Source organism: Aeromonas encheleia (genome assembly GCF_900637545.1).
Lineage (GTDB): Bacteria > Pseudomonadota > Gammaproteobacteria > Enterobacterales > Aeromonadaceae > Aeromonas > Aeromonas encheleia.
In genome coordinates, this window is record NZ_LR134376.1 from 1,861,101 (window position 1) to 2,091,786 (window position 230,686).

188 protein-coding genes, 1 other RNA gene and 3 pseudogenes (2 of these 192 only partly in view) are annotated in these 230,686 nt (G+C 61.6%); 102 read left to right on the plus strand and 90 right to left on the minus strand.

The window, feature by feature from the left end:
• The 7 genes from EL255_RS08735 to EL255_RS08765 all read left to right on the plus strand — a co-directional run.
• Window positions 1-145 carry the 3' portion of an isochorismate synthase gene (locus EL255_RS08735; protein WP_269471673.1) on the plus strand. 1,004 nt of this gene lie to the left of the window's left edge, so only the last 145 of its 1,149 coding nucleotides appear in the window; its start codon lies beyond the left edge, outside the window; it ends in the stop codon at window positions 143-145.
• A 76-nt stretch (window positions 146-221) separates the two neighbouring features.
• On the plus strand, window positions 222-1,880 hold the full coding sequence (locus tag EL255_RS08740) for a (2,3-dihydroxybenzoyl)adenylate synthase (protein ID WP_042653545.1): 1,659 nt from the start codon (window positions 222-224) through the stop codon (window positions 1,878-1,880).
• Window positions 1,881-1,926: 46 nt separating this feature from the next.
• On the plus strand, window positions 1,927-2,835 hold the full coding sequence (locus EL255_RS08745) for an isochorismatase family protein (RefSeq protein WP_042653546.1): 909 nt from the start codon (window positions 1,927-1,929) through the stop codon (window positions 2,833-2,835).
• The gene (amoF, locus tag EL255_RS08750) at window positions 2,832-5,945 is read left to right on the plus strand and encodes an amonabactin biosynthesis non-ribosomal peptide synthetase AmoF (protein ID WP_042653547.1); all 3,114 of its coding nucleotides are present in this window, start codon (window positions 2,832-2,834) and stop codon (window positions 5,943-5,945) included. Before EL255_RS08745 ends, amoF begins: the two co-directional genes overlap by 4 nt.
• Window positions 5,946-5,977: 32 nt before the next feature.
• Entirely contained in the window at window positions 5,978-6,727 is a 750-nt protein-coding gene (gene dhbA / locus EL255_RS08755) for a 2,3-dihydro-2,3-dihydroxybenzoate dehydrogenase (RefSeq protein ID WP_042653753.1), read from the plus strand.
• A gap of 33 nt (window positions 6,728-6,760) precedes the next feature.
• On the plus strand, window positions 6,761-13,054 hold the full coding sequence (locus EL255_RS08760; protein WP_042653548.1) for a non-ribosomal peptide synthetase: 6,294 nt from the start codon (window positions 6,761-6,763) through the stop codon (window positions 13,052-13,054).
• Complete coding sequence (locus tag EL255_RS08765; protein ID WP_042653549.1) at window positions 13,051-14,586, plus strand: amino acid adenylation domain-containing protein; 1,536 nt, start codon at window positions 13,051-13,053, stop codon at window positions 14,584-14,586. The genes EL255_RS08760 and EL255_RS08765 overlap by 4 nt, the downstream gene beginning before the upstream one ends.
• A gap of 85 nt (window positions 14,587-14,671) precedes the next feature.
• On the opposite strand, the gene EL255_RS08770 is transcribed toward EL255_RS08765, so the two are convergent.
• The gene (locus EL255_RS08770; RefSeq protein ID WP_042653550.1) at window positions 14,672-15,610 is read right to left on the minus strand and encodes an ABC transporter substrate-binding protein; all 939 of its coding nucleotides are present in this window, start codon (window positions 15,608-15,610) and stop codon (window positions 14,672-14,674) included.
• 278 nt (window positions 15,611-15,888) lie between these two features.
• Between EL255_RS08770 and EL255_RS08775 the strand changes: the two genes are divergently transcribed.
• Window positions 15,889-16,632, plus strand: coding sequence for a 4'-phosphopantetheinyl transferase family protein (locus EL255_RS08775; RefSeq protein ID WP_042653551.1), 744 nt, complete (start codon window positions 15,889-15,891; stop codon window positions 16,630-16,632).
• 51 nt (window positions 16,633-16,683) lie between these two features.
• Here EL255_RS08775 and EL255_RS08780 read toward each other — a convergent pair whose 3' ends face one another.
• The 5 genes from EL255_RS08780 to EL255_RS08800 all read right to left on the minus strand — a co-directional run bounded on the left by EL255_RS08780 (window position 16,684) and on the right by EL255_RS08800 (window position 22,984).
• Window positions 16,684-17,484, minus strand: coding sequence for an amonabactin ABC transporter ATP-binding protein (locus tag EL255_RS08780; RefSeq protein ID WP_042653552.1), 801 nt, complete (start codon window positions 17,482-17,484; stop codon window positions 16,684-16,686).
• A 57-nt stretch (window positions 17,485-17,541) separates the two neighbouring features.
• A complete protein-coding gene (locus tag EL255_RS08785) occupies window positions 17,542-18,612 on the minus strand; it encodes an amonabactin ABC transporter permease subunit 1 (protein WP_042653553.1) in 1,071 nt (356 codons plus the stop codon).
• Window positions 18,613-18,623: 11 nt separating this feature from the next.
• A complete protein-coding gene (locus tag EL255_RS08790; RefSeq protein ID WP_042653554.1) occupies window positions 18,624-19,640 on the minus strand; it encodes an amonabactin ABC transporter permease subunit 2 in 1,017 nt (338 codons plus the stop codon).
• Between the two features lie 72 nt (window positions 19,641-19,712).
• Window positions 19,713-21,686 (minus strand): siderophore amonabactin TonB-dependent receptor, encoded by a 1,974-nt coding sequence (locus EL255_RS08795; protein ID WP_042653555.1) that lies wholly within the window; start codon window positions 21,684-21,686, stop codon window positions 19,713-19,715.
• A 59-nt stretch (window positions 21,687-21,745) separates the two neighbouring features.
• On the minus strand, window positions 21,746-22,984 hold the full coding sequence (locus EL255_RS08800; RefSeq protein WP_042653556.1) for an MFS transporter: 1,239 nt from the start codon (window positions 22,982-22,984) through the stop codon (window positions 21,746-21,748).
• Window positions 22,985-23,249: 265 nt separating this feature from the next.
• On the opposite strand from EL255_RS08800, the gene EL255_RS08805 reads away from it, so the two are divergent.
• Window positions 23,250-24,002, plus strand: a complete 753-nt coding sequence (locus EL255_RS08805) for a hypothetical protein (RefSeq protein WP_042653754.1) — start codon at window positions 23,250-23,252, stop codon at window positions 24,000-24,002.
• A 41-nt stretch (window positions 24,003-24,043) separates the two neighbouring features.
• On the opposite strand, the gene EL255_RS08810 is transcribed toward EL255_RS08805, so the two are convergent.
• The 3 genes from EL255_RS08810 to EL255_RS08820 all read right to left on the minus strand — a co-directional run bounded on the left by EL255_RS08810 (window position 24,044) and on the right by EL255_RS08820 (window position 27,664).
• On the minus strand, window positions 24,044-24,514 hold the full coding sequence (locus tag EL255_RS08810) for a DUF2919 domain-containing protein (RefSeq protein ID WP_042653557.1): 471 nt from the start codon (window positions 24,512-24,514) through the stop codon (window positions 24,044-24,046).
• Between the two features lie 149 nt (window positions 24,515-24,663).
• Window positions 24,664-25,611 carry a magnesium/cobalt transporter CorA gene (corA, locus tag EL255_RS08815; RefSeq protein ID WP_042653558.1) on the minus strand — a complete coding sequence of 316 codons (948 nt, stop codon included), beginning with the start codon at window positions 25,609-25,611 and terminating at the stop codon, window positions 24,664-24,666.
• Window positions 25,612-25,999: 388 nt separating this feature from the next.
• Complete coding sequence (locus EL255_RS08820; RefSeq protein ID WP_042653559.1) at window positions 26,000-27,664, minus strand: electron transfer flavoprotein-ubiquinone oxidoreductase; 1,665 nt, start codon at window positions 27,662-27,664, stop codon at window positions 26,000-26,002.
• A gap of 270 nt (window positions 27,665-27,934) precedes the next feature.
• Here EL255_RS08820 and EL255_RS08825 point away from each other — a divergent pair, with 270 nt between their 5' ends.
• The 5 genes from EL255_RS08825 to aroG all read left to right on the plus strand — a co-directional run bounded on the left by EL255_RS08825 (window position 27,935) and on the right by aroG (window position 33,724).
• Window positions 27,935-28,702: an electron transfer flavoprotein subunit beta/FixA family protein gene (locus tag EL255_RS08825; RefSeq protein ID WP_042653755.1), complete on the plus strand. Its 768-nt coding sequence runs from the start codon at window positions 27,935-27,937 to the stop codon at window positions 28,700-28,702.
• A gap of 94 nt (window positions 28,703-28,796) precedes the next feature.
• Window positions 28,797-29,726 (plus strand): electron transfer flavoprotein subunit alpha/FixB family protein, encoded by a 930-nt coding sequence (locus EL255_RS08830; RefSeq protein WP_042653560.1) that lies wholly within the window; start codon window positions 28,797-28,799, stop codon window positions 29,724-29,726.
• A 214-nt stretch (window positions 29,727-29,940) separates the two neighbouring features.
• Window positions 29,941-31,029 (plus strand): 3-phosphoserine/phosphohydroxythreonine transaminase, encoded by a 1,089-nt coding sequence (gene serC / locus EL255_RS08835; RefSeq protein WP_042653561.1) that lies wholly within the window; start codon window positions 29,941-29,943, stop codon window positions 31,027-31,029.
• Window positions 31,030-31,202: 173 nt separating this feature from the next.
• Window positions 31,203-32,486, plus strand: coding sequence for a 3-phosphoshikimate 1-carboxyvinyltransferase (gene aroA / locus EL255_RS08840; protein ID WP_042653562.1), 1,284 nt, complete (start codon window positions 31,203-31,205; stop codon window positions 32,484-32,486).
• A 182-nt stretch (window positions 32,487-32,668) separates the two neighbouring features.
• The gene (gene aroG / locus EL255_RS08845; protein ID WP_042653563.1) at window positions 32,669-33,724 is read left to right on the plus strand and encodes a 3-deoxy-7-phosphoheptulonate synthase AroG; all 1,056 of its coding nucleotides are present in this window, start codon (window positions 32,669-32,671) and stop codon (window positions 33,722-33,724) included.
• A 99-nt stretch (window positions 33,725-33,823) separates the two neighbouring features.
• On the opposite strand, the gene EL255_RS08850 is transcribed toward aroG, so the two are convergent.
• Entirely contained in the window at window positions 33,824-34,546 is a 723-nt protein-coding gene (locus EL255_RS08850; RefSeq protein ID WP_042653564.1) for a TerC family protein, read from the minus strand.
• 106 nt (window positions 34,547-34,652) lie between these two features.
• On the opposite strand from EL255_RS08850, the gene EL255_RS08855 reads away from it, so the two are divergent.
• The 3 genes from EL255_RS08855 (at window position 34,653) to EL255_RS08865 (ending at window position 37,933) form a co-directional block, all read left to right on the plus strand.
• A complete protein-coding gene (locus tag EL255_RS08855; RefSeq protein ID WP_042653565.1) occupies window positions 34,653-35,768 on the plus strand; it encodes an ATP-NAD kinase family protein in 1,116 nt (371 codons plus the stop codon).
• 122 nt (window positions 35,769-35,890) lie between these two features.
• Window positions 35,891-36,169 (plus strand): YfcL family protein, encoded by a 279-nt coding sequence (locus EL255_RS08860; RefSeq protein ID WP_042653566.1) that lies wholly within the window; start codon window positions 35,891-35,893, stop codon window positions 36,167-36,169.
• A gap of 99 nt (window positions 36,170-36,268) precedes the next feature.
• Window positions 36,269-37,933 (plus strand): AMP-binding protein, encoded by a 1,665-nt coding sequence (locus tag EL255_RS08865; RefSeq protein WP_042653567.1) that lies wholly within the window; start codon window positions 36,269-36,271, stop codon window positions 37,931-37,933.
• Between the two features lie 80 nt (window positions 37,934-38,013).
• Here the strand turns inward: EL255_RS08865 and cdd are convergent, their stop codons facing one another.
• The 3 genes from cdd to EL255_RS08880 all read right to left on the minus strand — a co-directional run bounded on the left by cdd (window position 38,014) and on the right by EL255_RS08880 (window position 40,245).
• Window positions 38,014-38,895, minus strand: a complete 882-nt coding sequence (gene cdd / locus EL255_RS08870; protein WP_042653568.1) for a cytidine deaminase — start codon at window positions 38,893-38,895, stop codon at window positions 38,014-38,016.
• A 245-nt stretch (window positions 38,896-39,140) separates the two neighbouring features.
• Entirely contained in the window at window positions 39,141-39,827 is a 687-nt protein-coding gene (locus EL255_RS08875) for an LrgB family protein (protein WP_042653569.1), read from the minus strand.
• 58 nt (window positions 39,828-39,885) lie between these two features.
• A complete protein-coding gene (locus EL255_RS08880; RefSeq protein WP_042653570.1) occupies window positions 39,886-40,245 on the minus strand; it encodes a CidA/LrgA family protein in 360 nt (119 codons plus the stop codon).
• 141 nt (window positions 40,246-40,386) lie between these two features.
• On the opposite strand from EL255_RS08880, the gene EL255_RS08885 reads away from it, so the two are divergent.
• Complete coding sequence (locus tag EL255_RS08885) at window positions 40,387-42,102, plus strand: glycoside hydrolase family 36 protein (RefSeq protein ID WP_042653571.1); 1,716 nt, start codon at window positions 40,387-40,389, stop codon at window positions 42,100-42,102.
• A 67-nt stretch (window positions 42,103-42,169) separates the two neighbouring features.
• Here the strand turns inward: EL255_RS08885 and EL255_RS08890 are convergent, their stop codons facing one another.
• The 4 genes from EL255_RS08890 to EL255_RS08905 all read right to left on the minus strand — a co-directional run bounded on the left by EL255_RS08890 (window position 42,170) and on the right by EL255_RS08905 (window position 46,192).
• Window positions 42,170-42,676, minus strand: a complete 507-nt coding sequence (locus EL255_RS08890; RefSeq protein WP_042653572.1) for a hypothetical protein — start codon at window positions 42,674-42,676, stop codon at window positions 42,170-42,172.
• A 143-nt stretch (window positions 42,677-42,819) separates the two neighbouring features.
• Window positions 42,820-44,247 (minus strand): exodeoxyribonuclease I, encoded by a 1,428-nt coding sequence (sbcB, locus tag EL255_RS08895; protein WP_042653573.1) that lies wholly within the window; start codon window positions 44,245-44,247, stop codon window positions 42,820-42,822.
• Between the two features lie 140 nt (window positions 44,248-44,387).
• Complete coding sequence (locus EL255_RS08900; RefSeq protein ID WP_042653574.1) at window positions 44,388-45,290, minus strand: nuclease-related domain-containing protein; 903 nt, start codon at window positions 45,288-45,290, stop codon at window positions 44,388-44,390.
• A gap of 182 nt (window positions 45,291-45,472) precedes the next feature.
• Window positions 45,473-46,192: a metallophosphoesterase gene (locus EL255_RS08905; protein ID WP_042653575.1), complete on the minus strand. Its 720-nt coding sequence runs from the start codon at window positions 46,190-46,192 to the stop codon at window positions 45,473-45,475.
• Between the two features lie 259 nt (window positions 46,193-46,451).
• Between EL255_RS08905 and EL255_RS08910 the strand changes: the two genes are divergently transcribed.
• The 3 genes from EL255_RS08910 (at window position 46,452) to EL255_RS08920 (ending at window position 50,865) form a co-directional block, all read left to right on the plus strand.
• On the plus strand, window positions 46,452-47,177 hold the full coding sequence (locus EL255_RS08910) for a ferredoxin--NADP reductase (RefSeq protein WP_042653576.1): 726 nt from the start codon (window positions 46,452-46,454) through the stop codon (window positions 47,175-47,177).
• 323 nt (window positions 47,178-47,500) lie between these two features.
• Entirely contained in the window at window positions 47,501-50,050 is a 2,550-nt protein-coding gene (mprF, locus tag EL255_RS08915) for a bifunctional lysylphosphatidylglycerol flippase/synthetase MprF (RefSeq protein ID WP_042653577.1), read from the plus strand.
• Window positions 50,051-50,160: 110 nt separating this feature from the next.
• Window positions 50,161-50,865, plus strand: coding sequence for an AcvB/VirJ family lysyl-phosphatidylglycerol hydrolase (locus EL255_RS08920; protein ID WP_042653578.1), 705 nt, complete (start codon window positions 50,161-50,163; stop codon window positions 50,863-50,865).
• Window positions 50,866-51,002: 137 nt separating this feature from the next.
• On the opposite strand, the gene EL255_RS08925 is transcribed toward EL255_RS08920, so the two are convergent.
• Window positions 51,003-51,623, minus strand: a complete 621-nt coding sequence (locus tag EL255_RS08925; RefSeq protein WP_042653579.1) for a bifunctional 4-hydroxy-2-oxoglutarate aldolase/2-dehydro-3-deoxy-phosphogluconate aldolase — start codon at window positions 51,621-51,623, stop codon at window positions 51,003-51,005.
• The gene (kdgK, locus tag EL255_RS08930) at window positions 51,607-52,569 is read right to left on the minus strand and encodes a 2-dehydro-3-deoxygluconokinase (RefSeq protein WP_042653580.1); all 963 of its coding nucleotides are present in this window, start codon (window positions 52,567-52,569) and stop codon (window positions 51,607-51,609) included. The genes EL255_RS08925 and kdgK overlap by 17 nt, the downstream gene beginning before the upstream one ends.
• Before the next feature lie 295 nt (window positions 52,570-52,864).
• Between kdgK and kdgR the strand changes: the two genes are divergently transcribed.
• Entirely contained in the window at window positions 52,865-53,659 is a 795-nt protein-coding gene (kdgR, locus tag EL255_RS08935; protein ID WP_126623301.1) for a DNA-binding transcriptional regulator KdgR, read from the plus strand.
• A 131-nt stretch (window positions 53,660-53,790) separates the two neighbouring features.
• Here the strand turns inward: kdgR and kduD are convergent, their stop codons facing one another.
• Complete coding sequence (gene kduD, locus EL255_RS08940) at window positions 53,791-54,552, minus strand: 2-dehydro-3-deoxy-D-gluconate 5-dehydrogenase KduD (protein ID WP_042653582.1); 762 nt, start codon at window positions 54,550-54,552, stop codon at window positions 53,791-53,793.
• Window positions 54,553-54,636: 84 nt separating this feature from the next.
• The gene (gene kduI, locus EL255_RS08945; protein ID WP_042653583.1) at window positions 54,637-55,473 is read right to left on the minus strand and encodes a 5-dehydro-4-deoxy-D-glucuronate isomerase; all 837 of its coding nucleotides are present in this window, start codon (window positions 55,471-55,473) and stop codon (window positions 54,637-54,639) included.
• Window positions 55,474-55,792: 319 nt separating this feature from the next.
• Here kduI and EL255_RS08950 point away from each other — a divergent pair, with 319 nt between their 5' ends.
• Complete coding sequence (locus EL255_RS08950; RefSeq protein WP_197720919.1) at window positions 55,793-56,092, plus strand: SemiSWEET family sugar transporter; 300 nt, start codon at window positions 55,793-55,795, stop codon at window positions 56,090-56,092.
• 154 nt (window positions 56,093-56,246) lie between these two features.
• On the opposite strand, the gene EL255_RS08955 is transcribed toward EL255_RS08950, so the two are convergent.
• The 7 genes from EL255_RS08955 to EL255_RS08985 all read right to left on the minus strand — a co-directional run bounded on the left by EL255_RS08955 (window position 56,247) and on the right by EL255_RS08985 (window position 64,596).
• Window positions 56,247-57,080: a sugar phosphate isomerase/epimerase family protein gene (locus tag EL255_RS08955; protein ID WP_042653584.1), complete on the minus strand. Its 834-nt coding sequence runs from the start codon at window positions 57,078-57,080 to the stop codon at window positions 56,247-56,249.
• Between the two features lie 196 nt (window positions 57,081-57,276).
• Window positions 57,277-58,920, minus strand: coding sequence for an alpha-glucoside-specific PTS transporter subunit IIBC (locus tag EL255_RS08960; protein ID WP_042653585.1), 1,644 nt, complete (start codon window positions 58,918-58,920; stop codon window positions 57,277-57,279).
• Between the two features lie 35 nt (window positions 58,921-58,955).
• Window positions 58,956-60,029 carry a beta-galactosidase BglB gene (gene bglB, locus EL255_RS08965; protein WP_042653586.1) on the minus strand — a complete coding sequence of 358 codons (1,074 nt, stop codon included), beginning with the start codon at window positions 60,027-60,029 and terminating at the stop codon, window positions 58,956-58,958.
• Window positions 60,026-62,488 carry a hypothetical protein gene (locus EL255_RS08970; RefSeq protein WP_042653587.1) on the minus strand — a complete coding sequence of 821 codons (2,463 nt, stop codon included), beginning with the start codon at window positions 62,486-62,488 and terminating at the stop codon, window positions 60,026-60,028. Before EL255_RS08970 ends, bglB begins: the two co-directional genes overlap by 4 nt.
• 549 nt (window positions 62,489-63,037) lie before the next feature.
• On the minus strand, window positions 63,038-63,745 hold the full coding sequence (locus tag EL255_RS08975; RefSeq protein WP_042653588.1) for an oligogalacturonate-specific porin KdgM family protein: 708 nt from the start codon (window positions 63,743-63,745) through the stop codon (window positions 63,038-63,040).
• Window positions 63,746-64,204: 459 nt separating this feature from the next.
• A complete protein-coding gene (ykgO, locus tag EL255_RS08980) occupies window positions 64,205-64,330 on the minus strand; it encodes a type B 50S ribosomal protein L36 (RefSeq protein WP_042653589.1) in 126 nt (41 codons plus the stop codon).
• Window positions 64,327-64,596 (minus strand): type B 50S ribosomal protein L31, encoded by a 270-nt coding sequence (locus EL255_RS08985; protein ID WP_042653590.1) that lies wholly within the window; start codon window positions 64,594-64,596, stop codon window positions 64,327-64,329. The genes ykgO and EL255_RS08985 overlap by 4 nt, the downstream gene beginning before the upstream one ends.
• A 255-nt stretch (window positions 64,597-64,851) precedes the next feature.
• On the opposite strand from EL255_RS08985, the gene EL255_RS08990 reads away from it, so the two are divergent.
• Window positions 64,852-65,106, plus strand: a complete 255-nt coding sequence (locus tag EL255_RS08990; RefSeq protein ID WP_042653591.1) for a DinI family protein — start codon at window positions 64,852-64,854, stop codon at window positions 65,104-65,106.
• Between the two features lie 209 nt (window positions 65,107-65,315).
• Here the strand turns inward: EL255_RS08990 and EL255_RS08995 are convergent, their stop codons facing one another.
• The 5 genes from EL255_RS08995 to dcuC all read right to left on the minus strand — a co-directional run bounded on the left by EL255_RS08995 (window position 65,316) and on the right by dcuC (window position 71,729).
• Window positions 65,316-66,080, minus strand: coding sequence for a DUF2927 domain-containing protein (locus EL255_RS08995; RefSeq protein WP_170176029.1), 765 nt, complete (start codon window positions 66,078-66,080; stop codon window positions 65,316-65,318).
• Window positions 66,081-66,162: 82 nt separating this feature from the next.
• A complete protein-coding gene (locus tag EL255_RS09000; RefSeq protein ID WP_042653593.1) occupies window positions 66,163-66,666 on the minus strand; it encodes a M48 family metallopeptidase in 504 nt (167 codons plus the stop codon).
• 155 nt (window positions 66,667-66,821) lie between these two features.
• Entirely contained in the window at window positions 66,822-68,465 is a 1,644-nt protein-coding gene (locus EL255_RS09005; protein ID WP_042653594.1) for a hypothetical protein, read from the minus strand.
• Between the two features lie 162 nt (window positions 68,466-68,627).
• The gene (locus tag EL255_RS09010; protein WP_042653595.1) at window positions 68,628-70,289 is read right to left on the minus strand and encodes a bifunctional metallophosphatase/5'-nucleotidase; all 1,662 of its coding nucleotides are present in this window, start codon (window positions 70,287-70,289) and stop codon (window positions 68,628-68,630) included.
• Between the two features lie 87 nt (window positions 70,290-70,376).
• Complete coding sequence (gene dcuC, locus EL255_RS09015; protein ID WP_042653596.1) at window positions 70,377-71,729, minus strand: anaerobic C4-dicarboxylate transporter DcuC; 1,353 nt, start codon at window positions 71,727-71,729, stop codon at window positions 70,377-70,379.
• Window positions 71,730-72,056: 327 nt separating this feature from the next.
• On the opposite strand from dcuC, the gene EL255_RS09020 reads away from it, so the two are divergent.
• Window positions 72,057-72,662 carry a DUF922 domain-containing protein gene (locus EL255_RS09020; protein ID WP_042653597.1) on the plus strand — a complete coding sequence of 202 codons (606 nt, stop codon included), beginning with the start codon at window positions 72,057-72,059 and terminating at the stop codon, window positions 72,660-72,662.
• Between the two features lie 106 nt (window positions 72,663-72,768).
• Here EL255_RS09020 and mnmC read toward each other — a convergent pair whose 3' ends face one another.
• Window positions 72,769-74,787, minus strand: coding sequence for a bifunctional tRNA (5-methylaminomethyl-2-thiouridine)(34)-methyltransferase MnmC2/FAD-dependent 5-carboxymethylaminomethyl-2-thiouridine(34) oxidoreductase MnmC1 (mnmC, locus tag EL255_RS09025; protein WP_197720920.1), 2,019 nt, complete (start codon window positions 74,785-74,787; stop codon window positions 72,769-72,771).
• Window positions 74,788-74,877: 90 nt separating this feature from the next.
• Here mnmC and fabB point away from each other — a divergent pair, with 90 nt between their 5' ends.
• Window positions 74,878-76,089, plus strand: coding sequence for a beta-ketoacyl-ACP synthase I (fabB, locus tag EL255_RS09030; protein WP_042653599.1), 1,212 nt, complete (start codon window positions 74,878-74,880; stop codon window positions 76,087-76,089).
• Window positions 76,090-76,155: 66 nt separating this feature from the next.
• Here the strand turns inward: fabB and EL255_RS09035 are convergent, their stop codons facing one another.
• The 3 genes from EL255_RS09035 to EL255_RS09045 form a co-directional block, all read right to left on the minus strand.
• Window positions 76,156-76,650: a GNAT family N-acetyltransferase gene (locus EL255_RS09035; protein ID WP_042653600.1), complete on the minus strand. Its 495-nt coding sequence runs from the start codon at window positions 76,648-76,650 to the stop codon at window positions 76,156-76,158.
• Window positions 76,651-76,769: 119 nt separating this feature from the next.
• Window positions 76,770-77,084 (minus strand): DUF4377 domain-containing protein, encoded by a 315-nt coding sequence (locus EL255_RS09040; RefSeq protein WP_042653601.1) that lies wholly within the window; start codon window positions 77,082-77,084, stop codon window positions 76,770-76,772.
• A 96-nt stretch (window positions 77,085-77,180) separates the two neighbouring features.
• Complete coding sequence (locus tag EL255_RS09045) at window positions 77,181-78,467, minus strand: citrate synthase (protein WP_042653602.1); 1,287 nt, start codon at window positions 78,465-78,467, stop codon at window positions 77,181-77,183.
• Window positions 78,468-78,891: 424 nt separating this feature from the next.
• On the opposite strand from EL255_RS09045, the gene sdhC reads away from it, so the two are divergent.
• The 9 genes from sdhC (at window position 78,892) to EL255_RS09090 (ending at window position 89,375) form a co-directional block, all read left to right on the plus strand.
• Window positions 78,892-79,281, plus strand: a complete 390-nt coding sequence (sdhC, locus tag EL255_RS09050) for a succinate dehydrogenase cytochrome b556 subunit (protein ID WP_042653603.1) — start codon at window positions 78,892-78,894, stop codon at window positions 79,279-79,281.
• Window positions 79,275-79,619, plus strand: coding sequence for a succinate dehydrogenase, hydrophobic membrane anchor protein (gene sdhD / locus EL255_RS09055; RefSeq protein ID WP_042653604.1), 345 nt, complete (start codon window positions 79,275-79,277; stop codon window positions 79,617-79,619). Before sdhC ends, sdhD begins: the two co-directional genes overlap by 7 nt.
• Window position 79,620: 1 nt before the next feature.
• Window positions 79,621-81,387, plus strand: coding sequence for a succinate dehydrogenase flavoprotein subunit (sdhA, locus tag EL255_RS09060; protein WP_042653605.1), 1,767 nt, complete (start codon window positions 79,621-79,623; stop codon window positions 81,385-81,387).
• 130 nt (window positions 81,388-81,517) lie between these two features.
• The gene (locus tag EL255_RS09065) at window positions 81,518-82,234 is read left to right on the plus strand and encodes a succinate dehydrogenase iron-sulfur subunit (RefSeq protein WP_042653606.1); all 717 of its coding nucleotides are present in this window, start codon (window positions 81,518-81,520) and stop codon (window positions 82,232-82,234) included.
• Window positions 82,235-82,356: 122 nt separating this feature from the next.
• Window positions 82,357-85,164, plus strand: coding sequence for a 2-oxoglutarate dehydrogenase E1 component (sucA, locus tag EL255_RS09070; RefSeq protein ID WP_042653607.1), 2,808 nt, complete (start codon window positions 82,357-82,359; stop codon window positions 85,162-85,164).
• 38 nt (window positions 85,165-85,202) lie between these two features.
• Window positions 85,203-86,393 carry a 2-oxoglutarate dehydrogenase complex dihydrolipoyllysine-residue succinyltransferase gene (gene odhB, locus EL255_RS09075; RefSeq protein WP_042653608.1) on the plus strand — a complete coding sequence of 397 codons (1,191 nt, stop codon included), beginning with the start codon at window positions 85,203-85,205 and terminating at the stop codon, window positions 86,391-86,393.
• Between the two features lie 296 nt (window positions 86,394-86,689).
• On the plus strand, window positions 86,690-87,856 hold the full coding sequence (sucC, locus tag EL255_RS09080) for an ADP-forming succinate--CoA ligase subunit beta (protein WP_042653609.1): 1,167 nt from the start codon (window positions 86,690-86,692) through the stop codon (window positions 87,854-87,856).
• On the plus strand, window positions 87,856-88,728 hold the full coding sequence (gene sucD, locus EL255_RS09085; protein ID WP_042653610.1) for a succinate--CoA ligase subunit alpha: 873 nt from the start codon (window positions 87,856-87,858) through the stop codon (window positions 88,726-88,728). The genes sucC and sucD overlap by 1 nt, the downstream gene beginning before the upstream one ends.
• Window positions 88,729-88,937: 209 nt before the next feature.
• The gene (locus EL255_RS09090; RefSeq protein ID WP_042653757.1) at window positions 88,938-89,375 is read left to right on the plus strand and encodes a YcgN family cysteine cluster protein; all 438 of its coding nucleotides are present in this window, start codon (window positions 88,938-88,940) and stop codon (window positions 89,373-89,375) included.
• A gap of 507 nt (window positions 89,376-89,882) precedes the next feature.
• On the opposite strand, the gene pflB is transcribed toward EL255_RS09090, so the two are convergent.
• The 3 genes from pflB to ycaO form a co-directional block, all read right to left on the minus strand.
• A complete protein-coding gene (gene pflB / locus EL255_RS09095) occupies window positions 89,883-92,165 on the minus strand; it encodes a formate C-acetyltransferase (protein WP_042653758.1) in 2,283 nt (760 codons plus the stop codon).
• Window positions 92,166-92,206: 41 nt separating this feature from the next.
• Entirely contained in the window at window positions 92,207-93,055 is an 849-nt protein-coding gene (gene focA / locus EL255_RS09100) for a formate transporter FocA (protein ID WP_042653611.1), read from the minus strand.
• A gap of 382 nt (window positions 93,056-93,437) precedes the next feature.
• Window positions 93,438-95,198 (minus strand): 30S ribosomal protein S12 methylthiotransferase accessory factor YcaO, encoded by a 1,761-nt coding sequence (gene ycaO / locus EL255_RS09105; protein WP_042653613.1) that lies wholly within the window; start codon window positions 95,196-95,198, stop codon window positions 93,438-93,440.
• 345 nt (window positions 95,199-95,543) lie between these two features.
• Between ycaO and EL255_RS09110 the strand changes: the two genes are divergently transcribed.
• Entirely contained in the window at window positions 95,544-96,242 is a 699-nt protein-coding gene (locus EL255_RS09110) for a B3/B4 domain-containing protein (RefSeq protein ID WP_042653614.1), read from the plus strand.
• A gap of 246 nt (window positions 96,243-96,488) precedes the next feature.
• Here EL255_RS09110 and sugE read toward each other — a convergent pair whose 3' ends face one another.
• Window positions 96,489-96,803 (minus strand): quaternary ammonium compound efflux SMR transporter SugE, encoded by a 315-nt coding sequence (gene sugE, locus EL255_RS09115; protein WP_025326753.1) that lies wholly within the window; start codon window positions 96,801-96,803, stop codon window positions 96,489-96,491.
• A gap of 328 nt (window positions 96,804-97,131) precedes the next feature.
• Here sugE and asd point away from each other — a divergent pair, with 328 nt between their 5' ends.
• Window positions 97,132-98,244: an aspartate-semialdehyde dehydrogenase gene (asd, locus tag EL255_RS09120; protein WP_042653615.1), complete on the plus strand. Its 1,113-nt coding sequence runs from the start codon at window positions 97,132-97,134 to the stop codon at window positions 98,242-98,244.
• 117 nt (window positions 98,245-98,361) lie between these two features.
• On the opposite strand, the gene cspD is transcribed toward asd, so the two are convergent.
• Window positions 98,362-98,580: a cold shock-like protein CspD gene (gene cspD, locus EL255_RS09125; RefSeq protein WP_042653616.1), complete on the minus strand. Its 219-nt coding sequence runs from the start codon at window positions 98,578-98,580 to the stop codon at window positions 98,362-98,364.
• A 229-nt stretch (window positions 98,581-98,809) separates the two neighbouring features.
• On the opposite strand from cspD, the gene clpS reads away from it, so the two are divergent.
• Together clpS and clpA are read left to right on the plus strand one after the other, a co-directional pair.
• Window positions 98,810-99,127 carry an ATP-dependent Clp protease adapter ClpS gene (gene clpS / locus EL255_RS09130; protein WP_005310725.1) on the plus strand — a complete coding sequence of 106 codons (318 nt, stop codon included), beginning with the start codon at window positions 98,810-98,812 and terminating at the stop codon, window positions 99,125-99,127.
• 60 nt (window positions 99,128-99,187) lie between these two features.
• On the plus strand, window positions 99,188-101,440 hold the full coding sequence (clpA, locus tag EL255_RS09135; protein ID WP_042653617.1) for an ATP-dependent Clp protease ATP-binding subunit ClpA: 2,253 nt from the start codon (window positions 99,188-99,190) through the stop codon (window positions 101,438-101,440).
• A 69-nt stretch (window positions 101,441-101,509) separates the two neighbouring features.
• Here clpA and infA read toward each other — a convergent pair whose 3' ends face one another.
• The 3 genes from infA to aat form a co-directional block, all read right to left on the minus strand.
• Window positions 101,510-101,728: a translation initiation factor IF-1 gene (gene infA, locus EL255_RS09140; protein WP_005300033.1), complete on the minus strand. Its 219-nt coding sequence runs from the start codon at window positions 101,726-101,728 to the stop codon at window positions 101,510-101,512.
• Between the two features lie 68 nt (window positions 101,729-101,796).
• The gene (locus tag EL255_RS09145) at window positions 101,797-102,513 is read right to left on the minus strand and encodes an arginyltransferase (protein WP_042653618.1); all 717 of its coding nucleotides are present in this window, start codon (window positions 102,511-102,513) and stop codon (window positions 101,797-101,799) included.
• Complete coding sequence (aat, locus tag EL255_RS09150; protein WP_042653619.1) at window positions 102,510-103,217, minus strand: leucyl/phenylalanyl-tRNA--protein transferase; 708 nt, start codon at window positions 103,215-103,217, stop codon at window positions 102,510-102,512. Before aat ends, EL255_RS09145 begins: the two co-directional genes overlap by 4 nt.
• Before the next feature lie 17 nt (window positions 103,218-103,234).
• Between aat and EL255_RS09155 the strand changes: the two genes are divergently transcribed.
• The gene (locus EL255_RS09155; protein WP_042653620.1) at window positions 103,235-103,705 is read left to right on the plus strand and encodes a glycine zipper 2TM domain-containing protein; all 471 of its coding nucleotides are present in this window, start codon (window positions 103,235-103,237) and stop codon (window positions 103,703-103,705) included.
• Window positions 103,706-103,804: 99 nt separating this feature from the next.
• On the opposite strand, the gene EL255_RS09160 is transcribed toward EL255_RS09155, so the two are convergent.
• The 3 genes from EL255_RS09160 to ald all read right to left on the minus strand — a co-directional run bounded on the left by EL255_RS09160 (window position 103,805) and on the right by ald (window position 107,353).
• Complete coding sequence (locus tag EL255_RS09160) at window positions 103,805-105,046, minus strand: diguanylate cyclase (protein WP_042653621.1); 1,242 nt, start codon at window positions 105,044-105,046, stop codon at window positions 103,805-103,807.
• Between the two features lie 56 nt (window positions 105,047-105,102).
• Window positions 105,103-106,053: a thioredoxin-disulfide reductase gene (trxB, locus tag EL255_RS09165; protein WP_042653622.1), complete on the minus strand. Its 951-nt coding sequence runs from the start codon at window positions 106,051-106,053 to the stop codon at window positions 105,103-105,105.
• 184 nt (window positions 106,054-106,237) lie between these two features.
• Window positions 106,238-107,353: an alanine dehydrogenase gene (gene ald / locus EL255_RS09170; RefSeq protein ID WP_042653623.1), complete on the minus strand. Its 1,116-nt coding sequence runs from the start codon at window positions 107,351-107,353 to the stop codon at window positions 106,238-106,240.
• Between the two features lie 150 nt (window positions 107,354-107,503).
• Here ald and lrp point away from each other — a divergent pair, with 150 nt between their 5' ends.
• The 8 genes from lrp to miaE all read left to right on the plus strand — a co-directional run bounded on the left by lrp (window position 107,504) and on the right by miaE (window position 117,632).
• Complete coding sequence (gene lrp, locus EL255_RS09175) at window positions 107,504-107,995, plus strand: leucine-responsive transcriptional regulator Lrp (protein WP_005300047.1); 492 nt, start codon at window positions 107,504-107,506, stop codon at window positions 107,993-107,995.
• A gap of 198 nt (window positions 107,996-108,193) precedes the next feature.
• The gene (locus EL255_RS09180; RefSeq protein WP_042653624.1) at window positions 108,194-110,695 is read left to right on the plus strand and encodes a DNA translocase FtsK; all 2,502 of its coding nucleotides are present in this window, start codon (window positions 108,194-108,196) and stop codon (window positions 110,693-110,695) included.
• 72 nt (window positions 110,696-110,767) lie between these two features.
• A complete protein-coding gene (gene lolA, locus EL255_RS09185) occupies window positions 110,768-111,376 on the plus strand; it encodes an outer membrane lipoprotein periplasmic chaperone LolA (protein WP_042653625.1) in 609 nt (202 codons plus the stop codon).
• Window positions 111,377-111,529: 153 nt separating this feature from the next.
• The gene (locus tag EL255_RS09190; RefSeq protein ID WP_042653626.1) at window positions 111,530-112,867 is read left to right on the plus strand and encodes a replication-associated recombination protein A; all 1,338 of its coding nucleotides are present in this window, start codon (window positions 111,530-111,532) and stop codon (window positions 112,865-112,867) included.
• Window positions 112,868-113,157: 290 nt separating this feature from the next.
• Window positions 113,158-114,453 (plus strand): serine--tRNA ligase, encoded by a 1,296-nt coding sequence (gene serS, locus EL255_RS09195; protein WP_042653627.1) that lies wholly within the window; start codon window positions 113,158-113,160, stop codon window positions 114,451-114,453.
• A 188-nt stretch (window positions 114,454-114,641) separates the two neighbouring features.
• Window positions 114,642-115,133: a CvpA family protein gene (locus EL255_RS09200; RefSeq protein ID WP_042653628.1), complete on the plus strand. Its 492-nt coding sequence runs from the start codon at window positions 114,642-114,644 to the stop codon at window positions 115,131-115,133.
• 18 nt (window positions 115,134-115,151) lie between these two features.
• On the plus strand, window positions 115,152-116,672 hold the full coding sequence (purF, locus tag EL255_RS09205) for an amidophosphoribosyltransferase (RefSeq protein WP_042653629.1): 1,521 nt from the start codon (window positions 115,152-115,154) through the stop codon (window positions 116,670-116,672).
• Between the two features lie 201 nt (window positions 116,673-116,873).
• A complete protein-coding gene (gene miaE / locus EL255_RS09210; RefSeq protein ID WP_042653630.1) occupies window positions 116,874-117,632 on the plus strand; it encodes a tRNA isopentenyl-2-thiomethyl-A-37 hydroxylase MiaE in 759 nt (252 codons plus the stop codon).
• Window positions 117,633-117,774: 142 nt separating this feature from the next.
• On the opposite strand, the gene EL255_RS09215 is transcribed toward miaE, so the two are convergent.
• The 6 genes from EL255_RS09215 to pspF all read right to left on the minus strand — a co-directional run bounded on the left by EL255_RS09215 (window position 117,775) and on the right by pspF (window position 124,741).
• A complete protein-coding gene (locus EL255_RS09215; protein WP_042653631.1) occupies window positions 117,775-118,560 on the minus strand; it encodes a peptide ABC transporter ATP-binding protein in 786 nt (261 codons plus the stop codon).
• A 214-nt stretch (window positions 118,561-118,774) separates the two neighbouring features.
• Window positions 118,775-119,773, minus strand: a complete 999-nt coding sequence (locus EL255_RS09220; protein ID WP_042653632.1) for a peptide ABC transporter ATP-binding protein — start codon at window positions 119,771-119,773, stop codon at window positions 118,775-118,777.
• Window positions 119,774-119,855: 82 nt separating this feature from the next.
• Window positions 119,856-120,749: an ABC transporter permease subunit gene (locus tag EL255_RS09225; protein WP_042653633.1), complete on the minus strand. Its 894-nt coding sequence runs from the start codon at window positions 120,747-120,749 to the stop codon at window positions 119,856-119,858.
• A 149-nt stretch (window positions 120,750-120,898) separates the two neighbouring features.
• A complete protein-coding gene (locus EL255_RS09230) occupies window positions 120,899-121,858 on the minus strand; it encodes an ABC transporter permease (protein ID WP_042653634.1) in 960 nt (319 codons plus the stop codon).
• A 79-nt stretch (window positions 121,859-121,937) separates the two neighbouring features.
• Complete coding sequence (gene sapA / locus EL255_RS09235) at window positions 121,938-123,533, minus strand: ABC transporter substrate-binding protein SapA (protein ID WP_042653635.1); 1,596 nt, start codon at window positions 123,531-123,533, stop codon at window positions 121,938-121,940.
• Window positions 123,534-123,700: 167 nt separating this feature from the next.
• A complete protein-coding gene (gene pspF / locus EL255_RS09240; protein WP_042653636.1) occupies window positions 123,701-124,741 on the minus strand; it encodes a phage shock protein operon transcriptional activator in 1,041 nt (346 codons plus the stop codon).
• Between the two features lie 195 nt (window positions 124,742-124,936).
• Here pspF and pspA point away from each other — a divergent pair, with 195 nt between their 5' ends.
• The 12 genes from pspA to hutW all read left to right on the plus strand — a co-directional run bounded on the left by pspA (window position 124,937) and on the right by hutW (window position 136,283).
• Window positions 124,937-125,617 carry a phage shock protein PspA gene (pspA, locus tag EL255_RS09245; RefSeq protein WP_042653637.1) on the plus strand — a complete coding sequence of 227 codons (681 nt, stop codon included), beginning with the start codon at window positions 124,937-124,939 and terminating at the stop codon, window positions 125,615-125,617.
• Between the two features lie 3 nt (window positions 125,618-125,620).
• The gene (pspB, locus tag EL255_RS09250; protein WP_042653638.1) at window positions 125,621-125,857 is read left to right on the plus strand and encodes an envelope stress response membrane protein PspB; all 237 of its coding nucleotides are present in this window, start codon (window positions 125,621-125,623) and stop codon (window positions 125,855-125,857) included.
• A 94-nt stretch (window positions 125,858-125,951) separates the two neighbouring features.
• Window positions 125,952-126,353 carry an envelope stress response membrane protein PspC gene (gene pspC, locus EL255_RS09255; protein ID WP_042653639.1) on the plus strand — a complete coding sequence of 134 codons (402 nt, stop codon included), beginning with the start codon at window positions 125,952-125,954 and terminating at the stop codon, window positions 126,351-126,353.
• A 67-nt stretch (window positions 126,354-126,420) separates the two neighbouring features.
• Window positions 126,421-127,827, plus strand: coding sequence for a YcjX family GTP-binding protein (locus EL255_RS09260; RefSeq protein WP_042653640.1), 1,407 nt, complete (start codon window positions 126,421-126,423; stop codon window positions 127,825-127,827).
• Between the two features lie 60 nt (window positions 127,828-127,887).
• Complete coding sequence (locus EL255_RS09265; RefSeq protein WP_042653641.1) at window positions 127,888-128,928, plus strand: YcjF family protein; 1,041 nt, start codon at window positions 127,888-127,890, stop codon at window positions 128,926-128,928.
• Between the two features lie 155 nt (window positions 128,929-129,083).
• The gene (phhA, locus tag EL255_RS09270) at window positions 129,084-129,878 is read left to right on the plus strand and encodes a phenylalanine 4-monooxygenase (RefSeq protein WP_042653642.1); all 795 of its coding nucleotides are present in this window, start codon (window positions 129,084-129,086) and stop codon (window positions 129,876-129,878) included.
• A gap of 49 nt (window positions 129,879-129,927) precedes the next feature.
• A complete protein-coding gene (locus tag EL255_RS09275; protein ID WP_042653643.1) occupies window positions 129,928-130,266 on the plus strand; it encodes a 4a-hydroxytetrahydrobiopterin dehydratase in 339 nt (112 codons plus the stop codon).
• A 304-nt stretch (window positions 130,267-130,570) separates the two neighbouring features.
• Window positions 130,571-132,118 carry a transcriptional regulator TyrR gene (gene tyrR / locus EL255_RS09280; RefSeq protein ID WP_042653644.1) on the plus strand — a complete coding sequence of 516 codons (1,548 nt, stop codon included), beginning with the start codon at window positions 130,571-130,573 and terminating at the stop codon, window positions 132,116-132,118.
• Between the two features lie 183 nt (window positions 132,119-132,301).
• Window positions 132,302-132,844 carry a regulatory sequestration protein YfiR gene (locus EL255_RS09285; RefSeq protein WP_170176002.1) on the plus strand — a complete coding sequence of 181 codons (543 nt, stop codon included), beginning with the start codon at window positions 132,302-132,304 and terminating at the stop codon, window positions 132,842-132,844.
• Window positions 132,841-134,085 (plus strand): diguanylate cyclase DgcN/YfiN, encoded by a 1,245-nt coding sequence (locus EL255_RS09290; RefSeq protein ID WP_042653645.1) that lies wholly within the window; start codon window positions 132,841-132,843, stop codon window positions 134,083-134,085. Before EL255_RS09285 ends, EL255_RS09290 begins: the two co-directional genes overlap by 4 nt.
• A 37-nt stretch (window positions 134,086-134,122) precedes the next feature.
• Window positions 134,123-134,611, plus strand: coding sequence for an outer membrane lipoprotein YfiB (locus tag EL255_RS09295; RefSeq protein WP_042653646.1), 489 nt, complete (start codon window positions 134,123-134,125; stop codon window positions 134,609-134,611).
• Between the two features lie 325 nt (window positions 134,612-134,936).
• Window positions 134,937-136,283 (plus strand): heme anaerobic degradation radical SAM methyltransferase ChuW/HutW, encoded by a 1,347-nt coding sequence (hutW, locus tag EL255_RS09300; protein WP_042653647.1) that lies wholly within the window; start codon window positions 134,937-134,939, stop codon window positions 136,281-136,283.
• Window positions 136,284-136,345: 62 nt separating this feature from the next.
• On the opposite strand, the gene xseA is transcribed toward hutW, so the two are convergent.
• From xseA to EL255_RS09325, 5 genes are all read right to left on the minus strand, one after another.
• Window positions 136,346-137,632: an exodeoxyribonuclease VII large subunit gene (xseA, locus tag EL255_RS09305; protein WP_408608805.1), complete on the minus strand. Its 1,287-nt coding sequence runs from the start codon at window positions 137,630-137,632 to the stop codon at window positions 136,346-136,348.
• 202 nt (window positions 137,633-137,834) lie between these two features.
• Entirely contained in the window at window positions 137,835-138,749 is a 915-nt protein-coding gene (locus EL255_RS09310; protein ID WP_042653649.1) for a DMT family transporter, read from the minus strand.
• 172 nt (window positions 138,750-138,921) lie between these two features.
• On the minus strand, window positions 138,922-139,344 hold the full coding sequence (locus EL255_RS09315) for an ExbD/TolR family protein (protein WP_042653650.1): 423 nt from the start codon (window positions 139,342-139,344) through the stop codon (window positions 138,922-138,924).
• On the minus strand, window positions 139,344-140,096 hold the full coding sequence (locus EL255_RS09320; RefSeq protein ID WP_042653651.1) for a MotA/TolQ/ExbB proton channel family protein: 753 nt from the start codon (window positions 140,094-140,096) through the stop codon (window positions 139,344-139,346). Before EL255_RS09320 ends, EL255_RS09315 begins: the two co-directional genes overlap by 1 nt.
• A gap of 2 nt (window positions 140,097-140,098) precedes the next feature.
• Complete coding sequence (locus EL255_RS09325; protein ID WP_042653652.1) at window positions 140,099-140,869, minus strand: energy transducer TonB; 771 nt, start codon at window positions 140,867-140,869, stop codon at window positions 140,099-140,101.
• 395 nt (window positions 140,870-141,264) lie between these two features.
• Here EL255_RS09325 and EL255_RS09330 point away from each other — a divergent pair, with 395 nt between their 5' ends.
• From EL255_RS09330 to EL255_RS09350, 5 genes and pseudogenes are all read left to right on the plus strand, one after another.
• Window positions 141,265-144,474, plus strand: coding sequence for an alpha-amylase family glycosyl hydrolase (locus EL255_RS09330; protein ID WP_232018933.1), 3,210 nt, complete (start codon window positions 141,265-141,267; stop codon window positions 144,472-144,474).
• A 570-nt stretch (window positions 144,475-145,044) separates the two neighbouring features.
• On the plus strand, window positions 145,045-145,683 hold the full coding sequence (locus EL255_RS09335; protein ID WP_042653653.1) for a YitT family protein: 639 nt from the start codon (window positions 145,045-145,047) through the stop codon (window positions 145,681-145,683).
• Between the two features lie 275 nt (window positions 145,684-145,958).
• Window positions 145,959-147,422: an IMP dehydrogenase gene (guaB, locus tag EL255_RS09340; protein WP_042653654.1), complete on the plus strand. Its 1,464-nt coding sequence runs from the start codon at window positions 145,959-145,961 to the stop codon at window positions 147,420-147,422.
• Between the two features lie 81 nt (window positions 147,423-147,503).
• Window positions 147,504-149,093 carry a glutamine-hydrolyzing GMP synthase gene (guaA, locus tag EL255_RS09345; RefSeq protein WP_042653655.1) on the plus strand — a complete coding sequence of 530 codons (1,590 nt, stop codon included), beginning with the start codon at window positions 147,504-147,506 and terminating at the stop codon, window positions 149,091-149,093.
• Between the two features lie 558 nt (window positions 149,094-149,651).
• Window positions 149,652-153,097: pseudogene (locus EL255_RS09350) on the plus strand (YobI family P-loop NTPase).
• Window positions 153,098-153,129: 32 nt separating this feature from the next.
• On the opposite strand, the pseudogene EL255_RS09355 reads toward EL255_RS09350, so the two are convergent.
• Window positions 153,130-153,271, minus strand: a pseudogene (locus EL255_RS09355) (methylated-DNA--[protein]-cysteine S-methyltransferase); the annotation flags it as partial.
• 134 nt (window positions 153,272-153,405) lie between these two features.
• On the opposite strand from EL255_RS09355, the gene EL255_RS09360 reads away from it, so the two are divergent.
• Both EL255_RS09360 and EL255_RS09365 read left to right on the plus strand, forming a co-directional pair.
• Entirely contained in the window at window positions 153,406-154,794 is a 1,389-nt protein-coding gene (locus EL255_RS09360) for a leucine-rich repeat-containing protein kinase family protein (RefSeq protein ID WP_084228343.1), read from the plus strand.
• Between the two features lie 149 nt (window positions 154,795-154,943).
• Window positions 154,944-155,591 (plus strand): thiopurine S-methyltransferase, encoded by a 648-nt coding sequence (locus tag EL255_RS09365; RefSeq protein WP_042653762.1) that lies wholly within the window; start codon window positions 154,944-154,946, stop codon window positions 155,589-155,591.
• Window positions 155,592-155,882: 291 nt separating this feature from the next.
• Here EL255_RS09365 and EL255_RS09370 read toward each other — a convergent pair whose 3' ends face one another.
• On the minus strand, window positions 155,883-158,657 hold the full coding sequence (locus EL255_RS09370) for an insulinase family protein (RefSeq protein WP_042653656.1): 2,775 nt from the start codon (window positions 158,655-158,657) through the stop codon (window positions 155,883-155,885).
• A gap of 161 nt (window positions 158,658-158,818) precedes the next feature.
• On the opposite strand from EL255_RS09370, the gene sixA reads away from it, so the two are divergent.
• From sixA to EL255_RS09385, 3 genes are all read left to right on the plus strand, one after another.
• Entirely contained in the window at window positions 158,819-159,286 is a 468-nt protein-coding gene (gene sixA / locus EL255_RS09375; RefSeq protein ID WP_042653657.1) for a phosphohistidine phosphatase SixA, read from the plus strand.
• Between the two features lie 132 nt (window positions 159,287-159,418).
• Window positions 159,419-159,625: a DUF1107 domain-containing protein gene (locus tag EL255_RS09380; protein ID WP_042653763.1), complete on the plus strand. Its 207-nt coding sequence runs from the start codon at window positions 159,419-159,421 to the stop codon at window positions 159,623-159,625.
• Window positions 159,626-159,826: 201 nt separating this feature from the next.
• A complete protein-coding gene (locus EL255_RS09385) occupies window positions 159,827-160,747 on the plus strand; it encodes a DMT family transporter (RefSeq protein WP_042653658.1) in 921 nt (306 codons plus the stop codon).
• Window positions 160,748-160,797: 50 nt separating this feature from the next.
• Here EL255_RS09385 and EL255_RS09390 read toward each other — a convergent pair whose 3' ends face one another.
• Window positions 160,798-162,414 carry a peptide ABC transporter substrate-binding protein gene (locus EL255_RS09390; protein ID WP_042653659.1) on the minus strand — a complete coding sequence of 539 codons (1,617 nt, stop codon included), beginning with the start codon at window positions 162,412-162,414 and terminating at the stop codon, window positions 160,798-160,800.
• A 370-nt stretch (window positions 162,415-162,784) separates the two neighbouring features.
• Here EL255_RS09390 and fbp point away from each other — a divergent pair, with 370 nt between their 5' ends.
• The gene (gene fbp, locus EL255_RS09395) at window positions 162,785-163,819 is read left to right on the plus strand and encodes a class 1 fructose-bisphosphatase (RefSeq protein WP_042653660.1); all 1,035 of its coding nucleotides are present in this window, start codon (window positions 162,785-162,787) and stop codon (window positions 163,817-163,819) included.
• A 67-nt stretch (window positions 163,820-163,886) separates the two neighbouring features.
• Here fbp and mfd read toward each other — a convergent pair whose 3' ends face one another.
• Together mfd and EL255_RS09405 are read right to left on the minus strand one after the other, a co-directional pair.
• Window positions 163,887-167,330, minus strand: coding sequence for a transcription-repair coupling factor (gene mfd, locus EL255_RS09400; protein WP_042653661.1), 3,444 nt, complete (start codon window positions 167,328-167,330; stop codon window positions 163,887-163,889).
• Between the two features lie 40 nt (window positions 167,331-167,370).
• Window positions 167,371-167,946: a PilZ domain-containing protein gene (locus tag EL255_RS09405; protein ID WP_042653662.1), complete on the minus strand. Its 576-nt coding sequence runs from the start codon at window positions 167,944-167,946 to the stop codon at window positions 167,371-167,373.
• A 76-nt stretch (window positions 167,947-168,022) separates the two neighbouring features.
• On the opposite strand from EL255_RS09405, the gene EL255_RS09410 reads away from it, so the two are divergent.
• Genes EL255_RS09410 through lolE form a run of 3 tightly spaced genes read left to right on the plus strand, consistent with a single transcriptional unit; the run spans window position 168,023 to window position 171,253 of the window.
• On the plus strand, window positions 168,023-169,258 hold the full coding sequence (locus EL255_RS09410; protein ID WP_042653663.1) for a lipoprotein-releasing ABC transporter permease subunit: 1,236 nt from the start codon (window positions 168,023-168,025) through the stop codon (window positions 169,256-169,258).
• Window positions 169,259-169,298: 40 nt separating this feature from the next.
• Complete coding sequence (gene lolD, locus EL255_RS09415) at window positions 169,299-170,012, plus strand: lipoprotein-releasing ABC transporter ATP-binding protein LolD (protein WP_042653664.1); 714 nt, start codon at window positions 169,299-169,301, stop codon at window positions 170,010-170,012.
• Window positions 170,012-171,253: a lipoprotein-releasing ABC transporter permease subunit LolE gene (gene lolE, locus EL255_RS09420; RefSeq protein ID WP_042653665.1), complete on the plus strand. Its 1,242-nt coding sequence runs from the start codon at window positions 170,012-170,014 to the stop codon at window positions 171,251-171,253. Before lolD ends, lolE begins: the two co-directional genes overlap by 1 nt.
• Window positions 171,254-171,330: 77 nt before the next feature.
• Here the strand turns inward: lolE and yfbR are convergent, their stop codons facing one another.
• Window positions 171,331-171,921: a 5'-deoxynucleotidase gene (gene yfbR / locus EL255_RS09425; RefSeq protein ID WP_042653666.1), complete on the minus strand. Its 591-nt coding sequence runs from the start codon at window positions 171,919-171,921 to the stop codon at window positions 171,331-171,333.
• Between the two features lie 90 nt (window positions 171,922-172,011).
• Window positions 172,012-172,446, minus strand: coding sequence for a YccF domain-containing protein (locus EL255_RS09430; protein WP_042653667.1), 435 nt, complete (start codon window positions 172,444-172,446; stop codon window positions 172,012-172,014).
• Between the two features lie 429 nt (window positions 172,447-172,875).
• Here EL255_RS09430 and tig point away from each other — a divergent pair, with 429 nt between their 5' ends.
• The 6 genes from tig (at window position 172,876) to ppiD (ending at window position 181,312) form a co-directional block, all read left to right on the plus strand.
• A complete protein-coding gene (gene tig, locus EL255_RS09440) occupies window positions 172,876-174,186 on the plus strand; it encodes a trigger factor (RefSeq protein ID WP_042653668.1) in 1,311 nt (436 codons plus the stop codon).
• Between the two features lie 86 nt (window positions 174,187-174,272).
• Complete coding sequence (clpP, locus tag EL255_RS09445; RefSeq protein ID WP_033129953.1) at window positions 174,273-174,896, plus strand: ATP-dependent Clp endopeptidase proteolytic subunit ClpP; 624 nt, start codon at window positions 174,273-174,275, stop codon at window positions 174,894-174,896.
• Between the two features lie 70 nt (window positions 174,897-174,966).
• Window positions 174,967-176,241, plus strand: a complete 1,275-nt coding sequence (gene clpX / locus EL255_RS09450; protein ID WP_042653669.1) for an ATP-dependent protease ATP-binding subunit ClpX — start codon at window positions 174,967-174,969, stop codon at window positions 176,239-176,241.
• A 140-nt stretch (window positions 176,242-176,381) separates the two neighbouring features.
• Complete coding sequence (gene lon, locus EL255_RS09455; protein ID WP_042653670.1) at window positions 176,382-178,736, plus strand: endopeptidase La; 2,355 nt, start codon at window positions 176,382-176,384, stop codon at window positions 178,734-178,736.
• A gap of 240 nt (window positions 178,737-178,976) precedes the next feature.
• Window positions 178,977-179,249, plus strand: coding sequence for a nucleoid-associated protein HU-beta (gene hupB / locus EL255_RS09460; RefSeq protein WP_042020877.1), 273 nt, complete (start codon window positions 178,977-178,979; stop codon window positions 179,247-179,249).
• 149 nt (window positions 179,250-179,398) lie between these two features.
• Window positions 179,399-181,312 (plus strand): peptidylprolyl isomerase, encoded by a 1,914-nt coding sequence (gene ppiD / locus EL255_RS09465; RefSeq protein WP_042653671.1) that lies wholly within the window; start codon window positions 179,399-179,401, stop codon window positions 181,310-181,312.
• A 9-nt stretch (window positions 181,313-181,321) separates the two neighbouring features.
• Here ppiD and EL255_RS21335 read toward each other — a convergent pair whose 3' ends face one another.
• The 6 genes from EL255_RS21335 to EL255_RS09495 form a co-directional block, all read right to left on the minus strand.
• Complete coding sequence (locus EL255_RS21335; protein ID WP_170176003.1) at window positions 181,322-181,522, minus strand: hypothetical protein; 201 nt, start codon at window positions 181,520-181,522, stop codon at window positions 181,322-181,324.
• A 57-nt stretch (window positions 181,523-181,579) separates the two neighbouring features.
• Window positions 181,580-183,172: an ABC-F family ATPase gene (locus tag EL255_RS09475; protein ID WP_042653672.1), complete on the minus strand. Its 1,593-nt coding sequence runs from the start codon at window positions 183,170-183,172 to the stop codon at window positions 181,580-181,582.
• A gap of 153 nt (window positions 183,173-183,325) precedes the next feature.
• On the minus strand, window positions 183,326-184,981 hold the full coding sequence (locus EL255_RS09480) for a cation acetate symporter (protein WP_042653673.1): 1,656 nt from the start codon (window positions 184,979-184,981) through the stop codon (window positions 183,326-183,328).
• Window positions 184,978-185,289 (minus strand): DUF485 domain-containing protein, encoded by a 312-nt coding sequence (locus EL255_RS09485; protein WP_042653674.1) that lies wholly within the window; start codon window positions 185,287-185,289, stop codon window positions 184,978-184,980. The genes EL255_RS09480 and EL255_RS09485 overlap by 4 nt, the downstream gene beginning before the upstream one ends.
• Before the next feature lie 107 nt (window positions 185,290-185,396).
• Window positions 185,397-186,023 carry a 3'-5' exonuclease gene (locus tag EL255_RS09490; RefSeq protein ID WP_042653675.1) on the minus strand — a complete coding sequence of 209 codons (627 nt, stop codon included), beginning with the start codon at window positions 186,021-186,023 and terminating at the stop codon, window positions 185,397-185,399.
• A gap of 1 nt (window position 186,024) precedes the next feature.
• Complete coding sequence (locus EL255_RS09495; protein WP_042653676.1) at window positions 186,025-187,812, minus strand: putative nucleotidyltransferase substrate binding domain-containing protein; 1,788 nt, start codon at window positions 187,810-187,812, stop codon at window positions 186,025-186,027.
• 159 nt (window positions 187,813-187,971) lie between these two features.
• On the opposite strand from EL255_RS09495, the gene EL255_RS09500 reads away from it, so the two are divergent.
• Complete coding sequence (locus tag EL255_RS09500; protein WP_042653677.1) at window positions 187,972-188,778, plus strand: crotonase/enoyl-CoA hydratase family protein; 807 nt, start codon at window positions 187,972-187,974, stop codon at window positions 188,776-188,778.
• Window positions 188,779-188,859: 81 nt separating this feature from the next.
• Here the strand turns inward: EL255_RS09500 and EL255_RS09505 are convergent, their stop codons facing one another.
• The gene (locus EL255_RS09505; protein WP_042653678.1) at window positions 188,860-190,353 is read right to left on the minus strand and encodes an alanine/glycine:cation symporter family protein; all 1,494 of its coding nucleotides are present in this window, start codon (window positions 190,351-190,353) and stop codon (window positions 188,860-188,862) included.
• A gap of 310 nt (window positions 190,354-190,663) precedes the next feature.
• On the opposite strand from EL255_RS09505, the gene EL255_RS09510 reads away from it, so the two are divergent.
• Complete coding sequence (locus tag EL255_RS09510; RefSeq protein WP_042653679.1) at window positions 190,664-191,095, plus strand: GNAT family N-acetyltransferase; 432 nt, start codon at window positions 190,664-190,666, stop codon at window positions 191,093-191,095.
• Between the two features lie 19 nt (window positions 191,096-191,114).
• A complete protein-coding gene (locus tag EL255_RS09515) occupies window positions 191,115-191,909 on the plus strand; it encodes a M90 family metallopeptidase (RefSeq protein WP_042653680.1) in 795 nt (264 codons plus the stop codon).
• A gap of 90 nt (window positions 191,910-191,999) precedes the next feature.
• Here the strand turns inward: EL255_RS09515 and EL255_RS09520 are convergent, their stop codons facing one another.
• From EL255_RS09520 to EL255_RS09555, 9 genes are all read right to left on the minus strand, one after another.
• A complete protein-coding gene (locus EL255_RS09520) occupies window positions 192,000-192,596 on the minus strand; it encodes an acetate uptake transporter (protein WP_042653681.1) in 597 nt (198 codons plus the stop codon).
• Window positions 192,597-193,159: 563 nt separating this feature from the next.
• Complete coding sequence (locus tag EL255_RS09525) at window positions 193,160-196,057, minus strand: DUF748 domain-containing protein (protein ID WP_042653682.1); 2,898 nt, start codon at window positions 196,055-196,057, stop codon at window positions 193,160-193,162.
• Window positions 196,058-196,402: 345 nt separating this feature from the next.
• Window positions 196,403-196,816 (minus strand): MerR family transcriptional regulator, encoded by a 414-nt coding sequence (locus tag EL255_RS09530; RefSeq protein ID WP_042653683.1) that lies wholly within the window; start codon window positions 196,814-196,816, stop codon window positions 196,403-196,405.
• On the minus strand, window positions 196,813-196,989 hold the full coding sequence (locus EL255_RS21340) for a hypothetical protein (RefSeq protein ID WP_157013110.1): 177 nt from the start codon (window positions 196,987-196,989) through the stop codon (window positions 196,813-196,815). Before EL255_RS21340 ends, EL255_RS09530 begins: the two co-directional genes overlap by 4 nt.
• The gene (locus tag EL255_RS09535; protein ID WP_042653684.1) at window positions 196,979-197,947 is read right to left on the minus strand and encodes a hydroxymethylglutaryl-CoA lyase; all 969 of its coding nucleotides are present in this window, start codon (window positions 197,945-197,947) and stop codon (window positions 196,979-196,981) included. The genes EL255_RS21340 and EL255_RS09535 overlap by 11 nt, the downstream gene beginning before the upstream one ends.
• Window positions 197,944-199,929, minus strand: coding sequence for an acetyl/propionyl/methylcrotonyl-CoA carboxylase subunit alpha (locus tag EL255_RS09540; RefSeq protein WP_042653685.1), 1,986 nt, complete (start codon window positions 199,927-199,929; stop codon window positions 197,944-197,946). The genes EL255_RS09535 and EL255_RS09540 overlap by 4 nt, the downstream gene beginning before the upstream one ends.
• The gene (locus EL255_RS09545; RefSeq protein ID WP_042653686.1) at window positions 199,926-200,768 is read right to left on the minus strand and encodes an enoyl-CoA hydratase-related protein; all 843 of its coding nucleotides are present in this window, start codon (window positions 200,766-200,768) and stop codon (window positions 199,926-199,928) included. Before EL255_RS09545 ends, EL255_RS09540 begins: the two co-directional genes overlap by 4 nt.
• Window positions 200,769-200,778: 10 nt before the next feature.
• Window positions 200,779-202,395: a carboxyl transferase domain-containing protein gene (locus tag EL255_RS09550; protein ID WP_042653687.1), complete on the minus strand. Its 1,617-nt coding sequence runs from the start codon at window positions 202,393-202,395 to the stop codon at window positions 200,779-200,781.
• A complete protein-coding gene (locus EL255_RS09555) occupies window positions 202,392-203,540 on the minus strand; it encodes an isovaleryl-CoA dehydrogenase (RefSeq protein WP_042653688.1) in 1,149 nt (382 codons plus the stop codon). The genes EL255_RS09550 and EL255_RS09555 overlap by 4 nt, the downstream gene beginning before the upstream one ends.
• A 242-nt stretch (window positions 203,541-203,782) precedes the next feature.
• On the opposite strand from EL255_RS09555, the gene EL255_RS09560 reads away from it, so the two are divergent.
• From EL255_RS09560 to EL255_RS09605, 10 genes are all read left to right on the plus strand, one after another.
• Window positions 203,783-205,294 carry a CoA-acylating methylmalonate-semialdehyde dehydrogenase gene (locus EL255_RS09560; RefSeq protein WP_042653689.1) on the plus strand — a complete coding sequence of 504 codons (1,512 nt, stop codon included), beginning with the start codon at window positions 203,783-203,785 and terminating at the stop codon, window positions 205,292-205,294.
• Window positions 205,295-205,426: 132 nt separating this feature from the next.
• Window positions 205,427-206,584 carry an acyl-CoA dehydrogenase family protein gene (locus EL255_RS09565; protein WP_042653690.1) on the plus strand — a complete coding sequence of 386 codons (1,158 nt, stop codon included), beginning with the start codon at window positions 205,427-205,429 and terminating at the stop codon, window positions 206,582-206,584.
• A gap of 160 nt (window positions 206,585-206,744) precedes the next feature.
• Window positions 206,745-207,563, plus strand: a complete 819-nt coding sequence (locus tag EL255_RS09570; RefSeq protein WP_042653691.1) for an enoyl-CoA hydratase — start codon at window positions 206,745-206,747, stop codon at window positions 207,561-207,563.
• A 63-nt stretch (window positions 207,564-207,626) separates the two neighbouring features.
• On the plus strand, window positions 207,627-208,724 hold the full coding sequence (locus tag EL255_RS09575; RefSeq protein ID WP_042653692.1) for an enoyl-CoA hydratase/isomerase family protein: 1,098 nt from the start codon (window positions 207,627-207,629) through the stop codon (window positions 208,722-208,724).
• Between the two features lie 68 nt (window positions 208,725-208,792).
• Window positions 208,793-209,704: a 3-hydroxyisobutyrate dehydrogenase gene (mmsB, locus tag EL255_RS09580; RefSeq protein WP_042653693.1), complete on the plus strand. Its 912-nt coding sequence runs from the start codon at window positions 208,793-208,795 to the stop codon at window positions 209,702-209,704.
• Window positions 209,705-209,849: 145 nt separating this feature from the next.
• The gene (locus tag EL255_RS09585) at window positions 209,850-210,611 is read left to right on the plus strand and encodes an SDR family oxidoreductase (protein WP_042653694.1); all 762 of its coding nucleotides are present in this window, start codon (window positions 209,850-209,852) and stop codon (window positions 210,609-210,611) included.
• Window positions 210,612-211,001: 390 nt separating this feature from the next.
• Window positions 211,002-212,438: an arginine-ornithine antiporter gene (gene arcD, locus EL255_RS09590; RefSeq protein WP_042653695.1), complete on the plus strand. Its 1,437-nt coding sequence runs from the start codon at window positions 211,002-211,004 to the stop codon at window positions 212,436-212,438.
• 93 nt (window positions 212,439-212,531) lie between these two features.
• Window positions 212,532-213,320 carry a sulfite exporter TauE/SafE family protein gene (locus EL255_RS09595; RefSeq protein WP_042653696.1) on the plus strand — a complete coding sequence of 263 codons (789 nt, stop codon included), beginning with the start codon at window positions 212,532-212,534 and terminating at the stop codon, window positions 213,318-213,320.
• Window positions 213,321-213,420: 100 nt separating this feature from the next.
• An RNA gene (gene ffs, locus EL255_RS09600) (signal recognition particle sRNA small type) lies at window positions 213,421-213,517 on the plus strand.
• An 86-nt stretch (window positions 213,518-213,603) separates the two neighbouring features.
• Entirely contained in the window at window positions 213,604-214,707 is a 1,104-nt protein-coding gene (locus EL255_RS09605) for a site-specific integrase (RefSeq protein ID WP_042653697.1), read from the plus strand.
• Window positions 214,708-214,718: 11 nt separating this feature from the next.
• On the opposite strand, the gene EL255_RS09610 is transcribed toward EL255_RS09605, so the two are convergent.
• The 4 genes from EL255_RS09610 to EL255_RS09625 form a co-directional block, all read right to left on the minus strand.
• Entirely contained in the window at window positions 214,719-215,177 is a 459-nt protein-coding gene (locus tag EL255_RS09610) for a DUF8453 domain-containing protein (protein WP_126623307.1), read from the minus strand.
• Window positions 215,177-215,410, minus strand: coding sequence for an ECs_2282 family putative zinc-binding protein (locus EL255_RS09615; protein WP_126623308.1), 234 nt, complete (start codon window positions 215,408-215,410; stop codon window positions 215,177-215,179). The genes EL255_RS09610 and EL255_RS09615 overlap by 1 nt, the downstream gene beginning before the upstream one ends.
• Before the next feature lie 67 nt (window positions 215,411-215,477).
• Entirely contained in the window at window positions 215,478-216,539 is a 1,062-nt protein-coding gene (locus EL255_RS09620; protein ID WP_084228345.1) for a hypothetical protein, read from the minus strand.
• Between the two features lie 57 nt (window positions 216,540-216,596).
• Window positions 216,597-216,842 (minus strand): hypothetical protein, encoded by a 246-nt coding sequence (locus EL255_RS09625; RefSeq protein WP_084228346.1) that lies wholly within the window; start codon window positions 216,840-216,842, stop codon window positions 216,597-216,599.
• Between the two features lie 262 nt (window positions 216,843-217,104).
• Between EL255_RS09625 and EL255_RS21730 the strand changes: the two are divergent.
• The 3 genes and pseudogenes from EL255_RS21730 to EL255_RS09640 all read left to right on the plus strand — a co-directional run.
• Window positions 217,105-217,377, plus strand: a pseudogene (locus EL255_RS21730) (type VI secretion system PAAR protein); the annotation flags it as partial.
• Window positions 217,378-217,640: 263 nt separating this feature from the next.
• Entirely contained in the window at window positions 217,641-218,267 is a 627-nt protein-coding gene (locus EL255_RS21345; RefSeq protein ID WP_197720924.1) for a hypothetical protein, read from the plus strand.
• Entirely contained in the window at window positions 218,264-218,632 is a 369-nt protein-coding gene (locus tag EL255_RS09640; RefSeq protein ID WP_126623309.1) for a hypothetical protein, read from the plus strand. Before EL255_RS21345 ends, EL255_RS09640 begins: the two co-directional genes overlap by 4 nt.
• Before the next feature lie 92 nt (window positions 218,633-218,724).
• Here the strand turns inward: EL255_RS09640 and EL255_RS09645 are convergent, their stop codons facing one another.
• Entirely contained in the window at window positions 218,725-219,354 is a 630-nt protein-coding gene (locus tag EL255_RS09645) for an XRE family transcriptional regulator (RefSeq protein ID WP_126623310.1), read from the minus strand.
• Between the two features lie 107 nt (window positions 219,355-219,461).
• Here EL255_RS09645 and EL255_RS09650 point away from each other — a divergent pair, with 107 nt between their 5' ends.
• The gene (locus tag EL255_RS09650) at window positions 219,462-219,713 is read left to right on the plus strand and encodes a helix-turn-helix domain-containing protein (RefSeq protein WP_084228349.1); all 252 of its coding nucleotides are present in this window, start codon (window positions 219,462-219,464) and stop codon (window positions 219,711-219,713) included.
• Window positions 219,714-220,690: 977 nt separating this feature from the next.
• On the opposite strand, the gene EL255_RS09660 is transcribed toward EL255_RS09650, so the two are convergent.
• Window positions 220,691-221,257, minus strand: a complete 567-nt coding sequence (locus EL255_RS09660; protein ID WP_042653701.1) for a recombinase family protein — start codon at window positions 221,255-221,257, stop codon at window positions 220,691-220,693.
• 422 nt (window positions 221,258-221,679) lie between these two features.
• Here EL255_RS09660 and EL255_RS09665 point away from each other — a divergent pair, with 422 nt between their 5' ends.
• Window positions 221,680-222,336, plus strand: coding sequence for a DUF6988 family protein (locus tag EL255_RS09665; protein WP_048823129.1), 657 nt, complete (start codon window positions 221,680-221,682; stop codon window positions 222,334-222,336).
• Window positions 222,337-222,994: 658 nt separating this feature from the next.
• Window positions 222,995-224,362, plus strand: coding sequence for a hypothetical protein (locus tag EL255_RS09670; RefSeq protein WP_042653702.1), 1,368 nt, complete (start codon window positions 222,995-222,997; stop codon window positions 224,360-224,362).
• Between the two features lie 1,462 nt (window positions 224,363-225,824).
• On the opposite strand, the gene EL255_RS09680 is transcribed toward EL255_RS09670, so the two are convergent.
• Window positions 225,825-226,721: a LysR family transcriptional regulator gene (locus tag EL255_RS09680; RefSeq protein WP_033131994.1), complete on the minus strand. Its 897-nt coding sequence runs from the start codon at window positions 226,719-226,721 to the stop codon at window positions 225,825-225,827.
• Window positions 226,722-226,816: 95 nt separating this feature from the next.
• On the opposite strand from EL255_RS09680, the gene EL255_RS09685 reads away from it, so the two are divergent.
• Complete coding sequence (locus EL255_RS09685) at window positions 226,817-227,608, plus strand: NAD(P)H-dependent oxidoreductase (RefSeq protein WP_197720925.1); 792 nt, start codon at window positions 226,817-226,819, stop codon at window positions 227,606-227,608.
• Window positions 227,609-227,941: 333 nt separating this feature from the next.
• Here EL255_RS09685 and EL255_RS09690 read toward each other — a convergent pair whose 3' ends face one another.
• Window positions 227,942-228,973, minus strand: coding sequence for a LysR family transcriptional regulator (locus EL255_RS09690; RefSeq protein ID WP_048823131.1), 1,032 nt, complete (start codon window positions 228,971-228,973; stop codon window positions 227,942-227,944).
• Between the two features lie 137 nt (window positions 228,974-229,110).
• On the opposite strand from EL255_RS09690, the gene EL255_RS09695 reads away from it, so the two are divergent.
• Entirely contained in the window at window positions 229,111-230,259 is a 1,149-nt protein-coding gene (locus EL255_RS09695) for an iron-containing alcohol dehydrogenase (RefSeq protein WP_042653703.1), read from the plus strand.
• A 104-nt stretch (window positions 230,260-230,363) separates the two neighbouring features.
• On the plus strand, window positions 230,364-230,686 hold the beginning of the coding sequence (locus EL255_RS09700; RefSeq protein ID WP_042653767.1) for an aldo/keto reductase. It continues 661 nt past the right edge of the window; only the first 323 of its 984 coding nucleotides appear in the window; its start codon is at window positions 230,364-230,366; the stop codon falls past the right edge of the window.

Below are 230,686 nucleotides of genomic sequence, written 5' to 3' on the forward strand. Positions count from 1 at the left end.
CGTGCTCGATGGCCACCATGTGGAGCTGTTCGCCGGCGCCGGTATAGTCGCGGGCTCGGATCCCGCCATGGAGTGGGCCGAGACCGGCACCAAGCTGGGCACCATGCTCAAGGCGCTCGGTTTAGAGCCGGAGGTGGCGCTATGAAACAGCACTACCGCCTAGGCTTGCCGAGCTGGCAGCCCAATCCCAAGGCGCTCGGCCTAGGAACTGAGGTGGCGCTATGACCCAGCCCACTACCTTCCTGCCTTACAGCCGCTGGCCCCAGGATCTGGCCCAGCAGTATCGCGCCAAGGGTTACTGGCGCGGCGAGCCCCTGACCGCCATGCTGGCCCGCCAGTGCGGGTCGGCGCCGGATGCCCCGGCCATTCTCTGCGGCGAGCGCCGCCTCAGCTACCGCGAGCTCGATGCGGGCTCGACCCGGCTGGCCGCCAGACTCGCCCATCATGGCTTCAGGGTCGGCGACACCGCCCTGGTGCAGCTGCCCAACGTGGCCGAGTTCTATCTGGTGTTCTTCGCCCTGCTCAAGGTCGGGATAGCGCCGGTCAATGCGCTGTTCAGCCACAACCGGCTGGAGCTGGCCTCCTATGCCGAACAGATCAGCCCCAGGCTCTTTATCGGTTCAGTCACCCATCCGCTGTTTGCAAGCGGGGATCGCAGCGGTGAACTGCTGCAAACCATGGGTGCCGAGCTGGTGCTGCTCGATGGCGACGCCGGGACACGGGGGCTGGCCCACTGGCTAGGCCCACAAGAGCTGGGCCCCGCAGAGGCTCCCGACTCGGCCTATGGCCCCAGCCCGGCGGACGAGGTGGCCTTCTTCCAGCTCTCCGGCGGCAGCACCGGTACCCCCAAGCTCATTCCCCGCACCCATGACGACTACTACTACAGCGTGCGCCGCAGCAACGAGATCTGCGGGCTGGGGCCTCACACCCGTTACCTCTGCGCCCTGCCGGCCCCCCACAACTTCCCCCTGAGCTCCCCCGGCGCCCTCGGCGTGTTCGACGCCGGCGGCGCCGTGGTGCTGGCGCCGGATCCCGGCCCCATGAGCTGCTTCCCGCTGATAGCACGCCACGGGGTCAACCTCTGCTCGCTGGTGCCGCCGGCGGTCTCCCTCTGGTTGCAGGCGGCGGAGGCCGATGCCTCGGTGCGCGCCCAGCTGGGCAGCCTGGCGCTGCTGCAGGTGGGCGGCGCCAAGCTGGCCGAGGCGGTGGCGAGCCGGATCACCCCGCTGCTCGGTTGCCAGCTGCAACAGGTGTTTGGCATGGCGGAGGGGCTGGTCAACTACACCCGGCTGGATGACCCGGACGACAAGATCATCCACAGCCAGGGCAGGCCCATGTGCCCGGATGACGAGGTGCGCATCCTGGACGAGGAGGGCAACCCGGTCGCCCCGGGGCAGCCCGGCGCCCTGCACACCCGCGGCCCTTACACCTTCCGTGGCTACTACCAAAGCCCGGCCCACAACGCCAGGGTGTTCGATGCCGAGGGCTTCTACTGCTCCGGCGATCTGGTGGTGCAAGACCAGGATGGCTACCTCACCGTGGTGGGGCGGCAGAAGGATCAGATCAACAGAGGCGGCGAGAAGATAGCGGCGGAAGAGGTGGAAAACCAGCTGCTGCACCACCCGGCCATCACCCAGGCCGCCCTGGTCTCCATGCCGGACAGCGCCATGGGGGAGAAGAGCTGTGCCTTCATCGTCACCACAGAGCCCGGCCTCAAGGCGCTGGCCCTGCGCAAGTTCCTGCGCGGGCGCGGCGTCGCCGAATTCAAGTTGCCGGACAGGTTCGAAATCCTCACTGCGCTGCCCATGACGGCGGTGGGCAAGATTGACAAGCAGGGACTGCGGGCGCGGATCGCCCGGTCGCTCGCGACAACAGACTGACAGCTCAGGCTATTACCGCTTAAAACTAAAAAGGAATCATACCGTTATGGCTATCCCAACCCTCAGCGCCTACGCCATGCCCAGCCAATGGAAGGCCAACAAGGTCAGCTGGACCCTGGAGCCGCGGCGCGCCGCCCTGTTGATCCACGACATGCAGGAGTACTTCACCGCCTTCTATGGCGAGCACAGCCCTCTCATCCGTGATCTCACTGCCCGGCTCGCCGCGGTGCGCCGACACTGCAAGGCCCTCGGCATCCCGGTTTACTACACGGCCCAGCCCAAGGATCAGGCGCCGGAAGATCGCGCCCTGCTCAACGACATGTGGGGACCGGGGCTGAACAAGAGCCCGGAGCTGCAGCAGGTGGTGGCACCGCTGCGCCCCGAGCGGGACGATGTGGTGCTGGTCAAGTGGCGTTACAGCGCCTTCCAGCGCTCCGAGCTCGAGCAGATGCTCAAAGCCCAGGGCCGGGATCAGCTCATCATCGGCGGCATCTACGGTCACATCGGCTGCATGATGACTGCCTGCGACGCCTTCATGCGCGACATCCAGCCCTTCTTCCTGGCGGACGGGGTGGCGGACTTTTCCCTGGCCGATCACCAGATGGCGCTGGACTACGTGGCGACTCGCTGCGGCAAGGTGATCCTCTGCGCCGAGGTGCTGGCCATCGCGGCAGCGCCCAAGTCTGAACAGCAGAACCCGCTGCTGACCTACGACGGGCTCAAGGCCCGGCTGCTGAGCCATATCGACGAGGACGAGGCCGAGTTCGACCCGGACGAGAACCTCATCGACTATGGCCTCGACTCGGTGCGCATCATGTCCCTGCTCACCGAATGGCGCGCCGCCGGGGTGGAGCTCGGCTTCGTGGACCTGGCCAAGCTGCCGAGCCTCAACGGCTGGTGGCGACTGATCGAAGCCAAGCTGGCCGAGCAGAAGACCCGGGAGGTGACCCCATGAGTCGCTTCCCCCTCACCATCCCCCAGCAGGGGCTCTGGTCTGGCCATCTGCTCAACGATGACAAGGCGATGTTCAACACCGCCGAGTGCATCGCCTTCGATGGCAAGGTCGACGGCGCCGTGCTGGTGGCCGCGCTCACTCAGGCGGTGAGCGAGTGCGAGGCGCTGCAGGGTCACTTCGACGCTGCCAGCGAGCCGGTCTGTTTCGTCTCCCAGCCGGCGTCCCTTGCCTATCGCGAGCTGACGTTGGCCGAGGGCGACGAGGCCGCCGCCCGCGCCTGGGCCTGGGCCGATCTGCGCCGCCCGTTCGAGCTGACCGCAGAGTCCCCCTGCCGCTTCGCCCTGCTGCGCGGCCCCGGCCGGGATTACCTCTACAGCTGCGTGCACCACATCGCCCTAGACGGCTTTGGCACCACCCTGCTGTTCCAGCGTATAGCCGAACTCTATGGCGAAGGGCTGGCCGGGGTGGTGCATTCACCGTCCCCGTTCGGCCTGCTCGATGAGGTGCTGGCCGAGGAGCTGACCCGGGATTCGAGCGGCAAGAACGCCGCCGCCCGCGCCTTCTGGCAGGAGCAGTTGCAGGACTGGCCCGAGGTGCGCTCCTTCAGCGAGTCCCGTGCCCCCATCGCCGCCGAGTTTATCCGCGAGAGCCGCCCCCTGCCGGCGGCGTTGTGGCAGACCCTGGTGCGCTTCGCCGATGACAACAAGCTGGGCTGGCCCGATCTGCTGCTGGCCGGGCTCTCGGCCCAGTTGTCGCTTGCGAGTGGTCAGAGCCAGACACTGCTGGGCCTGATGATGATGAACCGCATCGGCTCGGCGTCCCTCACCGTGCCCTGCATGCAGATGAACATCACCCCGCTGGCGCTGGCACTCGATGAGGAGCTGGATCTGGCGGGGGCCGCCGGCGCCGTGGCCAAGGCCAAGCGCGGGGTGCGCAAGCATCAGCACTATCGCTACGAGCTGCTGCGCCGCGACCTTGGCCTGGTGGGCGGTGACAAGCGGCTGTTCGGCCCCCTGGTCAACATCATGCCGTTCGACCACGCCCGCCGCTTCGGGCCGCTCAGTGCCCACATCCTCAACATCAGCGCCGGGCCGGTGGAGGATCTCACCATCGAGATCCAGGTCGGGGCCGACGGTCAGCCCAGGCTGGATCTCGATGCCAACCCCGGCTGCTACCGGCAGGCCGAGCTGGCGCAGATCGCCGATACCCTGTTCACCCTGCTGGGCCGCTGGCTGGCCGAGCCTTCCCTGACCCTGGGGACCCTCAAGGCCGACTGGCTGGCGGAGCAGCGGCTGGATGCGCTGATCACGGGCCCGGCCCATGAGGTGATCAATGTGCGCCCGGTGCTGGACGCGCTCTGCCACTTCGCCGCCCAGACCCCCCACAAGATCGCCCTGGAGCAAGGGGAAGCCAGCTTCAGCTACGAGGCGCTGCTGGCACGCAGCGAGCAGATGGCCTCGGCCCTGCAGGCCGCAGGCGTGCAGCCAGGGGAGCGGGTCGGCGTCATGCTGGCGCGCAGCCCCCAGGCCATCTTCGCCCAGCTGGCGGTGCTGCTGGCCGGCGCCGTCTATGTGCCGCTCGACCCCGAGCAGCCCCTGGAGCGTCAGGGCCACATATTGCGGCTGGGGGAGGTGAAGAGCCTGATCACCCAGGCGGAGTATCGCCACAAGCTGGCCAGCCTGTTCGAGGGGCGCACCCTGCTGGTGGGGGATCTGGTGAGCGAAAACCGCCTCTGCCAGCCGGCCGCCGGCGGCGCCGTCGCCTACCTGATGTTCACCTCGGGCAGCACCGGTCTGCCCAAGGGGGTGGCGGTCAGTCACGGCGCCCTGGATCACTTCGCCGCCGCCGCCCGCTGCCGTTACCACCTGGATGCGGGGGCGCGGATGCTGCAATTCGCCCCCTTCAACTTCGACGCCAGCATCGAGGAGGTGTTCGCCACCCTGAGCGCCGGCGCGACCCTGGTGCTGCGCACCGACGCCCTGCTCGAATCCATCCCCGCCTTCGTGGCCGGGGTGGAGGAGCTGGGGATCACCCACCTCGACCTGCCTACCGCCTTCTGGAACGAGTGGGTGGTGTCGCTGGGATCGGACCAGGCCCAGATCCCGGCCCGGCTCGCCACCGTCATCATCGGCGGTGAGGCGGTTTATCCGGAGCAGCTCGCCCAGTGGCAGCGGCAGGGCCGCACTGATGTGCGTCTGTTCAACACCTATGGCCCCACCGAGACCACGGTCGTGGTCACTACTCATGAGCTGCAGGGGGAAGACCCGAGCCAGGCCCAGCTGCCCATAGGCCTGCCGCTGCCCGGCATGCAGGCGCTGATCCTGGGGGCGGGGGAGCAACCCGCCGAGGAAGGGGAGCTGGTGCTGCTCGGCCCCCAGCTCGCCAACGGCTATGTCGGCAGCGCGCAGAGCGCGAATGTGGGGAGTGCGCAGAGCAGTTTCGGCACCCTGCGGGTCGGCGCGCAGGAGAGGCCCGTCTATCGCACCGGCGACAGGGTGCGCTGGGTGGCCGGCCGTCTGGTCTACCTGGGTCGCCGTGACAACGAGTTCAAGATCAGCGGCTATCGTATCCAGCCCGGTGAGGTGGAGGCCCAGTTGCTGGCCCTGCCCGGGGTGGATGAGGCCTGCGTGCAGGGGGTGAGCATCGGCAGCGTGCGCCGGCTGGTGGCCTTCGTGGCCGGGGCCGAGCGCGACAGCAGGGTCATCAAGGGGCTGCTCGCCAAAGTGCTGCCCGCCGCCATGATCCCCACCGACTATCGCCACTACGATCAGTTGCCCCGCACCGGCTCCAACAAGCTGGATCGCAAGGCACTGCTGGCCCAGTACCAGGCCACCGACGAGGCCCTGGTGCTTGGCAGCGAGACCGAGAACAGGGTCGGTGCCATCTGGCAGCAGATCCTGGGGCTGGCCACCATGGCGCCAGGGGACAACTTCTTCGAGCTGGGGGGCCAGTCGCTGCAGACCATCCAGATAGTGAACCGGCTCGGCGCCGAGTTCGGGGTGCAGGTCAAGGTCTCCGATGTGTTCGATCACCCGCGCCTCGACGACTTCTGCCGCTTCCTCGACGGCAAGCTGACCGAAGACGAAGAGAGCGTGGAGATGGTGTGGTGATGGGGACAAAGATGAAACAGGAGCAGTCCAAAGTGGCCTTTGATTTCAGTGGCAAGCGGGTCTGGGTGACCGGCGCCGGCCGTGGCATAGGGCGCGAGGTGGCGGAGCAGTTCGTCGCCGCCGGCGCCTCTGTGGTGGGGCTGGATCGCGACTTTCCTCATGGGACTTACCCCTATGCCATCCGCACGCTCGACATCCGCGACCCGCAGGTGGTCAACGCCTGCTGCGAGCGGCTGCTGGCAGATGGCGGCCTGGATGTGCTGGTCAACGGGGCAGGGGTGTTGCGCCTCGGCCCCACCGAAACCCTGAGCGACGCGGACTGGGATGACTGCATGGCGGTCAACGCCAGCGGCGTCTTCTATCTGCTGCGGGCCCTGGTGCCCCACTTCAAGGCCCAGCGGCGTGGCGCCATCGTCACCATAGGCTCCAATGCGGCCCATGTGCCACGGATGCAGATGGCGGCCTACTGCGCCTCCAAGGCGGCGGTGACCAGCCTGACCCAGACGGTGGGGCTGGAGCTGGCGCCCTTCGGCGTGCGGGCCAACCTGGTGTCGCCGGGCTCGACCGATACCGAAATGCTGCGCGGTATGCTGCCGGATGAGGCCGCGCTGGCCCGCACCATTGCCGGACTGCCGGCCCAGTTCAAGCTCGGCATTCCGCTGCGCAAAATCGCTACCCCGAGCGAGATAGCCCACACAGTCCTCTTCCTGGCCTCGGATCTGGCCAGTCACATCACGCTGCAGGATCTGGTCGTCGACGGCGGCGCCACACTAAGTGCCTGATTGCACACCGCCTAGAAGAGCCAGAGGTAATTTATGAACAATATGATTGCGCTGCTTCGGCAGCTGGAGCACCAGGGGGTGAAGCTCGCCCTGAACGACAAGGGCCAGCTCATCTCCCAGTCGAGCAAGGAGGCACTGACCCCCGCCATCGGCGCCCTCATCAAGCAGCACAAAGAGGCGCTGGTGCGCTGCCTGGCCGCCCGCGCCGCCTTCGAGGTGCCGATAGAGGGGCAGGGCGCCCTGCGGGGGCCGCTCTCCTCCTCCCAGAGCGGGCTCTGGTTTATCGAGCAGTATGAGGAGGCCTCCCACCTCTACAACATGCCGGTCTACTTTCGTGTCAGCGGCGAGCTGGACACGGCCGCGCTGGAGTTTGCCTTCGATCGGCTGTTCGCCCGCCACCCCAGCATGCGTACCCGCTTCGTCAAGGACGAGGCGGGCCGGGGGGCCCAGGAGATACTACCCCACCAGCCCTTCAAGCTGCGGATTGAAGATGTGAGCCAGCAGCCGCAAGCCGAGCGCGAGGCTTATGTGGCCGAGCGAGTGCGCGAGGAGATAGGGCGCCCCTTCTCCCTGGTGCAGGGGGATCTCAGCCGGGTGCACCTCATCCGGTTGGGGGCACGGGAGCATGTGCTGCTGATCACCCAGCACCACATCATCTCCGACGGCTGGTCGGTCAAGAACATGTTCGCCGATCTGAAACGCGCCTTCCTCGCCCATCAGAACCGCGAGCCGCTGGATCTGGCCGAGCTGCCGCTCACCTATCTCGACTATGCCCGCTGGTTCAACTCCCCGCGTTTTCTGGATTACCACGCCGAATTCAAGCCGTTCTGGGTGGACCGCCTCGGCGGCAGCCCCGAGGTGCACAGCCTGCCGCTGGACAAGCCGCGCCCTGCCCATCAGGCCAGCGGCGGCGAGCTGGTGTTCTCCACCATAGACAACGCGCTGTGGGACAGCTTCAAGCGGCTGTGCCAGCGTCACAACACCTCCAACTTCATCGGTCTGCACGCCCTGTTTGCCCTGCTGATGGTGCGCCAGAGCGGGGAGAAGGAGGTGGTCATCGGCACGCCGCTCGCCTACCGCGAGCGCCACGAGATTGAGTCCCTGGTGGGCTTCTTCGTCAACACCCTGGTGCTGCGCACCAGGCTCGAGGGCAACCCCAGCTTCGTCGACTATTTGCAGCAGTGCCGGGAGGAGGATCTGGCGGCCTTCGATCACCAGCTCTACCGCTTCGAGGCGCTGGCCGAGGCCATAGGGGCGGATCGCACCACCGCCATCAACCCCATCTTCCAGATCATGCTGGTCTATCAGGCCAAGGTGGACTTCAACGATCTCATCCCCGGCTGCCAGCTGGTGGAGGAGACCTCCCCCATGCTGCCCGCCAAGACCGATATCTCGGTCAAGGTGACAGAACTGATGGACTCGGTGCGGGTGGACTGGCTGTTCGCCACCGCCCTGTTCGAGCGTGCCACCATCGAAGGCTATGCAGACAGGCTGCTGCACCTGATGCGCGCCGTGGTGGCGGCCCCCGACACCGACATCTGGCAACTGCCGCTGGAGGCGGGGATGGACAGGGCCGCACTGGCCGCCGAGCTCGCCAGCCTGCCGGTGGATTACCAAAGCCGCGACACCCTGCTCTGCCAGTTCGAGCGCCAGGCGGCGGCTAACCCCGCGGCCCCGGCGGTGAGCGACGGCGAGGGCGCCCTGAGTTATGGCGAGCTGGAGGCCAGGGCCAACCGCCTGGCCCACTGGCTGCTGGCACAAGGGGTGACCCCGGGCGCCGCCATCGGCATTCAGGCCAAGCGGGATCTCGCCTTCGTCATCGCGCTGCTCGCCAGCTGGAAGGCGGGGGCGGCCTATGTGCCGCTCGATCCTGCCTATCCCGCCGAGCGACTGGCCCATATCCTGGGTGACGCCAGCATCAAGCTGGTGCTGGGGGGGGAGCAGGATGCCAGGCTCGCCGAGGCGCTGACCGGCGCCGATGCCGGCTACCACAATCTGCATCGGCTGGTGCTGGAGTCGCTGCCATGCAGCGTCCCCGCCGTCTCGCGGGATGCGGCCATGCTGGCCCAGATCATCTACACCTCCGGCAGTACCGGCCTGCCCAAGGGGGTCATGGTGGAGCAGGGCAGCCTGGTCAACCTGATGGCGGATCATGCGGAGCGTATCGAGCTCGATCGGAGTGGGGCCATGTTCAACTGCATGTCCCTGTCGTTCGATGCAGGCAACATGACCACCCTGCTGCCGCTCTCTTGCGGCGCGGCCCTGCACTTCGGTGAACCGGGGGAGGGGGTGATCGCCGCCGCCATGGCGTGCGGCGCCAGCCACATGATCCTGCCCACCGCCTTGCTCGCGAACCTGCTGCCGCCGGCGGATCTCGGTTCCCTCAAGGCCATCAGCTTTGGCGGCGAAGCCTGCCCGAGCAGCCTGGTGGAGCGCTGGGGGGAGCGGGTTGCGCTTTACAACATGTACGGCCCGACCGAGTGCACCGTCACCGCGCTCTGCGCGCGGCTCGTGCCGGGTCAGCCCATCACCATAGGCCAGCCCATCAACAATTTAAAAGCGCTGATCCTGGACGAAGGGGGCAACCTCTGCCCCGTGGGGGTGCCGGGCGAGCTCAGCCTGAGTGGTCTGGGTCTTGCTCGTGGCTACCTCAATCTGCCGGAACGCACCGCCGAGGCTTTCGTCGAGCTGACTCACGACGGTCGTACCCATCGCCTCTACCGCACCGGCGATCGGGCCCTGCTGCGCCGCGACGGCAAGGTTCAATATCTGGGCCGGCTTGACGAGCAGATCAAGCTGCGGGGCTATCGCATCGAGCCCGGCGAGATAGAGACGCAAGTCGCCGCGCTCTGCCCGGCCATCCGCCAGATCAAGGTAGTGGTGCAGGAGGGCCGCCTGCTGGCGTACGCCTGCCTGCATGAGGGGGCGAGCGAGCCGGATGGCGAGGCCCTGCTGCAACGGGCCGGCGAGTGCCTGCCCGAATACATGGTACCGGCGCGGCTCTGCTGGCTTTCCGAGATGCCGCTCACCCCCAACGGCAAGCTGGACCTGCGCCGCCTGCCCGCCCTCCAATGGCAGGAGAGCCAGGGCGAGCCACAGGGCGAGCTGGAGCAAACGGTGCTCGCCATCTGGCAGGGGGTGCTCAAGCAGCCGCTCGGGGTGGAGGATGACTTCTTCCGCTTAGGAGGGGATTCCATCCTCAGCATCCAGCTCTGCACCCGGCTGCGGGATGCGGGGCTGCACTGCAGCGTCAAGGACGTGTTCGAGGCCAAGACGGTGCGCCGCCTCTGCCGCCAGCTTGGCCAGCAACAGGCCACAAGCCACCAGACTGAGCAGGGGATCCTGGAAGGGGAATTCCCGCTGCACCCCATCCAGCACTGGTTCTTCGAGCAGGGCTTCGCCAAGCCGGGTCACTGGAATCAGGGGGTGATACTGCGCCTGCCCGAGGGGCTGCCGGATCGGCGTCTCGGTGACTGGTTGCAGACATTGCTGCTGCACCACGACGCCCTGCGTCTGGCCGTGACACCGGCGGGCCAGCGTTATCTCGGCGAGCCTGTGTTGCCGGCGCTGACCCGGCTGGATGCCTGGGCGCTCGGCGAGGCCGAGCTGCAGGCGCAGCTGACCCTCTTGCAGGGATCGCTGGATCCCGCCAGCGGCCAGACCCTGGCCTGGGCCCGGCTGCACAACCTGCCCGTCGAGGGGGAGGCGGAGCCCGTGGAGGGGCTCTTCCTGGCGTTCCATCATCTGGTCATCGATGCCGTCTCCTGGCGCATCCTGGCCGAGGATCTCGCTCGGCTGGCGCGAGGTGAATCCTTGCCCGCCAAGGGCAGCAGCTACCGCCAGTGGGGGGAAGGGCTGGCCGCCTATGCCAAACGGGAAGAGGATCAGCTTGGCTTCTGGCTGGCCCAGGGGGAGGGCAGCCAGCAAGGCTTGCTGGAGGCGCAGCGCGCCCCGGATGGCCGCGCCGCCGCCAGCCTGCTGCGGCTGGATGCCGACACCACGGCTCGCCTCATCAATGAGGCGAACCAGGCCCATTTCACCCGGGTGCCGGATCTGCTGCTGGCGGCCCTGACCCGCACCCTGAGCGATCTCGGTTACGGGGAAAACCACTGCCTGATGCTGGAAGGGCACGGCCGCGAGGTCATTGACGCTGAGGCCATTGACTCTGAAGCCAGAGCCCCCAAGCTCGATGTGAGCCGCACCCTGGGCTGGTTCACCAGCACCTATCCCCTGGCCCTGGCCAACAGGAGCGACTGGGGGGATCTGGTGTGCGACACCAAGGAGCGGCTGCGGGCCGTGCCGGACAAGGGGGTCGGCTTCAACGCCCTGCGCCTGTACCATCCCCGCGGGCGTGCGTTGCCACAGTCGGCCATCGTCTTCAACTACCTGGGGGTCTCCCACAGGGGAACGGCCGCCGCGCCCTGGCAGCCGCTGCCGGTGGCACCGGGCCAGCCCTCGGCACCGGACAACCTGCCGCGCGAACTCATCAGCCTGCATGGCGGCGTGTTTGATGGTTGCCTCACCCTGCGCCAGATCGGCGCCCTGAACCAGCAGGCCAGCGATGCCCTGATGGCGGCCCTGGGGGCCAATATCGAGGCGCTGGTCAAGGCCTGTTGCGCAGTCGAGCGACCGCGCCATACCCCGAGCGACTTCCCGGGCCTGCCGCTCTCCCAGCAAGCGCTGGACAGGGTGCTGGATCCGGCGGAGGGCGAGGTGGAGACACTGCTGCCCATGAGCTCCCTGCAGCAGAGCATGCTCTACCACAGGGCGCTGGCGCCTCGTGACACGGCTTACCACCTGCAGACCGAGATCGACTACCGCCAGGGGCTGGATGTGGCTGTCTACCAGGCCGCCTGGCAGGGGCAGCTCGCCCGCTGGCCCGTGCTGCGCGCCGCCTTGCTGGTGGAGGAGGGGGTCGCCCTGCAGCGCATACTGCGCCACGCCGAGCTGCCGTTCCACCACGAGGACCTGTCCGGCATGGCGGGGGCCGAGGCGGACATCGCGGCCTATCGCCAGCGGGATCTGGCCCATCCCATCCCGCTGGATGCGGCCCCGCTGCTGCGCATCGCCTGCTTCACATTGGCACCCGATCACCACAGGGTGATCCTGAGCGCCCACCACGCCGTGCTGGACGGCTGGAGCGGTCCTGTGCTGCTGGGCAGCCTGCATCGCCACTATCAGCAGTTGATGAACGGCCTGTCGCCGCAGCCAAGTCCGGATCAGGCCTGGCTCGAATTTGGCCGCCATAGCGCGAGTCAAACCGCCGCCAACCAGGCTTACTGGCAGGGGCGCAGCGACTTGCTGGCTCGGCCCAACGATCTGGCCGCCCTGTTCGGGGTGGCGCTGGAGCCGCACCTCACCCAGCGCTTTACGCAACATAAGCCGGCGGTCTGCGGCCAGACCCTGGCGCCGGAGATCTCGGCCCGACTGGAGGCCCGTGCCCGCGAGCTCGGTGTGACCACGGGCCTGCTGGCGCAATACGCCTGGCATCGGCTGCTCGCCCGCCGTTGCGGTGACGCCGTAACCCTGGTGGGCAACGTGACCCCGGGCCGGGACTTCCCCATCGAGGGGATCACCCAGAGCGTAGGGCTCTATATCAACAGCCTGCCGCTGGCCCTGGACTGGCGCACCGAGGGGACGCTCGAGCAGCACATAGCGCAGCTGCAGTCGGACTCCCTGACCCTGAACCAATATGGCACCCAGTCCCTCGCCGCCCTGACCAAGGGCCGGGGCCGGCTGTTCCAGAGCCTGTTCGTGTTCGAGAACTACCCCATGCCGGCGCGGTCCCAGACGCCTGAGCCCCATCAGCTGGTGCCGCACTTTGGTCGCGTCGTGGAGAAGGTGGAGCTGCCGCTCTCGCTGGTGGTGAATGCCCGCGGCGGTCTGCTCAACCTGCGCCTCGAATACGATGGCGAGTTGATCGCACCCGCCAGCGCCGAGGCGGTGCTGGCCCAGTGGCTCGCCGAGCTTGGCTGGCTGGCGCAGGCTGATCTGGCCCAACCCGCCCGCTTGACTGCTGGCTGCGTCCCTCGCCAGAGCGAACCGTTGCCCCTGGCAAAGGAAGATGAACCAGCGCAGGCGATGAGCCCTCAGGCGAACCAGTTGCTGGCCCTGTGGCGGCAGCACTGCGGCGAGGCGGCGTCCTGGCAGCAGAGTCTGCCTGAGCTCGGGGTGGACTCGGTGCAGCAGCTCGCCCTGCTGGCGGCCCTGAATCAGGCGTTCGCCGGGGCGCATGTTCCGCTGACGCTGCGGGAGCTCAAGGCGCAGGGGGCGCCTTGCACCCTGTTCAACCACTGGCTGGCGCGCCTGCCCGAGGAGGTGTTATGACGGTTTCAACCCCTGTCGCTACACAGGTCGCATTAAAGGCGGCGGGGGTCACCCCGCCCAATGCCGGGGAGTCTAGGGGGCTAGGCGCCCGCCTGGCGGACCTGCTGGGCGCCACGCCGCTGGCGCCCGCCATCGGCATGGACGGCCACTGGCTGACCTATGCCGGGCTGAACCTGAGGGTCGATCAGATAGCCGCCAGCCTGCAGGGACTGGCGGTGGGGGAGCGGGTTGGCCTCTACCTGACGCGCAGCCCGGATCTGGTGGCCAGCCTGCTCGCCTGTCTGCGGCTCGGCCTCTGCTTCGTGCCCCTGGAGCCGGACTTCCCGGTGGAGCGGCTGCAGGGCATCGCCCGTCAGGCCCGGCTCTCGGCGGTGATCTGCGACGTCGTGCTGGGGATGCCCGCGTTTGGCTGTCCGCTGCGAACCCTGCCTGCCCCGGGGCAGGGCGAGCGTCGCCCGCGGCCCACCTACCCCCAGGTGGACGATGCCCTGGCGGCCTACATGATGTTCACCTCGGGCTCCACCGGTGAGCCCAAGGGGGTGGTCATCAGCCGGCGGGCCCTGCTCTGCTTCCTCGACGGGATCCGCGAGCGGCTCGGGCTGACGCCCAGCTGCCACTGGCTCTTCATCACTACCCCGGCCTTCGACATCTCCCTGCTGGAGATGCTGGGGCCGCTCTGGAGCGGGGGTCGGCTGACGGTGGCGAGCAACCAGCACAACAAGGATCCGCTGGGGATGCTGGCGCTGCTGGCGGCGGACGCCTCCATCGACTGGATGCAGGCGACCCCGGCCTGCTGGCGCATGCTGCTCAAGGCGGGCTGGCAGGGCCATGACGGCCTCACCGCCCTGTGCGGCGGCGAGGCGCTGGATCCTGGCCTGGCCGAGCAGCTCTGTGCGCGCACCCGGCGGCTGTGGAACTGTTACGGCCCGACTGAGGCCACCGTCTGGTCCCTGGTGAGCGAGGTGCGCTGGCCCCCGGCGGAGGGGCAGATCACCATAGGCCACAGCCTGCCGGGCTACCGGCACTGGGTGCTGGACGAGACGGGGCGGCCGGTGGCCGACGGGGAAGCCGGGGAGCTCTGCATCGAGAGTCCGGCCCTGTGCGAGGGCTACTGGCGCAAGCCCGCCCTCACCGCGGCGGCCTTCCTGCGGCTGGATAACCACCGCCTCTACCGCAGCGGGGATCGAGTGCGCCGACTGGGGGTGGACCGTTTCCTCTATCTCGGGCGGCGTGACGATCAAGTCAAGCTGCGCGGGTTTCGCATCGAGCTGGGGGAGGTCGAGACGGCGCTGCGGCGCCAGCCCGGGGTGCAGGAGGCGGCGGTGCGGCTTATCGGGGAGGGGGACGAGGCCATGCTGGTGGGCTATGTGGAGGCCAGGGTCGGGGTGACGCTCAATCGACTGGCGCTGCGCAAGGGGTTGCAGGCCAGCCTGCCCCACTACATGGTGCCGGCGCGGATCCTGCTGCTGGATGCTCTGCCCAAGACCGGCAGCGGCAAGCTGGACCGAAAGGCGCTGCCCTTGCCGGAGTGAGGCGACGGGGAAAACTCAAGAAGCCGATAAACAAGAAGCCCGCAACGATGCGAGCTTCTCTTTTTGACGGGGGGGACGGGCAGGATCAGCGGGTAACAGGGGCCGCGTCCGGCTTGCTCATCAACTGCTCGACGTCCTCGATCACCCGCAAGGCCGCCTGGGGGCCGCCGGTGGAGGTCCAGAGCGACCCGTCCACGGCGCCGAAGCGCTTGGCCTTGATGGCACCGAGTTGCTGGAAGGCCGGGGTCTGCTCGGCCTGCTGCATGGCATCCACCGCATCGCCGCTGGCGCTCAGGGTGCCTATCACCAGCCAGTCCGCGTCCAGCAGGTTGAGGGATTCCAGGCTCAGGGCCGGGGAGTGGGGGCTCTTGTCACCGAGCTGGTGGGGCGGTCGGGCCAGGCCCATCTCCATCACCACGCTGCTGGCGAAGGTGCCGCCGTGCATGTAGCTCGGTCCCTTCGGGTTCCAGCGCACTATGCTGAGCCGCTCGCCCTGATGGGCGGCCAGCTGGGTGCGGGCCTGCTGCAGGCGGGCATCGTACTGGGCGAGGAAGGCCTTGCCCTCGGCTTCCTTGTTCATCACCTGGGCGCTGCGGCTGAACACCTCTTTCCAGGGCTGACCCCAGTTGCCGGTGACCACGGTGGGGGCTATCTCCTGCAGCAGGCTCAGCAGCTCGGGCTTGGTCTGGTTGGTCAGGATGAGATCCGGCTCGAGGTCTATCAGCCGCTCCAGGTTGGGGTTGTCCAGATCGCCGACCACGGCGATATCCGGGCCCGCCTTGTTCAGCAAGTAGCGCGGCAGGGTGGCCTGGCCGCGGCCGTTGACGGTGCCGACCGGTTGCACGCCCAGGGTCAGGGCCGTGTCCAGATCGAGCTCGCTCAGCACCACTATGCGCTTGGGCTGGGCGGGCACTGTCTGGGTCTTGCCGTTGGCATCGATCACCTGACGGCTGTCGGCCTGGGCCTGAACGCCGACCAGGCTGGCCAGCATCAGCACGGCTGCCAGGGGGGAGAAGATCTTCATGGTTACATCCTTATGGGTGAAATCGGCGGCACTCTTTGTTCGTATGACCTGTTCGTATGACCTGTTCGTATGACCTGTTCGTATGACCTGCTCGTATGGCCTGCTCGTATGGCCTGCCCCTATGCACTGCCCTGTTGCCTGCCGCCGGCAGGCAGAACCTGGGCCCCAAATGGGCGGGAACATGCTATCACAAGATCAATTGAGAAAGGTTGTCATTTGTATTTGTGTATCGGTCGGGGCGGCTTTGGTACCATGGGAGCCCATTGTGAGGATCCCCGATGCTCCCTTCATCTACAGTCACCCCTTCATCCACGGTCGCACCCTTCCTCCGGCAGACCGATGCCCTGTCACTGCCGGGGCTGGAGCCACTGCCCATCCACCGGATCCGCTTCGATGCCGCCGCCTTCAGCCCGGCCTGCTTCGCGGCGCACGGCATCCTGCTGCCCGCGACCCTGCAGGGGGCGGTGAGCAAGCGTCAGGGGGAGTTTCTGGCGGGTCGTCTGGCGGCCCGTCAGGCCCTGCGCCCCTATGGCCTGGGCGGCGAGACGGTGGCCATAGGGGCGGCCCGCGAGCCGCGCTGGCCTGCGGGGATGGAGGGCAGCATCAGCCACAGCCGGCTGTTGGGGGAGGGGGTGGCGCTGTGCGCGGCGCGCCCCGGCCGAGCCGGGCTCGGGCTGGATCTGGAGGCCTGGCTGGACGGCGGGCAGGCGGACCCGCTCTGGCCCAGCATCGTCGATGAGCAGGAGTGGGGGCGGTTGGAGTCGGGGGCCCGCGCCGCCGGGCTGGACAGGGCGCAGGGGCTGACCCTGGTGTTCTCGGCCAAGGAGAGCCTGTTCAAGGCGCTCCATCCCCGGGTGGGACGCTACTTCGACTTTCTGGATGCCCGCTGGCTGGGGATGACGGAGCAGAGCATCAGCCTGTGCCTCAAGACGGCACTTGCGCCAGACCTGCCCGCCGGCTGGCACTGCACCCTGCGCTGGCAGCGGCTGCCGGGGGGGCTGCTTACCCTGCTGGCGCTTTGAATCAGCCAGGACATCAGCCAATAAAAAACCGCCGGATGGGCGGTTTTTTATTCAGGCCTGTTGCTTGGTCACGGCATCGCCGCGCCGGCGCGGCACTATGACGGGGGCACCGTCGCCGGGGGCGTGCAGTATGTCGACGTCGGTCTGGTAGAGGCGGTCGATCAGGGACTTGGTCACCACCTCCCGGGCCGGCCCCATGGCCTGAACGCCGCCGTCCCCCAAGGCGATCAGCTCGTCGCAGTAACGGGCGGCGGTGGCGAGATCGTGGATGACGATGAGCACCGTCTTGCCCTCGGCGGTGATCTGGTGGATGGCCTCCATCACCTCGGTCTGGTGGCCTATGTCCAGCGCGCTGGTGGGTTCGTCCAGCAGTATGATGTCCGCATCCTGGGCCAGCACCATGGCGAGCCAGACCCGCTGCGCCTGACCGCCGGACAGCGAATTGGCGCTCTGCTGCCAGATGGCATCGAGCTGCATCCGCTCCCGGGCCCAGCGCACCATGCGCGCATCCTCCTCGCTCCACTGATTGAACCAGCCCTGATGGGGATGGCGGCCGTATTGCACCAGCTGCTCGACCCGGATGCCCGCCGGCACCAGCGGCCGCTGGGGCAGGTAGGCCAGCTCCCGGGCCAGCGCCTTCATGCCATAGCCCGTCAACGGCTTGCCCTTGAGCAGTATCTCCCCGGACTGGGGCTGCTCCTGGCCCGCCAGCAGCTTGAGCAGGGTGGACTTGCCGCCGCCGTTGGGGCCGACGATGCCCACCAGCTTGCCGCTGGGAATGCTGAAGGAGATGTCGTCGAACACGCGCTTCTGTTGATAGCCGAAATGGAGGCGGTTAACGCTGAGGGTCATGGTTCGGCTCCTGGTCTGATGAAGATGGTCTGGTTGAGAAGAGGGTGGAATTCATCGTCAGTCGGCCTTCTGTCGGTCTTTGATCAGGATGAACAGCAGCAGCAGGCCGCCGAGGATACGGGTCATGATGCCGGTGGCGACCTCGTGGGGGCTGGCCAGCACCCGCACCAGGGTGTCGCTCGCCAGCAGCAGCAGGGCGCCGCCCTGGGCCGCTATCCAGAGTGGCACTATGCGATCCCGACTCAGCCAGGAGGCGAGGATGGGGGCCGCCATGGCGATGAACACCACCGGGCCGCCGATGGCGGTGCCGAGCGCCGCCACCATGATGGCCTGGGCCAGCACCCCGAGCTGCACCCGGTTGACGTTTACCCCCAGCGTCTGGGCGGTGATGGGGCCGAGGCGCAGCACGCCGAGGGCGCGGGATAGATAAATGATCCAGGGGCAGATGAGCAGGATCAGTATCCCCACCGGCGCCACAGTGCCATAGCCCTGGCCGACGAAGTTGCCCATGTTCCACAGGTAGAGGCTGCTGAGGTGTACCAGGGACTGGGTGGACATGGCGAACTGGCCGATGGCGTTCATCAGCTCGGAGACGCCGATGCCGATCACCACGAACAGGTAGCCCTGCTCCCCCGGCTTGTTGCACAGGGCATAGAGCACGGCGGCGGCGAACAGGGCGCCGAGCGGCGCGGCCCACCAGGGCCAGCTGCCGAGGGTGAGGTAGAGGGAGAAGATGATGATGGCCAAGGAGGCCCCCTCGTTGACCCCTATCATGTCCGGGGTGGCGAGGCGGTTGCGGATCAGGGTCTGCACCAGGCAGCCGGAGAGGCCCATGGCGGCGCCCGCCACCAGCACGGCGACGATGCGCGGCAGCCGGATCTTGAACACCGTCACCTCGCTGAGTCGGCTCCCTTCGCCCAGCAGTGTCTGGATGACCCCCATCATGCTGATCTTGCCGGAGCCCAGGGTCAGTGCCAGCAGGGACAACAAGATCAGGGCCAAGATGAGCCCCATGGTGATCAGCCAGGCGCGGCGCTCCAGCAGCAGGGTACGGCTGCCGAGGCGCAGGCAGAGGGTGCCGGTGGGGAGGGGGGACTTGGGCACGGCGCCCGTAATGGCGTTATTCATGGGAGGTCACCTTATTTGACGGCCAGCAGGGAGCGGAAGCCGCCGCTGCGCACCACCAGGATGAGCACGGGGGCGCCGATCAGCGCCAGAATGACGCCGTTGGGCAGCTCGAATGGCTGCAGCAGCCAGCGCGCCAGTATGTCGGCACCGAGCAGGAACAGCACCCCGAACAGGGCGGAGAAGCGCACCTGGATGGCGAGGCGCACCGGTTCCACCAGGCGGGCGCAGTAGGCGGCCAGGAAGCCGACGAAGCCGATGGGGCCGGCGATGGCGATGGCGCAGGCGGTGAACAGGGTGGCGGCCAGGAGCACGCCGATGCGCACCCGGGTCGGCCGGATGCCGAGCGCCTGGGCCTGGTTGTCCCCCATCTGCATCAGGGTGAGCTGGCGGCACAGCGCCAGGGTCAGCAGCAGGCCCGCCAGGGCGAAGGGCAGCACCGTCAGCACGGCGTCCAGGCTGGAGGCGGCCAGCGACCCCAGGTTCCAGAAGCGGAACTGCTCCAGCACCACCTTGTTGGAGAGCAGCAGGAAGTTGGAGAGGCCGCCGAAGGTGGCGGAGAGAGCGACCCCCACCAGGATGAGCTTGAGCGGGTTGGAGCGACCCACCATCAGGCCGAGGCCGAGCACGACGAGGTTGCCAAGCAGGGCCCCCATGCCGGACCAGAGCAGGTAACCGTAGGAAGATTCGACGCCGAAATAGGTGAGGCCTATCACCAGGGCGAAGACGGCGCCGGCGTTGACGCCGAGCAGGCCGGGTTCGGCCAGGGGATTGCGGGTGGCGCTCTGCAGCATGGAGGCGGCGAGTGCGAGACAGACCCCCACCACCAGGGCCGCCAGGGTGCGGGGCAATCGCAGGGTATTGACTATCATGGCGAGTTTTTCATCGGCCACGAGGGCGGGATCGCCCAGCAGGAAACCGGCGACCTCGCGGCCACCATAGACACCGGCACCCGTGGCCAGTGACAGTGAAATCAGCAGGAACAGGAGAACCAATCCGAGCCAGAGCAGCTGTGTTTGGTGTCTTGACACCGGAGAACTCCTTATACCAGGGGACAGAAACGCAAAAAGGGAGCCCGCTTGGGCTCCCGCATCAGGGGGTCATTACAGCTTGTAGTCAACCCCGGCGTAGACGGTGCGACCTTCCAGGATGAAGTCGGCGTCGGTGGCCACCTGATCACGCTTGGTGTTGGTGAGGTTGGTGATGCCGAGCTTGAAGTCCAGGGCCGGTGTGACGGTCCAGTTGGTGTTGACGTCCAGGGTCTGGTAGCTGTCGGACTTGAACGCCTGGGCGTTGCGGGCCGGGACCTTGATGATCTGGCTGCCGACATACTGCCAGGCCAGGTTGGCGCTGACCACGTCGCTCGCCTGCCAGTCCAGGCCGAGGTTGCCGGTGTGATCCGGGGTCTTGGCCAGATCCTCGCCGGTGCTCTTGTCCTCGGAGTCCAGCAGGGTCCAGTTACCGGTCAGCTGCACGTTGTCCAGCACGTCGACCCAGCCGGTCAACTCGAGACCCTTGATCCTGGCCTTCTTGACGTTGAGGTAGGTCATCACGGTCGGACGGTAGCCCGGGCCCCACTGATCGCTCTGGATCAGATCCTCGATGTCGTTGTGGAAGCCGGTCACCCCGGCGCCGAAGTGAGCGGCCTCGTAGGCGGTGCCCAGCTCATAGCTGACCGCGGTCTCCGGCTTCAGATCCGGGTTGCCGACCACCTGGCAGGCGCCGCGGCAGGCGGTGGTGGAGAAGCCTTCGCTGGACTGGGCCAGGGTCGGTGCCTTGAACGCCTTGCCTGCGCCGCCCTTGATCACCCACTCGTCGGTCAGGGTGTAGAGCGCGTAGGCGCGGGGGCTGAATTCGGTACCATAGGTCTCGTGGTGATCGAGGCGGCCGCTCAGGGTCAGCGCCAGATCGCCGAAGCCGAACTCGTCCTGCAGGTAGACCGCGCTCTGGGTCGCATCCACGCTGCCGTTGGCGATGTTGCGGCTGTGCTCCAGCTCGGTCTTGCGCAGCTCGGCGCCCGAGGTGAGCAGGTGCTCGCCGAGGTAGCCACTGACCTGACCATCGACGGTGTTGTTGGTCTGGGTGACATCGGCGGCGCCGCCATTGAGCTGGGAGTCATCCATCAGATCGATCTGCTCGAAGTAGTAGCGGACCCGGCTGTCGAAGTGCTCCCAGCGGCCGTTGTGGGTCAGCCCCAGGCTCAGGCGATCGAGGTTCTGCACGTTGTGGGGGGTGGCCGGCGCCGTCGGGGCGCGGGGCACGTTGTTGAAGTAGCTGTCCATGTCGTTCTGGTTGTAGCCCAGATCGAAATCGATGTCCTGATTGTCGGCGACCAGCCACTTCAGGCTGGAGAGCACGTTGACCACTTCCCGTTTCTCCAGGGCGTCGGCGTCCGGGTTGTTGCTCTGATCGCTCTTCCAGCGATCCCGCTGATAGCCCTCGACCACTATGCTGCCGAGCAGCTTGTTGTCGATGAGGGCGCCGGAGACAAAGGCGCTGCCCTGGTTGGCATCGCCGCCATCCCCCTCGGTCGGCATGCTGTGGGTGTAACCCACGGCGGCCTCGGTCTTCTCCGTGGCCTGGCGCAGGATCACGTTGACCACACCGCCCAAGGCATCGGCACCGTACAGGGAGGAGACGGGGCCACGGATCACCTCGATGCGCTCGATGGCCGCCATGGGGATGGAGCTCAGGTCGAAGTCGTTGCCATAGGCGCTGCCCAGGGTCTCGCGGGCGTTGACGCGCTTGCCGTTGATCAGCAGCAGGGTGTAGTCGCCTCCCATGCCACGGATCTTGATCTCGTTACGGCCGGTGGGGTTGGTGGCAATGATGTTGACACCGGGCACGTGCTTGAGCGCATCGCCGATGTTGTTGACGTTCATCTTGTCCAGATCGGCGCGGCTCACTACGGAGACGCTGGCCGGGGCCGTGAACTCGGTGTGCTTGGTCTGGGTCGCGGTGACGACTATGGTCTCGTTGGCCTTGACCGATTCGGCCTGGGCCAGGCCCGGCAGGGCCAGCAGACCGAGGGAGAGCAAAATAGGGTTCAAGCGAAATACGCCAGGCTGCAACTGCATTGTCAAAACTCCATGAATAAACAGAGGTTATGGGTTCCGGGCTCTTCTGGCCCGGATGCTCACTGACTTCCTTGTCTGGCAGTACCAGAGGCAGGATTATTGTTATTTTTTATCCGCGCCAGCCCTCGGATGAGGAACCAGACGCCCCCGCAGGCCAGCAGGCCGCAGGCGATGTTGAGCCAGGCCAGCGCGGCGAATCCCTGCAGGGCGCCGCCGTCGTCGGAGACCAGGTATTTGGCCGAGAGCAGGCTGCCGAGCCCGGCCGCCACATTGGTGACCGTGCCCTGGAATGACATGAAGGCGGCGCGCTGATGGGGCGCCGGAATGGCGGCCGTGATGGCGAGCGTGGTGCTGGCGCGGGCCGAGCTCAGCGCCATGAACAGGGTAAACAGCAGGTAGACGGGCAGGCCGACCGGCAGCGCGAAACCGAGCAGGGTGACCAGTGCCAGCAGCAGGCTGGTGAGCAGGATGGCGCCCTGGGCCTTGCCTCTATCGATCCAGCCGCCGCACAGGCGCATGGTGGCCATGCTGGCGAGCCCGCCGCACAGATAGAGGGCGGCGATCTGCTCGCGCGGGAAGCCGAGGTTGAACTGGAAATAGTTGGCAAAGTGCGGGATCACCAGGAAGTGGCCGAACATCTGCAGACAGAGGATGCACAGGGCCCCCTGGCACAGGGGCGAGGCGAGCAACTGGCGCAGACCGCTGCCCTGGGGGGAGCGGGTCACCGGCAGGGACGGCAGCAGGCGGGCGCAGATCAGGGCCAGCAGCAGGCCACTCGTGCCAAACAGCAGGAAGGGGCTCTGCCAGCCGAGCCACTGGGCCAGGATCAGGGCGACGGGCACGATCAGGATGGCGGCCAGGGAAAACGCCATGCCGACGTAGGCGAGGCGGCGCCCCCGCTCGGCGGTTGGCACCAGATCCAGCACCGCGGCCATCAGGATGGCGGAGAGCGGACCGGCCACGCAGCCCGACAGAATGAACAGCAACAGCAGTTGCTGGCTGTCTTGCACCAGGGCGCAGGCCATCAGCAGCAGGAAGCGCAGGCTCAGCAGCAGCAGCAGGGCGGGTTTGCGATCGAAGCGGTCGAGCCAGGGAGCGGCGATAATACCCATGAGGGCGGCCCCCAGGGTGGCCCCGCCGCTGAAGTAGCCGGTCTGCTCCGGCGCCATGCCGAGGCTGATGACTAGATCGGGCCCGAGCGGCATGACCATCATCATGCTTCCCATGGAGAGCATGTTGATCAGCATCGCCAGATGAATGGCAGCGGGGGTGCTGGAAACGGCAATAACTGGCTTCATCAGAGGCTGGCTCGAAAAAATGAGTCCGAATTGTATCCGAGCGATCTTGTTGTGACAACAAATGATAACCATTTCTATTCAGGTTTTTTAAATCTCCTTGTGAGTCTTGTTTTCAGGGCCGAAATGGCCTCGCCGGGCGTTTCAAGGGGGGCGAAACTGAACAAGAGAGAGACTGTCCCGCGCGCTGCCGTCATGGCAGTAACGCGTCAGCGATGGATGATGGCAAACTGTCATGAGGCAGGGGTTGCGGCGAAGAGAGGCGATGATGAAACAGTGGCGTTGGATCTGGGTACTGTGGTGCTGCGGGCTCTGGGTGTTGCCCGTACGGGCCGAGGTGAAGGTGATCCCGGTGTTTGAGGCAGAGGGGATGGTGCGGACCCTGAAGGAGATCTACCCCGAGCTTGGGGTGAGTGCCATGGGCAACCAGCTGGTGCTGAGCGGCAGTGCGGCGCAGCTGCAGGAGGCCGAGACGACCCTGAACCAGCTCAATCAGCCGCCCCAGAGTCTGCTCATCGAGTGGCGGGTGGAGGGGGCCTCAAGCGGTCAGCAGCTGGGGGTTGGCATCAGCAATGATAACGCCAGGCGACAGTGGCTGGCGGAGGGCAAGGGGCAAAGCTACCAGCGCAGCCAGAATGCCAGCTGGCAGGTGCGCGGTCTGTCGGGTCGGCCTGTGCTGTTGCAGATGGGATCCTATCAGCCGGTGACCTTCTATCGCTGGCAGGGAGGCCGGGTGGTGGGCATGGTGCCGCTGATCAACGGCCTCTACGCCACCGCCACCCTGATAGGGGACAGGGTACAGATAGCGCTCAGCAGCGAGCAGGCCAGGCTGGAGCAAGGCACCATTCGCGGCGGTCAGAGTGCCACCGAGGTGAGCGGTGCCCCCGGTCAGTGGCTGACGGTGGGGGAGCTGTCCACCAGCCAGGAGGGCAGTGGGGCCGAACTCTCGAACCAGTCACGAGTTGGCATGGCCAGCGGCAGCGAGCGCCAGACTCTGCAAATCCGGGTCACTCGCCAATAACGGCGCCGTGCGTCTGATCGGTTTGCCAGCTGCCGCCCTGATCAGCCCTGCCCGTGGGGCTGATCGACGGCGTATTCCCGGATCTGGCGGCTGCGTAGCAGATACCAGAGCGCCCAGAGGCTGCCGATCAGCACCAGGGCGGTGGGCCAGCTGAACGACCACTTCTGCAGATTCAGGCTGTGCAACTGCATCACCAGGCCGCTCAAAGTGGAGCTAAGCAGCAGGCCGCGGCTGTGGCGTCTGAGCCAGGCGCGAACGCTGTGGGTCTGCTGATGGGTGCCGCCGCAGGCGAGCAGCGCCAGCATGGCGGGCACGTCGGTCAGCAGGCTGATGTAGAGGCTCATCCTGTCCGGGTAGAAGAGGCTCAGGATGGCGCTGCCGCTCTCGCGGGTCACCCCCGCCATCAGAAACAACCAGACCGAACGGGTCAGCAGCAGGGCGATGGGCCAGAACCAGATCGGCGGCCGCAACTGGCCATGATCGTCGTAGCGGTGTTCGGGATAGAGGGTCATAAGGGCCCTTGAGTTGCCGGATGATGCTGGTGATAGGGGGGATATGGGGCGACAGCGCGCCCTTTACAAGCGAGGCGCGGGGCAGAAATTAATCGGGGAGCCACGGCTCCCTGATTTGCATTCGCGGGCCTGGCATGTCGATGTGCGCGTTACAGCCAGCCCTTGCGCTTGAAGAACAGGCCGGTGCCGAGCGACGACATCACCATCAGCACCAGCGACATCTGATAGCCATACTCCCAGGCGAGCTCCGGCATGCGGCCGAAGTTCATGCCGTAGATGCTGGCGATCAGGGTCGGTGGCAGGAAGATCACCGCGGCCACCGAGAAGATCTTGATCACCTTGTTCTGCTCCAGATTGGTCACCCCCATGGAGGCCTCCAGCTGGAAGTTGATCTTGTCGAACAGGAACTGGGTGTGGGGCAGCAGGGATTCCACGTCGTGCAGCATCTCGTCGATCCACTTGTTCTGCTCGCCAGTCATGCGCTGGCGCAGGCTGCGCTTGAGGAAGCGCAGGGCGCGCCGGGTATCGTGCAGGGAGAGACGGATCTGGCCGTTGGCCTCTTCCTGGGCCATCAGCTCCTTGAGCATGGCATTGATCTGATCCGGCTCGAAGATCTGATCGGCGGTGTTCTCCAGGGTCTTGTAGCCGTCCTCGATGAGATCGGAGAGGTATTCCACCTTGAGGTTCTGCACCTCCAGCAGGATGTCGAGGGCATTCTCCACCTCCAGCCTGTCTTGGCGCATGTAGTGACGCAGCAGGCGCACCAGGCCGATGTCATCCTCGCGGATGCTGATCAGCAGGTTGTTGCGCAGGGTGAAGGAGACGTGGACACCCTTGGTGTCACGGCCGATCCGCTGGGGGAACAGGGAGTGAATGTGCAGACCATCGGTATCCCAGTAGAAACGGGCGGACGCCTCTATGTCGTCCAGCTCCTCCTTGTCGGGAACCTCCTCCAGGAACAGGCCCGTCAACCATTCTCGCTCCGCCGTGTCCGGCTTGTAGGCATCCAGCCAGACGGTGTTGTCAGGCACTATGTCGTCAGGCCCGAGCGTGACTATGTCCAGCACCTTGTTATTGAGAATGTAGGCGGTGATCATCTGTTCCCCCTTAGTAAGTCATGGGTAATCAGGGATGGTTGCACAGGTTCATGGGCCTTAGAGCGCATAGAAAGCGATCCCATGGAAAGCATAACGAGGCCGATGGACAACCTGAATGCGGCGAACTATACAGGGGCTCGCCGCGCTTGTCAGGGCCTATTCATCTGGCTTGCAGCCTGTTTGCACAAAAAAACGGCGAGGTCGGATCAGCTGCCGTGGCCGGCATAACCGGGCCCGGACGGGGGGAAGTCGGGGGATTAATTGACCAGGATCCCTGCTGTTGCAGGGATCACATATTGGGGTAGTTGGGCCCCGAGCCCCCTGGGACGGCGTCCAGAGGATATGCTGGGTCCGAGCATCCTCGATGTCAGGGCCCAGGCCACAGCTGTTACATATTGGGGTAGTTCGGGCCAGAGCCCCCCTGGGGGGGCGTCCAGAGGATGTTCTGGCTCGGATCCTTGATGTCGCAGGTCTTGCAGTGGATGCAGTTGGCCGCGTTGATCTGCAGCCGTGGCTGGCCCTGTGTCTCCAGGATCTCGAAGACGCCGGCCGGGCAGTAGCGCTGGGCCGGCTCCGCCCAGGTCGGCAGGTTCACCTCCACCGGGATGCGCGCATCCTGCAACCGCAGGTGACAGGGTTGATCCTCGTCGTGGCTGGTGTTGGCCAGATACACCGAGGAGAGCTTGTCGAAGCTGAGCCGCCCGTCCGGCTTGGGATAGTTGATGGGCCGGCAACGGCTGGCCAGGCGCAGCTGGCGGTAGTCCGGCTCCCGATCCAGCAGGCTGAAGGGAGAGCCCTTGCCCGATCTGGCAAACAGCCGCTGCTCCAGCCAGTTGAAGGCGCCACCGAGCCAGGGGCCCCAGCGGTGCAGCGCCGCGCCGAAGTTGCGGGCGGTTTTCAGCTCCTGCGCCAGCCAGCTCAGCTGCAGTTCATCCCCATACTGGGCCAGATCCCGGCCCCCCTCATCCCCCCCGCGCAGGCTCATGGCCACCGTCTTCGCCGCCAGCATGGCTGACTTCATGGCGGTGTGAATGCCCTTGATGCGGGAAAAATCCAGGGTGCCCGCGTCGCAGCCGATGAGCAGCCCGCCGGGGAAGTGCATGCGCGGCAGCGAGTGCCAGCCCCCCTTGGCGATGGCCCGGGCGCCGTAGCTGATGCGCTCGCCCCCGCTCAGGGTCTGGGCAATGAGCGGGTGGTGCTTGAGGCGCTGGAACTCGTCGAACGGGCTGAGCCAGGGATTCTGGTAGTTGAGATCGACGATGAGGCCGACCGCCACCTGATTATCCGCCAGATGATAGAGGTAGAAGCCGCCCTGGCTCTTGTTGCCTCCGTCCTCGCCGAGCGGCCAGCCGCTGCCGTGCAGCACGCGGCCGGGCTGGGACTGGCCGGCAGGCACCTGCCACAGCTCCTTGAAACCGATGGCATAGTGCTGCGGTTGGTGCTGCGGCTGGGCGCCGTTTTCCAGCTGGAAATCGTTGATCAGCTGCTTGCCGAGGTGGCCGCGGGCCCCCTCGGCGAACAGGGTGTAGCGGCCATAGAGCGCCATGCCGGGCACGTGATCCGCCTTGGGCACGCCGTCCCGATCCAGCCCGAGATCGCCGGTGATCACCCCCCTTATCCTGTTCTCTTCCACGATGAGCTCGCTGGCCACGAAGCCGGGGTAGATCTCGACCCCGAGCGACTCGGCCTCCCGGCCGAGCCAGCGGCAGAGGTTGCCGAGGCTGACGATGTGGCAGCCGTCGTTGTGCATACGGGGCGGCACCGCCCAGTGGGGCAGCTGCAGGGCGCGGCTCTCGCTTCGCAGCAGATGTACCTGGTCATCTGTGACCGGCACGCCGAGGGGGGCCTGCTGCCAGCGGTCCGGCAGCAGCTCCTTGAGGGCGACGGGATCGAGCAGGGCGCCGGAGAGCAGATGGGCGCCGATTTCCGCCCCTTTCTCCAGCAGGCAGACCGCGAGATCCGGGCTGTGCTGCTTCAGTGCGATGGCGGCACTGAGGCCAGCCGGGCCGCCACCGACGATGACGACATCAAATTCCATTGCTTCGCGTTCCATCTTGCCTCTGCGCTCGACTTGGCCTAGGGTAGTGCTGGTAGTTTACGTAAACGTAAAGCATTTTGTAAGCACAAAAGTGTGAGGACCTGTTCACGACCTGTGACAAGAAGTCGTCAGCAAGGTAAAGAGCAGCGCAGGAACCGGAGCGTATAGACATACGTGAGGATGCCGAGCAGCACATGAGCCTTGATCACGGCCTCGCAGTAAGATCGTGGACAGGTTCTGAGAGTGCAAAATGGATTCACTCAACCGATACGAGGTATGACCGCCATGAAGCTGCTGGTCGCTGTCAAACGGGTCGTTGATTACAACGTCAAGATCCGGGTCAAGGGCGATGGCTCCGATGTGGAGCTCGCCAACGTGAAGATGGGCATCAACCCGTTCTGTGAAATCGCGGTGGAGGAGGGGGTGCGGCTGCGCGAAGCCGGGGTCGCGAGCGAGCTGGTGGTGGTCAGCTTCGGGCCGCAAGCGGCAGCCGAGCAACTGCGCCATGCCCTGGCGCTGGGGGCGGACAGGGCGCTGCACTATCTCACGGACGAGGGCGGCACCGCCGAGGCACTGACCCCGCTGACGGTGGCGCGCGCCCTGCAACGGGTCTGTGAGCAGGAGCAGCCGGACCTGGTGCTGCTCGGCAAGCAGTCCATCGATTCCGACAACAATCAGGTCGGCCAGATGCTCGCGGCCCTCCAGGACTGGCCGCTCGCCACCTTCGCCTCCGTCGTCAGGCTGGTCGAGGGGGAGCTGCAGGTGACCCGCGAGATCGATGGTGGCCTGGAGACTCTCGGCATGCCGCTGCCCGCCGTGGTCACCGTGGATCTGCGGCTGAACGAGCCCCGCTTCGCGTCGCTCCCCAACATCATGAAGGCCAAGCGCAAGCCGCTGGAGAGCCAGCCGTTTGCGGCGCTCGGTGTCGAGCCCGCCGCCCAAACCCGGCTGCTCGGGGTGATGGCACCCGCGGTGCGCAGCGCCGGCGTGCGGGTCGGCTCCGTGGATGAGCTGGTGGACAAACTCAGAAACGAAGCCAAGGTGCTGCCATGAGCGCCCTGGTGATGGTGGAACCCATCGGGTGCCAGCCTGTTGCCGGAATAGCTGGTGTGGCGGGCAAACTCAACAACGAAGCTAAGGTGCTGCCATGAGCGTACTGGTCATAGTCGAACATCATCAGGGCCGGCTCGCCGACAACGCGGCCCAGCTGGTCACGGCGGCGACGCAGCTCGGCGGTGAGCTGCACCTGTTGCTGCTGGGGCAGGGGCTGACCGAGGCGGCCGAGCAGGCGGCGGCGCTGCGAGGGGTGAGCCGGGTCTTGCTGGCGGAGCACCCCATGCTGGCAGAGGGGCTCAACGACGGCGTCGATGCCTGGCTGGTCGGGCTGGCGCGGGACTATCAACACTGCCTGATGGCGGCGAGCTGTCATGGCAAGGATCTGCTGCCGCGGTTGGCGGCCCGGCTCGGGGTGGAGATGATCTCCGAGGTGACTGGCATTGAAGGGCCCGATACCTTCCTGCGCCCCATCTACGCGGGCAATGCCATCGCCAGGGTAGCAAGCTCGGCGCCCGTCAAGGTGCTCACCATCAGACCGACGGCCTTTGCCAAGGCGGGCAGCGGTACTGAGCTGGCCCCCAGCTCGCGGGTGCCGGTGCCCGAGCTGGGCTGCCGCACCCGCCTCATCGAGCGGCGCGCCGTGCGATCCGCCCGGCCCGAACTCGGCGCGGCGCGGGTGGTGGTCTCGGGGGGGCGGGCACTGGGCTCGAAGGAGCAGTTCGCCCTGATCGAGGCCCTGGCCGACAAGCTGGGGGCCGCGGTCGGTGCCTCCCGGGCGGCGGTGGATGCCGGCTTCGTGGCCAACGATCTGCAGGTGGGTCAGACCGGCAAGGTGGTGGCGCCCGAGCTCTATATCGCGGTCGGCATCTCGGGGGCCATCCAGCATCTGGCGGGGATGAAGGAGTCGAAGGTGATAGTCGCCATCAACAAGGATCCCGAGGCTCCCATCTTCCAGGTGGCGGACTATGGCCTGGTGGGGGACCTGTTCAGCCTGCTGCCTGAGCTCACCGCCAAGCTGTAGCCTGGTCGCGGTGAGCGGCCCCTAGGCATCCTCGCCATGTCGGCATTGATGTCGCACAAGCCCTGACCCGTTCAGGGCTTTTTCTATGGCGCCCGGGCCAGCCCCGCGGGACAAAAGCTTGCGCCAGATCCCAAAAAGCCTTTGATCCGGTGGGGGCCTCTCGTGTAAAAACGTTCAAGTCATCGATTACTCTCATCCACTCACGGAAAGCGTCATGAGCAAACAGATTTACAACTTCTGCGCCGGCCCCGCCATGTTGCCGGTTGAAGTCATGGAGCGCGCCCAGCGCGAATTTTGTAATTTCCAGGGGCTGGGAGCCTCGGTCATGGAGCTGTCCCATCGCGGCAAGCCCTACATGGCGGTCGCCGAGAAGGCCGAGGCTGACCTGCGCGAGTTGCTGGCGGTGCCGGCCAACTACAAGGTGCTGTTCATGCATGGCGGTGGTCGTGGCCAGTTCTCCGCGGTGCCCATGAACCTGCTCGGCGGCGCCAACAAGAAGGCGGATTACCTGCTGACCGGCGTCTGGGCCCAGAGCGCCGTGGATGAAGCCCACAAGTATGGCGATATCCAGACCTTCCAGGGGGTGGCCAAGAATGCGCAGGGGATAAGCCACCTGCTGCCGACCCCGGCGTTTCGCGCCGACGCGGCCTATGTGCACTACTGCCCGAACGAAACCATTGATGGCATAGAGATGTTCGACATCCCGGCCACCGGCGACGTGCCCCTGGTGGCGGACTTCTCCTCCACCATCCTCTCCCGTCCCATCGACGTGAGCCGCTTCGGCATCATCTACGCTGGCGCCCAGAAGAACATCGGCCCCTCCGGCCTCGCCATCGCCATAGTGCGCGACGACTTGCTGAGCCAGGCGAGAGCCGACGTGCCCTCGATCTTTGACTACCAGCTCACCGCCAAGAACGACTCCATGTTCAACACCCCGCCCACCTACGCCTGGTATCTGGCCGGGCTGGTGTTCGAGTGGCTGAAAGAACAGGGCGGGCTCGAGGCGATGGCAGCGCGCAACAAGGAGAAGGCCGATTTCCTCTACGGCTATCTCGATCAGTCCAGCTTCTATGGCAACCAGGTGGATACGGCCTGTCGCTCGCGCATGAACATCCCGTTCCAGCTCAAGAACGCCGAGTTGGACAAGCTGTTCCTGGCCGAGTCGGAGGCGTCCGGTCTACTGGCGCTGAAGGGGCACCGCATCGTCGGCGGCATGCGTGCCAGCCTCTACAACGCCATGCCGCTGGAGGGGGTCAAGGCCCTGGTCAGCTTTATGGATGGCTTTGCCAAGCGCCACGGCTGAGGCGTGTTCCCCTAATTGCAAGGCGCCGGGGACTCCCCGGCGTCTGTTTTTCCGGTGGATCCTGACCGCCCGCATCAGCGGCCCGGTTTTTGTGCCAAGAGTAGTCTTGCCGCGCAGAACGCAGGCTGTTAACGTCCGGTCAGGTGATTTAATTGAGATAGTACAGGAAGTCTATGAATTCGTTGCGTTTGGAACCCATTTCTCGTGTGGCTGGCGTGGTCAATCTGCCTGGCTCCAAAAGTGTCTCTAACCGTGCCCTGCTGCTGGCAGCCCTGGCGCGGGGCACCACCCGGCTGACCAACCTGCTCGACAGCGATGACATCCGTCATATGCTGGCGGCGCTGACCCAGCTCGGCGTCAAGTACAAGCTCTCCGCCGACAAGACAGAGTGTACGGTGCACGGCCTGGGTCGCAGCTTCGCGGTGAAGGAGCCGGTCAACCTCTTCCTCGGCAACGCCGGCACCGCCATGCGCCCGCTCTGCGCGGCGCTGTGTCTGGGATCCGGTGAATACATGCTGGGCGGTGAGCCGCGCATGGAAGAGCGCCCCATCGGTCATCTGGTGGATGCCCTGCGTGAAGCCGGCGCTCACATCCAGTACCTGAAGAAAGATGGCTACCCGCCGCTGGTGGTAGATGCCAAGGGACTCTGGGGCGGCGATGTGCACGTCGACGGCTCCGTCTCCAGCCAGTTCCTGACCGCCTTCCTGATGGCGGCCCCCATGGCGGCCGGCGATACCCGCATCCACATCAAGGGGGAGCTGGTCTCCAAGCCCTACATCGACATCACCCTGCACATCATGAAGCAGTTCGGGGTGGTCATCGAACACGACGACTACAAGCTGTTCTACATCAAGGGTAACCAGACCTATGTCAGCCCCGGTGACTTCCTGGTGGAAGGGGATGCCTCCAGCGCCTCCTACTTCCTCGCGGCGGGCGCCATCAAGGGCAAGGTGCGGGTGACCGGCATCGGCAAGCACAGCATCCAGGGCGACATTCACTTCGCCGACGTGCTGGAGAAGATGGGGGCAAAGATCACCTGGGGTGACGACTTCATCGAGGCACAGCAGGCTCCGCTGCACGGCATCGACATGGACATGAACCAGATCCCGGACGCGGCCATGACCATCGCCACCACGGCGCTGTTTGCCGAGGGGCCGACCTCCATTCGCAACATCTACAACTGGCGGGTGAAGGAGACCGATCGCTTGCACGCCATGGCGACCGAGCTGCGCAAGCTGGGTGTGGAGGTGGAGGAGGGGCATGACTTCATCACCGTCACCCCGCCAACGCAGCTGCAACACGCGGCGATCGACACCTACAACGATCACCGCATCGCCATGTGCTTCTCGCTGGTGGCGCTGTCGGATACGGCGGTGACCATCAACGATCCGGGTTGTACCTCCAAGACCTTCCCGGACTATTTCGACAAGTTGGCCGGCATCAGCCAGGCCGTCTAACCCCGTCGGGCCCGCCTCAGTGCGGGCCTTTTCACTTCCTGCCTCCCTAGCATCATTTCTGTAACTTGCAAGATCACCTCTAAAAATTCTTCCATTGGCAATGTAATTTTCTATTTACACCGTCCCGCCGTAGGGCTAGATTGAGATCTCTCTATCGCAGTCATCTAGCAGGAAATCTTGTCATGCAGCATCAAACCGACGACGTTCGAATCAGTGAAATCAAAGAGTTATTGCCCCCGGTTGCGGTGCTCGAGAAGTTTCCGGCGACCGAGACCGCCTCATCGACCGTCTTTGAATCCCGTCAGGCCATTCATCAGATCCTGGCCGGCGAAGATCAGCGCCTGCTGGTGGTGATCGGCCCCTGCTCCATCCACGATCCCCTGGCCGCGCTGGAATATGGCAAGCGCCTCAAGGCCTTGCGTGATGAGCTCAAGGGGTCGCTCGAGATAGTGATGCGGGTCTACTTCGAGAAGCCGCGCACCACCGTGGGCTGGAAGGGGCTGATCAACGACCCTTACCTCGACAACAGCTGCCAGATCAACGACGGCCTGCGCATCGGTCGCAAGCTGCTGCTGGATCTCAACGACATGGGGCTGCCGACCGCCTCCGAATTCCTCGACATGATCACGCCGCAATACATGGCGGATCTGATGAGCTGGGGCGCCATCGGTGCCCGCACCACCGAATCCCAGGTGCACCGCGAGCTGGCCTCCGGTCTCTCCTGCCCGGTCGGATTCAAGAACGGCACCGACGGCACCATCAAGGTCGCCATCGACGCCATCGGCGCGGCCAGTGCGCCGCACCACTTCCTGTCGGTGACCAAGTACGGCCACTCCGCCATCGTCTCCACCCGGGGCAACCCGGATTGCCACATCATACTGCGCGGTGGCCGCGAGCCGAACTACAGCGCCGCCCACGTGGATGAGGTGGTGAAGGGGCTGGACAAGGCCGGTCTGCCGCAGAAGGTGATGATCGACTTCAGCCACGCCAACAGCAGCAAGCAGTTCAAGAATCAGATGATAGTGGCCGAGGACGTGGCCGATCAGCTGCGCGCCGGCAGCAAGGCGGTGTTCGGCGTCATGGTGGAGAGCCACCTGGTGGAAGGGCGCCAGGATCTGGTGGAAGGCTGCGAACTCACCTTCGGTCAGAGCATCACGGACGCGTGCATCAACTGGGCCGATACCGAGGTGCTGCTGCGCAACCTGGCCGATGCGGTGGCGACCCGCAACGCGCTCTGAGCACAGCGCCAGCGGGCAATGGCCCGCTCATGGCAGCCATAAAAAAAGCGCGACCTCTGGTCGCGCTTTTTGTTGCTCTGAATGCCTGAATACAGGCGTTTACTTGGCGCGGGTCTGATGACCGCGCAAGCGAATGTTGATCATCTCCACCACCAGCGAGAAGGCCATGGCGAAGTAGATGTAACCCTTCGGAATGTGCATATCCAGCCCTTCGCCCACCAGCGCGACACCGACCAGGATCAGGAAGGATAGCGCCAGCATCTTGATGGTGGGGTGCTCGTCGACGAAGTCACCGATGGCCTTGGCGGCAAACATCATGACCCCGACGGCGATCATGATGGCCAGCACCATGACGGGCACGTGGTCCGCCATGCCGACGGCGGTGATGACGGAATCCAGGCTGAAGATGATGTCGAGGATGGCGATCTGTACCAGTGTCGACATGAAGCCGGCGGTCTTGCTCACCATCCCCTGCTCGTCGGCGGCCCCTTCCAGGCTCTGGTGGATCTCGTGGGTGCTCTTGGCGATGAGGAACAGGCCCCCCACCAGCAGGATCATATCCCGGCCCGAGATGGCCTCGTCGAACAGGCTGAACAGCGGATGGGTGAGTCGCATCACCCAGGCCAGTGACAGCAGCAGCAGGATACGGGTACCCATGGCCAGCCCCAGCCCCAGGATCCTAGCGCGCTGACGCTGGGCCTCCGGTAGCCGGCCGACCAGGATGGAGATAAAGATGATGTTGTCGATGCCCAATACGATCTCGAGCAGGGTGAGGGTAGCGAGCGCGACCCAGGCAGAGGGATCAGCAATCCATTCCAGCATGATTGAACCTTGGTTAAAAAATTGAAGCAGCGCATTCTAGCAGGCCGACTTGGCTTGTCCCATAGCGGCGAACAGATAAAATAGCGGCGATCAGAGGGAGAGAATCATGTTTCGTTTAGGGCTCATTATCAACCCGGTCGCCGGCATCGGCGGGGCGGTCGGCCTCAAGGGCAGCGACGGTGTCGTGGCCGAGGCGCTGGCGCGGGGCGCGGTGCCAAAGGCGCAGGAGCGGGCCCGTCAGGCCCTGCTGCCGCTCTGTCAGCTGACAAAATCCTTCGAGCTGCTGACGGTGGCGGGCGACATGGGGGGGACGCTTGCCGAGTCGCTCGGGTTGCCCCATCGCATCGTCCATCGACCCGCCGCCGGCTCCACCAGCGCCGCCGACACCCGCACCGCCGCCGAGCTGATGCGGGCGGCTGGGGTGGATTTGCTGCTGTTCGCCGGCGGCGATGGCACCGCCAGGGATATCTGCGCCGCGGTGGGGGAGTCCTGCCATGTGCTCGGCATTCCGGCCGGGTGCAAGATCCACTCCGGGGTGTACGGGGTGACCCCGGCCGCCAGCGGTCGGGTGGTGGCGCGGATGATAGGCGGTGAGCTGCTGAGCCTGGTGGATGCCGAGGTGATGGACATCGACGAAGAGGCGTTTCGGGCGGGCAAGGTGCGCGCCCGTCACTATGGCCAGCTGCTGGTGCCGGGCGATCTGCGCTACGTACAGGCGGTCAAGCAGGGCGGGCGGGAGTCCGAGGAGCTGGTGCTGGCCGATCTCGCCGCCGGGGTGGTGGAGCAGATGGAGGCCGATACCCTCTATCTGATGGGATCCGGCAGCACGGTCGCCGCCTGCATGGGGGAGCTGGGGCTGGAAAATACCTTGCTCGGTGTGGATCTGGTGGAAAATGGCCGGCTTATCGGGCAGGATCTGTCCGCCGCGGACATCCTGACCCGGATCCGCGGTCGTCGCTGCCGCCTGATCATTACCCTGATCGGTGGCCAGGGACATCTGTTCGGGCGCGGAAATCAGCAACTGAGTCCAGAGGTGATCCGGGCCGTCGGGCGGGACCATATCCAGGTTCTCGCCACCAAAGCCAAGCTGGCGGCACTCGATGGTCGTCCGCTGCTGGTGGATACCGATGACCCGGCACTGAACCGGTCGTTAAGTGGTTATCTGCGGATAACCACCGGATACAAGGATCAGGTCATCTACCCGGTGGCCAACCCGGAATAGGACATCAAGGATGCGGCTGGCCTGGCGCCAGAGAGCCGCGATCAATCGGATCGCGGTTCCACTCCCCGAATTATTTTGCCGGCAACTTATTGCCAGCCACTCTGAAAATGAGGCTGCGTTACATGACGATTCACGATTTTGAGCACAAGTTGTTGGGACTGATCGACACCATGGTCGCCACGGCCAGCGAAGACGATCTGTTTGCGGGCGGTTATCTGCGCGGCCACATCTCGCTGGCGGTGGCGCGAGCCGAGCTGGAAGGCAAGACCCTGGTGCGGGATGTAAAGAGCTATGTATTGCGCAGCCTGAACGAGGCCATCTTGCAGGGTGAGCTGTCCGAGCAGGACGAGGTGCTGGTGCAGGACATGTGGAGACGGCTGCAGCAGCAGGCGGAAGCTTGATCCCCCACACAATTCAAACAGAAGTTTGAGTAATCTGCTTCCCTGAGTGTTATCAAAAGGTTAATAATGAGTCTTGCCTTTTGTTTCAGGGATTAAACTATGGCCTCCTCCTCACGCATTGCCACCAAACTGCCGCTCGAGATGCTCTATCACTGGGAGCGGCAGTGTCCTGACCGGATCTATCTCAGACAGACCATCCACCGTGAATACCGCGACTTCAGCTGGTCGGAAGTGGCGGATCAGGCGCGGCGCATGGTGACGGCCCTGCGCGAGCTGGGGCTGGTGTCCGGCGACAAGGTAGCGCTGCTTTCCAAGAACTGTGCCGAGTGGTTCATCGCCGATCTGGCGATGCAGATGGGGCAGTATGTGAGCGTGCCCATCTACCCGACCGCCAACGTCGACACCATCGAATACGTACTGCGTCACAGCGAGGCCAAGGCGATCTTCGTCGGCAAGCTGGACGACTGGAAGAGCCAGGAGGCCGGCGTTCCCGCCGACCTGCTGCGCATCGCCTTCCCCTATGACACCATGCCGGCCGCCTTGCAATGGGACAAGTTGCTGGCGGCGCACGCCCCTATTCCCGATAGCCCGGTGCAGGCGCCGGACTCCCTGCTGAGCCTGGTCTACACCTCCGGCAGCACCGGCAAGCCCAAGGGCGCCATGCTGAGCGTCGAGCGCTACGCCTGGTCGTGCGAGAAGCTGGTGGAGGCGGTGGCACTGACCGACGCCGATCGCGGCTTCTCCTACCTGCCGCTGGCTCACATCACCGAGCGGGTCTACATCTATGGCGGCAGCCTGTTCAGCGGCGCCACCATCGCCTTCCCCGAATCCCTCGATACCTTCATCGACGACGTCAAGCGCTGCCGTCCCACGGTGTTCATCTCGGTGCCGCGGCTGTGGGCCATGTTCCGCATCAAGATCCTCGAGAAGCTGCCCCAGAAGAAGCTCGCCCTGCTGCTCAAGATCCCGCTGGTCTCGACCCTGATCAAGCGCAAGCTGAGCAAGGGGCTGGGGCTGGATCAGGCGCGGGTACTCGGCTGTGGCTCGGCCCCGGTGGCGCCGGCCCTGCTGCAGTGGTATTACAGCATCGGCATCAACATCACCGAGGCCTGGGGCATGACCGAAAACCACGCCTTCTCCACCCTCAACTATCCATTCAGGGCCGACAAGATAGGCACGGTCGGCAAGGCGGGGCCCGGGGTCGAGATCCGCATCTCGGACGAGGGGGAGATCCTCTGTCGCTGTGAAGGCATGATGCTGGGTTACTACAAGGATCCCGAGCACAGCGCCGAGGCCATCGACGCCGATGGCTGGCTCCACACCGGCGACATGGGCAAGCTGGACAGGGAGGGCTACCTCACCATCACCGGCCGCATGAAGGACGTGTTCAAGACCGCCAAGGGCAAGTACGTGGCGCCTGTGCCCATCGAGGGGTTGCTGGGGCAGGAGCCCATCATAGAGCAGCTGTGCGTCATCGGTTATGGCATGCCGCAGCCAGTCGCCCTGGTGCAACTGGCCGAGAGTGCCATGAGAGGGGACAGGGCCGAGGTCAATGCCCAGCTGGAGGCCGCCCGCAAGCGGGTCAACGATCAGCTGGAGTCCCATGCCAGGATCCGCGGCATCCTGGTGGTCAAGGCCCCCTGGAACATCGAGAACGGGGTGCTGACCCCGACCATGAAGATCCGCCGCCACCTGCTGGAGCAGAAATACGCGGATATCGGCGAGCGCTGGTCCGGCGGCGAGAGCATTATCTGGGAGTCCTGATCAATCCGGGACTCGCGAGCAGAAATAGAAAGGGGAGCCAGTGGCTCCCCTTTTTGATGGGCTCATGGGCGACGCTGGCGTCAGACCGCCCGGTATTCCAGCTCGACTGAGCCCAGCGCCTTGAGGGTGGACTGGGCCGCATCCCGCTGGCTGATCTGGCCCTGCTTGTTCTCCAGCAGCACGGCGCGGCGCACCCTGGTGAGCTCCTCGCCGTTCAGCACGGCGTGGGCGCAGGCCATCTGCATCGGGGGGAGGCTGGGGTTGAAGGCGGCGTTCTCGGCGTAACGACCGCAGAAGATGCGGCCGTCGGCGAACTGCAGCGCCACCGCGGCGTAACCCTGGCTGTAGGGGGCGTAGCTCTGGCGGGCGGCGGCCAGCGCGGCCTGCCACAGGGGATCGTCGCTCTCCAGCACCAGCTCATGGTGGGCCTGCGGGCTCATCAGGGCATCTGTGATGTCGAGATCCGCCGGGCCGAACGAGTGGGGCAGGAAGGATTGCAGCTCGCTCAGGTCGTCCGGCAGGGAGACCTTCAGGGTCTTGGCGGTGCTCAGCTCGTTCATGAACTGGCGGCAGTGGCCGCAGGGGGTGTAGTTGACGGTGATCTCGGAGATCCCGGTCTCGCCACCCAGCCAGGCGTTGGAGATGGCAGACTGCTCGGCGTGCACCGAGTGGAACAGCCCCTGGCCGGCGAACTCCATGTTGGCGCCCAGGTACCAGGTACCACTCAGGCCGCAGGCGATGGCGCCGACGAAGAACTTGGAGATGGGGGCGACCGAGCAGGCGGCGGCCAGCGGCAGCAGGGCGAGGCGCAGGGCGCGATCCTCCAGCCCGGTGGCGGCGCTCAGGGTGGTGATCTGCTCGGGGCTGAAACGGGCCTGGAAATCGTCGCCCAGCATGGGCAGCAGTGCTGCCTGCAGCGGGGCAGACAGGGTCTCGAGTGGCTTGGCAAAACGGGGATGCATACTGTGTCCTCAAAGGCCAATTGGGGGGCCATTGTAGGGAGCAAGCGCGGCGAAATGTGTGAGCGCGCTCACGCCTTGGTGGGCAAAGGGCCGGCGATGTTAAAGGAAACGTTTGTCTTGCGCAATCTGTGCGTCAGCTCCCAGCACGGGGAGTCTTAAGTGTCACCTGAGTATGAGTGGGCGTTTGACTGGAAAGCGAGCAATGGCCGCCAGGGCGGCCATTGCAGGGGCAGCGTGGGGTGGTCTCAGGTCAGCCAGTGGTAGATGGCAAACAGCAGCGGGGCCACGGCGGCGGTGAGGATGCCGCACACCACCATGGCCAGCGACGAGAAGGCGCCCTGGGTGACCCCCTTCTCGGCGGAGGTGGCGGTGCCGATGGCGTGGGCGCAGGCCCCCATGGCGAGGCCCTGGGCTTCCGGGTCGGTCACTTTCAGTAGTTTGAGCAGCGGATAGCCGATCAGGGCACCGATAATCCCCACTATGACCACCACGGCCGCCGCGATGGCGGGGATGCCGCCCAGCGACTGGCTGACGCTCATGGCGAGCGGGGTGGTGATGGACTTGGTGGCAAGCGAGGCCAGCAGCGCCGGATCTGCCCCCATCAGATGGCCGATCAGCAGAGTAGTGCAGACCGAGATCAGCACAGAGGCCAGGGTGCAGACCAGGATGGGTTTGAGCCTTGAGCGGATCTGGCGGGCCTGCTGATAGAGCGGCAGCGCCAGCGCGACCACCGCCGGCTCCAGCAGCGCCGTGATGGGGAAGGTGCCGTGCTGGTACTGATCCAGCGGCAGATCCAGCCAGAGCAGCAGGCCGATGATGACGGCCGTGGGGATCAGCACGGGGTTGACGATGGGCCAGGGCAGGCGGCGATAGAGCGCCCGGGTCATGAAATAGAGCGCCAGGGTCAGCGGAATGGCGAGCCAGAACATCATGGCAGCCTCCTGGTCATGGCCGAGAGGAACGGCATGAGTGGCAGGGCGAACGAGGGGATCATTGCTTGTTCATCCTCTGGTAGAGGTGGCCGACGGTGGCGAGGATCAGCACTATCCCCAGCACGACGCAGAGCATGATGAGCCCGAAGGATTGACGCAGGGGCTCGAGCCAGGCCACCAGCCCGACCGCCACCGGCACGAACAGGACCCCCATGTGGCGCAGCAGCAGGCCGGCACCCTGTTCGACCCAGTGCAGCTTGATGAGTTGCAGGGAGAGCAGCACGAACAGCAGCAGCATGCCGATGATGCTGCCGGGGAAGGCGAAGGGCAGCAGGGCCGCCAGGGTTTTGCCTGTCAGCAGGCAGGCGAGGATGACCATGAAGTCACGAAGGTACAGCAGGGTGCGTTGAAGCAGCACGGGGGCCTCATCTTGGCAACTGTGAGCGAGGTCGCAGTTTAGCAGAGCGCAGGGGTCACAGAACAGGGTCAACTGACCCACAGACGATACAATGGCGACCCATCGCCGCCGTTTTTCCGCGTCTTATCATGAGGAGATCCCATGTCGTATCCTGCTCTCTTGTCCGTGCTGCGCCAGTGGCCCGCCGATCCCGCCCTGCCGTCCCATCTGCTGCAGACCCGCCAGTGGGACGGCCCCCTGTGCCGGGTAAGGCTGGATAACACCGGCGCCACCCCTGAGCCCGTGCAGGACTGGCTGCTGTTTGACGGCGAGCTGGGCATCCCCCCCGAGGCGGCCATCTATGGGGAGGGCTTCCAGATGCTGGCCCAGACCATGGGCACTTGGCAGCGCCCCGAGCCGGTCGGGCGCTGCCCGGATGCGGGTGTCTATCGCATTACGGCGGACGAGGGCTATCACAGCGTCCACAACCTGCTGCTGGTCGAGCGGGCGCAGGGCTGGCTGTTGCTCGCCTTCGCCAGCTGTCAGCGTTTTGGCGGCGAGTTTCGGCTCTACCCCGAGGGTCGCCTGCAGATCCTGATGAATGGCGAGGGGCGCTCGCTCGCGCCGGGCCAGCACTGGCAGAGCGAGGCGCTGATCTGTCTGGAGGGGCCGGACAGGGAGGCCCTGCTCGGGGAGCTGGCGAGCCGAGTCGAGACCGAGCACGGCAGCCTGGTGGCCCAGGTGCCCGCGCGGCCGAGCGGCTGGTGCTCCTGGTATCACTACTATGCAGAGGTGAGTGCGGCGGATATTCGCGAGAACCTCGCGGTGCGGGCCGAGCGTTTCCCGGGGCTGCGCTACGTGCAGATAGACGATGGCTACCAGGCCAGGATGGGGGACTGGCTCACTCCCTCCGCCAAGTTCGAGCAGGGGGTCGCGCCGCTCGCGGCCGAGATCCGGGCGGCGGGTTGCGAGCCCGCGCTCTGGGTCGCCCCCTTTATTGCCGAGCCGGGCTCCCGGGTATTTCAGGATCACCCCGACTGGTTCGTGAAGGGGAATGACGGCCTGCCGTTACCCTCCGAGCGGGTGACCTACGGCGGCTGGCGCTGCACCCCCTGGTATGTGCTTGATGGCTCCCACCCCGAGGTGCAGGCCCACCTCGAGCGGGTGTTCCGGACCCTGCGCGAGCAGTGGGGCATCCACTATTTCAAGCTGGACGCCAACTTCTGGGGCGCCATCCACGGCGGCCACTTCTGCGATCCGTCCGCCACCCGGGTGGAGGCTTATCGCCGTGGCATGGCGGCCGTGCTGCGCGGGGCGGGTGAGGGCGCCTTCCTGCTCGGCTGCAACGCCCCCCTCTGGCCCAGCCTGGGGCTGGTGCACGGCATGCGGGTGAGCGACGACGTGGAGCGCCAGGGCCCGCGTTTTCGCCAGATAGCCCGGGAAGCCTTCTGCCGCGCCTGGCAGAACGACCGGCTCTGGGCGCTGGATCCCGACTGCGTCTGCCTGCGCGACTTGCCCAATCAGCAGGCCGGCGCGTTCGACTACCAGTTCCACCTGGCCGCCCTGGTGGCGAGCGGTGGCATGGTGCTGGCCGGCGACCGGCTGCAGGATCTCGATGAGCTGCAGGGGGCGCAACTGCTCAGGCTGCTGGCCCTGTGCGAGGCGCGCACGCCGGCGGCCCGCTTCGATGACATGGGCTTCTCCCGTGGGCGGGTGGCCCTGCCCGGGGGCGGCGAGCTGCTCTGCCTGTTCAACTGGGGCGAGCAGGCGAAGAGGCTCGCGCTGCCGGCGGGGGGCACGGATTTCTGGGACGACAGCCCGCTGGGCGACGCCCTTGTGCTGCAGGGGGGCCAGGGGCGGGTGATCCGCTACGCCTGAGGCTAGCGCCATACAAAAAGGCTCCCGACGGGAGCCTTTTTGTATGGTAAGGGGTCTGGCAGACGGCTTAGAAGTGCCACTCCATCCCGATGGCGTAGTTGGCGGAGCCATAGCCCGGGATCTCGTTGCTGGAGGCCAGCGCCTTGAGGGTCAGGCGGGCGCTCAGGGGAATGCCGAGCCCCATGCCGATGGCGACCTCGTCACTCTGATCCCCCATCATGTCGACGCGCAGGGTGCGGTAGAGGGAGAGATCCTGGCTCATCTGGGCATAGATCTGGGAGGATTTGTTGTAGAGCTGGCCGAAGATCTCCATCTGGAAGCCGTTCTGCGGGGTGATCGCGAGCGGGATCCCGGCGAAGCGGTAGAGATCGGAGTGGTTGAAATAGCTGTTGACGATCTGGGGCGTGAAGTCGGTCTGCTGATAGAGGTTGCTGAAGTTGCGTTCGATCAGCTGATAGGTCTGCTCCGGCAGACGCAGCAGATAGTCCGGTACCTCGAAACGGCTCCCCGCCATGGCGGCCGATGGCAGCAGGGTGCAGCTGATAAGCGTTAGAGCAGTGAGTCCGGAGCGCATCAAGATCCCCAAGGGTCGAAAGCAAGGCATCCATGCCAGCCGTGCATACAAGTAATTAAATTGTCAGGAGTCTTGGCTCCCTTGCTCATTATGTCGTGAGCGCAGGGAGCGTACAGGTTTTTTACTGTGAAACGGCTCACATCTCATAGATCTTCGAGGTAGTGATAGAGGCTCTTGAGGATGGCAAAGTTCCGTTCGTTACCCTGGTTCTGCTCCGCCAGCGCCTCGAGGCGTGGCACATAATCCGGCAGACGGCTGCTGAAGTAGTCGCTGCAGTGAAGGCGCCAGCGCTTCTGCTCCGCCTCGCTCAGGGTGTGCGGCCAGTTGCGGGCACGGTAGCGGAACAGCATCTCCGGCAGACGCGGATCGCTGAAGGCAAATTCCCGCTCGCCCAGCAGTTCCGCCGGGGTGGCCCGCACCAGATCCAGGGCGGCCTTGTCGCCGTGACCAAAGAAACCGGCGTAGAGCTGGGTATCGGGGTCGCCGTCGTTGCTGCCGGCAAACTCCTGATTGAACACCTCCACCAGTTTTTCCCGCACTTCGGGGTGGGCCCGCAGCAGATCCAGGCTCTTGCGGCACTGCTCGCGGTTGACCCCGAGCTCGTCGGCCCGAGCCGGGGTCAGGGTCGCGGCGGGGGCCAGCACCGGGCACTTGTTGATGTGCACCAGCTTGATCGGAATGCCCGCCAGCTCCCCCAGCTCCTCTTTTTTGGTGTAGAGCCGCTCGCGGATCTCGTCGCTGGAGAGCTCGATGAGCGGGCTGGGGTCACGGGTGAGATCCACCATGATCACCGCATTCTGATTGGTCGGATGCCAGGCCAGTGGTGACACCCAGCTCACGCAGCCCTGCCAGGGAGAGAACATGCCCGAGACATGGACCAGTGGCTTCATGGTCACCACGTCGATCAGCGCCTTCACCTTGTTTTTGTTGCGCAGGGAAAACAGGTAATCAAACAGCTTGGGCTGGGCACTCTTCACCAGCTTGGCCAGCTCTATGGTGGCCAGCACGTCCGACAGCGCATCGTGGGCATTGGCATGGGCGACGCCGTTGGCCACCGTCAACTTCTCCAGCCGGAAGCTCGGCTTGCCTTCCTCATCGAAGGCCCAGGTGATCCCCTCCGGGCGCAGGGCATAGCAGGCCCGCAGCATGTCGAGGATGTCCCAGCGGGAGTTGCCGTTCTGCCAGGCGTAGGCATAGGGGTCGTAGAAGTTGCGATACAGGGTGTAGCGGGTCACCTCGTCATCGAAGCGGATGCTGTTGTAGCCCAGCACGCAGGTGTTCGGAGTGGCGAACTGCTCGTGGATCTGGCGGATGAAGTCCGCCTCGCACAGCCCGTCCTTCATCGCCTTCTGCGGCGTGATGCCGGTGATGAGGCAGGCCTCGGGCTCAGGCAGGTAATCCGCCGGCGGCTTGCAGTAGATCACCAGCGGCTCGCCGATGACGTTGAAATCCGCATCGGTGCGAATGCCAGCGAACTGCGCCGGTCTGTCCCGCGCCGGGCTGATGCCGAAGGTCTCGTAGTCGTGGAAGTAGAAGGTGGGCTCGCTGCCTGGCTGTGCTGTTTTGCTCATGTTGTTCGAGATGGGCTGTCCGATGGCGGCGCCATGGCGCCTGGGTGGGCGGTGCCATGCACCGCAGTTGCCAGCATGGTAAACCATAGCGCAGGCAGAGCGAAGCCTGGGGCGGTTGCCTGCTGTTTTAATGGGCAGTGCTATTTGGCTATATCCCTCACTTTCTGCTCCACCTGATGGGCGATGGCCCGAATATGTGCCAGTTCCAGCGTGCCGACGCGCAACTGTGGCAGCACCTTGGGCAGCGCGGCGGCACTGACGACATAGGGGGCAGTCGCCTTCTGATGCAGTTCGACATACCAGCCGGGTAGCACCAGGATCCCGCCCACCGGCACATCGGTGCCAGTGGCGCTATTGAGCCAGTTGCGCACCGAGGTGACGTTGCGCCTGACCTGCTCCAGCGGCTCGGTTTCCACATGGTTCGGGAAGTGAAGCGCATTGTTTTCCACCCTGACCTTGAACTGCTTGGTGCCGTCGTTGATGGGTTTGGAGCGACCCTTGGTCTCGACCACGAAGACGCCATTGGGGGAGATGATCAGATGATCGATGTTGAAGCCATCGAACGGGATATCGTGATAGACCCGATAGGGATGATCATTTGGCCTGACCAGATACTCGAGCTCCTGGCCCACCGCCAGCTCACAGGCATAGCCGAGTTTCAGATGTTGCAGGTGTCTGATGACTTTATAGATGCGATAGGAAAAGTAGCTAAAGGCACCCGCAGCCATCCCCCCGAGAATCACCAGTTGGCTGAGCGATACCCGAGTGCCGTCGAGGGTGTTTTTTAACAATGCCAGCAGGGCAATCATGAGCAACATCAATGGGGTCATCAACATGAGGCCGAAGAGATCGATCCTCTGATCATCGATCTGTTCTTGCAGGGTATGACCTGCCGGCCTGAGCAGATCCCTGGTCAGCGGACTGGTGTGATGTCGCTTGTACCTCTTCATGATGATCGTCATGACGCCCATCAGTAAAAAGATGGGACCTAAAAAGAGCAGGGCAATAGCCAGAATCGATGTGACTACAGAGGGGAGTTCCATTCCATCTCCTTGAAGCGGGATAAACAGCGGGTTTAACTATGCCTATCCATGGACGGTGCACTCTTTTTGCCGCACGAACATAAGGGTGCAGAGAAAGGATAGTGGCCGTTAAGGCGGGCAGGTAAATCCTGTCGCAGCTGGGACATAGGTTGGGGCCCGATACAGATGTGAAGAGGCTCTGCTCAGGGGTTGCCACCGGGTGAGGTCACCGGCATCAGGCTGTGCAGATCGAGCAGGGTGAAGAAACCCCCCTCATGAGGGTACCAGCCACCGGTGTCTATGTAGTACACATTGCCTAGGCGGGCGGGGGCGCTCAGCGGGGTGTGACCCACCACCAGCGCAACCAGATCCACGACCCCACTCTCATCTCGCAGCTCTATGCGGCGGCGCGACCACAGGCAGACATTCTTGATGGACCGCAGCTGGCCGCCGGCCACCCCACCGTCCAGCTTGTCCAGCAGCGTTTGCCAGGAGGGGAAGGGGCAGTCGGCATGCAGCAGGCCGACCGGGCCGCTCGGGGTGGCCACCTCGATGGCAATCGGCAGTGCGCGGTAGCGGGCTGCAAATTCGTCTCGCTCGGCCCTGGTCAGGCGCTGAAACCAGGCGCCCCCATTCTGAATCCAGTTGTCTTTATCGCAGCTCTCGTGGCGGCAGACGTAGTCGTCGTGATTGCCACACACGGGGTGGAACCAGGGGTGTGCCAGCCAGTCGAGGGCCTGCGTGCACTCAGGCCCGCGATCGGTCAGATCGCCGACGGAGAACAGGCGATCGCACACCGGATCGAAACCCACCCGGTTCAGCGCCTGTTGCAGCAGCCCAAAATAGCCGTGGATGTCACCGACGGCCAGATCGCGCCCCTGGCGGTTGAGGGGGAAGCGTCGGATCAGTGGCGCCTTGTCCATGCCTTGCCTCCTTGGTTGGGGTTGTCGGCCCAGGGCGGTGCCGAATGGCCGCTGCGGATGATTGCGTCGTGGATAAGAGCAGCATGGCACGCTCTGCCTCGGCGGTGTAGGGGCTGGCGGGAGCAGGGCGCCCCGTCGCCCGGCGGCCGGGCTGGCGCACTCAGCGTCGCCGACTTTCCCGGCATTTTTCTGGGCATACACAGCCGAAGGATCCCATCCTAATGAAGACCGCCATCCGCTTCACACAGGGAGTCTCATCATGGCCGAATACAGGGTTCGTCTGGTTGCCCGCCACCCGCTCGCCGAAGGCACCATGGCCTTTCATTTCGAAAAACCGGAAGGGTTTGACCACAAGCCCGGTCAGGCCCTGGATCTCAGCCTGCCGGGACACCAGGACAACCCCAGATCCCCCGATGTCCGCCACACCTTCTCCATCGTCAGTGCGCCCCATGAGGACGAGTTGCTGGTGGCCACCCGCATGCGGGACAGCGCCTTCAAGCGTGCGCTGGGCGCCCTGCCCCTCGACAGCAAGCTTCAGATCAACGGCCCATTCGGCTCGCTTACCCTGCACAAGCAGCCGGAGCGTGCCGGCGTGCTCATCGCCGGCGGCATCGGGATCACCCCCTTCATGAGCATGCTGCGGCACGCCGCCAAGCAGCAGACCCCGCAGGACTTGCTGCTGCTCTACAGCAACCGGCGACCGGAGGATGCGGCCTTCCTGGCCGAGCTGCAGCGGCTCGAGCGACTCAACCCGAGATTCCGTCTGCTGGCGACCATGACCGACATGGCGCACTCGGCGCAGCCCTGGCAGGGCGAGACCCATGTCATCGACAGCCCCTGGCTGAAACAGGCCATCACCGGGCTGGCCAACCCGGTCTGCTACGTCTCAGGCCCGCCGCTCATGGTCGAGGCCATCTGCCAGGCGCTGACGGCGGCCGGCATGGATGAGGAGAACGTGCGCAGCGAATCCTTCTATGGCTATTGAACGGGGGGCCGGCGCCACTCTTGTCGACTGCCGATTGAAATAGCGGCCTGTCATGTCGTGCGCGGCAGGCCTGCCTACCAGCCGTCCCGCCCTCGCGGCGGGACGCGCTTTTTCCCTGCTCGTACATAAGGTTACAGAAGATTGATAGCCGCCCCGAGGGGGCTGGTGTAAACCTGATGGCGACTGGCAGGGAGGGGGGCGCGGCGACGGCACCCCGGCCGAGGTTCGTTCTCATTTGGACTGTATTTTCTCCACCCGACGTGGATTCTCTCCTTAGTCTCAATGGGGTGTGTTTGTTATTTCTCTCCTGACAGGAATCTTGAATGCGGCGTTCGCTGTTAATCTGGTTGGGCCCCCTGTGCAGCCTGTTGCTGCTGGGGGCGGCATTGACCGTGCTGTATCGTTTGACCCACCTCTGGCACTGGCACGACATCCGGCTGGCCATCTGGTCCCAGCCCTTGCCGCAGCTGGGCGGGGCGCTGTTGCTGACCCTGCTCAGCTACGGCTGCCTCTGCTGCTATGACCTGCTGGCGGTGCGCGCACTCGGCAGGCGACTGCCCTGGCAACAGATCGGCATGACCTCCTTCATCGCCTACACCTTCTCCAATACCCTGGGGTTCGCGTTGCTGACCGGCTCCTCGGTGCGCTACCGGATCTACTCCTCGCTCGGACTCGGCACGGGGGAGGTGGCCAGAGTCATACTGTTCTGCTCCATCACCTTCTTCCTCGGTCTGCTGGCCTGGGGCGGCGGCGCCTTGTTGCTGGGGCAGGCCGCCAGCCTGTTGCCTGGCTGGCCGGCATGGACCGGCTGGCTGTTGCAGCTGGTCGGCGCCCTGGCGCTGCTGGCGGTGCTGGGCTATCTGCTGTGGCCCAGGTCGGCCCTCTCCTGGCGCGGGCACGAGCTGGTGTTGCCAACCTTCAAGACTCGCCTGCTGCAACTGCTGATCGCCCTGCTGGACTGGATGGCCGCCGCCGCCGTGCTCTATGTGCTGTTGCCGGCGGGCAGCGTCTCCTACCCGGTGCTGCTCAGCGCCTTCGTGCTCGCCAGCTTCCTCGGGGTGCTGGCTCATGTGCCCGGCGGGATAGGGGTGTTCGAGGCGAGCATGAGCCTGCTGCTCGCCCAGTATCTGCCGGTAGACAAATTGCTGGCCTCCTTGCTGCTCTATCGCTGCGCCTATTACCTACTGCCCTTCTTCTGCGCCCTGCTGCTGTTTGCCAGCCAGGAGGCCTTGCAGCAGCGGGCCCGCTGGCACCGGCTGCAGGGGATCATGGCCGCCATGCGCGAATTCCTGCCGGCCCTGGTAAGCCTGGGCACCTTCGCGGCCGGCACCCTGCTGCTCTGCTCCGGCATGCTGCCGACCATGCGAGGGCGGATCGAAGCCTTGCTGCAGCTGTTGCCGCTGCACCTGCTGGAGCTGTCCCATGTGCTCGGCAGCGTCAGCGGCGTGCTGCTGATCCTGCTGGCACACAGTCTCTATCGGCGCCACGATGCCGCCTTCCGGATCACCCAGTGGCTGCTGGCGCTCGGGATGTTCTTCTCCCTGCTCAAGGGATTTGACTGGGAGTCGGCTCTGCTGCTCGGCACCTTCCTGCTGATCATCAGCCCCTGCCGCAGTCTGTTTTACCGCAAGGGCTCCCTGCTGCATGCCCAGTTCACCCCGGGTTGGCTCCTGTCGGTGGGCGCCGTGCTGCTGTGGGCGCTGTGGCTGCTGCTGTTCTCCTATAGCCAGGTGGCGTATGACCACAGCCTCTGGCTCCACTTCTCGCCCCATGGCGCCGCCTCCCGTGGCCTGCGCGCCATGGGCAGCGTGATCGCCGTGCTGGCCGCGGTCGGGGTAGCGCAACTGCTGGCTCCCTTGCGGATCTCCGGCCACAAGCCGGACCAGGAGGCGCTGGTCCGGGCGCAGGCACTGGTGCGGCGGGAGGGTGGTGGCCACGGCTATCTGGCGCAGCTCGGTGACAAGTCGTTGCTGTTTCACCCCGGTGGCGAGGCGTTTCTGATGTATGGGGTCGAGGGCAATGGCTGGATAGTGATGGGGGATCCCATCGGCCATGCCTCGCTCATCGAGGAGCTGCTCTGGCAGTTTCGCGAGCTGTGCGATGAGCACGACGTCAACCCGGTGTTCTATCAGGTGTCGGCCCGCTATCTGCCGCTCTATCTGGATCTCGGACTGATCCCGTTCAAGCTGGGGGAGGAGGCCATCGTCGAGCTGCGCGAGTTCGATCTCGCCAGCAGTCGGCTGCGCAACCTGCGCCAGAGCCATGCCAAGGGCAAGCGGGAGGGGTTGTCGTTCGAGGTGGTGGACGCAGATCGGGTCGTCGCCTTGTTGCCCAACCTGAGCGCCATCTCCGACGCCTGGTTGCAGGGCAAACAGGGCAAGGAGAAGGGCTTCTCGGTGGGCAGTTTCGAGCCCGGCTACCTCGCCTTGAGCCCGGCGGCGCTGGTGCGACAGGGTGGGGATCTCGTCGGGTTTGCCAACCTCTGGGTCAGCGATGACAAGGAGAGCCTCTCCATCGATCTGATGCGCTACGACACGGATGCGGGCACGGCGCCCATCATGGATTTCCTGTTCGTCGAGCTGCTGCTGTGGGGCAAGGCAGAAGGCTATGCCAGCTTCAACCTCGGTATGGCACCCATGTCCGGCTTCAACGACCACCCGCTCGGTGGTTACTGGGCCCGGCTTGGCAACACCCTCTTCACCCGGGGCAGCCGTTTCTACAACTTCCAGGGGCTGCGGCGTTACAAGGAGAAGTTCTCCCCGCGCTGGGAGCCCCGCTATCTGCTCTGCACCAGCCGATTGGCGCTGCCCGGTACCCTGACCCACCTGATCTCCCTGATAAGCCGCGGCCCGCTCGGGCTGATGAAGAAATAGGAGTCGGCCATGAGAGCCCTGTTGTTACTGCCCCTGTGTTGTGCTTTTCCACCCCCCCCCCCCCCGAGCCGGAGCCTGCTTTGGCCCGTCAAGCGAAACGGGAGTGGCTCATGAGAGCACTATTGCTATTGCTGCTGTGTTGTTCTTTTCCGCTCTTCGCCGCCTCGGTGAAGGCGGATCTCGGCCTGGTGGAACTGCCGGTGGCGCAGGCATCGTCGGCGCCCATGGTGGTGTTCCTGAGCGGGGACGGGGGCTGGGCCGCGCTGGACAAGGGGCTGAGCGCCGAGCTGCAGCGCCATGGCATGCCGGTGGTGGGCTGGAGTTCGCTTAGCTACTACTGGCAGAAGAAGACGCCGGCGCAGGCGACCCGGGATCTGGTGCGGATCCTGGACGACTATCGGGCGCGTTGGGGACGCCAGCGCTGGCTGCTGGTGGGCTTCTCCTTCGGCGCCGAGATAGTGCCCTTCGTCATCAACCGCCTGCCGGAGGCCTATCGCAACAGCCTGGTGGGGGCCGTGATGCTCTCCCCCTCGACCGCGTCGGATTTCGAGATCCATGTCAGCGACATGGTGGTACATGGTGAGGCGGGCAGCTATCCCACCCAGCCCGAGGTCAAGGCCATCCACAGCCTGCCGCTGCTCTGCGTGCAGGGGGCCGAGGATGACTCCCCGGTGCGGCTATGCCCTCGGCTGCAGCAGGCCAACGTCAGGACAGTCACGCTGCCGGGGGCGCACCACTTCGATGACGACTATGGTGCGCTGTTTCAGAGCATCGCCGCTCATCTGCCTCTGGTGCAGGGGTCGGCTGCGCCGTGATCTCGGGTGGCAAGGCCAGGTCGGATGGTGTTGGGATGAGGCAGGCGTGACGGGTTGGAGGGAGCAAGGCAATCAATGGGGCAGGGCCTAGAGGCGAGCCCGATGAATTGGCCCGCCTCATGGGTACTTCTGGGTCGTTAAAGCGCGGCCATGGCCTCTCTGACCAGGGCGCCTATCTTGTCCCACTCCCGCCGATCGATGAGATCGGCCGGGACCATCCAGGTGCCACCGCAGGCAAACACCGACGTCAGGGCCAGGTAATCCTTCACATTGCTCGGGCTGACACCGCCGGTGGGCATGAAGCTGATCGGGTAGACGGCACTCATGGCCTTGAGCATGGGCAGGCCACCGGAGGGCTCCGCCGGGAAGAACTTGAGGGTGCGCAAGCCCAGCTCCATCGCCTGCTCGACCAGGCTGGGGTTGTTGACCCCGGGGATCATCAGCACGCCGCGTGCCTGGCAATACTGGACGATGCGCGGGTTGAGGCCGGGGCTCACGATGAAATCCACCCCGGCGTCGATGGCCTGATCCACCTGGGCGGTGGTGAGCACGGTGCCGGCACCGATGATCATGTCGGGGAAGGCGGCCCGCAGCTGGCGGATGGCGTCGGCGGCGGCGGGGGTGCGGAAGGTGATCTCGGCGCTCGGCATGCCGTTGTCCATCAGGGCCCGACCCAGGTCCACGGCGTCATCGGCATCCTTGATGGCGATGACGGGAATGATCTTCAGGGTCGACAATTTTTCAAGCAATGCTGACATGGGATGCCTCTGTGGTAGGAAGGGGAGTGGTCGGCATCGCCGGGCGGGGAATGATGGCCCCGCGATGCTGGATGACGGTGCTGGCCAGCAGATGGGCATAGTGCGCCGCCTCGCTCGCCGCCTGTCCGGCCAGCCGCTTGGCGAGGTAGCCGGCGCTGAACGAGTCACCCGCTGCCGTGGTATCGATCACCAGCTCCTTGGCCAGTGACATGGCAGGGACCTCGTCGTGCCGCTCGCCTTGCACTATGAGGCAGGGCTCGGCGCCGCGTTTGATGATGATTTCCGGCACGCCGAGCGCCTGGGTGCGCGTCAGGGTCTGGGTCTCATGACTGTCGCCCCAGAGCGCTATCTCGTCATCCAGCGTCAGGAAGGCGATATCCGTCAGTGCCAGCACGGCGCCATAGGCCTGCTGCGCCGCCTCTTTGCTTTCCCACAGCCGTGGCCGGTAGTTGTTGTCGAACGCTATCTTCACGCCGGCCGCCCGGCACTCGGCCAGTCGTCGCAACAGGTTCAAGCGATCGGCGGGGGAGAGGATGGCGAGGCTGATGCCACTCAGGTAGAGGTAGTCAAAGCCGCGCAGTTGCTGGCAGATGGTCTCGGCCGTCGGGCCCTGCAGCCAGTAGCGGGCCGCCGCGTCGTTGCGCCAGTAGTGGAAGGTGCGCTCGCCTTGTTCATCGGTCTCGATGAGGTAGAGGCCGGGCAGCTTCTGTTCGAGGCGCTGCACCAGCTCGGTGTGAATCCCTTCCTGTTGCCACTGGGCCAGCATGGCGTCGCTCATGGCGTCGGTGCCGAGGGCCGTCACATAGTGCACGGCCAACTCGGGGTTGGCACGGGTCAGGTAGACCGCCGTGTTGAGGGTGTCTCCGCCGAAGTGGCGCACTATGCCCGCCTTGCTCTCGGATAGTTCGATCATGCACTCGCCGATGACGGCAATCTTGGTAGGCATATGTCCTCCCGCGTTGATGATGGGGCACATTATATGTCATGCCTCATCGCCATCAAGTAAATTAAAACAATGTTTCATTAAATTATTTCTAAATGTGAATTTGATCTGGAAGGGATGAGGACCAGTCTTTTGCTGGCCGGTTGGTCACAGCTCCGGCTATGGCGGCGCGGATCGAACAGGGCATGGCACGGGTCAGCTAGGGTGGCGTCGTCCAGCGCCAATATCCGCGGCCATGACTATGATTGCGCAGTCGTTTTAAATATAATAAAACGACGGAATTTATAAGGAGATCCCTATGTCAGTGGTAGATAACTCGCCGGATTCGGTCTCGTCAGTCCTGAAAGTGTTCGGCATCTTGCAGGCGCTGGGCGAACAGAAAGAGGTTGGCGTCACCGAGCTGTCCCAGCGGATCATGATGTCCAAGAGCACCGTGTATCGCTTCCTGCAGACGATGAAGACCCTGGGCTACGTCAACCAGGAGGGGGAGTCCGACAAGTACACCCTGAGCCTGAAGCTGTTCGAACTCGGTGGCAAGGCGCTGGAGCATCAGGAGCTGATCCCGATCGCGGATAACCAGATGCACCGCCTCGGCAAGCTGACCAAGGAGACCCTGCACCTGGGGGCGCTCGATGAGGACAGCATCGTCTACCTGCACAAGATCGACTCTGAGTACAATCTGCGCATGTATTCCCGCATCGGTCGCCGTCGCCCGCTCTACAGCACCGGCCTTGGCAAGGTGATGATGGCCTGGCTGCCCGAGGAAGAGGTGCGCAGCATGCTGGCCAACGTGACCTTCGAGCGTTTCACCGATCGCACCCTGACAGACGTCGATGCCTTGCTGGCGGAGCTGGCGCTGGTGCGCGAGCAGGGATACGCGGAAGACAACGAAGAGATGGAGCCAGGCCTGCGTTGCTTCGCCGTGCCCATCTACAGCCGCATGGGCCGCATCATCGCGGGGCTTTCCCTGTCGCTGCCTGTGGTGCGCTTCGAGGAGGCGAAAGGCGCCGAGCTGGTGCGTCTGCTGCACGAGGCGGCAAGCAATATCTCCGCCGACATGGGGTTCCACGACTACCCGTTCGTCCCGCGCTAGGGCGGGGAGGCCGGCACCTGTTGCTGGCGCCGTGAGACATAAAGAGGGCGTGCAAGGCACGCCCTCTTTATTTGTCCGCTTGCCAACAGACGAAAAAGGCGCCCTCGGGCGCCTTTTTGCATGCAGAGGAATTAACGGGCCAGCCAGCCACCGTCGACGGCGATGGTGTAGCCATTGATGTAATCGGAGGCGGCGGAGGCCAGGAAGACCACGGGGCCCATCATGTCATCAGGCACGCCCCAGCGCCCGGCCGGGATCCGCTCCAGGATGGCGGCGTTGCGGTCATCATCGGCGCGCAGGGCTGTGGTGTTATTGGTGGCCATGTAGCCAGGGGCGATGGCGTTGACGTTGATACCCTTGCTGGCCCATTCGTTGGCCAGCAGGCGGGTGATCCCCATGACGGCACTTTTGGACGCGGTGTAAGAGGGCACGCGAATGCCACCCTGATAGGAGAGCATGGAGGCGATGTTGACGATCTTGCCACCCTGGCCCTGGGCCATGAACTGTTTCCCCACGGCCTGGGACATGAAGAAGACGCTCTTGATGTTGATGTTCATCACGTCGTCCCAGTCTTTCTCGCTGAAGCTGATGGCATCTTCGCGGCGGATGATGCCAGCGTTGTTGACCAGGATATCGACGCGACCGAAGCGGGAGACCGCCTGATCCACCAGTGCGGGCAGGGCATCCACCTTGCTGACATCGGCCTTGAGGCTCAGGAAGGTGCGACCGAGCGCCTCCACCTTGGCGATGGTGTCGGTGGGTTCGACGATGTTGATGCCGACGATGTCACAGCCGGCTTCGGCCAGACCGAGCGCCATGCCCTGACCCAGACCGGTGTCACAGCCGGTCACGATGGCGACCTTACCCTTCAAATCGAATGCGTTGAGAATCATCTTGTTTCCTCTGCTGCCACCCTGGGTGACAGGCATGATGGGGGGGAATACGGGCAGTGCAGACTGCCCGGCACAGAATGGGAATTAGCGCAGATCCTTGACGGCCACATGATCCATGTCGCCGAACACCTGGTTCTCGCCGACCATGCCCCAGATGAAGGTGTAGGCCTGGGTGCCGACGCCGGAGTGGATGGACCAGCTCGGGGAGATCACCGCCTGCTCGTTGTGGACCAACAGATGGCGGGTCTCGTCCGGCTTGCCCATCATGTGGAACACGGCGGCATCGTCCTTCATGCTGAAGTAGAAATAGACTTCCATGCGGCGCTCGTGGGTGTGGCAGGGCATGGTGTTCCACAGGCTGCCCTCTTCCAGCTGGGTCATGCCCATCACCAGTTGGCAGGTCGGCAGTACATCCGGCACCAGGTACTTGTAGATGGTGCGGCGGTTGCTGGTGGCAGCGTCGCCCAGGGTGCTCGGGGAGGCCTGCGCCTGGGTGACCTTGCGGGTCGGGAAGCTCACATGGGCCGGGGCGCTGTTGTAGTAAAACTTGGCCGGCTGCGCGGCGTCGACGCTGACAAAGCTCAACTCGCGGGCACCCTGACCCACATAGAGCGCCTCGGCGCTGCCGATTTCGAAGGTGGTGCCATCGACCACCACCACACCGGGGCCGCCGATGTTGATGAGGCCCAGCTCGCGGCGCTCCAGGAAGTAGCTGACGCCGAAGGTCTTGCCCAGCGCGTCCGAGAAGGCGAGGGGACCCTGGACCGGCATGATGCCACCGAACACGATGCGGTCGATGTGGCTGTAGGTCATGGTCAGCTGGTCCGGTGTGAAGATCTCTTCTACCAGGAATTCACGGCGCAGGCCCTGAGTGTCCAGCTGTTTGGCATGATCGCTGTGAATGCTTTGACGAATTTGCATGGTTAACCTCGATGAGCGCCGCAGGTTGGCAGTCGCGTTGTCTGTAATGACCATAATAATAACAAGCAAAAAAATAAAAATCAAAACAGTGTTTTGTATTTTTTATTTGTTGAGATTAAACTTCGTGCCCGGTGTGGCTCATGGCCGTGCCGGGCCCGTCGAACCGGGCCACAGATGTCTTTGCGGCATGAGGACAGGCTCGCGGCGAAGGCAGACAGGCTGCCGCCCTGCCGGGTGGCGGCGACAGGACATTCGTTGCCAATCTCATTCAATAACAGGTCTACCAATGAATAAGTGTGTTTCATCCAATCGAATCATCATGTTGGCCGGGGTGGCTGCGCTGAGCACCATTCTGTTCGCCTTCGATACCGCCTCCCTCGGGTTGTGCGCGGCCTTCCTGACCACGGGATCCTTCTCGCTGCAGGTGTTCGACATCCTCAAGACGCGGGAAACCAAGGCGATTTCCACCAAGATGTATCTGGTATTCATCAGTGGTCTGTTGTTGTGGCTGACCTATGGCCTGAAATCGGGCGACACGCCGCTGATCATGGCCAATGGCATCACCCTGCTGCTGGCCAGCGCCGTCATGGTGCTGAAGTGGAGCAATGAACGGACCTGACCCAATAGCCGCGAGAGAGGCCATCCTCCGCTGGGGATGGCCATCGGACGCGCCATCCTTTATCGGGGCTCGGCTTCCTCTCTCTGGTGGATGAACCAAGCGGCGCCCCGGGCGCCGTTTGTCGTAGGGGGCTCATCCTCTCCAGCATCCCGTGTTATCGGCTCAAGTGGCGTAGATAGGCCACGCTCTCCCGCAAGGCTTCCCCCGTCAGCTCCTCGACGATGATGGGAATATGGGTCAGCTGACACTGCGCCAGCATGGCCAGCACCTCGGCATAATCGATCAGCCCCTGCGCCAGTCCCACCGACACCTTGTCACGCCCCTCCAAGATGAAGTTCTTGAAATGAAGCAGCCGGATGCACTCGCCATGCCGGCCGAGAAAGTCGGCCAGGATCTCGCGCCAGGCGGCGGCATTGTCGGCATCCAGCAGATTGGCCAGATCCAGTGTCACCAGGAAGCGTTCCCCCAAGCGCGCGTTCAGCCGTGCCAGGCTCTCGGCGTCGTGGATGATGTGATCGCACACCGCTTCGACCAGAAAATCGCAACCGGCCTGCGCCAGCTCGGGCCTTAACTGCGCCAGACTCTGCTCCACCTTGTGAAAGGCGGCGGCCCCGTGGTTGTCCGGATGCCGGGTCCAGTCATCATCGTTCAGGGAGCCGGTCTCGCTGCCCACGGCGCCGATGTGACAGCGCTGGGCGAGCTCGATGTTGAGTCGCACCCGCGCCAGCTCGCGCGCCAGGAAGTCGGCGTCGGAGTGGGCGGGGTTGAAGTAGCTGGCCAGCAGGAAGATGGAGAGATCGGCCTGCTGGAGGTGCTGGATATGGGTGGCCAGGATGTGGGTATCGCGGGCCTGATAGGCCTCGGGCCAGCTCTTGTGCACGGCCAGTTGCAGCCCGTCGAGGCCGAGCTCATGTGCCTGGGCAATCAGCGCCGCCGGCGTCTGATCCGCGAGATCATGGGCGCGGGCCCCAATCTTCAATCTGTTCATGACATGCTCCTGTGGGTCATGACGATGGTGTCTCTGACGGCGACTTGGCCCGGGGGCTAGGGTCGGCATCAGAAACGGCTTGCGAGCCCATCTGGGCTCGCAAGTTCAAGAGGCAAGTCGCGGCGCTCGAATGGGCCCCGGTGAGGGGGCCATATACCCGATGCGTGCGCTTGCCATCGGCACAATCAAAGTCTCATCAGGCGGCAGGTGCCGGGACGGCGGCATCGGGTGCTGCCTGCGGGCCCTTGTTGTACTCCTGCTCGAAGTACTCACGCACCATGGGAGCCGACAGACCGACCACCACCTGCAGGTTCTTGCCCGAGCGCATGACCCCCAGGGCACCGGCCTGTTTGAGGGCCTTGTCATCCTGGACCAGGGTGGAATCCTTCACCACCAGGCGCAGACGGGTCTGGCAGTTGCCTATGGTCTCGACGTTGTCACAACCCCCGACACAGCGCAGGATGGCGGCAGCCCGGAGGCGATCCGGCTCCTGGCCGGCCACGGCCTTGCCAGACTGCTTGTCACGGTAGTCCTGCTTGGAGTAGAGACGCACGTCGTCCTCCTCTTCCTCATCGCCACGACCCGGGGTCAGGAAGTTGAACTTCAGGATCATGTAGCGGAACACGAAGAAGTTGATGGCGGCGAAGCTCAGGCCCAAGGCCAGGTGGATCCAGATCAGGTGAGCATGGTTCTTGGCGTAGAAGACCCAGTTGAACAGGATGATGTCGTTCAGACCACCGCCCATGAAGCCGACCACGCCGGACAGATAGAGCGCCACGCAGAGGGTCGCACCTATGATGGCATTGACCAGATACAGCACAGGGGCCACGAACAGGTAGGTGAACTCGATGGGTTCGGTGATGCCGACGGCCATGGCGGTGATGATGGCCGGGATCACCAGGGCGGCGATCTTGCGCTTCATCTTCTGCTTGGCGGTAGCATAGATGGCGAGGCCGGCCCCCAGGGAGCAGAACACGCTGATGTTGCCGTACAGTGAGTAGCCGGCGGCCGGGAACTGCTCAACCAAAGGCACGGTGGAAGCCGCATAGGTGGAGACGTTCTCGATCCAGTGGGTGTAGAGACCACCATCGACCACGGCCGGGCCGAAGAAGAAGGGGAAGTAGACGAAGCGGTGCAGACCGGTCGGCACCAGCAGGCGTTCCACGAAGGCGAGCAACCACATGCCGAAGGCATCGGCTTCAACATAGAAGCCCTGCATGGCGTTGATCCCGACCTGAACCTTGGGCCAGAACTCGCAGGTCAACCAGGCCATGGGCAACATGACGAAGAAGGAGATGATGAACACCAGGCTCATGCCCTGGAAGATGGTGAGGTAATCCGGCAGCTTCTTCTCGAAGAAACGGTTGTGGATCCAGGTCACCACGCCGCCGATGATGAGCGAGAAGACGATGCTGGTATCCAGTGTCTTGATGCCCCCCACCAGCGCCAGGCCGCTGGCGCCGCCGACTTCCTGATTGAAGTTGACCCCGAACTCAGGCGCCCAGAAGGTGAGCATGCTGTTGGTGAAGTAGTTGTAGGCCATGTAGGCAAAGAAGGCGACCAGCGCCGCCCGGGCCTGACCCGACCTGGCAAGACCCACCGGGAGTGCCATACAGAACAGCAGCGGGAAGTTGCGGAAGATGGTCCAACCACCCGACTTGATGATGGTCATCACCTTGAAGAAGTTGGAGTCGGGATGGGCCAGATCGCCCATGATATCGGGCATGGTGAGCAACCCGGTGATGGCGAGCAGCAAACCGGTAAAGGGTAAAAAGGCAATGGGGACAGCCATGGCACCGCCAAAAGTCTGGAAGGCCCCCATAAAGTTCCGTTTGGACATCAAATTTTCTCCGAATGATTACAACAATAAAGTGTTCAGGCCAGCCACTGGCCCTGCTCCAGCTCGAGCAGCAGCAACATCGTCAACGCCTGGGCATAGGGCACGGGCGCCATGGCAATGTCGCAGTAGTACTGATGGTCATGACCCACCATGGTCCCCTTGGAGGCCTCGAGGACGATGCCGTCCCCGTCGATCCGCTGCCACACGGCACGGGCTGCCCGCAGGGCGGGTTCAACCATGGCCTCATCCAGCAGGCCCAGGCGGACACCGCGTAACATGCCATAGGCGATCCCCGCCGTGGCCGAGGACTCCTGGGGAGAGAAGGGGTCATCCAGCACCGTGTGCCACATGCCGTTGTCGGCCTGCAGCTCGCACAGGGAGCGCACCTGGCGCGCCACCACCTGGGTGAAGTAGCGCCGCACACCGGCGTCCAGGTGATCCCCCATCAGATCGATGAACTCGGGGATGGCCACCGTGATCCAGGCATTGCCCCTGGCCCAGAAGGCCTCGGCATAATGGTGCCGATCGAGGAAGGTCCAGCCGTGATACCAGAGGCCGCTCTTGGGCTCGCTCAGGTAGCGGGTGTGCAACAGGAACTGGTAGACGGCCTCGTCGATCAGATCCTGCCGCGCCAGCACTATCCCGGCCGTGCCGAGGAACAGGCAGGTCATGAAGAGGGTGTCATCCCAGAGCTGGCCGGTGTTGGGTTGCTCCTTCACCACGTGCTGGAAGCCGCCCTCTTCGGTTCTGGGCAGGTTGGCCAGCAGATCGTCGGCCCAGGCATTCACCGCCTCGCGCAGATCGGCACGGCCGCTGTGGCCCGCCAGCAGCGCCAGGGTGATCATGGGGGCCGTGGTATTGATCTGCATGGCGGGCAGCCCCTTGCGGATCTGGTCTTCGTACCAGGCCAGCAACGAGGCTTGCAGTTCGGCATCGTCCTTGTGCCGGGCATAGCGCCAGAAGCCGTAGAGACCGACCCCGACCTCCCACTCCCACTGCTCGAACTGGATGGCCAGGCCTTGGCTGGTGGTCAGTTCGCCCATGCCTTTGAGCTGGCAGAAGCCACGGACCACCCGCTCCAGGGTGGGGATGAGTGCTTGCTGTTTCATTGTGCCTCTCCACGATAGGTGACGATGGGATCGCATCCCGCCTCGGCGGGGAAGTGGTGCGAGACTCCCTCGACCTGGCATGCACCCTGCCAATCCAGACGCATGAGTTCGCCCTCTGCGGTGCCAGCGATGGCCGTCTCGCCGTCGAGGCGTACCTCGAGTGCGGCCATGCGTTGGCAGAAGGCCGCGAAGACCGCGTCGTCGCCATGGCCGACCTCGATATACCAGGCCACCCGATGCGCCTTGGCGCGATATTCGTTGCCGGCGGTCATCCCGGTCGTCACCGCGCACAGGGGCGCCGAGCAGCCGATGGCGGCGAAGGCATTCCCGGCCCGGATCAGGCAGCCGTGAGCCGTCGCGATCACCTGATCGAAGGCCTCCGCCGGCAGGTAGAGGTGAGTCCAGGGGAAGGGATCATCCTCGGCCAGCCGATAGAGCTGCAGGGTGCGGTTTTCCACCTGCATCACCCGCGGCAGTACGCCGTTGCCGGACCAGTAGGAGGGGCGCTGTTCACCGCCGGGTTCGGCTTCGCCCGGGTGGTTGACCCAGAACTTGGCGTCGTGACCGGAGGCGAACTGCACATCCACCAGATGCTGCTGATGGCCGCGTTGACCGGTATGGTGGTCGACGCAACTGGAGAGGCTGACCCCCGGCTCCTTCCAGACGACGATCTTGCCGCCACCCGCCTGATAGCAGGCCGCCAGGGTGCCCTGTTGCAGGGTCGCGTAGCGGTCAGCCTCAACCGGCGGCTGATAGTCGCTGGCACAGAACAGCGGCAGGGAGGCGCATTTGCGGTTATACCAGCCGCCGCCCCAGGCGACGTTGCCGTAGGCCGACAGCTCGGTGAGCACGCCAGCCAGCAGTTCCTTCTCGTAGACCCGCCCCATGGTGCCGGCGGCAATCCCGGCCTGATAATGCAGGGCGCTCAGCAGCATCAGTCGATCGATGAGCCCCTTGGCGCGCTCGCGCACCCAGGCATCTTCCGCCAGTTGATAGAGCGCAAACAGGCCGATGTAGTCGACCGGATAGTAGGGCGCCGAGTTCCATTCGACGAAGCCGTGCCGATCGATGGCATCGAACCACAGCGCCAGGCGCTGCGCCGCGATGGCACGCTGCTGTTCGCCGCTGCGGCCCGAGGCCAGGAAGCGCTCATGGGGGAACATCTGGCCGGCCAGGTATTGGGCGGTGTGGAAGCAGAGGGTATGGTTCTCGCTCCAGAACCACATCACGTCGTTACCCGGCTCATCCAGCCAGTAGCGATAACCGAGGATGGAGCTGCGCACCCGTCGCCACATGGCGGGCTGGAAGTGCTCGCCCTGATGGCGTTGCCAGATCCAGAGCAGCGGGACCAGGGAAAAGTCGGAGCAATCCTCGCGGGCGCTGATCCGTGCCAGGGTATCGAGCAGCAGCTGATCGGCCTCGGCCGTGAGCTCGCCGCACTGCAGCATGGCCAGCAGGCGGGCGGTGCGATCCATGCCATGACGGGCGGTGTGCCGCAGCGCCTGCTGCTTGCGCTCGGCCAGGTTGCTGGATGACTCGGCATTGCCGAGGGGCTGCATGACGTTGACACCGAAGCTGCGGCCGATGGCAACACCAGCACAGCTCATGTTCAGTACAATCTGGTAGTGCGCCGGACCGATGTCGGCGGGGAGGTCCAGAGTCAGCAGCTGGCTGCCCGGCGAGACGGTGCCGAAATCCACCCGGCGCGGTCTGAAATTGTCATTGCCCATGCCGTGGATCTCGCCTTGCAGGCGAACGGGGTGCGTCGGTGCGGCCACGCCGAGCCGGATCCTGGCCTGGTTGTGCCAGGCGGTGAGTTCGGGGCGCATGGTGCCGGCAAACTGGCACAGCTCATCGAGCACGGCGGCATCGACATGGGGCAGCGAGACCCCGAGGGGCACGTGGCCACGGTAGATGAGTCGCAGCGCAAACACCGTATCCCGCTCAAACAGCTCTTCCAGATGGACAAGCAGGGTGTTCTTGCCCGCCTGCAAGGGCAGCATCAGCTCACAACTCTGCAGCTTGTTGCGGGTGAAGGGGGTGAACTGGGTGATGGCCAATCCATCACACCAGAGCCGGACACCACCGCAGGTCGACAGCTGGAAGGGGTAGTTGCCCGCCTCGTCGGCATGTAGCTCCACCTCCAGCCAGCGCTGCACATGGAATGGCACACGCTGGAAGGAGGAAAAAGAGACGGTATCGCTCTCGCCGGTGAAGCTCACCTGGGTGCGCGGCAGGGCTTCAGCCGGCTCGACGGTGCGCTCGGCCATCTGCTGGCGGAAGACTCGTCGGCAGAATGCGTCCTCTTGCGGCCCCATGCCATTCTGGAAGCGGTAATCCATGGTCATGTCCATGGCTTCACCGGCAAAAAATTCGGCGAATCGCTCCTCGCGGGGGGCAGAAACGCAAAAACGGGTGAGTGCCGAATCCGGCTCGAGCACCCAATTACCAAGCTTCATACAACTCTCCTTGAAGCTATTAACACCCAGAGGGGGCTATCTATATTGAGTAACCAGACGAACCCCTTTTTATGTAATAAAAAGGGGTCGGTCACCTTAATAAGTCTAAAAACCAGATGGCCGTGTTTCTCAGCGGCAGTCGATGAGAGTCATTGTGGCATTTGACATCTGTTTTAAGCCTTCATTCAAAGCAATGATGCAAATTATGACGCGAGCGGCAATATGGTCGGGTCAGCCGACTAATATTTCCTGAACTGGAGCATAACAATCTCGTCCGTTCATCCGCTCGCGAAATAATGTCAATTTCAGATAAGTCGACATTCTGTGACGCAAGACCCATATTCAGCGATGCATAGCCAACCATAATGAATAACAGGGGCCATTAGATTCCCTTGTTCGCGCATCTTTCACGATTCTTAAATTCGTCGTGCAAGCGGAGTGAATTGGCACCAGCTTGCAAGAGTGCTGTCGTTATTCACTGACTCCAATGACGCTTGGTACATGGCTGATGGTGACATTGGTACATCTTACCGGCGGGGTGGGTCAGGATTAGAAGATGTACTCTATCCCTACGCGCCAGCGCCACTGCCAATCATTGGGGTAGGGGTTGTCATCTGCCGGATCGTTGTATGACACATAACCGATCTCGGTGAATGGCCGCCAATTTTTATTGATCGGGACGCGAATGGTGACGTTATTCAGATAAGAATATTCTTCGCCATTAAAGTCCGGGTAATCGAGCTTTTTATATTCGAAGTCATAGGCAACAGACCAGTTTTCCGCATTATAGCCGAGGTAATAGTTCAGCTGGAAATAATGGCCGTTTTCCTTGTTGAGCGAATCGTCGTAGTTACGCTGTCCCACCCGGAAACGTGCGGCGGTATAAAAGTTGGGATTGAACCAATAAGTGGGTTTGAAGTGAATGCGCAAATCTTGCACGTCATTGGTGATCTCGGTATTGAAACCGGCTTCCCACCACCATTTGTCATTGGGCTTGGCAAGATAGGTCAAGTCATATTCGGTGCCCGTGGTGTGAAGTTCATCGAAGGCACCTTCTCCCTCACCTCCACTGGTAAACTTGGATTCGACACCAACACCCCAGCCATTATCGAAGCGATGAGAAACCACCAGACGATCGCTTTGCTGATCCTGTTTCTCCAGGAACTCGTGTCGGTAATTGAGGCTCAATGCATTTGCATTCATGCTGGTGAGCGCCGAACAGACGGCAATGGCTGCACATGTGAATTTCAACTTCATACCTTTCGATCAATCCTATGAAAAAAAGCTACTGACGGTGGTCCCATTGCCAGATAGCGCATGTGGCTTTCAATCTGGATCGGACTCGTTAAGGTCAATTTTGGTGGCAGGCCACGGCGGTGGGTCCTGAAGGCCTGCACGATCATCTGTACGACGCGTCGACGAACTTCATTTTTTACCGGGGATTTTTTGCTTTTCAAAACGACGGTTCAAATATAATTCATCTGGTGTTTCATTTGCAATGGTGGTGGCATGACGACATCAGAAAATGGGATCTGTATCTACATAAAATAAAACGTCGTTTCTATTGTGTGTTTTGGAGGGGGCTGACTGGAGCTTGGTGGGGCGGCGAGCTTGTTCAGGGGACGGGGGTTAGAGCGAGACGTCCGCGAGGAGTCAGAAACAACCTGGCCCTCGGGAAGAGGACCAGGGGAGGGTATTAGCACTGAGTCAGCGCGTTCAGCCTTGACGTGCCTTGAATCTGGGGTTGCTCTTGCAGATCACGAACAGCTTGCCGCGTCGACGCACGACCTGGCAATCCGGGTGACGTGACTTGGCCGATTTCAGGGAGGAGAGTACTTTCATGCCGGCTCTTTTCCTTTGTTGAAGAATTGTCCGAAGCGTTGGCCGAAGCGGGCTACTTGTCCCTCCTTGCCGACTTGTTTCTGCTTGCCGGTATAGAAGGGGTGAGAGGCACTGGAGACATCCAGTGTCACGTAGGGATAGGTGTTGCCATCTTGCCACTCCTTGGTGCGATCGGTCTTGAGGGTCGACCCTATCAGGAAGTGAGTGTTGGTGGTCAGATCGTGGAACAGTACCTGACGGTACTCCGGGTGAATATTGGGGCGCATGATTCTCTTTCTGTTGTTATGTTATAACAAACCAATTGTGCAACAGGTGAGAATCAATATCAATCCATTTTATGCCGAGATCTTATCCTGCCGGATAACGGCACCTGACGGACGCAATACAAAGTTAAGGAAATGCCCTCATCCGGGCTGTTGTGGGGAGATTTATTGGACGGCACGAGGTGAAACTAGGGTGGGCGCTTTACTTTTATAGCTTACTGTATAAAAATACAGTCATATATCATGGAGAAGTATCCTATGCGTCTGGAAATCATCATCGACAGAAAACATCAGATCCCCACCACGACCATGGAGGCGCTGCGCCAGGCGCTGCTCAAGCAGTTGGGTGAGAAGTTTCCCGACCTGCACGTGCGGGTCGCGCCGGGCAGCGCCATGGCGCTGACGGTCAGTCGCGCCAGCAAGGAGGACAGAGAGCTGGCGGAGGCCATGGTGCAGGAGGTGTGGGAGAACGCCGACAGCTGGATGCCCGAGGCGGAAAACGCCGACGCCTGAGCCGTCATCGCGGATGCCCGTGCCCGGCAAATGGCCGGCTCAATCCGGATCAAGCAAAACGCAGCCCTGGGCTGCGTTTTGCGTTTATGGATGAGCTGCTGTCAAACTTGGCCGACCCTCGACCCTCGACCCTCGACCCTCGACCCTCGACCCTCGACCCTCGACCCTCGACTTTCAACCTTCAATCAATCCTCGACCCGCAGGCGTGCTCAGAGTCCGCTCCAGCGCTTGAGACTCTCCACTTGGACGCGATGGTCGGCCTGGGCGATGTCGCCATTGGCGCGCAGGGCCCTGAGGGCGATGGGCAGGGCGCTGCGCACCTCGTCGGCGGTCATGCCGGCATGCAGTGCCGGGTGATAGGCGAGTTTGAGCAGCACGTAATCGAGCCCGGTCGGGAAGCTGTCGATGCTGTGGTCGTTGAAGATGGAGGGGAACACCTTGTCCGAGTCGTTGGGCAGCCCCATCACCTGGGTGAGCTCCTCCACCACGCAGTCCAGAAAGCGGCCCTTGGTCCGGCTGTAGTCCACCGGGATGATGATGGTGGCGCGGGTGATCTCGTAGCGGGCATTGGTCGCGAAGTTGGCCAGACAGACCCCCTCCTTGAGGGCGATTTTGACCGAGTCATCCTTGCCAATGGTGCGGCTGGCCCAGCTCGCCATCTGCTGGCGCCGGGTCATGATGAGGGTGAGGTTGGGCTTGTCGCCGACCAGCAGTATGGGTTGGCCGGTGATCCTGGCCAGGTGCTGGCTCTGCACTCTGACCACCTCGGCCTGCAGCGGCTTGTCACCGAACTCGTTGATGAGCTTGAGGCGGATCGGCCCCTGCCAGCGGGAGAAGCGCACATGCTGCTCGTGGCCGTATTCCCGCTTCATGGCGACCTCAAAGAAGCTCTGGGTCAGGTAGGCATCGCTTTGCCAGCGTTCGGCCGCCGGCAAGGCGCAGGGCAGCAGCAAGGCGAGCCACAGCCCCAGCATCCGGCCTGGTGCGAAATGACGGCCGGATCGCCGTGCACGCTGTCGCCATGGGATCATGGGGCCTCCTTGCAAGCGGTATGGGTCAGCGCTGGGCTCGCTCGATATCACGCCAGGTGAGCCAGAGCCTGAGGTCGAACTCCAGTTGATGATAGTCCGGTTCCATGTGCTGACAGAGCTGGTAGAAGGCCTTGTTGTGATCCTTCTCCCTGAGGTGGGCGAGCTCGTGCACCACTATCATCTTCAGGAAGGCGGGATGGGCCTCCTTGAACAGGGCGGCGATGCGGATCTCGTTCTTGGCCTTGAGCTTGTTGCCCTGTACCCGGCTGACATAGGTGTGCAGGCCGAGGGCATCCTTGATCACGTTGATCTTGCCATCGAAGATCACCTTGGACAGTGGCGCCGAGCTCTTCAGGTAGCGGTTCTTCAGCTCCATGGTATAGGCCAGCAGCGCCTTGTCGCTCTGGACGAGGTGGGTGTCCGGGTAGCGTTTGGCCAGCATCTCGCCGAGCTTGTCCGCCGCGATCAGCTGTTGCACCTGGGCCTTGAGCGGCTCGGGATAGCCGCCCAGATAGGTCAGTTCCGCCATGATTCGTCACTTTTCACACAAAAAAGAGCGCCATTGTAGTCATCAAGCGCCGGCTTGGAAACAGACAGGCCGCCCTGGCGTCGCGCGCGCCAGCGAAAAGGGCCGCCATTGTTGCCAACGACGGCCCTCTCGGGGGTCTGTATTCACAGCCTGGCTCAGCGCCGGCGGTAGAGGCCCGGATCCACTTCCTGGTAGCGATCCGTCAGATATTGATAGAAGGCGAGGCTGGAGGGGGAGCTCGGCTGCTTCAGCTCGGCGGCCACCCGCTCCGGCTTGGCGATGATGAACTTGGGATCCTGGCGCTTGATGTCGGCCAGCACCCGTTCGCGCACGTCATAGGGCGGGTTGACGTTGGCGAAGAACAGATAGGCGGAGGCGGGCTGGCGATCGGTCCACAGATAGTATTGCGGCTGGATGCCATCGACCCAGATCTTGTCGGTCGGCACGGTTTCGGCCTTGATCCGATCGACCCGCACCTGGGCCGGCGGGTTGAACGGCTGGCCCTTCAGGGTGCCCTCCCAGGCGTTGTTGACCAGCAGGGCCAGCATGGCCAGCGAGGCCAGCCAGGGGGTGGCGCTGCGCACGTCCCAGGCGCGCCACAGGGGCACCAGGATCAGCACCGGCAGGGCCCACAGCAGGCTGTTGCCGAGCACCTCCCGCACCCGCTCCAGCGACCACTCCTTGGTACTCCAGCCATAACCGAGCTGCTGGGCCAGCAGCCAGCTGGCGGTCAGCACCACCAGCGAGATGCAGAGCAGGCCCAGCGCATCGGCCTGCTGCTCGCTGCGATCCAGCAGGCAGGCGAGCGGCAGCAGGGCCAGCGGCAGGTAGAGCACGTCGTAGTGATCGAACACATGGCCGGAGACCGAGTTGGCGACCAGGGTAAACAGCACCCCGAACAGGGTGGCGAACAGGGCGGGCAGGTACCACTCCTGGCGGCGCCCCAGCATCAGCACCATGAAGGCAGGCAGCAGCATGATGAGGCCGGTGCGCAGCAGGCCGACGGCCCCCACTTCCGGCGAGAAGCCGTTGCCGTAGCTCCCCTCGAAGAAGATGCCGAAGGCGTAATACTGGAATTCGGCCAGCAGCCCGTGGTGCTGGAAGTAGGCGAACAGCGGGCCGCCGATCAGCGCCAGCCCCAGCAGGCTGCTGCAGAGCAGGCCGAAGGCGCAGCGCCACTGCTCACGCAGACACCAGTGGCAGAACAGCACCAGATACCAGGCGCCCCAGAAGGCGCCGTTGTTGGTGCGCATCCAGGCCACAATGGCGAAGGTGATGGCCGCCACCAGCGCCGGTCCCCAGCGAAACTGCTTGTCCAGCAGCATGGTGATGAAGGCCCACTGGGCGATGAGGGCCAGGTAGAAGGTCCAGTCCTCGGTCATGTTGCCGTAGTAGTAACGGGTGCCATAGAGCGCCAGCACCGCCAGCATGCTGCCGAGCCGGGCCTGCAGGGAGAGGCCGAGCTGGGAGAAAGCCTGCCAGCTGGCGAGCAGGCCGAGCCAGCAGAGCACCCACTCCAGCAGCCAGATCCCGAAGAAGCCACCCAGGTGATAGCCGAGCGCATCGAGGGCGAAGATCATGGGGCCCTTGATGTCGATCATGTCCCGATAGAGCACGCCCCCCTCGCTCCACATCTTGCCCATCACCGCGAACAGGGAGGCGTCAAAGCCGGGGGCCATGCCGTGAAACAGCGGGTTGCGCAGGCAGAACAGCAGCGCCATCAGGGCGGTGAGCAGGACAACCAGCGGCTTGAGCCCGGGGTTGTAGCGCTGAGGGGTAAAACGGATGGCGTGATTCATGGGTGACCAGTTCCTGGAGGGAAGACGAGAAAGCGGGCCTATCTTGCCGAGGCCGGCAGTCCGATGCAATGGGGCAGGGGAATGTGCTTGAAATAATTTGCAAAAGTGCCGCTTTCACGAAGCAAAGCGGCACTTTTGCTGGGGTTCGGCCGAATGAGGGCCTCACTCCATGACGCGGTCGCCATGATATTCCACCAGGGCGGGCAGGGGGCAGAGCTCGGGCAGATGGCGGGCCCAGCGGATGAAGGCATCGGCCAGGGTGATGCCAAGCTCCTGATTGTGCTGGGTCAGGGTGCGGGCCAGCGCGGTGTAGCCCTCCTTGCCGGAGGCGGTGTAGGCGCTGGAGACCCCCCGATAGACGGCGTCGGCCTCGACCGCTTGCCACTGGCCCGGGCTCGACTCCCATTCGAGGCGGGTGATCCGGCCCCCCTTGGGGCGGTCGGCCCGGTAGCTGAAACGCACCCCGGCGGTGTAGGGGAAGCTGCCGCTGCCATTGCCGATCACGCCGTTGTTGGTGGCGTTGTCGATGGCCCCCTCCAGCGCCTCGGCCAGTTCATGACCGTGGACCCGGTAGAGGGTGAGCGGGATGGCGAATGGCAGCAGGCGGCCGGCGATGTCTGCCTCGCTCAGGGGGCCGGGTTCGAGGGAGCAGCGCACGCCGCCGGCGTTGTGCAGCGCAAAATCCACCTGACCCACCTGTTCGCGGGCGGCGGCCAGCATGGCATGGGCGACCAGGGGCGCCACCTGGCTGCCGGCGGGCAGCTGGGCGTCGGGCAGGCGCTGATGGTGCAGAGGCCCGGCGAGGCGGGTGACGATGCGCTTGGTCATGGTCTCGAGTTCGGGCCGGTAGCGCTTGGCCAGGCGTTGCTCGAGCTCGGGGGCGGGCTCGCAGAAGTGCAGCCCGGCCGGGGGCGGGGCGGCGAAGGGCCAGGGCTGCCAGGGCAGCCACTCCAGTTGGCCCTTGCTGCGCCGCACGCGTCCCTTGTCGTCGAACTCCAGCTCGCAGACCCCGAGGCAGAGCGCGCTGTGGGCGGCATGCAGGATGGCGACCCCCTCGACCATCAGCGGGTAGTCTCCCTCGCTCGCGAGCCCCAGCGGAGCCAAGTCCCCCAGCTGGCTGTGGGTGTGGCCGCCGACGATCAGGCTGAGCTCGGGGAAACGAGCCGCCAGTCGCTTGTCCTGCTCGAGCCCGAGGTGGCTCAGCAGGATGATGTGCTGGATCCCCTGCGCCGCTATCTCGCTCAGGGCGGCGGTGAGGGTCTGCTCTATGCCGTGGAACCGGGTGTGGGGATCCGGGCTCGCGATGGCGGCCATCTGCGGCAGCGTGATACCGAGCAGGGCAAAAGGCACCCCATCGATGAGCCTCTTGTGCCAGGGGCGGCTGGCATCGAACAGCATGGGCAGGTCCCGCAGTCGCAACGGGGTATCGGCCGGCTCCTGGCTGCTGTCGAGGTTGGCGGCCAGCACCGGGAAGTCGAGCTGGCGCAGAAACTCCACCAGCGGGCCGTTGCCGAGATCGAACTCGTGATTGCCGATCACCATGGCATCCGGTCGCAGCAGGCGCAGCAGGTCGGCGTTGGCTCGCCCCTTGAAACGGTTGAAATAGAGCGAGCCCTGGAAGGTGTCGCCGCCGTGCAGCAACAGGCAGGTCTGGCCGGCGGCGGCAGCCTGCCGGCGCAGGGCGTCGAGTCGGGTCAGGATGCGGGCATAACCGCCACACTGGGTGCGCCACTCGGTGTCGCCTGCGGGCAGGAAGCGCATGGGGGCGCCATCGAAATGGGAGTGGCAGTCACTGAAGTGGGCAAGTTGAACCGTAATACTCATCTCGGTCCTCCTTAGAGAAAAAGAGCACCGAGTCTACTGCAGGGAAGGGGGGGAAGCCAGCCCGGCGGACGCCGGGCTGGGAAAGTGTCAGGCGGGTACCATTATCTGGGTGGCGAGGATCACCACCAGCAGGCCGACCGCGACCGGCACCGAGGTGCGCTTGACCACCTCGAACGGTGACAGGTTGCCCATGCCCGCACAGGCGACCACCACGCCGGAGACCGGGGAGATGGTGCGGCCCAGGTTGGAGGCCTGCAGCATGGGGATGACCAGGTAGGCGGGGTTGACGCCGAGGCTGGTGGCCAGGTGCGGGATCAGCTCCACGAAGGCGTAGAAGGGGGCATTGCCCGAGCCCGTGGTGAAGGCGGCCAGGGTGGTGATGACCACCAGCACCAGCATGATGACGATGCCACCGGTGCCGAAGCTCTGGGCCAGATCCAGGAGGTGGGCGATGAAGCCGAGCCCCATCAGCCCCTGGGCGAAGACGCCGGCACCGACCAGCAGCATGACCACGCCGGCGAAGGCGTCCGCCATGCTGCGCCAGCACACCTGCAGGCCGTCGAGCAGCTCCTTGCCGTTGCGCTTGCGCACCAGCTCCAGCAGGGCGGCCAGCACCAGACAGATGACGATGATGGTCACTATGTCGAGCTTGGGGCTCACCTTGCCGTCAAACAGCAGCACGCCGATGATGGGGGTGAACGGCAGTATGGCGTAGAAGCTGGGGGCGTCGGTGATGAGATCGCTCGGGGCGACCGCCTCGTTGTGCTCACCCGACCTCTGATCCAGATAGCGCTGCCAGAAGAAGTGAGCCACCGCCATGGCGGCAATGGCCACCAGCGAGATGGGCAGGGTCAGCTTGAAGGCGAAGTCGAGCAGCTCCATGTTGGCGGCCTGGGCGGCCATCACCACGTCCCCCGAGGTGGGGGCCAGGATGATGGCGGCCGGGGAGGCGCACACTGCCGCCGCGGCGCCACGGGAGATCCCCATGTTGACCATCAGCGGGAACAGGGTGGCCATCAACAGCACGCCGAGACCGGTGGCGGAGCTCACCGCCAGCGACATGGCACAGGCCACCAGGTAGGCGGCCACCAGCAGTATGTAGGGGGACTTGATGATGCCAAGGGGCTTGCTGGCGAGTTTCACCAGAATGGTGTTGGCGCCGATATGGCTCATGTAGCCGGCGAAGCCGCACAGCACCATGATCAGCATGCCCAGGCCACCGCCTCTGTCTACCAGCAGGTAGCGCACATACTCGAACACGTCGGTGGCCACGTGACCGGTCGAGGCGACGCTGGCGGGCAGCACGGCCTTGCCCATCAGGGCGGTAATGGCCAGCAGCAGCAGGCCGCCGCTGAGCAGCACCCCGGTCGCCGAGTAGCCTTTGAAGATGTAGCGTCCCACGGCCAGAGTGACCAGGGTGCCAATAAGCAGTTCCATCATAGACAAGTTCCTGAGTACGACATGAAGGTGGGACATTTCCGGCGTTAACTTGGCGGTTAATCTGGCCTGTGGCGAAATGTACCGGTAAAAACGCGGCGATTATTATCCAATAAGAGGTAATCGACCATGATGTCGGTCATCACTTGTGATCCCGCCTGCAAATCTCGGAGCCCGGCCGGGGGGCGAGATCTTGCCCGGTTGCCGCCGCGGATGACGACAGCAGGTGACAGTCGTCGGGATCGCGGTTAATCTCCCATCCTGAATATTAATTCATTGATTCTTAATCGAAATAACGCTGGGACTCACAAGGGGCAAGGCCGCGAGCAGATGGGACTTTTCAGCAGAATAGGTATGGTGGCGGCCCTGATGTATGCCGCCTCGAGCGGGGCAGAACCCTCCCATTATGCCGGCATCCGGGTCGCCCCTGACATCAAGGTCGATTTCCAGTTTTATCGGGTGTCGGGGGCCGATGTCGCGACCGTGATGCGCCAGATAGCCAGGCAGGCACCGGCCCAGGCCGGCGGCCACATCGGCAAGGCCAGCTATCAGCTCTCCTGGCAGTTGCAGACCCGGCCGACGGCGTCGCGCTGCGAGCTGGAGCAGGCCAGGGTGACGGCCCGCATCGGGGTTCGGGTGCCGAACTGGATGGACAAGGCCAAGGCGTCCGCCGGCGAGCAGCAGAAATGGGATCGGCTGGTGGCGGCCATGTTTGACTACGAGAGTCGTCACAAGGACATACTGCTGGAGAGCGTCAGCCAGCTCGGCATCCGGCTGGCCCAGCTGCCGGTGGCGCGGGATTGCGCCGCCTTGCAGTCCGAAGGCTGGCAGCAGGGGCAGGCGGTGCTCGCCAGCACCCGCGAGCGCTTCGCCGCACTGGCGCAGCAGACCGAGCAGGGCCGCAAGCTGGGGGTGATCTGGCCGCAGGGGAGCTGAACCTGCCTATCGCGCGCTAGCGCCAAGCCGCCGCGCTAAAAAACGGGCTACCCGCAAGGGAGCCCGTTTTTTATTGGCCGAGGTGGTGATGAGGGAACGGCTCGCCTCAGTGCAGGGGTTTGCCCTTGAGCAGCTTGCGCACCCAGTAGCGGGCGGGATGCAGCGCCTCCAGCAGCTCGGCCGCCAGCGGCAGCGGCTCACCGCAGATCTCGCTGGCGACCAGCTCGCCGCAGAGCGGGGCCGAGCAGAGGCCCCGTGAGCCCAGGGCCCCCACCACGAACAGGCCGGGATGGAGCGGCAGGGGCGCCGCGTGCTGCCGATCGGACTGCAGCCCGGCATAGTGCGCCGCGAGGCTCGCCAGTCGGACGACGGGCCCTGCCACCGGCAGGTGATCCCGGCTGGCGCAGCGCACCCCGACCCGGGCCTCGGCCGCGCTCACATCCACCTCCGCAGGCCAGGTCTGCTCCGGCAGGCAGGCTTGCAGCCGAGCCTGATTCTGCCCCTGCTCCTCGGCGCTGTAGTCGGTCGTGCTCTGGTTGCGGCCATAGCTGGCGCCGATGCAGTGTTCTGCATCATGGGCTGGGGTGAGATAGCCGTCGTAGCAGAGCACCGTCTTGAGCCGGCTCAGGGTGGCCGTGGTCGGTACGTGGCTCACCTGGCCGCGCACCGGATAGAGCGGCAGCTCGGCAAAGGGCAGCAAGGCCGGCAGCCGGTGACCGGCGGCGACCACCAGATTGGGGGCCTGCCAGTGGCGACCATCCTGTGTCTCGACCTGCCAACCGTCGAGCTGCTCGTCGACAGCGGTGATGGGGATACCGTATTCCACTCGCAGCAGGCCGCTCGCCTGCGCCTCTTTGATGGCGGCGCGGGTCAGGTCCGCCGGGCAGAGCCAGCCTCCCAGCGGGTAGCCGACGCCGCCATGGCCGCAGGGCAACCCGCATTCGGACTCGACCTCGGTGGGGGTCAGCGGGCGCATCAGCGCGGGCGGGAAGGGGCCCTGACTCATCTTGCCGAGCTTGGCGACGGACTTGTCGTCATAGCCGAGCTGCACCACGCCGCACAGGTCAAAGGCGATGGGATGACGCTCGGCGAGTGCCAGCAGGCGGTTGCGGGCATAGCCGAACGCCAGGGAATAGAAGCGGGAGAGGGCATCGTGCTCGCCATTGAGCAGGGGATAGAGCGCCCCCTGCCGATTGCCGGAGGCACCGGTGGCGGGCTCGCCATCTTCACACAACAAGGTGACGTGCCGGCCCCGCTCCACCAGGGAGAGGGCTGTCATGGCCGAGGCGATGCCGCCGCCGATGATCAGCACCTTGCCGTCTCGCCCTGCCGGACGGGCATACCAGGGCGCTATGGTCTGCTGCGGTTGCTTGTCGGCCCTGTCTCCCACCAGCATCTCCCGCTTGCTGCCGTGGCCCTTGGTCTTCTTCATGGCAAAGCCAGCCTCAATGAGGCCGCGGCGCACGAAGCCGGCGCAGGTGAAGGTGGCGATGCTGGCCCTGGGGCGGGCGAGGCGGGCGAGGCCGTCGAACAACTCTTGCGTCCACATCTCGGGATTCTTGGCCGGGGAGAAACCATCCAGATACCAGGCATCCACCAGCCCCTGTGGACCGTGGGGCACCTGGGGCAGCATGTCTTTGATGTCGCCAAACCAGAGATCGAGCCGAACTCGCCCCTCGGCGAACTGCAGGCGGTGGCAGCCGGATACCGGCAGCGGCCACTGCGCGATGAGCGCCTGACTCAAATGAGCGAGCTCGGGCCAGGCCGCCAGCGCCTTGCCAAGGTCGGCCTGGGTGAGAGGGTACTTTTCGAAGCTGATAAAGTGCAGGCGAGCACAGCGATCGGGGTCGCTTCCCTGTTCCAGAAAGGCGGCCATTGTCGCCAGAAAGTTAAGGCCTGTGCCGAAACCTGTTTCGCCAATCACGAAATTGTCACTATCGTGGTGTGAAAATCGCGCCGGTAGCCGGTTTTGCTGTAAAAAGACGTAGCGGGTTTCACTTAGACCGTTATCATTGGAAAAGTACACATCCCCGAACTCACTGGAGACTGGAGTTCCCGCTTCATTCCAGTCCAATCGGGCATGATGTAAGGATGTTTGACTCACGTTTTCCTCTGCTCGCGTCACAAATTCGCGGGCATTCTACGTGAAAGCAGACCAGTTTGGCAGCCGAAAGCGGGTAGACTCGGTGCCAGTTTTTCCAGACGAGATGAATTAATGAGAAGAGCAGTGATCACCGGTATCGGCGTCATCTCCAGTATCGGCAACAACAAGGAAGAAGTGCTGGCCTCCCTGAAAGCAGGTAAATCCGGCATCACCTATTCCGAGCAGTTTGAACAATACAACCTGCGCAGCCGTGTCTGGGGTAACATCAAACTCGATCCGTCTGAGCTGATCGACCGTAAAGTCATGCGTTTCATGGGCGACGCCGCCGCGTATGCCTATCTCTCCATGCAGCAGGCCATCGAAGATGCCGGGCTGCCGGAGGATCAGGTCTCCAACGAGCGCACTGGCATCGTGGTCGGCTCTGGCGGTGCGTCCGGCAAGAACACGTCGGAGTCTGCGGATATTGCCCGTGAGAAAGGCGTCAAGCGGGTGGGTCCCTACATGGTGCCGCGTACCATGTCCTCCACCACCTCCGCCTGCCTGGCCACCCCGTTCAAGATCAAGGGTGTCAACTACACCATCAGCTCCGCCTGTGCCACCTCTGCTCACTGCATCGGTCACGCGCTGGAGCTGATCCAGCTCGGCAAGCAGGACATCGTCTTCGCCGGCGGCGGCGAGGAGCTGGACTGGTCCTCGACCATCCAGTTCGACGCCATGGGTGCCCTCTCTACCAAGTACAACGACAACCCGGAAAAGGCCTCCCGTACCTATGACGCGGACCGCGACGGTTTCGTCATCTCCGGTGGTGGCGGCATCTTGGTGGTCGAGGAGCTGGAACATGCTCTGGCTCGCGGCGCCCACATCTACGCCGAGATCACCGGTTACGGTGCGACCTCCGACGGCTACGACATGGTGGCTCCGAGCGGTGAAGGCGCGGTGCGTTGCATGAAGATGGCGATGCAGGGCGTCGGCACTGTGGATTACATCAACACCCACGGTACCTCCACCCCGGTCGGCGATACCAAGGAGCTGGAGGCCATTCAGACTCTGTTTGGCAGCAATTCGCCCAAGCTCTCCGCTACCAAGGCCATGACGGGTCATGCCCTCGGCGCCGCCGGTGTGCACGAGGCCGTCTACTCCCTGCTGATGATGCAACACGGCTTCATCGCCCCCAGCATCAACATCGAGACCCTGGACGAGAAGGCCATCGGCCTGCCCATCGTGCGCGAGTGCGAGGCCGCCGAGCTCAATACCGTCATGTCCAACAGCTTCGGCTTCGGCGGTACCAACGCTTCCCTGGTGTTCAGCCGATTCAAGGCTTGATGATCCGGAAAGTAGATTGAAAAAGGCGCCGCGAGGCGCCTTTTTTTATGGGGAAATCGATGACTCTCAGGCCGGCTCGGTCAGCGGCAGCCGCATGTAGACGGCCCCTTCTCCATACTCGGCCAGCGACTTTCGGGTGGCGGCCGGCAGGAAGCCCTGCTTGCGCCAGAAGGCCGGTGCGTCCTGTACCGCCACCAGCCCCGCGTGTTCATACCCTTGATCGCAGGCAAACTCGAGAGCGGTCTCGAGCAGGCGCTGGCCTATGCCCCGGCCCCGTGCCAGGGGCGAGACCGCCAGATCGTGCAGATAGAACTCCTCATCCCCCGCCAGGCTCGACAGGGATACGGAGAGAGGTGGGGGCTGGTGGGCGCGCCAGGGATGGCAGAGCAGGTAGCCCAGCACCTCACCGCCATGTTCGGCGACCCAGCAACAGGCCGGGGCCAGCTCGGCCTTGTTGCTCATCACCTCGAGGGGCTCGGGCTCCAGCTGGTGATAGCAGTCGCTCTGAATGCGCATGATGGCGGGCCAGTCGTCGGCCAGGGTCGTGCGGATCTTGATCATGGTGCTGTGACGTTTGCTCGTGCCGGTGGGTGACGGGAAAATTGCGTCAGCCACCATAACAGAGCGCGGCGACGAACTGAACAACCATATCCAAACGATGCCTTTTTAAGGCAGGCGCGTTAGCGGACCGGCTGCTTGCTCACCACCCTGATCAGCTGATAGCGCACCGAGGAGGCATCGGCGGGGACATCGGTCAGCTGCTCGGTGCGCACTTCCAGCTGATAGCGGAAGCCCGGCTCGAAGGTGAAGCCCTCGATCTGCTGGTAGAAGAGGCTCCAGCTTGCGCCCGGCTGGCTGCGCACCTGCATGCACTTCATGGGGGCGACACCGACGCAGTCGGCCAGCTGATCCTGGATGTAGAGGGTCTCGGTGGTCGGGGTGCTCTGGCAGGCGCCGAGCAACAGGGTGGAGCAGAGCAGCAGGGGGGCTTTCATGATGGTGTGTCCTTGACGTAAAAGGGCGCGATTAGACCCTCAAATAAAAAGGCGGTCAATGACCGCCTTTGTAACAAACCATGTCAGGTGCCGGGATCAGCGCTGATCGAGCGGGGTGAATTCCCGTTGGGCCAGGCCGGTATAGAGCTGACGCGGACGACCGATCTTCTGATCCGGGTCCGAGTGCATCTCGTTCCAGTGGGCGATCCAGCCGATGGTGCGAGAGATGGCGAAGATCACGGTGAACATGGACATGGGGATGCCGATGGCCTTCATGATGATGCCGGAGTAGAAGTCCACGTTCGGGTAGAGCTTCTTCTCGATGAAGTAGGGATCGGACAGCGCGATGCGCTCCAGCTCCATGGCCACATCCAGCAGCGGATCCTTGATCTGCAGCTCTTGCAGCACCTCGTGGCAGGTCTGACGCATGACCTGGGCACGGGGATCGTGGTTCTTGTAGACCCGGTGGCCGAAGCCCATCAGACGGAAGGGATCGTTCTTGTCCTTGGCCTTGGCGATGAACTCGGGGATGCGTTCCACCGATCCGATCTCCTCGAGCATCTTGAGGCAGGCTTCGTTGGCGCCGCCGTGAGCAGGTCCCCACAGGGAGGCGATCCCCGCGGCGATACAGGCAAACGGGTTGGCACCGGAGGAGCCGGCCAGACGCACTGTGGAGGTGGAGGCGTTCTGCTCGTGATCCGCGTGCAGGGTGAAGATGCGATCCATGGCCCGCTCGACGATGGGGTTGACCTTGTACTCTTCGGTCGGCACACCAAACATCATGTGCAGGAAGTTACCGGCATAGGAGAGGGCGTTACGCGGCTGCATGAACGGCTGACCGATGGAGTACTTGTAGCACATGGCGGCAAGGGTCGGCATCTTGGAGAGCAGACGGAAGGCGCAGATCTCGCGATGCTCTTCGTTGTTGATATCGAGCGCATCGTGATAGAAGGCGGACAGGGCGCTGACCACACCGCACATGATCGCCATGGGGTGGGAGTCACGACGGAAGCCGCGGAAGAAGAAGGCGATCTGCTCGTGCACCATGGTATGGCGGGTGACCAGGCGTTCAAATTCCGCGTATTGCGTCTTGGTGGGCGCCTCGCCGTACAGCAGGATGTAGCACACTTCGAGGTAGCTGGCCTGGGTGGCCAACTGGGCGATGGGATAACCACGGTGCAGCAAGACACCCTGATCTCCGTCGATATAGGTAATGGATGATTTACAAGCACCGGTGGCCATAAAGCCGGGATCGAAGGTGAAGTACCCTTGAGCACCCAGTTTTCTGACATCGATTACATCGGGTCCGACAGTTCCAGACAGGATCGGTAGTTCTACCGGCTCTTTTCCGGGCAGATGTAGGGTGGCTATCTTATCAGCCATAGCACGTCTCCTTTGCTCTTTTATAATTTGGTTCCAGTCCTACTTTATTACGACTTTCATGACGCTGGCAAAGGTTCTTACCCGTACCGCGGCGGCTGGAGCGCCTTATTTGAACCAGAGATCCACCTTCTTGTCAATTTTACTGAATGATCATTAATGACTTGTTAAAGCCATTGTGAGATCTGGTTTACGGTTTTGGGTTTTCTATGTAGCCAATTGATTGTCATTGGTTAAGGCCGCCGATATACTGCGCCTCGTGGGTGATGGTCGTCGGTGTTTGAAACGCTTTCGCAAAGCCAGATGTGATATCTAAAAATGTTATTTTTGGCTTTTCCGAGTTGTTTTGGTAACAAAAACCTAACAAATGCCACTCCTAGCCCTCAAAGCGTGTGAAAACAATAACTAACGTGCTCAATGGAGCTGAGTGGGCAAAGCCGTGAAAAATAAACAGAGACCTGTAAACCTCGACCTGCAAACGATCAGCTTTCCTGTCACCGCCATCGCTTCCATCTTGCACCGTGTCTCAGGGGTCATCACCTTTGTGGCGCTCGCAATCTTGCTGTGGATGCTTGGTACTTCACTCTCCTCTCCCGAAGGATTTGAGTCGGTCGTTGCCATCATGGACAACTTCCTGGTCAAGTTCGTGTTGTGGGGGATCCTGACCGCGCTGGCTTACCACATTGTGGGTGGTCTGCGTCACCTGGTCATGGACATGGGGCATTGGGAAGAGTTGGAATCCGGTAATCAGAGTGCCCGCGTGGGCTTCGTGATCACCGCGGTTCTGGCGGTATTGGCGGGGGTGCTGGTATGGTAACCAATTCTGCAACTTTCGGGCGCAGCGGCGTTCATGATTACATCCTGATCCGCGCCACCGCTCTCATCATGACGTGCTACGTCCTCTACCTGGTTGGCTTTGTCGCCATCAACGACATCAGCTACGAGGTGTGGACCGGCTTCTTCGCTAAAACCTTCACCAAGGTCTTCACCCTGCTGACGCTGCTGTGCGTCCTGATCCACGCCTGGATCGGTCTGTGGCAGGTGCTGACCGACTATATCAAACCGGTAGGACTGCGCGGTGCGCTGCAATTCGCACTGGTTGTGGTGCTGTTTGTCTATCTGATGACTGGTTTCGTCGTGCTGTGGGGGGTGTAAGGTGACTATTCCAACTCGTGAATTTGATGCGGTGGTGATCGGTGCCGGCGGTGCCGGTATGCGCGCCGCCCTGCAGATTGCCCAGTCCGGCAAGAGCTGCGCCCTGTTATCCAAGGTTTTCCCGACTCGTTCCCACACCGTTTCCGCCCAGGGCGGGATCACGGTTGCGCTGGGCAATGCCCATGACGACAACTGGCAGTGGCACATGTATGACACCGTCAAGGGCTCCGATTACATCGGTGACCAGGAAGCGATCGAATACATGTGCAAGACGGGCCCGGAAGCCGTCTATGAACTGGAGAACATGGGCTTGCCCTTCTCCCGTTTCGACAACGGCTCCGTGTATCAACGCCCGTTCGGCGGCCAGTCCAAGAACTTCGGTGGCGAGCAGGCGGCCCGGACCGCGGCTGCGGCCGACCGGACCGGTCACGCCCTGCTGCATACCCTGTATCAGCAGAACGTCAAGAACAAGACCACCGTCTTCTCCGAGTGGTATGCGCTGGATCTGGTGAAGAACCAGGACGGTCACATCGTCGGTTGCACCGCCATCGACATGGAGAGCGGCGAGGTCGTCTACTTCAAGGCCAAGGCCACAGTGCTCGCCACTGGCGGCGCCGGTCGCATCTACCAGTCCACCACCAACGCCCACATCAACACCGGTGACGGTGTCGGCATGGCGCTGCGGGCCGGGGTCGGCGTGCAGGACATGGAGTTCTGGCAGTTCCACCCGACCGGCATCGCCGGGGCAGGGGTGCTGGTCACCGAAGGCTGCCGTGGTGAAGGCGGCTATCTGCTCAACAAAGACGGCGAGCGTTTCATGGAGCGTTATGCCCCCAACGCCAAGGACCTGGCCGGTCGCGACGTGGTGGCTCGCTCCATCATGATCGAGATCCGTGAAGGCCGTGGCTGTGACGGCCCCTGGGGTCCGCACATCAAGCTCAAGCTGGATCACCTCGGTAAAGAGGTACTGGAATCCCGTCTGCCGGGGATCTGCGAGCTGTCGCGTACCTTCGCCCACGTGGATCCGGTCAAGGAACCCATCCCCATCATCCCGACCTGCCACTACATGATGGGCGGCGTGCCGACCAGCGTGAACGGTCAGTGCCTGAGCCAGGATAAAGATGGCAACGACGTGCCTGTGGTCGGCCTGTTCGCGGTGGGTGAAATCGCCTGCGTGTCGGTACACGGCGCCAACCGTCTGGGCGGTAATTCGCTGCTGGATCTCATCGTGTTTGGCCGCGCCGCCGGCATGCACCTGGTGGAGAGCCTGGGTCAGATGGAGCACGGCCGCGAGGCCTCCGAGGCCGATCTGGACGCCGCCCTTGCCCGTTTCAACCGTTGGGAAGCCAACCGCGACGGGGAAGACCCGGCCCAGATCCGCAAGGATCTGCAGCGCTGCATGCAGAACAACTTCTCGGTATTCCGTGAAGGGGATGCCATGGCAGAAGGGCTGGCCGAGCTGAAACTCATCCGCGAGCGGTTGAAGAATGCCCGTTTGGACGACACCTCCAAGGAGTTCAACACCCAGCGCATCGAGTGCCTGGAGCTGGACAACCTGATGGAGACGGCGTTTGCCACCGCGGTGGCGGCCAACTTCCGTACCGAGAGTCGTGGTGCCCACAGCCGCTTCGACTTCCCGGATCGCGACGATGAGGGTTGGCTGTGCCACAGCCTCTATCACCCGGACACCGAGTCCATGACTCGTCGCGCTGTCAACATGTCTCCGAAGACGCGCGAGGCATTCCCACCCAAGGTGCGGACCTATTGATGATGGAGCCAGGTGCGATGCAGGTAACCTCATCGATCTATCGCTACATTCGCCGGTCTGCGAAGAGGTGGGAGGCACTCCCATCTCGCTTATCCAAGGTGCGGACTAACTGATTGCGGAGCCAAGTACAATGAACGTCACATTCTCAGTCTACAGATACAATCCGGATGTTGATAACGTCCCCCACATGAAGGATTATCGTCTTGATATTCCTGAAGGTTCCGACATGATGGTGCTCGACGCACTGATCCAGCTCAAGGAGCTGGATCCCACGCTCTCCTTCCGCCGCTCCTGCCGCGAAGGGGTCTGTGGATCAGACGGTCTCAACATGAATGGCAAGAACGGTCTTGCCTGTATCACTCCGCTCTCCGATCTGCTGAAGAAGGGCAACAAGGTCGTCCTCCGTCCCTTGCCCGGCCTGCCGGTGATCCGTGACCTGGTGATCGACATGACCCAGTTCTACACCCAGTGGGAGAAGGTCAAACCCTTCCTCATCAACGAGGACAAGTTGCCGCCCGTGCGTGAGCACCTGCAATCCCCCGAAGAGCGCGCCAAGCTGGACGGTCTGTACGAGTGTATTCTCTGTGCCTGCTGCTCCACCTCTTGCCCCTCCTTCTGGTGGAACCCGGACAAGTTCATCGGCCCCGCCGGTCTGCTCGCCGCCTATCGCTGGCTGGCCGACAGCCGCGACACCGCGGCCAGTGAGCGATTGGGTAACCTGGACGACGCCTTTAGCGTGTTCCGCTGCCACGGCATCATGAACTGCGTGAGCGTCTGCCCCAAGGGCTTGAACCCGACCAAGGCCATCGGTCAGATCAAGTCGATGTTACTCAACCGGGCTGTTTAGTATCAGGGCCAGGGCGTCACGCGCCGGGCCCGACCTCTGGATAGCCATCCAACCCCCTGGTGGGATGGCTATTTAAACCCTACAAGCTGCGCTGCAGTGAACAAGATGTACAAGGGATAGAAATGCATAACGGCGTGATGAAGGCCTGGTTGGAGTCATCTCACCTGGCTGGTGCGAATGCAAGCTACATTGAGGATTTGTACGAATCCTTCCTTGAAAACCCCGAATCCGTGGCCGATGAGTGGCGCAGCCTGTTCGAACAGCTGCCCCAGGTCAATGGTCATGCGGTGGAACAACCTCACTCCCAGGTTCGCGACTATTTCCGCCGCCTGGCCAAGGACCCCTCCCGTTACAGCGCGCCTGTCACCGATCCGCAAGTGGATGCCAAACAGGTTCGCGTACTGCAAATGATCAACGCCTTCCGTTTCCGTGGTCATCAAAATGCCAATCTGGATCCGCTCGGCCTCTGGGCACGTGAAACCGTTGCCGAGCTCGACCCGGCATTCCACAACCTGCAGGGCGCAGACATGGAGACCACCTTCAACGTGGGCTCCTATGCCATAGGTCGCGAGACCATGGTGCTCTCCGATCTCTACGCCTCGCTCAAGAAAACCTATTGCAGCAGCATAGGTGCCGACTATATGCACCTTACCTCCACCGAGGAGAAGCGCTGGCTGCAGGACAGACTCGAATCCATCGAAGCCAAGGGCAGCTACAGCGCCGAGGAGAAGACCCGCTTCCTCGAGAGCCTGACCGCCGCCGAAGGGCTGGAAAAATACCTGGGCGCCAAGTTCCCGGGGGCCAAGCGTTTCTCCCTGGAAGGGGGCGATGCCATGGTACCCATGCTCAAAGAGCTGATCCGTCGCGCCGGTGAGCAGGGCTGCAAGGAAGCCGTCATCGGCATGGCCCACCGCGGCCGCCTGAACGTGTTGATCAACGTGCTCGGCAAACGGGCACAGGAGCTGTTCGACGAATTCGCCGGCAAGCATGGCGAGTCCTGGGGCACCGGGGATGTGAAGTACCACATGGGCTTCTCCTCCGACTTCGCGACCCCGGGCGGCAGCGTCCACCTGGCGCTGGCGTTCAACCCGTCTCACCTCGAGATAGTCAACCCCGTGGTCATCGGCTCGGTGCGTGCGCGCATGGACAGACGTGGCGACAAGGATGGCTCCAGCGTGCTGCCCATCACCATTCACGGTGACTCGGCCATCGCCGGTCAGGGGGTGGTGGCGGAAACCTTCAACATGTCCCAGACCCGTGCCTACGGCGTCGGCGGCACTGTGCGCATCGTCATCAACAACCAGGTGGGCTTCACCACCTCCAACATGCGTGACGTGCGCTCCACCGAATATTGCACCGACATCGCCAAGGCGGTGCAGGCCCCCGTGCTGCACGTCAACGGCGACGACCCGGAAGCCGTGGTGCTGGTGACCCAGATTGCCCTGGATTACCGCAACACCTTCAAGCGCGACGTGGTGATCGAGCTGGTCTGCTACCGTCGTCACGGTCACAACGAGGCCGACGAGCCGAGTGCGACCCAGCCCTTGATGTACCAGAAGATCAAACAGCATCCGACCCCGCGCAAGATCTACGCCGATCAGCTGATCGCCGAAGGCTGCGTCAGCCCGGAGCTGGTCACCGCTCAGGTCAACGACTATCGCGACGCCCTGGACAAGGGGGAGCGGGTGGTCAAGGAGTGGCGTCCGATGGAGCTGCACTCCGTCGACTGGACCCCGTACCTCGGCCACGACTGGGCCATGAACTACGACAGCACGGTGGCGATGGATCACCTGAAGTCCCTGGGGGAGCGCATCAGCCAGTACCCGGCCTCCCACACCCTGCAGCGTCAGGTCGAGAAGATTTACGAAGACCGCCGCACCATGGCCGCCGGCGACAAGCTGGTGGATTGGGGCTTCGCCGAGACCCTGGCCTACGCCACCTTGGTGGACAAGGGCTCCCGCATCCGCATCACAGGGCAGGATTCCGGCCGTGGCACCTTCTTCCACCGCCACGCCGTGCTGCACAACCAGAACGATGCCAGCACCTATACCCCGCTGTGCAACATTCACGACGAGCAGGGCCCGTTCGAAGTCTATGACTCCGTGCTGTCCGAAGAGGCGGTGCTGGCGTTCGAATACGGTTATGCCAGCGCCGAGCCGGCCGGCCTGACCATCTGGGAAGCGCAGTTTGGCGACTTCGCCAACGGTGCCCAGGTGGTGATCGACCAGTTCCTCTCCTCCGGTGAGCAGAAGTGGGGCCGGATGTGCGGCCTGACCATGCTGCTGCCGCACGGCTACGAGGGGCAGGGCCCGGAGCACTCCTCCGCCCGCCTCGAGCGCTATCTGCAGATGTGCGCCGAGCACAACATGCAGGTGTGCGTACCCTCCAACCCGGCGCAGGTGTTCCACATGCTGCGCCGCCAGGTGGTGCGCCCGATGCGCCGTCCGCTGATCGTGATGTCGCCCAAGTCCCTGCTGCGCCACCCGCTGGCGGTGAGCAAGCTGGAAGAGCTGGCCGAAGGCACCTTCCAGAACGCCATTGGCGAGATCGATGCGCTGGATCCGAAAGGGGTCAAACGGATTGTGTTCTGCTCCGGCAAGGTCTACTACGACCTGCTCGATGCCCGTCGCAAGGCCGAGCAGCAAGACGTGGCGTTGGTGCGGATCGAGCAGCTCTACCCCTTCCCTGAAGCGGAAGTACGCGCCATCCTCGCCGATTACACCCAGGCCACCGATTTCGTCTGGTGTCAGGAAGAGCCGCAGAACCAGGGCGCCTGGTACAGCACCCGTCATCACTACGATGGCGTGCTGCCAAGCGGAGCCCGCCTGCGCTATGCCGGTCGCCCAGCCTCGGCCTCACCCGCCGTCGGTTACATGTCTGTCCACACCAAGCAGCAGAAAGCCTTGGTGGAAGATGCCCTTACCCTGTAATACGCCTCTGGCACAGTAGTAAACAAGGAACTGATTACATGACTATCGAGATCAAGGTACCGGACCTGCCCGAATCAGTGGCAGATGCCACCATCGCCACCTGGCACAAGAAACCGGGTGATCTGGTTGCCCGTGACGAAGTGCTGGTTGACATCGAAACCGATAAAGTCGTGCTGGAAGTCCCCGCGCCGGAAGCCGGTGTACTGGGTGACATCCTGCAACTGGAAGGCGCGACCGTGCTGTCCCGCCAGCTGATCGCCATGCTCAAGCCAGCCCCGGTGGCCGGTGAAGAGACCAAGGAGAAGCCGGTCGAAGCCGCCGCCGATGACTCTGCCGAAGGCCTGAGCCCGTCCGTGCGCCGCCTGGTGGCCGAACACTCCATCGACGTGGCCAAGCTGACCGGCACCGGCAAGGGTGGTCGTGTCACCAAGGAAGACGTGGAAGCTTTCATCAAGGGGCTGAGCAAGGCGGCCGTGGCGGCACCTGTCGCGGCTGTGGCTCCGGTGGCGCCCATCGCGCCGCTGGTCGGCCGCACCGAGAAGCGCGTGCCCATGACCCGTCTGCGCAAGCGGATCGCCGAGCGTCTGCTGGAGGCGAAGAACACCACCGCCATGCTGACGACCTTCAACGAGATCAACATGGCGCCCATCATGAAGCTGCGCAAGCAGTACGGCGAGATCTTCGAGAAGAAGCACGGCATCAAGCTCGGCTTCATGTCCTTCTACGTCAAGGCCGTGGTGGAGTCCCTCAAGCGTTACCCGGAAGTGAACGCGGCGCTGGACGGTGACGACATCGTCTATCACAGCTACTTCGACGTCAGCATCGCCGTCTCCACCCCCCGTGGTCTGGTGACCCCGGTGCTGCGTGACTGCGACAACATGAGCCTGGCCGACATCGAGAAGGCCATCAAGGATCTGGCAGGCAAGGGCCGTGACGGCAAGCTGACCGTGGATGAACTGACCGGTGGCAACTTCACCATCACCAACGGTGGTGTGTTCGGCTCCCTGATGTCCACCCCGATCATCAACCCGCCCCAGAGCGCCATCCTGGGGATGCACAAGATCCAGGACAGACCCATGGCGGTGAACGGCCAGGTCGAGATCCTGCCGATGATGTACCTGGCCCTCTCCTACGATCACCGCATCGTCGACGGTCGTGAGTCGGTGGGCTTCCTGGTCTCCATCAAGGAGCTGCTGGAAGATCCAACCCGCCTGCTGCTGGACGTCTAAGGGTATTGGCAGGATCAAGAAGCCCTCGGGCTTTGGAAGATCCGAGCCACGTGTGCTACTGGACATCCAAGGGTATTGGCAGGATCGAGAAGCCCTCGGGCTTTGGAAGATCCGAGCCACGTGTGCTGCTGGACGTCTAAGCGGCATTCGGGACATGACAGGGGGCCTTCGCGGCCCCGCATCGAACGTCTGAGCAAAATTAGAAAGATAATGAGGGGCCCTCGAGGCCCCGTTCACAGGGGATTGAGAAACAACGAGCCCCGGACGGAAATACCTACAACACGGATAGAGCATCTATGAATCTGCATGAATATCAGGCAAAACAGCTGTTTGCCGAGTATGGCCTGCCGGTCTCCGAAGGTTATGCCTGCGCCACCCCGCAGGAAGCGGCCGAAGCGGCCGACAAGATTGGCGGCAACACCTGGGTCGTCAAATGCCAGGTCCACGCCGGTGGCCGCGGTAAAGCGGGCGGCGTCAAGCTGGCCAAGAGCAAGGACGAGATCCGTGCCTTCGCCCAGCACTGGCTCGGCAAGAATCTGGTGACCTATCAGACTGACGCCAACGGTCAGCCGGTCACCAAGATCCTGGTGGAATCCTGCACCGACATCGCCAAGGAGCTCTACCTGGGCGCCGTGGTCGATCGTGGCAGCCGCCGCGTGGTGTTCATGGCCTCCACCGAGGGTGGCGTGGATATCGAGAAGATCGCCCACGAAACCCCGGAACTCATTCACAAGGCGGCCATCGATCCGCTGGTAGGCCCGCAGGCTTACCAGGCGCGCGAGCTGGCCTTCAAGCTGGGTCTGGTCGGCGATCAGATCAAGCAGTTCACCAAGATCTTCATGGGTCTGGGCCAGATGTTCCTGGATTGCGACTTCGCACTGCTGGAAATCAACCCGCTGGTGATCACCGACAAGGGCAACCTGCACTGCCTGGACGGCAAGATCAACATCGATGCCAACGCCCTGTATCGCCAGCCCAAGCTGCGCCAGATGCACGATCCGTCCCAGGATGACCCGCGCGAGGCGCACGCCGCCCAGTGGGAGCTGAACTATGTGGCGCTCGATGGCAACATCGGCTGCATGGTCAACGGCGCCGGCCTGGCCATGGGCACCATGGACATCGTCAACCTGCACGGCGGTTCACCGGCCAACTTCCTGGACGTCGGCGGCGGCGCCACCAAGGAGCGCGTGACCGAGGCCTTCAAGATCATCCTGTCTGACAGCAAGGTTCAAGCCGTGCTGGTCAACATCTTCGGTGGCATAGTGCGCTGCGACATGATCGCGGAAGGCATCATAGGTGCGGTCAAGGAAGTGGGGGTCAAGGTGCCCGTGGTAGTGCGTCTGGAAGGCAACAATGCCGAACTGGGTGCCCGTAAACTGGCCGACAGCGGCCTCAATATCATCGCCGCAACGAGTCTGACTGACGCAGCTCAGCAAGTGGTTAAAGCAGCGGAGGCCAAATAATGAGCGTTCTGATCAACAAAGACACCAAGGTGATCTGCCAGGGCTTCACCGGCGGTCAGGGTACCTTCCACTCCGAACAGGCGATTGCCTACGGTACCCAGATGGTCGGCGGCGTCTCCCCGGGCAAGGGTGGCACCACCCACCTGGGCCTGCCTGTGTTCAACACAGTGCGTGATGCCGTCGAAGTGACCGGCGCCACTGCCTCTGTCATCTATGTGCCGGCGCCGTTCTGCAAGGACGCCATCCTGGAAGCGATCGATGCCGGTATCAAGCTCATCGTCACCATCACCGAAGGCATCCCGACCCTGGACATGCTGCAGGTCAAGGTGAAGCTGCAGGAAACCGGCGTGCGCATGATCGGTCCGAACTGCCCGGGCGTCATCACCCCGGGTGAGTGCAAGATCGGCATCATGCCGGGCCACATCCACAAGCCGGGCAAGGTGGGTATCGTCTCCCGCTCCGGCACCCTGACCTACGAAGCGGTCAAGCAGACCACGGACGAGGGCTTCGGCCAGTCCACCTGCGTCGGCATCGGTGGTGACCCCATACCGGGCTCCAACTTCATCGACATCCTGGAGATGTTCCAGAAGGATCCGCAGACCGAAGCCATCGTCATGATCGGCGAGATCGGCGGCAGTGCCGAGGAAGAAGCGGCCGCCTATATCAAGGCCCACGTCACCAAGCCGGTGGTCTCCTACATCGCGGGCGTCACCGCCCCGGCAGGTAAGCGCATGGGCCATGCGGGCGCCATCATCGCCGGTGGCAAGGGCACGGCGGCAGAGAAGTTTGCCGCCCTGGAAGATGCCGGCGTGAAAACCGTGCGCTCCCTCGCCGATATCGGCAAGGCCCTGCGTGAAGTGACCGGCTGGTAAGTCGCCCTTCGCTGAATGCTCAATCCGGAAGCCCAAGGGCTTCCGGATTTTTTTATGGCGGCGTACTGCGCCGCCTTCGTGTTTCTGATATCTGCGCCCGGCGAATGGCTGGCTCATGCTCCCAACCTTGAAAAATCGGGCCAAAAGGGGTATAACCACGCGCTTTCCTGGTCTATTTAGCGAGCCCCTCCATGCAGCAAGTCGAGAAAATGCAGCCAACTCCTTTTTGGCAGGAAAAGACCCTGCAGCAGATGACCGATGCCGAGTGGGAGTCCCTGTGCGATGGCTGCGGCAAGTGCTGCCTGAACAAGCTGATCGACGAGGATACCGAGGAGCTGGTTTTCACCAACGTCGCCTGCGATCTGCTCAACACCAAGACCTGCCAGTGCTCCGATTACGGCAACCGCTTCAAGAAGGAGCCGGACTGCCTGCAGATCACCGTCGACAAGATAGCCGAGTACGACTGGCTGCCCTCCAGCTGCGCCTATCGGCTGCTGGCCGAGGGGCAGAGCCTGCCCGAGTGGCATCCGCTGATCACCGGCAGCCGCAGTGCCATGCACCAGGCCGGCCAGTCGGTGCGCGGCAAGGTGGTGCACGAGGCCCATGCCGGCGACTGGATCGATCACATCATCACCTGGGCCAGTTAAGGCCAGCTGAGCCGACTCAGGCAACCATTATCCAATTCATGTGCCGCAGGGGCAGAGGAGTCACACTCTTCTGCCCCTGTTGCTATTGGCATATCCATGATGCGTCTTGAGGGTGGATGGCAGTTTAACAAGGCGGGCCGAGGTTAAGGACCATGAAGCCGTAGATATCATCCCCCGGGCGCCGCTGGTGCACTTCAAATCGCTGCTATGGCGCAGGGCAGGAGAGTCACACTCTAACTGCCCTTGATGCTTTCTGGTGCCGCACAGCGATGCACAGGCGCCATTCCCGGGGTAGAGGGAATAGTTCGAGGGATGTATGCATCTCTCGGAGTCAGTTGGCCGAGTATGGATTTGTTCTCTTCCGAAAGCGTGAAGGCGAGGGGAGGTTGGGGGGCTAACGCACATCTCGCATCAGCGAGTCAAAGGGAGGGGTTGATCCGGGCTTGGGCAAACAGGCATAAAAAAACCGGCGCCTTGGCGCCGGTTTTTGGTCACTGCGATGCTCTATTACAGAGAGGCGGTGAAGGTACGGGTGATGACGTCTTGCTGTTGCTCTTTGGTCAAAGAGTTGAAGCGAACGGCATAACCGGATACGCGGATGGTCAACTGCGGATATTTCTCCGGGTTTTCCATGGCTTCCAGCAGCATTTCACGGTTCATCACGTTGACGTTCAGGTGCTGACCGCCTTCCAGGTTGGCTTCATGGTGGAAGTAACCATCCATCAGGCCTGCCAGGTTGGCTTTCTGGGATTCCATGTCTTTACCCAGCGCGTTCGGCACGATGGAGAAGGTATAGGAGATACCATCTTTGGCGTAGGCGAACGGCAGCTTGGCCACGGAAGTCAGTGAGGCAACGGCACCCTTCTGATCACGACCGTGCATCGGGTTGGCACCCGGGCCAAACGGCGCGCCGGAGCGACGGCCATCCGGGGTGTTACCGGTCTTCTTGCCGTACACCACGTTGGAGGTGATGGTCAGCACGGACTGGGTGGCCACGGCGCCACGGTAGGTGTTGAGCTTCTGAATCTTCTTCATGAAGCGCTCGACCAGGTCACAGGCGATGTCATCGACGCGAGCGTCGTTGTTACCGAACTGCGGGTACTCACCGTCGATCTCGAAGTCGATGGCCACGCCATCTTCGTCACGAACCGGCTTGACCTTGGCGTACTTGATGGCAGACAGGGAGTCAGCTGCCACGGACAGACCGGCGATGCCGCAAGCCATGGTGCGATAGACGTCACGGTCGTGCAGCGCCATCAGGGAGGCTTCGTAGCTGTACTTGTCGTGCATGTAGTGGATGATGTTCAGGGCGGCGACGTATTGCTTGGCCAGCCAGTCCATGAAGTGATCCAGGCGATCCATCACGTCGTTGTACTCGAGGTACTCACCCTTGACCATTTCGGTCTTCGGACCGATCTGGATCTTGAGCTTCTCGTCGATGCCGCCGTTGATTGCATACAGCATGGTCTTGGCCAGGTTGGCACGAGCACCGAAGAACTGCATCTGTTTGCCGACGATCATCGGGGACACACAGCAAGCGATGGCATAGTCATCGTTGTTGAAGTCCGGACGCATCAGGTCATCGTTTTCGTACTGAACGGAAGAGGTCTCGATGGATACCTTGGCGCAGTACTTCTTGAAACCGACCGGCAGCTTCTCGGACCACAGGATGGTCAGGTTCGGCTCAGGGGACGGGCCCATGGTGTACAGGGTGTTCAGCATACGGAAGCTGTTCTTGGTGACCAGGGTACGGCCATCAACGCCCATACCGGCCAGGGTCTCGGTAGCCCACATCGGGTCGCCGGAGAACAGTGAATCGTATTCAGGAGTACGCAGGAAGCGAACCATACGCAGCTTCATGACCATGTGGTCCATCAGCTCCTGGGCTTCTTGCTCGGTCAGCAGGCCTTTCTTCAGGTCACGTTCGATGTACACGTCCAAGAAGCTGGAGGTACGACCGAAGGACATGGCGGCGCCATTCTGGGACTTGACTGCCGCCAGGTAGGCGAAGTAGGTCCACTGCACGGCTTCTTTGGCGTTCTTGGCCGGTACGGAGATGTCGCAGCCATATTTGGCGGCCATCACCTTCATCTGGGCCAGGGCACGGTGCTGCTCGGAGATCTCTTCGCGCAGACGGATGGTGGCTTCCAGATTGACGCCATTCTCCAGGTCGGCTTGCAGGGACTTGAACTGAGCCAGCTTGTCGGCCATCAGGAAGTCGATGCCGTACAGGGCGACACGACGGTAGTCACCGATGATACGGCCACGGCCGTAGGCATCCGGCAGACCGGTGATGACGCCGGATTTACGGCAGTTCAGGATGTCCTTGGTGTAAACGTCGAACACGCCCTGGTTGTGGGTCTTGCGGTACTCGGTGAAGATCTTCTCGACCATCGGGTCCAGTTGACGACCGTACACTTCGCAAGAAGTCTTGACCATCTTGATACCGCCGTTGGCGATGATGGCGCGCTTGAGCGGCTTGTCAGTCTGCAGACCGACGATTTGCTCCAGGCTCTGGTCGATATAGCCGGCATCGTGAGCGGTAATGGTGGAGGGCAGGTCAGTATCAAAATCGACCGGCGCATGAGTGCGGTTCTCGATCTTGATGCCTTCCATGACCTTGTCCCACAGCTTGGTGGTTGCTTCGGTCGCGCCAGCCAGGAAGGACTCGTCACCTTCATACGGGGTGTAGTTCTTCTGGATGAAGTCACGGGTGTTGACAGAGGTCTGCCATTCACCGGCCGCGAAGCCTTCCCATGCTTTTTGGAACTGTTCGTTAAGTTCTGCCATTTTCATTACCTCACAAGGTATTTATGTGTCAGCCGTCATCCTTAATGATGACGACGGAAGATAAACCAGTAAGTCAAACCAACCATGACACCACCACCAATGATATTACCCAGAGTGACGGGGATCAGGTTGTTTAGGACGAAGTTGGATACGGTCAGATCGGCGAAGGTGGCCGGATCCTGGCCGATGGCCTGCCAAAATTCCGGGCCTGCGACGCTGTGAATAGCGATACCGACCGGGATCATAAACATGTTTGCGATGCTGTGCTCGAAACCTGAGGCCACGAACATGGCGACGGGGAGCAGCATCACCATCACCTTGTCGGTGGCAGTGCGGGCGCCGAAGGCCATCCACACGGCGAGACACACCATGAGGTTGCAGAGAATACCGAGGGCGAGCGCCTCGAAGAAGCTGTGGTGGATCTTGTGCTGGGCCACTTTCAAGGCATTCAGGCCCCACTGACCATCTGCCGCCATGTACTCGGCCGACATGATGATGAGGCCGACGACGAGCAGGCCACCGATGAGGTTTCCGAAGTAGACCAGGCCCCAGTTCTTGAACAACTGGCTCCAGCTGATGCGGTTGGCCGCCTTGGCGACCAGGGTCAGGGTGGTGGAGGTGAACAGCTCGGCCCCCAGCAGCACACACAGGATCAGGCCAAGGGAGAAGCAGAGGCCGCCGACCAGCTTGGACATGCCCCAGGACATGCCGCTGCTGCCCGTGGTGACGGTGATGTAGAACACGAATGCGATGGCGATGAAAGCACCGGCGGTGATGGCCAGGGGAATGACCTTGTGGGCGGGCTTGGTGGCCTTGGCATAGGTTATATCTTCTGCCAGTGCAGCGATGGCTTCTGGCTTGAGACAATCAAAGGGGGATTCTGCTTTCAATTCTCATGTACCTGAATATTTTGCCTGTGGAAATCATAGCAAAGGGCCAGATCGCCAAAATTGACATCGATCAACAATTACAGATTGTGAATGTAATTTTACTACAGATTTTTGAGTCGTCTGGAAGCTTGACTTTACACCAGGTTTCAGCTGAAACAGAAATGGGTGTGTTTATAAAAACATGATTTTAAAGAATTTATAATTTTATCCTTTAAAAAGGCACCGGCAAGACATCTTTGCGGCAACCCTGCCCTATGGTCTGCACTTTAACAACCCCCTAAGAGGTATTTTTTGTTTTTTATTTCATCTTCGAATAACAAGCAGCCAAAGCGTAGACCATAAAACAGAAGGGGCCACTGGGCCCCTTCGTCACGCTAGCATATCAGGTCCACTGATGGGCTCGTTTGGCTTTTTGCAGTTTTTCGTAGGCGGCCAGCAGCTTCTGGTGCAACGGGAACTGGGACAGCGACAGATCGGCGCTCTCCAGCCCGTGGAAGCGAGCCTCGCCGCTGGCGTGCGCCCAGGCCTGCGCCAGGGTCTCTTCCCCGAACATGCGGGTGAACACCGGACGGTACTGCTCGGGGTCACGCTCCTCGTCCAGGAACAGCTCGACACAGGCACGCAGGGCACGGTAGTAGTTGGCGCGATCCGCCGGGAACACCGACTGGTTGAACTCCATGGTCCAGTCGATGAGGTCCAGCGCGCTCTCCAGCTCACCGGCGGCCAGCGCCAGCATGGCCTTGAGCTCGCCCACCCGCAGGGTGTGCAGGGCGGTGCCCTTGGCGGCGGCGATACCGAGCAGCTCGCGCACCCGGGTACGCTCGTCGTGGCCTTCCTCATCCAGTTGATCGAACAGCGCCATGTATTGCTCGGCGTCCCACTCCAGCGACGGCAGTGCCAGGATCACCTCGCGCAGGTGAGCCCCCATGGTGTTGTTGGCCAGCAGCAGATCCTCGACCGGATAGATGTCGGACATGCCGGGCACCAGGATGCGACAGGCGTAGACGCCAAGGTGCTCGTAGTCGGCGATGTAGACCGGCTGCTCCAGCTCGTGGAAGATGCCGATCAGGTGATCGAACTCCTCTTGGGAGGTACCGCGGAAGTCCCAGTCGGCGAACTCGAAGTCCGCTTCCTGCTTGAACAGATCCCAGCTGATGAGGCCGGAGGAGTCGATGAAGTGGGTCTCCAGGTTGTGGTGATCCGCCACCTGCTCGTTATCGAACGAGGGCGGCACGAACACGTCCAGATCCTTCAGGCCACGGCCCTGCAGCAGCTCGGTGACGGTCCGCTCGAACGCCACTTCGAAGCGCGGGTGGGCGCCGAAGGAGGCGAAACAGGTGCCGTTGCGCGGGTTGAGCAGCACCACGCAGATGACCGGGTAGCGACCGCCGAGGGAGGCGTCGAAGCTGTAGATGGGATAGCCTTCGGCTTCCAGCGCGGCGATGGAGGCCTTGATCCCGGGGTAGCGATCGATGACCTCGCTCGGGATCTCGGGCAGGCTGATGGCCTCGGCGATGATCTTGTTCTTCACGTGGCGCTCGAACACCTCGGACAGCCCCTGGGTGCGGGCCTCGGTCTTGGTGTTGCCGGCACTCATGCCGTTGGAGACATAGAGGTTGCCGATGATGTTCATCGGGATGTAGACGGTGTGGTGATCGGACTGACGCTCGAACGGCAGGGCGACGATGCCGCGGTCCTCATTGCCCGACTGCAGATCCACCAGCATGTCGGCGGTCACCTCACCATCCGGGTTGTAGAACTTGCGGGTGAAGCTGTCGAGCAGGCCGGCCGGCAGCTGATCGCCCTCGATGGGGAACCACTTCTCGTTCGGGTAGTGGACGAAGTCGCCGTTGGCTACCTGCTCGCCCAGATAGAAGTCGGCGAAGAAGTAGTTGGTGGAGAGCCGCTCGAAGTACTCGCCAAGGGCCGAGGCCAGGGCCGCCTTCTTGCTGGCGCCTTTACCGTTGGTGAAGCAGAGGGCGCACTCCTTGTCCCGGATGTGCACGGACCAGACATTGGGCACGGGGTTGAGCCAGGAAGCCTCTTCGATATCAAACCCCAGGGCCTGCAACTTGGTCTGGAAGCGTTCGATGGAGTCTTCCAGTGCCGCGTCCTTGCCGGGAATAAAAGTGTGGTCGGTCATCACAATATCCTGATTTTTATTGGCTCATGTTTGGTCGCAGATAATAGCATGAGTCGAAAGAGATGCGGCCTAGACAATGGCGCAGCTCGCGCTCTTTTCAGTGCCTGAAAGGGGGGAGGACAAGTCAGCCGTGCCTGTTGGTACAGGGGAAAGGCGCGAGGCCGGCTGGCCCTCATTAGGATTGCTTAATGGGATTAAGAAAAAGTAGGTTTTATTCTATCTGGCTGTTCTGCATGATGTTTCCACTTGTTCCAGAGTGAGCTGCGCGCAACACCTATTACCGCAGCGGCACCTTGAATCACCTTTATTATCGGCTCGGCCGTTGATCACGAATTGGGAGTATCTATGCCATCCATGACACCGCGAGTGGGGTCTGACATTACCAAGCTGGCCCCCGGCTTCAGAGCCCTAAGCATCCTGGTCGATGCGGCTACCATCACCAACATGAGCGTTGGTTCTCATGCGCTGCAGCGGGCTTGCCAGTCAGTCGCGGCGGGAGGCGCGCCCTGGGCGGAGGCGCACCTGGCGGCGTGGGCTGAGGTGTTCAAGCAGTTTGGCGCCAAACCACAGCGAACCCCTTGTTCGGCAGAAGCCCTGCGCAAGAGAGTATTGCGGGATGGCGAGCTGCCGAGCATCGATCCCATCGTCGATCTCTACAACGCCATTAGCATCGAGTATGCCATTCCCGTCGGTGGGGAAAATCTGGTTGCCTATGAGGGGGTACCGCGCTTGGTGGTGGCGGATGGCAGCGAACTGTTTGACACCATGAAAGAGGGCTTGCCCGCTCACGAAACGCCCGAGCCGGGGGAGGTTGTCTGGCGTGATGACAAGGGGGTGACCTGCCGCAGGTGGAATTGGCGACAGGGTGTCAGAACCCGGCTCAGCGTGGAATCCGAGCAGATGTGGTTCATCCTGGAGAGCCTGCCTGAGATGCCCCTGGCTGCCTTGCAGGAGGCCGGCGATCGATTGATTGCCGGCTTGCTGGCGATGATGCCCGGAGCCCGGATAGAGCAAGAGCTGATCGGGTGCCAGTCCGGGGCATAGGGAAGAGATGATGGCCACCGGGGGAGGGGCCATTTTTATAGGTGGTGATGGGCGCCGTACCGGGCGTCGACCTATGACCGAACGCTGAACCATGGCGGATAAAAACATTATCCGCCATCGATTTTACAGATGAAAAAATGCGTAAAACGATCACTGGTAGTGATATCTATGAACTCGCATTGGCGGGCACCTGTCACGCCGATATCGCTGGCGGGTAGGTTCATCTGGAGTCAGCCCTGTCTCCATTCAGCCGATAAATTTCAGGCCAAGGATCCCGCCGATGATCAGCAGCAGGCAGAGCACCCGTGCTAGGGTGGCGGGTTCGTTGAACAGCCAGATCCCCATCAGCACTGTGCCGACCGCGCCTATGCCGGTCCAGACCGCATAGGCCGTGCCGAGTGGCAGCTGTTTGACCGCCATGGCGAGCAGCAGCACGCTCACCCCCATGGCAGAGAGCGTCAGCAGGGTAGGGAGGGGGCGGCTGAAACCGTCGGTGTACTTGAGGCCTATGGCCCAGGCGACCTCGAACAGGCCGGCCAGTAGCAGGAGTAACCAGGGCATAAGAGTATTCCACGCGGGGCAGGGTCGTCCCTGCGAGTAAAGAAGGCCTTGGGGTCGTCCCCGAGGGGCAGTGGTTGCCAGTCGGGCATCATGATGCCCGACTGATGGGGGTCAGCCAAGAGGAGGTGCCTCGAACCTATGTTTATTGCGGCAAACGACACAGAATATTGCGCAATTCGACTTGCGCCTGTCGCCACAATCCGTAATGTGGACAGACGCATTTTTTGCAAATCATTCTTGTGACAAACTTGTGAACGGACCCGCGTCCGACAAGGGGTTACGGCGTGTTAAGCACAGTTTCTATAGCAGCTATCCAGGGTAGGACATTATGAAAAAAGTAGGTTTGGTCGGTTGGCGCGGCATGGTGGGTTCGGTACTGATGAGCCGGATGCAGGAAGAGAACGATTTTGCCCGCATTCAGCCCACCTTCTTCACCACCTCCCAGGCCGGTGAGGCCGCTCCCAACTTCGGCGTCGATGCCGGCACCCTGCAGGATGCCTTCGACATCGAGGCGCTGGCCGCGCAAGAGATCATCATCACGGCCCAGGGTGGCGACTACACCAAGGATGTCTACCCCCGGCTGCTGGCCGCCGGTTGGCAGGGCTACTGGATCGATGCAGCCTCGTCCCTGCGCATGGAGAAGGACGCCGTCATCATCCTGGATCCGGTCAACGGCGACGTGATCGACGAGGCGCTGGCCAAGGGTGTCAAGACCTTCGTCGGCGGCAACTGCACCGTCAGCCTGATGCTGCTGGCACTGGGTGGCCTGTTCAAGGCCGATCTGGTCGAGTGGGTCAGCGTGGCCACCTATCAGGCCGCCTCCGGTGGCGGTGCCCGTCACATGCGCGAGCTGGTCACCCAGATGGGGCTGCTGCGTGACGAGGTCGCGGTGGAGTTGGCGGATCCCGCCTCCGCCATCCTCGACATCGAGCGCAAGATCACCGAGAAGACCCGCTCCGGTACTCTGCCGGTGGACAACTTCGGCGTGCCGCTGGCCGGTGGCCTGATCCCCTGGATCGACACCAAGCTCGACAACGGCCAGAGCCGCGAGGAGTGGAAGGGCCAGGCCGAGACCAACAAGATCCTCGGGATTGAAGACGCCGCCATCCCGGTGGATGGCCTCTGCGTGCGGATCGGCGCCCTGCGCTGCCACAGCCAGGCCTTCACCATCAAGCTCAAGAAAGACCTGCCGCTTGCCGAGATCGAAGCGCTGCTGGCGGCTCACAACGACTGGGTCAAGGTGATCCCGAACGATCGCGACATCACCGCCCGCGAGCTGACCCCGGCTGCCGTGACCGGGACCCTCAACATCCCGGTCGGCCGTCTGCGCAAGCTGAACATGGGACCGGAGTACCTGGCGGCCTTCACCGTGGGTGATCAGCTGCTGTGGGGGGCGGCCGAGCCGCTGCGTCGCATGCTCAACATCCTGCTGGCGCGCTGATCGGCCAGGGTAGACACGACAAGAAAAGAGGAAGGTTCAGCCTTCCTTTTTTTGTGCTCGCAATAAAAAAACGGCAGCCCTTGCGGCCTGCCGTTTTCCATTGATCCAGTTCGACTCTTACATGTTCTGTGCTTCGTTTGGCACGATAACAGAGGCGTGATTTCCTTTCGGCCCCTGCTGCAGTTCAAAGTTGACTGCCTGACCTGCTTTCAAGGTCTTGTAACCTTCCATTTGTATCGTGGAGTAGTGAGCGAAGATGTCTTCACCACCGTCTTCCGGACAGATAAACCCAAATCCTTTTGCGTTGTTAAACCACTTGACTGTTCCGGTTGCCATACATCTACATCCTTTTATTGATTACCCTGAAGTCGTTGAGTAACCTGCGCCAGCCCTTTATAACTAGTAGCATATGCCCATAGCAGACGGGCGCCGATTAGCAAGTAACCAATCTAGTCTAACTTTTGAGCGAGTCAAGAAGTTGTTAACAACCGATGTGATCGGGTTAACAACTCTATTGACAATCTTCAGCAAGACGGTAGAAATCTAGAGGTACCGAAGCGCGATTATGAGCAAGCAGAAAGAACTCTTTGCTAATGAAGAGATTGCACAAGCAGAGAAAACGAAGCTGCAACCGCCACCCATGTACAAGGTCGTGTTGAACAACGATGACTATACGCCGATGGAGTTCGTGGTGGAGGTGCTGCAAAAGTTCTTTGGTATGGATCTGGACAAGGCGACTCAGGTCATGTTGAGTGTGCATTATAGTGGTAAGGGAGTCTGCGGCACTTTCACCGCCGAGATTGCCGAAACCAAGGTGGTCCAGGTCAACACTTATTCACGTAACAACGAACATCCACTGCTATGTACCATGGAAAAGGCTTGAATCTGATGACTTGATAGCGATGACGACACCACATTGTTGCTGTACTGAGGGGAGGTGCCTATGTTGAACAAAGATCTAGAAAAGACGCTGAACGAGGCTTTCAAACTGGCCCGTGACGAGCGCCACGAATTCATGACCGTCGAGCACCTGTTGTTAGCCCTGCTGGATAACAGCTCAGCCCATGAGGCGCTGAGTTCTTGTGGTGCAGACGTGGAGTTGATGCGCAAAGAGATCCGCGCATTCATCAGTCAAACAACCCCGCTTATTCCTCACGACGACGAAGACAGGGAAACCCAACCCACCCTTGGCTTCCAACGGGTGCTGCAACGGGCCGTGTTCCATGTGCAGTCCTCGGGCAATACCGAGGTCAGTGGTGCCAATGTCCTGGTCGCCATCTTTAGCGAGCAGGAATCCCAGGCCGCCTATTTCCTGAAAAAAGCCGAGGTCAGCCGACTGGATGTGGTGAACTTCCTCTCCCACGGGGTACGCAAAGACAGCAAGCCGGAGAGCGGTGGCAATAACGCCGAGTCTGACGATGATGTCTCCTCCGCCCAGATTGAGAGTTTTGCCACCAACCTGAATCAGATGGTGCTGGAGGGGCGCATCGATCCCCTCATCGGCCGCGATCAGGAGCTGAGCCGCACCATTCAGGTACTGTGTCGTCGCCGCAAGAACAACCCGTTGCTGGTGGGGGAGGCCGGGGTGGGCAAGACCGCCATCGCCGAAGGGCTGGCCTATCGCATCGTCAAGGGGGATGTGCCCGAGGTCATCGCGAACAGCACCATCTATTCGCTGGATATGGGCTCCCTGCTGGCGGGCACCAAGTACCGTGGCGACTTCGAGAAGCGCCTCAAGGTGCTGCTCAAGCAGATCGAGCGCCAGGAAGGGGCCATCCTGTTCATCGACGAGATCCACACCATCATAGGGGCGGGAGCGGCCTCCGGCGGTCAGCTGGATGCAGCCAACCTCATCAAGCCGCTGCTCTCCAACGGCTTGCTGCGCTGTGTCGGCTCGACCACCTATCAGGAATATTCCCAGATCTTCGAGAAAGATCGGGCCTTGGCGCGCCGCTTCCAGAAGATCGACATCGTCGAGCCGAGCGTGGATGACACCACCCGTATCCTGATGGGGCTCAAGAGCCGCTATGAGGCGCACCATGGCGTGCGTTACACCGTCAAGGCGATCCGGGCCGCGGTCGAGCTCTCGGCCAAGTACATCAACGATCGCCACTTGCCGGACAAGGCGATCGACGTGATCGATGAGGCGGGAGCGGGTCAGCGTCTGCTGCCCGTCAGCAAGCGTAAGAAAGTGATCAATGTGCCGGAAATCGAGGCCATCGTTGCCAAGATTGCCCGCATTCCAGAGAAGTCGGTCTCCTCTTCCGACAAGGAAGTGCTGAAGAACCTGGAGCGCAATCTCAAGATGGTGGTGTTCGGTCAGGACAAGGCCATCGCGGTGTTGACCGATGCCATCCGCCTGTCACGCTCCGGCCTTGGCAATGAGCGTCGTCCGGTGGGCTGCTTCCTGTTTGCCGGCCCGACCGGGGTGGGCAAGACCGAAGTCACCCAGCAGCTCGGCAAGGCGTTGGGAGTCGAGGTGCTGCGTTTTGACATGTCCGAGTACATGGAGCGTCACACCGTCTCCCGTCTGATCGGGGCGCCCCCCGGCTATGTCGGCTTCGAGCAGGGTGGGTTGCTGACCGACTCTGTGCTCAAACACCCTCATTCGGTGGTGTTGCTGGATGAGATCGAGAAGGCGCACCCGGATGTGTTCAACCTGCTGCTGCAGGTCATGGACAACGGTACTTTGACGGATAACAACGGGCGCAAGGCCGATTTTCGCAACGTGATCCTGGTGATGACTACCAACGCCGGCGTGCAGGAGACCCAGCGCAAGTCGATCGGCTTCCAGCAGCAGGACATGAGTCACGATGCCATGGCGGTGATCAACAAGACCTTCAGCCCGGAGTTCAGAAACCGGCTCGATCACACCATCTGGTTCAACCACTTGGACATGCAGGTGATCCACCAGGTCGTCGACAAGTTCATCGTCGAACTGCAGGTGCAGCTGGATGCCAAAGGCGTGTCACTCGAGGTATCGGAAGAGGTGCGCCACTGGTTGGCAGAGAAGGGTTATGACAGAGCCATGGGCGCCAGACCCATGGGACGGGTCATCCAGGAGCATCTCAAGAAACCCCTGGCCAATGAGATCCTGTTCGGTTCACTGGTCGATGGTGGGGTGGTGAGAGTGGAGTTGGTGAATAACAGCCTCAGCTTTGATTTTCAGGTCAATGTCGAAGCTGTTTCCCACTAAGCGTGATTGAGACCAGAAACGACAAAAAACCCCAACCGAGAGGCTGGGGTTTTTTGCTGAATTCCTGGCTTAGCGAGAGCGGAAAACAATACGTCCCTTGGAGAGATCGTACGGAGTCAGAGCCACCGTTACTTTGTCCCCAGTCAGGATACGGATGTAGTTTTTGCGCATCTTGCCGGAAATATGAGCGATAACCACGTGACCATTTTCCAGTTCCACACGGAACATGGTATTGGGCAGGGTCTCGAGAATAGTGCCCTGCATCTCAATACTGTCTTCTTTAGCCATTGAATCCTCTTGATAAGCCACAACAAAAATCCGCTGGATCATGCCGGATTTAAGGCTATGTGTAAAGTTTACTCGGGCTTGGTGTCGATCTTTTTCCATTCCCCCTGCACCAGCAGCTCGTGGGGCAGGTACTGGCGCTTGTAATTCATCTTGCGGCAGGCCTCCACCAGATAGCCGAGATACAGCCAGCTGCGACCGGTACGCTTGGCCAGTTCCAACTGACTCAGAATGGCAAAGGTGCCGAGGGAGCGGTCGGCATAGTCCGGATCGAAGAAGGTATACATGGCGCTCAGGGCATGGGGCAGCAGATCCGTGGTGGCCACCCCGATGAGCCGGCCCGCCTTGCGCATCTCAAGATAGAGGGGAGGCATCCAGTCACAATGCAGGAAGCCCTTGTACTGGGTACGGCTCGGTGGATACATGCTGCCATCGTGGTGGCGCTCGCGGATGTAGCGCTCGTAGAGCTGGTAGTACTCCGGCTTGTCGTCATAGCTCAGCACCAGTTCGAGATCCCGGTTCAGCTGACGGATCCGTTTCTGGCCACGGCTCGGCACGAAGTGCTCGCTGTGAATGCGCAGGGACTGGCAGGCGCTGCAGGCCGGGCAGTGGGGACGATAGATGTCGTTGCCACTGCGCCGAAACCCCGCCGTCAGCAGTCGCTCATAGCCTGCGGCATTGAGCAGCTCGTGATCCATCAGCACCAGCAACTGCTCCTGCTCATGGCCGAGATAGCTGCACGGGTGCCTGGGGGTCAGCCCTACCTTGAGGATCACTTCTTCGGTCATAGGCTGATGTCCCCCGGCTGCCAACACCCCTCGGTCAGCGGCTGCCGGGTGAGGGTGGCCAATTTCGTCAGAAAGCGCCTCCTGGGCCACTGCTCTATCCCCAGGGTGGCCAGGAAGTCGTTCTGCATCTGGCAGTCGATGAGGGCGCCGCCGTGGCGGGCGAAGTGGCGGCAGAGCGCCACCATGGCCAGTTTGGCACCGTTATCGATACGGCTGAACATGGACTCGCCGCAGAAGACCCGACCGAAGGAGAGGCCGTAGAGGCCGGCCTGCAGCTGACCCTCCTGCCAGATCTCGACGGAATGGGCGTGGCCGAGGCGATGAAGTTGTTGATAGGCGTCGATCATGGGCGTGCTTATCCAGGTTCCACTGGCGCTGCGACGGGGGGCGGCGCAGGCCACTATCACCTCATTAAAGGCGCGATCGATGGAAATATCGAATGAGGTGCGGCGGATAAACTTCTGCAGGCTGCGACCTATGTGCAGTCGCTCGGGTTCTACCACACCTCTGGGATCTGGCGACCACCACAGCGGCGGCTGGTAGGGCTCGTTCCACGGGAAGATCCCCTTGTGATAAGCTGCCAGCAGGCGGACAGGAGAGAGATCCCCCCCGATCGCCAGCAGCCCGTTGGGCTCTTCCAGCGCATGCCTGGGGTCGGGAAACCAGCACAGCTCATCATCCAGTTGGGTAAGATAGCGAGACATAAGACAGAGGTTCATAGATGAAGGCCATTATCCTGATAGTATCCAGCTTGCTTGGCTTTGTCACTGCACCCGCCTGGGCTGCGGCCTACGATCGCAACACGGCGCGCCCCGTGGATCAGGTGGTGTTTGGCCAGGTGGACACGGTGCGCAACATCACCCAGCGCCAGATAGTGGAGTCCGAGCATACCGGCTGGAAGACGCTGGGGGGCGCCGTGCTGGGAGGTTTGCTCGGCAATCAGTTCGGCGGTGGCCATGGCCGGGAGATCGCCACCGCGGTGGGCGCCTTGGCGGCTGCGGCTGCGGTGCAATATTACCAGTCGGGTGACAGCGTGGTGGAGAACAAGCTGGTGGAACTGCTTATCCGCAACGAGCAGAGCGGGCTCATCAACGTGATCCAGGATTATGATCCGGCCATGCAGTTCGCTAGCGGCGACAAGGTGCGCATCCTCTATTTCAGCGATGGGGTGCGGGTCGACAAGACCTATTGAGCGCGCTCAACGAGCGGCAAGAGAGGGCAAGCAGGGGGAGGGGAATTACCCGGCGGCTAGCCGGGCGGTACTACACGGGATACCTGTGTAGAGACTCGCTCAGGCGTCCTGAGACACTATCTTGTCGCGGCCGGTGTTCTTCGCCTGATATAGCTGGCGATCCGCTTCGCTCAGTGCCTCGTCCATGGAGAGCCGCCCGACGTTGATGACGCCAAAACTGGCGCGCACGAATAGCGGTATCTCCCGGGACAGCGGTTGCTGACGCATCTGTTGCCGCAGCCCCTCCAGTCGCTTGAGCAGCACGGGCACAGTGCTATGGGGCACCATGAGGGCAAACTCCTCCCCCCCGAAACGGGCGATCATGGCATCCGGGAAGAACTGGGTGAGCAAACGGGTCAGGTGACAGAGCAGCTGATCGCCGATGGCATGGCCCCAGTGATCGTTGACCTGCTTGAAATGATCCACGTCGAGCACGCACAGGGCGAGCGGTGCCTGCTGACGCTGATGCTCCTCGAACCACCTCTGCCCCTCGTTGAACCAGTAGCGCCTGTTGTAGAGCCCGGTCAGGTAGTCGCGATTGGCCGACTCCTGGATGCTGTTGAACTGCTCCAGCGCCTCCAGATTGTGGCTGACCCGACATTGCAGCTCCTCCGGCTCGAACGGCTGGTTGAGAAAATCGTTCGCCCCCTGCTTGAGGTAGCGGGCGGAGAGGCCGTGCTTGTCCGACACCGAGATGCCGATGATGGCGAGCTGCTGCTTGCTGTAGCGCTCCCGCAGCATCCGCACCAGGCTGATGCCGTCGATCTCCGGCATGTAGTAGTCCACCAGCATCAGCCGAATGGCAGGATTCTGTTCCAGGGCGCTCAGGGCGTCGCGGGCGCAGTTTGCCTCATGCACCTGCAGCAACTGCTTGCGCAACTGGGCCGCGGTACGGTGGCGGGAGGTGCGCGAGTCGTCGACCACCAGCACTTCTATGGTCTGGTTGAGGTAGAGGCGGTGTACCAGGCTGACGGCGTATTGCAGGGAGTGGCGTGAATCCTTCATCACATAGTCCAGTACCCCCGCCTCCAGCCAGGCTTCCCGCTTCTCCTCGCTGATGTCGGCGGTGAGGATAACCACCGACAAACCCCGCTCCAGCAACACCTTGACCGCTTCCCCGCTGGGGGCATCCGGCAGGGTGAGATCCACCAGAGCGACCACGTACTCCTCCCCCCGGCAATGACGGGCCCCCTCCAGGGTATCGAACGCATCGATCTCCAGCCCGGTTTGCTGCGCAATGGCCTGGATCAACATGCGGCGGATCGTCATGCTGTCTTCGACAATCAATATTTTCCGTTTCATCCGGATCCTTAAAAGAAAAAGGCATGCCTCTCGGCATGCCCTTTATAACCTTGTGCTTATTGTGCGTCCAGATATCGCTCTGCATCGAGGGCCGCCATGCAGCCGGTGCCGGCGGAGGTGATCGCCTGGCGGTAGACATGGTCGGCCACGTCGCCGGCGGCGAACACGCCGGGGATGCTGGTCTGGGTCGCGAAGCCTTCCAGGCCACCGCGTACCTTGAGATAGCCGTTCTCCATCGCCAGCTGGCCCTCGAAGATCTGGGTGTTGGGCTGGTGGCCGATGGCGATGAACACGCCCATCAGCGCCAGCTCGGAGCGGGACTCGTCACGGGTGCTGCGCAGGCGCACGCCGGTCACGCCCATATTGTCACCCAGCACCTCGTCCAGAGTCTGGTGGGTATGCAGCACTATGTTGCCACTCTCGACCTTGTCATTGAGGCGCTTGATCAGGATCTTCTCGGCGCGGAACTCGCCGCGACGGTGGATCAGATGCACCTTCTTGGCGATATTGGCCAGATACAGCGCCTCTTCCACTGCGGTGTTGCCGCCGCCGACCACGGCCACTTCCTGGTTGCGGTAGAAGAAGCCGTCACAGGTGGCGCAGGCGGAGACGCCACGGCCCTTGAACGCCTCTTCGGAGGGCAGCCCCAGATACTTGGCGGAGGCACCGGTGGCGATGATCAGCGCATCGCAGCTGTATTCGCCGTTGTCGCCCTTGAGGCGGAACGGACGCTCGGTCAGCGCCACTTCATTGATGTGATCGAACAGAATGCGGGTGTCAAACTTCTCCGCATGGGCCTGCATGCGCTCCATCAGGGCCGGACCGGTCAGCCCTTCCGCATCACCCGGCCAGTTCTCCACCTCGGTGGTGGTGGTCAGCTGACCACCTTGCTGCATGCCGGTGATGAGCAGGGGGCTCAGGTTGGCGCGGGCGGCATAGACGGCCGCGGTGTAGCCCGCCGGGCCGGAACCCAGGATCAGCAGTTTGCTATGAGTAACTTGGCTCATGATGTGATTTCCGAGACGTGATGAGTTTGCGCGATTGTAGGTAATTCGTGATCCAGGGTCAAAGGCCAGCGCGTCGATTGTGGCAATCGCCTGTGAAGGGGGTTGGCGGCGCTCGTGGTGCCATAAAAAAACCGCCCATCGCGGGCGGATTTTCACTCATCGGCGCTCCCTTGCGGGGGCGGGATCAGTTCAGCAGGGTCAGGGGATCCGTGTAGGCCAGATGATGCGCCTCGGCCACTTCCCGGCAGGTGATCTTGCCTGCCATCACGTTCAGCCCGTGCAACAGGTGGGGATCACCCAGCAGCGCATTGCGGTAGCCCTGCTCGGCCAGCCGGATGATGAAGGGCAGGGTGGCGTTGTTGAGGGCGACGGTGGAGGTTCGCGCCACGGCGCCCGGCATGTTGGCCACGCAGTAGTGCACCACCTCATCGACGATGAAGGTCGGGTCCTGGTGGGTGGTGGCGTGGGAGGTTTCCACACAGCCGCCCTGATCGATGGCCACGTCGACCACGGCCGAGCCCGGCTTCATGCGCGCAATGTGGTCACGGCTGACAAGTTTTGGCGCAGTGGCGCCGGGCACCAGCACGCCGCCGATGACCAGATCTGCCGCCAGGATGTGGCGCTCCAGGGTCTCGCGGTTGGAGTAGACCACCTTGGCCGCCCCCTGGAATTCGCTGTCGAGGCGACGCAGGGTATCGATGTTGTTGTCGAGTATGGTGACATCGGCGCGCAGGCCTATGGCCATACGGGCTGCATTGGAGCCCACTACGCCGCCACCGATGATCACCACCTTGGCAGGTTCGACCCCGGGTACGCCGCCGAGCAACACGCCGCTACCGCCGCGGGACTTCTCCAGCGCCTGGGCGCCCGCTTGAATAGACATGCGTCCGGCCACCTCCGACATGGGGGCCAGCAGCGGCAGTCCACCACGGGCATCGGTGACGGTTTCGTAGGCGATGCAGACGGCGCCGCTGTCGATCAATTCCCGGGTCTGGGCCAGGTCTGGCGCCAGATGCAGGTAGGTGAACAGGGTCTGGCCAGGACGCAGCATGGCGCGCTCGACCGCCTGGGGCTCCTTGACCTTGACGATCATCTCGGCCTTGGCGAAAACATCGTCAGCAGAGGCCAGAATTTCGGCCCCCGCAGCCAGATAATCTGCGTCACTGAAGCCAATGCCAGTTCCTGCGCCGCTTTGGACGAAAACGGTATGGTTTCGTGCTGTTAGTTCACGTACACTGGCCGGAACCATGCCTACGCGATATTCATGGTTTTTTATTTCCTTAGGTACACCGATAATCATGCTATCCCTCGTCTATCGATTGGTGGTTTATGTTGCCACAATGTTAAGCAACATTTGCGCCTAGTATATTCAGGTATTGACAGGATTTGTGACCATAATTATAAAATGACTGGTGATTCTTACCAAAAAATAGCCAAAGGATGGAATTAAATGATGGAAGCTAAGAGTCGGCTAAAGGATTTGGACAGGATTGACCGCAACATTCTGAATGAACTGCAAAAGGATGGCAGGATTTCGAACGTTGAGTTGTCCAAACGAGTTGGCCTGAGTCCTACACCGTGTCTGGAACGGGTTCGTCGCCTGGAGCGACAAGGCTATATCGAAGGATATGCCGCTATTCTGAACCCTCATTATCTGGACGCGTCTCTGCTGGTGTTCGTGGAAATTACCCTCAATCGCGGCGCACCCGACGTCTTTGAACAGTTCAACAAGGCTGTTCAGGTGCTCGAGGAGATCCAGGAGTGCCATCTGGTCTCCGGTGATTTCGACTATCTGCTCAAGACCCGCGTCAGCGACATGTCGGCTTACCGCCGCCTGCTGGGGGAGACCCTGTTGCGTCTGCCCGGGGTCAATGACACCCGCACCTACGTGGTGATGGAAGAGGTCAAGCAGAGCAGTCGTCTGGTGATCAGCACCCGCTAAGCCGGGTTATGCTGTGACTTGCAAGTTCCATGACGAGTCACGATAGTCAGAAACGAGCGGCCGGTCCGCTCGTTTCTTCTTATGAACTTGGTTGTAAAGATGGCCCCGCCCTCAGGCACAGGCTGACAATCGGTGGGCTTTTCAGGGATACTAGGCCCCCTATCCCCGCATTACATGTTTTCAGAAAGGAGCCGGAGTTTGGCCGATAAAAAGCTGTTTACTCCTTTGTCAGGTACCCAACGGATCTTCGAGGCCGTCTTGATCGCCATCACCCTGATGGCTGCCTATCTCTTGCTTGCCCTCTTGACCTACCATCCCGCCGATCCCGGTTGGTCCCAGACCTCCTGGCAGGGGGAGGTGAAGAACCTGGCGGGCAGCGCCGGTGCCTGGCTCGCCGACATCACCATGTTCACCTTCGGCGCCTTCTCCTATCTGGTGCCGCCGCTGACGGTTCTGCTCGGCTGGAGCCTGTTCTGGCGCCCGAGCCGGCTGCTGGAGGTGGATTATCTGACCCTGTCGGTGCGCATCGTCGGCTTCCTGCTGACCGTGCTCGGCATGTCGGCCATTGCCAGCATGAACTTCAACGACATGCAGAATTTTTCCGCCGGCGGCCTGGTGGGGGACGTGATCGCCTCCGCCGTGGTGCCGCTGTTCGGCGGTGTCGGCGCCAACCTGATGCTGCTCTGCTTCGTGGCCACCGGCATCACCCTGTTCACCGGCTGGTCCTGGCTCACCATAGTCGAGCGGATCGGGGCCAGCTGCACCGGCACCGTCAGCGCCATCTATCACTTCCCCACCACGCTAGGTCGCTGGTTGACCGGGGGCTGGCGCCAGCCTCGCTTCGAGGGACCGGATCCCTTGCTGGAAGGGGGCGTGGGTGCCATCGATCTGGATGAGGAAGACGAACCTCACGGCAGCTGGACGCGCAATCCCAAGGCCAAGGGCGCGGCCCAGAAGACAAAATCTGACGAATGGCTGCCGGAACTCGATGACGATACCTTCCAGTTCGAGCCGCAGTTTGACGACGAAGATGACGAGGCGCCGACGCCCGTCGCCAAGCCCAAGCGCGCGGCCAATGCCCGCCCGCAACCCGTGCTGGCAGCTGCGGATGAGGACGAGCTCGATCTGCCCTGGGCGGAGGGCGACGAGGCCCCGGCCGCGCCGGTGGCGGTTGCCCCCAAAGCCAAGCGCCGCCCGCAGCCGGGCATGGCCCCCTTGCCGGGGCTGGATCTGCTGGACAGACCGCCCGCCAAGACTCAGATGATGAGCAAGGACGAACTGGACCGTATGGGCCGTCTGGTGGAGGCCAAGCTGGCCGATTACAACGTGCAGGCCAAGGTGGTCGGCGTCTATCCGGGCCCCGTCATCACCCGTTTCGAGCTGGATCTGGCGCCGGGCATGAAGGCGAGCAAGATCACCAACCTGTCTCGCGACCTCGCGCGCTCCCTCTCCGCCAGCAGCGTGCGGGTGGTGGAGGTGATCCCGGGCAAGACCTTCGTCGGCATCGAGCTGCCGAACCGGGTACGCCAGACCGTCTACCTGCGCGAGACCCTCGACTGCGACGACTTCCGCGACAGCCGCAACCCCTTGACCATGGGCCTGGGCCAGGACATCGCAGGGGAGCCCGTGGTGGTGAACCTCGCCAAGATGCCGCACCTGCTGGTGGCCGGTACCACCGGCTCCGGCAAGTCGGTGGGGGTCAACACCATGATCATCTCCATGCTCTACAAGTCGTCGCCGGAGGATCTGCGCTTCATCATGATCGATCCCAAGATGCTGGAGCTCTCGGTCTACGAGGGGATCCCGCATCTGCTGACCGAGGTGGTCACCGACATGAAGGACGCCGCCAACGCCCTGCGCTGGTGCGTGGGCGAGATGGAGCGCCGCTACAAGCTGATGTCGGCGGTCGGGGTGCGCAACCTCAAGGGCTACAACGACAAGGTGCTGGCCGCGGCCGCCGAGGGACAACCGCTGCGGGATCCGCTGTGGCGCCCCGGCGACTCCATGGATCAGATGCCGCCGGAACTCGAGAAGCTGCCCCACATAGTGGTGGTGGTGGACGAGTTTGCCGACATGATGATGATCGTCGGCAAGAAGGTGGAAGAGCTCATCGCCCGTATCGCCCAGAAGGCGCGGGCCGCCGGTATTCATCTCATCCTCGCGACCCAGCGTCCGTCGGTGGATGTGATCACCGGTCTCATCAAGGCCAACATCCCGACCCGGATCTCGTTCCAGGTCTCGAGCAAGATCGACTCCCGTACCATCCTGGATCAGGGCGGTGCCGAATCCCTGCTCGGCATGGGTGACATGCTCTACATGCCGGCCGGTACCTCCAACCCGACCCGGGTCCACGGCGCCTTCGTCGATGACCACGAGGTGCACAAGGTGGTGGCGGACTGGAAGCTGCGCGGTGAGCCGAACTACATCGAGGAGATCCTCTCCGGCGAGTCGGATAGTGAAGGCGGCAGCGGTGACTACGGCAGCAGCGGCGACGAGGAGCTCGATCCCCTGTTCGACGAGGCGGTGGCCTTCGTGGTGGAATCCCGCCGTGGCTCCACCTCCAGCGTGCAGCGCAAGTTCAAGATCGGTTACAACCGGGCGGCTCGTCTCATCGAGCAGATGGAAAACCAGGGCATCGTCAGCAGCCCGGGTGGCAACGGTCAGCGCGACGTGCTGGCACCGCCACCGGTGCGTGACTGAGTTCCCCCTATCATCCAGGCCATGTCTCGCTAGACATGGCCTCTTATCGAGCCCTTTTAAACGGGAAGCATGATGAAGAAACAATTTTTGATGGGTACGGTGCTGCTGCTGGCCAGCAGCCAGGTGTGGGCCGATGCCGCCAGCGACCTCAAGCAGAAGCTGTCCGATGTGAGCCTGTTCTCGGCCAAGTTTGCCCAGACCGTCTATGACAGCAAGGGCAAGGAGCTGCAAAAGGCGAGCGGCGATCTGCTGGTGCAACGCCCGAACCGGTTCAACTGGCACACCACAGCGCCGGATGAGAGCCTGATCGTGGCCGATGGCAAGGACGTCTGGGTCTATGATCCCTTCGTCGAGCAGGTCACCGCCCTCAAGCTGAAGGATGCGGTGCTCAACACCCCCTTCGTGCTGATCGCCGGCAATGACAACGCGCTCTGGAAGAACTACGACGTGACCCAGCAGGGGGACGTCTACACCGTCACCAGCCGCAATCAGGACGAGCTGATCGCCTCCTTCCGCATCACCTTCGATCGGCAGAACAACATCAGCCGCTTCGACGTGAAAGAGGCGCAGGGGCAGTGGAGCGAGTTCACCCTCAGCGGCTTCAACCGCAAACCGGTGCTCAAGGGCAGCGAGTTCCAGTTCAAGATCCCGAAGGGGGTCGCACTGGACGACCAGCGCTGATGCGCGGTCTCTCTTTGGATCTCTGCTCGGGCCGTCTCCTGCTGGCGGCCCGGGTGACGCAGGATGGTCAACGCCGATGAGCAACCTCTCTTTGGATTTATCGTCGGACCGTCTGCCACTGGCGGTCGACGTGGCGCAGGACGGTCAACGCAGATGAGCAACCTGTCGCTGGACTTCTCGTCCGACTTTCGCCCTCTGGCGGCCAGGATGCGGCCGCAGAATCTCGACCAGTACATAGGTCAGCAGCATATCCTGGGGGCTGACAAGCCCCTGCGCAAAGCCATCCTGGCCGGCCACTGCCACTCCATGATCCTGTGGGGCCCCCCGGGTACCGGCAAAACCACCCTCGCCGAGCTGATGGCGCACTACTGTCAGGCCGAGGTGGAGCGACTCTCGGCCGTGACCTCCGGCATCAAGGAGATCCGCGCCGCCATCGACAAGGCGAAGGAGAACAGCTGGCGCGGGGTACGCACTATCTTGTTCGTGGATGAGGTGCACCGCTTCAACAAGAGCCAGCAGGATGTGTTCCTGCCTCACATCGAAGACGGCACCATCACCTTCATCGGCGCCACCACCGAAAACCCCTCGTTCGAACTCAACAACGCACTGCTCTCCCGGGCCCGGGTCTATCTGCTGAAGAGGCTGGAGGAGGAGGACATCCTCGCCATGATCGATCAGGCTCTGACCGACTCGCGCGGCCTCAATGACTCGACGCTGGCCTTCGCCCCCGGGGTGAAGGAGGCGCTGGCCAAGGCGGTGGACGGCGACGGGCGCAAGTCCCTCAACTACCTGGAGCTGTTGGCCGACATGGCCGAGGCCAACGGGGCAGGGCAGCGCATCATCGACAGCGCCCTGCTGGCCGCCGTGGTGGGGGAGCACGTGGCGCGCTTCGACAAGGGGGGCGATCACTTCTACGACCTCATCTCGGCGGTGCACAAGTCCATTCGTGGCTCGGCCCCCGATGCGGCGCTCTACTGGTATGCTCGCATGGTGAGCGCCGGTTGCGATCCGCTCTACATCGCCCGCCGGCTGCTGGCCATCGCCTCGGAAGATGTCGGCAACGCCGATCCGCGCGCCATGCAGGTGGCGCTGTCGGCCTGGGACTGTTTCCATCGCATCGGCCCGGCGGAGGGGGAGCGGGCCATTGCCCAGGCCATTGTCTACCTCGCCTGCGCCCCCAAGAGCAATGCGGTCTACACCGCCTGGAAGGCGGCGCTCAACGATGCCAGGAACCTGCCCGACTTCGAGGTGCCACCGCACCTGCGCAACGCACCGACCAAGCTGATGAGCGATCTGGGTTATGGCGCCGAGTACCGCTACGCCCACGACGAGCCCGGCGCCTATGCGGCGGGGGAGAGCTACTTCCCGCCGGAGCTCGCCGGCAAACACTACTACCAGCCGACCGATCGCGGCCTCGAGAAGCAGATTGCCCAGAAGCTCGACTATCTGCGTGAGCTGGACCGGCAGAGCCCGCACAAAAGAGACAAATAACGGCTCGACGCCGGATGTGGGACGCCGTACGACCGGATCGGCGAAGAAGAGGCTGCCGATGCCCGAAAACTTGGCAAAAACGACAGCAATAGTCCCTGTTCGGGCGGGGGGGCGGTCTGCTACACTGCCCCTCTGACCCCGCTTGTCTTGGCCTTGCACCATCTTCTTGATTTCGAAGGCCCGATTCCGAAGACATAGGGGTGCGCCAACCGATGTTAACTTCCGGATCTGTTCTCTCGCCCGGTCACGATGACCCAGGCCCAGATCCCATTAAAAAAAGTAGGTAAACCATGCTGGATCCCAAATATCTGCGCAGCGATATCGAAGAGGCTGCCGCTCGTCTGGCGACACGTGGCTACGTTCTGGACGTAGCGGCTGTCAATGCTCTGGAAGAGAAACGCAAGGATCTGCAGTCCCGTACCCAGGAGCTGCAGGCCGAGCGCAACGCCCGCTCCAAGTCCATCGGTGAGGCGGCCCGTCGTGGTGAAGATGTGGCCCCGCTCAAGGCCGAGGTGACCAAGATCAACGACGAGCTGGAGACCAGCAAGGCCGAACTCGAGTCCCTGCTGACCGAGATCAAGGCCATCTCCGACGCCATCCCCAACCTGCCAAGCGAGACCACCCCGGTGGGACGCGACGAGAACGATAACGTGGAAGTGCGCCGCTGGGGCACCCCGCGCGTGTTCGACTTCCCGGTACGCGATCACATCGATCTGGGTGAAGCGGCCAAGGGCGTGGATTTCAAGAACGGCGTCAAGCTCGCCGGTGCCCGCTTCGTGGTGATGAAGGGCCAGATTGCCCGCCTGCATCGCGCCCTGGCGCAGTTCATGCTGGACCTGCACACCCTGCAGCACGGCTACACCGAGTGCTACGTGCCCTATCTGGTGAACCCGGACAGCCTGTACGGCACCGGTCAGCTGCCGAAGTTCTCCGAAGACCTGTTCAACACCGGCATCAATGGGGAAGGGGATGACGAGGGCAAGCTGCGCAAGTTCTCCCTGATCCCGACCTCCGAAGTGCCGCTTACCAACATGGCCCGCGACGAGATCTTCGACGAGCAGGAACTGCCCATCAAGATGACCGCCCACAGCCCCTGCTTCCGCTCCGAGGCGGGCTCCTACGGTCGTGATACTCGCGGTCTGATCCGCATGCACCAGTTCGACAAGGTCGAGATGGTGCAGCTGGTGCACCCGGAGAAATCCTGGGAAGCGCTGGAAGAGATGGCCGGTCACGCCGAGAAGGTGCTGCAACTGCTGGAGCTGCCGTATCGCGTGATGGCGCTGGCCACCGGCGACATGGGCTTCTGCGCCGCCAAGACCTACGATCTGGAAGTCTGGCTGCCGGCTCAGAACACCTACCGCGAGATCTCCTCCGTCTCCAACTGCACCGACTTCCAGGCCCGTCGCATGCAGGCCCGGGTGCGCATCGATGGCAAGCCCCAGCTGCTGCACACCCTGAACGGCTCCGGCCTGGCAGTGGGTCGCACCCTGGTGGCGGTGATCGAGAACTACCAGCAGGAAGACGGTCGCATCGCCATCCCGGCGGCGCTGCAGTCCTACATGGGTGGCCTGACCCACATAGGGTAAGCCGCTCGTGCTGACGACAACGCCATGGCAGTGCCATGGCGTTGTGCATTCCGGCGTCGGCCAATGGTTTCGGCAGGGGCTAACATGGCTTCTATCGGCGCCGTATTGGATATTTAACACAATTTTATCAAGCATTGCGCAATCGTTTTTGTTAGACTGCGCCGCAATTTCGCAGGACATCTTTTTCTATGGTCTGGATTGATTACGCCATCATCGGCATCGTCGGTTTCTCCGCTCTCATCAGCCTGGTGCGCGGCTTTCTCAAGGAAGCCATGTCCCTTGTCACCTGGTTCGTCGCCTTTTTCATTGCCAGCCATTTCTATCCCGATCTCGCCGTCTACTTCACCTCGTTTACCGATGCCATGGTGCGCAACGGCCTGGCCATCGCCGCCCTGTTCGTGGCGACCCTGATCCTGGGGAGCGTGGTCAACTATGTGGTGGGCCTGCTGGTGGAAAAGACCGGCCTGTCCGGCACCGATCGGGTGCTGGGAGTCTGTTTTGGCGCCATTCGCGGGGTACTGATCGTCAGTGCCCTGCTGTTTTTTATGGATACCTTCACCAGTCTCTCCCAGAGCGACTGGTGGGTGGCGTCCAAGCTGGTTCCCGAGTTTAAACCGGTGATCCAGTGGTTCTTCGGGTTCATGCTGAACTCATCCAGTTTTCTCAATCAGGTACAGTGACTTCGAGGTAGCAAAGACATGTGTGGTATTGTCGGTATAGTTGGCACCACCCCCGTCAATCAGGCCCTCTACGACGCCTTGACGGTGTTGCAGCACAGGGGACAGGATGCCGCCGGGATCGTGACCATAGACAGTGGAAACTTCCGGCAACGCAAGGCCAACGGCCTGGTGAAGGATGTGTTTGAAGTGCGCCACATGCAGCGACTGAAGGGGCATATCGGCATAGGACATGTCAGATATCCCACCGCAGGCAGCTCAAGTGCCGCTGAAGCCCAACCTTTTTACGTGAACTCCCCCTACGGCATGGTGCTGGCCCACAACGGCAACCTCACCAACGCCAAGGCGCTCAAGGAGCAGCAGTTCAAGGTCGCCCGCCGCCACATCAACACCACCTCCGACTCGGAAGTGCTGCTGAACGTGCTGGCGCACGAGCTGGATCTCTGCGACAAGATGGAGCTGCGTCCCGAGGACATCTTCTCCGCAGTGCGCAAGACTCATCAGCAGATCCGCGGCGCCTATGCCGTGGTCTCCCTGGTGATAGGTCACGGCCTCATCGGCTTCCGCGATCCCAACGGCATTCGGCCGCTGATCCTGGGTCGCCGTATCGACGAGCAGGGCCAGGTGGAGTACATGCTCGCCTCCGAGAGCGTGGCGCTCGACGCCATCGGCTTCGAGACGGTGCGTGACGTCGCCCCGGGCGAGGCCATCTACATCACCGAGCAGGGCCAGCTGTTCTCCGAGCAGTGTGCGGAGAACCCGCAGATGAGTTCCTGCATCTTCGAGTACGTCTACTTCGCCCGTCCCGACTCCTGCATCGACAAGGTCTCCGTCTATGCCGCCCGCCTCAACATGGGTCGCAAGCTGGGCCAAAAGATCGCCCGCGAGTGGGAAGATCTCGACGTGGATGTGGTCATCCCCATCCCCGAGACCTCCTGTGACGTCGCGCTGGAGATAGCCCATACCCTCGATCTGCCGTACCGTCAGGGCTTCGTGAAGAACCGCTACATCGGCCGTACCTTCATCATGCCGGGCCAGACCCAGCGCAAGAAGTCGGTGCGTCGCAAGCTCAATGCCATCGGCTCCGAGTTCAAGGGCAAGAAGGTGCTGCTGGTGGATGACTCTATCGTCCGTGGCACCACCTCCGAGCAGATCATCCAGATGGCGCGGGAAGCCGGTGCGGCCAAGGTCTACTTTGCCTCCGCCGCCCCCGAGATCCGTTTCCCCAACGTCTACGGCATCGATATGCCCACCGCCAACGAGCTGATCGCCCATGGCCGGGAAGTGGAAGAGGTGTGCAAGCTGATCGGTGCCGATGGCCTCATCTTCCAGGATCTGGAAGATCTGGAAGAGGCTGTGCGGGAGATCAACCCCGAGCTGCGCCACTTCGAGACCTCGGTGTTCAACGGCCACTACGTCACCGCCGACGTGGATCAGGGCTATCTGGACCACCTCAATGCCCAGCGCTGCGACGACAACAAGGCCGTGCGCGAATGGCAGGAAGGCACCAGCAACCTGGAAATTTTTAACGAAGGCAGTTAAACGTTTTCGTTCGCCATGACCGATATGAGATGGGGGCCCTGGCCCCCATTGTCGTGTCTGAGAGGCGGGGAAGGAGGATTATCTGTTTTAAAAATAAGCACTTATGCGGCCGGGTGTGGGCAGTGGCGGCGGGATCCGCTAGCATGGGCTGCCACCGCGTCAATCGCGCCGCCGTATCAACCAGAACAGACGAGAATTCAGATGGATGACCTGCTAGCCCCCGTTCGCCAGTTCCTGCATTGTGAGACCCCGGATGCCTGGGTAGAGATGGCGCGGGATCCCGCCCAATTGCCGACCCTGCTTATCGATCACGCCAATTGCGAGAACAAGGCCGCCCTGACCGCCCACAGCCTGGTGCGTCGCTACTGCCTGCCCAAGGGCAAGCGCCACCTGCTGCCCAAGCTGGCGTTCTACCGGGAACTGGACGCCATCCCCGAGAAGGCCGAGATCCTCGGCAAGCGAATCATGGGGGAGTCGGATCGAAGCGTGTTTGCCGAACTGGAGCGCAACCCCCTGCTGTTTCCCATGGTGCGGCTCATCCAGGAGGAGCTGCATCACTTCGAGCAAGTGCTGGAGATCATGGCCGCCCGCGGCATCCCCTACGGCCCGGTCAGCGCCTCCCGTTATGCCCGCAGTCTGCTAAAGCATGTGCGCACCTACGAGCCCGCCGCCGTGGTCGACAAGATGATCATCGGTGCCTATATAGAGGCGCGCTCCTGCGAGCGCTTCGCGAAGATAGCCCCCCATCTGGACGAGGAGCTGGGGCGCTTCTATGTCTCATTGCTGCGCTCGGAGGCGCGCCACTACCAGGACTACCTGGCACTGGCGGAGCAATATGCGGAGGAGGATATCAGCGAGCGGGTGGCCTTCTTCGGCGAGATAGAGGCAGAGCTCATTAGTTCGCCGGATCCGCAGTTCAGGTTCCATAGCGGACCGCCTGTCAGATCTGACAGTTGTTGAACCCCAAGGGGGCACCTACTATCTCGGTGTTCCTACTACGAGCGACGCAATCACTTTTTGAGCGCAATTCCCGGCCCACAAGCCGGGTTTTTTTATGCCTGAAAAACGAGGGAACGGCCGCGCCGGGTCCGCGGCCTAGACATCATCTGCGGTATTCGTTGTTGTAGTTCTGGATGAGGCGGCGGGTCACCTCGTGCTGGGGATCGGCAAACACCTTGAGGGTCTTGCCGCGCTCCACCACCCGGCCGTCATGCATCACCAGCACCTCGTCGCTGATGTGGCTGACGATGCCGAGATCGTTGGCCACCAGCACATAGCTCAGCCCCGTGGTCTCCTGCATCTCCAGCAGCAGATTGATGATCTGGGAGCGTACCGAGATGTCCAGGGTCGACAGCGCCTCGTCGGCCACCACTATCTTGGGATTGAGGATCAGGGCGCGGGCCAGCCCCACCCGCTGCTGCTGACCGGCGGAGAGCATCTGCGGGTAGAAGAGGGCGTGGTCGGGCAGCATGCCCACCATGCGCAGGGTCTGCACCACCTTGTCCTTGCGCTCCTCCTCGCTCATCTCGGTGTTGAGGCGCAGCGGCGTCTCCAGGATCTGGCCGACCCGGATCTTGCGGTTGAGCGAGGTGTTGGGGTCCTGAAAGATCATCCGCAGCAGCTTGCAGCGGGTCTGATAGTCACCGTGCACCAGGGGCTGCCCCTCGATGGCGATCTCGCCGCCGCTGGGCTCTATCATGCCCGCCAGGATGCGCGCCAGCGTGCTCTTGCCGGAGCCGGCCTCGCCGACGATGGCCAGGGTCTGGCCCACCTCCAGATTGAACGAGAGCGGCTTGATGGCCTCCACCGCCTGGCGTCTGAACAGGCCGGTACGGTTCTGGTAGGTCTTGCAGAGGCCTCTGACCTGCAACAGGGAGGGTTCGATCACAGGCTTGGCTCCTTGGCGAGCGACGGCGTCGCCACAGACGGATGATTCATGTTCATTTCTTCGGCTCTGCCATGTTCAGGGGGAAGTGGCAACTGATACCTGGCTGGCCCCTGGCGTTGCTCATGGGTCCGGATCATTTCTTCGGTTCGTCCATGTTCAGGGGGAAGTGGCAGCTGATACCTGGCTGGCCCCTGGCGTTGCTCATGGGTCCGGATCATTTCTTCGGTTCGTCCATGTTCAACGGAAAGTGACAACTGAACTGATGACCCTTGACCTTGCTCATCAGCGGGGTCTGCACGCACTGCTTCTGGGCATAGGGACAGCGGGGGCCGAGGCGACAGCCGATGGGCAGGTGTTGCAGCGGTGGAATCACCCCGGGCAGGGTCTCGAGCCGGGACTTGTGGCGCACCAGCTTGTCAAAGTCCGGAATGGACTTGAGCAGGGCGTCCGTATAGGGGTGATGGGGCGAGGTCAGGATCTGCTCCCGGGTGCCCACCTCCACCATCTGGCCGCAGTACATGATGTTGATGGTATCGGTCAGGTTGGCGATGGCGGCGATGTCGTTGCTGATGATGAGGATGGTGGTGTTGCCCAGCTTGTTCATCTTGTCCAGCAGCCGCAGGATCTGGGAGTGGGTAGTCGACTCCATGGCGCTGGTGGGCTCATCGGCCACCAGCAGTCGCGGCTGGTTGGCGATGGCCATGGCGATCATCACCTTCTGGCACATGCCGTCCGACAGCTCGTGAGGGTAGGCCCGCATCACCTTGCGGTGATCCTTGACCCCCACCCGGTGCAGCAGGGCGATGGCTCTCTTCTTGCGCCACTGGAAGCGCTGCCAGAACTTGCCGACGAAGGAGTCGGTCGGGATGGCCTCTTCCAGCTGGGTGCCTATCTCCTCCGAGGGATCGAGGCAGCTGATGGGGTCCTGGAAGATCATGGCGATCTCGCGACCCATGATGCGGCGGCGCTCCTTGGGGGCCATGGTCAGCAGATCCATGTCGTTGAAGCGCATCCTGTCGGCGCGCACCGTCCAGTTGTCCTTCTGGATGCCGACGATCACCTTGGCGACCAGGCTCTTGCCGGAGCCGGATTCCCCCACCAGGCCCCGGATCTCCCCCTCGTTCAGGGTCAGGCTGACCCTGTCCACCGCCTTGACCTTGCCCTGGGGGGTGTCGATTTCTATGGTCAGGTTGCGTATGTCGAGCAAGGGCATCAGTGGCGCTCCTCATGAGGGTGTGGCAGGGCGTGCTGCATCTGGGCCATGCCGTCCTTGATGGTATAGAGCCGCAGTATCATCAATCGTTCCCCTCTTTAAGCGCTTCGCGGATCCCTTCACCCACCAGGTTAGTCACCAGCACGCTGAACAAAATGGCCATGCCCGGCAGGGTCACGGTCCAGGGGGCGAGATAGATGAGATCGCTCGAATCGGCCAGCATGGCGCCCCACTCGGGTTGCGGCGACTGGGCGCCGAGCCCGAGAAAGCCCACCGCCGAGATATCCAGGATGGCGGCGGAGAGGGTACGGGTGGTCTGCGCCACCAGGGTCTCCACTATGTTCGGCAGCACGGCGAGCCGCATGATGCGCCAAGGGGGCGAGCCGTCGAGGCGGCTGGCGATGATGTACTCCTTCTGCATCTCGGTGTGGACCGCGTTGTAGGTCGCCCGGATGAAGGGAGGAATGAGCGCCAGCGTGATGGCGATCAGGGTGTTGAACAGGCCAGGCCCCAGGATGGCGACCACTATGATGGCCAGCAGCAGGGAGGGGATGGAGAGCAGGGTATCGAGCAGGTGATGGAGCACGCTCGATTTTACCCCCTTGCTCATGCCACCGAGGATGCCGATGGCGGAGCCGACGATGAGCGCGATCACCACCACCAGCAGGGCGTTGCCGAAGGTAAGCCTTGCCCCTACCACGAGGCGGGAGAGGATGTCGCGGCCCAGATCGTCGGTGCCGAGGAAGTAGTCGATGTTGCCGGTGCTGGCCCAGGAGGGGGCCAGCAGCAGACGGCTGCTGTGTTGATCGTCGATGCCGTAGGGCACCACCAGGGGACCGACCAGGGTGATCAGCAGCAGCAGGCCGAAGCACCAGAGGCCGCCCATGGCCAGCGGGTTGCGACGATAGGAGGCCCAGGTCTGCTCCAGTGGGGAGAGGATCTTGAGCTCCGGATAGATGTTCGATTTATCTTGCATAAGTCAGGCTCCAGCCCAGGCCATGAGCAGGTTCAATCTTGTTTTGCATAGCGTTCTTTGCGTCGTGCCGGGTACAGCATGACGGCGGTGAGCAGCGCGGCGCTGACAGCATAGAGAGAGGGCAAGATGGGCTCACCATAGGTTCGTGTTCAATCTTGTTTTGCATAGAGCTCTTTGCGCCGTGCCGGGTACATGATGGTGGTGAGCAGCTCGGTGCTGACGCTGATGAAGATCACGAAGCTGGCGACCACCAGGGTCGCGCCCCGGATGGCGGCGTAGTCCTGCAGCGCTATGCTGTTGACCAGCCAGCGGCCGATGCCGGGCCAGTCGAACACCACCTCGGTGATCATGGCGGAGGTGAGCACGCTGCCCAGTTGCAGGCCGAGCAGCGGCAGCACCGGGGGCAGGGCATTCTTGAGACCATGGCGCCAGACGATCTGGCGGCGGGAGAGGCCCCGGCTTGCCGCGGCCTTAATGTAGTTCTGCTTCAGCACGTCGATGAGCGAGCTGCGCACGTGGCGGATCACCTCGGTGGTGGGCACCACGGCCAGCACCAGCGACGGCAGCACCAGATGGCGCAGGGCATCGTGCAAGGCCGCCTCCCGCCAGGGCTCCTGGCTCAGCAGCACGTCTATGATGGCGATGCCGGTGATGGAGGGCACGTCATAGAGCAGGCTGATCTGGCCCGAGGCCGGCAGCCAGCCGAGATCCAGCGAGAAGAACATCACCATTAGCAGGGCCAGCCAGAACACCGGCACGGCGTAGCCGATGAGGCCGGCGGTCATGATGGAGAGATCCAAGGAGCGGCCCTGATAGAGCGCGGCCAGGGTACCGAGCGGGATCCCCAGCAGCAGCGAGATGGCGAAGGCCGTGATGCAGAGGGTCAGGGTCGCCGGGAAGTAGTGGCGGATCTCCTCCAGCACCGGCAGGCCGGAGACGCTGGACAGCCCGAGATCGCCGGCGAAGATACGCCGCAGGAAGTCCGGGTAGCCATGGCCGAAGTCCAGCACCTGACCGATGAGGCGAGACTCCAACAGATAGGCGCCCAGGGTCAGCACCAGCAGGGTGATCAGCAGCAGGCTGATGCGGCGCAGAATATAAAAGAACATGGTTAGCCCTCCGCACTCGGGTGCGTCGATGACAGGGGAGGCCGGCTGCCGCTGCCGGGATGGGGATAGAGACGCATGCTTACTCCCGGTAGGCCTGGTTGAAGGTGGTGCCACCGAAGGGCATGAGGGTCAGCCCCTGGATATCGCTGCGGCTCACCTGGGTGCGCAGGGCATGGGCCAGCGGGATCAGCGGCAACTGCTCATTGAGCAGGGTCTGGGCATAGTAGTAATTGCGCAGGCGGAAGGCGAGCTGGGGCGTGGTCACCGCATCGTCCAGCAGCTGATCGAAGGCCGGGCTGCACCAGCGGCTGTAGTTGTTGCCCCGCTCGACCGCGGCGCAGCTCAGCAGCTGGCGGAAGAAGTTGTCCGGGTCGGCGTTGTCGGCGATCCAGCCGGAGAGCAGGCTGTCGTACTGGCCCTTGGCGAGGCGGGTCTCGATGACCGGCCAGGCCTGCTGCACTATCTTCAGCTTCACCCCTATCTTGGCGAGATCGCTGCGCATCAGCTGGGCGGTCTTGAGGCCGTCCGGGTTGTAGGGGCGCGCCCCCGGCTGCACCAGCACCTGCATCTCGAAACCATGAGGGAGGCCGGCCTCCTTGAGCAACTGGCGGGCGAGCTTCAGGTCCGGCTGACGCAGTTGCAGGGAGGGGTTGTAACCCCAGGAGAGCGGCGGCAGCAGGCTGGTGGCCGGCTGCCCGGTCTCGAAGTAGACCGCATGCAGCAGGTTCTGCACGTTGATGGCGCTGGCCAGCGCCTGGCGCACCTGCACCTTGTTGAAGGGGGCCTTGCGGGTATTGAGTGCCAGGAAGGCGACGTTCATGCCCGACTGGATCGACAGGTTGAGATCCGGATCCTTGTCGATCACCGACAGCTGGCTGGCGGAGGGGGTGCTCATCACGTCGCACTCGCCGGTCAGCAGCTTGGCGAGCCGCTTGGACGACTTGGGGGTGATGTCGTAGATCAGCTGCTCAATCTTGGCCTCGCCGCCCCAGTAGCCGGGATGGCGCAGGTAACGGATGAACTCGTTGTGGCGGTACTCCTTGAAGCTGAAAGGCCCGGTGCCTATGGGGCGATTGTCGAGCAGCGCCGGGGTGCCGGCCTTGATCATCTGCTCGCCATACTCGGCCGACAACACCACGGCGTAGTCGCTGGCCAGGGTGGCGAGGAAGGAGGCATCCGGCCGGTTGAGCTCGAACACCACCTCATAGGGGCCCTGCTTGTAGACCCGCTTGATGAGGGAGGCCAGCCCGAGGCTGTAGAAATAGGGGTACTCGCCGCCGGAGATGGTGTGGAACGGGTGGTGTTCGTCCAGCAGGCGCTGGTAGGTGAACAGCACGTCGTCGGCGTTGAACTGGCGGGAAGGGCTGAACCAGGGGGTGCGATGGAAGGTCACCCCCTTGCGCAGGTTCAGGGTATAGGAGAGCCCATCGTCGCTGCTGTGCCAGTGGGTGGCCAGGCCCCCCTCGATGCTCAGGGTATTGGCGTTCACCTCGAGCAGGCGATCATAGAGCGGGCGGGCGCTGGCATCCAGGGTCACCCCCGAATTGGCGAGCTGCGGGTTGAAGGTCTGGGGAGCCCCTTCGACGCAGTAGACGAGCCCTGTCTTGGAGGCCTCTGTCTGTTTCTGACAGCCGGTGACCAGGACCAGGAGACCGAGCAGCAGTGGTTTGAGCATTCTCATTATGGAACCATGTTTTCATGCAGAGTTGCCCGCCGGGGGGCGGGCGCGTTGCAGGAGCCTGCCGGGCAGGGACTCCCTCTGTTGGGATCAGTCGCTATCGCTGTCACCATCAAGCCGCGGGCATGTACGCAGCATGCTCCGAAATCGGTGATGACGCCGGCTCAGTCGATGTCCGCGTTGCCATTGCTGTCATCTCCCTCGAGCAGTTGGTATTTACGCAGCATGCCCCGGAACTGGTGATAGCTCAGGGCCAGTAATTGAGCCGCTTTGCGCTGATTATACTGGGATTGCTGCATCGCTTGCTTGAGTAAATTAATCTCGTATTCCGCCACCGCCCCCTTGAGATCCAGCGGCAGGTTGTGGGCCTGTTGCCCGTCCGGCGCCGCCTCGACGGGGGAGGGTGCCAGGCCATTGGCGCGGGGGCGCCAGGGTGAATCGAACGGGTTGAGCACCAGCTCCGCGAGCGGCAGCTGGGGGTTGCCCTGGCGGTAGAGGCTGCGCTCCACCACGTTTTTCAGTTCGCGCACGTTGCCGGGCCAGGGATAGTCCAGCAATAGCTGGGTCGCCTTGCGAGAGAAACCGGCAAACAGCGGATAGCCCAGCTCCCGGGTCATGCTGTGGGCGAAGTGCTCCGCCAGCATCAGGATGTCGTCCCGCCGCTCCCGCAGCGGGGGCAGGGTGATGACGTCGAAGGCCAGCCGGTCCAGCAAGTCGTGGCGAAACTGGCCGCGCTCGGCCAGCCGCGGCAGATCCTCGTTGGTGGCGCACACCAGCCGCACATCCACCTTGAGCGGCTTGGCACCGCCGACCCGCTCGAACTCGCCATATTCGATGACCCGCAGCAGCTTCTCCTGCACCCGGGCGCTGGTGGTGGCCAGTTCGTCGAGGAACAGGGTGCCGCCATCGGCGCGCTCGAAGCGGCCCTGATGGCGCTTGGCGGCGCCGGTGAAGGAGCCCGCCTCGTGGCCGAACAGCTCGGTTTCCAACAGACTCTCGCTCAGGGTGGCGCAGTTGATGGTGACAAAGCTTTGATCCCAACGTCCCGAGAGATAATGTAGGCGGTGGGCGATGAGCTCCTTGCCGGTGCCCCGTTCGCCGATGATCAACACGGGTTTGCGCAGCGGCGCGAGGCGCGAGGTCTGTTCGATGATTTCGAGGAAGGCGTTGGACTCACCCAACAGGCTTTCCGTGTCCGTGGTCATAATGATCCCTGTTCGGTGAAAAATCTGGTCAATCTTACCAAAAGTTAGTGTTTTTTATCATCTCTTGTTTCGGGCATCTTGAAACTCATAGAGAGTGCCCATATAAATCAACAAGTTAAATTTCTTTCCAGATTGGCACACAAGTTGCCATTGTCAATGGAGAAACAACCCAATGCCCATCACAGGAGTACAATCATGAGTATTTTTTCCCGCCTGGCCGACATCATCAACTCCAACCTGACGGCCCTGCTCGATAAGGCAGAAGATCCCCAGAAGATGGTGCGCCTGATCATCCAGGAGATGGAAGATGAGCTGGTGAAGGAGCGCTCCAACCTGGCCCGCTTCCTCGCCAACCAGAAAGAGATTGGCCGTCAGGTCCACCGTCACCAGGAGCGGGTGAATGAGTGGCAGGGCAAGGCCGAACTGGCGCTGGCCAAGGGTCGCGACGATCTGGCCCGAGCCGCCCTCATCGAGAAGAAGAAGCAGACCGAGCTGGCCGAGACGCTCTACCGTGAGCAGCAGGCGGTGGACAGCGGCATCGACAAGCTGGGTGACGAGATCCGCCAGCTGGAAGCCAAGCTGGAAGACGCCCGCGCCCGCCAGAAGGCGATGGCCATTCGCAGCGAGGCCGCCAGCAGCCGTTTGAACGTGCAGAGCCAGGTGGCCCGTGGCGACAGCCAGGCCGTGGTCAGCAAGTTCGAGCGCATGGAGCGCCGCATCGACGAGATGGAGGCCCGCGCCGATCTCGGCCAGTCCGACAAGGCGCTGGCCCAGCAGTTTGCCGAGCTGGAAGTGGACGATCAGATCAGCCGCGAGCTCGAGGCCATGCGCCAGAAGCTGGGCCAGGGTGACACCGCCTCGAAACAGGGAGAGTGATGAATGGAAGACATTCTTGGGATATTGGCGACGCCACTCATCGTCTTCATGGTCATAGTGGCCCCCATCTGGCTGGTGCTGCACTATCGCGCCAAGGGCCGGATTGGTGCGGGTCTCGCCGACAATGAGCGGGAGGAGTTGCAGGGTCTGCTGGTCCGCGCCGAGAAGATGCAGGAGCGGGTCGGTGCACTGGAATCCATTCTGGATGCCGAGGTCCCCGGTTGGAGGAACAAGGTATGAATACCATCTATGGCTGCCATGGCGTGACGTCTGCGTCGGTCGGTACACAGGATTTCATGGCGGATGCGGAAGTCTCCGTCTGGAGGAACAGGGTATGAGCGCCTCGAACAACTCACGCAATCTCTACCGGGATCCCCAGAAGGGCAAGATAGCCGGCGTCTGCGCCGGCCTTGCCGACTACTTCGGGGTGGAGACCTGGATAGTGCGGCTGCTGGCCATCACCGGCCTCATCTTCGCCGGTTTCATTACCTTCACCGCCTACATCGCGGCCTGGTTTCTGCTCGACAAGAAGCCGGTCACCCTCTACGGGGAGCAGGAGGCGGATTTTGCCGAGGTGCGCATGAAGGCACGCAGCTGGCAGGCGGGGGTCACCCCCCATCAGGCGCTCGGCCGCATCGCCCTGGAGCTCGACACGCTCGAGCCCAGACTGCAGCGCATCGAGAAGCTGGTGACCTCCAAGGAGTTCACCCTGCAGCGCGAGTTCAGCAAGCTGTAATGCACCATAAATGACGCCTCGCCGGCCAGACGGGCCGGCGATCTTTAGCGGGAGGATCGAACGAGCCTTGATACGCAACAAGTTAGAGCAGAAGTGGTCTGTGCTGCAGCACAAGGCCTTCGAGGCGGTAAACCGGGTACGGGATCGCCACATCCGGCTGGCGGTCACCGGCCTGTCACGCAGCGGCAAGACCGCCTTCATCACCGCGCTGGTCAACCAGCTGGAACACGCGGCTATCGACGGTCGCCTGCCTCTGTGGGATGCCCAGCGCCAGGGGCGGATCCTGGGGGCGCGCCGCGTCCCCCAGCTGAATGCCCACATTCCCACCTTCGCCTATGAGCGGGGCCTCGACTCCCTGTTTGGCGAGCCGCCCGCCTGGCCGGAGCCGACCCGCGGCGTGGCCGAGGTGCGGCTCGAGATCCGCTACCGCACCCGCCATCCGCTGCGCAAGCACCTGGGGGAGATCTCCACCCTCTATGTGGATCTGGTGGACTACCCGGGGGAGTGGCTGCTGGACCTGCCGCTGCTGGAGCTGAGCTACGAGCAGTGGAGCGAGCAGGTGGCAAACCAGCTGCGCCGCCCCGAGCTGCAAGCACTCGCCAGCAGTTGGCTTGAACCGCGCTGGCAGGCCGAGCAGGCCTTCGAGGAGCGGCCGGCCTGCGAGCTGGCGGCGCGTTACACCTCCTACCTGCATGCCTGCAAGCGCGAGCTGGGGCTGCACCTCATCCAGCCGGGCCGCTTCGTGCTGCCGGGGGAGTATGCCGGGGCACCGCTGTTGCAATTCGTGCCCTGGGTGTGGGACAAACCCGCCTCCGAGCCCGCCGATGGCAGCCTCTACGCCACCTTCAAGCAGCGCTTCGAGCAGTACAAGCAGCACCTGGTGCAGGGCTTCTACGAGCAGCACTTCGCCGGCTTCGATCGCCAGATAGTGCTGGTGGACTGCCTGCAACCTCTCAACGCCGGCGCCGCCAGCTTTGGCGACATGCAGCAGGCAATCGCCCGCATCATGGAGAGCTTCGCCTACGGCAAGAGCAACTGGTGGCGCCGGCTGTTCGCCCCGCGCATCGACAAGCTGCTGTTCGTGGCGAGCAAGGCGGATCACGTGACCCCGGAGCAGCACGCTCCGCTGGTGTCCCTGTTGCAGCATCTCGTGAGCAGTGGCCGTGGCCAGGCCCGCTTCGAGGGGATAGAGACCGAGTGCCTGGCGCTCGCCGCCATCAAGGCCACCGAGGTGGGCAAGGGGCTGGCCAATGGCCGCGAGTTCCCGGCCATCCGCGGCACCAGTCTGGCCGGCGAGCCGCTGCTGCTGTTTCCCGGAGAGGTGCCGTCCCACATTCCCCCCGCCCAGTGGTGGCACAACCAGGGCTTCGATTTTCAGGCGTTTCGTCCCTTGGCGATGAGCCCCCATCAGGCGTTGCCCCATATCCGACTCGACGCCGCGCTGGAGTTTCTGTTGGGGGATCACCTTGAATGAGCGGCCACTCCCTTTGCGGGCGCGGCGCCATGACCGAGCGCTACTGAGGAACCTATTGCGATGAACGATCAGACCAAAGTGCGGACGCCAGACGAGGGCGTCCCGTTGCAAGGCAAGGTGCTGCTGGAGCCTGCGTTTTCGGCGGCGGCAACCGAGCAGGCGCCCGCTCCAGCCCAGCTGCTGGAGGAGGAGAGCTTCGAGCGGCTCGACGAGCTCAATGACTTCGTGGAGCCGGCCCTGACCCTGCGGCCAAGGCGCCGGCACCGGTTGCTGGGCTGGGGGCTGGGGGCGGTCGGTGTGCTCTCCCTCGGCCAGTTTGGCGGCTTCCTCTACGACCAGTTCGTCGCGTCCCCGCTCTGGGGCGGCGCCTGGTTGCTGGCCTCTGGGCTGGTGGTGGTGGGCACGGCCGGGGTCGCGGGGCGGGAGTGGTTGCGGCTGCGCACACTCAAGCGGCGCCAGGATGTGCGCTCCCGCGCCGAAGACTTGCTGGCTCACCAGGGGGTGGGGCAGGGGCAGGCGTTCTGCGAGGCCCTGGCCGAGAAGAGTGGCGACAAGGGACGGGAGGGCTATCAGAACTGGCTCGGCCAGCTCGACGAGAGCCACAGCGATCGGGAGGTGCTGACCCTCTACAGCCAGCTGGTGCTGACCGAGCGGGATAAACTCGCCCAGGCCAGGGTCGCCAAATGGTCGGGGGAGGCCGCGGTGCTGGTGGCCCTGAGCCCGCTCGCCACCGTCGACATGATGCTGATGCTGTGGCGCAACCTGCGGATGATCGAGGACATCGCCGATGTCTACGCCATCGAGCTCGGCTACTGGAGCCGCATCAGCCTCATCCGCCAGGTGTTTCGCAACATGCTCTATGCCGGCGCCACCGAGCTAGTGACCGAGGTGGGCATGGACTTGCTGGGGGCCGAGCTCACCGCCAAGCTCTCCGCCCGCGCCGCGCAAGGGGTGGGGGCCGGCCTGCTCACCGCCAGGCTGGGGCTGCGCACCATCGAGGCCTGCCGCCCGCTGCCCTGGTGCGGCGATGAGAAGCCGAAACTGGGTGAGTTGCGCAAGCGGCTTATCGGCCAGCTGGCGGGCTATCTCAACAAGTCCTGAGCCCGGATAAACGCATAGTGAATGTCACAAATTGTTTACATTTGTGGCCGGCAGCCGACCTCGGGGTCGGCTGCTTTTTTAGGGGCTAAACCGTTACAGTGATCCTGACAACCAACGCAAAGGCGCCGCTCTCTGGCGCGGGATGGAACGGGATCATGGCAAGCCTCTACACAGCACATCAACCGGACGAGCAGGGCCTCATTCATTACACCGATGAAGAGCACGGCACCTGGCAGATCCTGATCGATCGCCAGCTCGCGGCGCTCAAGGGCAAGGCCTGTGACGAATACCTGGCGGGGCTGGCCCGACTCGACCTGCCCCGTGATCGCATCCCGCAGCTGATGGAGATCAACGCCGTGCTGACCCCTGGCACCGGCTGGTCCGTGGTGGCCGTGCCCGCCCTCATCTCCTTCGATCGCTTCTTCTCGCTGCTGGCCCAGCGCCAGTTTCCGGTGGCCACCTTCATCCGCCGCCGGGATGAGCTCGATTACCTGCAAGAGCCGGACATCTTCCACGAGCTGTTCGGCCACTGCGCCATGCTGACCAACCCGGCCTTCGCCCACTTCACCCATGTCTATGGTCAGCTCGGCCTCAAGGCCAGCAAGGAGGACAGGGTCTATCTGGCCCGGCTCTACTGGTTCACGGTGGAGTTCGGTCTGGTGCAGAGCCCCGCCTCCCTGCGTATCTACGGCGGCGGTATTCTCTCCTCCATCGGCGAGACCGCCTATGCTCTCTCCGGTCAACCCAGCCTGCAGCCGTTCGATGCGGTGGAGGTGCTGCGCACCCCCTATCGCATCAACATCATGCAGCCGACCTATTTCGTGCTGCCCAGCCTGGATGCCCTCTACCAGCTGGCGGAGCAGGACATCATGGCCTGCGTGGCTCAGGCGCGTCGCCTCGGCCTGCGAGCGCCGCGTTTCGCGCCAGCGCCCGGCAAACAGGCGAGCTGACGACGGCGCGCAATCCATTCCAACCCATTGTTAATGAAAGGAGTCCCTAATGTCCGAACTGGCAAGCCAACGGTGCGAAGCGTGCCGCGCCGATGCCCCCAAGGTCAGCGAGCAGGAGCTGAGCGAGCTGATGCACGCCATACCCGACTGGCAGCCGCGGGTGGAAAACGGGGAGTTGCAGCTCAGGCGTGAGTTCAACTTTCGCAACTTCAAGGAGGCGCTGGCCTTCACCAATCGCCTCGGCGAGCTGGCGGAGGCCGAGTTCCATCACCCGGCGATCCTGACCGAATGGGGCAAGGTGACCGTCAGCTGGTGGACCCACAAGATAGGCGGCCTGCATCGCAACGACTTCATCATGGCGGCGCGCACCGACCAGCTGCTGAAATAAGCGGCTGGATCAGCGCTATAGACGAGGTGGTCTGCATGGCAAGGTGTTCATCATGGTGGCACGCACTGGCCAGTTGCTGAAATAAGCGCCTGGATCAGCGCTTTAGACGAGGTGGTTTGCATGGCAAGGTGTTCATCATGGTGGCGTGCACCGATCGGCTGCTGAAATAAGCGTCAGCCATTGACTCGGGCCTGTCCGGCGAAAGCGGGGCGGGCCCGCATTTTTATGGGCGAGCGCTCGCACTGGCGGGATCGAGTCTGTATCATCCCGTTATTCAGAGTGTTAGCTAGGAAGTGTGTCCCGAATGCGTCTTGAAGTCAGCTGTGAAGACCGCCTGGGCCTGACCCGGGAACTGCTCGACCGTCTGGTGGAGCACAACATCGATCTGCGCGGCATCGAAATCGATACCACAGGCATCATCTATCTCAACTTCCCCGAGCTGGAGTTTCGAGATTTCCAGCATCTGATGCCGGAGATCCGCCGCATTCCCGGTGTCTATGACGTCAAGACCATCCCCTACATGCCCTCCGAGCGGGAACATCACGAGATAGAGGCGCTGCTCAAGGCGCTGCCGGACCTGGTCTTCTCCCTCGACAGCAAGGGGCGGATAACCCAGGCCAACCAGTCGGCCCTCACCACCCTCGCGCTACCCCAGGAGGAGGTGCGCGGTCTGGCCCTCGGCTCCCTGGTCAAGGGCTTCTCCTTTGCCCGCTGGCTGGAGGCGAGCGAGATCAAGCCGCAGACCTGCAAGCTCAGCCTCGGCGGTGAGGAGTACCTCGGCGACCTGATGCCGCTGTTCGTGGCCGAAGAGAAGGGCCGCCAAGCCCTGGCCGGCGCCGTGGTGGTGCTCAAGTCCGCGCGCCGGGTCGGCATGCACTTCAGCGCGCTGCACGCGGTGGAGGTGGGGGGCTTCGAGCACCTGCAGGCCGAGAGCCAGAAGATGAAAGAGGTGCTGGCCCAGGCCGCCAAGCTGGCGATGCAGGACGCGCCGCTGCTCATCCTGGGTGAGACCGGTACCGGCAAGGAGCTGCTGGCCCGCGCCTGCCACGGCGCCAGCCTGCGCTCCAGCCATCCCTTCATGGCTCTCAACTGTGCCGCCATGCCGGACAACGTGGCCGAGAGCGAGCTGTTTGGCTACGCCCCCGGCGCCTTTGGCAACAACACCGAGGGCAAGCGCGGCGTGCTGGAGCTGGCCAGCGGCGGCACCCTGATGCTGGACGAGATCGGCGACATGTCCCCCCATCTGCAGACCAAGTTCTTGCGGGTGTTGCAGGACGGCGTCTTCCGCCGGGTCGGTGACGAGCAGGAGGTGAGGGTCAACGTGCGCTTCATCTGCACCACCCAGAAGCAGTTGCTGGATCTGGTGCACGAGGGCAAGTTTCGCGAGGATCTCTACTACCGCCTCAACGTGCTGAGCTTAGGCCTGCCGCCCCTGCGCGAGCGCAAGGCGGACATCATGGCGCTGGCCCAGCAGTTCGTCTCCCGCTTCGCCAGCGAGTTGCAGCGGCCCCGCCCGCGCTTCACCCGCAACATGGCCGAATACCTGACCGCCTATCGTTGGCCCGGCAACGTGCGCCAGCTGCGCAACTGCCTCTACCGCGCCATGACCCTGCTGGAAGGGGACGAAATAGGCCCGGAGCACGTGGATCTGCCGGTGGCGGCCGATGCCATGCCGCTCATCGACGAGTGGTTCGAGGGCGGGCTGGATGAGGCGGTGAAGCGCTTCGAGAGCCGGCTGCTGGAGCGGCTCTATCCGGCCTTTCCCTCCACCCGCCAGCTGGCCAAGCGGCTCGGGGTCTCCCACACCGCCATTGCCAACAAGCTGCGCGAATACGGGATCGGCAAGAAGTAAGCCCATGCCTGCCGTTGGTCCGTGGGGCTCACATCCGGGTGGGCCCTTGTCATTAGTACGACACAAGGTGACACAGCCTGCGCGCAGAGCCATGGGTGGCTGGCGCGCGACTGATAAGCTTGATGCCACTCCTCTTTGGCATAGCCCTCTGGCCTCTTGGGCAGACGTGAACAGGCAGGCATCATGCAGTCACATTCTCTGATCCGGGCCATGGCGTGGCTGGCGCTGCTGTTCTGCTCGCTGGCGCTGGCCAGCGTCAGCGAGACCTCGGCCGAGGTGCGCGCCGAGCTGGTGCGCCAGACGGTGCTCGACATCCTTAGCTATACCCGCTGGCCCACCGAGCCTGCCGAGTTGCGCCTGTGCATCGCGGCGCCGACGGAATATGCCGGGGCTCTGCCCTCCATCAAGCAGCAGGCCAACGGCCGCCCGGTCGATGTGCACCGTTACGATCTGGATGACGAGGCCTTGAGCCAGCGCTGTGACGTGCTCTATCTGGGGGTGATGACGAGCGAGCAACGGGTGGCGCTGTTCCAGCGCCTGCGTGGGCACGCCATCCTCAGCATCGGTGAACAGAGCCACGAGTGCATCGCCGATGCGGTGTTCTGCCTGCAGGCCAGCCAGGAGCGGGTGCGCTTCAAGGTCAATCTGGATGCGCTCGCCCGCAGCGGCGTGCGGGTACACCCGGCCGTGCTCAAGCTGGCCAGGGCGGACGAGGACGCACGATGAAGAATCAGATCCCTTCCGAGCAGCGGATCACGTTGCGACAGAGCCTGGGCCGCACCCACATGATGACCTCCCTCACCGCGGTCTGCATGGCCGGCCTGTTCCTGACCATCACCGCCCTGCTGGCGCTGCGCCTCTACGCCGATCACAACCTCGAACTGGTGGCACGCGCCATCAGTTACACCACTGAGGCGGCGGTGGTGTTCCACGACGAGGAGGCGGCGAAAGAGACCCTGCAGGCCATCGCCTCCCACGAGGATGTGGCCAGCGCCCGCATCCAGCTGGCCGATGGCCAGGTGCTGGCGAGCTGGACCCGGGCCATCACCACCCCCTGGTCCAGCCTGGAGCAACAGCTGGCCCACCTGATCCTGCCGGGACCGGTGGAGCTGCCGGTGCTGCGGGAGGGCAAGGAGATAGCGCGGATCCACCTGGTCGGCCACGGCCAATACCTGCTGCGCTTCCTGTTGCAGACCCTGATGGCGACCCTGCTCTGCCTGCTGCTCAGCATACTGGGGGCGCTCTATGTGGCGCACCGCATGCAGTACTCCATCACAGATCCCCTCAAGGCGCTGGCGCAGGTGGCCCACAGCGTCCGCCGTCAGCGCGCCCTCAAGCAGCGCGTCCCGGCGGCCGACATCGCCGAGTTGCATGAGCTCGGGGAAGATTTCAACTCCCTGCTTGATGAGCTGGAGGCCTGGCAACTCCATCAGAAACGGGAGAATGCCAGCCTGCTGCACCAGGCGACCCACGATCCCCTGACGGGGCTCCCCAATCGCGCGTTGTTCGAAGCCCGGCTGGATCAATCCATCATGACCGGTCGCGCCCAGCATGAGCGGTTCGCCCTGCTGTACCTCGATTGCGACCGCTTCAAGCAGATCAATGACAGCCTGGGCCATGCCGCCGGTGACGAGGTGCTGGTGACGCTGGCCAGGCGGATACAGCATCAACTGCGACCCATGGATCTGGTGTGCCGGCTGGGGGGGGACGAGTTTGCGGTCCTGCTGGCGCCGCTGCAGCATGAGCGCGAGGTGCGCGACGTGATGATCCGGATCCAGCAGGCGATGATAGTGCCCGTGGTATTGGGGGATGGCCGCCATCTGGTGGCCAAGGTCAGCGTCGGCTATGCCATGTTCCCCGAGCAGGGGCTGACCGCCGATGAGCTGCTGCAGCACGCGGACAGTGCCATGTATCAAGCCAAACGACAACGCAGGGAGGAGGTCACCGACCACAAGCTGAGTATTTGATGTTTTTGCAGGCAAAAATAACAAAAGGACTATAACAATGAAAATTTTCAACCTGATGAAGGTGGGTCTGTTCGGGCTCTCGTTGAGTGCGTTGGCGGCTTGCCAGAGTGCGCCTCAGGGTCTCACGGCAGAGCAGGTGACCGTGCTCAAGGAGCAGGGCTTCCACCTCACCGATGAGGGCTGGACGCTGGACATCTCCAACAAGGTGCTGTTTGCCAACAACGTGGGCGCACTCAACCCCAATACCCGCCAGGTGGTGGAGAAGCTGGGCAAGGCCCTGCTGGACGTGGGCCTGAACCGGGTCAGGGTCGACGGTCATACCGACTCCAACGGCGAGGCGGCCTACAACGAGCAGCTCTCCCGCAAGCGGGCCCAGTCCGTGGCCGACGTGCTGGCGTCGGTGGGGATGCCGGCGGCCAACCTGGACATTCGTGGTCGTGGCGAGCAGGCGCCAGTCGCCGACAACGGCACCGCCGCCGGACGGGCGGAGAATCGCCGGGTGGCCATCATCATCGGCAACGGCTGATCCCACCCCAGTCGCAGTGCATTCGCCGCCTCCGGCCGTCGCCCGAGGCTGGCAGCAAGGCTCCCCGCTAGCCTGAATGCGTGTGTGTCCGCTCTCCTGTCGATGACCCCGATGCCGACAGGGGAGTGGTTCTCCGCCAGTACACTCTCTCCTGAACCGACCTTCGCTCAACAAACCCCCTGGCTGATGCCAGCCCGAGGGATAAATGGCGGCCCAGTGCCACAGACTTGATCTGGCACAAGCTCACCATTGAGTGATATTCGTTATCATTTGCATTATTTCCAAATGGTAACCGCCAGTGACGACAGCACAGCTCACCCCGACCATGACCGGGCTCTCGACTCCCGATCCCCTCAAGTTTGCCTTCACCGCCAAGACCTCGGCCCACGCCAGCCGGGGCGGCATTCGCCCCTTGTCGCTGGATGACGCCGCCTGGCAAGGCTGGTGGCAACAACCGAGCCAGGCGCAGGAGCGGGCGCTCTACATCCACATTCCGTTCTGTCGCAAGCGTTGCAGCTTCTGCAACTTCTTCGAGAATGGCGCCAATCCGGCGCGCATGAGCCGCTACATGGCGGCCCTGTGTGACAGCCTGCAGCGGGCCGCCGAGTCCCGCCTAGGTCAGAGTCGGCCCTTCTCGGCCGTCTACGTGGGGGGCGGCACCCCGACCGACATGGCGGCAGAGGATCTGGCGCGCCTAGCCACGGCGATCCGCCGTTTTCCCTTGAGTGAGGATGCGGAGCTGACCCTGGAGGGGCGGCTCAACGGCTTCGATGACGAGAAGTGGCAGACCGCGCTGGCGGGGGGCTTCAACCGCTTCTCGTTTGGCGTGCAGAGCTTCAATACAGAAGTGCGCCAGCAGGCGGCCCGCTTCGATGACAGGGAGACCCTGCTCGATCGGCTGGCCGAGCTGACCCGAGATGATGCAGCCGTCATAGTGGCGGATCTCATCTTCGGCCTGCCGGGGCAGGATGACGCGGTCTGGCGCCAGGACATAGCGGACGTGATGGCGAGCGGGGTGCACGGGGTGGATCTCTATCAGCTCATCGCCATGGCGGGTACCAATCTGGAGCGGGCGCAGGAGAAGGGCAGGCTCGGCTGGTCGGCCGACGGCCAGCAGCGGGCCGGCATGTATGCCTATGGCGCCCAGACCCTGGAGCAGGGAGGCTGGCAGCGGCTCTCCAGCAGCCACTGGCGGCGGGGGGAGCGCGAGCAGAGCCGCTACAACCAGATGGCCAAGCGCGGCGCCGAGATCCTCCCCTTCGGCGCCGGCGCCGGGGGCAATGTGCAGGGTCATGGCCTGATGTACGGCCGGGATCTGGCGCTCTGGCACGAGGCGCTGGCGAGCGGCGTGCGGGCGCCCGGCATGGTGATGGGGCGCAATCCCAACGCGCACATCGACGGCCTGCTGCGCGGCGCCCTAGATACCGGCTGGCTCGCGCTGACCCGGCTGCCACCATCACTGCGGACGCACCTGTTGCCGCTGTTTCAGGCATGGCAACGGCACGGGCTGGCGGAGTTGATGGAGGAGCGGCTTGAGCTGACCCTGGCGGGGCGTTTCTGGAACGTCAATCTGCAGGCCGGGCTGTTCGAGTTCCTGCAGCTCAACCCGCTGGATGGCGGGGCAGCGAGCGGCGCTCATCCGGCAGAGGCGGTGCGGCACTCGCTGGTGTAACGGGCTGGGATCAAGACGAGGAGGGGACGAAAAGGGGGCCGATTGAAGGCCCCCTTGTTTATCTATGGGTTGTGCACCTCTTCGACCCGCACCCGCAGATGCCCCTCTGCGAGGGTGGTGACCAGCGACTGCCCGGCGCTCACCTGGGCGGCGCGGCTGATCACCTCACCACCCTGTGTGCGGGTGATGGAGTAACCGCGCCCCAGGGTGGCGAGCGGGCTCACCCCGTCGAGGCGGGCGCTTAGCATGGCGAGGCGATGGTCGGCGAGACTCTGGCGCTTGGCCATCAGGGCGAAGAGGCGCTCCTCGGCCAGCTGGTGACGGCGCTTCCCGGCGGCCAGCAGCTTTTCCGGGCTCCTGGCCTGCAGCCGCAGCTCCAGGTTGGCGAGGCGCCGCTCCCCCTGATGCAGGCGCTGGTTGAGCAGCTGCTGCAAACGGCTGGAGAGCTCGTCCAGCCGTTGGGACTGCTGTTCCAGCCGACGTTTCGGATCCTGATGGTCGAGCCGCTTTTGCAGCAGCGCGAAGCCGTGGCGGGCGGCGGTCTGGTGGCGGCTGATGGCCTGGGTCAGCCGCTGCCCCAGGTGGGTGAGGCGCTGTGCGCGGGCGCCCTGATCCGGCGCCACCAGCTCGGCGGCGGCGGAGGGGGTGGGGGCGCGCAAGTCGGCGGCGAAGTCGCTGATGGTGACGTCCACCTCGTGGCCCACCGCGCTGATGACGGGGATGGTGGAGCCTGCGATGGCCCGGGCCACCGCCTCCTCGTTGAAGCACCAGAGATCTTCCAGTGATCCGCCGCCGCGACCGACGATCAGCACATCCACCTCGGCGCGGCGGTTGGCCAGATGGATCGCCGCCACTATCTGACCGATGGCGGCGCTGCCCTGCACCTGGGTCGGGTAGATGAAGACCGGCAGATCCGGGGCGCGGCGCTCAAGCACCGTCAGCATGTCGTGCAGGGCGGCGCCGGTGGCGGAGGTGACCAGTCCCACGGCGCGGGGCTCGCGCGGCAGCGGCCGCTTGCGGCCCTCGTCAAACAGCCCCTCGGCGCCAAGGCGGCGCTTGAGCTCCTCGAAGCGCAGGGCCAGCATGCCATCGCCGGCGGGTTGCATCGACTCGATGATCAGCTGATAGTCGCCGCGCGGCTCGTAGAGGGAGACCCGCGCCTGTACCAACACCTGCATGCCATCTTGCGGGCGGAACGGCACCCGGCGGTTGTTGCCCTTGAACATGGCGCAGCGCACCTGGGCCGAGATGTCTTTCAAGGAGAAATACCAGTGGCCCGAGCTTGGCATCGCCAGGTTGGAGAGCTCCCCCGTCAGCCACACCAGCCCCAGATCCTGCTCCAGGATCATGCGCACGGCGCTGTTGAGGCGGGTGACGGTAAAGATCTGTTGCTGCTTCTGCTGGCGGTCGTCGAGGTGGTTCAAGGCAGATCCTGCTGGTGCGCCCCTCTCCTTGGCAAGGCCGAGGGGGATGAAAAAAGGAGAAAGCGAATGGGGCCATCTTACCCCAGTTTGGACGCTGAGCCGAGCCTGTCGCTCGGCCCCGTCATGACTAGCGTTCGACTTCCGGGTTCACCCTGGGCTGGCTCCTGGCCGGGCTGACCACCAGCCAGACCGAGAGGCAGACGATGACGCCGCCGATGATGAAGCCCTCGGTGAGGGTCTCGCCGAGCACCAGATAGCCCCAGAAGATGCCGAACGGCGGGATGAGGAAGGTTACCGTCAGGGAGCGCAGCGGCCCGATGTCGGCGATCAGCCTGAAATAGAGCAGGTAGGCGAGGGCGGTACAGACGAAGCCGACGGCCAGGATGCTGGCCCACACCTCGGGGATAGCCCAGTTGACGGCGGGCCCCGCCGTCATGGTGTAGCCGAAGAAGGGCAGCAGAAACACGCAGGCGCCCAGCTGGCTGCCGAAGGCCACCAGCTTGGCATCGAGGCCGCCCTGCTCGGTGATCCAGCGGCGGGTCAGGAAACCGGCGCAGCCGTAACAGGCGGTGGCAAACAGGCAGGCCAGCACGCCGATGATCACGTTGCCGCTCAGGTGCACCTCGCCGGTGGTGGTGATGAGGGCGATGCCGACGAGCCCCAGCATCACACCGAACCACTTGCGCGGGCTCAGCTTCTCGTCGAAGAACGAGAAGCCGATCATGGCCCCCATCAGCGGGGTGGTCGCGTTCAGGATGGCCGAGTAGCCGGCCGGCAACCAGAGCGCGGCGATGGCGTACATCAGAAAGGGCACACCTGAGTTGATGATGCCGAGCAGCATGGCGGATCTCAGCTTGCCCTTGAACCTCATGGGGGTGCGCAGCAGCAGGAGCATGACGGCGAGCCCGATGAGGGCGAACAGAACCCGCAGGAAGGTGGTATTGACCGAGCCGAACGCCGGCGCTGCGATGCGCATGAACAGGAAGCTGGCGCCCCAGATGGCCGCCAGTACCAGCAGCCTCACATAATCCGATGTTCTCATCTTCTCTCCTTGAAATCATGGGGCTCACGCCAGCGCTCTGACATGCAGATCCCGCATCATGCAGGGATGCCCCGCGTCTGACAACCGGGTGATGGGGAGGCAAACAAGCAAGGCACCACCTGGGTGATGCCTTGTTGCCAGCGTCGCTTCGATTCGCACTGACCTAGGGCGATCACTCGGCCTCGGGTTGGCTGACAAAGGCGATCTTGTGCAGGCCATGCTGAGAGGCCAGGGCCATTACTCTGGCAATGGTGCCGTATTCGACACTCTTGTCGATGCGCAGCTGGATCTCGGGGAGCTCCTGCGCCTTCTGGTCGACCGCGCTCATCTGGGCGATCAGGGCCGCCTCGTCGACCGGCTTGTCATTCCAGTACATCTTGCCGGCCCCGTCGATGGAGAGGCTGATGTCGTCCTGTTTCGGCTGATTGGCCTGGCTGCTGGCCTCGGGCAAGTCGAGCTTGACCGCGTTGGTCAGCAGGGGGGCCGTGATCATGAAGACGATCAGCAGCACCAGCATGACATCGATCATCGGGATCATGTTGATCTCGGAGAGGGGTTGATCGTCCGAGTCACTGGATAATTTACCAAATGCCATTATCCGCGCCCCTTCCTGGCTTCACGCTCGGCGAGCTGGGTGACCTTGGGCGAGGCCTGCTCGAACCCGGTCACCAGCAAGGCGAAGAGGTCATAGGCAAACTCGTCGAGAGCCGCCAGCTTGAGGCGATTGCGGCGCACGAAGAAGTTGTAGATGAGCACCGCCGGCAGGGCGACGGCGAGGCCAAAGCCGGTCATGATCAGCGCCTCTCCGACCGGACCCGCCACCTTGTCCAGGCTGCTCTGGCCGGCGCTGCCGATGGCAAGCAGGGCATGATAGATGCCCCACACGGTGCCAAACAGCCCGATGAAGGGGGCCGCAGAGCCCACGGAGGCGAGCAAGGTCAGGCCCTGTTCGAGGCGGATCCGCTCCAGGGTGATGGCCTGGCGCAGGGCGCGCAGCAAAAAGTCGTCGGGGGATCCCAACTTGAGGGAGACGGCCCGCTCCTGCGCCCTGTCAAGCTGAGCCACGGCCGCGAGGGCAGCACGCGTCACCCGGCCATAGCCTTCCTGAGGCGGCGTCTGGGCGAGCTGGCGCTCCATCTCCTGCACGCTGGCGTGTTGCCAGAACTGGCCCACGAACTGGGCATTGAGGCGCTGCTCGCGATAGCCGAGCCAGAGTTTGAGCAGGGCGTAGTAACAGGTAGCAAGCGACATCAGCACCAGCAAGATCAATGGGATAAGGCCCACTCCCGTGTTCTGGCTGAGCAGATGAGCGATGCCCATCCCGTTCGTTTCGATTTCCGGATTCATGGTTATGTCCCTAACTTGAAGATGATGGTGACCCCGGTCCAGGCCGCGACGGCGGCGTTATTCTGCCTGGCCGGGATGAAGCGCCAGCGGCTGACCGTCTTGCGGGCAACCATGTCCAGGCGCCGGTAACCGCTGCTGTTTTCGACCTCGACCGACTCGGCCGTGCCCTCCTTGCTGACGCGAACCTTCAACACCACACGCCCTTCCTCCCCTCGTCTGCGTGACTCATGAGGATAGGGGGGCTCAGGGTTGTTCAAGCTGGCATCGCGGGCAATGGGGGCGCTGCTGCCCCCGCCGGACCCAGTCTGGTTCGTCTTGGCAGGTGCACTGCTGCTGCCGCTCTGGTGATTGGCCGTATTCAGCGGCGCGGCGGGCGCCGCTGGTGTCGTTACCGGCTGAGCCTTGGTGACGGGTTTGACCAGGGGGGCTGGCTTGGGCGGTGCCTTTGGCACAGGCTTGGGAGCGGTTTTCTTGACGATCGGCTTGACCGGCTTGTGCTGAACCGGCGCGGGCTGCTTGACTACCTTCGGCTGTGCCGGGGTGGGCGCTGGCGCCGCCGGTTTGCCCGGCGCGTCATCCTTGTTCGACTCCCCGGCCCAGCGGGCAGACAGGGTGAGGGGCTCGGGCGGCTGGATGGGGGCGGAGTGGCTCCCCTGCATCAGCCACAGGATGGCGAGGTGCAGGAGCGCGGCGATGGCCAGGCAGGTGAGCTGGACAGGGCCAAATGCCATCTTGTCGCGGCCGATGGCCGGTCTCATTGCACAGGCGCTCATCGACCTGCTTCCTTCCTGATCGTCATGTTCGTACTCAAATGTCTATGAAATAGGCGCCAAAGCCAGCCTTTGGCGCTCAGCATGCGCCACTTCAGGGCCTGCAAACAAGAAACATTATCAATCGCGTTTTAATCACCGGAGCCTGGATCGCGAGGGGGAAGAGTTGGCGTCGAGAGCCCTGGAAAGAGGGCGAGGCGGGAGCAGAAATGAAAGCGCTATCAATCACATCTAGCCAATCCCGAGGTCGATTGTGGTCACATTTTGCACTCATCTGCCATGAATAGGCCCGCCTGCGCCCTAGACTGACCGAGCTCATCTGAAGACAGGCGGTAGCGGATGGGGGGCATGCCGGGACGCATGCCCGGCCTCACACACAAAAGAATAAAGGACTATCAATGGCTAGATGGATAATGGCTGCCGGCCTGTTGGGGGCGCTCGTCATATCGCCGGCCACCATGGCGGCGGAGTGGTTCTTCCGTGGCACCGCCAATGGGTGGTCGGCGACCCACATGGTCTCGACCGACGGCGTCAATTACGACACCTGTCAGCTGTTCCAGAGCGGGGATGCCAGCGGCGGCCCGCGCTTCAAGATCGACAGATACGGCAACTGGCAGCAGAGTTACCCGGCGGCCGATTACGCGGTCAGCGCCAACACCCACTACCGGATCCGCATCAACGCCGGCAACCAGGCGATCACTGCCACGGCGGTCGACAGCTGCACCTCGTCCGGCTTCGCCAAGACATGGCCGCAACTGCAGGTGCGTGGCACCTTCAACGGCTGGAGCAGTGTGCCCATGCAGCTGGTGGCCGATCACCTGTGGCAGGCCGAGGCCTATCTGGATGGCAAGACCAACCAGCGCCTCAAGTTCGATCAGGCAGGTGACTGGGTGACCAGCTTCGGCGACAGCAACGCCGATGGGGTGCTGGAGCCCGGCGGCGGCGACATCTTCTGGAGCGGGACCGGCACGGTGCGCTTCCAGGTCAATGATCAGACGCAAGCCTACAGCATCACGCCCCTGGGGGATGACAACCAGCCGCCGCTGGCGGTCATCAGCCCGGGCGGCACGGTCCGAGTCGCACTGGGGGCGGCGCTGACCCTGAGCGGCAGCGACTCCACCGATCCCGATGGCCAGGTCACCGGCTACCTCTGGAGCAGCGGCGAGAGCACGGAGAGCATAGTCGTCAACACCAGCCAGGCAGGCACCTTCACCTATGGCCTGACGGTCACCGACGATCAGGGGGCCAAGGCCGGCAGCAGCGTCAGCGTGGTGGTCGGGGAGGCCGTCGCCGGCGACAAGTGGTACTTCCGTGGCACCCCGAACAACTGGGGTCTCACGGCGATGACCAGCCTGGATGGGGTGAATTTCTGCACCGAGCAGGCCTTTGGCAGCAGCGATCCCCGCTTCAAGATCGATCGCAAGGGGGACTGGACCGAGGCCTACCCGGCTCAGGACTACAAGGTGGCGGCCAACACCGGCTATCGCATCTGCTTCGATGCCCAGCGCAAGGCGCTGGATGTGGCGCCGCTGGCCGGGGTCGATACTCAGGCGCCGACGGTCAGCGCGACCCCGCCCGCCGGCAGCTATGCCCAGGCGCAGTCAGTCAGCCTGACGGTGAGCGACGATCAGGACGGTGCCCCCAGGCTCTACTTCACCCTGGATGGCAGCACGCCCACCACGAGCTCCACGCGTTACGCCGGACAGTCGATCGACGCCAGCGACAAGGGCAGCGGGGCCGATCTGGTGATCAATACCCTGGGCATAGATGCCAGCGGCAATCAGCAGACCCAGAGCTTCAGTTACCATATCGGTGAGCAGGGGGTGGCCAGCGGCGATTTTCGGGGCGAGAGCATCTACTTCCTGCTGACCGCCCGCTTCTATGATGGCGATGCGGGCAACAACTATTACAACCGGGATCGCTACAAGGCCGGGGATCCCCACTGGCGCGGCGACTTCAAGGGGCTCATCGGGAAGCTCGACTACATCAAGGATCTCGGCTTCACCGCCATCTGGGTGACGCCGCCGGTGGAGAACCGTTCCGGCCTCGACTACCACGGCTATCATGCCTATGACTTCTACCGGGTCGATCCCCGGCTGGAGTCGCCAGGCGCCGGCTACCGGGAATTTATCCAGGCGGCCCACGGCAAGGGGCTCAAGGTGATACAGGACGTGGTCATCAACCACTCCAGCCAGTACGGCCTGCGCGGCAAGGTGTGGATCGATCGCCTGCCGGTCAAATACTACGTGCCGACGGGCTCAAGCCAGGGGTTGATCAACAACGGTCCCTACCAGGGCAACCTGGGGGATTACGCCACCCTCAACCGCTGTGACGATGACAACCCGGCGGCGCCCGACTGGTACAAGGCCCGCTGTCAGTCCGATCCGGCAGGCCTGGTGCCGCTGGTGGATCCCAAGAGCGGCAGCAGCGTGCCGAGCGCTGGTTACAACCCGAACCGCTTCTTCGGCATCGATGCCCAGGGGCTGGATCCGAGCTGGTATCACCAGGACGGTTTCATGTCCGGCGGCGACTGGGAAAGCCCGCTCGCCCTGCAGCGCAAGCACATGGCGGGTGACTGCATCGATCTGGCGACCGGCAACGCCAACGTCAAGGCGTATCTCAACGGCGCCATCCACCAATACCTCGACATGGGGGTCGACGCCATCCGCATCGATACCCTCAAGCACATAGAGCGCGACGAGCTACTCAGCTATGTCCATGACTGGCAGGCCCACAAGCCGGGGCTGTTCGTGTTCGGCGAGAACCTGGTGAAGGGCACGGGCTGGGGCTCCGAGTTGGCCAACGACAACGCCTCGGCGGTGATCCGCCCCTGGTGGTATACCCGCACCACAGCCAACCCGGCCAATCCCCGCGCCGGCGGCGACTCCGGGCTGTCGGTGCTCGACTTCTCCCTGTTCTCGACCTTCCGTGACAACGTCACCAAGGGCAGCTTCGGCGGGGTGGGCGGCATCTTCGGCATGGATTGGGTCTATGGGGATGCCACCAAGCTCATCACCTTCTTCCAGAACCATGACGTGGGGCCGGACAACGACTTCAAGTACCGTTATGGCGGGGAAGAGGGCAATGCGGCCATGACCTACAACCTGCTGTGGACGGCGCGGGGCATCCCGACCCTCTACTACGGGGAGGAGGTGATGTTCCAGTCCGGCAAGCCGCAGGACATCGATGGAGCCACCATGACGGTGGATCAGACCGGCCGCGCCTACTACGGCGAGGTGCTGGACAACCCGGCGACCCCATCACACCCGCTCTACCAGCACATCAAACGCCTGAACCAGATCCGCAAGGCGGTGCCGGCCCTGCAGAAGGCGCCCATGAGCCAGGTCAACGAGTGGGGGAGCGGCATCAGCTTCGTGCGCGATCTCGGCGCCGAGGGCAGCTATGCGGCGGTCGGCCTGGCCGCGAACTCGGCCCAGCAGATCACCATCAGCGGCATCCGGAACGGCAGCTACACAGAGGCGGTCACCGGCAGCACGTTAACGGTCGGCAATGGCACGCTCTCGTTCCAGGTACCGGCCTATTCCGCCCGTGTCTGGGTGCTCAACGGCCCCGGCAAGATAGGGGTCGACGGCAAATATCTGAAGTGATGCACAGCCCGTCAAAGAGTCGGCCCGCGGGCCGACTTTTTTGTCTCCGTTCACCCCTGGTGGGAGGGGGAAGCCAACCTCTCATTGCACCTTAATGGCGCACCTGCACTTTTATGGTGCGCTTGTGGTGCATCATGCCACGCCGATGGTTACCCCATTTGCTCAAGACGGCGCCTCGCTCAGGGGGGCTCCGGGATCACCTCTCCCAGTCTCAGGCCTGATAGGGCAAGCCTTGCCGGCCTATTGACCCCAGCGGTGAGGGGGAAAATGCAGACTCCCGGCGTGGGCATCTCTTCTGGCATCGCAGTTATGCTGCCCCGCTGGATCCTCAGGTTTTTTAGTTGGTCGTATCATCTGGTTTAAATGTTAAATTTGGCGTTTAAATTCAAATAAACAATAGTATGCGGATTCTTGTTCCGACTGGCGTCGTTCTTGCTGCAGCATGTCGTGGGCGCGTTCTATGGAAAGGACGTCTCCTTGTACGCTATCGAATGCATCCCTCATCGGCAGAAGCCCAGGGGGAATTGCCGAGTGGGAAAGAGTCCCAATGTTGTAATTGAAAGGAGCCATATGGCCAATGATATGACCCTGCAGTCGCCGCTCTCAGCTGGCAAGGGACTGGCTCATAGCCTCAAGGATGATGTCTATGGCATGGTGCTCGGCGTCATGTTCATCGCCGTGGGCCTGAACCTGCTCAAGTGCTCCGGCATGATCACCGGCGGCATCGCGGGCATAGCGCTGCTGCTCGCCCATGTCAGCAGCCTGCCCATCGGCCTGCTGTTCTTCCTGGCCAACCTGCCTTTTCTGGTGTTCAGCTACTTCACCATGGGGCGGGGCTTCATGCTCAAGACGCTGGTGGTCAACGTGGCGCTCTCGGCCGCGACCCAGGGGGTGCCGCTGCTGCTGACGGTGAGCTACATCCACCCGCTGTTTGCCGCCTTGGTGGGGGGCACCTTCCTCGGCATGGGGGTGTTATCCCTCGCCCGCCACAACGCCTCGGTGGGGGGCATAGGCGTGGTGACGCTCTGGTTGCAGAGGCGCGCCGGCATCAACGCAGGCAAGAGCCAGATGCTGCTCGATGTGCTGGTGTTTGCGCTCTCCTTGCTCACGCTGCCGCTGCCCTTGCTGCTCTGGTCCACCCTGAGTGCGCTCGCCATGAACGCCATGCTGATGAACTGGCACAAGCCCGGCCGCTATCAGGGCGGCTGAGTGGCAGCCATGGGAGAGGCGCGGGGGAGGGGAATTGTTAAAAAGTGATCCGACGGGCGGTTCGTGGCAGATGGGATGCCAACGGCAAAAAAGATCATCATGTCGCGAAAAATGGCATGATTACGCCTGAATTTATTGGTTTTTTACCCCGTTGGTGGCGTTAAACCGGGCTACCCCATAAAAAATTCAAAAAACTTCTTTACCAGTGGCCAATGCATGAGTAAAATTTGTCGGCAATATTTTACACCCCCACTCCTCAACGGTGAGATATTGCCATGCTCAGGATTGCCAAAGAAGCGCTGACCTTCGACGATGTATTGTTGGTTCCAGCCCACTCCACTGTTCTTCCTAATACAGCCGATCTGCGTACCAAGCTGACGTCTGCTATCTCCCTGAATATCCCGATGATTTCCGCTGCCATGGACACAGTGACCGAAGCCCGTCTGGCTATCGCACTGGCCCAGGAAGGCGGTATCGGCTTCATTCACAAGAACATGTCCATCGAGCAACAGGCCTTCGAAGTGCGCAAGGTCAAAAAGTACGAGAGCGGCGTCGTTTCCGACCCTGTGACCGTACGCCCTGACATGACCATCGCCCAGATCAAAGAGCTGAGCCTCAAGAACGGCTTCGCCGGTTACCCCGTGGTGACCGAGGGCAACGTGCTGGTTGGTATCATCACCGGCCGTGACGTGCGCTTCGTGATCGATCTCTCCCAGACCGTCGAACAAGTCATGACCCAGAAAGATCGTCTGGTCACCGTGCGTGAAGGGGCCCCTCGCGAAGAGGTGGTCGCCCTGATGCAGAAGCACCGTATCGAGAAGGTGCTGGTGGTCGATGCCGACTTCAAACTGAAGGGCATGATCACCGTCAAAGACTTCCAGAAAGCCGAGCGCAAGCCGAACGCCTGTAAAGACGAGCGCGGCCGCCTGCGCGTCGGCGCCGCCGTCGGTGCCGGTGCCGGCAACGAGGAGCGCGTCGCCGCCCTGGTCGAGGCCGGTGTGGATGTGCTGCTGATTGACTCCTCCCACGGCCACTCCCAGGGCGTGCTGGATCGCATCAAGGCGACCCGCGATGCCTACCCGGATCTGCAGATCATCGGCGGCAACGTCGCCACCGCCGCCGGCGCCCTGGCGCTGGTCGCCGCCGGCGTCAACGCCGTCAAGGTCGGCATAGGCCCGGGCTCCATCTGTACTACCCGCATCGTGACCGGTGTCGGCGTGCCCCAGATCACCGCCATCTCCGACGCCGTGGACGCGCTGGAAGGCACCGGCGTGCCGGTCATTGCCGATGGCGGCATCCGCTTCTCCGGTGATGTGGCCAAGGCCATCGCCGCAGGCGCCAGCTGCGTCATGGTGGGCTCCATGTTCGCCGGTACCGAAGAGGCACCGGGCGAGATCGAGCTCTACCAGGGCCGCTCCTTCAAGTCCTACCGTGGCATGGGTTCTCTGGGCGCCATGTCCAAGGGCTCCAGCGACCGTTACTTCCAGACAGACAACGCCGCCGACAAGCTGGTGCCGGAAGGGATCGAAGGGCGGGTGCCGTACAAGGGCCGCCTGAAAGAGATCATTCACCAACAGATGGGCGGCCTGCGCTCCTCCATGGGATTGACCGGCAGCGCCACCATCGACGAAATGCGCACCAAGGCTGAGTTCGTGCGCATCTCGGGGGCCGGGATGAAAGAGTCCCACGTCCACGACGTGACCATTACCAAAGAAGCCCCCAACTATCGGATGGGCTGATAAAACGGGGCTCTGGCCCCGTTTTCACACCATTTTTATCCCACACTTTTTGTGACAACATCAGCCTGATGCAGGAATAAAATGACTAAAAATATTCACGCTCACCGTATCCTGATCCTGGATTTCGGTTCCCAGTACACCCAGCTTATCGCCCGCCGTGTCCGTGAGATCGGTGTCTACTGCGAGCTGTGGGCCTGGGATGTGACCGAAGCGCAGATCCGCGAATTCAATCCCAACGGCATCATCCTCTCCGGCGGCCCCGAGTCCGTGACCGAGGCAGGCAGCCCCCGTGCCCCCGACTACGTGTTCACCGCCGGCGTGCCGGTGTTCGGTATCTGCTACGGCATGCAGACCATGGCCGAGCAGCTCGGTGGCAAGGTGCAATCTTCCACCGAACGTGAGTTTGGTTATGCCCAGGTCGAAGTGCTGGGTCAGTCCGGTCAGGCCAGCGCCCTGCTGCGCAACATCGAAGACGCCATCGCCCCCAACGGCCACGCCCTGCTGGACGTCTGGATGAGCCACGGTGACAAGGTGACCGAGATCCCGGCGGGCTTCGCCACCATCGCCCAGACCGCGACCTGCCCCCATGCGGCCATGGCCTGCGAAGAGAAGAAATTCTACGGCGTGCAGTTCCACCCGGAAGTGACCCACACCCGCCAGGGTGCCCGTCTGCTCGAACATTTCGTCAAAGACATCTGCGGCTGCGAATGCCTGTGGACCCCGGCCACCATCATCGACGACGCCGTCGCCCGCATCCGCGAGCAGGTGGGTGACGACGAGGTGATCCTGGGCCTCTCCGGTGGCGTGGACTCCTCAGTCGTCGCCATGCTGGTGCACCGCGCCATCGGCGATCGCCTGACCTGCGTCTTCGTCGACAACGGCCTATTGCGTTTGAACGAAGGCGTGCAGGTGATGGAGATGTTTGGCGATCACTTCGGGCTCAAGATCATCAAGGTCGACGCCGAAGAGCGCTTCCTCGGCGCCCTCAAGGGGATCGACGAGCCGGAAGCCAAGCGCAAGACCATAGGCCGCGTCTTCGTCGAGGTGTTTGACGACGAAGCCAAGAAGCTGAAAAACGCCAAGTGGCTGGCCCAGGGCACCATCTATCCGGATGTGATCGAATCCGCCGCCAGCGCCACCGGCAAGGCCCACGTCATCAAGTCTCACCACAACGTCGGTGGCCTGCCGGACGAGATGAAGATGGGGCTGGTCGAGCCGCTGCGCGAGCTGTTCAAGGACGAGGTGCGCCGCGTCGGTCTGGAGCTGGGCCTGCCCTACGACATGCTCTACCGTCACCCCTTCCCGGGCCCGGGTCTGGGTGTGCGCGTCCTCGGCGAGGTGAAGAGAGAGTACTGCGAGCTGCTGCGCAAGGCCGATGCCATCTTCATCGAAGAGCTGCGCAAGGCCGACCTCTACAACCAGGTCAGCCAGGCATTTGCGGTCTTCCTGCCGGTGCGCTCCGTCGGCGTCATGGGTGACGGTCGCAAGTACGACTGGGTCATTGCCCTGCGTGCCGTCGAGACCATCGACTTCATGACCGCCCACTGGGCCCATCTGCCGTACGACTTCCTGGGCCTGGTGTCGAACCGCATCATCAACGAGATCAACGGCATCTCCCGCGTGGTGTACGACGTCTCCGGCAAGCCGCCCGCAACTATCGAATGGGAATAAGCGGTTAACGCCTCTTCCTGCCGATAACGCAAAACTGTCAAAAAGACGCCCTTGAGGCGTCTTTTCTTTTTCCAATCGTTTGCGAGAAAATTTGGCCCTAGATCTGGTGTTGCTCGGTCAAGATCCTGCATCTAGGGCGAGCGACTTTAATTTGCGTGGCCAAAGAAAAAGGCCACCCCAGCTAAGCCGCCCGCTTCCCGGATGTCCATATCTTGCTGCAATAAGCTTGTAAACCCTATGCAGTTAAGTTGAAATGAATGAACTTCAGGGGGCGATTATCGAACTTCGGCAATAGGACATCATTAGGAATGGGCGGTAGAATGACGAAAGGTGAGTTGAAAACGTGGCATTTGTGTGTTTCCGTTTTTTAAGGGGGCGTTAATTCCGTATCATATGATAAAGACAATCACTTCTCTAACACGCAGGCTTGCTAATCGCCTTGATAGTGTAGTGTCTTGGCTGGAGAGTAAAGACCGCTCCGCCAACACTCCATCTAAGTTCGTGGACCTTGCGCCAACTGATGAGGCAGACAAGACTGGCGTATATTCCGAAGCGATTATGTTTGCTACAAATAATACTAAGGTCTCCAACATTGCTCTAACTGGTCCTTATGGTTCAGGAAAGAGCAGTATTATCCAATCCTTCTTACTGAAATATCGACGGCCTGCGCTTCATATATCTTTGGCTTCGTTCGTTCCCGAGACAGATTCGGAGGGAGGGAAAGTGAGCCGCCAAGAGATTGAGAGAAGTATTCTGCAACAGATGCTGTATGGGGCTGATGCAAACAGACTTCCGCTATCACGATTTAAAAGAATTCAGTCTCCAAGTGCATTGGCTATATTTAAATCTCTCTTCATAATGCTTGGTATTTTCTCGCTTTGGTACGTTTTTCATCAGCGAGAATATATTGTCAGTGGAACTTACTTCACTCCATTCGATATCAGCAATGGCATAAATATTACTGTATTTACTCTTGCAGTGGTATTTTTCTGGGGGATGTTGCATCATTTTTATGTTGCTAGCTTTGGACTGTCACTGAAAAGTATATCGTTAAAAGATATTGAAATAAAACCTGCGTGTGATGACCAGACCTCCATATTAAATAGGCACCTAGATGAAATTGTCTATTTTTCCAGTCAACGAATTACGATCTCGTTATTATTGAAGACTTAGATCGATTTGAGAATGCAGAAATTTTCGTCTCACTTCGTGAGATTAACAGTCTGGTGAATGAGAATGCTGGTGTAAAACGCACCATCAGATTTCTCTACGCCCTGCGCGACGACATGTTTGTCAATACAGATAGAACAAAATTTTTCGAATTCATTATACCTGTCATACCGATCATCAACACATCGAATTCGATCGATATGGTATTGGCGCAAGGAAAGAGACTTGATCTCGATGGGTGCCTTGATCGGCAGTTTTTGAGAGAAGTATCACGATATTTGAATGATCTCAGGTTGATTCAGAACATCTTTAATGAATTCGCTATTTATGTGGCTAATTTGGAAACTGATGGAGAGAATTTGCTCGATGCCAATAAGCTCCTCGCGATTCTGATCTATAAAAGCGTCTATCCAAGAGACTTTGAGCAACTACACCGTGGCACGGGTACTCTTACTAAAATATTAAACCAGCAAGATAAACTGATTGAGTCTGGTGACGCTACCTATAGGGCCGAAATTACGGAAATCGAAAAGCAGCTTGAAATTGCTGAGCGACAAACACCTTCTAACCTAAGAGAATTACGGCAAATCTACGCTATGGCTCTGGTAGAGATGCTTCCAGCGAATGCAACGAGCGTCAGTAATAATCAGCAAGTGTGGATTGAACTTTCCAAGCTGGTCAGCAACGATATGTTCGAACAGCTGATAGACGATTCATATATCTACTGCTACTCCAGTAATGTTGGCTCCCAGCGGGTCTCTATTTCCAAATTGCAAATCGAAGTGGACTCTCAGAGATCCTACCAGCAACGCAAAGTGGAGATCGAAGGTAAAGCGATTGATATTAAGAACAAAAGCTTGCGCCGAATACACGACTTAAAATCAAAAATTGCAAGGCTTCGCACAACTAAGCTCAATGAGCTGTTGCGTTTGAATGCCGAGCGCGTGCAGGGTCTATTCGACAACTTCAGGGAAAACGGAGAGCTTGCCCGCTTCCTGATTTTAGAAGGTCATCTCGACGATACCTACTACCAATACACATCCCTCTTTCACTCGGGCCGCTTGTCACCTAATGACAATAAGTTTCTTATCCAGATTCGAGCATTTGTTACCCCTGACCCACGTTTTTCTATAGATAATCCACATGAAGTTATCGCAGCGATGCGAGATGAGGACTTCCGGCAAAACTATGTCTTGAACGTTAAACTTGTCGATAGTCTCCTAAGTGACCGGAGCCGATACTTTGTCCAATTGAGAAAGTTTTTCAATTTTATATCCTCAGAATTCGAGAGTTGCGAGGGTTTCTTTGACTCTTATTATACAAGTGGTCGCGATATTGCAGGGCTACTTTCGGGACTAGCCAACGCTTGGAAAGGTCTTGTACCTACTATTATGGCAAGCCCTAACAATATATCCCATGTAACCCAATTAGTTTCTAACCTGCCCGAAAGCCTGCTCGAAGAGCTGGCAAATAGTTTCGAAGAACTACCAGTATTTGTTTCGGAGAACCTCCCCGAAATTTTGATCAACTCACCTGAACTTGCACCAGATCGTCTGGTATGTCTCGGCTTTGAGGTCAAACATCTGGCCGCAATCAAAGAGCATTCTGAGATTGTACGCACCATGTTCGAGAAGGGGCGCTTCGAACTTACAATCGCCAATCTGGAGTACATCTATCAAACCATTTTGGGAGAGAACGATCTTGAGCAATTACGCGAGAGGAATTTCACTGCCATTCGTTCGAAGAACAACACTGCCCTGATGACGCGGATAGAGCGCGATTTAGACCGCTACCTCCATGACATCCTTGTGGTGCTTGAAGGGAATTCAAAGGAGGATGTCCAGGCTATTCTTGCCGTTATACGCCATGAAGGACTTGATCAAGATGATCTACTGATGTTTCTTGAACGACAGACGACCTTGTTGCCAACGCTAGCGAATGTTCCCGAGAGATTGCACGCAACACTGTTTAAGTTAGGTTTGATCGAACCAATTTGGCTGAACTGTCTAGCTTTTATTGAAGGTGAAGGGTTCGAGGCGCAGAGCCTGATAGAGTATCTTGACCGAGGTACTGTTCGTACGGCTATCCTGAGAAACCCTATTCCTAGTGATTCGGATTCATTAAGGCTATGCAGTTTCCTCTTCAAGGCTGGAACTCTGTCTGATTCCGCCTATAGAGAATATGCTCATGCTCTGCCAAAACCGTTCACAGAACCACCCGAAGGATTTGAAGCAGCCAAGCTTCGCATTCTGATTGATGAAGGAAAAATCATCTTCTCTAATGAGAGTCTTGATGCTTTCGCTGACAACAAGGAACTGCAGATAGTATTTGTAGCTGCAAACATCGACACATACCTGAAAGAGCCAGACAAGTTCACTCTCGACGATGATTTTAGAGAAAGTCTTCTTCGTGCTGAAATTGATAATGTAGCCAAGCTTGGAATAATTCAATTGATGGATTTGGATGCGCTCGTAGACCTCCCCGAACGGTCAGCTCTCATCGGTCCGATCATTAACAGTACTGATGCCGATCTATCCAAAATAAATAGTGATGTTGCCCAATCCTTAGTTATTAACTCCATGCCGATTGCGACAAAAATCTTACTATTTAATAAATACCATTCTCTTATGACGGATGACGAAGTACGTCTTGTTTTTACAAAACTACCGAAACCATATTCAGAAATAAAAATTGGATACAATATTCCGGTATTGAAAAAAACTCCTGAAAATCAGGATTTGGTCAGATGGCTAGATTCAAGAAACATTATCTCGTCATGGAGTGAGAGTCGTGTGTTCACTGACGAGATAAGAGTGAATCTTTATAGGCGCTGATAAGAGAAAGGGCTGATTGTGGAATCGGGAATCTACTCATATCTCGCGGCTTCCCAGGCGTGTATCGCCCCAGCGATAGCCGCCGAGCTTGCACTTTTGCTGGATAACCCGGTGGCAGGGGATGACAAAGGCGACGGGGTTGGCGCCCACCACGAGGCCGATGGCTCTGGCGGCCATCTGTAACAAAGCAGGCGATCTCGGTCCCAAATTCTCTATAATACCCCCCTTTAAAACCGCCGGACGCAGGTTCGGCGCGCTCTGATGGCTGGTTGCGCCGTCAGAGCGGTCATCAGGATTGAGAAACGGCTATGCATACCCTGGAACAGCTGCGCGCGGGCGAACTTGGCGGCGCCCGCCATCTGAAGCTCGCCGAAGACCTGACGGTTTTCCCCCCCGAGATCTTCAGCCTGAAAGAGACGCTGGAGGTGCTGGATCTCACCGGCAACCAGCTCTCAGCACTGCCCGACGAACTGGCAGAGTGCAAGAAGCTGCGCATCATCTTCTGCTCCGAGAACCGCTTCACCGAGCTGCCCGAGGTGCTGGGGCGTTGCCCGGCGCTCACCATGGTGGGCTTTAAGGCCAACCAGATCGCCACCGTATCGGCCAAGGCGTTGCCTGCGGGTTTGCGCTGGTTGATCCTGACCGATAACGAGATTGAGCAATTGCCCGACGAGCTGGGTCAGTGCACGGCACTGCAAAAGCTGATGCTGGCGGGCAACCGGCTCGAGACGCTGCCAGCTGCGCTGGCGCACTGCACCCGCCTCGAGTTGCTGCGCATCTCCGCCAACCGGCTCGAGGCATTGCCCCTGTGGTTGCTCTCCTTGCCACGGCTCTCCTGGTTGGCCTATTCGGGCAACCCCTTCTGTGAGGGGTGGGAAAAGCAGCTGGGCGAGGCGACGGCCATCGCCGAGATCCCCTGGCATGAGCTGGCCATCGGCGAACTGCTGGGGCAGGGGGCCTCCGGGGTCATCCATAGAGCGCAGTGGTTCGGTGAGGGGAGAAACCCCCGCGCCGTGGCGGTGAAGCTGTTCAAGGGGGAGGTGACCAGCGATGGATTGCCGGGGGCCGAGATGACCGCCTCCATGGCCGCGGGTCAGCATCCGGCCTTGATCGAGGTGGTGGGCCGGATAGGCGATCACCCCTCCGGCATCCCCGCGCTGGTGATGGCGTTGATCGCGCCTGAGCTGGTGAACCTGGCGGGTCCCCCCAGCCTCGTGTCCTGTACTCGCGATGTCTATCCGGCCTCGCTCGCGCTCTCGCTGCCGACGGCGCTGGAGATGGCCTGGCGCATTGCCTCTGCCGCCGCCCATCTGCATCGGCTGGGCATAATGCACGGCGATCTCTATGGTCATAACATCCTCCATGATGGGCAGGGCGCCGCCCTGCTCGGGGACTTCGGCGCCGCCTCTTTCTACCCGGTGCGGGATCCTCTGCTGGCCGCCCGGCTGGAGCGCTTGGAGGTGCGGGCCTTCGGTTGCCTGCTGGAGGAGCTGCTGGCACTCTGCCCGGCGCACAGGGGCACCGATCACGGGCTCGAGGCGCTGGTGCAGGCTTGCCAGCAGCGCGAGCTGGCGCTGCGGCCAGCCTTTGCCGAGATCTGTGCCCGGCTAGTCGATGCCAGGAGTCGACTCGATCGTGACAGCCATGCTGAGGAAAGCGGGGCTTGCGCACTCCTGACGGCCGGCGTCGAGTCTTGAGTAAAACCTGCCGAAAGCGGCGCTTGGCATCGCTTTCGGTTTTGCAATCGTTTGTCTTGCAAAAAGGTGGATGAGGGGGCAACAAGGCTTGCACCGTCCCGTTGAAGTTGTGATATTGATGCATCATTGCAGATGACGAGAGGATGATGATGGAAGCGGCGTTTTGGCATCAGAAGTGGGAAGAGAACCGGATAGGCTTTCATCAGGTGGAGTTCAATCGCTGGCTGCAGACCGGCTGGTCGGCCCGGCAGGGAGATGAGCCCGTGCTGGTTCCCCTCTGCGGCAAGTCGGGCGACATGCTCTGGTTCAATCAGAAAGGCCACCCCGTCGACGGCTTCGAGCTGTCCGAGCTTGCCATCAGCCAGTTCTTCGGTGAGAACCAGCTGAGCGAGACGGTGAGCGAGGTCGGGCCTTACCAGTGCCATCAGCACGAGACGTTGCGCATCTATCAGGGTGACTTCTTCGCCGCACCTACCCTGGGGCGCCGTTATCGGCTGGCCTATGACAGGGCGGCGCTGATCGCGCTGCCGACCCCCATGCGCCGTCAGTATGCCGAGTTGATGAGCCGTCTCATCGAGCCGGCTGGACAGATCCTGCTGGTGACCCTGGAGTATCAGCCGGAGCAGCAGGTGCAGCCGCCGTTCTCGGTGGGGGAGATGGAGGTGCGCAACCTGTTCGAGCGCGATTTCAGCGTGGAGGTCCTGGGCAGGGCGACCGAGCAGGATCATCCCAGGGTGCAATCCGGCCAGCTCTCTTATTTCGATGAGGTGGCCTATCGGCTGACCCGCCGCGTCTGAGCGATGGATGAGACCAGAGGGAAGGTAAGGCGAAAGGGTGACGAGGCGAGACTCTCTTTACCTCCTTTGACATAGATCAACGTGAAAGACAGGGGCCCTGTCTAAGATGATCCTGTTTCTCAATCACTGTTGGTCTCGGTCGATGAGCTCTGGTTTGCATCACCTGGCCGATCATCAACTCAGTGTCTGATTTTCACGCTCATGTTCACTTTTGGCGGCTCTGTCGCAATTGATATGGTTTTTCCAGCCGACCCTCAGGTCGGCTTTTTATTGCCTGCGATTCGCTGGGGCTCAGGCCTCGAAGGTGCTGGCGGCGAGCCGGAACGCCTTGGGATCGTCGATGAACTGGCCGGTGATCCGCTCGTCATGCTCGTGGCCCTGGCCATAGCTGCAGAGGATCAGCCGATCCGAAGTCCTCGATCTCAGCTGGGTGATGAAGCGCACCAGATCGGCCCGGTTCAGCTTGCCTACCTCCTCGCACACCCTCTCCCGCTGATCGAAGCCGAGATCCTTGTTGCCGATGCTGACCCAGAGCCGCTGGCCCCGGCTGCGCAGGTTGGCGTCCCGCTCGCTGAGCTGGGCCTGCAGGCCCGCCTTGCTGTCCTGCCACTGCTGCTCGGTGAGCTCCAGCATGGCCAGCGGGAAGAGATCGATGAACTCCTCCACCGCATCCAGCAGGATCTGGGGTCCGGCCACCGGCGACTGGATATAGAAGATGAGGCCGGGATGGCGGTTCAAGGGCAGGTTGCCGGCGCCCACCACGTAGCCGAGCTGCTGGCGGGTGCGCAGCTCGTGGAAGAAGGTGGAGGACATGATGTGGTTGGCCAGGGTGAAGCAGGCGAGATCCCGCGCCCTGGTGGTGCGGGACTGGTAGTAGACCAGCAGCGCCGAATCCTCGTGCTCACAACCCTGCTCGCGAATGAGAGTGCCTCTGTCCTGAATGGAGATGAGGGGGCGGCGGGTCTCGGCGCTGGGCTGGCTGCTGACGCCGAGGTGTCGCTCCAGCAGCGCCGCCAGCTCGAGTGCCTCGGCCACGTCCCAGTCCCCGTGGATCAGGGTCTCCACATGCACCTCGGCAAACAGCCGGGCGACGAAGTCGGGCATCTCGTCGAGGGTGATGGTGCGCAGGTGGCGCAGCAGTTGCTCGAACGGCGGGTTGTTGGGCTGCAGCAAACTGGTGAGCTGGTTGAAGAGCTGGGAGATGGGCCTCGTCTTGGACTGGTTTTCCCAGTTGCGGATGAGCTGCTCCTTGATTTCGCTGAAGCGGGCCGGATCCGGGTAACCCAGGGTGCGGTTGCCGAGGATCATGTCGAGCAGCAGCGGCTGCTTGTCGGCGAAGCCGCTCAGGTTGATGGTGAAACCCCCCTGGTGGGCATAGATCTGGTAGCCGAGTCCGGCCAGTTCGGCCGGATAGGTGAGGGCGTTGAGGTGATCCGTGAGCAGCTCAACCGCGAGCCGGGCCATGGCGATGTGGCGCGGACTCCTGACCGCGTGCTCGCTGTCGATGGAGATATAGAGGTTGCCCTTGGGCACCCCGAACAGGTGTTCGTGCAGGTGCCAGAGCCGAAAACCTGGTCTGTCGATGAGGCAGGCCGGCAGGTCGGCGCAAAGCTCCGGCATACGGGCATCCAGCCGACTGCTGATAAAGGGGTTGGGCGCGGGCAGGTGCAGCGCGGGATCCGGCTCGCTCTGCTGCCAGCGGATCTTCTCCGCCTCCGGGATGGGGGCGATGCTGTAGGGGGTCTGATACCAGCGGGCGAGGCGATCTGTGCTGACCTCCGGCGCCTGGATGGTCATGCGCAGGTTGTGCGGGGTGAGCTTGGCGAGGAAGCGGCGGATCAGCGCCTCATCATACTCGCGCATCATGTAGTCGCCGTGGAGCAGATCGTCCGGGGCATAGCTGAACAGGTTCAGCACCAGGCCGGAGACGGTATCCAGTGCCCGGCCCCGCTCCTGAAAGCGGAAGGCCGACTCGAGCACGCTGCGCTTCTCGTCATAGCGCCAGGCCTGCAGGCCGTCACGCTCGATGAGTTTCAGGTAGCCAAACAGGGCGGCGATGATGTCGTCCACCCGCGCTAGCCCGAGCGGGGTGAGCCCGAAGCTTATGCTGAAGTCCTTGAAGTTGGCGCCGCTGATGCCGCCGCCGGCGGCGAGCTGATTGACCCAGCCCCTGGCCTTGAGCAATGAGAGCAGGCTGCCGTCCCCTTCATAGCCGATGAGGTGGCTCAGGAAGGTGAGCGGCTTCTTGTCGTAAAACGCATCCACGTTGGGCAGCGGGAAGGTCAGCGTCAGCTTGCGGCTCTCCTTGACCGGCTTGATCTGAATGCGGATGCCGAGATCATCGAGCCGGTAGAGGGGGGCGGACAGGGTCGGGGTGCCCAGGTTGCGATCCAGGATGGGGCTGAAGAAGCGCTCGCACCAGCCGAGCTGGGTCTCGATGGATTCGGGCGAGATCATCACCAGCGCCATGCGATCCGCGCTGTAGTGCCCTTCGTAGAATGCAATGAGGTCGGAGCGCAGATCCCGGCCGGGCAGATCGGCCAGGGTATCCAGGTTGCCGACCGAGAACTTGGAGAAGGGGTGGGCCGGGTTGACCGTCTCTTTATGCACTTGGTAGCTGCGCCGCACGTCGTCTTGCAGCTTGAGGCGATACTCGGAATCGACCGCGTTGCGCTCCTTGTCGACCCACTCCGGGCTGAAGGTGGGGCAGATGAAGAACTGGGAGAAACGATCGAGCCCGGCTTCGAAGAAGGCGTTGTCGATATCGAAGAAGAAGTTGGTGAACTCGGTGCCGGTCCAGGCGTTGTTGCTGCCCCCGTGGCGGCTCATGAACTGCTGATACTCGCCGGGCTTGGGATAGGTGCGGGTGCCGAGGAACAGCATATGCTCAAGGAAATGGGCCATGCCCTGCCTGTCGGCCGGATCATCGAAGTGACCGGTGTTGACGGCCAGGGAGGCGGCGGACTTGTCGGTGTCGGGATCGCAGATCAACAAGACTCTGAGCCGATTTGCCAGCTCCAGATAGTGATACCGCCGATGGTCATTAGGACTGGCATGTGGGCTCATGTGGGCTGACTCGCGGTGAATTTATTTGAATTTAAACATGATTATCGACCTCGCTATCTCACGAGGCAAACCCTTTTCTGAGAGGTAGCGCAATTGTTTCCCCCTGCATGGCGGGGTAAGATCCCCCCGCTATCTAAACAGGCCCGTTGGGCGAGGTTGTAATGAAAATCTACATCATGCGTCACGGCCAGGCTGGCATGAATGCGAAAACGGATGAACAGCGTCCACTGACCGAGCAGGGCATCGAAGAGTCCATTCACATGGCCCGCTGGTTGGCGCCCCAGCTGGCGGGAACGCTGGGCTTGGTGGTCCACAGCAACTACCTGCGAGCCAGACAGACCTGGCAGGCCATCGCCCCCGAATTGCCCGACGCGCAAGAGGTGGAAGAGAGCGGCGAGATCACGCCCTATGGCGATCCGGCGCTGGTCGCGAGCTATCTGGCCGCATTGGCGACACAGCATGAGAGCATCCTGATGGTCAGCCACCTGCCGCTGGTGGGTTATCTGGTGCAGAGCCTCTGCCCGGCGGCCGGTGCGCCCATGTTTGCCACCTCGGGCATGGCCTGTATTGAGTGGCAAGATGGTAAGGGGGTATTGCTCTGGCTCGAAGGACCACATACAATACGCTAAAAGTTAATAAAAAGTTACGAATTGGTTTTTTGGGATGAGATAGGCGATTTTTCCGGTTTTTTATACAAAATTAACGGAATTATTTCGCAGAAGCTGCTGTCATACGGATACAACTGCAAGAGGTTGCAAACGATGAGAGTGTTTAAGAAGTATCTGCCGCTGATGGTGGCAAAGCATGTCAAAACCTTCTTCAAGGGGCGGATCTATATCCACGGCAGGGGGCGCTTCGATTTCCAGTCCGGCTTGTTGATGATGCCCTCGCCAGCGGACATTCCCCACCGCCAGACGGTGCTCGAGGTCAATGAGCTGATCTCGAGACTGCACATGGATGCGGCTTGATCATCGCACCCTGATGGTCGTCCTCCCCATGCCCGCCGCCGTGCGGGCATGATTGTTTTTGGCCCTGCCGCCTCGATCTTGGTTCTGTTTGATTCCCTTTCTGCAGGCACTGCCGGGCTGCCCCGTTGCCGTACTTGCTAATCCTGTTTGCCTCTTTATACTCCCGCCTAAAATACCCACCCCCTCTTTCTGGATATAGCAATGCCCCTTGCCTTTCTGTTTCCTTTCTCCTGCATGGCCATCTGGGCCGGCAACGGTATCGTCAGCAAGCTGGCGGTGGGGGTGCTCTCGCCGGCGGCGCTGGCCTGGTCGCGCTGGATGGTGGCGGCCATTGTTCTGACTCCCTTCCTCGCCCGTCGGGCCTGGCGGGTGCGGGCCAAACTGCGGGCCGGTTTTTGCCAGCTGGCCATGCTGGCTCTGCTCGGCATGGTGCTGAACCAGACGTTCGGCTACTACGCGGCCCAGACCCTGGGAGCCACCGAGATCGGTCTGATGATGGGGCTGACCCCGCTGATGACGGTGTTGCTCAGCATCTGGCTGCTGCGCGAGCGGCCCACCTGGGGGGCCCTGCTCGGCGGCGTCATCTCCATCCTGGGGCTGGCCGTCTTGCTGGGGCAGGGGGATCCGACCCGTCTGCTCACGCAGGGTATCCACATCGGCTCCGTCTACATGCTGTTGTCGGCGGCGACCTATGCGCTCTACAGCGTGCTGCTCAAGCGCTGGGATCTGGGGCTAGACAACTGGTCCATGCTCTATGGCCAGGTGCTGTGCAGCCTGCTGTTCCTCACCCCCTTCTACCTGCTGGTGGATGGACAATGGCCCGATCGCAGTGCGCTCTGGCTCATCCTCTATGCGGGGATCCCGACCTCGGCCCTCTCACCCTGGCTGTGGATGCAGGGGATAGCGCTGCTGGGCGCCAGCCGTACCGCCATCTTCATGAACCTGTTGCCGGTGATGACGGCAGCCTTGGCCATCAGCTGGCTGGGGGAGGAGCTGACCAGCTACCACCTGATCGGTGGCGGCATGACCCTGCTGGGGGTGCTGCTGGCACAACTGCTGGTCAAGCCCGTGGTCGTGCGGCGACGGGCCAGACTCGCGTTGGCCAGCTGTCAGGAAGATTGAATGAAAAGACCGCCTCAGAGGCGGTCTTTTCGTTTACGGGGTCTAGGGCGTTACTGCGCGGTGAGATAGAGGTCCTTCGAATAGACCAGATCCTGCGGGTTGTGGTAGGGATAGCCCTTGACGAAGGGCTTGAGCAGCCGTGACTTGACGTAGAAGTAGACGGGGGCAATGGGTGCCTCCTCGTCGATCAGTACCTCGGCCTGTTGATAGAGCCGGTTGCGTTCGGCCGGATCCTTGGAGTCGTGGGCCTTGGCCAGCAGGGCGTCGTACTGCTTGTTGGACCACTTGCCGCTGTTGGCGCTGCTGCTGGAGGTCATGATGTCGAGGAAGGTGGAGGCATCGTTGTAATCCCCGTTCCACGAGTAGCGGCTGACCCCGAAATCCCCCTCGTTGAGGGCCGACACCATGGTCTTCCACTCCATGTTGCTGAGCTCGGCCTTGACCCCCAGGTTGTGCTTCCACATGGAGGAGATGGCCAGCGCTATCTTCTTGTGCCCCTCGTTGGTGTTGTAGAGGATGTCCACATCCAGCGGATTCTGCGGGCCATAACCCGCCTCGGCCAGTAGTGCCTTGGCCTGGGTGAGTCGCGCCTCCTTGCTCATCTGCTCGCTGGGCGGACGCTTGAGCTCGAAACCATCCACGCTGGGAGGGGTCAGGCTGAAGGCCGAGATCTGGCCCTGGCCCAGGATCTTCCCGGTGATGGTGTCCCGGTCGATGGCCAGGGAGAGCGCCTTGCGCACCCTGACGTCGTCGAAGGGTTTGCGCTGGGTGTTGAACACATAGTAATAGGTGGCAAGCGAGGGGGCATTGATCAGCTCATCAGGGCTCTGGCTCTTGAGCTGCTGGTACTGCTCCAGCGGATAGGTGGTGTAGTGCAGCTCGCTCGAGCGATAGCGGTTGTAGGCCGCCGTCTCCGAGACGATCTCCAGGTAGATCACCTTGTTCAGCACCGTATGAGCATTGTCCCAGTAGTGGGTATTGCGCTCGGCGATCAGGCGCTCGTTCGGGGTCCACTCCTTGAGTGCGAAGGCGCCGTTGGAGACGATGTTGCCCGGCTTGACCCACTCATGACCAAACTTCTCGATGACCGCCTTGGGCGCCGGGAAGGTGGTGTAGTGGGCTAGGGTCTTCAGGAAGAAGGGAACCGGGTTTTTCAGGGTGATCTGCAGGGTATGGGCATCGAGTGCCTTGATACCGAGCGCCTCCGGTGCCTGCTTGCCCTGGATGACGTCACCGGCGTTGACCACGCCGGTCAGCTCGATGAACCAGGCGTAGTTGGAGGCGTTCTTGGGGTTGGCCGCTCGCTGCCAGCCATAGACGTAATCGGCCGCGGTGACCGGCTCGCCGTTGGACCACTTGGCCTCGGGTCTGAGCTTGAAGGTGTAGACTGTGCCGGTGCTGTCGAGCTCGTAACTGAGCGCGCCTGCGGCTCGCAGCTTGCCGTTGCTGTCCAGACTATAGAGTCCCTCGAACAGATCGTTGACGATGTCGCTGCCCGCGCTCTCTTCTGCCATCTGGGGATCGATGGAGGAGGGCTCGGTGCCGATGTTGCGCACGAAGGTTTGTTGGTCGCTGGGCAACAGCTTGGTGCCATCAGGCACCTGGGCCGCCAGGGCGGGGAGGGCGAGCAGGGTGGCAACCGTGCCGGCAATGAGAGTCCTTTTCATTGAATATCCTTATGTTTTTTTGCTTCCAAAGCCAAACCAATATGCTGTATTGGCGACGAGATCTCAAGGGGGGCTCAGGCCGCTTTTCAGGCATTGGACCGGATGGGGGCCGGGTATGGGAGAGGGGCGAAGATGAATAATTGTCACGAATTAACATGAAGAAAGAGGCCGATTGAAACCTGTTTTTCAGCGTTCCATCGCGTTTTTACGGGGCAAACTGGTGATTTATACGCCGGCTTAATTCGCTGCAAAAACAAAAAACAGGCGTTACATTAGGTTACAAAATAACGCAGCCGAGGATCGGCACTTTTTTTGCCGATGCTTGCAAACGTTTTCAAAGGCCAACGGAAACGCTCCTAAAGGAACAAGAATGCGAAACATGATCACCATGGGCGAGTTCATCGTCAAAAAGCAGGCGGACTACCCTACCGCGACCGGTGAGCTGACCTCACTGCTCAGCTCCATTCGTCTGGCTGCCAAGGTGGTGAACCGGGAGATCAACAAGGCGGGGCTGGCGGACATCATCGGCTCCATGGGGGCCGAAAACGTGCAGGGCGAGGTGCAGCAGAAGCTGGACGTCTATGCCAACGAGCGCTTCAAGGCGGCGCTGGAGGCCCGCGGCGAGGTGTGCGGCATGGCGTCCGAGGAGGAGGAGGACTTCGTCTCCTTCGATTCCGAGCTCTCCCGTCACTCCAAATACATTGTGCTGATCGATCCCCTCGACGGCTCCTCCAACATCGACGTCAACGTCTCGGTCGGTACCATCTTCTCCATCTACCGCCGGGTCAGCAAGCCGGGCGCCGGCGTGACCCTGGAAGACTTCCTGCAGCCGGGCAACCGCCAGGTCGCCGCCGGTTACGTGGTGTACGGCTCCTCCACCATGCTGGTCTACACCACCGGCTTCGGGGTCAACGGCTTCACCTACGATCCCTCCATCGGCTGTTTCTGCCTCTCTCACGAGAACATCCGCATCCCCGAGGAAGGCAAGATCTACTCCATCAACGAGGGCAACTACATCAAGTTCCCGGACGGGGTGAAGAAGTACCTGAAGTATTGCCAGGAGCGGGACGAGGCGACCCACAGGCCCTACACCTCCCGCTACATCGGCTCCCTGGTGTCGGATTTCCACCGCAACCTGCTCAAGGGCGGCATCTACATCTATCCGTCTGGCACCAACTCTCCGAACGGCAAGCTGCGCCTGCTCTACGAGTGCAACCCCATGGCCTTTTTGGTGGAACAGGCCGGTGGCAAGGCCTCCGATGGCTTTGGCCGCATCATGGATGTCCAGCCCGTCGCGCTGCACCAGCGCACCCCCTACTTCGTCGGCTCCACCAAGATGGTGGAGCGGGCCGAGGCCTTCATGCGGGAGTTCTCCGCCCACGAGGATCCGGCCAGCCAGGGTTGATGCCTGCGCCAGCCGCATAAAAAACGGGAGCCGATATGGCTCCCGTTTTGTTGTGTGCTCACCGTGATCAGAGGCTGTGGTTGGCGAGATCCGTCAGCAGGCTGTCGACCAGCTTCAGGCGCATGGCCCTGTCCTGATTCGGCACCTGGAAGCGCAAGCGGGTCGGCCCGTCCATCTTGTAGATGCGCGGCTGCTCGGAGAGCAGCTTGACCAGATAGCCGGGGTTGACCCTGGTGTCCTGGTTGAAGTCGAGATAACCGCCGCGCTCGCTCATCTCCACCCGGCGGATGCCGAGCGCCGTGGCACGCTGGCGGAAGGCCGCAATTTCCATGAGCGTCTTGGTCGGCTCCGGCAGCAGGCCGAAGCGGTCGATCAGCTCCACCTTCAGCTCGCGCAGCTCCTGCTCGTCGGCGGCGCTGGCGATGCGCTTGTACATGGAGAGCCGCATGTTGACGTCCGGGATGTAGTCGTCCGGCAGCAGGGCCGGCAGGCGCAGCTCCACCTCGGTGTGCTGGCTCATCAGCTGCTCAAGGGACGGCTCCTTGCCGTTCTTGAGCGCCTCCACCGCCTGCTCCAGCAGCTCCATGTAGAGGGTGAAGCCAATCGACTCGATCTGGCCGCTCTGATCGTCGCCGAGCAGCTCGCCCGCGCCGCGGATCTCCAGATCGTGGGTGGCCAGCGCGAAGCCGGCACCGAGATCCTCGAGGGAGGCGATGGCCTCCAGCCGCTTGATGGCGTCCTTGGTCATCAGCTTGGGATGGGGGGTGAGCAGATAGGCATAGGCCTGGTGATGGGAGCGGCCGACCCGGCCCCGCAGCTGGTGCAGCTGGGCCAGCCCCAGATGATCGGCGCGGTCCATGATGATGGTGTTGGCGCTCGGCACGTCGATGCCGGTCTCTATGATGGTGGTGCAGACCAGCAGGTTGAAGCGCTGGTGATAGAAGTCCGACATGATGCGCTCAAGATCGCGCTCGCGCATCTGGCCGTGGGCGATGCCGATGCGCGCCTCCGGCACCAGCTCGGCGAGATCGCCGGCGCACTTCTCGATGCTCTCCACGTCGTTGTGCAGGTAGTAGACCTGACCGCCGCGTTTGAGTTCCCGCAGCACCGCCTCGCGGGTGACCGCCGGCTCCTGCTGGCGCACGAAGGTCTTGATGGCGAGCCGCTTGGCCGGCGGGGTGGCAATGATGGAGAGATCCCGCATGCCGGACATGGCCATGTTGAGGGTGCGCGGTATGGGGGTCGCGGTGAGGGTGAGGATGTCCACGTCGGCCCGCAGCGCCTTGATCTTCTCCTTCTGGCGCACCCCGAATCTGTGCTCCTCATCGACGACCAGCAGCCCCAGATCCTTGAAGGTGAGCTCGGAGCCCAGCAGCTTGTGGGTGCCGATGATGATGTCCACCTTGCCCTCGCGCAGCTCTTTGAGCACGGCGGTCTGCTCCTTGGCGGAGCGGAAGCGGCTCAGCACCTCCACCCGCACCGGCCAGTTGGCGAAGCGATCGCGGAAGTTGTCGTAGTGCTGCTGGGCCAGCAGGGTGGTGGGCACCAGCACCGCCACCTGCTTGCCGCCGTGCACCGCCACGAAGGCGGCGCGCATCGCCACTTCGGTCTTGCCAAAGCCCACATCGCCGCACACCAGTCTGTCCATGCTCTTGGCCTGACACATGTCCCCCAGCACCGCATTGATGGCGTTGAGCTGATCCTCGGTCTCCTCGAACGGGAAGCCGGCGGCAAACTGACGGTAGGCCTCCTTGTCGTGCTTGAAGGCAAAGCCCTTGCGGGCGGCGCGCAGGGCGTAGACGTCCAGCAGCTCGGCCGCCACGTCGCGGATCTTCTCCGCCGCCTTGCGCCTGGCCTTGGTCCAGGCCTCGCCGCCGAGTTTGTGGCTGGGCGGATTGTCCGACCCGGTATAGCGGCTGATCAGGTGCAAGTTGGTGACCGGCACGAACAGCTTGTCGCCGCCGGCGTATTCCAGGGTCAGGAACTCGGTGGGCAGGCCACCGGCATCCAGGGTCTCGAGCCCGAGATAGCGACCGACCCCGTGATCGAGATGCACCACCGGCTGGCCCTGGGTCAGCTCGCCCAGGTTGCGGATCACCGCATCCGAGCTCAGGTTCTTGCTCTTCTCCCGCTGCCGCTTGCTGCGGATCTTGCCACCAAGCAGCTCGGTCTCGGTGATGAGCGCCAGCTCATCCTGACCGGGCTCGCGCAGCAGGAAGCCCCGCTCCAGCGGGCTGACCAGCAGGCCGTGGCGCGCCTTGCTCCCTATGAAGGCATCGAGGGAGACGAACTCCTTGGGCTGCAGTTGGATGCGCGCCAGCAGATCGCCGAGCACCTCGCGCCGCCCCTCGGACTCCACCGCAAACAGGGTGCGGCCCTTGAACTGGTCGAGGAACTGGCCCAGCGCCAGCAGGGGCTGCTCCTTGCTGTGATCCAGCTGCAGGTCGGGCAGGGGAGCCAGGGGCAGATCCCAGTGACCGGCGCCGCCGTCGGTGGCGGCCTCCTGCAGCCGCACGGCGCCATACTGGCCGAGGGCGGCAAACAGCTGCTCCACCGGCAGATAGATCTGTTGGGGCGGCAGCAGTGGGCGGGTGTTGTCCCAACGCCTGTCTTCGTAGCGCTGGCCTATATCGTTCCAGAACCGCTGGGCGGCGGGATAGATCTCCCCCACTGTGAGCAGCAGGGTGTTGTCCGGCAGGTAATCAAACAGACTGGCGGTCTGCGCGAAGAAGAGCGGCAGATAGTATTCGATGCCGGCGGGCCAGCGCCCCTTGCTCACCTCCTGGTAGACAGATCCCTCGGCGCGCGACAGCTCGAACTGCTCGCGGAACTGGCCCCGGAACAGCTCGATGGCCCCTTCGTCGGTGGGAAATTCCCGGGCGGGCAGCAGGCTGACGCTCTTGACCGGCTCGCTGGAGCGCTGGGTCTCGGGATCGAAGGGGCGGATGGAGTCCACCTCGTCGTCGAAGAAGTCGATGCGATAGGGGCTGTTGCTGCCCATGGGGAAGAGATCGAGCAGGGAACCGCGGGCGGCGAATTCGCCGTGCTCCAGCACCTGATCCACCGCCACGTAACCCGCCTCGGCGAGGCGACCCCGCAGCTGTTGCAGGTTGAGGCGCTGACCGGCCTTCACCAGCAGGCTGTACTTGTCGAGATAGACTTGGGGCGCGCAGCGCAGCATCAGGGTGGAGATGGGCACGATCAGCACGCCGCTGTTCATCTGCGGCAGCTTGTAGAGGGTCTCGAGCCGCTGGGAGATGATGTCCTGATGGGGGGAGAAGGTGTCGTAGGGCAGGGTCTCCCAATCCGGGAACATCAGCACGGGATCGTCCAGCAGGAACTGCAGTTCCTGTTCGAGGCGCAGGGCACTCGGGGTATCGGCGGTCACCAGCAGGACGGGGCGATTCGCCTCCTGGGTGAGGCGGGCGGCAACCAGTGCCAGGCTGCTGCCGACCAGCTGGCCCAGGGTTATTTTCTGGCCCGCTTTGGCGGGCAAGGCGGGGAGTTTCATTGGCATCGTTCGATTCTTTTAACGTTGACGTTGGCTGTGGTTAGCGCTGACGCTCTTGGGCACGCAGTTTTAGCTGTTTCGATTGCACATGCAGGCTGGCGCGCACCAGCAGTTCCCGGTCATCCTCGCGGATCCGCACATAGTCGAGCACCACGTGCACGCCATGTTCGCTCGGCTCCAGGTGTTTGACCTCGGCATAGCAGTAGACGGCGGAGGCTTCCTCGCGAAGGAAGATCTTGAGGCGCACCAGCTGATGGACCCTCGGCGCCTCCCCATGCCCCTGACGTGGATGCAGGTAGGTGAGCTGACCGGCGCCAAAGCGCAGGGTGTGGAAGCGATGCTCGGGGTGATCCTGCACCGCCAGCACATAGCCCATGATCATGTCGATCTTGCGCGACTGCTGGTTGATGATCTCCACCAGATCGTGCATCGACTCGTTCTGGTTGCGCAGCAGGCGGCTGCTCATCATGTCGATGGAGGTGATGGAGGAGGCGATGCGAAAGGGTTCGGGCAGCTCGGCGTCCAGTGCCTCCAGCGTCGGCAGGTGAAAGTCGGCCGGCATGGGGATCACATTGACCGGCGTGGCATGGGTGACGCTGAAGAACTGTTCCTGCATGGAGGCTATCCCTTGTTGTCATAGTCTATTTGCCTTTATTATCCGGTATCTTATTTCGTTGGCAACGTACATATCCTTGAAGACTGGACTTTTTCAGCCACTGTCGCTGGCCATCGGCCTGCGTTATGCAGGCTCACGACGCAGTAACCGCTTCGTTTCATTCATCTCCCTCTTCTCCACCTTCGGCATCGCCATCGGGGTCGCGGCCCTGATGGTGGTCATCTCTGTGATGAACGGTTTCGAGGGGCAGCTCAAGGGCCGCATCCTCGGGGTGATCCCCCATGTGGTGGTGACCAATACCGCCGGCCGGATGGAGGTGGCGCCCCCTGGCCTGCCCGATCTGGCCGGGCTGCCCCACGTGGTCGCCCATGCCCCCATGCTCGACAGCGAAGGCATGTTGCAGAGCCCGGGCCAGCTCACCGGCGTCAGCGTGCAGGGCATAGATCCGGCGCAGTGGCCCAAGGATGACATCCTGCACGCCCAGATGCTGGGCGGGCGGCTGGACAGCCTGCAGCGCGGTGAATACCACATAGTGCTGGGGCAGGGGGTGGCCAACCGCCTCAAGGTGTCCATCGGCGACCAGGTGCGTCTCATCCTGACCGAGGGCACCCGCTTCACGCCTTTTGGTCGGGTACCGACCCAGCGGCTGTTCACCGTCTCCGGCATCTTCGGGGTCGGCGCCGACGTGGACAGCCAGGTGGCGCTGATCGCGCTCGGCGACGCCCAGCGCATGCTGCGCCTGCCCGAAGGCACAGTCGGCGGCATTCGCCTCTGGCTGGATGATCCCTTCGCCGCCGATCAGGTGATCAAGACCCCCTTGCCCGACGGGCTGGAGTGGCAGGATTGGCGCCGCGAGCGCGGCGAGCTGTTCCAGGCGGTGGCCATGGAGAAACGCATGATGGGGCTGATGCTGGTGCTGATCATCGCGGTCGCCACCTTCAATATCCTCTCCGCCCTGGTGATGGTGGTCACCGACAAGGAAGGGGAGGTCGCCATCCTGCGGACCATGGGCATGAGCGAGTCCGGTATCGTCAAGATCTTCATGGTGCTGGGGGCGTCGAGTGGCGTCATAGGCGCGCTGTTTGGTGGTTTGGCGGGACTTGGCCTCTCCCTGGGGCTCAACCCCCTACTCGATGCGGTGGGGCTCAACCTCTATATGGCCGCCGGCGGCTCTGGCCTGCCGGTGATCGTCGAGCCCGCCCAGGTCGTCACCATCTTGCTGGGCGCCGTGCTGCTCAGCTTCAGCGCCACCCTCTACCCTGCGGCCCGTGCGGCCCGGGTGAAACCGGCCGAGGCGCTGCGTTATGAATAATTCATCTTCTCTTATATTGCATCCCAGTGGAGCCCCTCTTATGAATGAGTCCTTATCACGTAACGCTCAGCCGCGTGAACCTCTGCTGCGTTGCGAGGCACTGAATCATGTCTACAAAGAGGGCCATCTCGAGACTCAGGTGCTCAAGGGGATAGATCTCAGCGTGGCCCCCGGCGAGATGCTGGCGGTGGTGGGCAGCTCGGGTTCGGGCAAGACCACCCTGCTGCACCTGATGGGGGCGCTAGACAACCCTTCCAGCGGCACCGTGCTGTTCAAGGGGCAGGATATCCATCACTGGGACAGCCGTACCCAGGCCAGGTTCCGCAACCAGGAGCTGGGCTTCGTCTATCAGTTCCACCATCTGCTGGCCGAGTTCACCGCGCTGGAGAACACCGCCATGCCGCTGCTGATCGCCGGCGAATCGGTGGCGAGCGCCACCGACAAGGCGACCCGGATGCTGGGGCGGGTGGGGCTCTCCCATCGCCTGCACCACAGACCGTCCGAGCTCTCCGGTGGCGAACGCCAGCGGGTGGCCATCGCCCGCGCCCTGGTCAACGAGCCGAGTCTGGTGCTGGCGGACGAGCCGACCGGCAACCTGGATCACGCCAGTGCCACCGCCGTCTACGAACTGCTGTGCGAGTTGAACCGGGAGCTGGGCACCGCCTTCGTGGTGGTGACCCATGACTTGAGCCTCGCCGCCAAGCTGCATCGCCGGGTGACCCTGGTGAGCGGCATCATGGCGGAGGTCGCCTGATGTTCAAACCGCTGCCCCTCTTTCTGGGCCTGCGTTACAGCCGCTCCCGCCGTCGTAACGGTTTTATCGCCTTTATCTCGGCCTCCTCCCTCATCGGCATTGCGCTGGGGGTGATGGCCCTCATCCTCGGTCTTTCCGCCATGAACGGGTTCGAGCGCGAGCTCAAGAACCGGGTGCTCTCGGTGGTACCGCATGGCGAGCTGATCGGCATGGAGGCGCCGCTGCCCGACTGGCCCAGGCTGCGGGATTACCTGCTGGCCCAGCCCGGGATCGAGGCCGCCGCCCCCGTCATCCGGCTCGATGGCCTGCTGGAGCACGGCTCCGCCCTCAAGGGGGTGCAGGTGCGCGCCGTGTTGCCCGAGCTCGAGGCCAACCTGTCCGATGCGGGCAAGTACATGACGGGGCGCGGCCTGCGCGAGCTGCAGGCCGGTGGCAACGGGGTCATCCTCGGCAAGACCATCGCCGACAAGCTGGGGGTCGGCATAGGTGACACCGTCGCCTTGCTGCTGCCGCAGGGGGGAGATGCCGCCGGCATCAAGAACCCGAAGCGGGAGGCGCTCAAGGTGGTGGGGCTGCTGGAGATAGGCGGCCAACTCGACGGGCTGCTCGGCTTTATGCACCTCGCCGACGCCCAGGCCATCACCGGCATGGGCAGCGCGGTGGAGGGCTTCAGCCTCAAGGTGAATGACGTGCTCAAGGCGCAGTCCATCACGGTGGCGGCCGCCCAGAAATTTCCGCATTACGTCTACATCAGCAGCTGGATGAGCCGCCAGGGCTACCTCTATCAGGACATCCAGATGGTGCGCACCGTGATGTACGTGGTGATGCTGATGGTGGTGGCGGTGGCCTGCTTCAACATCGTCTCCACCCTGGTGATGGCGGTGAACGAGAAGCGCAGCGAGATCGCCATCCTCAAGACCATGGGGGCGAGCCCGGGCCAGATCCGGCTCACCTTCGTCATCCAGGGCATGGTGAACGGGGTGGCGGGCGCCCTGCTCGGGGCCCTGCTCGGTGGCCTGCTCTCCAGCAAGCTGACCCAGATCCTGAGCTTCATCGAGGGGGTGATCGGCCATCGCTTCCTCAATCCGGACATCTACTTCATCGACTTCCTGCCGACCGAGCTGCACCTGCAGGATCTGGTGATAGTCACCAGTGCCGCCATCCTGATGAGTCTGCTGGCGACCCTCTATCCCGCCTGGCGGGCGAGTGGCCTGGTGCCGTCCCGCGAGCTGGGACACTGATCGACGCCGGATGTGAAGACAAAGAAGAAGGGCCCGTTACGGGCCCTTCGCTTTTTCTGGTGGCGGCGATGGCAGGCTCAGTGGGCGTTGAGTTCATCCAATGGCAGCGAGAAGCTGGCCACGAACACGTCGATGAAGTAGCGCATCGCCGGGTTCATGCGGGCGGCCAGCATCTGCTCGAGCCGCTTCCTGGCCGGCTCGAACTCCCGGTTGCCGGCATTGATCTCTTCCAGGCACTTGGTATAGGCGCAGAGGGTGTCGGCATCCTTCACCAGCCGGCTGAGCTCGCCATCCTGGGCGCCGGAGTCGAGCAGGGGGCGAAAATCTTCCATCAGCTCGGGGGGCAGCATCCCCAGCAGGCGCTGCTCGGCCGCCAGCTCTATCTTCTTGTATTCACGGGCTATCTCGGGGTTGAAATACTTGACCGGGGTCGGTAGATCACCGGTCAGCACCTCGCTGCTGTCGTGGTAGAGCGCCATCACCGCAGCCAGGTTGGCATCGACTCTGCCATCAAACAGGCGATTCTGGATGACCCCGAGGGCGTGGGCCACCATGGCGACCTGCAGGCTGTGCTCGGCGATGTTTTCCGGCTGTATGTTGCGCATCAGCGGCCAGCGATAGATGAGTCGCATGCGGGCGAGGTTGGCGAAGAAGTGGCTGGGGAGCATGAATGACCTCGAACGGGGGCAATGAAAAAGGGCAGACCCTAGTCTGCCCTTTTTTTACCTCGCAGGCATAGCCCGTTGCCGCATTCTTGGTTAGCGAATGTAGCGACCGGATTCGGCCTCGTGATTGGTCACCACCATCTGACCGATGGGGGCCAGCGCGATCAAGGCGAGCTTGAGGTGCTGGATGCCGAACGGGATGCCGATGATGGTCACGAAGCAGGCCAGTGCCGAGGCGATATGGCCGATGGCCAGCCAGACCCCGATCACCAGGAACCAGAGGATGTTGCCGATAAGGCCCAGCACGCCGGAGCCGATGTCGCTCTGGCCGGTCATGCTCTTGCGGCTCACCGCCTGCTTGCCAAACGGGAAGAAGGTGAAGGTGCCGATGACGAAGCAGGAACGCCCCCAGGGGATCCCTATCAGGGAGACGAAGCAGAGCAGCCCGGCCAGCCACCAGGCCAGCCCCATGACGACGCCCCCCAGTACAAACCAGAGCAGGTTAAACAAGAAGCGGAAAAAGGACATGTGGGTCACTCCAGACTCATAAATTGGTTGTCACCATAGCGAGCGGCGTCGAGGGACGCAATGGCTGATGCGAGAAGGTGGACAATTTGGGTCGCAGCCGCCCTCGGCGGGGCCGTTTTGCGGGCCACAGGGGTGGAAAAAGGGAGGGTTGGTGCGTAAAAAGGTGAGCGAGTGCAAATTATTGCTAACCTGGCGCTTGAACTGGGGCCAGGGCTTCCCCATATAAGGGGCAGACATGCGCAAATTGTGCCGTCTGTGCCCCGGATGGGGGATGTGCGGCTCGACGCGACCAATGTGCGCCGCTATAATGTCGCGTCATATTTTCTCATCACAAAGACAGTCGTTGTCTTTATAAACAGGAAGACTCCGGGTTTTACCCAGGGGTAATAAAGGGTCAGCACACAGTGCTGAGTTGAACGAGGTAAAAGAATGCAAGTTTCTGTAGAGACAACCCAGGGTCTGGAACGCCGTCTTACCATCACTGTACCGGCTGCTACCGTTGACGCTGCCGTGCGTAAAGAATTGAATGGCCTGGCCAAGACTCGTCGCATCGACGGTTTCCGTCCTGGCAAGGCTCCGGTTGCCATCATCAAGAAGATGTTCGGCGCCATGGCCCATGCCCGCGTTGCCGATGAAATGATGCAGAACAACTTCATCAAGGCCATCATCGAAAACAAACTGAGCCCGGCCGGCGCGCCGACCATGGATCCGAAAGAGATCAAGGAAGGCCAGGATTTCGAGTTCACCGCCACTTTCGAAGTGTACCCGGAGTTTGAAGTTGCAGGCCTCGAGACCATCAAGGTCGAGAAGCCGGTTGCGACCGTCAAGGATGAAGATCTGGCCAACATGATCGACACCCTGCGCAAGCAGCACGCGACCTGGACCGATGTTGACGCCGCTGCCGCCAAGGGCATGCGTGTCACTCTGGACTTCGTCGGTTCCATCGACGGTGAAGAGTTCGACGGCGGCAAGGCCGAAGGTTTCACCCTGGAGCTGGGCGCTGGCCGTATGATCCCGGGCTTCGAAGATGCCATCCTGGGCAAGAAAGCGGGCGACGAGTTCACCATCGAGGTGACTTTCCCGGCTGACTACCACGCCGAAAACCTCAAAGGCAAGGCGGCCAAGTTTGCCTCCAAGCTGAACAAGGTTGAAGAGCAGGTGCTGCCCGAGCTGACCGAAGAGTTCGTCAAGCGTTTTGGCATCGAGAGCGGTAACGTTGAAGAGCTGAAAGCCGAAGTGCGCAAGAACATGGAGCGCGAACTGGCCCAGGCCCTGAAAAACAGCGTGAAAGAGCAAGTGCTGAACGGCCTGGTTGAAGCCAACCAGATCGATCTGCCGAAGGCTGCCGTTGCCCAGGAAATCGACACCCTGCGTCAGCAGGCGCTGCAGCGCTTCGGTGGCTTCCAGGGCGGCAACGCTCCCGAGCTGCCGGCCGAGCTGTTCCAGGCCCAGGCCGAGCGTCGCGTCCGCGTTGGTCTGCTGCTGGGTGATGTCATCCGCACCAACGAGATCAAGGCTGACGATGCCCGTGTGACCAGCATCATCGAGTCCATGGCCACCGCCTACGAAGATCCGAAGGAAGTGATCGAGTACTACCAGAAGAACGAGCAGATGCTGAATGGCGTCCGCAATCTGGCGGTTGAAGATCAAGCCATCGACCTGATCCTGTCCAAGGCGCAAGTGACCGAGAAAGAAGTGGCCTTCGACGAAGTGATCAACAAGTCCGGTGCCGCTGCCTAAGAACATTTGACTTAAGGTCAAAACTGTTAAGTATAATGGCTCGTGTGATCTCCACTCGGGCCATTTTATTTTAGGGACAATGCCTTATGTACAAGAACTATAACGATGTGACTGAATCCCCACGCAATGCGCTCATCCCTATGGTGGTCGAGCAGACGGCGAAAGGGGAGCGTTCTTATGACATCTATTCCCGCCTGCTGAAAGAGCGGGTCATCTTCCTGACGGGTCAGGTTGAGGATCACATGGCGAACCTGGTGGTGGCTCAGCTGCTGTTCCTGGAGTCCGAGAACCCGGATCAGGACATCAGCATCTACATCAACTCGCCGGGTGGTGCCGTCACTGCGGGTATGTCCATCTATGACACCATGCAGTTCATCAAGCCGGACGTCAGCACCGTCTGTATGGGGCAGGCCTGCTCCATGGGCGCCTTCCTGCTGGCCGGTGGCGCCAAGGGCAAGCGCTTCTGCCTGCCCAATGCGCGCGTGATGATCCACCAACCGCTGGGCGGCTTCCAGGGCCAGGCATCTGACATCCAGATCCATGCCCAGGAGATCCTGAAAATCAAGAATACCCTGAACGAGCGTCTGGCCTTCCACACCGGCCAGGACATGGCCACCGTCGAGCGTGACACCGATCGTGACAACTTCATGTCGGCCGAGCAGGCCGTGGCCTATGGTCTGGTCGACGGCATCCTGAGCCAGCGCGGCTGAGCAGGGTATCCCGTCCTGTTGTAAACTCAACAGGACGATCCATCCTCTATTGATAGAACGAGGTTGCTGAATGACAGAGAAACGCAAGGGTGAGGGCGACAAGCTGCTTTATTGCTCTTTCTGCGGCAAAAGTCAGCATGAAGTGCGTAAGCTGATCGCTGGCCCTTCCGTCTACGTATGTGATGAGTGTGTCGAGCTGTGCAACGACATCATCCGCGAAGAGATCCGCGAGATCTCTCCCAAGCGCGATGGTAGCGAGCTGCCGACCCCTCATGAAATTCGTGCGCACCTGGATGACTATGTGATCGGCCAGGAGTACGCCAAGAAGGTGTTGGCCGTGGCCGTTTACAACCACTACAAGCGTCTGCGCAGCGGCAGCGAAGCCGGCGGTGTGGAGCTTGGCAAGTCTAACATCCTGCTGATTGGCCCGACCGGTAGCGGCAAGACCCTGCTGGCCGAGACGCTCGCCCGCCTGCTGGATGTACCCTTCACCATGGCCGACGCCACCACCCTGACCGAAGCCGGTTACGTGGGCGAAGACGTGGAGAACATCATCCAGAAGCTGCTGCAAAAGTGCGACTACGACGTAGAGAAGGCCCAGCGTGGCATCGTCTACATCGACGAGATCGACAAGATCTCCCGCAAGTCGGACAACCCCTCCATCACCCGCGACGTGTCCGGGGAAGGGGTGCAGCAGGCGTTGCTCAAGCTGATCGAAGGCACCATAGCTTCCGTCCCGCCGCAAGGTGGTCGCAAGCATCCGCAGCAGGAGTTCTTGCAGGTCGATACCTCCAAGATCCTCTTCATCTGCGGTGGCGCCTTTGCCGGCTTGGACAAGGTGATCGAGCAGCGTTCCGTCAAGGGCACCGGCATCGGTTTTGGCGCTGACGTCAAATCCAAGAACGCCAAGGCGACCTTAAGCGAGAACTTTGCCAAGGTGGAGCCGGAGGATCTGATCAAGTACGGTCTGATCCCCGAGTTCATCGGTCGTCTGCCGGTGGTCGCGACCCTCACCGAGCTGGACGAGGCTGCCCTCATCCAGATCCTGAAAGAGCCGAAAAACGCGCTGACCAAGCAGTACGCCGCGCTGTTCGCCCTGGAAGAGGTGGAGCTGGAGTTTCGTGACGACGCCCTGAACGCCATTGCGCGTAAGGCGATGGAGCGTAAAACCGGTGCCCGTGGTCTGAGATCCATTGTCGAAGCCGTGTTGCTCGACACCATGTATGACCTGCCGTCCCTGGAAGGGGTCAGCAAGGTGGTGATCGACGAGACGGTGATCAAAGGGGACTCCGCGCCTCTGATGATCTACGACAATCCCGAGACTCAGGCCGCCGCCTCAGAGTAACTGGCTGATTTTTAATCACATAAAGGGGCATTTTGCCCCTTTCATGCTTTTTACGGCCAAGGCGATTGAATCTCATCTTAGCGCCCCCATATACTCAGCCAAGCGCTTTGCCAACGGTATAACAAGCCGAGAGGACATATATGAACCTAGAGCGTTCAGAACGCATCGAGATTCCCGTCCTGCCTCTTCGTGACGTGGTGGTTTACCCCCACATGGTCATTCCACTCTTTGTGGGGCGGGAAAAATCCATTCGCTGTCTGGAAGCGGCCATGGAGCAGGACAAAAAAGTCCTGCTGGTGGCCCAGAAGGATGCGTCGACAGACGAACCTACGGTGGAGGAGATCTTCTCCGTCGGGACAGTGGCCAATATCTTACAGATGCTCAAGCTGCCGGACGGCACCGTCAAGGTGCTGGTGGAAGGGGGTCAGCGTGCCCGTCTTGAGCGGATGATCGATGACAAGGACTTCTTCGTCGGTGAGGCGCAGTACATAGCGTCTGCCGCCATCGAGGAGAAGGATCAGGATGTGCTGGTGCGCTCCGCCATCGGCCAGTTTGAAGGTTACATCAAGCTCAACAAGAAGATCCCGCCCGAGGTACTCACCTCGATCTCGGCGATCGACGATGCGGCGCGCCTGGCCGACACCATGGCCGCGCACATGCCGCTCAAGCTCGAAGACAAGCAGAAGGTGCTGGAAATCGCCTCTGTGTCCGAGCGCATCGAGTTTCTGATGGCCATGATGGAGTCGGAGATTGACCTCTTGCAGGTCGAGAAACGCATCCGCTCCCGGGTCAAGAAGCAGATGGAGAAGAGCCAGCGCGAGTACTATCTCAACGAGCAGATGAAGGCCATTCAGAAAGAGCTGGGTGAGCTGGAAGACAGTCCGGACGAATTCGAGGCCCTCAATCGCAAGATTGAAGAGGCCGGAATGCCGGACGATGCCCGTGAGAAGGCGCTGGCCGAGCTCGCCAAGCTGAAGATGATGTCCCCCATGTCGGCCGAGGCCACGGTGGTGCGCAGCTACGTGGACTGGATGGTGCAGGTGCCCTGGAAGGCCCGCTCCAAGGTCAAGAAAGATCTCGCCAAGGCACAAGAGGTGCTGGATTCGGATCACTATGGCCTGGAGAAGGTCAAAGATCGCATCCTCGAGTACCTGGCGGTGCAGGCAAGGGTCAACAAGCTCAAGGGGCCGATCTTGTGTCTGGTAGGGCCACCCGGGGTGGGCAAGACCTCGCTGGGTCAGTCCATCGCCAAGGCGACCGGTCGCAAATATGTGCGCATGGCGCTCGGCGGCGTGCGTGACGAGGCGGAGATCCGCGGTCACCGTCGCACCTATATCGGCTCCATGCCCGGCAAGCTCATCCAGAAGATGGCGAAGATCGGCGTGAAGAACCCGCTGTTCCTGCTCGACGAGATCGACAAGATGAGCTCGGACATGCGTGGCGATCCCGCCTCCGCATTGCTGGAAGTGCTGGATCCGGAGCAGAACAACAGCTTCAACGATCACTATCTGGAAGTGGATTATGACCTGTCGGACGTGATGTTCGTGGCCACCTCCAACTCCATGAACATCCCGGGCCCCTTGCTGGACCGGATGGAAGTGATCCGTCTGTCCGGGTACACCGAGGACGAGAAGCTCAACATCGCCAAGCAGCACCTGGTCGCCAAGCAGATCCAGCGCAACGGTTTGAAAGAGTCCGAGATCACCATCGAAGACTCCGCTCTGATCGGGGTGATCCGCTACTACACCCGCGAGGCGGGGGTGCGTAGCCTGGAGCGCGAAATCTCCAAGATGTGTCGCAAGGCAGTCAAACGCATCCTGCTGGACAAGAGCATCAAGCATGTTCTGGTCAATCAGGAGAACCTCAAGGAGTTCCTCGGGGTCCAGCGTTTCGATTACGGCAAGGCCACCAGCCAGAACCAGATCGGCCAGGTGTGCGGGTTGGCGTGGACCGAAGTGGGCGGCGATCTGCTCACCATCGAGACCACCAACATGCCGGGCAAGGGCAAGCTCACCTACACCGGCTCGCTCGGTGATGTGATGCAGGAGTCCATCCAGGCCGCCATGACGGTGGTGCGGGCCCGCGCCGAGATGCTGCGCATCAACGCCGACTTCTACGAGAAGCGTGACATTCACGTGCACGTGCCGGAAGGGGCGACCCCGAAGGATGGCCCGAGCGCAGGTATCGCCATGTGTACCGCCCTGGTCTCCAGCCTGACCGGCAACCCGGTCCGTGCCGATGTGGCCATGACCGGGGAGATCACCCTGCGCGGTGAGGTGCTGCCCATCGGCGGCCTCAAAGAGAAGCTGCTGGCGGCCCATCGTGGCGGCATCAAGCGGGTGCTGATCCCGAAAGAGAACGAGCGCGACCTGGAAGAGATCCCGGCCAACGTCAAACAAGACCTTGAAATTTATCCGGTTCGCTGGATTGATGAGGTGCTGGCACTGGCGCTGCAGGACAATCCACAGGGTTTCGAACGCGTTTCTGTCGTGTAAATGTTGATGCGCCGCAAATTTGGCGCATTCGGGAGGTGGTTAAGGCTTGCATGCGCCGGATAACGGAAGTAGCCTTGACCACCGATCGGGTACTCATGATGAGTCGCAATGCGTGATGTGGCGCGGGTTTGCGCCAGATTGTCACTTGCAACTGATCAGGAGGCTTGCTATAAAACCTCCACTTGTTGTGGCCAGGGAAATCAGCGCCGCAGCGATGTTCGATAAAAGGGGAATATAAGAGTGAATAAATCTCAACTGATTGACAAGATTGCAGACGGTGCTGATATCTCCAAAGCCGCTGCTGGCCGTGCGCTTGATGCCTTCATTGAAGCAGTAGGTGAAGCTCTGAAAGAGGGTGACCAGGTTGCTCTGGTTGGTTTCGGTACTTTCGCTGTACGCGAGCGTGCTGCTCGTTCTGGCCGTAACCCGCAAACTGGCGCGACCATCGAAATCGCCGCCGGTAAAGTTCCTGCCTTCAAAGCGGGCAAGGCCCTGAAAGACGCGGTCAACTAAGCCGGGCGCTGATTCTCATCGGCACCGTCCTTGGTCGCAGACCAGACAAGTTAGAGGGCTCTCCCTCATACTGATTGACCAAGGCGCATCGCAATCGGTGCGCCTTTTCATTATTTAGGCCCATCGAGTTCGGGAGCATAAGTACAAACATGATGTTGGATAAACTACGCGAAGGGGCGCAGGGCAAGGTAGCCAAGGTTATCTTGGGCCTGATCATTCTCTCCTTTGCCTTGGCCGGTGTAGGTAGCTACCTCAACGGCCCGGCACGTACCGCCCCCGCCACCGTCAACGGCAATGACATCAGTGCCCCCGCACTGGAGAATGCCTATCGCAACGAGCGGGCCCGCATGGAGTCCCAAATGGGCGAGGCCTTCAACCAGATGGCCGCCAACCCCGATTACATGAAACAGTTCCGCCGTGGTGTGCTGGACCGGCTCATCGATCAGGCGCTGATCGATGACAAGGCCCGTGAACTCGGCCTGCGCATCAGCGACGCGCAGATCAAGCAGGCCATCGTCGCCATGCCGGAGTTTGTCGAAGAGGGCAAATTCAACAACGAGCGCTACCTGCAGCTGATCCGCCGCGCCGGCATGACGCCGGAGATGTTCCGCGACTCCCTGCGCCAGGACATGGTGCGCCAGCAACTGATGGGCGCCCTGCTGGGCTCCGAATTCGCCCTCAAGGGTGAGGCCGAGCAGCTCGACAAGCTCTACAACCAGACTCGCGATCTGCGCCTGGTGCGCCTGGCTGCCTCTGCCTATCTGGGCGAGGTCGAGGTCTCCGATGCGGAGGTGGATCAGTTCTACAAGGCCAACAGCGCGCGTTTCATGAACGACGAGCAGGTCAAGGTAGACTACCTGCTGCTGGATGCCGCCAACCTGGGTAAAGATATCAAGGTCACCGAGCAGGATGCCCAGGATTACTACGATCAGCACCAGGACCTGTTCCAGCGTGCCGAGCGTCGCCAGGTGGCGCATATCCTGATCCCGTTTGGCAAGGACGAGAAAGCGGCCGAGCAGAAGGCCGAGGCCCTGCTGGCCAAGGCCAAGGGCGGTGAAGACTTCGCCGAGCTGGCCAAGGCCAACTCCAGTGACAGCTTCTCCGCCAAGAAGGGTGGCGAGCTGGACTGGTTCGAGAAAGGGGTGATGGATCCGGCGTTCGAACAAGCCGCCTTTGCCCTGAACAAGGCCGGCGATCTCTCTGGCGTGGTGAAGAGCCCGTTTGGCTTCCACGTCATCAAGCTGCTGGCCGTCGAGCCCGCCAAGACCAAGCCGTTCGTGGATGTGATGAGTGACACCATCAGCCGCCTGCAAGCGGACAAGGCCAAGGAGCTGTTCTTCGCCGAGCAGCAGAAGATGGCCGATAGCAGCTTCGAGAACCCGGACTCCCTGGACCTGACCGCCGAGACCATGGGTCTGAAGGTCATCTCCTCGGATTACTTCGGTCAGGCCGATGCCCCGGCCCCGCTCAAGGATCCCAAGGTGCTGGCGGTGGCGTTCTCCGAACAGCTGCGCGATGACAACACCAACTCGGATGTGATCGAGCTGGCGGATGGCAAGGCGCTGGTGCTGCACATCATGGGTCATAAGCCCAAGGCGGCCAAGCCGCTGGCGGAGATCAAGGAGCAGGTGATCGCGGCCATCAAGCATGACAAGGCCAGCGAAGTGGCCCGTGGCAAGGCACAGGCCCTGCTCGACAAGCTGCACGCCGGTGAGGACATCCAGGCCGATCTGACCGCCCTTGGACTGAAGGTGGAGACCCACAACGGCGTCGCCCGCTTCACCCAGGAGATGGATCAGACCCTGCTGGCCCAGGCGTTCCGCATGCCCCATCCGGTCGACGGCAAGCCGAGCGTCGAGCTGGTGGCCGAAGCCAATGGCGATCGCGTCGTGGTGGCGCTGGACAAGGTCAACGTGACCAAGGAGCCGTCCCAGATGGTCAGCCTGCTGCAAGGCCAGCTTGGCCAGGGCAAGGCGCAGGCCTCCTACAAGTCGCTGATCGATGAGCTGCGCAAAGCGGCCAAGATCGAGTACTTCACCGACGTGGAAGCGACCGTCGAATAATCGACTCGCTCACCCATTGAAAACGGCTCCTTGATGGAGCCGTTTTTTTATCTGCGGGGGCGGGCACACCATTATTATGCTTTTATCCTCAGCATCCTCAGCATCCTCAGCATCCTCAGCATCCTCAGCATCCTCAGCATCCTCAGCATCCTCAGCATCCTCAGCATCCTCAGCATCCTCAGCATCCTCAGCCTCGGCAGAGACAAGCATAAAAAACCGGCGCCTGTGGCGCCGGTTTTCATTTAGGAACCGCGAGGGTAGGGGCGGTTATGCCACGCCCTGAGTACGCAGGTAATCCTCGTAGGTGCCGCCGAAGTCGCGGATGCCATTCTCGGTCAGTTCCATGATGCGGGTCGCCAGGGAGGAGACGAACTCACGGTCGTGGGAGACGAAGATCAGGGTGCCCTGATACATCTCCAGCGCCAGGTTCAAGGATTCGATAGATTCCATGTCCAGGTGGTTGGTCGGCTCATCCATGATCAGGATGTTGGGGCGCTGCATCATCAGCTTGCCGAACAGCATGCGGCCCTGTTCGCCACCGGACAGCACCTTGACCGGCTTCTTGATGTCGTCCTGGGTGAACAGCAGACGACCCAGCACTGAGCGTACCGCCTGCTCGTCTTCGTTGGCCTGTTTCCACTGCGCCATCCAGTCGAACACGTTCAGATCGGTGTTGAAGTCTTCGGCGTGATCCTGGGCATAGTAGCCAATCTGGGCGTTCTCGGACCACTTGATGGTGCCGCTGTCCGGCGCCAATTCGCCCATGAGCGTCTTGATCAGGGTGGATTTACCTATACCGTTGGTCCCCAGAATGGCGACCTTCTCGCCCACTTCCAGCATCATGCTGAGACCCTTGAACAGGGGCGCCTCACCATAACCTTTGGACACCCCTTCCACTTCCAGGATGTTGCGATACAGCTTCTTCTCCTGCTCGAAGCGGATGAAGGGGTTCTGACGGCTGGAGACCTTCACCTCTTCAATCTTTATCTTGTCGATCTGCTTGAGGCGGGAGGTGGCCTGGCTGGACTTGGAGGCGTTGGCACTGAAACGGGAGACGAAGGATTGCAGGTCGGCAATCTGGGCCTTCTTCTTGGCGTTGTCGGAGAGCAGACGCTCGCGGGCCTGGGTGGCCGCGGTCATGTACTCGTCGTAGTTACCCGGGTAGACCCGCAGCTCGCCGTAGTCCAGATCCGCCATGTGGGTGCAGACCGAGTTCAGGAAGTGACGATCGTGAGAGATGATGATCATGGTACTTTCACGATCGTTGAGCACCTGCTCTAGCCAGCGAATGGTGTTGATGTCCAGGTTGTTGGTCGGTTCGTCCAGCAACAGGATGTCGGGGTTGGAGAACAGCGCCTGTGCCAGCAGCACCCGCAGTTTCCAGCCCGGCGCCACTTCGCTCATGGGGCCGTTGTGCAGCTCGATGGGAATGCCGGCGCCGAGCAGCAGCTCACCCGCGCGGGCCTCGGCGGTGTAACCGTCGTATTCGGCAACCAGACCTTCCAGCTCGGCGGCCTTCATGTAGTCGTCGTCGGTGGCTTCCAGATTGGCGTAGATGGCATCGCGCTCGGCGATGGCGGCCCACAGCTCGTTATGGCCCATCATGACCACGTCCAGCACGCGCATCTCTTCGTAGGCGAACTGATCCTGGCGCAACTTACCGATGCGCTCGTTGACGTCCAGGCTCACATTACCGCCAGTGGGCTCAAGGTCGCCGCCGAGGATCTTCATAAAGGTGGACTTGCCACAGCCGTTGGCGCCTATGAGGCCGTAGCGGTTGCCGCCGCCAAACTTGACGCTGATGTTCTCAAACAACGGCTTGGCGCCGAACTGCATGGTGATGTTGTTGCTGCTTAACAAAGGAGATGTCCCGGTTGGTCTGTCAAATGGCGCGCATTATGGCACAGATCCCCCGAAAGTTTTAGTGAGAACTGTGATCTGGCACCATGACAAGTGAGTGAGATCCCATGAAAAAAGCCGGCACAGGGCCGGCTTGGGAGTGACGAGAGCAATTTAGTGGGCGGAGGCACCGGAGGCGCCGAGCCCGGTCTGGGAGCGCACGAACTGCGGGATGAATTTCGCGTGTTCGTCGCTGGCATTCTGGGACTTGTCGGTGACCGAGAAGAACCAGATCCCGGCGAAGGCCAGCAGCATCGAGAAGAGCGCAGGGTACTCGTAGGGGAAGATAGCCTGCGCATGACCCAGCACCTTCACCCACACGGTCGGGCCCAGGATCATCAGGGTCACGGCGCTGATGAGACCCAGCCAGCCACCGTAGACGGCGCCGCGGGTGGTCAGGCGGGACCAGAACATGGAGAGGAACAGCACCGGGAAGTTGCAGCTTGCCGCGATGGAGAAGGCCAGGCCCACCATGAAGGCGATGTTCTGCTTCTCGAACAGGATCCCCAGACCGATGGCGACCACCCCCAGCACCACAGTGGTGTACTTGGAGACGCGCAGCTCGTCGGTTTCGTTGGCCTTGCCCTGCTTGATCACGCAGGCATAGAGGTCGTGGGAGACCGCGGAGGCGCCCGCCAGGGTGAGGCCGGCGACCACCGCCAAGATGGTGGCGAAGGCCACGGCGCTGATGAAGCCGAGGAACAGGCTGCCCCCCACCGCATCGGCCAGATGGACAGCCGCCATGTTGGTGCCGCCCAGCAGGGCGCCGGTGGCATCCTTGAAGGTCGGGTTGGTGCTGACCAGCAGGATGGCGCCGAAGCCGATGATGAAGGTCAGGATGTAGAAGTAGCCGATGAAGCCGGTGGCGTAGAACACGCTCTTGCGCGCTTCCTTGGCGTCACTCACGGTGAAGAAACGCATCAGGATGTGGGGCAGGCCGGCGGTGCCGAACATCAGTGCCAGCCCGAGGGAGATGGCGGAGATGGGATCGGCCACCAGGCCACCCGGGCTCATGATGGCGGCGCCGTTCGCGTGCACCTTGACGGCCTCGCTGAACAGGGCACCGATGTCGAAGTTGACGGACTTCATCACCATGATGGCCATGAAGGAGGCGCCGGAGAGCAGCATCACCGCCTTGATGATCTGCACCCAGGTGGTGGCCAGCATGCCGCCAAACAGCACGTAGAGCACCATCAGGATGCCGACCAGTACCACGGCCACGTGGTATTGCAGGCCGAACAGCAGCTCGATCAGCTTGCCGGCACCGACCATCTGGGCGATCAGGTAGAGGGCGACCACCACCAGGGAGCCGCTGGCGGAGAGGCTGCGCACCGAGGTTTGCTTGAGGCGGTAGGAGGCGACGTCGGCGAAGGTGTACTTGCCGAGGTTGCGCAGCCGCTCCGCGATCAGGAACAGTATGATGGGCCAGCCCACCAGGAAGCCGATGGAGTAGATGAGGCCATCGTAGCCCGAGGTGTAGACCAGGGCGGAGATGCCGAGGAAGGAGGCGGCGGACATGTAGTCACCGGCGATGGCCAGGCCGTTCTGGAAGCCGGTGATGCGGCCCCCTGCGGCATAGTAGTCGGAGGCCGAGCGGTTACGCTTGGAGGCCCAGTAGGTGATGAACAGGGTGGCGGCCACGAAGACCACGAACATGACGATGGCCGGGACATTGAGGGGCTGGCGTTGCACCTCGCCGGTCAGCGCATCGGCCGCCAGCAGGGGGGTGGAGACCAGGCCGGTCAACAGCAGCAGAGACTTGCCTTTCATGATTGCACTCCCTTGAGGATCTTCTGGTTCAGCTCGTCAAACTCGCCGTTGGCACGCACCACATAGATGCCGGTCAGCACGAAGGAGGCGAGGATGAGGCCCACGCCGACGGGAATGCCACGGGTGATGGAAGATCCCTCGCTCAGCGGTGTGCCGAGCCAGCCGGGGGCGAAGGCGATGAGCAGGATAAACGCCAGGTAGAGCCCCAGCATCAGGATGGAGAGGGTCCAGGCGAAGCGTTGGCGTTTGCTGACCAACTCCTGGAAGACGGGATCTTGCTGGATCCTCAGATAGCGTTGCTGTTCCATTGCATTTCTCCATGACATGAATGTCGACTGTGAATGAAGGATGTCCCTACCGAGCAGGAGGTCCGCTCATGTAATGAAAATGTGAATTAAATGTTATTGGTGAGCAATTAGACTTTGGGATAAGCCAGGGGGCCGCCCAGACGCAGGCGCAGGAAGATGAGGGCGGCGGTGACCGCGTCGGCGAGGGCGTCGTGGGCGGGCAGGGGAGGCAGCCCCAGGTGACTGCAGATGGCGCCGAGGTGCAGATCGATGGCGGCATCGGGGTAGCGTCGATAGAGGTGGTCGTGATAGAGCCGGCTCACCTCTATGCCGCGCTGGGGCAGGCGCAGCCCCCACTGCTTTTGGCAGGCCAGGTTGAGGATGCGCAGATCGTAGGGGATGTGATAGCCCACCAGCTCGCGCGGGCCGATGAAGGCCAACAGCTGGCGCAGCGCGGCCTCCAGCGGCATGCCCTGCTGCAAATCCTGATGGCGCAGGCCGTGGATCACCACGGATTGTGCGCTCAGGCTGGCGGGTGCCTGCACCCGCAAGGAGAGTGCCTCCCCGGTGAGCAGCCGGTTGCCCTGGATGCGCACCGCGCCGATGGCGACGATTTCCGCCTGTGCGGGATCCAGGCTGGTGGTCTCGAGATCGAGGGCCACCCACTCATCGCGCGGGGCGGGCGCAAAGAGCGGGGCGAACTCCCCGTGACGAAAAGCCCGGCCAATCCACTGGCGTCGACAGCGACTCCACATGCTATTGCCTCAGACGAAAGTGCAAGACGAGCCACTGCTGGAACTTCTTCACCTGATGCAGGGCATGGCGCAGCAGATCCCGCTCGCTATGGCTGAGCGCCTCCACCCGCACCCTGTGGTCGCCCCCCTTGAGCTGGCTGCGCAGCCGCAGCCGAACGAACAGCCGGAACGCCTCCGCCAGATTGGCGCCGTAGTCGCTACTGAGCCGATCGCAGGCCACCAGGGCCTCGATGCGGCCCAGGGTGGAGGTCTCCAGGATCTTGGCCTCCAGCGCCAGCAGACGGATGCCGTGCACCAGCGCAAACAGGCCACCCCGCTTGAGATCCAGCCCCTCCGGCTCCTGGGCCAGCCGGCCAAACAGGGTGAGGGGGGTGTGAAAGGCGACCGCGGCGCGGGCCATCTCCGCCAGCAGGTCGGGCCGATCGGCGAGCTGCTCCCTTAGCCTGCGGGCGATGGGGGGCAGCAGGCTGCGATCACCGGCGATGGGCTGGGCATCGGCCAGGGTGGCGAGCCAGAGCAGCTCGGCTTCGCTGGCCCCCAGGCAGGCGCGTTCGATCTCCTGTTGCCAGTGCGCGGCCTCCTTCACCCAGGCCGGGTTGCTGACCATCACCCGACCCGGGCAGGGGGGATAACCGAGCCGCTCCAGCAGGGCGCCGAAGGCGGCCAGATCGGCCTGCCGATCGGGCCAATGCAGATCATTGGGCAGGATCAGGGCGTTGTCCTGATCGGTCTTCTGGATCTGCTCGCCGCGCCCCTCAGATCCCAGCATCAGCAGGCACACCTTATCCTGCACCTCGGTCGGGATCGCCAGGGCGAAGGCCTTGGCGATCAGCTGTTCGTTGAGGGTGGCGATGAGCCTCATCAGGAAGGCGGTGTGGATCCCCTGACCGAACAGGGAGCGGGTCAGCTGTTGCTGCTCCCGGGCGACGGCTTCCAGGGCGGCTGGGCTGTCTGCCCTGGCGATGCGCAGGGTCAGCACGTGGGAGTGGGCGGAGAAGAGGCCGAGCACCTGGGTCAGGTGCAAGACGCCCGCCACCTCCTGCCGATCCCAGACCACCAGCCGCTTGATGCGGTGACGGGTCATCAGCAGCAGGGCATCGAACAGGTAGCTGCCAAGGGGCAGGCCGATCAGCGGCGCCGGGCTCAGCACCGCGAGCGGCGCCGTCAGCGGCAGCCCTCTCAGGGTCAGGGCATGGAGCAGGGTCTTGCGGGTGGCCAGGCTCAGGCTGCCGTCGGCGGCGGGATAGAGCAGGCAATCGCTACCCTGGCTGGCCATGGCTTCGGTCGCGGCCAGCAGGCTGAGCCGGCTCTCGACGAGGAGCGGTGGCTGCAGGTGGTTGGGCTCAATCCGGGTCAGGATGAACTCCGCCAGATTCTGCTGGCCAAGCTGCTCCCGCCGCGCCTGCTGGTGCTGGCGCTCGGCCAGGGTCGCGGTGAAATAGTGCGCGAGCTCCGGGTTGCCGGCGCAGAGCTCCGCGAACACCTCGCGGGGGATCAGCTGGCAGAGGCAGTCCTCCAGGGCGCTGAAGCCATGGCGGCAGCGGCCATCGAACTGGGCACGGACGTCGAACAGGTCGTCGACCCCGTAATCGCCGAACGACTGGTGGGGGCTCGACTCCTCCACCGCCCCCTTGATGATGAGGTAGAGGCCGGGAGGGCTGTCCCCCGGGCTCAGCACCCTCTGGCCCGCCCGAAAATAGCAGACGCTGAGGCTCTGCCCGAGGCGCTGGCGCTCCGCTTCCCCGAGGCAGTCAAACGGCGGGCGGCTGAAGTTGAACAGAATGGTCATGGCGGGTCTCGGCCGGGGGCGTGAGGCCAGTCTGACAAAGGCGCCGGAGCGGGGCCAGCCGACTTTAGTCGCAGAGCCGGGCTGGCCTCCCTGTACCTGCCGATAACACTCTGGTAACGTTGTGGTATGACCAGTGTCGGCACAAGGAAGAGGAAGGAAATGGACAAGCCAAGGATCAGGTGCGAGATCCGGGACGGCATCGCCGAGGTGATGCTGACCCGGGGGGACAAGCTCAATGCGCTGGACAGGGCCATGTTCGGCGCCATCGACGAGACGCTGAATCAGCTCGCGCAGCACAAGGGGCTGCGGGCTGTGATCCTGCACGGTGAGGGGCGGGCGTTCTGCGCCGGGCTGGATGTGAAATCCATGCTGAGGCAGCCGGTGGCGGCCCTGGACATATTGAGACGCGAGGCGGATGAGGCGACCAACCTGGCCCAGCGGGTCGCCTATGGCTGGCACCAGTTGCCGGTGCCGGTGATCGCCGTGACTCAGGGGGTCTGTTTCGGCGGCGGCCTGCAGATAGCGCTCGGGGCCGATTTTCGTTTCAGCACCCCGGATTGCCGCTTCTCGGTGATGGAGATCAAGTGGGGCATCATCCCCGACATGAGTGGCAGCGTCACCCTGCGCAATCTGATGGGGGTGGACGTGGCCATGGAGCTGGCCATGAGCGGCCGCGAGCTGGATGCCCAGGAGGCCAGGGCGCTCGGGCTGGTGAGCCGGGTCTGCGAGGATCCCCTCGACGCGGCGCGGGAGTTCGCCAGGACCCTGATCACCAAGTCGCCGGATGCGCTGGCGGGGATCAAGCAGCTCTACCATCAGGCCTGGGCCCGCAGCGATGAGGTGATGCTGAAGGAGGAGACCCGGCTGCAAAAGCAGATCCTGGGGCGCCCCAACCAGTGGCGGGCGACCCTCAACAGCCTGTTTCGCTGGCGGCTGCCGTTCGGACCCCGCCGCAACGCGCTCTGAACCGGCGCTCACTCTCAAGAGAGCACAAATAAAAATGGCAGCCTAAGCTGCCATTTTTTTATCTGTTTATGGGTCAATGGTTCAGGTGGACTGGCGGTCCGGCTCGAACGGATGACCGGATTGCTCCTGCTCCAGGTTTTGCTCGGAGCGGCGACCCGTCCAGTAGTCGGCGTTCTTGATGCCGAGTTTCTCCGGGTGGAACACGGGATCCAGCCCCAGGGCCTTCTGGGCCTCATAGTCCTTCAGGCAGGCGAAGGCGGGCTTTTGCAGCAGCAGTATGGCACCGATGTTGAGCCAGGCCATCAGGCCGACCCCGATGTCACCCAGACCCCAGGCCAGATCGGCGGTCTTGACGGTGCCGTAGACGGTGGAGGCCATCAGGGCCAGCTTCAGCAGGAAGGTGAGCCAGGGGCGGTTGATCTTGCGGTTGATAAAGGCGATGTTGGTTTCGGCGATGTAGTAGTAGGCCACTATGGTGGTGAACGCGAAGAAGAACAGGGCGATGGCGACGAAGTAGTTGCCAAAGCCGGGCATCATGCTCTCCATGGCGGTCTGCACATAGCCGGGGCCTGCCGCGATGCCGGCGATGCCGGTATAGATGGCCGCGCCGTCCGGTCCCTGTACGTTGTACAGGCCGGTGATCAGCAGCATAAAGCCGGTGGCTGAGCAGACGAACAGGGTGTCGATGTAGACGGAGAACGCCTGCACCAGGCCCTGTTTGGCCGGGTGGCTCACGGCGGCGGCGGAGGAGGCGTGCGGGCCTGTGCCCTGAGCCGCTTCGTTGGAGTAGACGCCGCGTTTGACGCCCCACATGATGGCCAGACCCAGGATGGCACCGAAACCGGCTTCCATCCCGAAGGCGCTCTTCCAGATCAGCAGGATGACGCCTGGCAGCTGGCCGATGTTGAGGGCGATGATGACGCAGGCGACAATGATGTAACCCAGCGCCATGAAGGGCACCACAGTACTGGCGAAGCTGGCGATGCGTTTGACGCCGCCGAAGATGATGAAGCCGAGCAGCAGCGCCAGACCGGCGGCGGTGACGTTCGGATCGATGTCAAAGGCGGTCTGCAGGCTGGAGCCGATGGAATTCGCTTGCACCCCTGGCAGCAACACGCCGCAGGCGAAGATGGTGGCGATGGCGAAGGTCCAGGCGTACCACTTCATGCCGAGCCCTTTCTCGATGTAGAAGGCCGGGCCGCCGCGGTATTCACCGTTGATCTTCTCCTTGTAGACCTGACCCAGAGTGGACTCCACGAAGGCGGAGCTGGCGCCGAGGAAGGCGACCATCCACATCCAGAACAGGGCGCCCGGGCCGCCGAAGGTGATGGCGGTGGCGACGCCGGCGATGTTGCCGGTACCGACCCGACCGGCCAGGGTCATGGCCAGCGCCTGGAAGGAGGAGACACCCGCATCCGTGCTCTTGCCATCAAACATCAGGCGCACCATCTCTTTCATGTGGCGCAGTTGCAGGAAACGGCTGCGCAGGGAGAAGTAGAGGCCCACCCCCAGACACAGATAGATGAGCGCTGGGCTCCAAATCACGCCATTGATGGCATTGACGATCTCATTCATGTACAACAACTCCTTTGTTGCGCTGTCTTGGCGAGGTCTATGCCTCGCTCCCTTAACATTGAAATATGCGGTGACCAAGGGGGCCACTCAGTATTGTGCGGGACTTTCGACTGGTTAGTCCGCGGGATTTAACATATCGGTTTGTATCGGCCCTTCCTAGTGAAAAGTGTTGTCACTTTGTTAATTTGTGAATTGACATTAACAAATGGTGCGTGGAACTGGACAAGATTCGGAACTTACCCATCAGGTGCATCTTTTCCAGATCCAGGGGCCCGCAGGGTACAGTGCAAATAGGAGGCCAGGAGTGACAATGAGAGAAGATAACTGCACCATTCGTCTCGCCGAGCGGGGGGATGGCGCCCTGCTGTCAGCGCTGTTCGCACAGCTGGGTTATCCGACCCCGGGCGAGGAGGTGGATGGGCGGCTGGCCGAGCCGGATCCGGCCCGGGAGGTGCTGGTGGCAGAGCGCCATGGAAACATGGTAGGGGTGCTGATCTGGCATCGGCTGCAACCCATGCACCTTGCACCCGCCTGGGGCCTGATCTCGGCGCTGGTTATCGATGAGAGTGCAAGAGGGAAGGGGGTAGGCGCCCTGTTGCTGGCGGCGGCAGAGGCGCGGGCGCAGGCGCAAGGCTGTGGCCAGCTGGAGCTCTCCAGCAGCCTGAAGCGGGAGGGGGCCCATCGTTTCTACCTGGCGCAGGGCTATCTTGAGCGCCCGAAGCGGTTCGTGAAGTTGTTCTGATGTGGCAAGAGGAGTCCGTGTGTTTTGGTCCCGATTATGGAAGTGGTTTTATCCTTCATCCCCCCGGCAGGAGAACGCCCCCGGGGCGCTGGAGTGGCGGCAGGCCCTGGCGGCCGTGCCCATATTGCAAGGTTTCTCCGAGGAGGACGAGGCGAGGCTGACGAAGCTGGCCCAGCAGTTTCTGGCCCGCAAGACGCTGACCCAGATCGGGGTCGAGCTCACGTCCCGCCAGCAGGCGGTGCTGGCCCTGCAGGCGGCGCTGCCTATCCTGCACCTTGGGCTGGACTGGTATCGCGGCTTTCACGAGGTGATCATCATCCCCGAGCCCGTCACCCGCCGCCAGCAGGTGCAGGATGAGTTCGGCCTGGTCAGCGAATGGGAAGAGGAGAATGCCGGGGAATCCTGGCCCCAGGGGCCGCTGGTGCTGGCCTGGAGCGAGCTGCAGCAGGACGGGGACTGGGACGGTTTCAACCTGGTGATCCACGAACTGAGCCACAAGCTCGACATGCTGGGGGGGAATGCCGATGGGGCGCCGCCGCTGCCGAGCGGCATGGATCCGCGCCGGTGGACCCAGGCCATGCAGCGTGCGTTCGATGAGCTGGGTGCCCAGCTGGCCCGCCACGAGCCGACCGCCATCGATCCCTATGCCGCCGAGCATCCTGCCGAGTTCTTCGCGGTGTGCTGCGAGAGCTTCTTCACCGATCCGCTGGGGCTGCGGGGGGCCTATCCCGCCGTGTACGAGCAGTTCGTGCTGTTCTTCGGCCAGCAGCCGGCGGCCCGCTTCCCGGCCACCCGCCTGCTGGCGAGGGAGTAGGGGCCCGCAGCGAGGCAAGCAGCCGGATAAACAAAAGGCACCCCAAGGGGTGCCTTTTTTGCATCGGCGCGGGCGCCAGATGATCGCGGATTATGCGGCGGCCTTGAGCTGCACTGTGGCGGCTTTCTTGTGATCGCCGATGGGCAGCACGGTGCGGCCATACTGCTCGTTGATCACGGTGGCCATGGCCAGGTAGATGGCGCTGGCGCCGCAGATGATGCCTTCGAAACCGGCGATGGTGCCGATCAGGGCGCTGCCGGTGAAGTCACGGGCGGCCAGCAGGAAGAACAGCACGGTCAGGGAGGCGAACACGAACTGCTTCACGCGCGGGTAGTTGATGGTGCCGACCAGCATGAACAGGGTGAACATGCCCCACATCAGCAGATACCAGCCCATGAAGGCGTGCGGGGTGGCTTCGGCCAGACCCATGCCCGGCATCATCAGCAGGAACACCAGGCTCCACCAGAAGGTGCCGTAGGAGATGAAGGCGGTGACACCGAAGGTGTTGCCACGCTTGTACTCCATGATACCGGCGATGATCTGGGCCAGGCCGCCATAGCACAGGCCCATGGCCAGGATCATGGCGCTGATGGGGAAGAAACCTGCGTTATGGATGTTCAGCAGAATGGTGGTCATACCGAAACCCATCAGACCCAGAGGGGCAGGGTTGGCCAATTTTTCGCTCACGTGGTGTTCTCCAGCAATAGAGGTAGGGGTTGATAAAAGACGCGCGATTTTAGGCAGGCTCTGGACCCTGGGCAAGGGGAGAAATGCAGAAATAGTAAAAAAACGACACGAAAAATTACCCAGGCCATGATTCGTGCCATCCAGGTAGAAAACAGGTAAATGAATAGGGGCGGTGAGGTTGATTTTTTGTGTGAATTACCAGGATCTGAAACTGAATAACGGCACCCGAGATGGAGTCTGGCCGTCTCATCGCCTCCGGCAAGTCGGTATTTAACCCCATTTCGATTGAAAATTAGTCTCATATGCCATCAGACAAGAGATCTTTAACACTATTTGAAACGGGACGCTGCGGCATAGTGCCAGCACCGGCACTATCCGGGAGGGTGTCAACGACGGCCACCATCATGGCTGGTGGCTGGTGGCTGGTGGCTGGTGGCTGGGGCGCCGAGCGAGGCGATATGGCCGAGCAAGGCGATATAAGCGAAATGGAGGCGAGCGGGGATGGCGGGGCAGGCGATGGGAGAAGAGGGGAGAAGGGGGGAGCCCAGGCTCCCCCCGCCGGCTCAGTCATCCAGCGTCAGCACCACCTTGGCGTCCTTGTCCGCCTCCTTTACCTGGCTGTCGAGCACGAACAGCCGCTCAGGCGCTATGCCCTGGGTATCCACCAGGAACTCCTTGGTGTTCTGGGCGCGGCGCATGGCGAGGTTGCGCAAGGACTTGGCGGTGATCAGCTGCTGGTCCCGCAGCAGGATCACGGCCTGGGCACGCAGGGCCGGGCTCGCCTCATCCAGGGTCAGCCGACTGGCCAGGCTGCCGAGATCCTCCTTGAAGCGCGCCTCATAGGCCTCACCCAGCGCGGCCTGCAGGGCGGGGTCCTGCTCCAGCACGCCGAGATCGACCGGGGCGCCGGTGAGCTTGGCCAGCACGCGCTCCAGTTTCTGGCGTTGCAGTATGGGGCGCTCCTCGTTGAAGTTGACCTTGCCGCGGATGTTCATGCTGAGCTTGGGGCGCTCCTTCAGCGCCTGGGCCAGGGTGCCGAGCTTGGTCTGCTGGCTCGGGGTGAGGCTCGGATCCCCCAGCAGGAAGGGCAGCTCATCGAGATCCTTGGTGCCGCCGGTCAGGGAGGCCAGCAGAGAGAAGGGGGAGGTGATGGCCTTGCCGAGGGTGTTGCCGAGCACGTCCCAGAAGATGTTGCCCAGGCTGAAATCCGGCTGATCCAGGTTGCCATTCACCTTGAGGTTCATCTTGATGACGCCGCTGGCGTCGCTGAGCAGGGCGATGGCGAGCCCGAGCGGCAGATCCTTGGCCTGCTCGCTCTTGACCTTCTCCCCCAGCTGCAGTTTCTTGATGGTGATGTCGTTGTCCCCTTCCAGCCGGTTGCCCTGCAACTTGTAGTTGAGCTTCATGGAGAGCTGGCCCTTGTCGATGGCGTAGCCCGCATAGGTGCTGGAGTAGGGGGTGAAGGTGGTGAGCTCCAGGTTGTTGAAGGCCACGGCGATGTCGAGCACGGGATCGTCGATCAGCAGGTTGGTGCCGCCGCGGATGGTGACGGGGGCGTACCTGTCCACCTTGCCGTTGAAGGCGAGATCGGAGCGCTGGCCGGGAATGTTGCTGATGTGGCGGCTCTGGCCGGCGAGCGAGGCGATGTCCACCACGAACTCCGGGCTCAGGCTGCGATCGGCGAAGCGCAGATTGCCCTGCTCGGTGCGCACCTGATCGATGGTGATGCGGGGGGCAGGTCCGCCGGCCGGCTTGGCACTGGCCGGCTGTGGCAACAGCAGCTGCTGGACGTTGGTGACCCCAGTTTCGCTTATCTCGATGCGGGCGAAGGGTTGGCGCAGCAGGATATCGGCGATCCTGATCTGCTGGCTGATGCCGTCATAGCGCAGGCCACTCAGTTGCAGGCGCTCTATCTGCAGCAGGCGCTGGTTGTCGGCCCTGTCCAGCACCTGCAGCTTGTCGATGTCGAAGCCGCCGGTGACCTCCAGTTGGCGCAATGCCCCTTGCGCATCGGTCGCAATGGCCAGCTTGGTGCGGCTGCTGAGCAGGCCATCCTGCACCTTGACCCTCAGCAGATCCTGCAGATAGGGCTGGGCCCAGCTCAGCGGCAGCCCCTGCTGCTTGATCTCGCCGTCAAGCGCGAAGGGGGCGAGGCTGAGGGCGCCGTCGAAGTTCAGCTGGCTCTGGCCGTTGAGGGTGCTGGCGAGGGTCAGCGTCGTGGGTTGGCCAGTGGCGCTGCCCAAGGTGCCCAGATTGAGGTTCAGCCCGGAGAGCGAGCGCGCCAGCGCCTTGCCGCTGCTCGACTCGGTCAGCTTGAGCTCGCCCTGGCTGATGCGGGTCTGCTTGAGCTGCCAGCGCCAGGGCTTGCCCGGCTGCTGTGGCTTGGCCGTCGCCTTGGCGGCGGGTGGCGGGACGAGCAGCTCGGCCAGATCCAGCCGCTGTCTGTCATCGAGCACGGCCATCACGGCCGGGGCCTTGAGCGCGATGGCGTCGACATCGAGGGACTGCTTGCTGCCATCGAGCCGGATCCCGGTCAGGGCCAGCTGGTTGAAGCGGGCGAATTCGGCCCCCTTGGGCCGCTTGAGCTGCCAGTTGTTCAAGATCAGCTTGCCCTTCGACAGCCGCCAATCCAGCCCCTGCTTGCTCTGGCTCAGCCGGTAGTCCAGCTCGGCGCTGGCATCCCCCTTGGCCAGATTGACCTTGAGGTAGGGAGCCCAGAGCGGCGCGAAGGGGGAGAGCGGCAACTTGCCGAGGCTGAGTCGCCCCTTGCCGGCCCCGGTCAGGAGATCGAACTCCCCCTCGGCCTTGAGCGGGCTCTTCTGATTGAGGGTCGCACTCAGCCGGTAGCGATTGGCAGATGCCTGGGCCGTGGAGAAGTCGGGCAGCTCCAGCGCCACGGCCTGCAGATTGAGCGCTGGCACCCAGCCCGGGCTGCTCTGCTTGCGGCTATCCCGATATTGGATCTGGCCCTGTTCCAGGGCCAGCCGGTTGATGCGCACCAGCACAGGCTCGGCGGCGGCGGGGGCCTGAGCCGGATCGGCAGCCAGCACCCCGGCCAGCGCCTCGGTCAGGTTGAAGCGCGGCTCGTGCTGGCCCTTGGCATCGGCGAGGCGGACCAGATCCAGGGTCGGCTTGGTCAGGATGGCGTCGGCCAGGATGATGGATTTTTGCTGCCAGCTCTCGCGCGGCAGGGGGATTAACTGGAGCCGCTCGAACGTCAGCAGGGGTTGCTGCTGCTCGTCGAGCAGGGCGGAGGGGCCGATGCTGAGGGAGGGATGGCGCAGATTGACCTCGATCTCCCCCAGGGTCAGCCGCAGACCATAGTGCTTGGCCAGCCAGCCGGGCAGGTGGCGTTGGGTGAGGTTGGGGGCTTGCCATAGCAGGATGAAGAGGGAGATAAGCAAGGCGGCGCAGAGATAGAGGGTATAGCGCAACAGACGAGCGGGCAGCGGCTTGAGCATGGTGGTCTCCGTTTGATGCGCACATGGTAGCAATTAATCGCCGGGGAAGCATGGGTTGCCGGATGCGCTACGCCGTACTCTGTCCAGCGCGTGGAGTGTGTCGCGTTCTGGTCGCGCCCTCGGCCCGCCACCCGCCATAGGCGGCGCCCTGCCATAGCGCGAGATGACTGCGTCTCTGGTGAAACGGAGTCGGGTTGGAGAGATAGATAGGGTCGCCGGGTCCTGACATTCCCCAGGCCGCTCGGCCACCCGGCCGGGGATGAGCCTGCCGGCGCCATCGGCCGGTGGCACCGCACAGCCCCAGCGTTTTCAGTGCCGCACCGGGGCGCGAGGGCTCAGCTCCGGTTAATCTGCGCTGGTCTTCAAGCCGTCGAGTGAATTGACGCAGCGCTGCTCGGCGGCGTCCAGCTCGGCCATCACCATCTGGATGTCTTCCAGTTGCTGGCGCAGGGAGTGACGCCGAGCCTCGATGAGCTGGATCATGGAGTGCAACTGCATCCGGCTCGAGCGGTCGGTGTCATACATGTCGAACAGCTCGCGGATCTCCGCCAGGCTGAAGCCGAGCCGCTTGCCACGCAGGGTCAACTTCAGGCGGATCTTGTCCTTGTGGCTGTAGATGCGGGTCTGCCCCTCCCGGGACGGGGTGATCAGCCCCTCATCCTCGTAGTAGCGGATGGTGCGCGGGGTGATGTCAAACTCCTGCGCCAGCTCCGAGATGCTGTAGGTGACCTCCTTGCCGGAGAAGGGGCTGGCTTTCATGGTGTGCTCCTGCGCATATCAAACTCCCGGTCAAGCACCGAGATGCTGCAAGTGATCGCCTTGCCGGAGAAAGGACCGGCTTGCATGGCGTGCGCCTTGGGCATCTCAAATCCCCAAACAAGTACCGAGATGCCGCGAGTGATCTCCCTGTCGGAGACGCGATTAAGGACCATGGCACTCTCCCTGTGCGATCTCATGCTGTGCCGCCAGTTGCAGGGCCCTGGCATGGAGCGCCCGACCGACCCGGGAGCCGTTGCCGTGGCCGAGACGCTCGCTCACCCATTGGCCGGTGGCGGCCAGCTTGTCCAGATCCACCCCGGTACTCATGCCGAGGCCGTGCAGCAGATAGACCACCTCCTCCGAGGCCAGGTTGCCGGAGGCCCCCGGCGCATAGGGGCAGCCGCCGAGGCCGGCCACCGAGCAGTCGATGGTGCGGATGCCGCGCTCCAGCGCCGGCAGCAGGTTGGCCAGGCCCTGGCCGTAGGTGTCGTGGAAATGCACCGCGAGCCGCCCCGCCGGTACCTCGTGCAGCACCGCATCCAGCATGGGCGCCACCGTGCCCGGGGTGCCGACGCCTATGGTGTCACCCAGGGAGATCTCGTGACAGCCGAGATCCAGCAGCCGCTCGGCCAGGGCGGCGACCCGTTTCGGGCGGGTCGGGCCGTCGAACGGGCAGGCGATGACGGTGGAGAGGTAGCCCCGTACCTTGATGCCGAGGCGGCGCGCCTCCGCCACCAGGGGGGCGAAGCGGATCAGGGACTCCTCCACGCCGATGCCGATGTTGGCGCGGGTGAAGCCATCCGAGCAGGCGGTGAAGAGGCCGATCTCGTCGACCCGGGCGGCAATGGCGGCCTGCAATCCCTGCAGGTTGGGCACCAGGGCGCCGTAGCGAGTCGGGCCCTTGCGCGGCAGGGCATTAAAAAGTGCGGCGGAGTCCGCCATCTGCGGTACCTTCTTGGGGGAGACGAAGGCACCCACCTCGATCCGCTGCAGGCCGCTTTCGGCGAGGCGGGCGATCAGCTCAAGCCGCTGGTCGAGCGGCAGGATGCGGGCCTCGTTTTGCAACCCGTCCCGCGGGCCCATCTCCACCAGGCTCACCCGATCGACCGGTATCCCATGTTCTCTGCTCATGACGCGCTCTCTTGTCTGTTCTCGCCAGCGCCCGTATTGGGGCCCGTATCGGCGTCGGCAAAATGCACCAGCACAGTGCCCTGGCTCACCTGATCCCCTTGCTGGCAGAGCAGGGCGGTGATCATCCCCTCATGTTCTGCCCGCAACGTGTGTTCCATCTTCATCGCCTCCAGCACCAGCAGGGGCTGGTTCTTCTGGACGGACTGGCCGGCCTCCACCAGCAGCGCCACGACTATGCCGTGCATGGGGGCGACGGCGCCGCTGCCCTTGTGGTGATCATGATGCGCCTGATGCTGCTGATCATCGGCCTCAAAATGGATGCTCTGCTCGCCGAGGCGCAGCAGAAAGGCCCCGGCCGCACCGGGCTGCACGGGGTAGCGCAACCAGCGCCCTGCCTGTTGCAGGCGGATATGATCCGGGCCCAGCTCATAAGGGAGCCGGCTCCCTTGCCAGTCGATCGCGCCCTCGGCGCCGGTCAGGCTCAGCACCCGACGTTCCTCGCCGATGTGCACCGCCGCCGTCCAATGCTGGCGATGGCCGAGTCGAAAACCGCTCGCCCGCTGCCAGGGCGCCGCACCGGCCACGCGGCTGGCGAGCCAGAGGGCGGCCAGCGGCCAGGCGAGCGCGGGAATGGCCTGCGGCTCGGTGGGGATGGGCCACTGGGTGTGATGGCGCATGGCCAGCACGTCGGGCTCCTGGCACAGGCGCTGCAACAGCGGACCGTTGTGCACCAGCGGGCCGAGCGCCAGGGTACCCAGGGCCTCGGCCAGGCGGGCAAAGGCCTCGGCGCGGCTCTGGCCGTGGGCGACGAGCTTGGCGATCATGGGATCGTAATAGGGGCTGACGGCATCGCCGGCGGCGACCCCGGTGTCGATCCTTACCCCCTCCGGCCAGTGCAGCCAGTGGATGGGGCCGCTGGCGGGCAGGAAACCGGCTCCTACGTTCTCGGCGTAGAGGCGCGCCTCCACCGCGTGGCCGTGCAGCTGCACCTCATCCTGGGTCAGGGGCAGGGGCTGGCCCTCGGCGACCGCCAGCTGCCAGGCCACCAGATCCTGGCCGGTGACGCACTCGGTGACCGGGTGCTCCACCTGCAGGCGGGTGTTCATCTCCATGAAGAAGAACTCCCCCTCGTACAGCAGAAATTCGATGGTGCCGGCCCCGACATAGTCGATGGCCCTGGCGGCGGCGACCGCCGCCTCACCCATGGCCTGGCGCAACTGGGGCGGGATGTCGGGGGCGGGGGCCTCCTCGATCACCTTCTGGTGGCGGCGCTGCAGCGAGCAGTCCCTGTCCCCCAGATAGATGGCGTTGCCCAGGCTGTCGGCGAAGATCTGCACCTCCACGTGGCGGGCCTTGGGCAGGTAGCGCTCCAGCAGCACGTTGTCATCGCCGAAGGCGGCCAGGGCCTCGCGTTTCACCGCCGCCAGCGCCTGGTCGAACTCGTCTATTTGCTCGACCCGGCGCATCCCCTTGCCGCCGCCGCCGCTGGCGGCCTTGATCAGCAGCGGGAAGCCGGTCTGGCTCGCCTGATCACGCAACAGTGCAGGGCGCTGATCCTGGCCGTGATAGCCGGGCAGCACGGGCACCCCGGCCGCCAGCATCAGCGCCTTGGCACCGGATTTGTCCCCCATGGCGAGGATGGCGGCGCCGCTCGGGCCGATAAATCGCACTCCCTGGGCCTCACAGGCGCTGGCGAAGTCGCTGTTTTCCGACAGGAAGCCATAGCCGGGGTGGACGGCATCGGCGCCCGCCTCGCGGGCGATGCGCAGCACCTTGGCGGCGTCGAGATAGCTCTCCCGCGCGGGAGCCGGCCCCAGGTGCCAGGCCTCGTCGGCCTCGCGCACGTGCATGGCACCCTGGTCGGCATCTGAGTAGAGGGCGATGGTATGAATGCCGAGGCGGCGCGCTGTCTTGATGATGCGCACCGCGATCTCGCCACGATTGGCGATAAGAAGGCGTCGAATGGGCTTGCTGTTTGTCATGCTTCATCCTTGAAACGGGGGCGCCAGCTGGGGGGGCGTTTGTCGAAGAAGGCCTGCATCCCCTCCTGAGCCTCGAGTCCGACCCGCACCCGGGCTATGGTCTCGACGGTTTTCTCTTCATGAGGGGTAACCCCCTGCTCATCGATGGCGGCCAGCAGCCGCTTGGTCTCCTTCATCGCCTCCGGGCCGTTGCGGCACAGCCGCAGGGCGAGGGCGCGGCCCTCCGCCAGCAGCTGCGCCGGTTTGGCCAGCTGGTGCGCCACATGGAGGCGACAGGCGGTGATGGCATCGAACGGTTCGGCGCTCAGCATGTAGCGGCGCGCCTGACGCATGCCCATGGCGCGTACCACATAGGGGCTGATCACCGCCGGTACCAGCCCCAGGCTCACCTCGGAGAGGCAGAAGCGGGCATCGTCGCTGGCCAGCACTATGTCGCAGGCACAGACGAGGCCAAGGGCCCCGCCATAGGCGGCCCCTTGTACTAGGGCGAGGGTGGGGAAGGGCAGGGTGTCCAGGGTCTGCATCAGCCGCGCCAGCACCCTCGCATCCTCGCGGTTGTGCTCGAAGTCGGCGTGGGCCAGGCTGCGCATCCAGTCGAGATCGGCGCCGGCGCAGAAGTGCTTGCCCTCGGCCCGCAGCAGCAGGGCACGTGGCCGCTCGGCGAGGGGGTTGTCATGGTGGTGGACCAGCTCGTCGAGGCAGTCGAGCAGCCCCAGCATCAGCGCCGCATCGAAGGCGTTATGGCGGGCGGGGCGCGCCAGGATGAGCTCCGCCAGCGGGCCATGGCGTTCCAGCCGAAAACCGGCCTGGGGCAGATTGTCAAAGAGGGGGTCGGACATGCTGAACTCCTTACATCCGGAAGATGCCGTATTGTTCTGGGCCAAGTTCGGCGCCCTGACAGGCCGCCAGCGCCAGGGCCAGCACGGTGCGGCTCTGGGCGGGATCGATGACGCCGTCATCCCACAGCCTTGCGCTGGCGTAGTAGGGGTGACCCTGTTGTTCATACTGGGCGATCACCGGCGCGCGTATGGCCTCGGCCTCCTGCTCGCTCACGCTTTTGCCCTCGGCCGCCAGCTTGTCGCGTCGCACCTGCACCAGCACCCCGGCTGCCTGCTCGCCCCCCATCACAGAGATGCGGCTGTTGGGCCAGCTGAACAGGAAGTCGGGCTCATAGGCGCGGCCGCACATGCCGTAGTTGCCGGCGCCGAAGCTGCCGCCGACGATCAGGGTCAGCTTGGGCACCCGGCTGCAGGCCACGGCGGTGACCAGCTTGGCGCCGTGCTTGGCGATGCCCTCTTTCTCCGCCGCACTGCCCACCATGAAGCCGGTGATGTTCTGCAGGAACAGCAGGGGAATAGCACGCTTGTTGCAGAGCTGGATGAAGTGGGCGCCCTTCTGGGCGCTGTCGCTGTGCAGCACGCCGTTGTTGGCGAGGATCCCCACCGGCATGCCGCAGATGCGGGCAAAACCAGTCACCAGCGTGGTGCCGAACAGCGCCTTGAATTCGTCAAACTCGGAGCCGTCCACCAGGCGGGCGATGAGCTCCCTGGCGTCATAGGGGCGCTTGAGGCTGGTGCCCACCAGGCCGTAGATCTCCTCTATGGGGTAGCGGGGGTCGTCGTAGGTTGGGGCGGGTGGTGGCGGTGGCGCGCCCAGATTACTCACCCCTAAGTTGCGAACTAACGTGCGGGCGATGGCCAGCGCATGGGCATCGTCCTCGGCCAGGTGATCCGCCACCCCGGAGTGGGCGCAGTGCACCAGGGCGCCCCCCAGGGCCTCGGCGCTGATCTCCTCGCCGGTGGCGGCTCTGACCAGCGGTGGTCCCGCCAGGAAGATGGTGGCCTGCTCCCTGACCATGATGGATTCGTCGGCCATGGCGGGCACATAGGCGCCGCCGGCGGTGCAGAGCCCCATCACCACGGCGAGCTGGGGGATGTTTTGGGCCGACATGCGGGCCTGGTTGTAGAAGATGCGGCCGAAGTGATCCCGATCGGGAAACACCTCGTCCTGCATGGGCAGGAAGGCACCGCCCGAATCCACCAGATAGAGGCAGGGGAGGCGCAGCCGCTCGGCGATGGCCTGGGCGCGCAGGTGTTTCTTCACGGTGAGCGGGTAGTAGGTGCCGCCCTTGACGGTGGCATCGTTCACCACCAGCAGGCAGAGCCGGCCCGCGATCTGGCCCAATCCCGTGATGATGCCGGCGGCGGGCACCGGCTCCTCATACACCTGCCAGGCGGCCAGGGCCGAGAGCTCGAGGAAGGGGGAGCCGGGATCGAGCAGCCGATCGATGCGCTCGCGGGGCAGCAGCTTGCCGCGGGCCTGATGGCGGGCCTGATTAGCCGCGCCGCCTCCCAGGGCAATCTCGTCGAAGCGGGCGTTGAGATCGGCCACCAGGGCCTGCATGGCCTCCCGATTGGCGGCAAACTCGGCGCTCGCCGTGTCGAGGAGGGAGTGAATTTGACTCATGTGTTCTCTCCCATCAACTCGCGGCCGATCAGCCAGCGGCGGATCTCCGAGGTGCCGGCGCCAATCTCGTACAGCTTGGCGTCCCGCAGCAGCCGGCCGGTGGGGTATTCGTTGATGTAGCCGTTGCCGCCCAGCAGCTGGATGGCGTCCAGCGCCATCTGGGTGGCGTTCTCGGCGGCAAGCAGGATGGCGGCGGCGCAATCCTTGCGGCTGGTGTGGCCGAGATCGCAGTCGCTCGCCACCGAATAGACCAGGGCGCGGCTGCTGGCGAGGCGGGTATACATGTCAGCCAGCTTGCCCTGCACCAGCTGGAACTCACCGATGGCCTGGCCAAACTGCTTGCGCTCGCGCACATAGGGCAACACCACGTCCAGGCAGGCCTGCATGATGCCGAGGGGCCCCGCCGCCAGCACGATGCGCTCGTAGTCCAGCCCGCTCATCAGCACCCGGGCCCCGCCGTGCAGGGCACCGAGCAGGTTCTGTTTCGGGATCCTGCACTCCTCGAACACCAGCTCGCAGGTGCTGGAGCCGCGCATACCGAGCTTGTCGAGCTTCTGGGCCGTGGTAAAGCCAGGCGTGCCCGCCTCGACGATGAAGGCCGATATTCCTTTGGCGCCGGCCTTGGCATCGGTCTTGGCATAGATGACGAAGGTGTCGGCGTCCGGGCCGTTGGTGATCCACATCTTGGTGCCGTTGAGCACGAAGTGATCGCCCCTGGCCTCCGCCGTCAGGCGCATGCTGACCACGTCGGAGCCGGCTCCCGGCTCGCTCATGGCCAGCGCCCCCACGTGCTTGCCGCTGACGAGATCAGGCAAGTAACGCGCCTTCTGATCGGGGGTGCCGTGACGGTGGATCTGGTTGATGCAGAGGTTGGAGTGGGCGCCGTAGGAGAGGCCGACCGAGGCGCTGGCACGGCTCACCTGCTCCATCACCAGCACGTGGGCGAGGTAGCCGAGGCCGACCCCGTCATACTCCTCCGCCACCGTGATGCCGTGCAGCCCGAGCTCGCCCATCAGGGGCCAGAGGTCGCGCGGGAAGGCGTTGCTGTGGTCAATCTCGCTGGCGCGGGGCGCTATCACCTTCTGGCAGAAGGCCTCGACCTGTTCGGTCAGGGCGCGGAGGGTCTCATCCATCAGGGCATGCATCCTTGCTCTCCTTTATATCAAGCGGTTGGTACTCACCGGCAACGTTGCCAATGGCAACAAACTGGTCAGTCCATTCATGGGTTAAGTTTACGTTAGCGTAAACGTAAATTGATTGTTAGTCTAAGGTAAATTCGTTGAGCGGTGGCGGCAAGCGGTGCATCCCCCTCGAACGGTCGAACGCAAGGAGTGAACAGCATGATCAGCAAGTGCAGATCTTGGCCTAGCGGCAAGAGGGGGGCAGCATGAGTCACCAACACACCCAGTACGGCGACCTGCCGCTCTATATAGGCGGTCAGGCCCATGCCTCCGAGAGCCAGGCATGGATCGAGGTGACCAACCCGGCGGATCAGAGCCTGCTGGCGCGCCTGCCCATGGCCACCCCGGCCGAGGTCGAGCTGGCGGTGCGTTGCGCCCACGACGCCTACCTGCTGTGGCGGGAGGTGCCGGCGCCTGAGCGGGCCAGGGTCATGTTCAACTACCAGCATCTGCTCAAGACCCATCATGACGAGCTGGCCGAGTTGCTGGCCCAGGAGACCGGCAAGAACCTGGCGGATGCCAAGGGGGATGTCTGGCGTGGCATCGAGGTGGTGGAGCAGGCCTGTGCCATCGCCAGCCAGACCATGGGGGAGACCATGGGCAACGTGGCGCGCCGGGTCGACGGTCACTCCTGGGTGCAGTCGCTCGGGGTCTGCGTCGGCATCACCCCGTTCAACTTCCCCGCCATGATACCGCTGTGGATGTTTCCGCTGGCGGTCGCCTGTGGCAACGGCTTCGTGCTCAAGCCCTCGGAGCAGGATCCGCTCACCCCCATGCGGCTGGCCGAGCTGTTCACCGAGGCGGGGGCCCCCAAGGGCATCCTCTCGGTGGTGCACGGCGGCGCCGAGCAGGTGGATGCGCTGATCACCCATCCGGATGTGAAGGCGGTCAGCTTCGTCGGCTCTGCCCGGGTCGGGGCCCACGTCTATCGCACCGCCACCGATCACCTCAAGCGCGCCCAATGCTTCGTCGGCGCCAAGAATCACATGGTGATCATGCCCGATGCCAACAAGGGGCAGGTGCTGAGCAACCTGGTGGGGGCCGGGGTCGGCGCTGCCGGCCAGCGCTGCATGGCCATCAGCGTGGCGGTGTTCGTGGGCGGTGCCCGGGAGTGGATCCCGGAGCTGGCCGCCGAATTTGCCAAAGTCAGGCCCGGGATCTGGCACGATCCGCAAGCGGCCTATGGCCCCCTCATCAGCCCTGAGGCCAAGGTGCGGGTGGAGAACCTGATCGAGGTGGGGATCAGCGAGGGTGCCGAGTGCCTGCTCGATGGCCGCTTCTGTGACGTGGCTGGTTATCCGGTGGGCAACTGGGTGGGGCCGACCCTGTTTCGCGGCGTGACCCCCGAGATGCGCATCTATAAAGAGGAGATCTTCGGCCCCGTGCTCGCCTGCCTGGAGGTTGCGGATCTGGACGAGGCGCTCGCCCTCATCAACAACAACCCCTATGGCAACGGCACCTCCATCTTCACCGGCTGCGGCGCCGCGGCCCGCAAGTTCCGCCACGAGGTGGCGGTGGGCCAGGTGGGGATCAATGTGCCAATTCCGGTGCCGCTGCCGTTCTTCTCCTTCACCGGCTGGCGCGGCTCCTTCTACGGGGACTTGCACGCTTACGGCAAGCAGGCGGTGCGCTTCTACACCGAGACCAAGACGGTGACCGAGCGCTGGTTCGACGAGGACATTCCGCACGGCCCCAATATGACCATCAGCCTGCGCTGAGCGGCGATCAGTGGTACTGAGCTGACGCCGATCGAGGAAAGAGCTCGGCAGGCTCGGAACCAGATCATAGGCCGGCACCGAGCGACAGATGGCAGCGACAGATAAACCAAGGACAACGAGGAAGCGAACGAGATGGATTTTACCCTGACCGAGGATCAGCAGGCCTACATGGAGGCCGCCACCGCCTTTGCCAATGAGGCGCTCAAACCCCATGCCGCGCGCTGGGACAGGGAGCACGAGTTTCCCATTGCCACCATCAAGCAGGCGGCCGCGCTCGGCTTTTGCGGCCTCTATACCCCGGAGCAGTACGGCGGGCTCGCGCTGCCAAGGCTGGATGCCAGCCTCATCTTCGAGCGCCTGGCCATGGGCTGCACCTCCACCACCGCCTACCTCACCATCCACAACATGGTGAGCTGGATGCTGGGCAGCTGGCTGCCCAGCGACGTGGCCGAGCAGTGGGTGCCGAGGCTCGCCAGCGGCGAGTGGCTGGGCTCTTACTGCCTCACCGAGCCGGGGGCGGGATCGGACGCTGCGGCCCTCAAGACCCGCGCGGTGCGGGACGGCGATGACTACCTCATCGACGGCAACAAGGTGTTCATCTCGGGGGCGGGCAGCACAGAGGTGCTGGTGGTGATGGCCCGCACCGGCGGCGAGGGGGCCAAGGGGATCTCAGCCTTTATGGTGCCCGCCGACACGGCGGGGATCCACTACGGCAAGGCGGAGGAGAAGATGGGCTGGAACAGCCAGCCGACCCGGGAGGTGGCCTTCAACGGGGTGCGCATCCCCACCCGTTATCGCCTCGGGCAGGAGGGGGAAGGGTTCAGGTTCGCCATGCAGGCCCTCGACGGTGGCCGCATCAACATCGCCAGCTGCTCGGTGGGCACAGCCCAGCAGGCGCTGGACGATGCGCTGGCCCATGTGCAGCAGCGCCAGCAGTTTGGCCGCCCCATCGCGGAATTTCAGAGCGTGCAGTTCCGCCTCGCCGACATGGCCACCGAGCTGGCCGCCGCCCGGCTGCTGGTGCGCCAGGCCGCCGACAAGCTGGACCACGGCAGCCCGGACAAGAGTGCCTGGTGCGCCATGGCCAAGCGCTTCGCCACCGATGTGGGTTATCGCGTCTGTGACGAAGCCCTGCAACTCTTTGGCGGCTATGGTTATATCCGCGAGTACCCGCTCGAGCGCTACCTGCGCGACACCCGGGTACACCGCATTCTGGAAGGTACCAACGAAGTGATGCGGCTGATCATCGCCCGCCGCCTGTTGGCGGATCCCGGTCTGTCGCTGGAGTAACGGACTCCTGCGCCATCTCTGGAAGACGCCAGGCAAGAAGTGATGCGGCCGATCAGCGCCCGCTGCCTCGCATGATGAATCAGGCTTTGTGAGCCAGCCGAATTTCGGCTCCATTCAACCCTGTCATCATGGCGGCAGGTTTAATGACAAGGACAGTGCAATGACAAGGATCAGGCTCGAATATCACGGTCATGTGGCCTACATCACGCTCGACCACCCGCCTGCCAACACCTGGACTCTGGCCAGCCTGCAAGCCTTCTTGCAGATGATGGTGGAGCTCGACAGCCGCCCCGACGTGGTGGCCCTGGTGATCCGCGGGGCGGGTGACAAGTTCTTCTGCGCCGGGGCCGATCTCAACATGTTTGCCGACGGCAACCCGGTACACGCCCGTGCGGTGGCCGAGGCCTTTGGTCGCGCCTTCGAGGCGCTGGCGCGTTTCCACGGTGTCAGCATCGCCGCCATCAATGGCTATGCCATGGGCGGCGGGCTGGAGGTGGCACTGGCCTGTGACATTCGCATCGCCGAGCAGCAGGCCAAGCTGGGGCTGCCTGAGGCCTCGGTGGGGCTCTTGCCCTGCGCCGGCGGCACCCAGCGTCTCACCGAGCTGGTGGGGCCGGGCTGGGCCAAACGCATGATCCTCTGTGGTGAGAAGGTGAGCGCCACCCTGGCCTACGAGATGGGGCTGGTGGAGGAGGTCGTGACCGAGGGCCATGCCTGGGGAGCGGCGCAGCAGATGGCGCAGATGGTCGAGCGCCAGAGCCCGAGCGCCCTGCGTGCCAGCAAGCAGCTGATCAATCAGGGCCGCAGCGGCCCGCGCGACGCGGCCCTGCCGCTGGAGCGCAGCCTGTTCCTCTCGCTGTTCAGCGATGCCAATCAAGGTGAGGGGGTGGCCGCCTTCCTGGAGAAGCGAGCGCCACGCTGGCACTACGGGATGGGCATAGACCCCTCATCAAAGCCGGATGGAGCCGTTCATGAGTAATAAATCCCCCTGTTTCAGGTTGTTTTCCCCATCGTTATCCCGCGAATCAGGGAGGCGCCACCGATGACTGAGTCGGTAAAGGCAAGCCTCCATCCCAGCCGGGATGGCCATCGGATCGGCGTGCTGACCCTCGACAGCCCCGCCTCCCTCAACGCCCTGAGCCTGCCGATGATCCAGGCCCTGCAACGGGTGCTCGATCGGTGGGAGCAGGATCCGACCGTGGTCTGCGTGCTGCTGCAGGGGGCCGGGGAGAAGGCGTTCTGCGCCGGGGGCGACATTCGTTCTTTTTATTACCGCCGGCAGGAGGAGAGCGAGCAGGCGCTGTTTGGCTATGCCCGCGACTTCTTCGAGCAGGAATACAGGCTCGATCACCACATTCACCGCTATGCCAAGCCACTCATCTGCGTGGCGGATGGCATTTGCATGGGGGGGGGCATAGGGCTGTTTGCCGGCGCCGGGTTCAGGGTGGTGACCGAGAAGAGCCTGTTTGCCATGCCGGAGGTGACCATAGGCCTCTATCCGGATGTGGGGGCCAGCTGGTTCCTGAGCCGGATGCCGGGGCGACTCGGGCTCTGGCTCGGCCTCACCGGGGCGCGCTTCAACGGCGCGGATGCCATCGGGCTGGGGCTGGCGGATCACGCCATCGCCAGCGATGCGCGCGCCGAGCTGCTGCCGCGTCTCGCCGCCTTGCCCTGGTCTGCGGATCCGGACGGCCGACGGGATCAGATCGATAGGCTGCTGGGCAGCCTGTGTGCCAGTTCGTCCTTGCCGGCCCCGGTGATCCTGCCCCTGCAGGCCAGGATCGATGGGCTGATGGCCGGCCGCACCCTGCAAGGGGTGCTGGAGCGGCTGTTCGATGCCGAGCTGGACGAGGCGAGCCTGGTGGCGGCGCGGGAGACCTGCCGCGGCGGCAGCCCCATCAGCCGCGCCATCCTCTGGCGCCAGTACTGGCAGGCCCGCCGCCAGTCCCTGACCGAGGTGTTCGCCGATGAGCTGGCGCTGTCGGTCAACTGCGTGCTGAAGGGGGACTTCGTGGAAGGGGTGCGGGCGCTGCTCATCGACAAGGACAGGTCCCCCCGCTGGCAGGCGGCCCAACCGGGCAGCGACTGGCTTGACGCTTTCTATCGCTGGCCCGAAGGGAAGAATCCCCTGATCCCTTAACAGCGAGTCGACAAGACAAGAGCGCCGGAAAGGCCCGGCCAGATAACGAACGGAGCAAGGAGCAAAGGATGACAAGGATCGGATTTATCGGGCTCGGCAACATGGGGGGCCCCATGGCCGCCAACCTGGCCAGGGCCGGCCACGCCGTGCAGGTGTTTGATCTGGTGGCGGAGAACCTGCAGAAGGCGATCGCCGCCGGTTGCATCGCCGCCGGCGATGCCCGCGAGGCGGTGGGTGGCTGTGAGGTGGTCATCAGCATGTTGCCGGCCGGCGAGCATGTGTGCTCGCTCTGGCTGGCAGAGGGGGGCGGTCAGGATCTGCTGGGGGCGCTGCCGGCGGGGGCCCTGGTGATCGACAGCTCCACCATAGACGTGGCCTCGGCCCGGCGGGTGGGGGAGGCGGCCAGGGCACGCGGCATTCGTTTCATCGATGCCCCCGTCTCGGGCGGCGTCGCCGGGGCGGCGGCGGGGACCCTGACCTTTATCGTCGGCGGCGAGCAGGCCGACTTCGAGGCGGCCAGGCCGATTTTGGCCCAGATGGGGCAGAATCTGTTTCATGCCGGGGCGCTGGGGGCGGGCCAGATCGCCAAGATGTGCAACAACATGCTGCTCGCCATCCACATGGCGGGCACCGCCGAGGCGCTGGCGCTCGGGGTGAAGGAGGGGCTGGATCCGAGCGTCCTCTCCACCATCATGGGCAAGAGTTCGGGTAACAACTGGAGCCTGGAGCGCTACAACCCCTGGCCCGGGGTGATGGAGAACGTGCCTGCGGCACGAGGCTACCAGGGGGGCTTTATGACCCGGCTGATGGTAAAAGATCTGGGGCTGGCGATGGCGCTGGCCGAGCATGCCCACAGCGCCGTGCCCCTGGGGGCGCTGGCCCGTAACCTGTTCAACCTGCATGCGAGCCAGGGTCAGGGGGCCAAGGATTTTTCCAGCATCCTGGAGCTATATCTCGATAAGGCACCCAGTGACAAATAAGCGCCAGGGTCAAGGACTGCTCCGGCATCGTCGCACTCTATCTGGATAAATCGCTGATCAGTCCCAAAGCGGTTGAGTCGAGGCGACACCGCCCTCGGCCCGTTCACCCAACCATTTATGGCCAGTCAGCTGGCAAGGAGTCTCCATGGATATCAAGCAGAAGGTTATCGCCATCACGGGGGCGGGGCGAGGACTGGGCCGCGCCATCGCCCTCAGCCTGGCCGCTCAGGGGGCTGTGCTGGCCCTCATCGACGTCAATCGCGCCGATCTGGAGGTCACCGAGGCCGAGCTGCGCAGTCGGGATGGCCGCTGCGCCCTGTTCGTCTGCAACGTGGCGGACGAGCCCGAGGTGGAGGCGACCTTCGCCGCCATCAAGGAGCAATTTGGCGTCTTGCACGGCCTTATCAATTGCGCCGGGATCCTGCGGGACGGCATGCTGATCAAGGTGAAGGAGGGGGAGCTGGTGGAGAAGATGAGCCTGGCCCAGTGGCAGGCGGTCATCGACGTCAACCTGACCGGCACCTTCCTCTGTGGCCGCGAGGGGGCGGCGCTGATGGCCAAGGGCGGGCAGGGGGGGGTCATGATCAACATCTCCTCCATCGCCCGCGCCGGCAACATAGGCCAGAGCAACTATGCCGCCAGCAAGGCGGGGGTGGCCTCGCTGGTGGTGACCTGGGCGCGGGAGCTGTCCCGCCACGGGATCCGGGTGATGGGCATAGCCCCCGGCGTCTTTGCCACCGACATGACGGCGGCGATGAAACCGGAGGCGATGGCCCGGATGCAGCAGGCCATCCCGGTCGGCACCCTGGGGCAGGCGGCGCAACTGGCCCAGACGGTGCAATTCATTCTCGCCAATGACTATCTGTCCGGGCGGATAATCGATCTCGACGGTGGCCTGCGGCTCTGACGCGGGTCGCCGACCAGGACCTCGCCCCTTGCCTTCGGCACAGGGGCGTTTTTATTGGCTGTCTGCGCCGCCGGCCCCGCCTGGCGGGGCCTCGGGCACCTGCATGTCCATGCAGCGCTGATCTGGAAAAGGCGGGGCGAGGTCATGGAAAAATGAGAAATATCAATGGGTCTTTCTGAATTTGAACCAGCTCACAGGCCTCAGGGGTCAGTGCTGTAGAATTGCGCGCGGTCAAGGTGGCGCATGATTGGCACCGCGAGGGATTGCGGTCGGAATAGTCATGCAATATAGTTGCCGCCTTTTTCACGGGGCTCGGACTCTTCGCCCCTCCCATGTCGCGCGCAGTATGAATACGGACGCTCTGCAGCCGCCTAATCAAACAGGATTGAGATGGACAAGAAACTAGGGCTTGGCGCCCTCATCTCGCTGGTGATCGGCTCCATGGTCGGCGCCGGGGTCTTCAGTCTGCCACAAAATATCGCCGCTCATGCCAGTGCCGGGGCCGTCGCCCTGGGTTGGGCCATCACCGGTCTTGGCATGATCTGCCTCGCGCTGGTCTACCAGAATCTCTCCATGCGCCGCCCGGATCTCGACGGCGGTATCTTCAGTTATGCCAAGGCGGGCTTCGGCGACTTCGTCGGCTTCAACGCCGCCTGGGGTTACTGGCTCTGCCAACTGCTGGCCAACGTCTCCTACGCCATAGTGGTGTTTAGCGCGCTGAGCTACTTCTTCGATACCCCCGACAACGTCATCTTCGGTGACGGCAACACGCCGGTGGCCATCACGCTCGCCTCCCTGCTCATCTGGTCGGTACATGCCCTGGTGCTGCGCGGGATCCAGGTCGCCGCCCTGGTGAACATAGTCACCACCATCGCCAAGATGGTGCCGCTCATCGTGTTCTGTGTCGCCGTCCTGCTCGCCTTCAACATGGAGACCTTCACCCTGGACATCTGGGGACAGGGCAACATGGAGCTGGGATCCGTGATGGATCAGGTCAAGTCCACCATGAAGGTGACGCTCTGGGTCTTCATCGGCATCGAGGGGGCCGTGGTGGTCTCCGCCCGCGCCCGTCATCGCAAGGACGTGGGCCGTGCCACCGTGCTGGCGCTGCTCGGCGCCCTGGCGCTCTATGTGATGGTGACCCTGTTCTCCCTTGGCGTGATGAGCCAGCCACAACTGGCCGCCCTCAAGAACCCCTCCACCGCCATGATCCTGGAGGCCGTGGTCGGCCCCTGGGGCGCCTGGCTCATCAACATCGGTCTGGTGATCTCGGTGATCGGGGCCCTGCTGAGCTGGACAGTGCTGGCGGCGGAAGTGCCCTACATCGCCGGCAAGACCGGGGTCTTCCCGGCCTGGTTTGCCAAGGAGAACAAGAACGGCTCGCCCAAGGTGTCGCTCTGGTGCTCCACCTGTCTGGTGCAGATCTTCCTCATCATCATCTATTTCCAGAGCAGCACCTACCTGGCGCTGGTCAACATCGCCACCTCGGCGGCCCTGGTGCCTTATGTCTTCTCCGGCGCCTATGGGCTCAAGCTGGCGCTGAGCGGGGAGACCTATCAGGGCCAGCCGCACCAGCGCAAGCGTGACCTGCTGCTGGCGCTGGTGGCCACCGTCTACGGCTGCTGGCTGGTCTATGCCGCCGGGGTGGAATACCTGCTGCTGGTGGCGCTGCTCTACAGCCCGGGCATCTTCATCTATTGGAAGGCGCGCCAGCATCATGGGCTGCGCAGCCTCAACCGGCTGGAGCAGGGGATGACGGCGGCCCTGCTCGGTTGCGCCGTGCTGGCCTTCTACAAGGTGATGGACGGTACCATTCCCCTGCATTAATCGGCACAATAAAGAGATGGCCTCCTGGCCATCTTTTTTTTCAGGTGTCGACTGGCAGAAACGGACGGTGACGCCGCTTGGGAAGGACATTCTATGCTGTTTATGGGTTATCTGCTGTTGGGGGCCTTCGCGGGCATATTGGCGGGGCTGTTCGGGATCGGGGGGGGGCTCATCATAGTGCCGGTGCTGGTCTTCACCTACCATGCCCAGGGGGTCTCCCCCGATATCATCACCCATCTCGCGCTCGGCACCTCGCTGCCCACCATGATCTTCACCGGCTTCAGCTCGCTGCGAGTGCATAAACAGGCGGGCGCCGTCGACTGGCTGATCATCCGTCGGCTGGCGGTCGGCATGCTGGTCGGCGCCTGGCTCGGCGGCATGACGGCCAACCTGCTCAGCGCCAGCACCCTCAACGTCATCATAGGTTGCTTCGCCTGGACCATGGCCGTGCAGATGGGGCTCAACCTCAGACCCAAGGCGGAACGCCATCTGCCTGGTCCGGTCGGCACCGGCATCGCGGGTACCGTCATCGGCTGGATGTCGGCGCTGTTTGGCATCGGCGGGGGCTCCCTGACCGTGCCTTACCTCAGCTGGAACAGCGTGCCGATGCGCAACGCCGTCGCGGCCTCCGCCGCCTGCAGCATCCCCATTGCGCTGGCGGGCAGCCTCAGCTATCTCTACGCCGGCTGGGGCCATGCCGGTTTGCCCGAGTGGAGCCTGGGCTTCATCTATCTGCCGGCCTTGCTCGGCATCATCCTCACCAGCACCCTGTTTGCCCGCATCGGCGCCCGGCTGGCACACCGTCTTCCCCCTCAGCGACTCAAGCAGGCATTCGCCATGCTGATGTTGGTGATAGGGGCAAAATTTATGCTATTTAGCTGATTTATTGGCTAATTGCCGAAAAAGCAGGCAAACGCACCATCCCCGGGCAGAAAGCCATTGCAATGAAACGGGACTTTGCTATTCTCGTCGCCGGTGGTCCCATTGGTCCTCTCGCATTGATAACCCGTCGACCTGGTCAGGACCGGAAGGTAGCAGCCAAGGTGGGGGACTCGAGTGCCGGGATGTGGCTGGTGGGGCCACCACCTGTTTCTGAAAATCAATAAGTTACAGCATTTAGCTCTCTTGGTGATCCACTTTGTGTGGATGATTATAGGGAATCTAAGTGAACCTTTGCCTTAGCCGTCACGGCATCTGGTACTACCGGAAAGTCACCACTCTTCCCTGCGGTCGTCGGAAAGAGATCAAGAAATCTCTGCAGACTCGGGACAAACTGGTCGCACGAAGCAAGGTGGCTCAGTTGCTTGCCTGTGTGCGATCTAGTGCTATCTCATCCCCCTGTAAGCAATTCCAGAACGATCCTGAATCCCTGCAATCTGAGCAGAAGCTTCTGCCTCTTGTACCCCTCCTATCAGCCCTATGTGACCGCTATCTGAAAGAGAAAGCCATCTCTTGGTCGCCCAAAGAGCTCAGCAACCAGAAGAACTACATTGGCTACTTCATCAAAATGCTGGGGGACAGACCTCCAACCGCGTACAGCAAGGCCGATGTGGTCAAGTTCAAGGACGAGTTGCTGAACTCGGGTAAGAGCCCGACGACTATCAACAAGTATCTCCAGAAGCTCTCCCTGCTGTTCGTCTGGCTGGGCAATCACCACGAAGGCATCGTCAATCACTTCGCAGGGCTCAAGCTACAACGGGTCAAAGAGGTTAATGCTCGAAGCGGGTACACATCTGTGGAGAAACAGCGGTTGATCCAGTGGGCGAAGGAGCAGGAGCTATACCGCAAGTGGATAGCGTTACTTGGCCTATATACCGGAGCGAGAGCCAATGAAATTTGCCAGTTGTACGCGGACGATGTGCAGCAGGTTGACAAGGTGTGGTGCCTGAACATCCGAGACAACCGCCCAGACCAGAAGCTCAAGACGGCCAACAGTGCTCGCCTGATCCCGATTCATTCCTCGTTGATCTCTGGTGGTTTTATCGACTTCGTGCAGGATAGGGCAGGGGGGCGGCTATTCCCTGAGTTACCCCACCGACAAGACGGTTACAGCCATCTCTGGGGGCAGTGGTTCAGTCGCCATCGTCCCGTAGACAAAGACTTCCACAGCCTGCGGCATACCGTGGCAACAGCGTTGAAGGATCATGGTGTACCGCTACAGTACGCGGCTGCCATCCTGGGCCATACCAATGGAGCCATCAGCTATGATCGGTACGGTGGTGGGGTAGCAGTCGAGAAGCTGCAGGCTGCTATCGAAGTGGCACTATGAGGGAGCCATGATTAAGATCCGTGTGGTGCGATAGTTGTTTCAACCTCTTGATTTTTACCCCTAGTATCATCCCATAAAAGTTTAATCGTGACTGCAGAGGGAGTCGCTAAAGCTGTTGAAACTAATAAGTCAAAGTTTCCACCTGGTTGTATAATATCTAAGGGTAATGCATCCTCTTGAATCCAAAATTCTTTTACTGCAGGGCACACTAGCCTGATATTTCTTGCTGGAGATTTCCCTTTGTTATATATCTTCAGTCGATAAGTTTTACCTATCTTAACTACACGAGCATTCAAGTCTGCACTAATAGCGTTAACAGCGTTTTCTTGTTCTCTTCGCAATATAAGTTTGTTTAAATAATCTGCAGTGTTTGCAATCTCATCCTGACGCTGATTAAATTTAATGGTTTTGTAAATAGAATACGCGGATAGTAACAATGCTAAAAGAGCTATAGCATCAGTTAATGTCATCATCTCAATCCTTTAATATTTTTTAATTTCTTACTCAGGTCTGAAATAAACTCATTATGGAGTTCTTTTATCGCTGCTTCTGTCGATTCTGTATTTTGATAGATCAACGAATCTTTATCCAACTCAGATTTACAGTCTGAGCAACGATAAAATTCTTCTGATATAGACTCAAATTGAGAGTTACCACATACAGGGCAAAGTAAAGTTATGTGTGTCGAATAGTCATTTTTCATACTCAGCTCTCTTGGTTAAACATACAATGAAAATATTCTATTTTTTATTATCTTAGTTACTTTTTATCTATTCATATCTGAGCTCACCAAATAGTCCAATCATCAAATCGTCTTCGAGAACTTCAAAAGGTAACTCGATATAGTCATTTGGATGTCTTAATAGTGCTTTGCCATCATTAGGTGCATTTTTAGTATGACCTTTTACATGTTCATCATTTTCTTTGATGTAAGGAAAAACAACTATTCTTCCATGATTCTTAGAAAGAATTTTACCTTCTTTCCACAATGTATTTCCGGCGGAGTTAGAACCTGAATCACCAACAGCCTTTACTTCCCATCCAACATTTCCATTATCTTCATACCAGAACACAAAGTCCCCGGCCAGCAACACTTTTTGTCCACGTGCTTTAGCATCAGCTAATAGCAACTTAACGCTCGCAAGCTGGAGAAGTTTATTAGCCCTTGGTAATAGCATGGTCCGTATCTTAGCTTTAGTTTTACCCCAGTGCTCTGCACCAGATAAACCAAATCCACCTGCTATGCGTTCACGATAGCACAGTTGAATAGCTTTTTTAGTTTTTATATTTCGCTGACTCCAATCATTATGCTCTTTAAGATGAAGAATAACTCCATATGGTGGAACATAAAGAACTTTAATGTATGGTGTTTCATTTAATATTTTGACTGCAGCATCTTTGAAGTCTTGTGATAGATTAGGGAACACAAAGTTATCAGCAGTCTTTTTTGGCACATTCTTATGCAATCTAATCGCCTCTCGAAGCATTAAAACCTCTTCATTCAAAAGACGCTCCTTAGAGGTAACTGCTTTTTCAACTTTGAGGCGTAGAGATTTTTTCTCTTCAACACTTAAAGGAAATTGGTCAATCTCCTGAATGTAAAGTTTGTTATTCTCAGTCGCTGTTGAACTTGCTATTTTAAGATCATCATATAAATCTAGACGAATAGAACCATTTTCGTCTTGTTTGTATTTTTTATACCAGTGCAATGTTAGATCATCTTTGATCTTCAAGACTGACATGAAGAATTTTGTATAACTGGATTCAATGAACATGCTTGGCCACTCAGCTAAGGTTATAAATCTGGCACCTGGCATTTGTTCTAATTTCATCTGTGATACCTCATGAGTATACCAAGACAAAGGGCTCTAAAGAGCCCTTTTCATCATTCAACGATCTTTGTCACTTTGGGAAACGATAGAACCAGCGAGGCTTTTAGTCAGGTCACTGTATTTGTCACTTTGTAACGCTGCACCGGCCCTAGTTTCCATTTCGGCACTGGGCTGTTTACCAGTACGAGTCTGAGCAAGCACAGAACCAGCAAAGGATTTCTGGATGTCAGACGCATGAGGATCGTTCAAAACCTGAGCCGCTTGGCTGGCAACAGAGGAAGAGGTTTGTTTCTTGTTTGTCATAACAACGAGGCCTTTTGTTGGGTTTGCAATTAACACTGTATATAGTGCATGTCGTGAGATTACATACAATATATTGTGTGTTGGAGACCTTTTCAAGTCCTCTTGTTCAAATTCCAAACACTGATTGCAATGGCTTTTTTGAGTCCTTACCGCTTATGTGAAAGCCTTTCAAACTGACTCTTTCAGCTCTGGTTAATAGTCTCAATTGGTGCAGCATGGTAAAGTGTGGTTTTTGGCCAGTGGAGCACAAGGAGCCGTAGTTTTGAGTAAAAATGCCGCAAAAGTAGGAGATATTGGGACAGATCATGATGGCTTTCACCCTACAGCCATCACCGCAGGGTCACCAGATGTGTTCATAGATGGGATTCCAGCTGCCCGAGTTGGTGATCCTCTAGCTCCTCATGACAAGCCAAATAATCCCCCTCATCCCCGTTCCATCGCTTCCGGCTCTTCTACGGTGCTAGTGAATGGAAAACCTCTGGCAATCACTGGTGGTGACGTTGATTGCGGTGGAGTAATCATTGGTTCAGGCACTGTCATAGTGGGAGACATGGCCCCATCAGGGCAATCAAGCTTCATTCCACGAGTAACTCCGTGGTTTGATACCCATGTTCGTCTACTTGGCTCTACTGGTGAGCCTCTAGCAGATTTCAAATTCACCTATACCGACAATGCAGGAAAAACACACCATGCCATGACTGGGTCTGATGGGGTAGCTACTGGTCTTGCCAAGTCACAGAAGCCACAAAAAATCACTGTTGAGGGTAATAATAAACACTGGCTCGCGAAGGGGAAATGATGAACAACATACTGACTACACCTCTTGAGGATTTTTTCATCACAGATATTCGTCTGAATACTGATAAAGATTTCTTGATTCCGTTGATTTTTACCTCATATCGTATCGCAGTTCGTGGGCAGTTTGGACTCTATTATCTTGGACATGCCGGTGTTCTACTTGTAAATGGTGCAACAGGTCAAACACGATACTATGAATATGGCCGTTACCCCGACCCAAAAGCATTCGAACCAGGTATTGTGCGAGGTAGCATTAAGCAACCAGTTGAGCTTGATAGCGGGATGATTGTTGAGAGCAGTTTTAAATCAACACTACATGAAATTTCACAAAGCCATGGTCAATCTAGTAACATTGCTGGTGTAGTAATGCGAGGCTATTTCTACGAAAAAGCTTTAGATTGGATTAATAAAAAGAGACGCGAAAACCATAGCCCAACCAAAGAGGGGTATGGGCTTTTCCAAAATAACTGTATGACGTTCGTTATTGATCTTGCAGAACACTTAGGGCTTGATACCTATTGGCGTCCACCGATTGTCGTCCCAACGTTATACGCAGAGCAGTTCCAGCTTCAATATACTGATTTGGACTACGATTTTAAGAATGATATCTTAGAGGTGTCAGAATGAATAGGTTATTCGTCATAACAAAAAAACTATACCACATCTTTTCTTTTTTATGTGTTCTTGGTGTGGTCTTGATTTTTATATTTTCAGTTGATATTCCCGTGTATGATGATGAACCGTTTACGGATGGGAATGGTATCACCTGGATAAAGAACAAGGGAGTAATAAATGGCTACAAAGTGATAGAATCGAAGCCAAGCACATACAACTTAAAAGTCTTTGAACTAGACAAGAATAAGAAACCTGTTGTTGTCGCCAATAGTGATTTTAAAGTTGACTTGCCATTAGTATCACCATTACAAGCTAGCGACTTCTCACTTTATGATGGTCAAAAGGTTCTGTTGAAAGCAAAATTAAAATTAAGATGATTACTTGCCATCATGAAAAAGCCCCCAACTAAGGGGGTTTTTCAACTTCTTTAGGTGGTGTGCTATCCCATCCCAAGTAGAAAGTATAAAAATCAACCTAGTTGATTAAGAACTAACACTGGCTCGCCTAGAATTTCGAAGATGCTTAGTGATTCATCAGTAACAACTATTTCGTTATACTTTTTATTATCACTGGTCAAGCTATACCCTTCAGAAACTATCTGCACTCTCTTGTATAAGTAGCTTCCCGCCTTACGCATAACAACTACTTTGCTATCCCTGAGCTCTTTCTGGCCCTGGTCTATGACTAGAACACTCATCACGCCAAACGTGGGCACCATCACATCACTGTCTACTAGTAGGGCTGCAAGACGGCCAGCATTCTCCTGGAGAGTCGGGAAGGTTTCTAAATCCAAAAAAAGGAATTCACTTTTATTCAAAAAAGGAATTTTAAGTATCCTGCCGCTCTCGGCGTCTCGATCTACAGCCAGAGCCCCCCCTCTAAATTCTTCACCTGTAGCCAGCCATTCCACTGAGACGTTCCCAGCCTTAGCGAGCAGCACAAGATTCTCTAGAGTAGGGCTAGAAACGCCCTGTAGGTAGTTATGGACAGTGCTATACCCAATGCCTGCCCTCTTAGCGAAGTCGCGGCCAGAGCCTGCCGGAACGATGGATTTAAGCCTCTCGCTGAATTGCAAAATGCTCTCTTTCTTATCAGTCATAGCGTCACCTATCACCACAACAAAAGGAACAAGAGATCCTTATTATGGTTTGACATGTTCCATATAATGATCAATCATGTGCTTAATGTAAGTAACGAGTGGTCATTATGAGTATTCATAATCCTGAAGAATCGCAGAAAAAGGAGCCGGATGCCAGCAGTAAGAGCTGGCATAGAGCAGACATACTCGCAGCCATAAAGAAGAAGGGAGGAACTCTGGCACAGCTATCGAGAACAAATGGCCTACACGAAAGGACACTGTATAACGCACTAGAACGACATTGGCCTAAAGGTGAGCGGATCATTGCTGAACATATCGGTGTAGCTGTCCATATTATTTGGCCTGATAGATATAAATGATTAGACGATCACAAAGGATAAATTATGGCAAATTATTTCACTATCGCTTGTCCACACTGCCGTAGCACAACCACCGTTCAGACTGGTATCGCTAAAAGTGGAACAGGCATTGGTCAATGCCGAAATTGTTCGAAGATCATTAAAGTTACCGTCGATGGAAAAGGTAATGTAATCAAAGTCTCTTGGGGAAAACTGCATTTACTAACTGGACTTAAGATATGGATAAAAACGAAAACCAGATCAATTGCATCTACTGTAATGAATTGATCGCAGCTAAAGCAAAAAAATGTAAGCACTGCGGTGAGATAATAGATCCCCAGATGCGAGACATTGAAAGACTCATGAGGGAAAAGAACAATTCCAATATAGTGGTTAGCAATAACAATAACTTACAAAATTCATCATCCCAAGCAAAAAAATTCCCACACATAGCCCACGGCATTATGGTTCTACTCACTGGGGGGATTTGGATTTTTGTCTGGATAATCCATTATATATTCAGAGACAAGAACTCATATTCATAATTTCAAAACTGTTCCCAATAGAGCACATATTGTGATAAAAATACTTTTACTCTCATTAACCATATCAGCATCGTGCAATGTATTAGCAACGACTGCCTCATCTGGTAAAATTGAGCCACCATTCAAGATTGGCAATGAGGTTGTGTGCCTAAAAGAAGTTCAGCAACACATGACCCCTTTCTTACAAAATTCCGAACAGGAAAGCGGTGTTAAGTATAAGTTCATCGTCAAATCTGGATTATCATACAATGAAATGGCAGGCCTACGCATACAAATAAACCGTGTGGATTCTGGGCTAGATGTTCGAGTGGCTGATATGGATTACTACTGGCTCCAAGAACGTGGAAGCATGTGCCAGCCAAGTTACTTAGTGCTTGATAGAACCGAAAGTTAATACTCAAATAGCAAAAGGATATGTGGTTACTTTTTCCACATATCCTTTTTCTTTAGATATCATCCCTGTTCAGCACTAATCATTTCCTTTTTGACACGAAACACGGTTGCTCTACCGCAGTCGCACAGCTTCGCGATCTCATCAGGTGTGTTCTTCCCAGCCAAGAGCATTTCAGTGATCTTGCTATGAAGTTCCTTGTTCTTCTGTTTTCCCTTGTATCGGCCAGCATCTTTAGCAATGGCTATGCCTTCATTACGTCTCGATGCGATCATGCCTCGCTCAAACTCTGCAACAGCCCCCATCATGGTTAGGATCAGACGACTTTGCGGGGAGTTGTCAAAGCTCATGCCGTTAGCCAGGAAGCGAACAACGATACCCCGTTCAACAAGGCTATCTATCATTTCCAGTAAGTCGCGGGTGTTACGTGCAAGACGGTCAATAGAATGGGCTACAAGGGTATCGCCTTCGCGGAGATGTGAAAGCAGGTTCAGCAGTTCTGGCCTTTCACTAGTAGACTTCCCTGATTCCTTCTCAGAAATGATCTTATCGCAAACAGGTTCCAAGACTGCTAATTGACGTTCAAGGCTTTGATCTTTTGTCGAAACTCTCGCATATCCAAAAATCATGTCTTACCCCTGTCTGCCATCAAGTATCGTTTAGATTGAATCAATGATACTGTATCATATAGATTCCTTCAACATATAAATGATACTAAACGAGACTCAGCAGAGCGGTATCACTAGGGAGTAGTCAAAAGAGATTTCTGTTTAGTGTCTTTTTCAACCCGGATCGCAAAAAAGATACGTGATTACCCATGATCCTCAGCCTCTGGTACGCAGGACTGCTATCAGGCCAGAAACAACTTCGAACGAGGTATTCCAACTGAAGTTTCGCACTCCATAGAGTCCATATCGAGAATCAGTAATTGCCATTTACTCAGGATGGTTGAGTTTAATGGGTTATCACGAAACGCTTTTCTGCTGTTGAGAGTTGGGATAGCCTTAAATCTGTAGAATGCCCTATTAAAAGTTATTTTAGGTAGGCTGATATGCTCTTTAATCAGTTGCTTGCACGTTCTGCGGTATTGGAGGAGCGACTAGCTGACTTCTTCTCGTTACCGCTGGTAAATGATTCCAGTCGTCTACAGGCTGCTAGGGCACTTGCTAGTCTTAGCTTTGAACATGCTCAAAGCTTGAAGTATCTAGTGGCAGCAGGCCTACATACATCTGCCGCAGCCCTACTTCGTGTGCAGTATGAGTCGCTGGTTCGTTCTCTTTGGGTGCTTTACGTTGCGACGGACAGCCAAGCTGAATTGATGCTCGCTGAGCTCACGCAGGATACTGCTAAGCAAGCCAACAAAATTCCGATGCTCAGCCAAATGCTAGAAGCAATCGAGGAGAAAGCACCACATGCACCAGTGGCTCATCTCAAGGAGTTCAAACATTACTCGTGGCGGCCTCTGAGCTCTTTTGTGCACGGTGGCATCCATGCAGTGAATCGTCATGGTAGGGGCTTCCCGCCGGAGCTGGTTCTGATGCAAATCCGACACTCGAATGGGCTGCTGGGGATTGCAGGTAATCTGCTTTTGATCCTAGCCGGCGTGCCAGCAGAGGCCGGTAAAATGGCTGGCATATATGCTGAGTTTCAAGACTGTTTTCCCCCGGCCGATTCACCTTACCCGCGAACCACTGAGCCATCTTACTAATTCACAGCTGAGGCTCGTGGGTAATCACGAAAAGATAAAGTATATCTTGACATTTTTCAAAAATGTCACATTAAATATTATTCCAGTGGCTCAGATGATTTTTGACTAGTGCAGATAAAAACAGGCTAATTTCTGTTCTGAGTATGAGATTCCTTAGACTTTCAGATTTCGTAGTGAAGGGGCTGGGGTTTGATCAGGGTCAGCCTTAAAGGCCAGTCAGCATAGGTCGAGAGAGTAATACTTGAGGGATTTATAAAATTAAGGTTGACACCGACAGCTTAATTATTATTTTTCTGAAAAAACGGCTCCATTTTTGCTATAATAGAAAAATCCAGAATTACAACGCTTCAAACTCTAGCAGCTTCCAGCTCTAGGGCATTGGTGTATTCTTAAAAATAAGATCCAAAAGGATGTATTTAGCTGAATAATACCATATGCAGTGCCATCTATATTTTCAGCTAATAAATATTTGAATAACTGAGAATGCAGTTACATTAAAGTCTATTTGGAATAACATCCATACAATAAAAAAAAAGGCAGAATACCTAACTAAAAGTATCCTGCTCTAGGAGATATGTTTTCTATAAAAACAATAATATCATAAAGTATTTATAGTTTCAGTTTCCCCAAAAAATCAAAACAATAAAAGGGGCATAGTATGTCAAAAGGAAAATTAAAATTTATCAGTAGTGATTGTGGTAGTGGTAAGACCAAAGCAATGGTTGAACTAATCAACAGTGACAAAGTTAAAACTATCGTAACTCAGAATACAATCAAGCTAATGGAACAAACCCATCAATACATAAAAGACTCAATCCTAATCTGTTCTACCAACGTTGGCTCTGATGAATGTGTGATGGATCGGGTGGTTGAGTTTTTAAAGAGCCCAACTCATAAAGTTCTGATCATCAGTGACAAGTCATTTAGTAATATCTCTGTGTCTCTTCTTCAAAGTTGGAGAATATTCGTTGATGATGTGACTACCTTTAGTGATTTCAAAAATATCAATGAAATTGATCCAGATATGAAGAAAATTGTTCAAAACAAGGTATTCAGTTCTGTTGAGGTCTTTGGTGATGATGCAAATTTCATTACTGCACAGAAGACTAACAACAAAGGGGACTTGCTTGTAAATCTAACTAAGTCATTCAGCATTGTTGAGAGTAATGATAAGTTCTTTATGAATAGTAGTTGGTTTCTTGAGGCTGAGAAAATTCAATTAGGTATTACTGCATTTCGTGATATGAGTAAGTATCTTGGTTTTGATATTACATTCATGGCAAACAACTTTGAGAAATCAACAGTCTATCTTGCTCACCCAGAATTGTTTGAGAAAATTAAATTAGAGGGACTCTCAACAAGAGTTATTCCAGTAAAAGAAAGACTAAAAGTGTTCTACTTCACCAAGAGAATTCTGAGTAAGACATGGAAAGATGCAAACCCCAATGAACTAAAGAAAGTTTATGATCACCTCAGCCATGAACTACCAGAAAAATATTATTGGACTAATAACAATTCTGATACATTATCTCTAAGTGGCACTAAGATTAGTCCAGATGCAAGAGGTATTAATTCTCTTCAAAGTTATGATACTTGTGTATGGCTTGCCTGTATGCGTCCAAACCCTGTTGACGTTATTCATAGCAAGTATGCTTTTGGAATTGATGGCGAGCAGTTAGTTGTTGCACGAGAGCATGAGAACATCTATCAATTTGTCAATCGTGGTGTTGTTCGTGATTATGATAGTTCTGAAATTCAAACTGTGTATGTGTTCAGTGAAGAACAAGCACTGAGTCTGGTGGATAAACCAGAGTATATTGATTTGGGTTTAGATAATAATGAACCAAAGAAGGTAGGGGCACCAGTGAAATTAGTAACTGTTCCCAATTCAGTTAACGCAAACATATCTAGATACAAAAAGGAGAATCCAACTCTTGAACAGTTCAGGGCGTGGGTATTAAAGAAGAAATGGGATGATGAAGTCAAAGAACTTGTAATTGAGAATTTCATGAAGAAAGTTAAGTGACATCGTTATAAAACCAATAATGTTAACTTTTAATGCCTTAATACTTATAGGGGTTTTTAGTTAACATTTTAGAGAGACGTGGAGTAATCAACCTTAGCGAGTGCCTAGAGGCCGAGCGACCCACTGACTTCGAGTGAAACGAGTTAGTCAGCCAACAAGCAAGCGAAGCGAGTGCGGGAGTTACTCCGAGAGAATATCCCCAGTTACTATTTGGAAGTAGTTCTTAATGTAGTATCCATCTATTGAATATCGAGTTATCCACTTCGTTACTAACTCTCAACTCGTTCAGCAATCCGAACAAGTCGGATTACTTCTCTTTGTTTTTTTAATTTTTAGTATTTCTATTAATGGAAACTCATTTTAATAAAAACTAGTTGGGCATATGAGGAACTGCAAGTTCCGAATAGGCGGAATGAATCGACGTAGGAGATTCAGACCTAAATTATAGTAATTCATCTTGAATAATTCTACTCACTTCCTTTACTTCGATCAGTCAGCTCATTGGAACTCGCAATTACTTCGAGATCTACAAGCTGTTCTCTTGTAATGGCTTCTCTTTTTTTGAGTCTACTTATATAGGGAAAAAATATTATCTCAATGCGATAGCAATACTCCATTCGTGCGATAACGACTGACCGAAGGGCGGAGGTGAAGCAGAACCCGACTTATACAATGGATCTCCATGTTGGTGTTTTGGCTGTGTGGACTGTAGAACCCTTTTCACTTGATTTATTCCTCTTGAAGTAAAGAGGCTAGGAAGATAGTATTTTAGAAGAATTAAATGGTGAGCCACTTTGTGTGGCTCACTCAGTTTGAGAGCTTGTGTTGAACCTTTTGATTCGTAAACAGTATTCAAGGCACTACAACCGATATACGTTTGACCTAAGCGTATGATTATTGGTGAATTTTATTGATGAATTCTAACCTGGTCAGGACCGGAAGGTAGCAGCCAAGGTGGGGGACTCGAGTGCCGGGATGTGGCTGGTGGGGCCACCACCTGTTTCTGAAAATCAATAAGTTACCTTCCAATTCCCCTTCAGACCTCTTGGTAATCCACTTTGTGTGGATGACTGATCGCATCTGCAATGCGTTTCTGGCTCAGTTCCCGATACATCAGTCCCTAAGACATTGCTTCCTTCGGAAGGTCGGCACACCTGCTGTCGTTGCCGACGGACATCAATATATCGCTCGGCACGCGGGATAGGCTGGCAGTCCAAAACAAGCTCGCCCAGTTATTTGTCTGTGCGCGTGCTCGCGTAAAACCCAGCCGTCATCTCTGCCATGGTTCCAGCCTCCGCCCCCTATGATGTGAACGTCCGGATTGTTGTGAGCAAGCGGCCGATCCTCTCTGGTATCTGCCGGTTCGGTGACATGTGTATCCCGGCCCAAGCGACTATGCAGGAGCAACAAGGGCGAACGAGCGCTGTTGAGCACCTTCAGCAACAGCTGAAAGCAGGCTTGCTCAGATGACAGCCCGCCGTGCGTACTCGATGAATGCCTTCAACTTGGACGGTTGATCATGCCGGCTGGGGTAGTACAGAGAGAAGCCTGGAAAGGTCGGCGAGAACGGTGCCAGGACTCGCGTCAGGCGCTTTGCCTTGATGTGTGGCAGGGCCAGCTGCTCAAAGGTGTAGGCGATCCCGACGCCTTCCAGTGCCGCCTCCGTACTGAACAGGGTGTCCGTGATGGTCAGGTTGCCCTTGACCTCGTACTCGACGATTTCCTCATTCACCTTGAACTCCCATTTGTGGATCGCGCCTGTTCCGGCGAAGCGGAAGCGGATGCAGTTGTGCTGCACGAGGTCGTCCGGATGGCTGGGCGCGGGGAAGCGCGCGAGATAATCAGGAGAGGCGACGATGGCGACTGTGATGGGGCCGCCAAGGGGAAGGGCGACCATGTCCTTGTGCAGATCTTCTCCCATGCGAATGCCCGCATCGAAACCCCGCTCGACGATGTCGACGAAGCCTTCGTCATTGGTCAGTTCAAGTTTCACGTTCGGATGCTCACGAAGGAAACCTGCCAACAGCGGTTGCAACACCATTGAGGTCGAAATGCGTGCGGCATTGATGCGCAATGTGCCGGTGGGTCCGCCCTGCAGGACGTTCAGCTCTTCACCCGCCACAATGACCTGACCGAGTGCCGGGCCGATGCGGGCAAGATAGTCCTCCCCAGCCTCCGTCAGGCTCACGCTGCGGGTCGTGCGATTGAGCAGGCGTACGCCGAGACGCGCTTCCAGCTGCCTGATCGCCTGGCTCAGCGCCGAAGGCGATACCTCCAGTTCGGCAGACGCGGCAGTGAAGCCGCGATGCTCCGCGACTTTCCAAAAGGCCATCAGGCCGTCGAGTTGATTGAGTTTCATATCTTGAAGCATAACTTCATATGGTGTGCAGGATTAAGCTATTTTTCTGCACTAATACGGCGCCTATAGTTGCCTTCACCGTGAAGGAGGCACCCATGAAAATCAATCCGCAAGATTGCCATGCCCTCGGGCCTCTTTCCCTCAGGTGTCAGCGTGATGGACCCCACGACGCCGAAACCAACATGCAAGTGAGAAGGCGCATCAGACCATTGATTATTGAGGAAAAGAAGACGATGAAAAACGTATTGATCATCAACGCACATCAGTTTTTTGAAGGCATCTCCGGCGGCAAGCTGAACAGCACCCTGGCAGGCGTCATCAGGCAAGAGATGGCAGCGCGCGGCTATGGGGTGAAGGAGACATATATAGAGCAGGGCTACGACGTTCAGGGCGAGGTCGACAAGCATCTGTGGGCAGATATCATCATCCTGCAATCGCCGGTCTTCTGGTTCGGCATGCCGTGGATCTACAAGAAGTATGTCGATGAGGTATTTACCGCGGGCATGTTCCAGCAGCGCTTCCTGTCGGGTGATGGCAGGACGCGCGAGGATCCGCGCAAGCAATATGGCTCTGGCGGCAAGATGCATGGCAAGCAGTACATGCTGTCGCTGACCTGGAATGCGCCGAGGGCGGCATTTGGCGATGCTGGGCAGATGTTGTTCGAGGGCAAGACGGTGGATGACGTCTTCGTCAGCAACACGGCCAACTACAGGTTCTGTGGCGTAGAGGTGTTGCCCTCCTTCTCGTGCTTCGATGTGATGAAGCAGCCGGATGTTGCAGGGGCTATTGAAGAGTTGCGTGGCCATCTGGATGCCATCCTTGATCCCGTGGCGAGCCCCCAGCCTCAGGTGCAGAGCAAGATGGACGAGGCACTCACATCTCCTTGACGACGTCGGATACTGGTCGACAACGAGGTGACGGTGACCGCTCAGTGGCTGGGCGTTCACCGTCTGCCTTGGCCTGTGATGTGCGATGAGCTGTCGCCACCAGTGACTACCGTACTGGCCAACCTCGCCAACCTCGCCAACCCCCTGCCACCCGGCGTATGCGTCAAGGATCTCGAAGGCTCAACAGGCGTCTCCTGGCCGACGACCAGGTTGTCATTGGCGTCGAAGTAAAGCCCGGGTCAGTCAACCAGGCTCCTTGGGCTGATGCTGGAAACATCCTGGGGCACCCTTGCGTCACCGTGAGCCCGCCTATCTTTCGTGGAGGGCTCTTCGTCAGTTAGCCGTCGCCTGGTACTCCTGTCTCTGTGACAGCTCGATCACCTGCTTATCGCTCCTTATCCGGGCATTGCATCCCCCGACTCCCCGAGCATGGGCAAGGCGCAGCTCCTCGGCACCGAGCACGAACTCCGGGTTGTCGGTGAGGCGCTCGACCGCCAGATCGATGAAGCTGCGTACCCGGGCGGGCTGGGCCGCGCGACTGCCGTAGTAGAGAAACAGGCTGTGCATCTGGGTCATGTGGTCGAGCAGCAGGGGAACCAGGCGACCGGCCCGGATGTGCGCCGCCGCAGTCGGCCCGGCGATCTGGCCTATCACTTCCCCCGCCAGCACGGCGCCCAGCTCGACGGTCTCGTCATTGGTGGAGAGCGCCGGGCGAACGAGATGATCCTGCATGCTCTCCCCAAGCTGCACATGCCAGGGAATAAGGTGGCCGGAGCCAGCATGACGAAACACGCTGCAACGGTGCACGCCCAGATCGTGCAGCGTGTGCGGCACCCCATGTTTGCGCAGATAGGTGGGGGAGGCGCAGATGATGAGCTGCAAGGGAAACAGGCGGCGTGCGATCAGCCCGTCCTGCGGCGAGAGCCCGATCCTAAGGCCCACATCGACTCGCTCCTCTACCCAGTTGCCGATACGGTCATCGAGCTGCACATCCGGCTGGACCTCGGGATAGAGCCGGCAGTACTCGTCCAGCACTGGGCCGATGATCATCTGCGCGACCGAGCGTGGCCCCACGATCCGCAGCGGGCCGGCGAATGCCTCCCGGGTCTGCCTCGCGGCTGACAACGCCTGTTGCAGGCCAAGCAGGGCGGGTTGGGCTGCCTCCAGAAAACGCTGGCCCTCTTCGGTCAACGACATGCTGCGGGTGGTGCGATGGAACAGCCTCACCCCGAGATAGGTCTCCAGTTGCCTCAGTGCCTTGCTGGCGGCCTGAGGGGAGATCTGCTGGGCCTCGGCGGCCTTGCTGAGGCTGCCCAGTTCCACCGTGCGCACGAAGGTGGTGATGGATCTCAATTCGCTGATCATGGTCTTTCTCGTCGATTTACATCATTTAGTTGTAACTGATTCATCCATTTGCCGTCTAGTTCGATGTTTATTGCCCATCTATAGTTCAGCTCATCGACAAGCCTCCCGGCATGAACCCAGACAGAGAGACGAGCAAGATGGACAATTTCAGCTTTTACAACCCGACCCGGATCGAGTTCGGCACCGGCAAGGAGCGCCTCATCGGCGAGATCCTGGCCCAGCACGGCATCAAGAAGGTGCTGCTGGCCTATGGCAGCGATCGCATCAAGGGCGATGGCCTCTTCGCCAGCGTGAGCGCCAGTCTGAACGAGCAGGGGATCCCGTTCGTGGCGTGCGGCGGCATCGTCAGCAACCCGCTCATCTCCAAGGTGCGTGACGCCATCGCCTTGGCGCGGGAACAGGAGGTCGACGCCATTCTCAGCGTCGGCGGCGGCTCCGTGCTCGACAGCGCCAAGGCCATTGCCGCAGGGGCCCTCTATCAGGGGGATGTCTGGGATCTGTTTGTCGGCAAGGGGCAGATCGAGGCGGCGCTGCCGGTGTTTGCCATCCTGACCCTGGCTGCCACCGGCAGCGAGATGAACAGCGGCGCCGTGGTGACCAACGATGACACCAAAGAGAAGTTTGCCATCAACTCGGTGCACACCTTCCCGAAAGTCTCCATCGTCAATCCGGCGCTGATGCAGACGGTCTCCCGCGACTATCTGGTCTACTCGGCGGCGGACATCATAGCCCACTCCATCGAGGGCTACTTCACCGCCAAGGTGCAGCCGAAAATTCAGTCCCGCCTGGTGGAGTCCGTCATCGCCACCGTGCTGGAGACCACTGAGCAGTTGCTGGCGGATCCCGCCGACTACAACGCCCGCGCCGAGTTCGCCTGGGCTGCGACCCTGGCATTGAACGGTCTGACCTATGCGGGTACTTCGGGTTTTGGCTACCCCAACCACATGATCGAACACGCGCTCTCCGCCCTGTTCAATGTGCCCCATGGCGCTGGCCTGTCGGTGGTGATGCCCGCCTGGATGAGGTGGTATCAGGGCCAGAATCCGGCTCAGTTCGAGCGCTTCGCCCAGCAGCTGTTTGGCTTGAACACCGCCGAAGAAGGCATTGCCGCCCTTGAGAAATGGTTCGACAAGATAGGCACGCCGACCCGCCTCTCCCAGCTCGGCATCACGGAGGCGGACCTGCCTGCCATCCTGGAGAACCTCAAGGGCAACGCCCGCTGGTTTGGCCTGGCTGAAACCTACACCCAGGACGTGCTGGCCACCATCCTTCGCAATGCCATGTGAGTGGCGGTGCCTCCAGGTCCTGCGTCAGGACTGAGCCGCGCGTCGCCAGCCATCACACCATGGCGCTCTCCAAGGAGAGCGCCTTTCAAGAAAAGGGATCCATCATGCAAACACGTACTTTGGGTAACAGCGGGCTGGCAGTGTCGGCCATCGGTCTGGGCTGCATGGGGCTGAGCTTTGGCTATGGTCCTGCCACCGACAAGGCACAGGCCATCGCCCTGATCCGCCGCGCCCATGAACTGGGGGTGACCTTCTTCGATACTGCCGAGGCCTATGGCCCTGGCGATAACGAACTGCTGCTGGGGGAGGCTCTCGCCCCGTTCCGGGACAAGGTGGTGATCGCCACCAAGTTCGGTTTCAAGCACGGCAAGGTCTCGGAGGGGCTGGACAGCCGCCCGGCCACCATCCGCGCAGTGGCGGAGGCGTC

What these genes read in the sequence shown, in the direction of transcription:
- EL255_RS08740 (WP_042653545.1), top strand. Translation starts at nt 222, where the DNA reads ATGACCCAGCCCACTACCTTCCTGCCTTACAGCCGCTGGCCCCAGGAT.
- EL255_RS08745 (WP_042653546.1), top strand. Translation starts at nt 1,927, where the DNA reads ATGGCTATCCCAACCCTCAGCGCCTACGCCATGCCCAGCCAATGGAAG.
- amoF (WP_042653547.1), top strand. Translation starts at nt 2,832, where the DNA reads ATGAGTCGCTTCCCCCTCACCATCCCCCAGCAGGGGCTCTGGTCTGGC.
- EL255_RS08760 (WP_042653548.1), top strand. Translation starts at nt 6,761, where the DNA reads ATGAACAATATGATTGCGCTGCTTCGGCAGCTGGAGCACCAGGGGGTG.
- EL255_RS08765 (WP_042653549.1), top strand. Translation starts at nt 13,051, where the DNA reads ATGACGGTTTCAACCCCTGTCGCTACACAGGTCGCATTAAAGGCGGCG.
- EL255_RS08770 (WP_042653550.1), bottom strand. Translation starts at nt 15,610, where the DNA reads ATGAAGATCTTCTCCCCCCTGGCAGCCGTGCTGATGCTGGCCAGCCTG.
- EL255_RS08775 (WP_042653551.1), top strand. Translation starts at nt 15,889, where the DNA reads ATGCTCCCTTCATCTACAGTCACCCCTTCATCCACGGTCGCACCCTTC.
- EL255_RS08780 (WP_042653552.1), bottom strand. Translation starts at nt 17,484, where the DNA reads ATGACCCTCAGCGTTAACCGCCTCCATTTCGGCTATCAACAGAAGCGC.
- EL255_RS08785 (WP_042653553.1), bottom strand. Translation starts at nt 18,612, where the DNA reads ATGAATAACGCCATTACGGGCGCCGTGCCCAAGTCCCCCCTCCCCACC.
- EL255_RS08795 (WP_042653555.1), bottom strand. Translation starts at nt 21,686, where the DNA reads ATGCAGTTGCAGCCTGGCGTATTTCGCTTGAACCCTATTTTGCTCTCC.
- EL255_RS08800 (WP_042653556.1), bottom strand. Translation starts at nt 22,984, where the DNA reads ATGAAGCCAGTTATTGCCGTTTCCAGCACCCCCGCTGCCATTCATCTG.
- EL255_RS08805 (WP_042653754.1), top strand. Translation starts at nt 23,250, where the DNA reads ATGAAACAGTGGCGTTGGATCTGGGTACTGTGGTGCTGCGGGCTCTGG.
- EL255_RS08810 (WP_042653557.1), bottom strand. Translation starts at nt 24,514, where the DNA reads ATGACCCTCTATCCCGAACACCGCTACGACGATCATGGCCAGTTGCGG.
- corA (WP_042653558.1), bottom strand. Translation starts at nt 25,611, where the DNA reads ATGATCACCGCCTACATTCTCAATAACAAGGTGCTGGACATAGTCACG.
- EL255_RS08820 (WP_042653559.1), bottom strand. Translation starts at nt 27,664, where the DNA reads ATGGAACGCGAAGCAATGGAATTTGATGTCGTCATCGTCGGTGGCGGC.
- EL255_RS08825 (WP_042653755.1), top strand. Translation starts at nt 27,935, where the DNA reads ATGAAGCTGCTGGTCGCTGTCAAACGGGTCGTTGATTACAACGTCAAG.
- EL255_RS08830 (WP_042653560.1), top strand. Translation starts at nt 28,797, where the DNA reads ATGAGCGTACTGGTCATAGTCGAACATCATCAGGGCCGGCTCGCCGAC.
- serC (WP_042653561.1), top strand. Translation starts at nt 29,941, where the DNA reads ATGAGCAAACAGATTTACAACTTCTGCGCCGGCCCCGCCATGTTGCCG.
- aroA (WP_042653562.1), top strand. Translation starts at nt 31,203, where the DNA reads ATGAATTCGTTGCGTTTGGAACCCATTTCTCGTGTGGCTGGCGTGGTC.
- aroG (WP_042653563.1), top strand. Translation starts at nt 32,669, where the DNA reads ATGCAGCATCAAACCGACGACGTTCGAATCAGTGAAATCAAAGAGTTA.
- EL255_RS08850 (WP_042653564.1), bottom strand. Translation starts at nt 34,546, where the DNA reads ATGCTGGAATGGATTGCTGATCCCTCTGCCTGGGTCGCGCTCGCTACC.
- EL255_RS08855 (WP_042653565.1), top strand. Translation starts at nt 34,653, where the DNA reads ATGTTTCGTTTAGGGCTCATTATCAACCCGGTCGCCGGCATCGGCGGG.
- EL255_RS08860 (WP_042653566.1), top strand. Translation starts at nt 35,891, where the DNA reads ATGACGATTCACGATTTTGAGCACAAGTTGTTGGGACTGATCGACACC.
- EL255_RS08865 (WP_042653567.1), top strand. Translation starts at nt 36,269, where the DNA reads ATGGCCTCCTCCTCACGCATTGCCACCAAACTGCCGCTCGAGATGCTC.
- cdd (WP_042653568.1), bottom strand. Translation starts at nt 38,895, where the DNA reads ATGCATCCCCGTTTTGCCAAGCCACTCGAGACCCTGTCTGCCCCGCTG.
- EL255_RS08875 (WP_042653569.1), bottom strand. Translation starts at nt 39,827, where the DNA reads ATGATGTTCTGGCTCGCCATTCCGCTGACCCTGGCGCTCTATTTCATG.
- EL255_RS08885 (WP_042653571.1), top strand. Translation starts at nt 40,387, where the DNA reads ATGTCGTATCCTGCTCTCTTGTCCGTGCTGCGCCAGTGGCCCGCCGAT.
- EL255_RS08890 (WP_042653572.1), bottom strand. Translation starts at nt 42,676, where the DNA reads ATGCGCTCCGGACTCACTGCTCTAACGCTTATCAGCTGCACCCTGCTG.
- sbcB (WP_042653573.1), bottom strand. Translation starts at nt 44,247, where the DNA reads ATGAGCAAAACAGCACAGCCAGGCAGCGAGCCCACCTTCTACTTCCAC.
- EL255_RS08900 (WP_042653574.1), bottom strand. Translation starts at nt 45,290, where the DNA reads ATGGAACTCCCCTCTGTAGTCACATCGATTCTGGCTATTGCCCTGCTC.
- EL255_RS08905 (WP_042653575.1), bottom strand. Translation starts at nt 46,192, where the DNA reads ATGGACAAGGCGCCACTGATCCGACGCTTCCCCCTCAACCGCCAGGGG.
- EL255_RS08910 (WP_042653576.1), top strand. Translation starts at nt 46,452, where the DNA reads ATGGCCGAATACAGGGTTCGTCTGGTTGCCCGCCACCCGCTCGCCGAA.
- mprF (WP_042653577.1), top strand. Translation starts at nt 47,501, where the DNA reads ATGCGGCGTTCGCTGTTAATCTGGTTGGGCCCCCTGTGCAGCCTGTTG.
- EL255_RS08920 (WP_042653578.1), top strand. Translation starts at nt 50,161, where the DNA reads ATGAGAGCACTATTGCTATTGCTGCTGTGTTGTTCTTTTCCGCTCTTC.
- EL255_RS08925 (WP_042653579.1), bottom strand. Translation starts at nt 51,623, where the DNA reads ATGTCAGCATTGCTTGAAAAATTGTCGACCCTGAAGATCATTCCCGTC.
- kdgK (WP_042653580.1), bottom strand. Translation starts at nt 52,569, where the DNA reads ATGCCTACCAAGATTGCCGTCATCGGCGAGTGCATGATCGAACTATCC.
- kdgR (WP_126623301.1), top strand. Translation starts at nt 52,865, where the DNA reads ATGTCAGTGGTAGATAACTCGCCGGATTCGGTCTCGTCAGTCCTGAAA.
- kduD (WP_042653582.1), bottom strand. Translation starts at nt 54,552, where the DNA reads ATGATTCTCAACGCATTCGATTTGAAGGGTAAGGTCGCCATCGTGACC.
- kduI (WP_042653583.1), bottom strand. Translation starts at nt 55,473, where the DNA reads ATGCAAATTCGTCAAAGCATTCACAGCGATCATGCCAAACAGCTGGAC.
- EL255_RS08950 (WP_197720919.1), top strand. Translation starts at nt 55,793, where the DNA reads ATGTTGGCCGGGGTGGCTGCGCTGAGCACCATTCTGTTCGCCTTCGAT.
- EL255_RS08955 (WP_042653584.1), bottom strand. Translation starts at nt 57,080, where the DNA reads ATGAACAGATTGAAGATTGGGGCCCGCGCCCATGATCTCGCGGATCAG.
- EL255_RS08960 (WP_042653585.1), bottom strand. Translation starts at nt 58,920, where the DNA reads ATGTCCAAACGGAACTTTATGGGGGCCTTCCAGACTTTTGGCGGTGCC.
- bglB (WP_042653586.1), bottom strand. Translation starts at nt 60,029, where the DNA reads ATGAAACAGCAAGCACTCATCCCCACCCTGGAGCGGGTGGTCCGTGGC.
- EL255_RS08970 (WP_042653587.1), bottom strand. Translation starts at nt 62,488, where the DNA reads ATGAAGCTTGGTAATTGGGTGCTCGAGCCGGATTCGGCACTCACCCGT.
- EL255_RS08975 (WP_042653588.1), bottom strand. Translation starts at nt 63,745, where the DNA reads ATGAAGTTGAAATTCACATGTGCAGCCATTGCCGTCTGTTCGGCGCTC.
- ykgO (WP_042653589.1), bottom strand. Translation starts at nt 64,330, where the DNA reads ATGAAAGTACTCTCCTCCCTGAAATCGGCCAAGTCACGTCACCCGGAT.
- EL255_RS08985 (WP_042653590.1), bottom strand. Translation starts at nt 64,596, where the DNA reads ATGCGCCCCAATATTCACCCGGAGTACCGTCAGGTACTGTTCCACGAT.
- EL255_RS08990 (WP_042653591.1), top strand. Translation starts at nt 64,852, where the DNA reads ATGCGTCTGGAAATCATCATCGACAGAAAACATCAGATCCCCACCACG.
- EL255_RS08995 (WP_170176029.1), bottom strand. Translation starts at nt 66,080, where the DNA reads ATGCTGGGGCTGTGGCTCGCCTTGCTGCTGCCCTGCGCCTTGCCGGCG.
- EL255_RS09000 (WP_042653593.1), bottom strand. Translation starts at nt 66,666, where the DNA reads ATGGCGGAACTGACCTATCTGGGCGGCTATCCCGAGCCGCTCAAGGCC.
- EL255_RS09005 (WP_042653594.1), bottom strand. Translation starts at nt 68,465, where the DNA reads ATGAATCACGCCATCCGTTTTACCCCTCAGCGCTACAACCCCGGGCTC.
- EL255_RS09010 (WP_042653595.1), bottom strand. Translation starts at nt 70,289, where the DNA reads ATGAGTATTACGGTTCAACTTGCCCACTTCAGTGACTGCCACTCCCAT.
- dcuC (WP_042653596.1), bottom strand. Translation starts at nt 71,729, where the DNA reads ATGATGGAACTGCTTATTGGCACCCTGGTCACTCTGGCCGTGGGACGC.
- EL255_RS09020 (WP_042653597.1), top strand. Translation starts at nt 72,057, where the DNA reads ATGGGACTTTTCAGCAGAATAGGTATGGTGGCGGCCCTGATGTATGCC.
- fabB (WP_042653599.1), top strand. Translation starts at nt 74,878, where the DNA reads ATGAGAAGAGCAGTGATCACCGGTATCGGCGTCATCTCCAGTATCGGC.
- EL255_RS09035 (WP_042653600.1), bottom strand. Translation starts at nt 76,650, where the DNA reads ATGATCAAGATCCGCACGACCCTGGCCGACGACTGGCCCGCCATCATG.
- EL255_RS09040 (WP_042653601.1), bottom strand. Translation starts at nt 77,084, where the DNA reads ATGAAAGCCCCCCTGCTGCTCTGCTCCACCCTGTTGCTCGGCGCCTGC.
- EL255_RS09045 (WP_042653602.1), bottom strand. Translation starts at nt 78,467, where the DNA reads ATGGCTGATAAGATAGCCACCCTACATCTGCCCGGAAAAGAGCCGGTA.
- sdhD (WP_042653604.1), top strand. Translation starts at nt 79,275, where the DNA reads ATGGTAACCAATTCTGCAACTTTCGGGCGCAGCGGCGTTCATGATTAC.
- EL255_RS09065 (WP_042653606.1), top strand. Translation starts at nt 81,518, where the DNA reads ATGAACGTCACATTCTCAGTCTACAGATACAATCCGGATGTTGATAAC.
- sucA (WP_042653607.1), top strand. Translation starts at nt 82,357, where the DNA reads ATGCATAACGGCGTGATGAAGGCCTGGTTGGAGTCATCTCACCTGGCT.
- odhB (WP_042653608.1), top strand. Translation starts at nt 85,203, where the DNA reads ATGACTATCGAGATCAAGGTACCGGACCTGCCCGAATCAGTGGCAGAT.
- sucC (WP_042653609.1), top strand. Translation starts at nt 86,690, where the DNA reads ATGAATCTGCATGAATATCAGGCAAAACAGCTGTTTGCCGAGTATGGC.
- sucD (WP_042653610.1), top strand. Translation starts at nt 87,856, where the DNA reads ATGAGCGTTCTGATCAACAAAGACACCAAGGTGATCTGCCAGGGCTTC.
- EL255_RS09090 (WP_042653757.1), top strand. Translation starts at nt 88,938, where the DNA reads ATGCAGCCAACTCCTTTTTGGCAGGAAAAGACCCTGCAGCAGATGACC.
- pflB (WP_042653758.1), bottom strand. Translation starts at nt 92,165, where the DNA reads ATGGCAGAACTTAACGAACAGTTCCAAAAAGCATGGGAAGGCTTCGCG.
- ycaO (WP_042653613.1), bottom strand. Translation starts at nt 95,198, where the DNA reads ATGACCGACCACACTTTTATTCCCGGCAAGGACGCGGCACTGGAAGAC.
- EL255_RS09110 (WP_042653614.1), top strand. Translation starts at nt 95,544, where the DNA reads ATGCCATCCATGACACCGCGAGTGGGGTCTGACATTACCAAGCTGGCC.
- sugE (WP_025326753.1), bottom strand. Translation starts at nt 96,803, where the DNA reads ATGCCCTGGTTACTCCTGCTACTGGCCGGCCTGTTCGAGGTCGCCTGG.
- asd (WP_042653615.1), top strand. Translation starts at nt 97,132, where the DNA reads ATGAAAAAAGTAGGTTTGGTCGGTTGGCGCGGCATGGTGGGTTCGGTA.
- cspD (WP_042653616.1), bottom strand. Translation starts at nt 98,580, where the DNA reads ATGGCAACCGGAACAGTCAAGTGGTTTAACAACGCAAAAGGATTTGGG.
- clpS (WP_005310725.1), top strand. Translation starts at nt 98,810, where the DNA reads ATGAGCAAGCAGAAAGAACTCTTTGCTAATGAAGAGATTGCACAAGCA.
- clpA (WP_042653617.1), top strand. Translation starts at nt 99,188, where the DNA reads ATGTTGAACAAAGATCTAGAAAAGACGCTGAACGAGGCTTTCAAACTG.
- infA (WP_005300033.1), bottom strand. Translation starts at nt 101,728, where the DNA reads ATGGCTAAAGAAGACAGTATTGAGATGCAGGGCACTATTCTCGAGACC.
- EL255_RS09145 (WP_042653618.1), bottom strand. Translation starts at nt 102,513, where the DNA reads ATGACCGAAGAAGTGATCCTCAAGGTAGGGCTGACCCCCAGGCACCCG.
- aat (WP_042653619.1), bottom strand. Translation starts at nt 103,217, where the DNA reads ATGTCTCGCTATCTTACCCAACTGGATGATGAGCTGTGCTGGTTTCCC.
- EL255_RS09155 (WP_042653620.1), top strand. Translation starts at nt 103,235, where the DNA reads ATGAAGGCCATTATCCTGATAGTATCCAGCTTGCTTGGCTTTGTCACT.
- EL255_RS09160 (WP_042653621.1), bottom strand. Translation starts at nt 105,046, where the DNA reads ATGAAACGGAAAATATTGATTGTCGAAGACAGCATGACGATCCGCCGC.
- trxB (WP_042653622.1), bottom strand. Translation starts at nt 106,053, where the DNA reads ATGAGCCAAGTTACTCATAGCAAACTGCTGATCCTGGGTTCCGGCCCG.
- ald (WP_042653623.1), bottom strand. Translation starts at nt 107,353, where the DNA reads ATGATTATCGGTGTACCTAAGGAAATAAAAAACCATGAATATCGCGTA.
- lrp (WP_005300047.1), top strand. Translation starts at nt 107,504, where the DNA reads ATGATGGAAGCTAAGAGTCGGCTAAAGGATTTGGACAGGATTGACCGC.
- lolA (WP_042653625.1), top strand. Translation starts at nt 110,768, where the DNA reads ATGAAGAAACAATTTTTGATGGGTACGGTGCTGCTGCTGGCCAGCAGC.
- EL255_RS09190 (WP_042653626.1), top strand. Translation starts at nt 111,530, where the DNA reads ATGAGCAACCTGTCGCTGGACTTCTCGTCCGACTTTCGCCCTCTGGCG.
- serS (WP_042653627.1), top strand. Translation starts at nt 113,158, where the DNA reads ATGCTGGATCCCAAATATCTGCGCAGCGATATCGAAGAGGCTGCCGCT.
- EL255_RS09200 (WP_042653628.1), top strand. Translation starts at nt 114,642, where the DNA reads ATGGTCTGGATTGATTACGCCATCATCGGCATCGTCGGTTTCTCCGCT.
- purF (WP_042653629.1), top strand. Translation starts at nt 115,152, where the DNA reads ATGTGTGGTATTGTCGGTATAGTTGGCACCACCCCCGTCAATCAGGCC.
- miaE (WP_042653630.1), top strand. Translation starts at nt 116,874, where the DNA reads ATGGATGACCTGCTAGCCCCCGTTCGCCAGTTCCTGCATTGTGAGACC.
- EL255_RS09220 (WP_042653632.1), bottom strand. Translation starts at nt 119,773, where the DNA reads ATGCCCTTGCTCGACATACGCAACCTGACCATAGAAATCGACACCCCC.
- EL255_RS09225 (WP_042653633.1), bottom strand. Translation starts at nt 120,749, where the DNA reads ATGCAAGATAAATCGAACATCTATCCGGAGCTCAAGATCCTCTCCCCA.
- EL255_RS09230 (WP_042653634.1), bottom strand. Translation starts at nt 121,858, where the DNA reads ATGTTCTTTTATATTCTGCGCCGCATCAGCCTGCTGCTGATCACCCTG.
- sapA (WP_042653635.1), bottom strand. Translation starts at nt 123,533, where the DNA reads ATGCTCAAACCACTGCTGCTCGGTCTCCTGGTCCTGGTCACCGGCTGT.
- pspF (WP_042653636.1), bottom strand. Translation starts at nt 124,741, where the DNA reads ATGACCACGGACACGGAAAGCCTGTTGGGTGAGTCCAACGCCTTCCTC.
- pspA (WP_042653637.1), top strand. Translation starts at nt 124,937, where the DNA reads ATGAGTATTTTTTCCCGCCTGGCCGACATCATCAACTCCAACCTGACG.
- pspB (WP_042653638.1), top strand. Translation starts at nt 125,621, where the DNA reads ATGGAAGACATTCTTGGGATATTGGCGACGCCACTCATCGTCTTCATG.
- pspC (WP_042653639.1), top strand. Translation starts at nt 125,952, where the DNA reads ATGAGCGCCTCGAACAACTCACGCAATCTCTACCGGGATCCCCAGAAG.
- EL255_RS09265 (WP_042653641.1), top strand. Translation starts at nt 127,888, where the DNA reads ATGAACGATCAGACCAAAGTGCGGACGCCAGACGAGGGCGTCCCGTTG.
- phhA (WP_042653642.1), top strand. Translation starts at nt 129,084, where the DNA reads ATGGCAAGCCTCTACACAGCACATCAACCGGACGAGCAGGGCCTCATT.
- EL255_RS09275 (WP_042653643.1), top strand. Translation starts at nt 129,928, where the DNA reads ATGTCCGAACTGGCAAGCCAACGGTGCGAAGCGTGCCGCGCCGATGCC.
- tyrR (WP_042653644.1), top strand. Translation starts at nt 130,571, where the DNA reads ATGCGTCTTGAAGTCAGCTGTGAAGACCGCCTGGGCCTGACCCGGGAA.
- EL255_RS09285 (WP_170176002.1), top strand. Translation starts at nt 132,302, where the DNA reads ATGCAGTCACATTCTCTGATCCGGGCCATGGCGTGGCTGGCGCTGCTG.
- EL255_RS09290 (WP_042653645.1), top strand. Translation starts at nt 132,841, where the DNA reads ATGAAGAATCAGATCCCTTCCGAGCAGCGGATCACGTTGCGACAGAGC.
- EL255_RS09295 (WP_042653646.1), top strand. Translation starts at nt 134,123, where the DNA reads ATGAAAATTTTCAACCTGATGAAGGTGGGTCTGTTCGGGCTCTCGTTG.
- hutW (WP_042653647.1), top strand. Translation starts at nt 134,937, where the DNA reads ATGACCGGGCTCTCGACTCCCGATCCCCTCAAGTTTGCCTTCACCGCC.
- xseA (WP_408608805.1), bottom strand. Translation starts at nt 137,632, where the DNA reads ATGATCCTGGAGCAGGATCTGGGGCTGGTGTGGCTGACGGGGGAGCTC.
- EL255_RS09310 (WP_042653649.1), bottom strand. Translation starts at nt 138,749, where the DNA reads ATGAGAACATCGGATTATGTGAGGCTGCTGGTACTGGCGGCCATCTGG.
- EL255_RS09315 (WP_042653650.1), bottom strand. Translation starts at nt 139,344, where the DNA reads ATGGCATTTGGTAAATTATCCAGTGACTCGGACGATCAACCCCTCTCC.
- EL255_RS09320 (WP_042653651.1), bottom strand. Translation starts at nt 140,096, where the DNA reads ATGAATCCGGAAATCGAAACGAACGGGATGGGCATCGCTCATCTGCTC.
- EL255_RS09325 (WP_042653652.1), bottom strand. Translation starts at nt 140,869, where the DNA reads ATGAGCGCCTGTGCAATGAGACCGGCCATCGGCCGCGACAAGATGGCA.
- EL255_RS09330 (WP_232018933.1), top strand. Translation starts at nt 141,265, where the DNA reads ATGGCTAGATGGATAATGGCTGCCGGCCTGTTGGGGGCGCTCGTCATA.
- EL255_RS09335 (WP_042653653.1), top strand. Translation starts at nt 145,045, where the DNA reads ATGGCCAATGATATGACCCTGCAGTCGCCGCTCTCAGCTGGCAAGGGA.
- guaB (WP_042653654.1), top strand. Translation starts at nt 145,959, where the DNA reads ATGCTCAGGATTGCCAAAGAAGCGCTGACCTTCGACGATGTATTGTTG.
- guaA (WP_042653655.1), top strand. Translation starts at nt 147,504, where the DNA reads ATGACTAAAAATATTCACGCTCACCGTATCCTGATCCTGGATTTCGGT.
- EL255_RS09360 (WP_084228343.1), top strand. Translation starts at nt 153,406, where the DNA reads ATGCATACCCTGGAACAGCTGCGCGCGGGCGAACTTGGCGGCGCCCGC.
- EL255_RS09365 (WP_042653762.1), top strand. Translation starts at nt 154,944, where the DNA reads ATGGAAGCGGCGTTTTGGCATCAGAAGTGGGAAGAGAACCGGATAGGC.
- EL255_RS09370 (WP_042653656.1), bottom strand. Translation starts at nt 158,657, where the DNA reads ATGAGCCCACATGCCAGTCCTAATGACCATCGGCGGTATCACTATCTG.
- sixA (WP_042653657.1), top strand. Translation starts at nt 158,819, where the DNA reads ATGAAAATCTACATCATGCGTCACGGCCAGGCTGGCATGAATGCGAAA.
- EL255_RS09380 (WP_042653763.1), top strand. Translation starts at nt 159,419, where the DNA reads ATGAGAGTGTTTAAGAAGTATCTGCCGCTGATGGTGGCAAAGCATGTC.
- EL255_RS09385 (WP_042653658.1), top strand. Translation starts at nt 159,827, where the DNA reads ATGCCCCTTGCCTTTCTGTTTCCTTTCTCCTGCATGGCCATCTGGGCC.
- EL255_RS09390 (WP_042653659.1), bottom strand. Translation starts at nt 162,414, where the DNA reads ATGAAAAGGACTCTCATTGCCGGCACGGTTGCCACCCTGCTCGCCCTC.
- fbp (WP_042653660.1), top strand. Translation starts at nt 162,785, where the DNA reads ATGCGAAACATGATCACCATGGGCGAGTTCATCGTCAAAAAGCAGGCG.
- mfd (WP_042653661.1), bottom strand. Translation starts at nt 167,330, where the DNA reads ATGAAACTCCCCGCCTTGCCCGCCAAAGCGGGCCAGAAAATAACCCTG.
- EL255_RS09405 (WP_042653662.1), bottom strand. Translation starts at nt 167,946, where the DNA reads ATGCAGGAACAGTTCTTCAGCGTCACCCATGCCACGCCGGTCAATGTG.
- lolD (WP_042653664.1), top strand. Translation starts at nt 169,299, where the DNA reads ATGAATGAGTCCTTATCACGTAACGCTCAGCCGCGTGAACCTCTGCTG.
- lolE (WP_042653665.1), top strand. Translation starts at nt 170,012, where the DNA reads ATGTTCAAACCGCTGCCCCTCTTTCTGGGCCTGCGTTACAGCCGCTCC.
- yfbR (WP_042653666.1), bottom strand. Translation starts at nt 171,921, where the DNA reads ATGCTCCCCAGCCACTTCTTCGCCAACCTCGCCCGCATGCGACTCATC.
- EL255_RS09430 (WP_042653667.1), bottom strand. Translation starts at nt 172,446, where the DNA reads ATGTCCTTTTTCCGCTTCTTGTTTAACCTGCTCTGGTTTGTACTGGGG.
- tig (WP_042653668.1), top strand. Translation starts at nt 172,876, where the DNA reads ATGCAAGTTTCTGTAGAGACAACCCAGGGTCTGGAACGCCGTCTTACC.
- clpP (WP_033129953.1), top strand. Translation starts at nt 174,273, where the DNA reads ATGTACAAGAACTATAACGATGTGACTGAATCCCCACGCAATGCGCTC.
- clpX (WP_042653669.1), top strand. Translation starts at nt 174,967, where the DNA reads ATGACAGAGAAACGCAAGGGTGAGGGCGACAAGCTGCTTTATTGCTCT.
- lon (WP_042653670.1), top strand. Translation starts at nt 176,382, where the DNA reads ATGAACCTAGAGCGTTCAGAACGCATCGAGATTCCCGTCCTGCCTCTT.
- ppiD (WP_042653671.1), top strand. Translation starts at nt 179,399, where the DNA reads ATGATGTTGGATAAACTACGCGAAGGGGCGCAGGGCAAGGTAGCCAAG.
- EL255_RS21335 (WP_170176003.1), bottom strand. Translation starts at nt 181,522, where the DNA reads ATGCTTGTCTCTGCCGAGGCTGAGGATGCTGAGGATGCTGAGGATGCT.
- EL255_RS09480 (WP_042653673.1), bottom strand. Translation starts at nt 184,981, where the DNA reads ATGAAAGGCAAGTCTCTGCTGCTGTTGACCGGCCTGGTCTCCACCCCC.
- EL255_RS09485 (WP_042653674.1), bottom strand. Translation starts at nt 185,289, where the DNA reads ATGGAACAGCAACGCTATCTGAGGATCCAGCAAGATCCCGTCTTCCAG.
- EL255_RS09490 (WP_042653675.1), bottom strand. Translation starts at nt 186,023, where the DNA reads ATGTGGAGTCGCTGTCGACGCCAGTGGATTGGCCGGGCTTTTCGTCAC.
- EL255_RS09495 (WP_042653676.1), bottom strand. Translation starts at nt 187,812, where the DNA reads ATGACCATTCTGTTCAACTTCAGCCGCCCGCCGTTTGACTGCCTCGGG.
- EL255_RS09500 (WP_042653677.1), top strand. Translation starts at nt 187,972, where the DNA reads ATGGACAAGCCAAGGATCAGGTGCGAGATCCGGGACGGCATCGCCGAG.
- EL255_RS09505 (WP_042653678.1), bottom strand. Translation starts at nt 190,353, where the DNA reads ATGAATGAGATCGTCAATGCCATCAATGGCGTGATTTGGAGCCCAGCG.
- EL255_RS09510 (WP_042653679.1), top strand. Translation starts at nt 190,664, where the DNA reads ATGAGAGAAGATAACTGCACCATTCGTCTCGCCGAGCGGGGGGATGGC.
- EL255_RS09525 (WP_042653682.1), bottom strand. Translation starts at nt 196,057, where the DNA reads ATGCTCAAGCCGCTGCCCGCTCGTCTGTTGCGCTATACCCTCTATCTC.
- EL255_RS09530 (WP_042653683.1), bottom strand. Translation starts at nt 196,816, where the DNA reads ATGAAAGCCAGCCCCTTCTCCGGCAAGGAGGTCACCTACAGCATCTCG.
- EL255_RS21340 (WP_157013110.1), bottom strand. Translation starts at nt 196,989, where the DNA reads ATGGTCCTTAATCGCGTCTCCGACAGGGAGATCACTCGCGGCATCTCG.
- EL255_RS09535 (WP_042653684.1), bottom strand. Translation starts at nt 197,947, where the DNA reads ATGAGCAGAGAACATGGGATACCGGTCGATCGGGTGAGCCTGGTGGAG.
- EL255_RS09540 (WP_042653685.1), bottom strand. Translation starts at nt 199,929, where the DNA reads ATGACAAACAGCAAGCCCATTCGACGCCTTCTTATCGCCAATCGTGGC.
- EL255_RS09545 (WP_042653686.1), bottom strand. Translation starts at nt 200,768, where the DNA reads ATGTCCGACCCCCTCTTTGACAATCTGCCCCAGGCCGGTTTTCGGCTG.
- EL255_RS09550 (WP_042653687.1), bottom strand. Translation starts at nt 202,395, where the DNA reads ATGAGTCAAATTCACTCCCTCCTCGACACGGCGAGCGCCGAGTTTGCC.
- EL255_RS09555 (WP_042653688.1), bottom strand. Translation starts at nt 203,540, where the DNA reads ATGCATGCCCTGATGGATGAGACCCTCCGCGCCCTGACCGAACAGGTC.
- EL255_RS09560 (WP_042653689.1), top strand. Translation starts at nt 203,783, where the DNA reads ATGAGTCACCAACACACCCAGTACGGCGACCTGCCGCTCTATATAGGC.
- EL255_RS09565 (WP_042653690.1), top strand. Translation starts at nt 205,427, where the DNA reads ATGGATTTTACCCTGACCGAGGATCAGCAGGCCTACATGGAGGCCGCC.
- EL255_RS09570 (WP_042653691.1), top strand. Translation starts at nt 206,745, where the DNA reads ATGACAAGGATCAGGCTCGAATATCACGGTCATGTGGCCTACATCACG.
- EL255_RS09575 (WP_042653692.1), top strand. Translation starts at nt 207,627, where the DNA reads ATGACTGAGTCGGTAAAGGCAAGCCTCCATCCCAGCCGGGATGGCCAT.
- mmsB (WP_042653693.1), top strand. Translation starts at nt 208,793, where the DNA reads ATGACAAGGATCGGATTTATCGGGCTCGGCAACATGGGGGGCCCCATG.
- EL255_RS09585 (WP_042653694.1), top strand. Translation starts at nt 209,850, where the DNA reads ATGGATATCAAGCAGAAGGTTATCGCCATCACGGGGGCGGGGCGAGGA.
- arcD (WP_042653695.1), top strand. Translation starts at nt 211,002, where the DNA reads ATGGACAAGAAACTAGGGCTTGGCGCCCTCATCTCGCTGGTGATCGGC.
- EL255_RS09595 (WP_042653696.1), top strand. Translation starts at nt 212,532, where the DNA reads ATGCTGTTTATGGGTTATCTGCTGTTGGGGGCCTTCGCGGGCATATTG.
- EL255_RS09610 (WP_126623307.1), bottom strand. Translation starts at nt 215,177, where the DNA reads ATGACATTAACTGATGCTATAGCTCTTTTAGCATTGTTACTATCCGCG.
- EL255_RS09615 (WP_126623308.1), bottom strand. Translation starts at nt 215,410, where the DNA reads ATGAAAAATGACTATTCGACACACATAACTTTACTTTGCCCTGTATGT.
- EL255_RS09620 (WP_084228345.1), bottom strand. Translation starts at nt 216,539, where the DNA reads ATGAAATTAGAACAAATGCCAGGTGCCAGATTTATAACCTTAGCTGAG.
- EL255_RS09625 (WP_084228346.1), bottom strand. Translation starts at nt 216,842, where the DNA reads ATGACAAACAAGAAACAAACCTCTTCCTCTGTTGCCAGCCAAGCGGCT.
- EL255_RS21345 (WP_197720924.1), top strand. Translation starts at nt 217,641, where the DNA reads ATGAACAACATACTGACTACACCTCTTGAGGATTTTTTCATCACAGAT.
- EL255_RS09640 (WP_126623309.1), top strand. Translation starts at nt 218,264, where the DNA reads ATGAATAGGTTATTCGTCATAACAAAAAAACTATACCACATCTTTTCT.
- EL255_RS09645 (WP_126623310.1), bottom strand. Translation starts at nt 219,354, where the DNA reads ATGACTGATAAGAAAGAGAGCATTTTGCAATTCAGCGAGAGGCTTAAA.
- EL255_RS09650 (WP_084228349.1), top strand. Translation starts at nt 219,462, where the DNA reads ATGAGTATTCATAATCCTGAAGAATCGCAGAAAAAGGAGCCGGATGCC.
- EL255_RS09660 (WP_042653701.1), bottom strand. Translation starts at nt 221,257, where the DNA reads ATGATTTTTGGATATGCGAGAGTTTCGACAAAAGATCAAAGCCTTGAA.
- EL255_RS09665 (WP_048823129.1), top strand. Translation starts at nt 221,680, where the DNA reads ATGCTCTTTAATCAGTTGCTTGCACGTTCTGCGGTATTGGAGGAGCGA.
- EL255_RS09670 (WP_042653702.1), top strand. Translation starts at nt 222,995, where the DNA reads ATGTCAAAAGGAAAATTAAAATTTATCAGTAGTGATTGTGGTAGTGGT.
- EL255_RS09680 (WP_033131994.1), bottom strand. Translation starts at nt 226,721, where the DNA reads ATGAAACTCAATCAACTCGACGGCCTGATGGCCTTTTGGAAAGTCGCG.
- EL255_RS09685 (WP_197720925.1), top strand. Translation starts at nt 226,817, where the DNA reads ATGAAAATCAATCCGCAAGATTGCCATGCCCTCGGGCCTCTTTCCCTC.
- EL255_RS09690 (WP_048823131.1), bottom strand. Translation starts at nt 228,973, where the DNA reads ATGATCAGCGAATTGAGATCCATCACCACCTTCGTGCGCACGGTGGAA.
- EL255_RS09695 (WP_042653703.1), top strand. Translation starts at nt 229,111, where the DNA reads ATGGACAATTTCAGCTTTTACAACCCGACCCGGATCGAGTTCGGCACC.